This is a genomic window from Halarchaeum sp. P4 (genome assembly GCF_051195175.1).
Lineage (GTDB): Archaea > Halobacteriota > Halobacteria > Halobacteriales > Halobacteriaceae > Halarchaeum.
On the sequence record NZ_JBNTKC010000001.1, the window covers coordinates 1195179 to 1416094 of the forward strand.

The window sequence follows — 220916 nt, forward strand, 5'->3', positions numbered from 1 at the left end:
GCGCGGAGAGCAACGTCGCGGTGAACGCGGGCCGTCTCGGCGTCGAGGCGACGTGGCTGTCGAAGCTCCCGGACTCGCCGCTCGGCCGGAAGGTGACGGCGACCGTCGAGTCCCAGGGCGCGGAGGCGGACGTCGTCTGGAGCGAGGAGGGTCGACAGGGCACCTACTACCTCGAGCAGGCCTCGAAGCCGCGCCCGACGAACGTCATCTACGACCGGGACGACGCCGCGGTGACGACGGCGACGGCCGACGAACTCCCCACCGGGCGCGTCGCCGAGGCCGACTACTTCTACACCTCCGGCATCACGCCCGCGCTCTCGGACACGCTTGAGGAGACGACGGCGGACCTCCTCGAGGCCGCACAGGACGCGGGGACGACGACGGCGTTCGACGTGAACTACCGCTCGAAGCTCTGGACGCCCGCGGAAGCCCGCCCTGTCATCGAGTCACTCTTCCCCGATATCGACGTGCTCGTGACGGCGGTCCGCGACGCGCGCACCGTCCTCGGCCTGGAGGGGGACGCCGAGCGGGTCGCGCGCGACCTCGCCGAGGAGTGGGGCTTCGAGACGGTCGTCGTGACGCGCGGCGCGGAGGGCGCGCTCGCCCTCCACGCGGGCGATGTCGTCGAGCAGCCGGCGTTCGAGGCGGACACCCACGACGCCGTCGGAACGGGCGACGCCTTCGTCGGGGGCTTCCTCGCGCGGCGCCTGCAGGGCGACGGCGTGCCCGCGGCGCTGGAGTACGCGGCGGCCGTCGCGTCGCTCAAGCGCACCATCCCGGGCGACACGGCGCTCGTCACGCCCGAGGAAGTGGAGGCAGTGCTCGACCGGGCGGGCGGCGACATCGCGCGCTGAGGGCGGCGAAAGCCGTCAGCGCGGTGAACGGTGGCCACAACGGTTTTTCCGAACTCACCGTGAACGTTCGGACGCATGATTCGGCAGACTGCAGTAGTGACAGCGGTTGCACTCCTTCTCGTCTCCGTGGCGGCCCCCGCTCCCGCGGCAGCGGCGTCCGGCGACGCGAAGGCCTACACGGGCACGCACGTCTCCTTCGACGTCCAGGGCTCGACGGTGACGAACTACGCCGTCGAGGGCCAGACCGTCGTCCAGAGCATCGGCGTCCAGTCCACCTCCAAGGCGAAGAGTAGCGGCGGCGGCTTCCTCGGCGCGGACGGGAGCATCGACCTCTCGGCCGTCGCGAGCGTCGAGCTCGCAGGCCTCTCGCTCGGCGCGACGACGAAGGCGGCCGCGACGGTGCGCGCCGACAGCGGCGCGACGCTCACCGCGCACGACGACAACAACGGCGTCCTCGTCGTCAACGCCAGCGAGGGCTCGCAGGTCGTCGTCGCGAACCTCTCCGCCGACGCGTCCGCCGAGGCGGCGAGCGAGAACCAGGTGCAGGTGACGACGGCGAACGGCACGCAGGCGACGTTCATCGCCGTCGGGAACGCGAGCGTCACCGTCAACGACAACGGCAACGTCACCGGGCAGGTCGGCGCGAACGGTAAGGTCGTCCTGCGCTCCTACCCGGACGAGAAGGACGAGGCCGACGAGCAGGCCGAGGAGATGATCGCGTCAGGGCAGGCCGCCGGTGAGGCCTACGTCGGCGCCGCCGCGGACGCGAGCGCGGACGCCGAGACCAGCGTCGTGACGTACGCGAACGAGACGACGATGTCCGCGACGCAGACCGGCGAGTCCACCGTGAACGTCACCGTGGACCGCACGCAGGAGACCGGCAAAATCCTCATCACGACCGTCTCCGAGGCCGCCGTCGGTACCACCGAGAACCTCGACGTCTCGGTGAGCGGCGGCGCGGCCGTCGAAGTCTCCTCCTACAGCGAACTGAAGTCCGCGGTCGGGAGCGAGGAGTCCGCGTACATGGTGACACAGCAGTCATCCGGGAACGCGACCGTCTTCGTCGCGTTCAACCACTTCTCCGAGCGCACCGCCTCCATCAGCGGCGCGGACGGCAGCCAGCAGTCCGGCGAGACGACGACCACCACGAACGAGTCCACCACGTCCGGTGACTCCGGTGGCGACGACGGCGAAACCACGACCAGCGGCGGGTCGCCCGGCTTCGGCGTCGTGACGGTCGTCGGCGCGCTCGTCGCGCTCACCCTCCTCGCGCGCCGCGACTGACCGAGCGACACCTCTCCTCTCGTTTTCGCGCGCTCAGGCCCGCACCGTACAGCCGCCGGTGTACTCGACGTCCTCGACGGAGTCGATGGCGGGGTCGTCACCGCAGACCGGGCAGTCGGGGTTCGGCGCAATCGGCACCTCCTCGAAGCCGACGTCCGCGGCGTCGTAGTGGAGCATTCGGCCCGTGAGGAGGTCCCCGACGCCGAGAATCGACTTCACGGCCTCGGTGGCCTGCAGACACCCCACCGTGCCGGGCAGGACGCCGAGGACACCGGCGGTCGCGCAGTCCGGGACGACGCCCTCCTCGGGCGCCTCCGGGAAGACACAGCGGTAGCAGGGGCCGTCCGGCGTGACGGTGATGGCCTGGCCCTCGAACTTGTAGATGGCGCCGTGGCTGAACGGCACGCCCGCGAGCACGCAGGCGTCGTTCACGAGGTAACGCGTTCCGAAGTTGTCCGTGCAGTCGACGACGAAGTCACGGCCCTCGATGAGGTCGGTCGCGTTCTCCGTGGAGAGCCGAACCTGATGGGTCTCGACGTCGACGTCCGGATTGAGGTCCTCGACGTAGCGGCGCGCCGAGTCGACCTTCGGCGTGCCGACGTCCGCGTCGCGGTGGATGATCTGGCGCTGGAGGTTCGAGCGCTCCACCTCGTCGTCGTCCACGATAGCGAGGTGGCCGACGCCCGCCGCGGCGAGGTATTCGATGACCGGGGAGCCGAGGCCGCCCGCGCCAATCACGAGGACGTCCGCGTCGAGCAGGGCGGCCTGGCCGTCGGGCCCGACGTCGTCCATGATGATGTGCCGGGAGTACCGGTCCAACTGGGTGGGGTCGAGGTTGAGGTCGGCCATACCCCGACTTGCGCCGCGAGCGCCTAACGGATGTCGGTCGCCTCAGACGCGCCGGACGGCCACCCAGCAGAGCGGGAGCGCGACCATCGCGAGGAAAGGGAGGAAGATGAACGCGGCTGGGTTCCCGGAGAGCACGGCGAGCGCGCTCGGGACGCCAACGATGACGGCGGCGAGTGCGAGCACCGCGGCGGCGAGCGTCAGGTCGCGCTCTGGCGGCGTCGGTCGAGCGACCCGGAGGTCGAGCGCGCGGACGTCACGTTCGGGCTCGGAGAGCGGGCCGACGGTCGCGTTCGTCCGCTCGGCCTCGTAGTTGACCGACCCCCACGGCGACTCGTCCGGGTCGCGCCAGTCGAGGCCGACGGTGGCGACGCCGAGGTGGCGGCCGAGCGCGCCGTAGCGCACCGACGCGTCGACGTCGTCAAGCGGCGCACGCCACTGCGGCTCCCCGATGAGTCGGTCGTAGCCGACGAGGACGTCGCCGTACCGGCGATACTCGACGGTGCCGCGGAGGAGGTAGGAGACGGCGGCCCCGGTGAGGAATCCGACGAGGAGGAGACACACGGGCACGAGCACGAGGACGGGGTCAACGAGGAAGAGCAAGACTCCGACGAGCGCGACGATGAGCGCGGGGCGGTTCACGAGCGAGACGAGCGCGCGGAGCACGCAGCCGACGAGGACGCCGCGGCGGTCCGGGCGGACGACGGCGTCCGGGTCGCCGTCGGGAAGCGGGACGGCCGGGGCGGGCGCGGTCGTGTCGCCGGGGCCGAAACGCGCGAGGAGGCGCGCGATGGTACCATCGCCGTCGGCGAGGAAGCGTGCGTGCGTCTCGACGGCGATTTTCGCGGCGACGACGAGTGCGACAACGACGATGCCGGTACTGCGGAACCCCTCGCTCCCCGCCGTGACGAAGAGGAGGACGGCGAAGAAGACGCCCTGCCGGGCGGTCGGGGCGACGACCTGCCGGTCGGTCGTCTCGGCGTACTCGCGCTCGCCGACGTACGTGCGGACGAACTCGACGCCATGTGCGACGGTGATCCCGAGTGCGCCGACGGCGACGGTGCGTGTGACGCCGGGCGTGAGCGCGGCCGGCACGTCCAGCGCGAGCGCGAAGAACACGCCGAGGACGAGCCAGAAGAGCGCGAGGAAGACGACCTGCTGGAGCGCGACGGGGACGTTCCGGACGTACGCGGTGGGGCCGCCCGGCCAAAGCGGCGGCCCGCCGCGCTTCTTGCGGAGCTCTCGAAACGGCAAGTTGGAGCCGTGCAAGGCGGTGTCGCGTGGTACCGTGAGCAGGGCGCGTGGGAGCGCCCAGAGTGCGCCGACGCCCATTTCGACCCAATAGAGGACGAGGACGGCGACGACGCTCCAGTCGAAGGCGAGGACGCCGACGAGCGGGAAGCAGTTCGCGACGACCACCGCGAGATACGGGAGGCCGCTGGGCACGGAGGTACGCCCGTTCACGGCGACGCGAGAGCGGGACGCTGGGCGAGCGGGGCGGACGGGGTGGAGGGCATCGTGTGATGGTTTCCGGCGCGATACCAAAAGGAGCGGGGTCGTCTAGAGGTAGTCGTCCCAGAGCGGGATGTCGGCGTACCGGTCGCCCCTGTCGGGGAAGGGGATGACGACGACGTCGTCCGCTGCGATGTCGCCGCGCTCGGCGAGGCGTTTCACGGCGGCGATAGCGCCGCCCGAAGAGGGGCCGACGAGGAACTCGCCGTTCACGCGGAGGTGCTCGCGGACGACGTCGCGGTCGTACTGGCCGGTGTCGTAGACGACGGGGTCGACGTCGTCGTAGCGCTCGCGGAGGCGACGCGCCTCGTAGTAGGCGTCCGCCGTCGAGAGTTCGAGGACGTCGTCGAGGTAATCGCGGCCGTAGACCTCCGGGAAGTCGAAGCGCGGCCCGCGAACGTACTTCAGGCCGTCAATGCCGTGGCGCGGCTCCGCGGGCTCGTAGCCGACGACGGTCGCGTCCGTGCGCTCGCGGAGGGCGCGCGCGACGCCCGTCACCGTCCCGCCGGTGCCCGCGCCCGCGACGAAATGTGTGACGCGGCCGTCCGTCTGGTCGTAGAGCTCCGGACCGGTCGTGCGCGCGTGGACGGCGGGGTTCGCGGGGTTCGAGTACTGGTCGGGCATGAAGGCGTCGCGCTCTTCGACGCGGCGCTCTGCGACGTCCAGCATCGCCTCGTAGTCCGCGGCATAGGTGACGGTGCCGCCGGCGCGCCGAATCGCCTCGGCCTTCTGCTCGGGAGCCTCCTCCGGTAGCACGATTTCGACGTCGTAGCCGCGCTCGACGCCGAGGCGCGCGAGCGCCGTCCCCGTGTTCCCAGAGGAGGGTTCGACGACGAGCGTGTTGCCGTCGAGATCGCCCGCGTCCTCGGCGGCGTCGAGCATCGCCTGCCCGATGCGGGTCTTCACCGACCCGCCGCCGAAGGACTGGTCGTAGAGGTTGTACCACTCGGGTTTCGCGTACACCTCGGCGGGGACGGCGGGGACGTCGATTCGCAGGAGCGGCGTCTCCCCGATGAACGACTCGTCTAGCGGCGGCGCGTCTGCCATTGTGGAAGCCTTCGCCAGTGCGCGCCGTAAGCGATTGGGCCGTCCGGCTACGGGAGCGCGGCGGCGAGCAGCTCGACCGGCGTCGGCGGCCGCTCGGCGTCCGCGTCCCGGTCGCCGAGCTGGGTGCGACAGGACGCGCCGGGCGCGACGACGACCTCGGCGGGGCTGTCGTCGATCTGCCCGTAGAGCGTCTCCGCGATGGCCTCGCTCATCGAGTGGTGTTCGGCCTCGTAGCCGAAACTCCCCGCCATCCCACAGCAGCCGGAGTCGAGCGGGTCGACCGTGTAGCCGGCGCGACGCAGGACGCCGACCGCGTGGTGGTCCTTCTTCACGGCCTTCTGGTGGCAGTGGCCGTGGTAGGTGAGCGACGTCGCGGGCGCGTTGGCGTCGATGGCGTCGTCGAGCCGGAAGGCGTCGAGGTATTCGAGGACGCCGTAGGTGTTGTCCGCGACGGCCTCGACGCGCTCACCCGAGAGCAAGTCGAGATAGTCGTGCTGGAACATGACGGCGTCCGAGGGCTCGACGAGCACGACGTCCCAGCCCGCCTCGACGTAGGGGTGGAGCGCGGCGACGTTCTCCGCCGCGGTGTCCGCGGCCTTATCGAGGAAGCCCTTCGAGTGCGCGGGCCGCCCGGAGTCCGTCCGGTCGGCGACGCGCACGTGGACGCCCGCGGCCTCGAGAACGCGGACGGCGGCTTTGAGGGGTGCTGGCTCGCTGTAGTTCGAGTAGGTGTCCGGGAAGAGGACGACCTTCCGGTCGGCGCTCCGCTCGGGGACCTGCGGACCGCGCGCATCCCACCAGTCCTGGAAGGTCTCACGTTGGAACTTCGGGAGCGAGCGCTCGGCGGCGATACCCACCAAACGCTCCATCGCGTCGCGGGCGAACGGGAGTTTCGTCGCGGCGTTCGAGAGCGGCGCGAGCGCCGAGCCGAGTCGGGAGAGGTCGTCGATGCGCGCGAAGAGATGATCGCGCAGGCTCGCGCCGTGCTCGTCGTGGTACTGGTGCTCGACTTCCGCCTTCAGCTTCGCCATGTCGACCTCGCTCGGGCAGTCGCGCGCACAGCCCTTACAGCCGATACAGAGGTCCATGACCTCCTCGACGAACTCGGGGTCGGTGAGTTCGCCCTCGGGGAGGTCGCCGCTCATCGCCTGCCGGAGCATGTTCGCACGGCCCCGCGTGCTCTGAATCTCCTCGCCGCTTGCCCGGTAAGTCGGGCACATCACGCCGCCCGTGGTGTCTTGGTCGCCGCGACAGCCGCCACAGCCGTGACAGAGCTCGACCATCCCCTCGAAGCCGTTCTCGTTCTCCCACGCCAGCGACGGCTCGAAGCCCGCCTCGAACTCGTAGTCGGGGCCGTAGCGGTGGTGTTCGGTCATGTCGACGGCCTCGGCGCGCGCGGGCGTGCCCGTCGGCGACTCGCCCGGGTCGCCGTAGCCACAGACCTGCCCGGGGTTGAGCAGCCAGTCCGGGTCGTAGGCGCTCTTGAGGTCGCGGAACGTCTCCCACAGGTCCTCGCCGTAGAGTTTCTTGTTCCACTGGGTGCGCGCGCGGCCGTCGCCGTGCTCGCCCGAGACGGAGCCGCCGTACTCGACGACGAGGTCAGTCACGTCGTCCGCGATGGACTGCATCGCCTCCACACCGTCGAGGGTTTTGGTGTTCACGAGCGGGCGGACGTGCAGGACGCCGGGGCCCGCGTGTGCGTAGAAGGACGCGAACGTGTCGTGCTCCTCCAGGATCTCCTGAAAGCCCTGCACGTACTCCGCGAGGTGCTCCGGGGGAATCGCGCAGTCCTCGATGAAGGAGACGTGCTTCTCGTCCGTCGTCCGGGAGAGCAGGATGGGGAGGCCGGACTTGCGCATCTTCCAGAACTTCGCGCGGCGCTCGGCGTCGTGGGCCTCAAGGGCGGCGTTCGCGCGGACAGGCGCGTCGCTCCCCGGATGGTCGGCCCCGGGGTCGACGACCGTCTCCGTGCCGGGTCGGCGGTCCGCGAGGAGGTCCGCGACCTGCTGCCGGCCCGCCTCGTCGTCCTCGGCGTAGAACTCCACGAGCAGGACGGAGCCCGTCCCCTCGGGCAGGAGGCCGACGACGTCGCGGAACTCCTCAGTGTCGCGTGCGAGGTCGAGGAGGACGTCGTCGATGAGTTCGACCGCCGCCGCGTCGTGCTCGAGGACCGCCTCGACGTCCGAGACGGCCGACACGACGTCGTCGTAGGTCAGGAGCGCCACCGACTTCGTCTCCGGGATGGGTTCGAGGGAGACGGTGGCCTCCGTGACGACGGCGAGCGTGCCCTCGCTCCCCGCGAGCAGGCGCGCGAGGTTCACCGTCGCGTCGTCGGCCACCTCACCCGACTCGTCCGTCCCCTCCGCAACGAGCACGTCGAGGTTGTAGCCCGAGACGTTGCGCTTCAGGTCGGGGTAGCGCTCGCGGACCTCGTCGGCGTCCGCCTCCAGAATCCGGAGGACTTCCGCGTGGACGCGCGCCTCGATGTCGCCCTCGGGGTCCGCGGTTTCGCGAAGTTCACCGACGGTGGTCTCGCCGAACGTCGTGACGGTGCCGTCCGCGAGCACCGCCTCGACCTCCTCGACGTAGGCGTCCGTCTTCCCGTACTTCAGCGAGTGCGAGCCCGTCGAGTTGTTCCCGATGGCGCCCCCGAGCGCGGACTTGTCGCCCCACGCCGGGTCGGGCGCGAACTTCAGGCCGTACTCCTCGAGTTCGGTGTTCAGTCGCCCGAGCTTCACGCCCGGTTGGGCGCGGGCGAGGGCGTTGTCGGGGTCAACGCCGCGCACGGCGTCCATGTGCCGCGTGAAGTCGAGGACGACGGCCTCGTTCACCGTCTGGCCCGCGAGACTCGTCCCGCCACCACGCGGGAGGACCGCAATCTCCTCCTCGGCGCAGTACTCCACGACGGCGGCGACGTCAGCGGTGCCCGTCGGGAACACCACGCCCACGGGTTCGACCTCGTAGATGCTCGCGTCCGTCGCGTACAACTCTCGGGAGTAGGAGTCGAAGCGGACCTCGCCGTCCACGCGGCGCTCCAGCGCCGCCGCGAGGTCCGGTCGCTCGACGTCGTCGCTCGCGTAGTCGTAGTTCGCGGCGGCGTCCGCGGCCGGGTCCGCCGCCTCGCCCGGGTCGATAGCCATACTCGTGGGAGGGCGCGTCACGCCCATAATACCACGGGGGTCGGTGGCGTCGGGCGATTCGGGAGTCGAGTCGGCGAGCGGAGCGGTCGCTCGCCGTCGAGAACGGGAGGAATGGGCCCTGGCGGATTTGAACCACCGATCACCCGGTGTCCCATCCCGACGCGGCGTTGGGCTGGTCAGTTCCCGCGTCGCGATTATGAGCCGGGGGCTGTAAACCAGACTGAGCTAAGGGCCCTCTCGTACGCCGAGATATTGGACCCGCCACCTTTAGCGTGTCGGGATTATTCGACCGACGACGTGTGGACGCGCTCCGCGACACCGGACAGCCGCTGAGACGATGAGACGACGGCCAGCCCCGGCTGCGATGGACGAAAAGTGACCTACCGAACGTGAGTTCCGAAAGGAAGAGCGCCGCCACCAGGGCTCGAACCTGGGACAACCTGGGTAACAACCAGGTGCTCTACCAACTGAGCTATGGCGGCTCGTACGCATTCCCACGTAGTCGGCTGGTTTTGATAGGGCTTTCGTTTTCGGGTAGCGCCGACTCCGATTGTTTTTCCGAGGGGCGGGCGTAGCGCGCCCATGACCGAGACGGCGGACGTGCTGAACGCGGTGCGGGGACGGGTCGACCCGACGCCGGCGGAGCGCGAGCGGCTGGCGGAGACGGCCGAGCGCCTCGTCGCACGCGCCGAGGACGCCATCGCGGAGCTGCCGGTGGACGCGGACGTGATTCGCGTGGGGAGCACCGCGCGCGGGACGTGGGTGCGTGGCGACCGCGACATCGACGTTTTCGTGCGCTTCCCACCGGACCTGGAGCGCGCGGACCTCGAAGCGTACGGTCTCGAGGTCGGGAACGCCGTGCTCCCGGACGGCCATGAGGAGTACGCCGAGCATCCCTACGTGAAGGGCGAGTTCGAGGGCTACGACGTTGATTTGGTGCCGTGTTACGACGTCGAGTCCGCGAGCGACATCCAGTCGGCGGTCGACCGGACGCCCTTCCACACCGAGTACCTCGAGGCCCGACTGACGGACGACCTCGCCGCGGACGTCCGGCTCTTCAAGCAGTTCCTGAAGGGGATCGGGGCGTACGGCTCGGACCTGAAGACGGAGGGGTTCTCGGGCTACCTCTCCGAGCTGCTCGTCGTCGAATACGGCGGCTTCGAGGCCGTGCTCGCGGCGGCCGCCGAGGAGTGGCATCCGCCCGTCGAACTCGACCCGGAGGGCCACGCCGAGGCGAGTTTCGACGACCCGCTCGTCGTCATCGACCCGACGGACCCCGAGCGGAACGTCGCCGCCGTCGTCTCCGCGGCGAACGTCGCGCGCCTCCAGCACTACGCGCGGCGCTTCCGCGCGGACCCCCGTGAGGAGCACTTCTTCCCGGAGCCACGCGACCCGCTCGACGCCAAAGGGGTGCGCGAGACCCTCGCGGAGCGCGGGACGCGCGCGCTCGCGGTGCGGTTCGACGACGAGTCCCTCCTCGGGCTCGTCGAGGACCAACGCTATCCTCAGTTGCGCCGGTCGCTCGACGGCCTCGTGCGCGGCCTGGAGGACCACGGCTTCGAGGTGCTGCGCGCGGCGACGTGGGCGAACGAGACGGCGGTCCTCTTCTGCGAGCTCTCGGTCGCGGAGCTTCCCGCGGTCGAGCGCCACCGCGGCCCGCCGATCCACGTCGGCGAGCACGCCGCGGGCTTCTACGAGAAGTACGCCGAGGACCCGGAGGTCGCCGGGCCGTACATCGAGGAGGGACGCTACGCCGTCGAGCGCGAGCGCGACGTGACGACGGCCCGCGAGTTCGCCGAGACGAAGTTGGCGTCAGTGGCGCTCGGGAAGGCGGTCGAGCGCCTCGTCGAGAGTGGGGACTACGAGGTGTACGCGGGCGCGGACGTCGGCGTGCTCGCCGAGGAGTTCGGCGTCGAACTCGCGAGCTACTTCGACCCGAGGCCGTGAACGTCGCGTAATTCCGCGACGACCTCGCGGACGTCCTCGTCGAGTTCGGCGTCCGTGTCCGGGCCGGTCGGCTCGAGGCCGTCGAAGACTTCGTGGACCATGCCGACGCCCTCCGAGAGCGTGTCAAGGCTGTAGCCGCCCTCCAGGACGAAGCCGAGGCCGGCGTCACAGCGCTCGGCGAGGTCGCGGACGCGCGCCGTGAGCGTGCCGTACCCGTCCGTGGAGACGTGCATCCGCGAGATAGGGTCGTGGCGGTGGGCGTCGAAGCCCGCGCTCACGAGCAGGAGATCGGGGTCGAAGGCCTGGATGGCGGGCGCGATCGTCTCGTCGAAGACGTAGCAGTAGTCGACGTCGCCGGCGCCCGCCGGGAGCGGCGCGTTCAGCGTCGCGCCCTCGCCGTCGCCCTCGCCGACCTCGTCGATTTCGCCCGTGCCAGGGTAGAGGCCGTCCTCGTGGACGGAGGCGTAGAAGACGTCGCCGCGGTCGTAGAAGATGTCCTGCGTGCCGTTGCCGTGGTGGACGTCCCAGTCGAAGACGGCGACGCGCTCAGCCTCGAGCGCGTCGAGGGCGTACTGGCTCGCGACGGCGGCGTTGTTCACGAAGCAAAAGCCCATTGCGTCGTCCTCGACGGCGTGATGGCCGGGCGGCCGGCCGAGCGCGAACGGCGTCGCGCGCCCGTCCTGTCCGTCGAGGGCGGCGTCCGCTGCCCACATCGAGAGGCCAGCGGAGGCGAGCGCAGCGCGCCACGTCGCTTCGACGGCCACCGTGTCCGGGTCCCAACTGCCGCCGCCGTCTTCGCAGAACTCGCGTATCTCCGCGACATAGTCGTCGTCGTGGACGGCGCGGGCGTCGTCCTCGTCGGCGGGGTCGCCCTCGACGTACTCGACGCCGTGGCGTTTCTTGAGGCCGCGCTTGATGGCGCGGATACGGTCCGGGTTCTCGGGGTGGCGCTCGCCGGGGTCGTGCTCGAGGCAGACGTCGCTGACGCCGAACTTCATTCGACGAGCCTGAAGTACGTCTCGACGTCTTCGGCTTGTACGGTACGTCGCCCGGCGTGCTCGGCGAGGACGGCGGCCCCCTCGGCGGCGTCCGCGGCGAACGCCTCGAGGTGGGCGGCGAGCGCGACGCGCGCGTCCATCGACACCCGATATTCGTCCGGGATGTCGAGGCGGGCGATGCGGTCGACGGGGGCGACCGGCAGCGTCAGCGAGTCCGCGTCCGCCTCCGGGTCCTCGAAGGGGAAGTCCTCGACCATCAGGGTCTTGCGGCCCGACTCGGTGGCTCGCTCGGCGGCCTCGCGTGCGAGTTCCGCACCGCGTCGCTGGATGCGGCGCGCGAGTTCCTCCGCGGCGTCCGCGCTCACCCGGAGGTCGCCGGCCTCGCGCCGGATGACCGCGTCCACCGGCGCGAACGGCAGCTCGACACTCATACGGTGAAGGGTGTGTGTACTACCCTTAACGTTTTCCGTCCCACCTCCGCCGGTGCCGGCCGCCACCACGCCTTTGGGTGTGGCACACCTTCACTCGAAGGACGCCATGACCGACAACCCGCACCAAGCCCCGGCCGAGGAGATCGCGGACCAGGAGGTCGAGGCGAACGAGGAGGAGGCCGAGGACGCCGTCGAGGACCGGCGCGCGGCCGACGAGGAGTATCGAGAGGAGCGCATCAAGGAGGAGATCGAACACGAGGACGAGGCCCGCCACCAGGACGCGAAGGAGGAGGCGAACCCGGACAACTTCCGGGACGACGAACCCTGGGACTGAACTAGCGGACTTCCTCGGCGTCGAGGCGGCCGTCCTGGAGCGTGCCGCGGACGGTTACGGTCTGTCCGAGCGTGACGTCCGCGTCCGTCTCGACGCTCATCGTCTCCGTACCGTCGTCGAGGATGACGGGGTCGCGCGCCTGTACGACCGTCCCCGTGAACTCGACGGTCTCGCCGTCGTCGGCCGACTCGTGGGCGCTCTGCTCGTCGCTTTCCGTCTCCGTCTCGGGTGCGGTGCCGTCCGCGTACGCGCCGAGCCCCGTCGCCGCTTGCTCGTCGTCCGTGTCGCCCTCCGTGGTCGCGCCGTCCGCGAGCTCGACGATGCTCGTGCGCCAGCCCGCGGAGGCCTCGAGGTCGTCCTGCCAGCCGTCCTGAATCTCGACGTCCGTGAACAGCACCTCGTCACCCGGACCGAGGTCGCGGTCGGCCTTGTCGCCCCAGAGCGCGACCCGGATGTCGCCGGAGTCGTCCTGCAGGCGGACGTTCCGGACCTGCCCCTCCGAGCCGTCGTCGCGGTCGAAGGTGCGCTTCGGGTCCGCCGAGCGGATGACGCCCGCGATGTCCACAACGTCGTCCATCTCGACGTCCGCGATGGGCGTCGACTCCGGGACGTACTCGACGTCCTCGTCGACGGCCTCGACGGCCCCGCGATTCCCGACGTGGAGTTCGATGGAGCCGTCGCGCTCGCGGACGTAGCCGTCGACGACTTCCACGACGTCGCCCGCCGCGAACTCATCAACTGCCTCGGTGCGCTCGTCCCAGAGCGTCACCGTGACGCGGCCGGTCTCGTCGCCGAGCGAGAGGTTCGCGACGCGACCCTCGCTCCCGTCGTCGCGCTCGAACGTCCGGACCGAGTCCGTGTCGAGCACCTGCCCGACGAGCGTCACGTCCGAGAGGCCGACCGAGAGGTCGGTGACGCGGTAGGTGTCCTGAATCTGGACGTCGATGTCCGTGTCGGGGTCGGGTTCGACGCGGTCGGCGCTGACCTCGACGCCGTTGAAGCCGTCCTTCGGGCGGCCGGCGACCCGCAGGACGTCGCCGACCTGCAGTTCCTCGGCGGCGTTCGCGGCCTGTTCGTCCCAGAGCGAGACGCGAATCGACCCACTCTCGTCCGCGACTTCGACGTTCAGGACGCGGCCGTCCTCGTCCCCCTCGTCGCGCTCGAACGTCCGGATGTCGCCGATGGAGACGACTTTGGCGACGAACTTCGCCTCGTCCATCTCCGGGGCGACGTCCGCGACGCCGTTGACCTCCCCGTCCTCGAGTTCGTGCGCGAGGAGCATGGCGGCCGTCTCCTCGTCCGCCAGCCCACCCATCTGCTCGACCTTCTCCGCGACGGCCTCGCGGAACTCGTCGAGTGAGACCTCGTCGGTCTCGAGGTCGGCGTACGTATCCTCTATCGCACCCATGATAATCGTAGTTCAGTGCAAGGTAGGCCCGCGCATAAGCATTCTGCTTGCCCGGATTCGGCGTGTCGTCCGTCGTGCATCGGCCATCGGTTGCCCGGTCTTCGGCCTTGAACGTACGGGGCGTTCGCGCGCGTCTCATCAGCCAACTGTCGGGAACATCCATACGTCTGGGGCGCGTAGTCGTGGCCAATGGAGGCGAAACGCATCGTCCTCACGGTGGCCGTCGTCCTACTCGGCGGCGCCGTCGTCGGCGGCGCGGTCATCGCCGGCGTCGGCCCGTTCGGCGCGACGACGAGCCCCGTCTCGACGGGCGGTGACACGAACGAGCCGTCCGATAACGGCGCGCGCGCTGGGGGAACTGGCGGCAACGACACCGGCAACCAGACGAGCGAGCCGTCCGACGCCGGGCCGTTCGCGTTCACCGTCACGAACGTCTCCACCTGCGGGACGACCTGTCGCGACGTCCACGTCGTGCTGGCGAACACCGGCGAGCGCAACGCGAGCAACGTGAGCGTCTCCGTCGTCATCACCACCGGCGGCGACCAGATTTGGCAGAACACCCAGCAGGTCGGCCGCCTCGCCGCCGGCGCGAGCACCAACCGGACCGCGCACGTCGAACTCAGCTACTTCCAGGCCGCGAAGGTGAAGGGCAACGGCGGGAAGATCACCATCCACACCACCGTCAGCTCCAGTCTCGGAACGTACTCGTTCACCCAGAACCGCGACGTCGCGTGACCCGAGGCAGCACCTCCCACGAGGGCCCCCGAATCGTAACCGCTTTACGTACCTCGCGGCTACGGTAGAGTGAGTCCGGGTAGGGTAGTGGACTATCCTCTTGGCTTGCGGAGCCAGGGACCGGAGTTCAAATCTCCGTCCGGACGCTACATTTTCGCGACGCTAACTGGCGAGCGACGCTCGTGTCGCTCGTCCCAGTGTCGCGTTATGCGCCCCACGGATAGTTGAGCAGGGAGCAGCTCTGCTGTGACCGGGTTCAAATCTCCGTCCGGACGTTCCTTCGTTTCATTACGCGACGAGCGTTCCGCTCGTCGTTCTTTCACTCAGTCATGTCCGGCCTCCGCGAGACGTGTCCGCGTCTCGCTTGCCCGCGCTCGCATTCGCTCGCACGGACTCCGTCCGGACGACGGTTTCGAGGACGTCGGCTTCGAGCGGACGTGCTACGCATCGGTTCGGACTGCGAGCGAGAAGTGATACCCGTGTCGTCAGCCCGTGGCTCACTCGGGGCTGACGGCCTCAGCCGTTCTGTCTGCGTCGGTCGTCCGCGGTGTCGCACGCGCCGGGCGTCGGTGGCGCCTGGTCGTCGCGGGCGCGCGGGCCGGGTGTATCGTCCATCGAGGTGCCCGAGCGCTCGGCCGCGTCGGAGTCGGACGCGTCCTCGACGTCGAGGATGGTGATGGTGACGGTGGTGTCGGGCGCGTCGGCGTCGAGCGGCGGCGTCGTGTCGTCGCCGAAGAAGTTCGTGCAGTCGCGCAGCCACGACCCGGCGACGCCGCCGACGACGGCGCCGAGGGCGAAGACGGGGACGACGTAGGTGGCGGCGGTAAACGCCCACGGGAGGCCGACGAACGCGTGGGTGAGCGAGCGGTAGGCGAGCGCGAGTCCGAGGAGTGCGGCGACGCCGGTGACCGCGCTATAGGTCGCGGCGACGACGCCGCGATGCCAGACGTCGCCGAGTTTGTAGGCGGCGACGAATGGCCCGAGGAGCGCACCGATGGGCCAGAGGGTCCGGAGGGCGTCACCGGCGGGGAGGGCTGGTCGGAGGGCGAGCGCGAGGACGCACGAGAGCGTGAGCGCGACACAGACCGCGCTCCCGGCGAGGACCGACGGACCGGAGGCGCGGACGGCGTCGTGCGTCGCCGTCGGGGTCGTGAGGTCGTTCGACGAGTACTCCGTCATGCCACCTACACAATTATGACTTTCTGACTATAATACTTCTGGGAGACAGAGGAAGGGAGACAGATCTCTGCCTATAGGCGCCAATAGCTGAGTATTCTGCACATTGCGGAATGGGTAGAATCCCCGTAATATACATAACTTTTCTGGTAGTTCGTGGTGTTCGGCGGACGGCAGGCCTTTGGCTCGGCGTCGACAAACGGGCGTTATGGAGGACGCACTGCTGGCCGGTGTCGCCGCCTTCGACGCCGGGCAGTACGAGGCCGCGAGCGACGTCTGGTCGGCGAGCACGTCCGAGGCGGACGCCGCGGGAGATTCGGACGCGGGTCTCCGCGCCGCGCTCGCCGACTACGCGAGCGTCGTCGCCGACGGGCGCGCGGACAACTTCGACGGGCTCGCGGACCGGGCAAAGCACGCCCGCGAGTCGCTCGCGCGCCTCGATGGCCACCGGGACGTCGGCGTCGCGGCCGCGCGTGATTTCCTCGCGACCGTCGCCGCCGACCCCGAGGTGCTCGAACGCCGCCGACCGCCACACATCACCGTCGACGGCGAGCGCGTCGCGCGCTCGGACCTCGACATCAGCGCCGTGTTCGCGCTCGCGCCCGCACTCGCGGAGGCGCTCGGCTACGACGCCGAACCGGTCGCGCAGGGCGTCGCGTATGCCCGCGCGGACCTCGAGGCGGGCGAGGAGGGGAGTCAGTTCGTCACGCTCGTCTACGACGTCGTCACGGACGACGAGATGCGGCCGGTCGCCTACCAGCGGCTCACGGAGCGCGTCGAGCGGCGCGAGGCACGCGAAAAAGACGTCGAGGGGTTGTTCGGCTAGCGATTCAGGCGAGCGCGAGGTACGCGGCGACGGCGAGGCACGCCGCGCCGAGGATGCGGACGACCACGAGCGCGCGTGAGGAGGCGTCGTCGTCGCCGTACGGGCCGGTGCGGCCCGGCGTCGTCGTGCCGAGGACGCTCAAGCGGAGGACGACGTCCGGGCGGGCCAGACAGAGCAGGCCGAGCGCGGCACCGAGCGCGACGGCGAGCGTCGTGCGCGCGTCCATCTATTCGCGGAGGCGCTCGATGCGCTTCTCGACCGGCGGGTGGGTCGCGACGAGTTTCGTGACGAACGAGCGGTCGTCGTCGTCGAAGATGCAGAGTGCGCCCACCTGGTTGTTCACGCCGCCCTGATTCTGCGAGCGGCCACGGCCGCGCCCGCGGGTCGGGCCGCGCGAGCGGGACGCGGAGGCGCTCGGCTGCTGGTTGCCGCGCTGAATCTTCTCCAGCGCACGGGCGAGCGGTTCGCCGCTGCCGATGTACTCCTTCGCGTCGGCGTCGGCGACGTACTCCCGATAGCGGCTGATGGCGAGCACGAAAAGCATCACGAAGAACTGGACGACGTTCCCCACGACGATGGCGAGGAAGAAGTCCGCGAGGTCGTTGTCGCCGGTGAAGAGCACGACATACTGGGCGACGATGCCGACGATGGAGGCAATGCCCTGCCCGACGACCATCGTGACGACGTCACGGTTCTTGATGTGCGCGAGCTCGTGCGCGAGGACGCCCTCGAGTTCGTCGTCGTCGAGAATCTGGGCGAGTTCCTGCGAGACGACGACGATGCCGTTGCCCTTCCGGCCGACGGCGAAGGCGTTCGGGACGCCCATCTGCGCGACCTTCAGCGTGGGTTTCTCGATACCCATCTCCTCGGAGAGGGCCTCGACGCGGCGATGGACGTCGCCCCACCGACCCGTCTCGGGCATGTCTTCGGCGCCGACGGAGCGCAACGCCATCCACTTGCCGACCTTGTACTGGATGCCGACGAGGGCGACGCTCCCGACGAGAACGATGGGGAGGACGCCGGTGCCGAACATCGCCATCGCGACGACGGCGACGACGGCGTAGAACGCGAAGAGGATCGCGCCGACGACGGCCATCCGGGCTTTGAGTCCGGGGTGTCTCATGGACGCCGCTACGTGATTATACTGGATAAATAGCGTGGTGTATCGAATCAGGGACGGAACGCGGCGATGCGACCGTCACGGGTCGCGACGAACGCCGTGTCGCCCTCGACGACCGGGGGGGTGAGTTCGGTGCCCGGGTCGAGCGTCACGGAGCGCCGCTGCTCGCCGGTGGCGGCGTCGCGGACGACGAGCGTTGAGGGGACGGCGGCGTCCTCGGAGCGCGCGACGTACGCGACGAGCGACGACCCGGCGGTGAGGGTGCCATCGGCTTCGGCGTGGATGCCCCACTGGCGTTCGCCGGTGGCGGCGTCGAAGGCGTGCAGAAAGCCCTCCCGGCGCACGAAGAGGCGACCGCCGACCGGCGGCCCGGTGACGAGCCCACCCCACCCGGACTCGGCGGTCCACTGTTCCTCGCCGGTGGCGGCGTCGTAGGCCGCGGCGGGTTCGCCGCCCGCGTAGACGACGCCGTCAGCGGCCGCGTACGAGGGGACACGGCGGTTCGGACCCGCCCACCGAACCTCGCCGCTCTTCGGGTCGAGGCCGGCGAGAGACGGCATGTCCTCGGGCTCGAAGCCGGCGACGAACGTGTCCCCGGTGACGTGGACGCCGTCGGCGACGCCGCCCTGTTTCGACCAGCGCTCGCTCCCGTCGGCGAGCGAGACGGCGCGCAGTCCGGAGAACGTCGCGACGTACGCGCCGCCGGCGCCGAGCGCCCACTCCATCGGGTCGCCGACCGTCGCAGTCCACCGGACGTCGCCGTTCGCTGCGTCCAGCGCGTAGAGCGTCTCGCCCTCGTTCTGGATGTGGTCGTTGCTGGTGGCGGCGTAGACGCTGCCGTCGTGGACGCCGAGGAGCGTCAGGAACCGCGAGCCGTCCAGCGAGTACGTCCACGCTTCCTCCCCGGAGTCGGCGTGGAGCGCGACGACGCGGAAGCCCTCACCCAGCAGTCCACTCCGCGCGCCCGCGACGGCGTAGACGAGTCCGTCGCTGACGGTCGGTGTCGCGCCGGTGCCACCTGGCCCGCCGAAGAAGCCGGGGCCAGCGCTCGCACGCCAGCGTTCCTCGCCGGTCGCGGGGTCGAGCGAGACGAGTGTGCCGTCCCCGCGGCCCGCGTAGAGCGCGCCGCCAGCGAACGCCGGACCGAATCCGATCTCGCCATCGAGCGTGTACGTCCACGCGGCACCGGGAACGCTCGCGCCGGACGACGCGGTCGTGGACGTCCTCGGCGTCGTGGTGTCGCTCGTCGGCGCGCTACACCCCGCGAGGGCGGCGACGAGCGTCGCGCCGCCCGCACGGAGCGCGTCGCGTCGGGTGAGTCGGGACATACGCGACGCTACCAAGGGCGCGGGTAAGTGTCTCGTGGTGGGTGAAAGGGAGACTGCAGGCTACAGGTCGTCCTTCAGTTCACCGCCCATCGTGTAGTCGGCGGAGTTGTCCCGTGGCTCGTAGCCGAGAACGTCCTTCGCGCGCTCCAGCGAGTAGTACTTCCGGTCGTTGTCGGAGATGCCGTAGACGATTTCGTAGCCGTAGTCGGCCTCGATACAGCGCTCGAAGAGGTGCGCGCAGTCCCGGTAGGAGAGCCACATCGCCTGCCCGCGCTCGTAGTCGATGGGCGGGTGGCCCTTCGTGAGGTTGCCGATGCGCACGCAGACGACGGAGAGGCCGTGCTCGTCGTGGTAATACCGGCCTAAGGTCTCGCCGGCGGCCTTCGAGACGCCGTAGAGGTTCGACGGCCGGGGGAGCTCGTCCCCGTCGAGGAGGAAGTCGTCGTGCGTCCGGTAGATGTCTGGTTTCCGCTCGGTCTCGTAGTGGCCGACGGCGTGGTTCGAGGAGGCGAACGCCACCTTCTCGACGCCGGCGTCGACGGCGGCCTCGTAGACGGTCTGCGCGCCGTCGATGTTGTTCTGGAGGACGGAGTTCCACGGGGCGTCCGGTCGGGGGTCGCCGGCGAGGTGGATGACCGCGCCGACGCCCTCCATCGCGTCGCGGACGGCGTCGTCGTCGGTGACGTCCGCGACGACGAACTCGTGGTCGGTCTCCTCGGCGGGCGGCTCGCGGTCGAGGAACCGCCAGTCGTACTCCTCGGCGATACCTCCTCGGATGGCCTGCCCGACGCGACCCTCAGCGCCCGTGAGGAGAACCGGTTCGTCCATTCGCCTCACTCTGTGAGGGCGAGGATAAAGTAAGACGCGGTTTCAGCTACCGGCTGCGGTCGGCTGCGGCGTGACGCTCCCGGCGTCGTCCTCGTCCTCGCCTTCGAGTTGGTCGTAGGCGGCGACGGTGGCCGCGACGCCCAACACCACGAGGTAACTGGAGACGACCGCGGTCAGGAGGAAGCCGACGTACGGGACGAACCCGAAGACGGTGCCGGCGATGAGGTTGATGACGCCGGCGGCGATGGCGTAGATGGCGCCGAGGCCGAAGAGGCGGAGGCGGTTGCCGCTCGTGATCGACCACGAGCGTTTGAGCGCGGTGAGCGCGCCGTCGTCCTCGGCGGCGACGCGGAGCGGCGCGAACCAGAGCGCGGTGATGAGGAAGAAGAAGACGATCTGCCCGAGGACCGGGACGACGTTCACCAGCGCGACGACGAAGTAGGCGATGCCGAGCAGGACGTAGTGCCCGAACGCACCGAGCGCGCGGCGCGTGAAGAGGTCGCCTGTGAGCGCGTCGGCATCACCGACGAACGCCCGGAAGAGCGCGATGTAGACGAAGGCGAAGGCGACCGCGAGAAGGAGGTAGAGGACGGCGACCCCGCCCAGACCGATGGGGAGGACGGGCGCGCTGGTGAGGTCGGCGACCGACATCCCCTGTGGGAGGTCGCGTCCCTGCATCATTCGGGCGAGGTATGTCGATGCTGAGACACTCGCGAGGGCTTGGAGGACGGTCATGATGGCGACGAAGGAGAGCGCGACCCGTGTCGTGCTCTGTCCGACGCCGTCTTCGAGGGCCTGACCAATGTTCAGGGACATGTGTCAGGTCGTTCACCGTCTCGGCCCTTGGTCTTTACCCCGGTGTCAGCGGCCGGAACACCGCTCGACACGCCGTGAGCGCGTCCCGCACGTCGCGGGCCCGGACGATAATCGCTTTCAGGGCCGCACCCACAGAGCGAGTATGGTCAGCACCGCCGAGGAGGCGTGTTTCGAGGTCGGCATCAAGTTCGGGTCGCTCTACCACCAGTTCGCGGGGACGCCCGTGAGTCCGGAGAGCGCGCCAAGCCTCGAGCGCGCCATCGAGGAGTCCATCGAGAACCAGCCACACTGCGTCGAGGTGACTGTCGACGTCCGCACGGACGAACTGGAGGCCGAACTCGCCGAGTCGTCGGCGGAGTACACCGAGTTCACGGGTCGCTTCATGGAGGTCGAAGTCGTCGTCGACTACGAGGGGACGGAGGCGGTCGCCCGCATGGAGATGGAGGGCGACTACCCGCTGATGCGACTCGTCGAAGTCGAGTAGGGAGGCCGGGGCGCGGTTTTAAACGGGTGGGCGTCCGTAGCACGCGGTATGAGCCAATCGGATTTGAGCGACGAGGAACTGTTCGGCGAGGCGGCGAACGAAATCCGGGCGGACGTCGAGGAGCACCTCGCGGCGGCGCGCGAGGCCCTGCCGACGGCCTCGGCGGTCTGGGACGTCGAGGCGGACAACACGCTCGGCGTGCTGAACGGCCTGCGGACGGCGCTCGCCGTCGACGACGTCCAAGCGCACCTGCGGGACGCGAAGAAGTGGTACACCATCGGGGAGCGCGCGGACGCCTTCGAGGACGCCGAGGACTTGGAGGCGGAAATCGAGCGCATCGAGGACGTCCTCGACGACCTCGAGGAGGTGAGCGAGGCGGTCGGCGAGCTCGCCTCGACGATTCCCGAGCTCCGCGGCGAACTCGAAGAGCTCCACGCGGCGGGCGAGGAGGACACGGACGAAGAGAGCGAATAGCGCCACTCAGCGGTGCGGCAGGCGGTCAGTCTCGCGCGCGACGACGGCGTCGATGAGGTTGCAGAGTGCCTCGGTGGCGAGCAAGAGGAGTTCCTCGCCGCGCTCGGCATCGCCCTCAGCGGGATCGCCGACGACGCCGTTCTCGGAGAACTCCGCCGAGTCGTGCGCGAGGTTCGTGCCCGAAACCCACTCGCCCCAGCGCTCGCTCGCGCCGTCGCGAGCCGCCTCGACGCGGTCCTCGCGGACGAGGTCGGGGTCCGTGTGGCGGAGGAACGCGGTTTCGAGCGGGCCGGCGTGCCCCATCTCCGAGGAATGCTCGCCGACGGCGTCGAACCACGTGAACGGGACGGCATAGGCGTCGTCGTGGCGGCTAATCGTGGCACAGACTTCGCCGAGCGCGGGGACGTTCCCGCCGTGGCCGTTGACGACGACGACGTCCGTCCAGCCGTGGTGGGCGAGCGACTGCACCGTCTCGCGGACGTACGCGCGGAAGGTGTCGGGGCTGACCCAGAGCGTCCCGGTGAACTGACGGTGCTCCTCGGAGACGCCGACCGACACTGTGGGCGCGACGACGGCCTCGCCGTCGTAGGCGTCCGCGGCGGCCTCGGCGACGGTTTCGGCGGCGAGCGCGTCGGTTCCGAGGGGGGCGTGCGGGCCGTGCTGTTCGGTGCTCCCGACGGGGAGAAGGGCGACGTCGACTGCGGCGGCGTCGGCCTCCGTCCACGTGGCGTCTGCGAGGCGCATACGCGTCCCGGAGGGGCGGACGGGTCTTGTAGTCTCGGAGTCGAGAGAACGCGGCGCGTCGGGCGTCGAGTCCGTGCCAAACGACCTCATTCCGGACGGTTTCGCCGGTTTCTTGCGATACATGTTCGTAGTCAAATAGGTTAGGTGGCCAGAGAAACTAAGACGGATTACGTCCTACCGAAGGGTGAGCCATGCCGGAGTGTCAGAACTGTGGGTCCTTTGTGACCGACGCGTACTCGCGAGTGTTCACCCCGGACGGACTCAACGCGCCGCGCGTCTGTCCGAACTGCGAAGACAAGATCCGCGACGGGGCCGAAGTCCGCGAAGCCCGCTCGACCCGTCGCACGTAACGCCGCGCCGACCAGCCGCCACTCCTTCTCCACCCGTCAGAAGTCACGTCGCTTATACGCGAGTAGGCCCTGTAGTTGTGTAATGAGTGAGTCGGAGCCACAGGTCACGCGCCTGTTCGGCGGTCCCGGGAGCGGGAAGACGACGGCGCTCCTCGACCGCGTCGAGGAGATACTGGAAGACGACGACGTCGAGATTCGCGACGTACTCGTCGTCTCCTACACCCGGGCGGCCGCCGCCGAGGTGCGCGAGCGCCTCGCCGAGCGACTCGACGTCAACCCGCGCTCGCTGCGTGGGAACGTCAGTACGATGCACGCGAAGGCGTACGAACTGCTGAACCTCTCGCGGGGCGACGTCGTCGGCGAGGACGACAAGGAAGCCTTCTGCGAGGACTACGGCCTCCCCTACGAGGACGAGTACGCCTCCGGGTCGCGGCGCACCGCGCGCTCGACGACGCTCGGCAACAAGGTCATCGCGACCAGCCAGTGGCTCCAGCGAACGGGACGCGACGTCTCCGAATGGTACGACGTGCCGTTCCGCTGGGACGAGGAGGAGGTCCGCCTCCCGCCCGAAATCGACGAGAACGCCCAGGTCGGCAACAAGTACACGCCGACGTGGCCGTCGAGCGACGACCGCTACGACATCCCCGAGTCGATTCGCGCGTGGCGCACCTACAAGGGCGAGAACGACCTCGTCGGCTTCGCAGACATGCTCGAGCGCGTCCAGCAGCGCTCGCTCGTTCCGAACGTCGACTACCTCGTCATCGACGAGTTCCAGGACATCACCAACCTCCAGTATCAGGTCTACCAGGAGTGGCGACCCCACATGGAGTCCGTCCTCATCGCGGGTGACGACGACCAGGTCGTCTACGCGTGGCAGGGCGCCGACCCCGACCTCCTCCTCGAGACCCACGTCACGGAGAACGTCGTCCTCCCGAACTCCTACCGCCTCCCCTCGGAGGTGCTGAAGGTCGTCCAACAGGAGGTCAGTCACATCACGCACCGCCAGGAGAAGGACCTGAACCCGCGCAAGGAGGGCGGGACGGTCGAAGCCGTCGACTCGCCGTCGATGCTCGACCTCGTGCGGAACGTCCGCCGGACGATCGAGACCACCGACGAGACGGTGATGATCCTCTTCCGCGCGCGCTACCAGCTCTTCGACTTCGTCGACGAGTTCATCACCGAGGGCATCCCGTTCAAGGCGCTGACCGACCAGCGTCTCTGGACGGACCGCCTCCAGCAGTACGTCGAGGCCGTCGAGGCCATCGACGCCGGCGAACCCGTCAACGGCATTCAGGCCCGCCGGCTGATGGACATGCTGCAGGACTCGGCGTTCGGCACGAGCGACCGGAGCGACTTCCGCGACGAGATCGACGCCCGCCGCGCCGCCGAGGGCGAGGGCGACGAGGACGCCGACCTCGAGGAGCTCGAGTTCAGCGCGGAGTTCATCCGCGACTGGGTGCCCTTCGTCCCCGCGCCCGCAGCGGCCGCCGACATGCTCCGGAAGGTCACGCGCTACCAGCGCCGCTCCATCGACGCGTACTTCCGCGGCGACTATCAGGGGATGGACTCCGACCGCGTTCGCGTCGGGACCATCCACTCCGCGAAGGGTCGCGAGGCCGACCACGTCTTCCTCGCCACCGACCTCACGGAGAAGGTCGTCGAGCAGATGGCGGCCACCGTCGACCAGGACAACCTCCCCGAGGGCGTCGAGGAGTTCACGCGACAGACCGACCCGGTGCCGCTCCTCACGGACAACGAGCGCCGCGTCTTCTACGTCGGGATGTCCCGTGCGCGCGAGCGCCTCGTCCTCATGCAGAACCTCGTGACGGGTGCGCCGACACTCCCGCTCGACGTCCTGCTCTACGGCAAACCCACCGGCGAGACGCTGGAGGACGCGCTGGCTGACGCCGACGCGCCCATCTCCATCAATTAAATGTCGGCGCGGGGCACCACGGCAATCGAGCGTGCCCTCGCCGAGCGTGACGCGACGGCGTTCGTCCACGTCGGCGGCCGTCGCGACCCGGACTTCCGCTATCTCTCCGGTCTCTCACGACTCGACGAGCGGAGCGCGTACGTCCAGACCGCGGCCGGCGAGCGACTGCTCTGCCCGGCGGCCGGCGACGAGGACATCGCCGAAGCGGCGTTCGACGGCAGAGTCCGACCGGCGAGCGAGTTCGACGCGGGCGCGCCGGGCGAGCGCGCCGCCGAGCTCCTCGGCGAACGCGATGTGGCTGGAGACGGGGAAACGGTGCTCGTCACGCCGACGGTGCCGCACGCGACGGCCGTCTACCTCGAGCGCGCCGGCATCTCGGTGGCGTCGACGGACGCGCTGGAGCGGGCACGCGCGGTGAAGGACGAGGACGAAGTCGCACGCGTCCGAGCGGTACAGGAAGCAGCGACGGCCGGCGTCGCGCGCGCCGAACGGCTGCTCGCCGAGAGCGACGTAGGCGCGGACGGCCTCGTTCACGAGAACGATGCGGTGACGACCGGGTGGCTCGTCCGGCAAGTCGACGCCGCGCTCGCGGAAGCGGGTGTTTCTGGTGCGGAGAACACGCTCGTCGCGACGGGGACGGATGCCGCGACGCCACGGCTCGCGGACGACAAACGCGTGCAGACGGGCGAGACGGTGCTCGTCGACGTCGCGCCGCGCGGGCCCGAAGGGTATCACGGCCGTCTCGCGCGGACGTTCGTCGTCGAGAGCGAGGGCGGGTGGGATCGCCGCGCGCACCTCGCGGTGACGCGCGCCCGCGAGGCCGGCCTCGACGAGGTGGCGGCGGGTACCGCGGCGAACGTCGTCCACACGGAGACGGCGGCGGAAGTGATGGCGTACGGCTTCGACGTCGGCCCCGACGCGCCCAACGGGTTCTCGGGAACCGCGGGGTACGGTATCGGCCTCGACACGCGCGAAGCGCCGTCGCTCGCGACGAACGACGAGCTCGCGGCCGGACACGTCATCGCGCTCGCGCCCGAGGTACTTGACCCGAAGCGGGGCGGCATCCGCGTCGCGGACACCGTGCTCGTGACGGCGGACGGCTACGAGGTGCTCGCGGACTACCCGACGAGCATCACGCCGACGACCGACTAGTCGTCTTCGGGGTCTTTTGCGACGGTGCCGATGAGCCGTTCGGCGGCGCCCACGGCGACGTCGTCGGGCGTCGTGACGAAGCGTTCGACGCCGAGGACGAGCGCAGCTAACCCAAGAAAGAGGAGGGCGAGGGCGTCGCCGGCGAGCGCGAACTGTGCGCCGAGGAGGATGAGGGGCGCGCAAAACGCGAGCGTGACGACGAAGGAGAGTTGCGAGAGGATGCCCATCGACGTCCCCTAGCGCGTCGACGGGCGTAGATGTTGCGCCGAGAACGACAACACTTTCGTTACGCGTCCCGGATTCGGGATTATGTTCACGGGTATCGTCGAAGCCACCGGTCGCGTCACCGCGGTCGATGAGGGCGACGACGGCCGACGGCTCCGCATCGAGACCGACGACATCGCCGCGTTCTCGCACGGGCAGAGCGTCGCCGTCGACGGCGTCTGTCTCACCGTAGAAGAACACGGGACAGGATGGTTCTCGGTCTTCCTCGCCGAGGAGACCGTCGCGCGCACGAGCCTCGCCGGCCGCGAGGAGGACGACCGAGTGAACCTCGAACGCGCGCTCCCCGCGGACGGCCGCCTCGACGGCCACATCGTACAGGGCCACGTCGACACCATCACCGAGGTCGTCGCCGTCGAGCAGGTCGGCGAGGACTACCGCTACACGTTCACGCTCCCCGAGGGCCACGAGCGCTACGTCGCGGAGAAAGGCTCGGTCGCGCTCGACGGCGTGAGCCTGACCGTCGCGAGCGTGGACGACGACGCCGGGACGTTCGACGTCGCGCTCATCCCGACGACGCACGCGGAGACGACGCTCGGAGCGCGCGAACCCGGCGACGAGGTGAACGTCGAAGTCGACGTCGTCGCGAAGTACGTCGAACGACTCGACACCTATCAGGATTAGGGCCGGTCGTCGCCGACGTACTCGACGGCGGGCGTCAGGTCCTCGAAGGGGTCCTCGTAGGCCTTCTCCGCGCCGAGTTCCTCGTACTTCTGGCGGTAGCGCGAGAGCTTGCGGTAGAGGACGTAGAGGAAGAAGCCGTCGTAGACGAAGACGAACCCGATGAAGACGAGCGTCCCCCAGTTCGCCGCGATACCGGGGGCGACCATGCGGAGGACCGGGTCCATGTACGTCACTGCGGTGTTGTAGAACGCGTGGATGCCCGCCGCGATGACGAGGCCCTTCACGACGATAGGGCCGCGGTTGTCGGGGTTGAACTTCGCGAGCCCGAGGTAGTAGCCGGCGAACGCCGAGTAGATGACGTGCCCCGGGCCGGCGAACGTCCGGAGGGTCGCCGTCTGGAAGGCCTGGGCGAGTCCGGCCTGCATCGTCGCGCTGTTCGCGGCGCTCAGGAACTGGCCGGTGATGTAGATGGTGTTCTCGATGGTCGCGAAGCCGAGGCCGGCGGCCGCACCGTAGACTGCGCCATCGACGACGGCGTCGAACTTCTCCGAGCGGAAGGCGTAGAGGCGGACGGCGAGCCACTTCACCGTCTCCTCGACGGGGCCGACGACGACCCAGAAGAAGAGCACCATCCCGACGAGCGGGATCGCGGTGACGACGCCCTTGAGGACAGTGTTGAGCACGGCGGCGAAGCCGGCAAAGAGGAAGCCGAGCACGAACGTGATGACGAGCATCGGCAGTGGTTCGCGCATCGTCACGTCCATCCGCCAGACGTAGACGACGAGCGCCGCCGCCGGCACCACCGAGAACAGCACGTAGACGCCAAGAATCGGGTTCTGTATCGTCGCCGCGCCGACGATGAGGAACTGTGCGAGGAGGATGAGTATCGCGAGACCGACAACCGCCCAGCGACTCCCCCGAGTCAACCACGCGTGCAGCCGGACGGCGAAGTGGTCAAGCGACGTCCGGTCGTCCCACGACGTGACGTCGTAGAGGTCCTCGCCGTCTGCCACCCGCTGTATCGGGTCACGCTTCTGTGGCATAGGAGGCCGTACAGAGTCGGACTGCTAAGGTCTTCGGGCGGGTGCGGGGGCTAGGACCGGGGATAGCGACGTTTTTTCACCCGACGGGTCGTAGCTCGCGGTATGCTCTTCGACCAGCGGACGCGGAAGGCGCTCCGGGAAGCCGGTCTCTCCGCGGAGACGCTCCGCGAGGTGGAACGAGAGGTCACACAGGAGGCGCGCGCGACGGCCGACCAGGTGGTCGCGTTCTTCGACGAGCACGAGACGGTCTACTCCGACATGGACCAGACGCACTCCACCGCCGACTACCCCGAGCACGACGTCGACTACTGCGACCTCTTCACGCACAGTCAGGACGTCCGGGGCTTCCTCCGCTTCGACTCGTGGGGCGTCTACGTCGAGGGAGCGCGCGTCCTCGACGACGAGACGGTCGAACTCGAACTCGGGCAGGAAGTCCACGACCGGGTGCGGTTCGCGACGACGCGGGACGCTCTCGAATGACCGCGCCACGCGTCCGCGTTCGTGGCATCTACACGACCGCGCTCACCGCAGTCTGCCTCGACGCCGGCTTCGACGTCGTGCAGGCCTCCGGGCCCATCCGTGAGCGATTCGACGCCGACTTCGACGTCGCGTCAGCTGACGTCGCCGTCGAGACGACGGGCGACCGAGAGGGCGTCGGCGTCTCGGGCGACATGGAGAGCGTCGAGGCGGTCCGCGAGCGGTGTGTCGGCGTCGGCCGGGACGCCCTCAGCTGGACCGACCCCGTTCCCGCAGGTGCGATATTCGACGGGCACGTCACCGAGACGACCGGTGGCGGCGCGATACTCGACCTCGGCGAGGGTCGCGAAGCCTACCTGCCGTTCGACGCGGCGGACGGCTACGTCGACCCGGGTGACGACCTGCGCGTGCAGGTCCGGACGCCGGCGCCGCCGTGGCGGGACGGCCGCGCCACGGTTGCGACGACGCTCCGCACCCCCGGCGTCGGGAGCATCGCCGACCTCGAGGAGGGCGGCACGCTCGTCGCGGCGACGCCCGACGGCACGCCCGAGCACGAACTAGTCCAGACGACCGAACTCCTGAACGTCGACGTGCCGGACGACTGGGCGGTGCGCTGGGGGCACGCCGCCGAGGACGCGTCGCTTGAGGCCCTGCGCGAGGCGCTGGAAGCCGCCGTCGGGCGCGTCGACGCGCTGGAAGACGCACTCGCCGAGGCGGGCGACGTCGGCGAGCCGCGCGAACTCTACCGACCGCTGGAGACGGCGTGGGTCTGGTTCGGCCGGGAGTCGCGCTTCGCGCTCGACGACCATCGCGCGGGCGTCACGGCGACGATGCCGGGCCACCACCGGACGAAGGCCGCGACGCGCGCCGCGAGCACCGCCGTCGACTTCGCGGAGGCGGTCGGCGTCAGCGCCGAGTCGTTCCCGTTCGAGGCGGTGTCTTCGACGTTCGGCCCCAGAGAGGGCGACACCCTCACCATCGAGCACGGGAAGCCGAGCGGACGGCTCGTCACGCTCGGGTCGGGCAACGTCACCGCCTGCGACCCCGCGGAGGGGACGCTCACGCTCGAACGCGAGATGCACGCCGGCGGAACATACGACGCACTCGGGACGACGCGCGAGGCCGGCGACATCGCCGTCACGCGCCTCAAGGAGGGGCGCGAGTGGTACGCCACCGGCTACAAGTCCGAGGACGGCACGAGCAAGGGGACCTACGTGAACGTCTCGACGCCCGTGGAGCTCTTCCCGGACGCGATTCGCTACGTCGACCTCCACGTCGACGTCGTGAAATACCCCTCCGGGGAGGTCGAAATCGTCGACGAGGACGAACTCGAGGAGAGCGTCGAGGCCGGTGACGTCCCCCGTGACCTCGCGGACCGCGCGCTCGGCGTCGCCCAGCGTCTCGCGAAGGGGCTGCGCGACTGAGGGGGAATAGCGAACAGACGACGGGAGGTGTGTCTCGCGGGCGGCCCGCCGCCGGTTTCGTCTCGGCCGCGCCGCGACAGTGTTCTAGGAGATGGCCGAGGCTGGTCGCGTCCTCGGACGTGAAGGTACGGAGTGAGGAGAACAGACCACGGAGAGAACGTCCGGCGACCGAACGGGTCGAAGACACCGGAATCGCGCGAGAACGAGGTCCCCGCCGAGTCACGCTCGGCCGACCTCGCGTGACGGCCGCCGGTTCACCGAGCGCTTGGGCCGAGGAAGGGCTGAAGACTCTGACGACAAAAACCGTCGTCAGAAAGCGTCGCTTTCTGACTGAACAGTAGGAAGCTCGCTTCCTACAGTGGCGGAGCTTTTGCAAGGGCGGCGAAGCCGCCCGCTGCAAAAGGTCCGTTAGAAGTGCATCCCGTCGGAGTTCGGACTGCCTTCGCCGCGGCCGCCGCGCCCGCCCTCGTTCCGGTCAACGCCCATGTAGCTCTCGGCCTGGCCGGTGGTCCAGTCGCTCTCGGAGTCGTCGGAGAAACGGACAGTGACATCGGTGACGGCGTCGAAGTCGGCGGCGAGGTCGGTCTTGATGCGGTGAGCGGTCCGGGGGCTGATGCCGCAGCCCGCGCACGCGCCGCCGAGTTCGATGACGACTTCGCCCGCGTCGGGGTCGGCCTTCCGGACGGCGGAGTCGCCGCCGTGCATCTGGATGATGGGCATCTGGGCGGTGAGCCACCGCTCGACGCGCCCGTGGAAGTCCTCGCCCTCGCCGTCCGCCTCGCTGGCCTCGCTCATAGGTACGGGATGCATCCGCACGCGTGAAAGGGTTCTGGTGTCGGCGGCGATCGGAGGGGCCCACCCCCACACCGGATGTCGCGAGTTCCCGGACGGCGCGGGCGTCCGCCGGGGCTCACACACCGGATGTCGTGAGTTCCCCGCGGGAGGACGGAGTGCGGACGCGCACTCACACACCGGATGTCGTAAGTTCTGGTTCGACCACGGAGGCGAGTCGCCGGTCGCTCCGAGTGTGAGGAGCGTCGGCGACGGCACACCCACACCGAATGTCGTCTGTTCTGCCGCTCGTCGGACGCAGTGTCGCAGCGAGCGAGGCAGGCGCGTCAGAAGTAGGTGTTCGAGGGCAGTTCGATGTCGGCGTCGGACGCGAGGATGTCGACGACGGGGTCGGCGGCGACGGTGGCTCGATACTCGTTGTACCGGCCGCCCTGTCGGCCCTCGTTCGCCTGCGTCTTTGAGGCGAAGCCGAGCATCGCGAGTTCATCGAGTTGGTCGCGGAACCGGTCGAGTGAGAGCGGGTCGGAGCCATTGTAGGTGACGACGCGCTCGTACTGCTGGTAGACGTCCTTCGTCCGGGAGGCCGATTCGGTCCGCTCGGTCAAGTGGACGAGCGCGAGGAGGCTGTACTGGGCGTGAACCGTCTGGTCGCGAATCCGGTCCTCGATGCGGCCACGTTCGAGTTCGTCCTCGGCCTCATCGACGAGTGACTCGGTGAGCACGCCGTCGCGTTCCTCCGCGAGGTCGCCGGCGACCATCAGGAGTTCGAGCGCTTGGCGCGCGCTCCCGCGGTCCCGTGCGGCGATGGCCGCCGTCTTCCGGAGTGCGGCGGCGTCGTAGGTGTCGGGTCGGAGGGCCTTCGTCGCGCGCTGTTCGAGAATCGCGTAGAGTTGCTCGGCGTCGTACTGACTGAAATTTATCTCGCGCTCGCAGAGCGTGTCCTTCACCTTCGGCGAGAGGTTCTGGCGGAACTGGTAGTCGTTCGAGATGCCAATGATGCCGAGGCGGGCATTCTCGAGGTGGCCGTTCGCTCGGGCGCGCGGGAGTTGGTAGAGGAGGCCGTCGTCACTCCCGATGGAGTCGATTTCGTCGAGCGCGATGAGTATCGTCCCACCGATGTCATCGAGCTCGCGCCACAGCATGTTGTAGAGGTCCTGTGGCGCGTGCCCGGTCGCCGAAACCTGGTCGTGTGGGCCGCGAATCGCGTTCAAAAGCGCGATGAGCGCCTGATAGGACGTCGAAGAGTATTGGCAGTTAACGAGAAGCGTCGTAATCTCCGAGTCGACGGTTGGGTCCTCGTCAACCTCCGTTTCGAGGACTTCGAGGAGGTATTTCGTGACTGCCGTCTTCCCGACACCGGTCTTCCCGTAGATGAAGACGTTGTCGGGGTGGGCACCGTGGCGAGCGGGGTTGAGCGCGCTCGCGTAGGCCTGAATCTCGTCGTCGCGTTCGAGGATTTCGTCGGGTTCGTAGTCCTCCTTCAGGACGTCCCGATTCCGGAAGACGGACTCGAATTCCTCGAACGGACTCTCGGACATACCTAGTCGTCTCCCGCTTCCGTATATAACACCACCGATAGTCTGTATCGTTAGACACACCGGATGTCGCAAGTTCTCGTGGCGGGGATGAGACTGGCGACGCCGAAGGGGCCATCGAGTGCGGCGGCCACCGGCCGGCAGCGTCGTCAGTCTCTCCTCCTCGAAGCGAGGTCGGTCGCGTCGCGCGAGAACTTACGACATCCGGTGTGGGTGTGTGGGGGCGCCGTCGGAGACGTGAGAACAGACGACGCGAGGTGTGTCACCCATCGCGTCGCCGCGACACGCCGAGCGCCGGCCCGGATCGCACGAGAACTCGCGACATCTGGTGTGGGTGGGTCCCGGCTCAGAGGAGAGCATCGGGCGCCCGCGTCGCGTCCCGTAGAACAGACGACGCGAGGTGTGTCTCCTCAACGCCACGGACGAGAGCCGACGACAGACGCGAGAACAGACGACGTGAGGTGTGTCGGCGCCCCCGCCGCCGGGACCCGCGAGTCAGTGGATATTGGTCCGGTCGCCGGTCCCGCCCGTCAGCGCGGACGCGACGGCACCCTTCAGGACGACGTCGTCGCCGAGGTTCGTGAGGCGGATGTCCGGGACGTTGTTGAACACGGTTTCGTCGAGACGGTCGCGGACCGGGTCGAGGACGAGGTTGGGGTTGTTGAGCGCGACTGCGCCGCCGACGTAGATGACGAGCGGCGCGTACGACTGGGCGATGTTCGTGATGCCGAGGCTGTTCCAGTCGGCGAGCCGGTCGATAACGTAGTTCGCGAAGTCGTCCTCGCCCGCGTAGTCGAAGACGTCCTTCGCGGAGAATTCCTCGTCATCCACCGGCATCGCGGTGTCCGCGCCGTACTCCTCGGCGAGCTGGCGGGCGTAGCGCGGGATGTTGTTCCCCGAGCAGTACGCCTCCCAGTGTCCCTCGCGGCCACAGCCGCAGGTGCGCCCGCCGTCGGGGTCGACGACCATGTGGCCGACCTCGCCGGCGTTGCCGTCCCACCCGGAGAGGACGTTCCCGTCGACGGTGACGCCGGCGCCGATGCCCGACGAGATGGTGAGGTAGACCATGTCGTCGGGGTTGCGGTCGCTGTGGAAGCGCTCGCCGATGACGCCGGCGACGGTGTCATTGTGGAGGTAGACGCGCTCCGACTGAACGAGTTCGCGGACGGGGCCGACGAGCGGGATACGCCCGATTCCCTCCGGCAGGTTCGCCGGGTTGTCGATTGCCCCGTCTGCGAGGTCGAGCGGGCCGATACTCCCAATCCCGGCCGCCGTGACGTCCTCCGGGTCGACACCGACGTCCGCGCAAGCCGTCCGGATGGCCGCGAGGACCGCCTCCGTGACGGCGATACCGGATGGCCCCTTCGGTGTCGCGCGGCGGTCCGTGCTGAGTACGACGCCCTCTTCGTCCGCCACCGCGGCCCGAAGGTTCGTCGCCCCGAGGTCGACGCCCACGTAGTACGGCATCTACCCCGTACTGGCCACCCCGGCGACTTAACTGCACAGATTTCTGGCTCGGTTCGAGATGGTCGCGTACACGGCTCTCCCCGTCGGGACGGCGGAAAAAGTGCGAGGGTGAGTCGCGTACTCGTCGCGAGCGCGCGGCTCGTTCCCCGCGACGCCGCGTTACTCGCCGCGGACGAACGTCACGGGACAGGGCGCGGAGAGCATGACCTCCTGCGCCGTGGACCCGAAGACCGCCTTCCCGGTGGGCGAGCGCTTGCGGCCGCCGACGATGACGAGGTCGGCGTCCTCGTCCTCCGCGAGGCCGACAATCTGTTCGCCGTGGGGGCCGATGGCACCGCGGACGGTGAAATCGACGCCCACGTCGTCGAGTTCGCGCGAAATCGTGCGGATGGTCGCGTGGCGGCGCGCCACCTCGTCGGAGGTGACGTCGTCACCGCTGACGTTGAGGTTGTTGAGCGTGGAGTCGTACTCGTCGTCGGTGAAGACGTGTGCGAGCACGACGTCCGCGTCAAGCGGTGCCGCGAGGTCAACGAGCGTCGATGCGAGTTCCTCAGTCCGCTCGGCGTCGCCCGGACCGACGGCGAGCAGGATTTTCTCGATGGCCATGTCTCCATCATTCTGCGGCGTCCCCTTAAATATATAGCCGCGACGCGGGACTGTACGCGCGTGCTCCGAGCAGACCTATCAGGCAGAACGGCACTCGTCACCGGGAGCGCGAAGGGCGTCGGGCGTGGCATCGCACTCGCACTCGCCGCGGACGGCGCGAACGTCGCCGTCCACTACCACGGGAGCGAGGCCGCCGCGCACGCCACCGCGGAGGAGGCCGAGGAGCGTGGCGCTCCAGACACGATGACCGTGCAGGCCGACGTGACGGACGAGGCGAGCGTCGACACCGCCTTCGACGCCGTCGAGGACGAGCTCGGCGAGGTAGACGTTCTCGTGAATAACGTCGGGGACTTCGCGCCCTCCCACTGGGCCGAGCAGGACGTCGCGGACTGGCGGCGGGTCTACGAGACGAACCTCGTCGGGACGATGCTCTGCGCGCGCCGCGCGCTCCCCGGAATGCGCGAGCAGGAGTGGGGCCGCATCGTCAACGTCGGTTACTCGTCGTCGGAGAAGGGTCTCGTCGCCCCGAAGAATTTCCCGTACTTCGCCGCGAAGACCGGCGTCCTGATGTTCACGCGCATGCTCGCCGCCGACACGCAGTCTGATGGCATCACGGTCAACGCCGTCTCACCCTACGTCGTCGAGACCTCGGACGAGTTCCCCGAGGAAGCCCCGCGCGGCCGCTGGGCGGACATCGGCGACCTCGTCCAGGTCGTCCGGTTCTTCTGCGACGCCGACTCCGACTACGTCTCCGGGGAGAACGTCGAAGTCGACGGCGGGTGGCTCCCCGAGGACGTCTGAGACCCACCGAAAAAGCACTTGCCGCTCAACTCCGTGTCGTCCGTATGCGACCGCTCGCAATCGCTGTCGGCGTGATACTGATCGGTGTGGCGGCCTACACGGTCAGTGACCCGATGTCGCGCTCGCGGAACTGGGTCTCGGCCGCCGAGTGGGAGCGCGACCCCGAGCGCGCACGGGCGAAACAGGAGCAGTACGCCCTGCTCGCCGCGAGCGGCGTCGGCGGTCTCGGAGTGTTCCTCGTCCTGTTCGGCCTCGTGAGCGGGTAGCCCCGCCAGAGGAGGCCAACTCAGGTTCGCTCGCGTTCGAGGTCTAGCTCCCCTCGAGCGCGTCGAGCACGCATGCGGCGGCGACGACGGCTTCCTTCGGCACGTCGCTCGCGTCGTCGATGGTGACCGTGTACTTGTCCTTGAGGGAGAACTGCCCGGAGATTCGTCCGACGTGGTCGCCATCGGCGTCCTTAATTTCGTACTTGTGGGGGATGAGGCCGGCGGCGCCGACGAAGTGCCGGAGAACTTCGAGGAGTTTGTTCTGCGAGCGGATCGTGGCGAGCGCCGCGCCGGTGTCCGGGTCCCGGACCGTCCAGTTCTCCGCGAACAGCGAGTAGTCCTCGTCGAGGACGACGACGTCCTCGCCCGTCGCGGCGTCGACGATGGCGTAGTTGCCCGCGATGTCCATGATGCCGCCGGCCTTCACGGTGAAGGCGTCGTTGCCGTCGGCGTCGACGAACGGGAACTCCTCCTTCAGCTTGAGCATCTTCTGTTTCCCGCGGAGGACGACGTTCCCGGCGGCGTCGCGGACCGCGTACTTGTTGCGGACGAGCGACTGGACGACTTCGTAGCGGTCGCCGTCCAGCTCGACGGTGGAGATGTCGTAGTCGGCCATACCGACGAGTGCGCCGGCGACGCGGAAAAAGAACGGGGGCGGATCGACGCCGTTGGCGACCTCGGCACCCAGTATGTGACCCATACCCACAGACCGGAGTGTCGACCCGCGAAACGGGCGCGCGTGCGGGGGAGTGATTCGGTTAAGTGCGTCCGGCGCTAGGGTTTCCGCAACGAATGACACCGAGTCGACTCGCAGACCGCGCGGCGGAGACGATGGGGACGACGCGATGAGCGAGGACTACATCACCGTCCGGGGGGCGGAAGAACACAACCTGAAGGACCTCGACGTGGAGATTCCGCGCGAGGAGTTCACGGTCGTCACCGGCCTCTCCGGGTCGGGGAAGTCGTCGCTCGCGTTCGAGACCATCTACGCGGAAGGCCAGCGGCGCTACATCGAGTCGCTGTCGGCGTACGCCCGGAACTTCCTCGGGCAGATGGACAAGCCACAGGTCGAGTCCGTGGAGGGGCTCTCGCCCGCCATCAGCATTGACCAGAAGAACGCGGCGAACAACCCCCGCTCGACTGTCGGGACGGTCACGGAGCTCCACGACTACCTGCGCCTGCTCTACGCGCGCGTCGGCACGCCGCACTGCCCGGAGTGTGGGCGCGAGGTCGGCGAGCAGTCCGCCCAGCAGATGGTGCGGCGCATCATGGAACTCCCCGAAGGGACGAAGGCGAAACTCGCCGCGCCGGTCGTACGCGACCAGAAGGGCGCGTTCGACGACCTCTTCGAGGACCTCCTCTCCGAGGGTTACGCCCGCGTCGAGGTCGACGGCGAGCAGTACGACCTCGCGACCGACACCCCGGACCTCGACGAGAACTTCGACCACACGGTCGACGTGGTCGTCGACCGCGTGAAGGTCACAGAGGACGCGCGCTCGCGCATCACCGACTCCGTCGAGACGGCCCTCGAGGAGGCGGACGGTGTTCTGAAGGTCATCGTCCCGGACCCCGACGAGGGCGTCGAACTCGGCGGCGCGACCGCGCGCGCGACCGGCGACCTCGCCGGCGAGGAGGACGACCGCCTCGTCGTCGAGTTCAGCGAGGAGCTCGCGTGTACGCACTGCGGCATCGACATCAGCGAAATCGAGACGCGCTCGTTCTCCTTCAACAGCCCGCACGGCGCGTGTCCGGAGTGTGAGGGCATCGGCGAGACGAAGGAGGTCTCCGAGGACCTCGTCGTTCAGGACGAGTCCAAGCCCATCAAGCACGTCTTCGAGCCGTGGAGCTACAACCGCTCCTACTACCGGAACATGCTCGACAACGTCGCCGAGCACTTCGGCGTCAGCGTCGACACGCCGTTCGAGGAACTCGACGAGGCGACCCAGCAAGCCTTCATTTGGGGGACCGACGAGGAAGTCGTCTTCGAGAAGCAGACGAAGAACGGCGTCCGGCGCAAGACCGAGCAGTTCGAGGGCGTCGTCCCGAACCTCGAACGTCGCTACGTCGAGACGGACTCCGACCGCGTGCGCGAGCACATCGAGGACTTCATGAGCGTCACGACGTGCCCGGCCTGCGAGGGGACGCGCCTCAAGCCCGAGTCGCGCGCCGTGCTCGTTGATGGCACCTCCATCACCGAGGTGAACCGGATGAGCATCGCGGACGCTCTCGAGCACTTCGAGGACGTCGAGGGGAGTTTCTCCGAGCGCGAGCAGAAAATCGCCGAGGAGATCCTGAAGGAGATCCGCGCGCGCCTCGGCTTCATGACCGAGGTCGGCCTCGACTACCTGACGCTCGATCGCGAGGCCTCGACGCTCTCCGGCGGAGAGTCCCAGCGCATCCGCCTCGCCACCCAGATCGGGAGCGGGCTCGTCGGCGTCCTCTACGTCCTCGACGAGCCGAGTATCGGCCTCCACCAGCGGGACAACGACCGCCTGCTGAACACCTTGGAGGAACTGCGCGACCTCGGAAACACCCTGCTCGTCGTCGAGCACGACGAGGAGACGATGCGGCGCGCGGACGAAATCGTCGACATGGGACCCGGCCCGGGTCGCCACGGCGGCGAAGTCGTCGCCCAAGGGCCCTACGAGGAGATCCTCGAGTCCGACGAGTCCATCACCGCGGACTACCTCGCCGGCCGGAAGCAGATTCCCGTCCCCGAGGAGCGCCGCGACTGGGCGGACTCGCTGACGGTGCGGGGCGCGCGCCAGCACAACCTGAAGGACCTCGACGTCGACATCCCCGTCGGCGCGTTCACCGCGATTACGGGCGTCTCCGGGAGCGGGAAGTCCACGCTGATGCACGACGTCCTCTACGAGGGGCTCGCGCGCGCGATGAACGACAACACGAGCGTCGAGCCGGGCGAGCACGACGGCATCGAGGGCACCGAGCACATCGAGACGGTGCGCCTCATCGACCAGTCACCCATCGGTCGCACGCCGCGCTCGAACCCCGCGACGTACACCGGCGTCTTCGACTACGTCCGTGAGAAGTTCGCGCAGACGAAACTCGCCCAGCAGCGCGGCTACGACAAGGGCCGCTTCTCGTTCAACGTGAAGGGCGGGCGCTGTGAGGAGTGTGGCGGACAGGGCACCGTCAAGATCGAGATGAACTTCCTCAGCGACGTCCACGTCCCCTGCGAGGAGTGTGGCGGCGCGCGCTACAACGACGAGACGCTCGACGTCACCTACAAGGGAAAGACCATCGCGGACGTCCTCGAGATGAGCGTCGAGGAGGCCCTCGAGTTCTTCGAGGCGGACAGCCGCCTCGCCCGCCGCCTCCAGCTCCTGAGCGACGTCGGCCTCGACTACATGCGTCTCGGCCAGCCCTCGACGACGCTCTCGGGCGGTGAGGCCCAGCGCGTGAAGCTCGCGGAGGAACTCGGGAAGAAGGCGACCGGCGACACGCTCTACCTGCTCGACGAGCCGACCACCGGCCTCCACAGCGAGGACGAGCGCAAGCTCGTCGACGTCCTCCAGCGGCTCACCGACCGCGGGAACTCCGTCGTCGTCATCGAGCACGAGCTCGACCTCGTGAAGAACGCCGACCACGTCATCGACCTCGGTCCTGAGGGCGGCGAGGCCGGCGGCGAAATCGTCGCCACCGGCACTCCCGAGGAGCTTGCCGAAGTCGAGGAAAGCTACACGGGCCGGTATCTCCGGGACAAACTCCCGAAAGTCGACCTCGAGGGGCCGCGCAGCGACCGCGAGAAACCCGAGGCCCCCGCGCCCGCGCAGGACGACTGAGGAAGGACTGACCGCGCGAACGTGGCTCGACACCGTCGCCGTACCGGAGCATGAGCGACCGACGTCGGCGACTGACGCGGCCGACATCGGGTGACACTGGGGTTACTCGCACGGGCACGCCCCGCCGCGGCCCGTAGGCTCTTTTGACGGACGCACGACTATACTGTCGTGAGCCAGCAGAAGTCCGACTACATCGAGAACGTCGACGTGAACGAGGAGAAGTGGGACGCCCACCCGAGCGAGGCCGAACTCGAGGAGGCCGTCGAGAGCCTCGAAGCGAGCGGCTTCGAAGTCGAAGTCGTCGCGGACGCCGAGGAAGCCCTCGCGTTCGTCCAGGAGACGATTCCCGAGGGCGCCTCGGTCATGAACGGTCACTCGACGACCCTCGAGGAAATCGGCTTCATGGAGTACCTGAACGAGGGCGACCACGACTGGGAGAACCTCTACGGTGAGGTCTTCAGCATCGACGACGACGAGGCGCGCGCGAAGGCCCGCCGCGAGGCTCAGACCGCCGACTACTTCCTCGGCAGCGTCAACGCAATCGGCCGCGAGGACGGCACGCTCGTCGCCGCCGACCTCTCCGGGAGCCGCATCGGCGCCTACCCGTTCGCCGCGCAGCACGTCGTCACCGTCGCCGGCGTGAACAAGGTCGTCGCCGACGAGGACGCCGCCCGCGAGCGCCTCCAGGAGTACGCCTACGAGTTCGAGAACCAGCGCGCCCAGGACGCCTACGGCGTCGAGAGCTACCCCTCCAAGGAGCTCGTCTATCGGCAGGAAGGCACCGAGGGCCGCACGACGGTCGTCCTCGTCGAGGAGACGCTCGGCTACTAACGCACCAGTTCCTTTTTCGCGTCAGGCGACGCTCTCGCCACAGACCGGACAGCGTCGCGTCCCACCGTCGGCCTCGAGGTCGGTTCGTTCACCGGTCCACCCACAGACGGCACACTGCTCGTACTGTGTCGCCGACATCACGTCGGGATGTGACTTCGAGCCCCAAAAGTGACACGCCGCCAAGAGTACGACGCCGAACGGTCCGGGGTGGGCACGCGACGGCTGGGTCGCGATTGAGGAGTGACCGGGAAGCCTATACGGACCTGCGGGGTACTGCGGGGTATGTACGACTTCGCAGTCGTCGGCGTCGGCCCACCGGGTGCGCGCTTCGCCCGTCGGGCGGCCGAACGCGGCTACGACGTCGTCGCGTTCGAACGCGGCGAGGTCGGGAAACCCCTCGCGTGTTCGGGCCACGTCTCGCTCGACGTCTGGGAGTACGTCCCCGAGAGCGAACGCGAGCACCTCCACCAGAACGACATCTACGGTGCGCGCTTCCACACGGGCGGCCCCGACAGTCGCGCCCACGAGTTCTACTACACGGACCGCCCGGTGTCGAACGCCGTGGACCGCGTCGAGTTGGACAAGGCGCTCGCGCGCGCCGCCGAGGACGCCGGTGCGGAGGTCCACGACGGCCACACGGTGACCGCGGTCCGCGAACAGCCGGGCTACGTCGAGCTCGACGTCCGGAGCGCGGACGGCGACGAGACGGTCGAGGCGCGGATGGTCGCCGGCTGTGACGGCCCGCGCTCGCGCGTTCGCGCCGAGCTCGGCCTCCCCGACCCGGAGGAGTTCCTCCACGGCGTGCTCGCGTTCGACCCCGAACCGGACGATGATGACTTCGTCGACGTCCACCTCACCGTCCCGGGCTTCTTCGCGTGGCGCATCCCGCGCGGCGAGGCGGGCGTCGAGTACGGCCTCGCCGCCACGCCGGACGAGTCGGGTGACGTCGCCGCGCGCTTCGACGAGTTCGTCGCGGAGTACGGCGTCGCGGACGACATCGAGCACCGCTGCTCGGGCCTGATTCCGGTCGGCCCGCCCGACACGGTGACGGCCCAGCGGGGCTTCCTCCTCGGCGACGCCGCCGGGATGACGAAGCCGTTCACCGGCGGGGGCATCCTCTACGGGATGACCGCCGCCGACATCGCCGCCGAGACCGTCCACCCGCAGGACCCGACGACGCTCCCCGACTTCGAGGAGGCGTGGCGCGACGAACTCGGCCGGGACATCTCGCTCGGCAAACTCATCCGGAAGGGGTACGACGCGCCGTGGCCCCTGCAGAAAGCCGGGATGTGGCTCTTCGAGGGCGAAATCGGCGTCCACATGGACCGGCCGAGCACGCTCTTCTCGGCGGAGCAAGTGAAGGCGCTGTTCAGCCGCTGAACGCGGTTTTCTCCGTCTCGCCGCTCATTAGTCGTCGTACCGTGGGACGCGCGCGGAGCGGTCGCTCCCGACGACGAACGGTAGTTCGACGACGTCGGCCTCGCGCGCGCCGTCCTCGGTGGGAACGGTCACGGCGTCGGCCTCGAGGTCGAAGTTCACGAGCGCGAACGCGACGGGGGCCTCGACGCTCTCGCCCCACGCGGCCCGAGTGACCTCGCCGACGGTGCGCTCATCGACGCGGACGTCGAGGCCGTCGCCGACCGCCGGGACGGCCTCGCTGTCGCCCTCGAACTCGAGGCCGACGAGGCACTTGGAGGGCTGGCCGCGGTTCTCGACCTTCGAGACGACTTCCTGGCCGACGTAGCAGCCCTTCTCGAAGTCGAGCGCCGAGCGGAGGCCGAGGACGTTCGGTACCTGCCCCTGCATGTCGTGCGGGAAGACGGGCGTGCCGGCCTCGAGTGTGAGCGCCTCCCAGACCTGCGTGCCGAAGGGCGCGGCGTTCAGGCCGCGCGTGATGAGAGTGTCGAGGACGTCGCTCGCGCCGTCAGCGCCGACGACGATCTCGAACCCCTCCTCGCCGGCGGTGGAGTCGTTGCGGATGACGGTGACGCCGTGGTCGTAGATTTCCCCGCGGACGAAGGAGAGCGGGGCGTCCGGCGCGCCCGACTGGTGGAGGACGGACGCGACCTTCTCGGTGGCTTTCGGGCCGTGGACGCCGAAGACGGCGAAGTCGTCGGTGGCCTCCGCGATCTCGACGTCCTCGATGAAGACGTTCTCGCGCCACTCCTCGGCAACCTCCTGTACCGTTTCGGGCGGGAGGAAGCAGAGGAGTCTGTCGCCGGCCTCGTAGACGTACATGTCCGTGCGGATGCCGGCCTGTGGGTCGAGGAGGAGTGCGTAGGTCCCCCGTCCGTCCTCGTCGGGGACGGTATTCGTGACGGCGTTGTCGACGAACTCGCGGCGGTCCTCCCCGGTGATGACGAGCACGCCGTAGGCGTGTTCGGTGACGCCGACGGCGTTCCGGACGGCCCGATGCGTGCGTGCCGGCCGGCCGAAGTGTCGGGGGAGCGCGCGTTCGCCGCGCTCCTCGAAGACGGCGCCGTAGGCCTCGTGCGTGTCCCTGACGACGGTCATACTCGGGGAGTGGGGTGGAACGCGGTTAAACCGTCCGCTCCCGGCACGACGCCCTCAGAGGCCGACGCGCTCGCGGAGCCACGCGAAGAAGGATTGGGCATCCTCCGCTTCGGCCGTGGCCTCCTCCTCGGAGGGGACGACCCGGTCGGCGGGCCGGATGAGCGTCCGGTCGTCCTGCGCTTCGGCGGTGATGAGGCCGTCGCGCTTCAACTCGGCGAGGGCCTCCTCGAGGCCGTCGATGTCGGTGTCGACGCGGGAGCGGAGTTCGAAGACGGTCATCCCCTCCTCGCGGCGGTCGACCAGCGCGTCGAGCACCGCGACCTGGGTGTCTTCGCGGGACCGGAACTCGCTCTTCGCCTGCATACGCGGGCGTACGCCCCCCTGCCGTATAGCGGTGTCCCCGAGCGGTATCCTTTTCCCGGTGGACGGGGTACGACGTTTCCAATGGGTCTCAAGTGTTCCCTGCTCGGGCACGAGTACGGCGAGCCCGAAACGGAACGCGAACGTGAGGAGCGCGGCGACGAGGTGGTCGAGACCGTCCGGACCGTCGAGTACTGCGAGCGCTGCGGGGCGGAGCGGGTCGTGAGCGAGAACACCGAGGTCCGCTCCGTCCGGCACCCCCCCGAATCGCTCGCGGACGAGTCGGACGACACCGAGGCGGCCGACGAGTCCGGGACGGACGACTCCGGCCTCGCGAGCGCCGTCGAGCGCGTCGAGAACGAGTCCGAGAGTGCCATCGAGTCGGCGGCCGCCGCCGAGGCCGAGATTGACGAGGACGGCATCGACATCGACGAGAACGCGTCGCCGGCGGAGGACGACGCCGTCATCCTCACCGACGACGGCGAGGAAGTCACGCCGGAGCGCGAACGCGGCGAGTGGCCGTCCAGCGAGGACACGCGCGAGGGCGAGCGCCCCGACGAGGAGACGCCCGCCGTCAAGGACGTCGAGGAGGATGCCACTGTCATCGAGGGCGACACCGGCCCGACCGACGACGAGGAGACGAGCACGGGCGACGAGGAAGACGCCGAGGACGACGCCGTCTTCATCGACGAGACGGTGTCGGCCGAGGACGACGGCAGCGCCTCGACGGCGTGGCCCGAACAGGACGGCGAGGACGAGGGATTCGCCGCCGAACCCGCCACGTCGGGTGGAACGGACGTCTCCTTCGGCGGCGGCCTCGCGCCCGACGAGGAGTCCGAGCGCACCGTCGAGTCTAGCGGGGACGAGGAGGAGGTCGACCCGCGCGGCGGCATCGCGAGCGCCGGCCCCATCGAGACCGACCGGGGCTCTGAGTCCGCGAACACCGACGGCGACGAACTCGTCTGCCCCGAGTGCGGCGAGCGCACCGCCGTCAGTGGGTCGTCGCTGCGCGCGGGCGACATCTGTCCCGACTGCCACCGGGGGTATCTCGCGGAAGCCCCCGAGAGCGCGTGACACGAAGGGATTATACGGATACGTGCACTTCTGTGCGCCATGAAGGAGTACAAGATGCGCCGCGGGGAGTACCTCGAAGAGCGAGTCCCCGACATGGAGGCGACCATCGAGGAGTACTTCGGCGAAATCACCGGCACCGAGGAGTACAAGGGCAGCGACCTCTACGTCGTCGAAGACCCCGAAAACCCGGTTTTCGAACGTATCGTCGCGGGTGCCGTGTCCTACTCCGGCAAGAAGGACAAGCTCGCCGTCGAGTTCGAGGAACGTCCCGCCGCCGAAGTCATCGCCGACGGTGACGTCGAGGCCGCCGAGGACGCCGTCTCCGCGAAGAACGACTTCCTCCTTGAGGCCACGGGCCGCGACGCGAAGTCCCGACGGGACTCCCTCAAGCGTCAGGTCGAGGACGACGCCGAGACCCCCGACGGCGTCTCCGAGTAACGTACTCCGCTTCTCGCGTTTTCCGAGCACGTAGCGACGGCAGCCGCGAGCGTCACCCGTCGATGACGGTCGGCGTGTTGGCTACTCGTGTACGGGTCCGGACGCGTCGCTACCCGAGGAATCAGGGGAGCGACGAGAGGAGGCGGGGCGGGTTTAGCGGTTGAGCTTCTCGCGGCTGATGGCGACCCCGGAGGGAGCGACGATGAGTTGGTCGTCGCCCTTCTGGACGATGTCGCCACCGACTTCGCGCGCGACCTGCCGCAGTTCCTCGATGAGATGCTCCGTCATCGAGTCCTCGGTGCGCAGGCGGGTGATGTCCGCGACGACGATGTCGCCGTCGTAGACGGCGTCCTTGATGGCGATGACGTCCTCCTGGTCGTCGATTTCGGCGATGTGGATGCTCGTCTGCGCCTCGGCCGTCCCGGTGTCGAAGTCACCGAGGTCGAGTTCGACGTAGTCCTCGGTGCTGCGACCGGAACCACCGAGTATCTTCTGCATGAATCCCATGAGAGAATAGACCCGGCGGCATCTGCATAGGTCTTGCGTCCACGGCCGTGGGGCGGCTTCCGGATGTTTAGGGTGCTCGCGGCCGTCCGAGGAACCATGACGTTCAGCATCTGTGTCCACGAGACGTACGAGAACGAGGACGGCGCGACGCAGGACCGCTTCGGCGTGGCGGTGACGACGCGACTCCCTGGCGTGGGCACGCTCTGCCCGTTCGTCTCCGAGAACGGCGCGGTCGCGACGCAGTCGATGGTGAACGTCGAACTCGGACGGAAAGGCATCGAGTACGTGGACGACGGGCTCGCCGTCGAAGACGCGTTAGAGTCACTCCTGAACGCGGACGACGGGAAGCCCGAGCGCCAACTGCACGGCGTCGACCGGAACGGGACGTTCGCCTTCTCGGGGTCGGAGTGTCACGGCTGGTACGGCGAGGTCACGGGCGAGAACTACACCGTGGCGGGCAACCTCCTGACGGGTGCGAGCGTCGTCGAGGCCGTCGCGGAGACCTACGAGCAGAGCGATCGCACGAGGCCGCTCGCCGAGCGCCTCATCGACGCGCTCGCGGCCGGCCAAGCGGAGGGCGGCGACAAGCGTGAGACGCTCACGGTCCAGTCGGCGGCCCTGAAAGTCGCGACGACCGAGGACGAGGAGAACGCACCGGACTACGGCAACGACCTGCGCGTCGACGCCTCGGAGTCCCCCGTCCGGGAACTCCGCGAGACCTACCGGATGGCGACGACGGAGTTCGCGAAGGCCGCCGAGCGCTACGAGCGCGAGGAGTGATCAGAGCTGGCTGACGCGGGTCGAGGACTCCATGCCGCATTCCCGACACTCGGAAACGCGATGCGGCTCACGTGATCCGGGGTTGACACGTTGTGCCGCAGCGAGGCTGATGGTGACCCGGTGGTCGGTGTCACGCTCGCACACGGGGCAGAACTCGACGTGCGCGTCGAGTGCGGGTAGTTGAAGCGACATGTGCAATTGCTAAGACACGCGGCCGCCACAAATAGCTTTCCAGCGTTACAAGTTAGCGAGAGAGGATACCGAACCGAAAGCCGGTCGTTCAGCCCCGAACACGACGGGGCCGGCGGTTCTCAGACGTTGAACTCGAAGAGTTCGTCGCCGACGTGGTGGAGCGACTCGACGACCTTCCCCGAGTCGCCCGTCATCTCCTCGCCGTCGACGAGCGCGCGCCCGATGGCGAGCGCCTTCCCGTGGTTCTCCTCGACGACGACCACGAGGTCGCCCGCGTCGATGGAGTCGTCGGCCGTCGTGATGCCGGGGCGCATCACGTCCGCGCCGTCGCTCACGAACGACACCGCGCCCGCATCGACGGTGACGACGCCGCGCTCCGGCGGGTACTCGTTCGCGCCCCGAACCGTGAGGAACGGCTCGTCGTCGAAGTACGCCGCGAGCGGCTCGCCGTCCACGAGGACGACATCGCGGTCCTCGTCCTTGAACTCGACCAGTTCGTAGCTGTCCGCGTCCATCGTCACCCCGAGGATGTCATCGAGGTTGTCGTTCAGTTCGTCGACGTCGTCGCTTCGGAGATGGTGGCGGGACGAGACTTCCATAGTGGCATTGCCGTGCGTTCACCGCTTAAATCGCCCGCTCGGCGACGCCGGCGAGGACGACGGCGACACGCCTAACTGCCGGACCGTCCTACGAACGTCCATGTCGAACGACGCTACTTCGGCGGACGCCGACACCGAGCCCCAGGGGCCGGTCCGCATCCCCGCCGACCTCGCGCGCCAACTCGAGAACAAGCGCGAGGACCTCTTCGAGAAGTTCGAGATCCGCGACGAGTTCCCGCCCGAAGTCATGGCCGAGGCGGAGGAGCGCGTCGAGGACGTTCAGGCCGAAATCGAGGCCGAAATCGACGACCGCAAGGACCTCCGGGACCTCACCACGTGGACGACCGACCCCGCGGACGCTCAGGACTTCGACGACGCCATCAGCATCGAGGAGCGCGAGGACGAGTACGTCCTCTGGGTCCATATCGCCGACGTCAGCCACTACGTCCACCCCGAGTCCGAGATGTGGGAGGAAGCCATCAAGCGCGGGAACACCGTCTACCTCCCCGGCTACACCATCCACATGCTCCCGCCGATGCTCGCCGAGACGGTCTGCTCGCTCGTCCCGAACGAGGACCGCCTCGCACACACCGTCGAGATGCACCTCGACAAGGAGACCCTGGGCTACGAGACCATCGACATCTACAAGTCCGTCATCAACTCCGACGAGCGTCTCACCTACAAGCAGGCCGAGGAGCGCCTCGACGACGAGGACGCGCCCCTCCACGAAGAGTGCAATCTCGTCTTCGACGTCGCCGACCGGATGCACGAGCAGCGCAAGGAGGAGGGCTCGCTCGTCCTCAATCCGCGGCGTGACCGCGCACACACCATCATTGAGGAGTGCATGCTGAAGGCCAACAAGGCCGTCACGCACGAGCTCATGTGGGACCGCGGCGTCGAGGCCGTCTATCGCGTCCACCCCCAGCCGTCGCCGGACGAGTGGGACGACGCACTCCGCGAGATTCAGGAACTCGACGGCGTCTCCATCCCCGGCGACTCGTGGGACGACCCGCGGAAGGCCGTCAACGCCACGCTCGAGGAGGCACCGGGTCGCCAACTCGGGAAGATTCAGTGGGCAGTGATGAAGGTGATGCCGCGCGCGAAGTACATGAACGACCCCTTCGGCGGCCACCACGCGCTCAACTTCGAGATTTATGGGCACTTCACCAGCCCCATCCGCCGGATGAGCGACCTTGTCAACCACTGGATCGTCTACCAGAACGACGTCCCCGAGAACCTCATCGAACTCTGCGATCACGCCAGCGACCGGCAGAAGGCCGGCGAGAACGCCGAGCGCGAATACTCGGACTTCCTCGAAGAGGTCGGACTCGACGCCGACGCCGTGAAGAACCGTGGCATCGAAGCTGACGACGACCTCGACGAAATCGAGTATTAACGAGCCCTCGTCGGCACATGGGACCTGTCCCGTGTCTATCGAGGAGAGTCAGTACTGACACGATTCGTCGTCCACTTTTTCAGGTCGTCGCAATTCGCCGTCGGCGAGAACGTTATACCGCTGCGTGACAAACACTAACGTGACGGTGGCCGACGAGCCACCAACACGACACACATGAAGTGGACCGACGACCTTCCCGCAGACTGGGAGCAGGCACCCGAAGACCCCCCCGAAGAGGACGCCCCCGCCGTGAGTGAGAAGCTGACCAACGGCCTCCTCGTACGCGACCGAGAGGACGACGGGGTCTATCTCTACTGCTCCGAAACGGCCGAGGTCGTCGCCTGACCGAACCGACGGCTCCGCGACCCCTCTTTTCGAGAAACGTCCGCGCCGAGTGACGGCGCTACTGGTGTGTGAACAGCAGCACGTCGTCGTCGTGCGTCGTCACGCAGAGGTCGAGCACCTTCGAGAGTTCGAGACTGTTGAACTCGTCGCGACAGATCACGAGGTCGTCGAACGGCTGCTCGCACGCCGGACACGCCAGACTGACCGTGTTCGTGTACGTCTTCACGCCGCCGGCCTCCTCGTACGGCGTCAGCGAGGAGACGAGTTCGTTGTACGCGTCGTCGTCCATACGTTGACCCTTGGACTACACCGCCAAAACGTTGTAGGGTGGTCGGACGTCGGACGACGACGTGCAGACATTCCGAGAACTCAGGCGTCGACACCAAACGGTGTCAATCCTGAGAATCCGAGTAGAAACGGGATGGACTCGCTGGGATTTGAACCCAGGGCCTCTTCCTTGCGAAGGAAGCGATCTACCACTGATCTACGAGCCCTCGAACGCATCTATTCGTAATCGACGGTCGTTATTTGTACCTTGTGTTTCGGCAATGGTGTGCGACGGCGAAACGCGGCGCTACGTGGCGTGAAAAACGGGAGAATCGGTAGGCGCGTTCAACGCGCCGGCGTGGTCCACTCGGGGAGCGGACTCAGTCTTCGAGGACGATCTCGATGCTGACGTCGTTCGGGACCTGGATGCGCATGAGCTGGCGGAGCGCGCGTTCGTCGGCGTCGATGTCGATGAGACGCTTGTGGACGCGCATCTCCCAGTGCTCCCACGTCGCTGTCCCCTCACCGTCGGGGGACTTGCGCGCGGGGACCTCGAGGGTCTTGGTGGGCAGCGGGACCGGCCCACTCAGGCTGACACCCGTCTTGTCCGCAATCTCGCGGACGTCATCACAGATGTCATCAAGGTCCGACGGACTGACGCCCGCGAGCCGAACTCGTGCCTGCTGCATTCGTTAGGCCTCGTTGACTTCGAGGACCTTGCCGGCCGCGATGGTCTGACCCATGTCGCGGACCGCGAAGGAGCCGAGCTCCGGAATCTCGGAGGACGGCTCGATGCTGAGAGGCTTCTGCGGGCGGACGGTGACGACGGCAGCGTCGCCGGACTGGATGAAGTCCGGGTTCTCCTCGGCGACTTCGCCGGAGGACGGGTCCATCTTCTTGTCGATGGACTCGATCGTACACGCGACCTGCGCCGTGTGGGCGTGGAAGACCGGCGTGTAACCCGCCGTGATCACGGACGGGTGCTGCATCACGACGACCTGGGCCGTGAACGTCTCGGCGACGCTCGGCGGGTCGTCAGCGGGACCACAGACGTCACCGCGACGGATGTCGTCCTTGCCGATGCCACGGACGTTGAACCCAACGTTGTCACCGGGCTCGGCGCTCGGGACTTCCTCGTGGTGCATCTCGATGGTCTTGACCTCGCCACCGACGTCAGACGGCTGGAAGCTGACGTTGTCGCCCGTGTTCATCGTCCCGGTCTCGATACGTCCGACGGGGACGGTACCGATGCCGGAGATGGTGTAGACGTCCTGAATCGGGAGGCGCAGCGGCGCGTCCGTCGGCGGCTGCGGCTCCGGCAGAGAGTTGAGAGCCTCGAGGAGGGTCTCGCCGTCGTACCACGGCGTGTTCTCGGACGGCTCGGAGACGTTGTCGCCCTCGAAGGCGGACGTCGGGATGAAGGAGGCGTCCTCCGTGTTGAACTGGACCTGCTTGAGGAGGTCCTGCACGTCGGAGACGACCTGCTTGTACGTGGACTCCTTGTAGTCGACGACGTCCATCTTGTTGACGGCGACGATGAGCTCGTCGATGCCCAGCGTGCGGGCGAGGAAGACGTGCTCCTGAGTCTGGGGCGCGACACCGTCGTCGGCGGCGACGACGAGGACGGCGTTGTCAGCCTGGGACGCGCCCGTAATCATGTTCTTGACGAAGTCGCGGTGGCCCGGACAGTCGACGATAGTGAAGTAGTACTCGTCGGTGTCGAACTCCTGATGGGCGATGTCAATGGTGACACCACGCTCACGCTCTTCGGCGAGGTTGTCCATGACGTAGGCGAACTCGAAGCCGCCCTTGCCCTTCTCTTCGGCTTCCTCGCGGTGCTGCTCGATGACGTGCTCGGGCACACTCCCAGTCTCGAAGAGGAGCCGCCCGACCATCGTACTCTTCCCGTGGTCGACGTGGCCGATGACGGCCAGGTTCTGGTGCGGTTTGTCGCTCATGGTCAGGTTTCGCGCTGAACGCGCGCTCTGTGGAACGTATTCGCCAGTTACGTGTAAAACGGTTTCGATAGCTCCTCGCCCCTGTCGAGCCTTCACGCGGCCGAATACTGGCACTTCGTACCGTGGCAAAAAGTAGCTCGACCGATCAGAGCTCGGGGAGTCGACCCACGTCGGCGAGCACCGCGCTCGCCGTCTCCGGACCGCCCGCACCCCGGCCGCTGATGTTCAGCCGCCCCGCGTGCGTCGTCTCCAGTTGGACGATGTTCTGCGTCCCCGACACTGCGAGCGTGTCGTTCGACGTGACGAGGCGTGGGCCGACACGGACGTCGCCGTCCTCCGTGACTTCGCCGATGAGCCGGACCGTCCGCCCGTCCTCGGCAGCGAGATCGAGTGCACTCGTCGGAATGTCCGTGATTCCCTGCACCGTCACGTCCTCGAGCGAGTAGCCGCCGTCGTGGAGGACGTTCGCGAGGATGGCACACTTCAGCGCCGCGTCCGTCCCCTCGACGTCGAAGGACGGGTCGGCCTCCGCGACGCCGAGGTCCTGGGCCTCCGCGAGGACGTGTTCGTACCCGAGACCCTCGGCGGCCATCCGGGAGAGTACGAAATTCGCCGTTCCGTTCAGCACGCCGCGCGCCGCAGTGACGTGCGACGGGTCCATCCCCTCGATGGTCGCGATGACCGGGATGGCACCACCGACGGTCGCCTCGAATCGGACCTCGCCCTCGCTCGCTTCCGCGAGCGCCATCACGTCGTCGTAGCGCTCCGCGACTGGCCCCTTGTTCGCGAGGACGACGTGGCGGTCCGACTCGAGCGCGAGTTCGACGTGCTCGAAGCCCGGGTGAGCGTCGCCGAGCGTCGTCGGCGTCGCCTCCACGAGACAGTCGTACTCCGCACCGAGCGCCGCCGAGGGGTCGTCCTCGCCGACCGACCCGACGCGCTCCTTGTGTTCGAGCGCGGCCCCGACGTCGATGCCGTCTGCGTCCACAACTGCACCCGTTGAGTCCGCGAACGCCGTCACATCGTGGCCGTACTCGCCCGCGAGTTCGACGACGCTCCGTCCGACCGCGCCCGCGCCGACGACGGCGAGTTTCATGCTTCACCCCCCACGAGCGGCTCGACGACCTGTAACTCCTTGTCAGCGGCCACGTCGCGGACGCACGCGAGCGCGTCGCCGACCGACCCCTCGGTAGCCGCGAGGCGCATCCGCGCACTGGAGATGTTGTCCGTCCCCTCCTCGTCCGTCAGCGAGAAATCGACGACGGACGCCGACGCGCACTCCTCGATGCGCGAGAGCGTATCGGAGAGGTCGGTCTCGACGAGATGGCCGACGAGCAGGACCGTCACCTCCTCGCCGTAGGCTTCGGCGCCGGCCTGAATGACGTTCACACCGGCGTCACGGAGTGCGTCAACGATGACCTCGAACTGGTGGGGCGTACACTCGAGGTCGACTTCGACGGGGATGTGGCCGCGCGGCGTCAGCGACCCCCGCTCGTGGAAGACGCTGAGGAGGTTCCCGCCGTTCTCCGCGATGGGCTGGAGGGCGTTCAGCAGCTCGCCGGGTTCGTCGACGAGTTCGAGGCGTATCGTGTGCGCCTGCCGGCCCTCCTCGCCGCCGTCCGTCGCGGGCGCGTCGTTCTCAGTCTCGCTCACCGGTGATCCCCCCGGACGCTCCCGGCGGCAGTTGTGAGAGCGACACGAGTCGATGGTTGCGTGTCGCTCCTGTCGCCAGCGGGCGTGTCCGCGTACATATCGCATCAGAACGGCCTGATGGCGTTATAATCCTTCGGGATGGACTGAGACGGGTGAAAGCGGGCCGACGGACGCGTCGCTCGCGTCGCGTGAAAACGAAAGGGGAAGCGAGTGAGAGTTAGAAGTAGTCGATCGCTTCGGGCAGTTCGGTCTTCATGCCCTTGCGCTCGCGGATCTCCTGAATCTTCTCGCCCTGCATGTTGTCGGACATGACGCGGAAGCCGGCGTTCTCCGTGTTCCAGGAGGCCCGACCCTCGGTCGCGGAGCGGATGTCGCTCGAGAATCCGATCATCTCGTCGACGGGCGCGATGCCCTCGACGACCATGAGGTCACCCTCCTGGTACATGTCGTCGACGCGGCCACGGCGTCCCTGAATCTCGCCGGACGCGGCGCCCATGTGCTCGGTCGGGACGTCGATACGGACGTCCTGAATCGGCTCGAGGAGCTTGATGTGCGCGTCGATGAGCGCGTTGTGGACTGCCTGCCGAACCGCGGGGATGACCTGCGCGGGACCGCGGTGGATGGCGTCCTCGTGGAGGCGGGCGTCGTGCAGGCGGATGAGCGCGCCCTGCACGGGCTCGGCGGCGAGCGGACCGTCGTCGAGCGCCTCCTCAAGGCCCTCGATGACGAGTTCCATCGTCTCGTTGAGGTGCTGGATACCCTTCGTGTCGTCGATGAAGATGTTCGTGTTGTGGATCTCCTCGACTTCCTGAGAGGTCTCCTTGTCCATGCCGGCCTCCTGCAGGACCTCACGGCGCTCCTGCTCGGGCATATCCATCGAGACCTCGCCGAGCTTGATCTGCTCGACGATCTCCTCGCTGAGCGGCTCGACCGTGATGTAGAAGCGGTTATGCCGGTTGGGCGAGCGACCCTCGACCTCGCGGGACTCCTGCGTCGGTGCCTCGCGGTAGACGACGATCGGCTCACCGGTGATGACCGGAATACCCTGATTGCGCTCGATGCGCTGGGTGATGACCTCGAGGTGAAGTTCACCCTGCCCACTGATGAGGTGTTCGCCGGTGTCCTCGTTAATCTCGATGCGGATGGTCGGGTCTTCCTTCGCGACCTGCTGGAGCGTCTCGATGAGCTTCGGCAGGTCGTCCATGTTCTTCGCCTCGACGGACTTCGTGATGACCGGCTCACTGATGTGTTCGATGGACTCGAACGGCGTCATCTCCGTGCTGGAGACGGTGGAACCGGCGATGGCGTCCTTCAAACCGGTGACGGCGGCGATGTTGCCGGCGGGGACGCGCTCGACCTCCTCGCGCTCGCCACCCATGTAGATCCCGACGGACTGGATGCGGTTGGTTCCGGCAGTGCCGGAGATGTGTAGGTCCTGACCCTTCTCGATGGTGCCGGAGAAGACGCGGCCCGCGGCGATTTCGCCGGCGTGCGGGTCGACACCGATGTCGGTGACCATCAGGACAACCTCGCCGTCGGGGTCGACGTCCCGCATCTGCGCCGCGATGTCGGAGTCGGAGTCACCACGCCAGATGGTCGGGATACGGCGGGGCTGGGCCTCGATGGGGTTCGGGAAGTGCTCGGCGACCATGTCGAGCACGACGTCCGAGAGCGGGGTACGCTCGTGGAGCTCCTGGCGCTTGTCGTTGCGCTCGAGGTCGATGATGTCGCCGAAGTCGATGCCGGTGCGCTGCATCGACGGCATGGAGACGCCCCACTTGTAGAGCGCGGACCCGAAGGCGACGGTCCCGTCCTCGACGGAGACGGTCCAGTCGTCGATATCGTCGCGCTCCTCGGTCATCCCGCGGATGAGCTCGTTGACGTCGCCGATGACGTCGAGGAGGCGCTGCTGCATCTCCTCGGGCCCCTCCTGGAGCTCGGAGATGAGGCGGTCGACCTTGTTGATGAACAGCGTCGGCTTGACGCCCTCGCGGAGCGCCTGCCGGACGACGGTCTCCGTCTGGGGCATCGCGCCCTCGACGGCGTCGACGACGACGAGCGCGCCGTCGACGGCGCGCATCGCGCGCGTCACGTCGCCACCGAAGTCGACGTGGCCCGGCGTGTCGATGAGGTTGACGAGGTGGTCCTGACCCTCGTACTCGTGGGTCATGGAGACGTTCGCGGCGTCAATCGTGATGCCGCGCTCCTGCTCGTCTTCCTCCGTGTCCATCGCGAGCTGCTCGCCCGCGGTCTCGTCGGAGATCATCCCCGCACCGGCGAGGAGGTTGTCGGTGAGGGTCGTCTTGCCGTGGTCGACGTGGGCGGCGATGGCAATGTTCCGGATATGCTCCGGCTGGTCCATCAGCCGCTCACACTGTTCGACGATCTTCTTGCGTCGGCCCATTATGCACGTGTGTACCGCCAGCGGGTTGAAAAGGGTAGTGTTTCGGCTCGCGTGGGCGCGACACGGCGACACACGGTACGGACGACTCCGTCCGGCTCCCGAGACCACTAGAGACGACCCTCGCCGTGGGCGCAAGAGTCAACCGCGTCCATCCCGTGGTAACGACACACATGGATGTACAGGTCATGGGCTCCGTCCCGCCGGGGCCGTTCCTCGGCGCGCGGGACCTCTTCGAAATCGAGCACGACCTCGAGAAGCCGGTCGAAGTGCACGTCCGCGAGAACCCCGACGAGCGGACGTGGGCCGGCCACTACGAGGACCGGCACGTCCTCAACATCTCGCGGCGCGCCGCCACCTCCGTGATGGCGCGCGAACTCGCCCTCCACGAGTACGCCCACATGCGCCGCTACGAGGACGCGCACGTCTCACACACCATGGGGCTCTCCGAGGTGCTGTTCCTCGCGCTCCCCGGCCGGCGCGTCGAGCGCCGCGTCCTCCAGCAGTGCGAACAGGTCGCGAACCACGCGAAGGACATCTACGCCGACGACATCACGCTCGACGTCGCTCCGGCCGACAAACTCCTCACCTTCCTCGAGTCACAACTCGCCGCGGCCGTCGCGGAGCGCTCGGCCGCCGACGTCGGGCCGACCGGCGGCTATCGCCTCACCGCCGCCGCGGACCCCGAAATGACCGCGGTGAACGCCGCGTTCGCGCTCGCGCTCCTCGAACGCCACGACGCCGTCGAGGAGGACCACCGTATCTACGAGTTCGCGGACCTCGCGAACGCCGACGCGCCCGGCGTCGACGTGGAGTGGTTCAAGGAGCAGTTCCGGACGCTCGCGCGCGACCCCGACGAGTCCGCGTACCGGCACGCGCTCGTCGACCTCGTGCGCGCGTTCGTCGACGCCCACGAGACCACGACGGGGCCGGCGGCCGACTGACTGCCATCGTCGGCATCGAGCCGACCAGTATCTCGACACGGAGACGCGTCGCTACGCGTCTGGAGAGTGAGAGAGAGCGACAGAGAAAGTTGGAAAGCAGTTAGCGGGCGGCCGCAGCGACGCGCTCCTTCTCCTCCTTCTGGGAGATGGCGTAAACCTGCACGTCGTAGTCGGCGGCGCGGACGAGCTGGTTCGCGAGCGCTTCGGCGGCGGACGTCGACGTCTTGAACGAGTCGGCGTGCGCGCCGTCCGCGATGAACTTGAGTGCCTGGTCGACGCGGCGCTGCGGCGCGACGTCGACGGCCTTCGGGACGGAGATGCCACCGTACTTCAGGCGGACGGTCTCCTCACGCGGCGCGGCGTTCTCGACGGCCGTGACGAGGACCTGCACCGGGTTCTCCTCGGTGCGCTCGTGGACGAGCTCGAAGGCCTCGCGGACGATCTTGAGCGCCTGCTGCTTCTTTCCGGCGTTGCGGCCGGTCTTCATCAGGCGGTTGGTCAGGCGCTCGACGATGGAGACCTGGCTCTTCTTGAACTGCTTCGACGCGTGGCGACCCATCGTGTGCGCGATGGGCGTCACGGTGATGTAGCGCTTCGTGGACGGGTCGGCGTAACTGATCTCGGAGACGTCCCAGACGCCGAAGAGGTCGGCTTCCGAGGACTCCTCGCCACCCGCAGGCTGCTCGGGCTCAGGGGCTTCTTCTTCCGTGGACATGTTATCGGACAGGCTTCTCCGCGTTCCCGCGGACGAGTTCGATCATCGAGACACCGTTGACCTTCTCGACCTTGTAGTTCACGCCGGAAAGGTCACCCATGGCACGACCCTTCGCGCCACCGATACCGGCGATAGTGACCTCGTCGTGCTCGTCGATGAACGAGATGGCGCCGTCACCGGGGCAGAACGCGGTGACCTGCTTCCCGTTCTTGATGAGCTGAACGCGGACACACTTCCGGATGGCGGAGTTGGGCTGCTTGGCCTCGATCCCGACCTTCTCCAGAACGATACCTCGACCCTGCGGCGCGCCCTCGAGGGGGTCGGACTTCTCCGATAGACCCCGCTCCCGGCGCGCGTAGTCAGAGTCGGACCACCGATGCGTCTGGCGGTCCTTCTTGAGTTTGCGCGCGGCGTACTTACCGTTCGGCATACGCACGAATTCCCCGTGCAACTACTTAAGCCCGGTCTTTTGGCGACGGGCGTGTCTCTACGGCGCACGCTCGCGAGTGAGGGCGTCGACAATCGGGTGGGCGTCGCCGGTCCGGAGCGTCACGGTCCGTCCCTTCGGCGGGTTCAGCGTGATGTCGCTCTCGGCGAACCGCTCGGCCACCCGCCGGTGGAAACTGTCCTTCACTTCCCAGACTGCGCCGTGGTCGGGGTCACCAACCCAGAGCAGGACGGAGAGCGCGACCCGCGACTCGCCGAACCCGGACGCCGAGACGGACGGCGCTGGGTCGTCGAGGACGCGGTCGTCAGCGGCCGCCGTCTCGCGGAGAATCTCGCTCGCGCGCTCGACGTCGCGCGGCCGGACTTCGACCTCCTCGGTGAGCCGATACCGCCCGCGCGAGTAGGGGTTGCGTATCTCGGCGGTCGCGAGCGTCGAGTTCGGCACCGTGACGACCTCGTCTGCCGTCGTGCGTACGCGCGTCACGCGGAAGTCGACCGCCTCGACCGACCCTTCGCGGTTGTTCCACGCGATGTGGTCGCCGACGCCGAAGTCCGGGTCGGCGACGAGGAACGCGCCGGCGACGACGTTCCCGAGCGTCTCGCGGCCCGCGACGCCGATGACGACGGACGCGGCTGCCGCCACCACTGCGGATTTCGTCAACACCGCGCCGAACCCGGCCGCGACGAGGCCGGCGAGGAAAGCGACAGCCACGACCACCACACGCGCGTACGAGCGGACTGCACGCACGAGCGCGGGGTTGTCGGTGTTTCGCACGCGCACCGCGTGCGCCACCGCGGGCACGGCGAGATAGCGCCCGACGACACCGACGGCGGCGGCCGCGACGACGAACGCCCCGATACGGACGAGCGCGCCCTGCGAGGACGTGATGACGTCCGAAACACCCCACACTACTTGCTCACCTCGTGTCGGCTCTGCATACGCGTCGCTACCCGGGAGAGCTACGTAAGAAAGTGCGTCCACGGCGTGGGAATCAACCACGCGCTACGAGCGCCCGGACGGGCGCTACGTCAGCTGGATGTCGTCGACGTCGAAGTGGCGTTTCGCGAGCCGCTTCGCCATCTCGATGTTCTTGCCGTCCTCGCCGATGGCGACGCCGCGGTCCTCATGGGCCACCTCGGCGTACGCCACCGTGTCGTCGTTCTCGCTGATCGTGACGTTGTAGACGGCGGCGGGGCTGAGCGCGTGCGCGACGAACCCCTCCGCGGACGGCGCGTCCTCGACGAGCTCGACGTCTCGGCCGAGCTGCTCCTCGAGATGCTGGACGCGTTCGCCCCCACGGCCGATGGCCTGGGGCATCTCACCGGCCTTCACGACGAAGACGACCCGGTCGTGGTCGTCGTCGACGACACAGTCGACGGCGGTCGCGTCCGTCGCGTCCTCAAAGGCGGCGATGTACTGGCGCGCCTCGTCGGAGAGGGTGACGGTCACGAGTTAGTCGCTCGTGGTGCCCATGCGGAGGTCGACGTCGCCGGTGCCGAGGCGGACGGGCTTCCCGACGATGACGTTCTCGATGACGCCGTCGAGGTCGTCTGCCTCGCCGTAGATGGCGGCGTCGAGCAGGTGGTTCACCGTCACCTCGAATGCCGCACGTGCGAGCACCGAGTCCTTGTTGCCGGAGATCCCGTGGCGGCCGATGGACTGGATAGTGCCGTCGTTCGTCATGATGTCCGCGACGAGCATCAGGTGGCGGATGTTCACGTCGTCGAGACCCTGCTCTTCGAGCGTCGTCATCGTCTCGTCGATGATGGCCTCGCGGGCCGCCTCGATGCCGAGGGTCTTGTGGACCTCGTGGATGTTGTTACACGTCGTCCGGGAGGCGTCGACGCCCTCGATCTTGAGCGTCTTCTTGAACGCGGAGCCCTCCGTGTAGAGGACGAACTCCTCGCCGTTCTCCGTCTCCTCCTTGCGGATGACGACGCGGCTGATGTCCTCGATGCCCTTGAAGACGATTTCGCGGAGCTGCTCGACGAGCTGCAGGAGCTCGCGGTAGGACGGCTCCTCGGGGCCGAACTCGAGGACGGTCCCGCTCTGCGTGACCTTCACGCCGAGGTTGTCCTCGATGGTGTCCGCGATCTCGCCGGCGATCTCCGTCGTGCTGTCGACGGTCGGCCACCGCTCGGCGAGGGTATCCTCGTTCAGGTCGATGGAGACGACCATGTCGGCGACGTTCGTCGAGATGTCCCCGAGCGCGAGGATTTTCGTCGCCTCGATGTTCCAGACGACCTCGTGGGCGCGCTCGCGGTCGGTCGCATACTCGTCCTCGAGGTGAACGGTCATCATCGGCGTGTCCGGGTTCTTCCGGGCGTCGACGAGCTCGATGAGTCGCGGGAGACCCTGCGTGACGTCGATCTCCGCGACGCCCGCGTAGTGGAAGGTGTTCATCGTCATCTGCGTCCCGGGTTCGCCGATGGACTGCGCGCTCACCGTCCCGACGGGGTCGAGCGGGTCGACCCGCGAGGAGGTGTACTGGGCCTCGACGGCCTTCGCGATGTAGTTGGCGTTCTCGACGTCGACGCCCTCGCGGGCCTCGATGGTGTCGTACACTCGCTCCTTCAGCCGGCGCGGGAGGTCTGCGTCCTCCACGACGGCCTCGATGTCGTCCGTGATTTCGGTCATTTAGTCATCACCCTCTGCGCTCCACGTTTCGCCCTCCATCGTCCACGACTCGCCGTGCTCGGAGAGGTTCGTCGGCGGTTCGCGCTCGCCGATGAACTCCTCGAGCTCGGCCTCGCTCTCGAACTCGGACTCGAGGACGCGGTCGGCGATGCTGTCGACGTCGATGTCGTTCTCCTCGCCGGAGGCGACGCGGACGGGGCTGGTGCCGTCCTCGCCGAACTCGAACTGGACGATGGTGTCCGAGGTGTCCCGGACCGTACCGTCGTACTGCGTCTCGAGCTCGGAGAGCGCGTTGATGAGGCGGCGCTGGAGGTAGCCGGACTTCGACGTACGGACTGCCGTGTCGACGAGGCCCTCGCGGCCACCCATCGCGTGGAAGAAGAACTCCTTGGGGTCCAGACCGGACGTGTAGGAGCTCTCGACGAAGCCGTGGGCCTCCGCGGAGAGGTCGTTCGGCTTGTAGTGGCTGAGCGTGCGGTCCTCGTAGCCGCGGTTGATGCGCTCGCCGCGCACTGCCTGCTGGCCGACACAGCCGGCCATCTGCGTGAGGTTCAGCATCGACCCACGCGCGCCGGACTCGGCCATGACGACGGCCGGGTTCGTGTCGTCGAAGTGGTCGCCGGCGATGTCACCCGCGGAGTCGCGGGCCTTGCCGAGCGTCTGCATGATCTTCATCTCGAGGGTCTCGTCGACCGTCCGGCCGGGCAGGCTCTCGAGTTCGCCCGCCTGGTAGGAGTCGATGAGCTCCTCGACGCGCTCGTAGGCGTTGTCGATGGCGTCGTCGATGCGCTCCTGAGCTTCCGCGGAAATCGACTCGTCGTCGATGCCGATGGAGAACCCGAAGTGCATGATGGCGCGCATCGCGAGCGCCGCGACTTCGTTGATGAAGATGCGGGCGCGCGTCGCGCCGTACACCTTCATGATGGTGTCGACGATGTCGCTGCCGAACTCGCCGACGCCGTCCTCGTCGATAGTGCCCTCGATGAGCTGGCCGTCCTCGATGATGACGTCCTCGCCCGAACTCGACTTGAACTCGAGGTTGAGGTCGTCCGGCAGGAGTTCACTGAACAGCGTGTAGCCCGTCCAGTACTCGTTGCCGTCCTCGTCGACGCCGTCGGCCGGCGGGAGCTCGTCGATCCGAGTCTGACGGAGCAGGTCGAGTGCCTGCGTCTCGTTGAAGGACGGGTTGTCGTGCGTCAGGAGGTACATCCCGCTGATGTGGTCCTGAATCGCGCCGATAATGTTCCGTCCGAAACGCGGGCTGAGAATCTGCTCCTGCACGCGCATGAGGACGCGCGCTTCCGCACGAGCCTCCTCGTTCTGGAGGGCGTGCATGTTCATCTCGTCGCCGTCGAAGTCGGCGTTGTACGGCGGACAGACGACGGTGTTCAGCCGGAAGGTCTTGTACGGCATCACGACCACTTCGTGGGCCATGATGGACATCCGGTGGAGCGACGGCTGGCGGTTGAAGATGACGATGTCGCCGTCGATGAGGTGGCGCTGGACCTCCCAGCCCGTCTCGATGCGCTCGGCGAGTTCCTCACAGACCTTCTCGGTGACGCGGACGCGTCGGCCGTCGGGGCGCTTCACGTAGTTCGCGCCGGGGTGGCCCTCGGGACCGTTGCGGACGTACTGTTTCGCCCGCTCGATGTTCTGTTCGTTGACGACCATCGTCTGCGTCATCTCGCGCGCGACACGCTCGGGGACGCCGACCTCGTTCAGCGAGAGCGTCGGGTCCGGGCTGATGACGGTCCGGGCGGAGAAGTTCACGCGCTTCCCGGACAGACTCCCGCGGAAGCGACCCTCCTTGCCCTTCAGGCGCTGGCTGAGCGTCTTCAGCGGGCGGCCGGAGCGGTGGCGCGCCGGCGGCGTGCCGCTGATCTCGTTGTCCATGAACGTCGTGACGTGGTACTGGAGGAGCTCCCAGAGGTCTTCGATGATGAGCTGGGGCGCACCCGCCTCGCGGTTCTCCATGAACCGCTGGTTGATGCGGATGATGTCCACCAGCTTGTGCGTCAGGTCGTCCTCACTGCGCTGACCGTTGTCGAGCGTGATGGACGGCCGCGCCGTGACCGGCGGCACCGGGAGGACGGTGAGAATCATCCACTCGGGACGGGACTTCTCCGAGTCGACGCCGAGCACTTCGAGGTCCTCGCCCGGGATGTCCTCGAACCAGTCCCGGATGTCGCTCGGCATCAGCTTGTTCATGTCCTCCGTCGTGAGGTCGGCGCCGATGGCCTTCTCAATGGCCTTCCGGTCCTCCTCACGCGGGCGGAACTCGCCGCTCAGAATCTCGTTGATGCGCGAGATGCCGATGTCCGTCTCCTCGGCGAGCGCCTGCGGGCTGATGCCCGCGTCGTCCTCGTCGGGGTCCGGCTGCATCGCCGACGCGATACGCTCGGAGTAGTCCGAGGCGAGCACCTGCTGGACCTCGTAGTAGGTCGTCGGCTTCTCGTGTTTGACGTCGTACTGGGTCTCGCCACAGTACGGGCAGTTGGACTTCTTGCGCGCCTCCCGGATGGCGGCCTTCGTGACGTCGGAGACGTCCTGGCGGAGTCCGCGGGTCCGCTCGAGGTCCCCGAGGTACTCCTCCTTCTCGTCCTCCGTGAGGAGGAGTCGGCTGCAGTTCCGGCAGGTCCCCCGGAGGAGGCGTCGGATGAGCTTCGCGAACCCGACGTGAATGACGGGTGCGGCGAGCTCGATGTGGCCGAAGTGGCCATTACAGGAACCGCTGCGGTTCCCGCAGGTCTTACACTCGAGGCCGGGATCGATGACGCCGAGACGGGGGTCCATCAGCCCCATGTCGATGGGGAACCCGTCGTCGTCGTAGGTGTCGGCCGTGATGACCTTCGTTGCGCTCATCTCACGGTACTCCTCGGGGTCCATCAGCCCGAAGCTGATTTCGCCGATTTCCTTGGGTGACTGGCCTGTTGACATGGGTTAGACTGCGTCCTTCAGTTCGAGGCGCGGCGCGATGCCGAGCGCCTTCATCTCGTCGAGCAGGAGCTTGAACGCGTAGCTCATCTCGATGTTGTGCACGTCCGTCTCCTCTCCGCAGTTCGGACAGTAGACACGACGCTGTTCGCGGTTCTCGACGGCGGTCATCCCACAGTTCCCACAGATGTGGACGTACTCCTGGTCGGAGGACTCGAGGAGTCGCTCCTTGAGGACCATCGCCGCACCGTGGCCGATGACGGTGTCACGCTCCATCTCACCGAGACGGAGACCACCCTCGCGGGCGCGCCCCTCGGTCGGCTGGCGCGTAAGCACCTGCACCGGACCCTTGGAGCGGGCGTGAACCTTGTTCGAGACCATGTGGTAGAGCTTGTGGTAGAAAATGGTCCCGACGAAGATCTCGGCCTCGATCTTCTCGCCGGAGACGCCGGAGTAGAGCTGTTCCTTCCCGGAGGAGTCGAAGCCGTGGGTCTCGAGCGTCTCTCGGATCTCCTCCTCGTCCTCGCCGGTGAAGGCGGTGCCGTCGACGCTGCGGCCGTCGAGCGCACCCGCCTTCCCGCCGAGCATCTCCAGCACGTGACCGACCGTCATGCGCGACGGCAGAGCGTGCGGGTTCAGGACGAGGTCAGGCACGACGCCCTCCTGCGTGAACGGCATGTCCTCGTGCGGCGCGAGGTGGCCGATGACGCCCTTCTGACCGTGTCGGCTCGCGAACTTGTCGCCGAGTTCCGGGACGCGCTCGTCGCGCACCGAAACCTTCGCGAGTTTGCTGCCGTCCTCGCCCTCCATCAGCGTCACCGTGTCCACGACGCCGTCCTCACCGGAGCGCATCGTGACGGACGTCTCGCGGCGCTTCTGCGGGCTAAGACCCGCCATGTCGTCCGGCTCCTCGAGGAAGCGCGGCGGCGACGTCTTCCCGAGCAGGACGGAGTTCTCGTCGACGACCGTCTCGGGGTTCACGAGGCCGTCGTCGTCGAGGTGCGTGTAGGCGTCCTCCCCGCGCGAGCCACGGACGTCGTCGCCCGGGATCTCGAAGCGGTCCTCCTGCCCACCTGGGTAGCGGCGTTCCTCACCCTCGTAGGTGCGGAAGAAGTGCGAGCGACCGAGCGCGCGCTCGACCGACGCCTTGTTCATGACGAGGGCGTCCTCGATGTTGAAGCCCTCGTAGGACATGACGGCGACCGTAAAGTTCTGCCCGGCAGGCCGGTCGTCGTAACCGATCTGCTCGGTCGTCTGGGTGTTCACCATCGCCGACTGCGGGTAGTGCATGACGTGCTGGCGGGTGTCCGGCCGGATGCGGTAGTTCGCCGCCGGCAGGCCCAGACTCTGCTTCATCATCCCCGCACCCATCGTGATACGCGGAGAAGCGTTGTGTTCGGGGTACGGAACCATCCCGGCACCGATGCCGAAGATGAGCTGCGGGTCGATCTCGAGGTGCGTGTGGTCCTCGGTGAGCTCGTCGTCCTCGACGGCGACGAGGATGTCCTCCTCCTCCTCAGCGTCGATGTACTCGACCTTCCCCTTCTCGACGAGGTCCTCGAACTCCATCTCGCCGTTCTGGACGGCTTCGACCTCCTCGTCGGTGACGAGGGTCTCACCGTTCTCGACGACGAGGAGCGGGCGCCGGGCTCGGCCGGCGTCGGCGTTCACGATGACCTCGCGAGTACGGTCCTTCACCGAGACGTTGACCATCTCGGAGACGTCGCCCCGGCGGCGCGCTTCACGGATCTGCTCGGCGAGTTCGTACGGGTCCGGGTGGGTCCCGACGAGACTGCCGTTGACGTAGACTTTCGCCTCTCGTGCCTGACTCATGTGTTAGTCGTCCGCGGGCGTCTCCTGTCGCAGACCGGGCACTCCCTCCACGCCCATTGAGGAGAGTTCGGCTTTCAGTTCCTGTTCGTCGTCGACGTTCTGTGAGAGCTCCATCGCCTGCGCGAAGTTCTTCACGAGCCCACAGTTCGGTCCCTCCGGCGTCTCGGAGGGGCAGATGCGACCCCACTGGGTCGCGTGCAGGTCACGCGCTTCGAAGTGGGGCTGCGAGCGCGAGAGCGGGCTGCGAAGCCGGCGCAGGTGGCTGAGTACACCCATGTGGTCGGTCCGGTCGACGAGCTGGCTCACGCCGCTGCGGCCGCCGACCCAGTTGCCCGTCGCGATGGGGTGCTCAAGGCGCTCGGTCAGCACGTCGGAGCGCACGACCGTGTTCACGGTGAGCTGGCGGTTACGCATGTTCGCGCGCTCAAGCTGGTACTTCACGTCACGCGCGAGCTTGTTGAGCGCGGTACGGAAGAGGTCCTTCATGAGGTCGCCGCTGACCTTCAGGCGCTTGTTGGCGTAGTGGTCCTTGTCGTCGGACTCGCGCCGTCCGAGCGCGAGTTCGAAGCAGGCCTCGGCCATCCGGCAGAGGTAGTACGCCTTGTTGATGCGCGTCTCCTCGTCCTCGACGCCCTCCTCGTGGAGATGCGGGAGAAGGTAGCGGTCGATGACGTAGTTCGCGCGCTTGAGCTGGTAGTCCTTACCCTGCCCGGAGGCGACGCGCTTGCCGAGGGTCTCGATGGCCTCCTCCTCGGTCTGGACGTCGGCCTCCTCCAGGTTCTCCAGCATGAACTTCACGATCTCCGGGTCGTCGGAGACGCGGTGGACGATTTCCTCGTCGGACTCGAGGCCGAGCGCGCGCACGAGCGTCACAAAGTTGATCGAACCCGAGACGGACGGGAACGACACCTCGAGGATACCCGAGCGGTTGCGCTCACAGAGCACGAGCGCGCGGTAGCCGCGGCGCTGGCTGAAGGTCTTGGCGACCTGAATCTCGTCGCCGTACTTCGTGTCGTACTCCGCGAGAATCTTGTTCGGCGCGAGGTCCTCCGAGGTCATCAGCACTCGCTCGGAGCCGTTAACGATGAAGTAGCCGCCGGGGTCGGCGGGGTCCTCACCGATGTCGACGAGTTCCTCGTCGCTGAAGTCCGCGATGTTACACTTCGAGGAGCCGACCATGATCGGCATCCGGCCGACCTTGGTCTCGGTGGTGTCGAGGACCGTCTCCTCCTCCTCTTCACCGCCGCGCACGATGCTCATCTCCATGAATACGGGCGCGGAGTACGTGATGTTGCGGAGGCGGGCCTCCTGCGGATAGAGGAGTTCCTCGGACCCGTCAGCCTCGCGGACGCGCGGCGTCGTAACGCGCACGTCCCCGAGTTCGACGAACACGGGCTCCTGGTCCTCTTTGTCACCGATGTCCGTCTCGATGCGGCCCTTCTCGGTGACGACGTCCTGCATTCCCCGCTCGAGGAACGCGTTGAACGAGCGGTAGTGGTGTTCGGCGAGCCGTTCCTTCGAGAAATACGCTCTCGACAGTTGGCGTCGGTCTTCCTGTTGCATTATTCGATGACAAGTCGGTACACTATGGCTTCGTCCGTGGTTCGGGAGTCGCGGACAACCTTCACGACGTCGCCCGGCTCAGCGTCGTCCGGCAGAGCGGGGTCGCGACGCTTGAGCTTCGGGAGCGACGTTCGCTCGATGCCGTACTCTTCTAGGACGTCCTCTACCTCGTCCTCAGGGAGGACGGTGTGCTCGGGAACGAGTTCGTGTTGGCTTACGTCTACCATGGGTGCACCTGGGTGGGGGCAGAAGCGGCTCTCACGAGATACTACAGGCTCTTTCACAGGCATGAGGGTTAAGTCTTATCAAGGAGCCGTGCGCGTGCGAGTGGGTCCCGGCCGCGTCAACCCGTGACTATGAGGGGTGCGGAAAGAAAGTCTTAATTACTTCACCCGGCTACGAAGAAATGCGTCCGATGCCCGGATGGTGTAGTGGCCCATCATACGACCCTGTCACGGTCGTGACGCGGGTTCAAATCCCGCTCCGGGCGCTTCTCTGATACTCACGTTTGGTAGCGGTTAGATTCGCATCCGAGAATGCGGAGATGGTTCCGACGTTTACAGACAATCGTCTCACCGTTCTAGTCGTCTTTCGGCACCACTAGCCCTATGAGCATCAGCTAGGGTCGCGAGACGGGAGAGAACTGTCGGGTATCACGAAGAGCGAAGCACAGGCCCTCTCCCAAACCCCGGAACCGAGCGGCCCCAGCGTTACTCGCGCGAAGTTAGGTCGTACTCTTTCCCGGTTGCGACGTAGAGTAAGTCGCTGACGACCGTCCCAAGTTCCGGAAGTAGTCGGAGCAGGCCAACCGTAATTATCACGAGTGCAACGACAGAGAGCGACTGCGCGATGACGCGGTCAGCGATGTAGTAGGACGCCGCGTTCACCTGCGTCGGGCTGAAGACGAGCGCGACGAAGCGCTCCGCGAGCGGCCCGCCGAACCACTGGTTCCCGTGCGCGATGGCGATGAAGGTGACGCGAATGACGTTCAGCGCGTAGATGACGGGTACAGCAATGGACAACCCAAGCAGACGCCGGCGAACGGGAGCGTTCAGCGCGACGATGATACCTGCGACGAGCGAGATACTCCCGATTCCCGTGCACGCGAGCAAGACCTCAAGGAGATAGCGGTGGCCGTCGACCACGTAGAGGAACGCGTGCGGGAACCCCGTATGAGACGACTCGACAGTCGGGCCAGTGAGGACGTCCGGCTGATAGCCGAGGACGCGCTGGAGCCACGCGCTCTGCATCGTCGTCGCCGTGATGAGGCGGCGCGCGACCCAGTCAACGGTGAGGGCGGGGAGGTAGATGACACCCATGACTGCGACGGCGCGCGAGAGGACCATCAACGACGGACGCGACGCGTAGACGAGATAGCCGACGTATGCACATCCCGGAACTGCGGCCGCGATGAGGACGGTCTCGATGACGCTCTTCTGAACGAACCAGAAGTGCGGCACCAGAAGCGCCCAGAACACGGCGAACACCAGCCACGTTACGCCCGCGAGCACCCGAGCGTGCCGCTCGCGTTCGAACATACTGAGGAGAGCGCTCGCCGCGAACAACACGACGACGACCCACGCGAGCGTGTTCGTGGTTTCGAGCGCCATAGTGATAGCCGTTGATTGGGCGTTCGGAAGTATATGGATGACGGTCACGCGAGTCAGCCACGTTTTGAAACCGTCCAGCACGCCAGTCACGTAGACTACCCTCCTCTAAGAGCATAGCGGACGCCGCTATCACCGTAGACCGAGCGTTCGCTCAGTGCTGTCTCACGCCACTACCGTCAGCGATCGGTATCAGTGGTCGTGCAACACGAGCGAAACGCGCCGCTACGCGAGTAGCGTCGAAAGAAAGGAGAACGTCAAGTGACCGGTAACGCCGGTCAGTCGTTGTTGGCGTTAGTTGTCGCGGCGGAGCGCGAGGAGCGCAGCGCCAGCGAGCGCGACGAGGGCGAGGCCGGCACCGAAGCCGGGCGTACCGCCGCTCGTCGTGGACGTCGTAGTCGTGGAGGACGTCGTCGTGGACGTCGTCGTGGACGTCGTCGTGGACGTCGTCGTGGACGTCGTCGTGGACGTCGTCGTGGACGTCGTGGACGTCGTCGTGCCAGTGGACTCGACGATCACGCCGTCAACCTCATCGGAGGAGACGCCACCGGACTTCTTGGCGACTGCCGTGAAGTTGGTGCCGACCTCGTAGTCGCTCATGTCGAAGGTCGCCGTGAACGTCCCGTTAACCGTCACGTCAGAGGAGTTCGAGACGATGAAGGGCGACTGCTTCGAGTCGGAGCGGAGGGTGACCTTGATCTCGGTACCGGGCGCGTAGTTCGTCGTGCCCGAGACCTTCTGGTTCGCCTTGTTGGCGACCTCGATCGTGTCGTCGTTACCCGTGTTCAGCGAGATGTCGGGCGCCGCAGCAGACGTCATCGTGCTGACGAGCTGCGTCTTCTCGTTCTTCGGGACGAGGAGCGCGCCGGACTTGTCGCTCTTGCTGTAGACACGGAAGGACGCGTTGAACTTGTCACCGTCCTTCATCGCGAGACCCTGGTTCGTACCGGCGTTCCGGGTGAACTTCAGGTTCTGCGTGTTCGCGATGATGTAGAGGGTGTTGTTCTGAGCGTCAGCGACCGTGGAGATACCGGTGTAGCTCTGGAGAACCTTCGGATCGAGGTTCGGACCAGGGTTCGTCTGGTTGAGCGTGAACTCGTACTGGTTCGTCAGGTTCGCCAGGTTGCTGTCGTTCTCGTAGGCACCGAAGATGCCGGTGGCCTGAACCGCGAAGACCTGCGTGTCGCCGATGGCGACCTTGCCGGACTGCGTGAGCTCACCGTTCTCGACAGCGGAGAGGATGTCGCTCACGTCGGAGCCACTGTCGAGCGTGCTGCTCGGGGTGACCCACGACTGGATGCTGGTGGTCTGGCGGTTCTGGATGTAGAGCGTACCCAGGTTGTCCGGGTTGTTGAGCGTCTGGCTCGCGTTGACGTTACCGGCGCGGACCTGAAGGTCGTACGCACCGGAGCCGAGGAGCTGGCTCAGCGAGTTAGGCGTCTGGCTGTCGAGAGTCGCGTCGTCATCGTTGTCAGCCGTGTCAACGACGGAGCCGTTGACGTTACGGGCGGCGAGGAAGGTGTTGAACTCGACCGTAACCTTCCCGTCGTCGTCACCGTCCGAAACGGAGATGTTTGCGTAGTAGTTCGAGTCGTCGCCACCGAGGACCAGGTAACCCTGGTCAGCGTTGTTGAGCGTGACGACGATGTCCGCGATGTCACCGCGGGGGACCTGAACCGTGGACTTGCCCGTGGTGCTCTTCACGTTGGCCACGACGTCGCCGGCCTTCGTGATTTCGATGTTGTCAGATGCCTGTGCGGTGGTGTCCGAAGCCTGGAACGAGAAGTTCGCGGGGCCGACCTCGGAGTTGCTGGAGGTCGGCTTGAACGTCAGCGTACGCTCGCGGTTGAAGCTGGAGATCTGGAGGACGCTGTCGTTGTCCGGAGCGACCGTGGCCGTGCCACTGTAGCCGCTAAGGACCTTCTTGAGTTCCGAGCCGGAGAAGCTGTCGGAGGAGACGTTCAGCGTGTAGGTGTTCCGGTTGGACTTGACCTTCAGGTCGACGGATTCGCCCTGAGAGACGGAGTCCTTCTGGAAGTTAGCGCTGAGCGTCTGGACTGCGACCTGGAACTTGATGTTCTTGCTCGAACCGTTGAGCCAGTACTTGTTCGCGGAGAGGTCGGACGTGTCGACCCAGACCTGACCGCTGGCGTTCGCACCGTACTCGGAGATGAACTGGCCGTCAGACGCACGCGAGAGCGTCAGGTCCTCACCAGAGCCGTAGCCACCGAAGAGGACTTCTTGACCCTGGAAGAACGTCTTACCAGAGGTCGTGACAGCATCGGCACTACCGGTCGGCGACTTAGTGTCAACGCTGACCGTATCAACGACGACGTTCTGGAGCTCGAACGTACCATCAGCGTTCGTGTCCGAGGAGACCATCACGTCGTAGTTGCCCGTAGAGGACGGGGTCTTGACCTGCTTGACCTGGAAGGACACCTTGAGGGTGTCATTCTCAGCGCCGTTCGCGTCGTCCCACGTGATGTTGACGAAGTTCTGAGCGTAGTTAGTGCCAACGTTAGTTGTGTTGGTGTTGGCACCAGTAGACACGACCGTCTGGTCCGTGACGGTTGCGGAGCTCAGGTTGAGCTGACCGAATGAGAAGTTCGTGTACGCGTTCGTCGTGCCGTCAGACGTGTTGACGTTGTCAATTGTTGCAGTAACGTTGAAGCTATACGTCTCGGAAGTGTTGATGGACTGGTTCGGAACAACGCTACCACTCTGGAGCGTCGTCGGACCAGTCGCCGCAGCAGCCCCACCCGCGAACGTGGCGGCGCCTCCGAAGACGGAGAGCACCATGAGCGCGGAGAGGAAGACTGCGCGGACCTTGGAATTGGATCCTGTCATAGTTTGTTGTATGCTGGTTCGGCTTCGACATCGCTCCCGTCGACGGGTGCCGACGGTACTGAATGCGTCTGCCGGTCGGTAGGGGTACACCTCGTACAACTGTCGTCGCGGGTAAATACTTTGTGTTGTATTCGGTGCTCGACACCGTGAAATTGTGTGATTGTGTGCCACGATTCGCCCGTCAGACCGGTGAATGACGGCGTCTGGTGGATTGGTAGTATCTGTTCTTTATTCAGGGACAAATTCTCAGAGGCACATAAAGGCCGGAAGCTACAGCCATCGATTTCCCGGCCGGCTATCGGCGTCCTATGCACGCGAACGTTCAAGTACTGGGATGGGGCCACGAGGGGTCGTGCAAATTACTGGTTTCCTCCCAGCGGGCGAGGACCGCGGTATCGCGGGCCTCCCGATTCGCCTCGTCATCTCGTTCGTCGTCGGTACAGCCGTCCTCGGCGTGATGTTGAACATGGTGTCCGGCGTCGGCGCGTTGACGACGACGGAGCTGGACGCACGGCCGACGCCGGACGTCGTTCAGACTGGCGCGCAGACAATTACGGTCGAGACGGTGGAACCGAACGGGCAACCGGTCTCGGACGTCGCGGTCGTGCTGATGCCTGGGACGGCAGGTCTCGAAAGCGGTGGCCCGGTCGTGGCACGCACGGACGCGAGCGGCGTCGCGACGTTCGAGGTGACGCCGACGTTGACAGCGACACATGGGCAGGGGACACTCGAAATCGCCATCAAGCCGCCGAACGGGAACTACGCGGACCGTCGGGGGAACACGGACATCCTCGTGGTGCGCTAGTCCCAGTCGATCCAGTCTAGCTCCCAGCCGCGCCGTCGTTCGTGGTGTTTCTGTGCGTGTTCGCGGTCCTCGCGTTCGGTCCTGTTTCTGACGGGGACGCCGTGCTGTTCACCGTCGACGAGGAGCGGTGCGAACGCGACGGTGTCGCCTTCGGTGACGTCGCCGTCTTCGACGACAGCGAGTCGTTGCTCGCCGGTGCCGAGCGGCATGACGAGTCGGCCGTCATCGGCGAGTTGGTCACGGAGGGCGCGCGGGACGTCAACGGCGGCGGCTTCGACGAGAATGCGGTCGAAGGGTGCATACTCGGGGAGGCCGCGAGCGCCGTCGCGACAGTCGACGAGCGCGCCCGCGTAGCCGGCACGTCGGAGGTTGTCGCGGGCAGTCCAGACGACGCGGCGCGTGATGTCGACGGCGTGGACGTGCTCGGCGCCAACGATCTCGGCGAGGACGGCACTCGTGTAGCCGACACCGGCGCCGACGACGAGGACGTCGTGGCCGGGTTCGGGGGCGAGTGCTTGGAGGAGATGGCCGACGGTGCTAGGTGCGAGGACGCGCGTTCCGTACTCCTCGAAGTCGCGGTCGTTGTAGGCGCGGTGGTCGGCGTCGACGAACTCGTGGCGGGGGACGGCGCGCATCGCCTCGCCGACGGGTTCGGGGTCAACGACGCCCCGGAGTTCATGTTCGAGGCTGTCGACCATGCCGTCCCGGGCGGCGGCGTACTCCATACGTCTCAGTTAGCGTGGAGGGCCTTGAACTGTCCGACGACTCACTCGCCCTGCATCGGGACGAACTGGACGCCGCCGAGGTGGTCGCGCTCGACGCCGTCGTCGGTGACGTGGGCGAGGACGAGGTCCTGTGCGAGGTCGCCGACGGGGGCGAGCACGCGGCCACCGTTGCGGGTCTGCTCGATGACGGCGTCGGGTATCTCGTCGGCGGCGCAGGTGAGGTAGGCGGCGTCGTAGGGGGCGTACTCGGGCCAGCCGTCGTGGCCGTCGCCGTGACGGACGTGGATATCGCCGTAGCCGGCGTCGGCAAGGTTCTCGCGGGCGTCCTCGATGAGGTCGACGATGTATTCGACGCTGTAGACGTGTTCGGCGCCGACGAGTTCGGCGGTGACGGCGGCGTGGTAGCCACAGCCAGTGCCGATTTCGAGGACGTCTTCGCCCGCCTCGAGGTCCAGATGGTCAGTCATCACGGCGACCATGTGTGGGGCGCTGACGGTCTGGTTGTGGCCGATCGGGAGCGGGCGGTCGGCGTAGGCACTCTCCCGTCGGTCCTCGGGGACGAACTCGTGGCGGGGGACGGCGCGAATCGCCTCGGCGACGTCTTCGTCGATACCGTGGCGGCGTTCGAGGCGGTCGGCGAGGCGTGCTCGTTCCTCCTCGTACTCCATGTACGGGTGCGCGCGCGGCGCGAGTGAAAAAGTGGGGGCCGTGTGGTGGGGTGTCCCGCTATGCGGTTACCAGGCGGACCAGGCCTGTGAGGACTTGTCGATGCCGTAGATGCGCTTGACGTCCTTGGCGAGGACGGTGTCGCCTTCGTGGCCGAGTTTCTGGAAGTCGTAGTTGGCGACGGCGTCGTCACGGACGTGGACGGCTTCGACTTCGAACTCCTCGTCGCCGAACTCGTAGGTCTCGCCGATTGTGAACTCCTGGTCGCCGGGGAGCTGAAGGTCGAGACTGCGGGTGCCGTCGCCCTCGCCGTCGCGCGGGTGGACAGTGATAGGGACGGTGACGTTGTCCACGGCACGCGACCAGATGGTATCAATTTCGCCGGCGTCACTGCGTCCGACGCGCTCTTCGGGGCCGACTTCGATGGCGGTGACCCGAACCTGCATGATGACCTCGTCGGTCTCGAGGATGAACTCGTCGCCCTTCTCGACGCGTTCGTCGGCGGGCATCGCGACGGAGGCGGTGAAGGACTCGCCGTCCTGGGAGACGACGACGGTGGGTTCGACGGTGGTCTCGTCTTCGAGGGGTGCCTTGTGGGTGTGTCCGCATTCGGTGCAGCGGACGGTTGCGTTGCCGCCCCCGGTGGTGAGGATCTCGTGGACCGTCTCCTGGTCCGGGGAGCAGGACGGGCACGCGACCGGCGCCCGTTCGACGTGTTCGCTCATGAGTAGTGTAAGCGGCTCTAGCCGTAAAAACCCGTGGAGAGGGGGTGAGCGTTCGCGTGCGGGTGTCTATCTAGGGAGTCTCACTTCTTCGCCGTCCGCGTAGACCGTGGGGCTAGTAATGATGCCGTCGAGATGGATGGGGGCGTCGACGTCGCCACCGATGCCGGCGTCGTCGCCGATGGCGATGTGGACGGTGCCAGCGGCCTTCTCGTCGAGGAGGACGCTCCCGACGAGGTCGGTGACGGCGACGTTGGTGCCGATGCCGAGCTCGGCAAGGTTGTACGCGGCCTCTCCGACTTCCTCGGCGGCGGCCTCGACCTGCTCGCGGACGTCGTCGTCGCTGATCGCGGTGACGGAGCCGTCCTCGACTTCGAATCGGAGCCGCTGGTCGTCGGCGAGTTTCCCGTGGGGCATCATGGTGCCGTCGACGACGTAGGTTCCGGTCGCGGTTTCGGGGCTGACGAACACTTCGCCGGCGGGGAGGTTGGAGAAGTCGCCAGCCTCGTGGACCATCCCGGTGTCCTGTCGCCACGCCCTTTCGCCGGGTTCGAAAGTGATGTCGGTGCCGGCGTCGGTGGTGACGCGAATTTCGTCGGCGTCGCGGACCTGTGCGAGGACGTCCGCGCAGTGGCGCCGAATGGTGGCGTAGTCAGCATCAAGACCCGTCGTGAAGACGTCCTCGGTGATACCCGGAAGAGTGGCGCCGCGGGCGCCGGCGTCGTTCGCGCGGGAGCGCGCTCGCGTGTGTGAGAGACTCTTTGTTGTTGGCGCGAGGAAGGCGTCGGCCTCGCGGAGCGCGGCGGCGACGGGCGCGGGCGGTTCGGCGCCGTGCTGGTCGCCGGGCGGATAGCGCAGAATTGTGACGTCGTCGGTGACGTCGCGGGCGGCCTCGTAGAGCGCGTCGCCGATAGGGTGGCGTTTGTCGTCGGTGACGACGACGACGGTCTCGTCTTCGGTGATGCCGAGACACTGGACGATGGCGGTGTCCGCGGCCTCGCGAAGCGTGGGCATACGTGTGGTCTCGCCCGCCCCGCCGTTAGCCCTTGCCCTTGGTAATTCGTCGGAATTACTCGCCAAGTAGTTAATTTCTTTTTCGTTTTCTCGAAAGAATTAATCAGTAGTAACGCACAGCACCACGTGATGCTTCGAGTCGGCGTCAACGGATACGGGACGATAGGCAAGCGCGTCGCTGACGCGGTTGCAGCACAACCCGACATGGAAGTCGCCGGAGTCGCGAAGACGACTCCGAACTTCGAGGCCGAGGCGGCCCATCGTCGTGGCTACCCGGTCCACGCCGCGCGCGAGGACGGTCGCCCCGCGTTCGCCGACGCCGGCATTCCCGTCGCCGGAGACCTCGACGACCTCGTCGCCGCGAGCGACATCGTCGTCGACTGCACGCCCGCGGGTGTCGGCGCCGAGAACCGCGCCGTCTACGAGGCCCACGACACGCCCGCGCTCTACCAGGGCGGCGAGGACGCGGACGTCGCGGACGCGAGTTTCAACGCACGCGCGAACTACGACGAAGTTGCCTCGGGCGACGCCGACCACGTCCGCGTCGTCTCCTGCAACACCACCGGTCTCTCGCGCGTCCTCACGCCGCTGGAGGAAGCCTACGGCATCGAGAAGGCGCGCGCGACGCTCGTCCGCCGCGGCGGCGACCCGAGCCAACCCGACCGCGGCCCCATCAACGACATCCTCCCCGACCCCATCACCGTCCCGTCCCACCACGGCCCCGACGTCAACACGGTCCTGCCGGAGCTCGCCATCGACACGATGGGCGTCACCGTTCCGGCGACCCTGATGCACCTCCACACCGTCAACGTCACCCTCGAAACCGAGGCCGACGCGGCGGCCGTGAAGGAGACGCTCGGCGGCGAGTCCCGCGTCTTCATGGTTCCGGGCGACGCGCGCGTCGCGGGCCCCGCGCACCTGAAGGAGTACGCACAGGACGCGGGCCGTCCGCGCGGCGACCTCTGGGAGAACTGCGTCTGGTCGGAGTCCGTCTCCGTCGAAGGACGCGACCTCTACTTCTTCCAGGCCATCCACCAGGAGAGCGACGTCGTCCCGGAGAACATCGACGCGATTCGGGCGGTCTGCACCGAGACGGAGGCCGCCGAGAGCGTCGTCGAGACGAACCGCGCGCTCGGCGTCGGCTTCGGCGACGAGACGGACGAGCGCAGCGCCGTCACGGACGGCGAGGGCGTGACGGCGAGCGCGGACGACTAATCGAGGTCCGTGAACGTCACGTCGCCCGACTCGGTGTCGATGACGGCGACGTGATACCGGTCGTCGCCCGCGGAGAACGGCAGCCCACCGGGGTTGACGCGGTGTGTTCCGTTCCGCTCCTCGTGGCCGTGTTCGTGCGTGTGACCGTGGAGCACGTAGTCGTAGTCCCCACACGTGAGGAGCGCGTCCACGAGCGCCCCGCTCGTCCCGTGATAGACGGCGAACTCCGCCCCGTCGAGCGTGAGTTCCGCGGACTCGCCGTGATACTCGCCGAACTCCCCAATCGCGTTCTGGAGAGCCCACTCGCCGTCGTTGTTCCCGCGGACGGCGTGGAACTCGAAGTCGTCGCTCTCGAAGACCGTGGCGGTGAACGGCGCGACGACGTCGCCACAGTGAACCACCACCTCACAGCCCGCGTCCTCGAAGTGTGCGACGGCGCGCTCGGCGCGCTCGAGGTCGTCGTGGGTGTCGGAGACGACGCCGACGAGCATTATTCTGCCTCCGCTTCGAGCACCTCGACCGCGGGCAGGGGCTCGCCGGTGAGCGCGCGGATGTAGGCGCCGCCCGCGATGGAGACGTGCGAGAAGTCGTCCTCGCTCATCCCGTACATCTCGATGGCGCGCGAGGTGTCGCCGCCGCCGACGACGCTGAAGCAGTCCGTCTCGGCGATGGCCTCCAGGACGCCGACGGTGCCGACGGAGAAGCGTTCGTCCTCGAAGAGGCCGAGTGCGCCCTTGACGAAGACCGCCTCGGAGTCCCGGATGACGTCGTTGTAGAGTGCGACGGTGTCGGTGCCGACGTCGAGGAAGCCCTGCGTCTTCTCCTCGATGTCCTCGACGAGCACTTCGGCGCGCTCGCCGTCCTCGTCCTCGTAGGCGAGGTCGTTCGCGAGCGTGATTTCGTCGCCGCGCTCCTCGAGCAGCGCGCGGATGGTGTCGGCGTTCCGCTCCCACTGGTCGTCGAAGAGGTCCATGTCGCCGACGTCCTCGCCGACGGGATAGCCGGCGGCGCGGAGGAAGAGCTCGCCCGCGATCCCCCCCAAGAGGAACTGGTCGACCTTCTCGTCGAGGGCGTTCATGACGCTGATGACGTCGCTGGCCTTCGTGCCGCCGACGACCATCGTCACCTGCCCGTCGAACTCGCGTTCGGCGATGGCAGTGTTCGCCTCGTACTCGGCCTCCATGACGCGGCCCGCATATGCAGGTAAGACGAGCGGGAAGCCGACGAGCGAGGCGTGCTTGCGGTGGGCGGCCGAGTAGGCGTCGTTGACGTAGGCGTCGAACTCCGGGGCGAGCGACTGAACGAACTCCGTTTCGGCCTTCACCTCGGGGTCCTCCTCGGGGAGTTCCTCGTCACACATCCGGGTGTTCTCGAGAAGGAGGACCTCGCCGGCCTCGAGGGCCTCGATGGCCTCGACGGCTTCGGGGCCGTAGGTGTCGGGGACGAAGTGGACGTCGCGGCCGACGTGCTCGGCGAGGATGTCGGCGTGCTGGCGCAGCGAGACGAAGTCGTCGCCGCCGGGCCGACCCTGGTGGGCCATGCAGACGACGCGGTCGCCGCGCTCGGCGAGTTCGCGCACGGTCTCGGCGTGGCGTTCGAAGCGGCGGTTGTCCTGTACGGTGCCGTCCTCAACGGGGGAGTTGAGGTCGAGTCGGACCAGCACGCGCTGGCCGGGTTCGAGGTCGTCGAGTGTCTTGAAGCTCATAGTGACTGAATCGAGTGGTGGGTACTTAGCGGTGGGCGGAAAAACGCGAACGGCAGCGTGCGCCTCGGGTGCGGCGCGGCGTCAGTACTGCGTGATGTACGCGGAGACGTCGAGCAGGCGGTTCGAGAAGCCGTACTCGTTGTCGTACCACGTCAGAATCTTCACGAGGCCGTCCTCGCCACCGATGACGTTCGTGGAGTTCAGGTCGACCGTGGAGCTGAACGGGAGGCCGAGGATGTCGCTGGAGACGACTTCGTCGTCCGTGTAGCCGAGGACGCCGGCGAGCGGACCGGAGTCGGCGGCGTCGCGGAAGGCGTCGTTGATCTCCTCGGCAGTGACGTCCTCCGCCTCGAGGTCGACGACGAGTTCGGTGATGGAGCCGTCCGGGACGGGGACGCGGATCGCCATCCCGTCGAGCTTGCCTTCGAGGTTCGGGAGGATTTCCGTGGCGGCCTGCGCGGCGCCAGTGGAGGTCGGGATGATGTTCTCGGCGGCGGCGCGGCCACGTCGGGTCTTGGACTTCGGGCCGTCGATGAGGTTCTGCGAGCCGGTGTAGGCGTGGACGGTGGTCAGAGTGCCGGTCTCGATGCCGAACTCCTCGTCGAGGACCTTCGCGACGGGCGTGACGGAGTTCGTCGTACAGGAGGCGTTCGAGACGACGTCCTCGCCGTCGTACTCGTCGTGGTTGACGCCGTAGACGAGCTGCTTCACGGGCTCCTCGCCCTTCGGCGGCGCGGAGATGACGACCTTCTCGGCGCCCGCCTCGAGGTGCTGGGCGGCCTGCGAGCGCTCGCGGAAGATGCCCGTACACTCGAGGGCGACGTCGACGTCCTTCTCGCCCCACGGCAGGTCGGTGGGGTCCTGGACGTTCAGCATCTGGACGCTGGAGCCGTTGACGACGAGTTCGTCACCCTCGCGCTCGACGCCGTCGAGGCGACCCATGACGGTGTCGTACTTCGCGAGGTACGCCATGTCCTCGAAGTCCATGACGTCGTTGATGCCGACGAGGTCGATGCGGGGGTCGTTCAGCGCCGCGCGGAAGACGTTGCGTCCGATGCGGCCGAACCCGTTCAATCCCACGCGAACGACTTCGCCCGTTTCCTCGGCGTCGAGGGAGAGTTCACTCATACCTGAGTAATACCAATCATCGGGCTTAAAACCCGACGGAACGAGTCAATGTCCGACTATGAATACCGTGATACCACACCACAAGAAAGGACGGGTTGGCCCCCGATTCGCCGTTACCCCGAAGCCTTTTGCTCGCCAGCGGCCTATTTGGCGGTATGAGACGCGACGACCGGGACGACCCCTTTGACGACTTCTTCCGCGAGATCGAGCGCATGATGGACGACATGATGCGCGGTTCCCCCGGCGACTCCGGCTACGACGACGCCGGGTTCGGGAGCGACACCCACCTCGACGTGCAGGAGCACGGCGACGAAATCCGCGTCATCGGGGACTTCCCCGGCGTCGAGAAGGACGACCTCTCCCTGAAGTGCGACGGGCGCACCCTCACTATCAGCGCCACCACGGACGCCCGCGAGTACGACGAGCGCATCGAACTGCCCGCGCGCGTCGACGAGCGCTCCGGGAGCGCGAGCTACAACAACGGCGTCCTCGAAGTCACCTTCGAGCGCGCCGAGGAGTCGGCGGACATCGGCTTCGAGTAACTAGAGGGACTTCACGGCCGCCGCGAGCCGGTCGTAGAACCCCTCGTCGTATTTCTTCTCGTCGTCGATGGTCGGGCGCGCGTTCGTCTCGTTCACGAGCACGCGCTCCTCCGTTTCGAGGACGTCCACACCCAGGAACCGGATGTCGAGCGCCGCCGCCGTCCGCTCGGCGAGGTCGCGCACCTCAGGACTCGGGTCGGCGGCGACCGCGTCGGCCCCGCGGTGGACGTTGTGCTTCCAGCGGCCGGCTTCGATGGCGGACTCGGGGAGACGGCGCTCGACCGTCCCCACAACCTCGCCGTCGAGCACCATCACGCGGTAGTCGCGGGCGTCCGGGACGTACTCCTGCACGAGGAAGGAGCGGTCGTCGGTCGCCCGGTAGTCATGGACGAGGTCGAGGTAGTCGGTGATGCCGAGAAACGAGTCGAGGTCGGCGGCCTTCGCGACGCCGACGCCGCGCGTCGTCGAGTTCGGTTTCACGACGACCGGCGAGTCGATGGCCGCGTAGGCGTCCTCGAGGTCGGTGGTGTCGGCGGGGTTCGACACCAACACCGTCTCCGGGACGGGAATGCCTGCCCGTTCGAGCGTCGCGAGGACGCCGGCCTTGTTCCGGGAGGTGAGGACGGCGTCACGGCCGTTCAGCCACGGCACGTCGAGCCACGTGTCGAGCACGTCGCCCTCCATGAGCCGACCGGGAAAGACGTATCCCGCGTCGTACCGGGACGGATCGACCGGCGGGTCCGAGAGGGAGAACGCGCCGTGCGAGGCCGAGACTGCTTCGACGTGAATGCCACGTTCCGCGAGCGGGTCGCGGACGCGTTCGAAGGTCTCGGCCGCGTTGGCGAACGCGAGACGGAACATGTACGCTCCCTTTGTGGGAGCGTGGAAAAAGCCCTCGTTCGGACCTCAGTCGATCTTCGTGAGGAGGTCCTGCCCGCGCTCGACGTCGATCTTGCACGGCGGCGTGATCTTGTTGTAGGCACGACGGAACGCCTCCTTGACGGCGGGCGCCTGGTCGACCTCACACCACGCGGTGAAGAGACGCTCGTTCGGGTAGATGCGCGTCGCGGTGCCGACCGGGACGCCGAAGGCCTGGCGCATCCCGTCGGAGACACGGTCCGCACCCGCACCGGTCGCCTGCTTGTTCTCCCGGATGACCTGGTGGGGGAACTTGCGGAGGATCATCTTGTAGTTGCCCTCGCCGAGTTCCTTGATGAGGTGACGGTTCGCGGAGAGGCGGGAGGCCTCAAGCGAGCCGTGGCGGAGCTGGCATTCCTCCTCGGTCTTCAGGCTGATCTGGACGGGGTAGTCCTCGGGGTCGGACTGCCGGTCGCCCATCTTGAACTGCGCGATCTTGGAGCCGGGGATGCCGGTGATGTACTCCCGTCGGGTGTAGGACGGTTTGTCAATCGTCCGGTACATAGAGGCGGGATTGTCGGCCATGGTTACTACCCGTGGCTGACGGCTAGCGTGCGGTTAAAGGCTTCGAAGCGTCGCGCTCGAACGTCTGCGGGAGACCGACGAGCGAGCGCGGTGGACGGGCGAGATCCGGTAGCGGCGTCGGGGTCCGGGGCGCTTTACCCGCTCGCACTCCGACATCGGGGTATGGCTGACGGCTTCCTCGACTTCGACGGTCTGCGCGACGCGCTCGCCGCGGCGTCCTTCGAGCGCCCGCCGGCGTTCGTGAGCAACGCCCACATCACGGGCCTCGGGGTGGCGCGCGCGCTCGCCGCCCACGACGTCCCGGTAATCGCGCTGGACCGCGTCGGCGACGGCGCAGCCCCGCTCTCGGACGCGGTGGACTACGCGGGCGAAGTGACGTATCCGCTCGACGACCGCGAAGGGTGGAAAGAAGACATCGAAGAACTCGCCGCCGTCCTCAAGCACGACCCGGTGGCGTTCGGCTGCATGGACGAGTGGGTGAACGCCTACGCGGAGGTCGAACCGGAAGGAGTCCGTCTGCCGTTCGCGGCGTACGACGCGGTGGACGCCGTCCTCGATAAGTCCTCGCTCTACCGGCTCGCCGACGACCTCGGCGTGCCATACCCGGAGACGGTCTGGCTGGCCGAGACGGACGCCGCGGAGGCGGTCGAACGCCTCGGCCTCCCGCTGGTGGTGAAGCCCGCGCGCAAACGCGAGGGCGAGGAAGTCCTCGGAACGAACGTCGTCGAGGTGGAGACGCACGACGACCTGCGCGACGTCGTCGCGGAGGCCGAGCGCGCGGGCATCGAGATACTCGCGCAGGAGAAGGTGGAGGCGACGACGGGCGCGGACCGCTCGCTCGCCTCCTACGTGCCGCCGTCGGGCGAGGCGCTCGGCGTCGTCGGGAACGCGGTCGTCCGACACCCGCAGGGGTACGGGACGTCCTGTGTGGTGCGGACGCGCGACGAACCGGACATCGCGGCGCGGGCGCTGGACGTCATCGAGGCGGCGGGGTATTGGGGCATCAGCGAGGCGGAGTTCGTCCATGACGCCGAGCGCGACGAGTACGTCCTGCTCGACGTGAACACGCGGCCGTGGAAGTGGATCTCGCTCCCGGTGGCGGCGGGCTTCGACCTGCCGTACGCGGCGTACGCGGACGCGGTCGGCGAGTCGTGGTCGCACCCCGACGGAGTCGAGGAGACGACGTGGGTCTACCTCCCGGACTACCTGCAGTCGCTCGGCGCAGGCGGCCGGGACGTCCTCTCACGCTCGGAGTGGGTGGACCTGCTCGGCGGCGGCGGAGAGCGCGCCGTCACGGGCGTCTTCGACCCGGACGACCCCGAGCCGACCTACATGGTCGTCCGGCAGGAGACGGGCGCGGAGTCCTACTACTGCTCCTGTTAGGTGCTGGCGCGCGTCGCCGATTCCGCACCCCATTAGGGCGGGCCGACCCACCGTCGAGGTAGTGAGTGACGACTACCTCCACCTGAACCTGTTCACGATGGACGCGGTCGAGCACGTCTCCGTCGGGTCGTGGCGCTATCCCGGGGACGCCTCGGCGCGCTACGCGGACCGCGACTACTGGACGGAGGTCGCGCGCACGGCCGAACGCGGCGGCTTCGACGCAGTGTTCTTCGCGGACGTTCGGGGGGTCTACGACGTCTACGCGGAGAGCGCGGACCCCGCCATCGAGCGCGCGGTGCAGACGCCGTCGAACGACCCGGCGTACGTCGTGCCCGCGATGGCCGAGGTGACGGACGACCTCGGGTTCGCGGTCACAAAGTCCACGTCGTACAACCACCCCTACCAGTTGGCGCGGGAGTTCTCGACGCTCGACCACACGACGGACGGGCGTATCGCGTTCAACGTCGTGACCTCCTACCTGGAGTCGGCGGCGGCGAACCTCGGCCTCGAGGGCCGGATGGAGCACGACGAGCGCTACGACCGCGCGGACGAGTTCATGGACGTCGTCTACGCGCTCTGGGAGGACTCCTGGGAGGACGACGCCGTCGTCCGGGACCGCGAATCCGGGCGCTACACGGACCCGGAGAAGGTCCACGCCATCGAGCACGACGGCGACTACTTCTCGGTGCCGGGCCCGCACGGCTGCGAGCCGTCCCCGCAGCGCTCGCCCGTCATCTATCAGGCCGGCTCGTCCGACAGGGGACGGGAGTTCGCCGCGAAGCACGCGGAGGGCGTCTTCGTCAGCCAGCCGAACGAGCAGGCCGTCGTCGACTACATGGACGACCTGCGCGAGCGCGCCGCCGGCTACGGCCGCGACCCGGACGCGCTCAACTTCTTCCCGGGCATCGTTCCCATCGTCGCGCCCACCGAGGAACTCGCCGAGGCGAAGCGCGCGTCCTACGAGGAGCACATCGACGTCGAGGGCGTCCTCACGCTGCTCTCGGGGTTCACGGACATCGACCTCTCCGAGCTCGACCCCGACCAGAAGCTCGAGCACGTCGAGACGCAGGCGATGCAGGGCGTCGTCAACGCCTTCACGACGAACGACGAGCACGAGTGGACGGTGCGCGAGATGGCGGAGTTCGCGGGTCTCGGCACCACCTCGCCCGTCGTCGTCGGCACCGGCGAGCAGGTCGCGGACGAACTCGAGCGCTGGTACACCGACCTCGGCGTGGACGGCTTCAACGTGAAGGAAGTCGTCCGGCCGGACGACCTGACGGCGTTCGTGGACCTCGTCGTCCCGGAACTCCGTGAGCGCGGCCTCCTCCCCGACGCCGACGAGCGCGAGTCGGGACTGACGCTCCGCGAGCGCATGACTGGCGACGCGCGCCTCCCCGACGACCACCCGGCACGCCAGTAGCGGGAACGCCAGTCGAGTGGACGGTAACCTTCATCCCGACGGGCGGCGTCCATTCGCCAAACCCCATGTCCGCAGACGACGGCGTCGACGAACGCCACCTCCCCGTCGGCGAGACGGCAGACGGCGACCCGCTGGAACTCCCCACCGTCGAGATTCTGACCGGTCGCGGCTTCGTCACCGGGAAGAGCGGCGGGGGGAAGAGCAACACCACGTCCGTCGTCCTCGAAGAACTCCTCGAACGCCAGTACCCCGTGATGGTGGTGGACACCGACGGCGAGTACTACGGGCTGAAGGAGGAGTACGAACTCCTGCACGCGGGCGCGGACGAGGGCTGCGACATCCAGGTGAGCCCCGAGCACGCCGAGCGCCTCGCGACCATCGCCCTCGAGGAGAACGTCCCGGTGATTCTGGACGTCTCGGGCTTCCTTGACGAGAACGAGGCGGACGAACTCGTCTTCGAGACGGCGCGCCACCTCTTCGCGAAGGAGAAGAAACTGAAGAAGCCCTTCCTACTCGTCATCGAGGAGGTCCACGAGTACATCCCCGAGGGCGCGGGACTGGGCGAGACCGGCCGGATGCTCATCAAGGTCGGCAAGCGCGGGCGCAAGCACGGCCTCGGCGTCGTCGGTATCAGCCAGCGCCCCGCGGACGTCAAGAAGGACTTCATCACGCAGGCGAACTGGCTCGTCTGGCACCGCCTGACGTGGGAGAACGACACGAAGGTCGTCGGGCGCATCGTCGGCAGCGAGTACAAGGACGAAGTGCCCGACCTCGACGCCGGCGAGGCGTTCGTGCAGGCGGACTGGACGGACGAGGCCGTCCAGCGCGTCCAGTTCAAACGCAAGCGGACGTTCGATGCGGGCGCGACGCCGGGCCTCGACGACTTCGAGCGCCCCGAACTCAAGTCGGTGAGCGACACGCTCGTCGAGGACCTCTCGGACATCACGAGCGCGGAGGAACAACGCCAGGACCGCATCGCGGACCTCGAGCGGAAACTGGAGAACCGTGAGGCGCGCATCGCCGAGCTGGAGGAGGAACTCGACCGAGCGCGCGACGTCTCCGCCGCCGCGCGCAAGCTCGCGAACGCGGTCGCACACGGCGACGTCGAGACGACGCAGGCGACGCTCGCCGACGGGGACGCAGACGGAGAGAGCGGCGGCGCGGCGGCGGACGTCGCGGCGCTCCGCGAACGCATCGACGAACTGGAGGCACGCCTCGCTGAAGCAGAGGCGGCGCGCGCGGAGACGGCGACGGACGAGCGGTCGACGGAGTCGGGTACGGACGCCGGCGAGAGCGCTGAATCGGACGACCACGCGGCGGACGACGTCGACAGCATCGAAGCGCAACTCGCCGAACTCGGCACGGACGACGGCGACGGGAGCGACGCGACCGAGGTGGACGCGGCAGCGAGCGAGTACGGCGACCTCGAACCCGACGAATCCATCGAAGACGTCCTCGAACGCCTCCAGCAGTCCTCGGAGCGCGAGCGCGCGGAGCGTGAACTCGGGACAAACGAGGGCGCCGGGCGTACACGAACGGACCGGGCGCGGAACGGGCCGGCGTCCGAGTCCGCATCAACGCCGGCGTCACGGCGGCCGAGCGGCGACGCCGACTTCGACAGCCTGCTGGACGCGCCGGCCGTTCAGGTCCGTCTCGACGCCGCGCGTCGCGCCTCCCAGTGCAACGACCGAGTGGCGACGGCCGTCTACGATGCGCTCGCGGAAGCTCCGCGGACGGCGCACGCGCTCGCCGACGCGACAGACACCACCGTCGAGGCGGTGCACAGCCTCCTCGTCGAACTGCGCGGGCGCAACCTCGTCGTGAAGGACGGCGAGCGCCGCTACGCGTTCCACGGGCCGTCGATTCGGGACCTCGCGGCGGATTCGGACGAGCGCGCGGAGCTCGGCGAACTCGGCGAGCAGTGGCGCGTCAGCTGACCCCGCGGTAGGCGGCGTGGACGGCGATGACGAACGTCGAGGCGGCGACGACGTTCGCGACGTAGACGCCCGGCGAGACGCCGGCGAACGGGAGGAGGAGACCGACGGCGAACGCGGGCGGTACCTCGATGTTGAGCGCCCAGAGCGAGACGCCCGCAAAGACGACGGTGAAGACGACGACGAGCGGCGACACCGTGTAGGGATGGCTCGGGAGCGTGCGGAACGCCCCGACGAGGACGGCGGCGAGCCAGCCCGAACACGCGCCGACGGTGAGCGCCACGGGGACGTCCCACGCGACCGAGCGCGTCTCGCGCGTGAACAGCGAGTAGGAGACAGCGGCGAGCGGCGGAAAGAGGAGGAACGGGAGCGCGGCGAGGGTGTTCGCCGCCGCGGTGACGACGCCGAGGAGCGGCGCGACGAGAAAGATGGCCGCGAGGCGGACGCGGCCCGGACCGGCGACCGTTCGGACGAGCCAATCGGTGACACGCTGGGGGGACACGTCTCGACGTAGACCGTCTCGGCAGTTGAAGCGCCGGCCTCACGGGACGGCGTGCACGACGGCGGGAGACGGCGTCGTCACTCGTCGTCGTGGGGTCCGAAGAATGCGGAGGAGCGACCGGTGAGTCGCACCGCTCCGAAGTGTGGATAAGTGACCGGATTCGCTCACACCGCAACCGTCAGCGCTTCCGGGAGTCGGAAACCGTTACCGCGATGCCGCCGAGAGGCGGCGCTTCTTCAACGAGTTACAGGCGGGTGAGGTTCTTCGCGCGGGGGCCCTTCTCGGCCTCCTCGATGTCGAACTCGACCTCCTGACCCTCTTCGAGGTCGGGGCCGCCGACGTCTTCCATGTGGAAGAAAACGTCCTCGTCCGCGTCGTCAGTCTCGATGAATCCGTAGCCGCCAGTGTCGTTGAAGAAATCAACTACGCCTTTCGCCATTGCCTTTGTACAATGTGGCTCCCCACGGATAACCCTTGCGAGTGCGTCCGCACCACGGGCGCCGGCGAGTTGAGGTGCAGAGAGCGATTGAGAGACTCTATCCACACCGCTGCATGACTCTATAGAGGCGTCAAGGCGACCGAATGGCTGCCGTGTGATCGCGCCCGCGTCGCGGGCCACCGCGAGTTCCGACTGCATCCCCCGCAGGGTCGGCCGGTCGACCAGCGCGAAGGCGTCGCGGACCACTGCCTCCGGACCCCGCGGTGCAGCGTCGGCACCGAGCGAATGGCTCACAGACCTCGCGTCCGTTTCGGTGAGGACCCCGACGTCCGCGGCGATGCCCTCGGCCACGCTCGCTTCGCTCGGTGGTGTTCAGAATCAGCTCGGAGCGTCTCCACTACTCCGTTCAGTCGCAGGAAAATGCCGCCTCCCGGATTTGAACCGGGGACAGCTCGATCTTCAGTCGAGTGCTCTCCCAGTCTGAGCTAAGGCGGCGTGCACGCTATCCGAAGTGGAGCGCGGAAAAAAGGGTTACGAAACGACCGAGAGAAATAATCTCTCGGTGTACTAGGGAAATTAAGTCCGCGAGGGACGTGGATACCGACATGGAACCACGTCTCGAGTTCGCCGACCTCGACGCCGCGTTCGAGCGCAACGAGCGCCGAGAGCGTCGACAGCGAGAGTTCAGGTTCATGTTCATCGGGCTCTGCGCGGGCGTGCTCGCGAACATCCCCGCACAACTCCTCGTCCAGCCCTTCCACGTCTCCGACAGCGGCGTCGTCATGTACGGCGACCGAGTGATCACGCAGACCCTCCCGACGCCGCGCCTCCTCCTCCTCAACGGCGTCGTCCTCGTGGCGATGCTCGTCGCCTGCCTCTACGGCTATCGCTACTACACGGGTTACTACGACGAGCCGACCGTCCGTGTTCCCTTCGACAGCGACAGCGACACCGTCTACGACCACGTCGAGGAGTACCTCTCCACGGAGGCCGAGGACCTCGACGTCGACGTCGTCACCGGCCACCAGCGCATCCAGTGCGTCTCCCCCGCCGACGAGGACCTGCTCAGCGTCGAGTTCGACCCCGGACGCGACGTCGCCTACGTCACGTGGGACCCGCACGACCGGCAGTCGCGCGTCCTCGTCGAGAAGCTGCGCCAACGCTTCGGAAAATGACTCCGCTCGGCAGAAGTGGGTCCGGGCGGATTTGAACCACGGTCGTTCCGCCCGCGTCACTCCCCGGTTCAGAATCCGCGACTATGTCGCCTCGTCCCGTTCGGCAGAAGTGGGTCCGGGCGGATTTGAACCACCGACCTTCTCCTTGTAAGGGAGACGTCATAACCACTAGACCACGGACCCGCACGTAGAGAGTAGCGGACGCGCGGCAAAACGGTTTCCTTTCGACGGAAGGCTTACGCGGCGTCCGTGGCTTCGAGGAGGTATGGACGCGCGGACGCGACGGCTCACGACGGCGTTCGCGGTCGTGGCCGTCCTCCTCCTCCTCCTCGGCGTCGTCGCGTGGGCGTTCACGGACGTGAACGGACACGAACGCGCGACGGTCACGGTTGCGGACGCGAACGGCACCACGCTCGGCGTCGTGAACGCCTCGGTCGCGGACTCGGAGGCCGAACGCTACCGCGGACTCTCGGGGACGCAGTCGCTCGCGAACGGGACCGGGATGTTGTTCGTCTACGGCGCGGAGAGCGAGCGGACGTTCGTGATGCGCGAGATGAACTACCCCATCGACATGGTGTTCGTCGGCGCTGACGGTCGGATAACCCGCGTCTTTCACGCGGAGACGGAGGAGCGGCCCTACGAGCAGTACACGGCGCGCGCGAAGTGGGTGCTCGAAGTGCCCTACGGGTGGACGACGCGCCACGGCGTCGAGGCGGGCGACCGGGTCCGAGTCACCTACGGGGCGTGAAAGCGGAAAGCATCGGGTGGCGTAACAACCCTTTTGCGTGATAGGTTCGTCCCTCTCGGGGAATGAGTTTGGAGAACGACGAGGACCCGTTCGAGGACGTCCGCGAGGAGTCCGCGAACGCGATGTATCGGCTCTTCACGGAGTACGGGCGCGACTGCCTGCCGCAGTTCACCGTCGGCGTCGTCGCGTCAGTCTTCGCGCGACTCCTCGACCTCGTCCCACCGGTGATGCTCGGGTACGCCATCGACACCATTCTCCGGGACAACGGGACGTTCCTCGGGTTCCTCCCGGCGTCGTGGCGGGCGGGCTGGACGACGGCCGAGCAGGTGCTCGTCGCCGCCGGCCTCGTCGCAGGGTCGTTCGTCCTCGGCGCGGGCTTCCACTGGCTGCGCAACTGGGGGTGGAACTCCTTCAGCCAGCACGTCCAGCACGCGGTGCGGACGGACACCTATGAGAAGATGCAGCGGCTGAACATGGAGTTCTTCGCGGAGAAGCAGACGGGCGAGATGATGTCGGTCCTCTCGAACGACGTCAACAGGCTGGAGCGGTTCCTGAACGACGGGCTGAACTCGGCGTTTCGCCTGACCGTAATGGTCCTCGGCGTCGCGTTCGTCCTCTTCACCTACAACTGGCGGCTCGCCCTCCTGACGATGCTTCCGGTGCCGATTATCGCGGGCTTCACCTACTGGTTCGTCAAGACCATCCAGCCGAAGTACGCGGACGTCCGCTCGTCGGTCGGGCGGCTGAACTCCCGCCTGGAGAACAACCTCGGCGGGATTCAGGTCATCAAGACGTCGAACACCGAGGAGTTCGAGGACGAGCGCGTCGAGGACGTCTCGCAGGGCTACTTCGACGCGAACTGGGGGGCGATTACGGTCCGCATCAAGTTCTTCCCGGTGCTGCGCGTCATCGCCGGACTCGGTTTCGTGTCGACGTTCCTCGTCGGCGCGTACTGGGTGGCGGTCGGTGCGCCGTTCGGCGTCGGTGGCGCACTCACCATCGGCGGCTTCGTCGTCTTCATCCAGTTGAGCCAGCAGTTCATCTGGCCGATGGCCCAGTTCGGGCAAATCATCAACATGTACCAGCGCGCCCGCGCGGCGAGCGAGCGGGTCTTCGGGTTGATGGACCAGCCCTCGCGCATCGAGCAGGACCCGAACGCCACCGCGCTCACCGTGGCGGACGGCGATGTGGTCTACGACGACGTGACGTTCGGCTACGACGAAGAGGCCATCGTCGAGGACATCACCTTCGAGGTCGAGGGCGGCGACACGCTCGCGCTCGTCGGCCCGACGGGCGCCGGAAAGTCCACCGTCCTCAAACTCCTCCTTCGGATGTACGACCCGGACGAGGGAGCAATCCGCATCGACGGACAGGACATCAGCGAGGTGACGCTCCCGAGCCTCCGGCAGGCCATCGGCTACGTGAGTCAGGACACCTTCCTCTTCTACGGGACGGTCGAGGAGAACATCCGATACGGGACGTTCGACGCCGACCACGAGGCCGTCGTCGAGGCCGCGAAGGCCGCCGAGGCCCACGAGTTCATCCAGAACCTCCCGGACGGCTACGACACGATGGTCGGCGAGCGCGGCGTGAAACTCTCGGGCGGCCAGCGCCAGCGCATCGACATCGCGCGCGCCGTCCTGAAGGACCCGGACATCATGGTGCTGGACGAAGCCACCTCGGACGTCGACACGGAGACGGAGATGCTCATCCAGCGCTCGCTGGACGAACTCACCGAGGACCGGACGACGTTCTCCATCGCCCACCGCCTCTCGACCATCAAGGATGCGGACACTATCCTCGTCCTTGACGGCGGGCACATCGTCGAGCGCGGCACGCACGAGGAGTTGCTCGCCGAGGACGGCCTCTACGCGAACCTCTGGGGCGTGCAGGCGGGCGAAATAGACGAGCTACCGGACGAGTTCGTCGAGCGCGCGACGCGGCGCGCCGCGACGGTGGAGGACGCGGACGCGAACGACGACTGACGCCGTCGCTCGGCGGGCGAGTGTCCGGGCCGGCGCGCGAGGGGGCACGCCGGCCATGGAGAAACGAGCGACGCGCCTGAGGGGGTGGCGCGTCACGGGAGTCGGCGTCGCGAGGTGCGTAGGGGCGCGCTCGCGTGCCGTACATCGTGGGCACGTAGGGGGTGTGCCCGTGTCGTGTCCGTCGGGCGCCTGAGGGGGTGGCACCCGAATCGTGTCCGTGGACGCCCGAGGGGACGAGCGTCCGGGCGTGGTCGACGGAGGGACGTCGGCCACGGGTCGGCGGGTGCGTCGAGGGGGACGCAGCGCCGGATAGTGTCTGTCGGTTAGCGGGCGGTACGCGGACGGTGCGTGGACCTATGGTCCGACGCGAACGACTCCCCAGACCATTGTGTTGTAGTGTAATCGCGGAGGGACTCAGTCAGCGAGCGGTGCGGCGCGACAGTCGTCGGCTTAAGGACCGACGCGAACGACTCCCCAGACCATTGTGAGTGTGTGTTGTGGATGCGGAAGGGCGTGTTCTGTGAACGGTGCGGCACGACAGTCGTCGGACTACGGTCCGACGCGGACGACTCCCCAGACCATTGTGTTGTAGTGTAATCGCGGAGGGACTCGGTCAGCGAGCGGTGCGGCGCGACAGTCGTCGGCTTAAGGACCGACGCGAACGACTCCCCAGACCATTGTGTGTAGTGAGTGGTGGTAGTGCAGAGGGACTTGTTCGAGAGCTGTACGTGCCAGGATGCGGCCCGCTCACGGACGCGGCGGTCCGTGGGCGTCGGAACGAGGGGCGTCCGCGTGCCACGGGTTCGGAGGGCGAACACGGGGCGACGGGTGCTTCCTGGCATCACGCACTCTTTCATACAACCCACTATGTAATAAATTTAGCGATCTATAGTATGAAATTAAGCTACTGAGGGAGAGATATGGGGGAGGGAACTGGGCGAGGGAAGGGCTATCGGCGACGTGAGGACGACGGAACGCGGCCGCGCGGCTCGGCGCGCGCGGCAAGCGACGAACGGGGGAGGTGGCGGAGGAAGAGCGGACCTTCAGGGTGACCAGCCACAGACAGTGCATTCGAGGGCGTCCGTGTCGTGGAGGCCCCCGCAGTCGGGACACTGTTTCTTGTTATAGCTCCGGTCCCACGCCTCGACGTCGTGACCGTTGCTTTCGAGGAACGCGTCCAGGACGGAGTCGGTATCCCGTGATGCACTCGACATACGTGGTATGCCATATCGCACCACAGTAATAGTCTTTGTGGGGACTCCCACCGGATGGGAGGGAGTACAGCGGCCGACGAGCGCCAGCCTCAGAGGTCGTAGAGCTCCCCGAACTTCGATTTCGCGTAGTCGAGGAAGTAGTCGGCCGTGTAGGCCTCGCCCGTCGCCTCCTCGACGAGTTCCGGCGTCGTGTACCGGCAGCCGTGCCGGTGGACGCGCTCACTCAGCCACTCGTGGAGCGCGTCGAAGTCACCCTCGGCGACCTTCGCGTCGAGGTCGTCGATGTCCCGCTCCGCGTGCGCGTAGAGTTGTGCGGCGAGGACGCTCCCGAGCGAGTACGTCGGGAAGTAGCCGAAGTTGCCGTGGCTCCAGTGGATGTCCTGGAGACAGCCCTCCGTGTCCGTCTCGGGCCGGACACCGAGGTACTCCTCCATCTTGTCGTCCCACACCTCGGGGACCTCCGAAACGTCGAGGTCGCCGCTGATGAGGCCGCGCTCGATTTCGAAGCGGAGGACGATATGCATGTGGTAGGTGAGTTCGTCCGCCTCGACGCGAATGAGGTTGTCAGGGTAGACCTGGTTCGCGGCCTCGTAGACGTCCCTGGCGGTGGCGTCCGCGAGCGACGGGAACTGCTCGCGGAGCGTCGGCGCGAAGCGCTCCCAGAACGCCTGCGAGCGTCCGACGTGGTTCTCCCAGAGGCGCGACTGCGACTCGTGGACGGTGAGGTCGCGGTCCTCGCCGAGCGGCGTCCCGTACTCCTCGCGCGGGAGACCGAGGTTGTAGAGGGCGTGCCCGAACTCGTGGACGGTGCTCATCATCGAGTCGAGCGGCTCCTCCTCGCTGAAGCGCGTCGTGATACGGGTGTCGAACTGGTTGCCGGACGTGAAGGGGTGTGTCGAGGTGTCGAGGCGGCCGCGGTCCCAGTCGTACCCCACCGCGTCGAGGACGTCGCGGGAGAACGCCTCCTGCGCGTCGGGGTCGAAGGTCTCGCCCTCGAACGGCGTCGCGAGGTCCGCGTCGGACGCCTGAATCTCCTCGATGAGCGGGACGAGTTCCCCGCGCAGGCGCCCGAGCACGCGCTCGGCGGTCTCGAGGTCGATGTAGGGCTCGTAGTCCTCGAAGAGCACCGCGTAGGGGTCGCGTTCGTCGTCGATGTGTTCGGCGTACTCGCGCTTCAGTTCGACGAGCTTCTCGAGGTAGGGGGCGAACGTCTCGAAGTCGTCGTTCTCGCGGGCCTCCTCCCACGCCTGCAGGGCCTCGCTGGACGTCTGGGAGATCTCCTCGACGAGGTCGCGCGGGACGCGCTCGGCGCGGACGTACTGGCGCTCGATTTCGCGCACGACAGCGGCCTGTTCGTCGGTGAGGTCGGCGTCCTCCAGCTCGTCGAGCGAGTCGGCCACGACGTCGGCCGTCATGAGGTCGTGGTTGAGCCCGGAGAGCGTGGAGAGCTGTTTCGAGCGCGCGGGATTCCCGCCCTCGGGCATCATCACCTGCTGGTCCCAGGAGAGGACGCCCTGCGCGCCGCCGAGCGCGGTGAGGCGTTCGTACTGGTCGAGCAGTTCACGATAGGCCTCGGGGGCGTCGTCGCGATGGTCTGCCATACGCGATAGAGGTCGACGCGCGCACAAGAAGCCACCCGTCGCGGCACGACTGTCGCTCGCTCAGGGCCACGCCTCCGCGACGTCGCGGTAGGCCTCGTAGCAGCGCTCGAGAACGGCAAGGGAGACGCTCTCCTCGTCGGTGTGTGCTTCGCCGGGTTCAGCGGGCCCGGCGACGACGCAGGTGGTACCGGCGTCGACGAGCCATCCTGCGTCCGTCGCGTGCGGCTTCACGACCTGTTCGGGGGCCTCGTCCTGCATGCTCGCGAGGCAGCGCTCGACGGTGGTGGCGTAGGATTCGTCGTCGCACGCCATCGGCGGGAGGTCCTGCTCGACCACCCATTCGACGCCGGGGTGATCCTCGACGCGCGCGAGGGGCGCGCGCTCGCCCGGGACCGTACGCTCGTCGATGGTGACCTCGCAGTCCGCCGGGACGACGTTCCACGCGTCCCCGCCGTCGATCCCGGTGACGACGAGGCTCCCGGTGAGGCCGTGGCCGAGCACCTCCGTCTCGGGGACCGGCATCTCCCGGACGGCGTCGACGGCGTCGCACGCCCGATAGACGGCGTTCTCGCCCTGCTCGGGCTCGCTCGCGTGCGCGGCCGCGCCAGTGACGTCGAGTCGACTCCCGCGCCGACCCTTGTGCGCGACGGCGACGTCGGTGACGCCCGAGTCGGAGTAACCCGTCGAGCCCTCGCCGACGACGGCGTAGTCGGGCGCGAACCCGGCGTCGATGGCGTGGCGCGCGCCGACGCCGCCCTGTTCCTCGCCGGTGAAGGACGCGAAGACGAGGTCGCCCGCGGGGTCTGCATCACGGAAGGCGAGGAGCATCGCGGCGAGCGCGCCCGTCATGTCCGCCGTCCCGCGGCCGTGGAGGCGGCCGTTCTCCTCGCGGACCGCATAGGCGCCGTCGTCTGTGAGTTGGTTGTCGGCGGGCGCGACGACGTCGTGGTGGCCGACGAGTGCGAGCGATGCGGTATCGGCGTCCCGTCCGCGATAGGCAAACACGTTGCCGCCGCCGGGGGCGTCGTCGCGGACGACGCGGGCGTCAGTGTGCTCGCGGAGCCACGCCTCGACGCGGTCGCCGACGGCGGTCTCGTCGTCGTGGGACGGAATCGCCACGAGGTCGCGCGTCAGCGATTCGAGTTCGTCCATATCGAGGACAGACGCGCCGGGTAGAAAAGGCCGGGCGGCCGTCGGGCGCGAGGCGGGCGGAGGCGAGGCGGGTTAGCTGACGCCGGTGACGGTGGCGGCGGCGTGGTAGAGCGCGAAGGTGACGAGCGCGGCGGCGACCATGGAGACGCCCCACGCGGCGACGGTGTAGCCGGTCTTCCCCTCGGAGACGCCATCGAGGCCGTCGACGAGGCCGGCGCCGACGATGCCACAGATCATCACCTTGTTGAAGGAGATGGGGAAGCCGAGCGCGATGGCGGCCTGTGCGACGAGGAAGGCGGGGACGAGCGCAGCGATGGAGCGGTAGGGGCCGAGGTCGGAGTAGTCGTCGGCGACGGCGCGGATGAGGTCGGGGGCACCGACGAGGGCGCCGACGACGAGGCAGGCGGCACCGAAGCCCAGGAGGGCGAGCGTCGAGAGGCCGATGGAGCCCTCGATGACCGGCTGGAGCGGACCGATGGCGAGACCGATCTGGCTGCCGCCGCTGGAGAAGGTGACGAGGCCGCCGAGCGCGATGAGGAACCAGTGGACGCCGCGCGGGCCGTGGCGGTCGACGGCGTACCACGTCGTGACGGCGAGGACAACACCGAAGGAGAGCGCGACGGCAGTCGTGTCGGTCGGAATGGGGAGGGGTGCGGCATGTCGGGGGAGCGAGAGCGCGCGGGCGAGCGTCGCGGCGAGCGTGCCGTCCTCGGGGAGGAAGTCGAAGCGAACGGTGGCGATGACGGCACCGACGAGCGTGCCGAGGGCGGGGACGGTGACGGTGTCGGGGATGTCGGTGCGCAGGAGGACGTAGGCGACGCCGAACGCGACGACGACTTCGACGAGGGGGACGGAGAGCCAGAAGGCGACGACGTGGAGGAGGGTGTCGGTGGCGAGCGATCCGCCGAGCGCGATGCCGGCACCGATGGTCGCGCCGGTGACGGTAAACGAGGAGGGAATCGGGTAGCCCGAGCGGTTGCCGAGCGTGATGAACGATGCGGTGGTGAGGAGGGCGGCAGTGGTCGCGAGCGGGGTGACGGTAGCCCCGTCGACGAAGCCGTGGCCGATAGTCGCGGAGACCGCCTGTCCCTGTGCGAGCGCGCCGAGTGCGGCGGTCGCGCCGACGATGACGGCGGCGCGTTCGACGGAGAGTGCGTCCGCGCCGACGGCGGGCAAGATGGGCGCGGAGTTGCTGTTCACGCCGATGGTGTAGGCCATGAACGCGGCGGCGAGGACCGCCGCGGCGATGAAGACGAGGCCGCTCATGCGTCGTGCCGGTGCGGTGCGGGGTGGCGGTCGGCGGGGCGATGCGACGTCTCTGCGGGCGTACTGGACGAGTGCGAGGAGGGCATATATTGTTCCACTACGTATCTACTGAAAGAAGGTCGCGTTCACGTCCGTAGCACCCGAATCTTGAACACCCTTATCCGACATCGGCGAGTAGGTAATCGCATGAAGATAGTCCCGGACACGAGTGTGGTCATCGACGGCCGCATCTCCCGACGCGTGGAGAGCGGCGAGTACGCCGGGGCCACCGTCTACGTGCCCGAAGCCGTCGTCGGCGAGATCGAGGCCCAAGCGAACAAGGGCCGCGAAATCGGCTGGGACGGGCTCTCGGAGCTGCAGCGGTTGGCCGACTTGGCCGATGAAGGCGACATCGACATCCAGTATGTCGGCGCGCGCGCCACCGAATCGGAGATTCAGCGCGCCGCCGCCGGCGCCATCGACGCGAAAATCCGCGACATCGCCACCGAGTACGACGCGACGTTCGTCACGAGCGACATCGTCCAGGCCGAGGTCGCGAAGGCGAAAGGCATCGACGTCGAATACCTCGAACCCGAAGCGCGCGAAGTCGAGGCGCTCGCCATCGAGGACTACTTCGACGAGCAGACGATGTCCGTGCACCTGAAGGACGGCGTCGTCCCGATGGCGAAACGCGGCGACATCGGGAACATCACCTATCAGGAAATCGGCGAGACCGAACTCGACACGGAGACTCTCAAGGAGTACGCGAGCGAGATTCGCGACACCGCCAAGCGCAGCGACGACGCGTTCATCGAGCTCTCCGAGGAAGGCATGACCATCGCGCAGGTGCGCGACATGCGGATCGCCATCGCGACGCCGCCGTTCGCCGACGGCATGGAGATTACCGCCGTCCGCCCCATCGCGAAGACGACGATGGCGGACTACGAGCACGAGGAGGACCTCAAGGAGCGCCTCCTCGAGCGCGACCGCGGCGTCCTCATCGCCGGCGCGCCGGGCGCCGGGAAGTCCACGTTCGCGCAGGCCGTCGCCGAGTTCCTCGACGAGAACGGCTACGTCGTGAAGACAATGGAGAAGCCCCGCGACCTCCAGGTCGGCAAGGAGATCACCCAGTACACGGAACTCGGCGGGTCGATGGAGACCACCGCCGACTCCCTCCTGATGGTCCGGCCGGACTACACCATCTACGACGAGGTCCGGAAGACCGACGACTTCGAGGTGTTCAGCGACATGCGCCTCGCCGGCGTCGGCATGGTCGGCGTCGTCCACGCCACACGCCCCATCGACGCCCTCCAGCGCCTCGTCGGACGCGTCGAACTCGGCATGATTCCGCAGATCGTCGACACCGTCGTCTACATCGAGGACGGGGACGTCGACACCGTCTACGACGTCACGACCGAGGTCAAGGTCCCCGAGGGCCTCATGGAGGAGGACCTCGCGCGACCCGTCATTCAGGTTCGGGACTTCGAGACGAAGACGCCCGCCTACGAGATTTACACGTTCAACCGGCAGGTCGTCACGGTACCCCTCGAGGGCGAGGGCGGGCCGAGCGAGACCGGCGTCGACAAACTCGCGAAGAACGAGATCGAACGCGAGGTCCGGTCGGCCACCCGCGGGCCAGTCGAGGTCGAACTCCGCAGCGGCAACCAGGCCGTCGTCTACGTCACCGAGGACGACATCAGCCACGTCATCGGGAAGGGCGGTGGGCGCATCCAGGACATCGAGAACCGCCTCGGCATTACCATCGACGTCCGGACGTTCGAGGACCGCCCCGAGCACGCGAGCGCCCCACAGCAGGATGAGAGTGGCGGCCCGGGCGCCGCGGGCGCTGGCCCCGGCGGCGACGAAGGCGAGGTCGTGACGCCCGAAATCACCTCCCAGCACATCATCATCCCCGTCGAGAAGGCCAGCCCCGGCGAGACCGTCGAGGTCCGGGCCGACGGCGAATACCTCTGCACGGCGACGGTGAGCCGCGGCGGCGACATCCAGATTTCCCGAGGCTCGGCCATCGCCGAGGAACTGGAGCGCGCCATCGACCGCGAACTGCTCATCACCGTCGTGAGCGAGTAACGCGGTTCTGAACATCAGCGAAGAACCACGAGGAAGCGAGCGCTGACCGACGGGAAACGCGAGAAGGCCGCGTTACGCGCGACAGCACTGTCCGTGTTCTTCGAGACCGTCAGTGCGCGACGACCGCGAGAGTGGGTAGCGAACAGCCCTACGCGCGAGTAGGCGTCGCTGTCGGGCGCGTGAGAACCGAAGAGGGATTCGTCTAGGGCGTCGCTTCGTTCTGCGTTTCCGCTTCGCAGTCCGCACAGGTGAGTTTGTAGAGGCTCTGTCGCGCGTCGGCGAAGTAGATGTCCTCGCGGACGACGTTGCGGTCCTTCAGGCGGTCGAGTGCGTACCGCACGGTGCGCGCGGAGAGCATCGACTCCTCGACGATTCCCTTCTGCGTCTTCGGGCCGTCGTATTCCAATACCTTGTAGACGAGTTTCGCGCTCGGAGGGAGGTCTTCTAGCGTGTCGCTACCCATCGCTTCCACCCGAGACACTACGTCACTATAAATGTGCGGGGATAGCCCACACCCGGGACGCAGCTGTCATACCGGCGAAGCGCCGAAGACGGCGCGCGGATAGCCAAGCGAACTCCTTTTGCACCTCGCCCGAGGAGTACTGGGTATGACCGAGACAGCCGACCGACAGGCCGCCCACCGGCGCGGCGTCACCGTCACGACGGTGGCGTGTCTGACCGGCGTCGCGGCCGGCCTCGGCTCGAACTTCATCGCGTCCGGGGCGACCGACCAGCTCGGGGTCCTCCCGCTGCTCGCGGCGCTCACCCTCAACCTCGGGGTCGTCCGCCTCTTCGGGGTCGACGTCGATGAGTTCTCGACGAAGGACCACCTCTACACCGCCTTCATGACCTTCTCGCTCTGGTTCGTCACCTGGGCGATCCTCCTCACCGCCGCGTAATCATGGCCGAGGACAGCATCGCGGTCGTCGACCTTGATCGGTGTCAGCCCGACCGCTGTAACTACGAGTGTTCGAACTTCTGCCCGCCGAACCGGACGGGCAAGGAATGTATCACCGTCCGGGGCGAGGACGCCGACGTCGGCGGCCCCGACCAGATCCAGATTTCGGAGGAGATCTGTCTCGGCGAGACCTGCGGGATCTGCGTCGAGAAGTGCCCGTTCGACGCCATCGAAATCATCAACCTCCCGCAGGAGCTCTCCGACGAGCCGACTCACCGCTACGGCGAGAACTCCTTCGCGCTCTACGGCCTCCCCATCCCCGAGAAGGGGAAGGTCACGGGCATCCTCGGGCCGAACGGCATCGGGAAGTCGACCGCCATCAAGGCGCTCGGCGGCGAGATTACGCCGAACCTCGGGAACTTCGCGGAGCCGCCCGAGTGGGACGCCGTCATCGACGAGTTCCGCGGCACCGAACTCCAGCCGTTCCTGAAGGGCGTCCGCGACGGCGACATCGACGTCGCGCGCAAGCCCCAGTACGTCGACCAGATTCCGAAGAGCTTCGACGGGAACACCCGCGAACTTCTCGAGTCCGCGGACGAGCGCGGCGTACTCGACGAAATCGCCGAGCGCCTCTCCATCGAGCCCGTCCTCGACAGCGACATCGACACGCTCTCCGGTGGGGAACTCCAGCGCGTCGCGCTCGCCGCGACGCTCGTGCGGGACGCCGACTTCTACTTCCTCGACGAGCTCACGCCCTACCTCGACATCGACCAGCGCGTTACCGCGGCGCGCCTCGTGCGCGAACTCGCCGAGGACGACGACCGTGCGATGCTCGTCGTCGAGCACGACCTCGCTGTCCTCGACCTGCTCGCGGACAGCATCCACGTCGCCTACGGTGAACCCTCCGCGTACGGCGTCATCACGACGCCGAAGTCCACGCGCAACGGCATCAACGAATACCTGAACGGGTATCTCGACAACGAGAACATGCGGATTCGCCCGGAGAGCATCGAGTTCGAGGAGCACGCCCCGCGCGTCTCCTCGCGCTCCGAGACGCTCGTCGAGTATCCCGACATGACGAAGTCCTACGGCGAGGGCGAGTTCACGCTCGACGTCGAGGGCGGCGAAATCAACCGCAACGAAGTCCTCGGCATCGTCGGGCCGAACGGCATCGGGAAGTCGACGTTCGCGAAACTCCTCGCCGGCAAACTCGAGCCCGAGCAGGGCGAGTTGGACCTCGACCTCGACATCGCCTACAAGCCCCAGTACGTCGAGGTCGACCAGAACATCCGCGTCGACGCCTTCCTCTCCTCGATCACGGACGACTTCGGCTCCTCCTACTGGGAGACCGAAATCGCGAACCCGCTCCAGTTGGGTCGCATCATGGAGCAGAACCTCACCGACCTCTCCGGCGGGGAGCGCCAGCGCGTCGCCATCGCCGCGACGCTCTCGCGGGACGCCGACCTCTACCTGCTGGACGAGCCGAGCGCCCACCTCGACGTCGAGCAGCGCGTGCTCGCGGCGCGCGCCATCCGCCGCTACGCGGAGAACCACGAGACGAGCGTGATGGTCATCGACCACGACATCTACACCATCGACCTGCTCTCCGACCGCCTGCTCGTCTTCGACGGCGAACCCGCCGAACACGGCTACGCGAGCACACCGAAGGGGATGCGTGAGGGCATGAACGAGTTCCTCGCGAACCTCGACATCACCTTCCGCCGCGACGAGAACATCGGCCGCCCGCGCATCAACAAACCGGGCAGTCAGAAGGACAAACAGCAGAAGCGCGACGGCGAATACTACTACACCCAGTAGTCGACGTCTCGCCGCACACGACAGCACCCTTTTTCGGCCCGTCGGCTTTTCCGCGCGCTCCGCCAAGCGACCAGCCATGCAGGCGTCGCTGTCGCGCGGCGAGCGCATCGAGGCCGTCGAGAACGCGTCGGCGGACGGGGACCGGCTGGTGTCGGTCGCAGTGCCCCACGACGACTCGCTCGGGTCGTGGCTCGAACGCGTCGAGGAGGCACACGCGGAGGCCGAATACCTCGACGGCGAGGCGAGCGGCCCGCTGACGCAGGCCTTCGAGCGGGCAGTGCGCGCGCTCCACGACGTCGCGGAGACGCCCGAGGACGGCCTCGTGGTCTACGCGGGCGTCGTCGACGGCGACCTGGAAACGTACGTCTTCACGGACCCGCCGGGGCGGGTGGAGGAAGGTCTCTTCGAGCACGGGAACGCCTTCGACACGACGCCGCTGGAACGCCACGACTCGGGAGCGCAGACCGTCGGGCTGGTCGTGGTCGAGCGCGGCGGCGCGGCGCTCGGACGACTCGACGGCGACGGCGTGCACACGCTGGAGACGTTCGAGAGCGAGGTGCCGGGGAAGACGCGCGCGGGCGGGCAGTCAGCGGACCGCTTCCGGCGGCGCCGCGAGGAGCGCAAGCGCGAGTTCTTCGGGAGCGTCGGCGAGGCGGCGGGCCGGGAGTTCGACGACCCGGACGCGGTGGTGCTCGGCGGGACCCACGTCACCGTGGAGGCGTTCCGCGCCGGTGACTACCTCCCAGACCGGCTCGCGGCGCGCGTCGCAGGCACGTACGCCGTTGAGTACGCGGGGCCGCGCGGGCTCGAACAGCTCGCAGCGAAGGCCCGCGGCGACGTCACGGCGGCACACGAGGATGCACAGCGGGCGCTCTCCGAGTTCTTCGGTCGGCTGCCGGACGGCGAAGTGACCTACGGGCGCGAGCGCGTCGAGGAGGCGCTCACCTACGGCGCGGTCGACCGGCTCCTCGTCGCCGAGGCCGTGGATGCGGCGACGCGCGAACGCTACGCCGAGCAGGCGGCAGACGAGGGTGGCGAGCTCGTCGTCGTCCCGGCAGCCGTGGAGGGCGGCGAGCGCTTCGCGACGGCGTTCGACGGTGTCGGCGCACTCCTGCGGTTCCCCGTCGAGTAAGCGGGACGCACCACGTTCCGTCAGGACAAGGCAACGGCTCGCTGGCGAAACGACGCGAGCCGAAAATGACGGGACCGTTCAGAACACGGAGCGCTGACAGCTCCCGCAGAGCGTCTCCTCCTTCCGGTCGACTTCGGAGACTTGCGGGGAGAAACTCATCGCACAGCGGTTGTTGTCGCAGTGCTCGAGCCCGAGCGTATGGCCGATTTCGTGGACGACTTCCTTGCGGACGCGGTCGGCGAAGATGTCGCCGGCGGAGCGCTGGCTGAACCCACCGTCGGAGGACGTCTGGAGGCGGTGGGTGGAGACGACGCAGCCACGACCCTCGAGGTACGCGAGTCCGAAGACGTAGTTGCGCTGGCGGTAGAAGAGGTCGACGGGCGTGACCGCGACGTTCTTGTCCCCGTTGCCGGTCCGGCGGGCCACCTCGATGAACGGCTCCGCGCGGTACTGGCGGCGGGCCGTGTCGTAGGCGTCCGCGGGGACGCCCTGCTCGGCGGTGACGGAGACGTCACAGTCGTAGACCCGGCGGAGGCCGGCCGACGCCTCGCGTTTGACCGTGGCGGGGACGTCGCCGACGGGGACGATATCGACACGCATGGGAAACGCTATGCCGCCTCGACTCATAAATATCCCGCCGTGGACGCCACGCGCAGAGACGCACTCGTGGACGAACTCGCCGAGTACGACGTTCTCGTGGAGGTGGGCGTCGGCCACCGGCCGGCCGTCGCGGCGGCGCTCGCCGAGCGCGGGCACGCAGTCAGCGCGACGGACGTCCACGAGCGTGCGACGCCGGACGGCGTCGCGTTCGTTCGGGACGACGTGACCGACCCCGAGAGCGACGTCTACGCGGACGCGGACGCCGTCTACGCCCTGAACCTCCCGCCGGAACTCCACCGGCCGACCCGTGACGTCGCGGACGCCGCGGGCGCGGACTGCCTCTTCACGACGCTCGGGACGGACCAGCCGGCGGTTCCGGTCGAGCGCCGACGCGTCCGGGGCGACACGCTCTTCGTCGCGACGGACGGGCCGCGAAGGTAGAAACCCCTTTGCCGGGCGCACCCGGAAGCCAGAGTATGCAGGTCGATACCGTCGTGCTCGACGTCGACGGGGTGCTCGTCGACGTCGCCGACTCCTACCGGCGCGCCATCGTGGAGACGCTCTCGCGCGTCTACGAGGAGACGATTCCGAAGGCGGGCGTGCAGGCGTTCAAGGACGCGGGCGGCTTCAACAACGACTGGCTGCTGACGGACGCCGCCGCGTTGTTCGTGCTCGCGAAACGCGAGGGGTTGGCGATGGACCTCGAGGCGTTCACGGACGAAATCGCGAAGCACGGCGGCGGCCTCGACGGCGCGGAGGAGGTCGTGGCGGCGGCGCTCGACGACGCGGCGCGCGAGCGCGTCTACGACGACTGGGACACCGGCTACCTCCGGGAGGTCTTTCAGGCGCTCTACCTCGGGAGCGAGCGCTATCGGGACATCGAGGGCGGCGAACCGCCGGTGGAGGCCTCAGGGTTCATCGAGGACGAACCCGTCATCGTCACGCCAGAGACGATAGAGCGCCTCACGGACGAGTACGCAGTCTGCGTACTCACCGGCCGCCCGGAGGCGGAGGCCGAAATCGCCTTAGAACGTGTCGGCCTCGACGTCCCCGCGGAGCGGCGCTTCACGATGGACGACTGGGAGGAGGGCAAACCCCATCCGCGCGCGCTGGTCGCGCTCGCCGACCGCTGTGACGCGGCGAGCGTGGCGTTCGCGGGCGACACGCTCGACGACGTCAAGACGGCGGTGAACGCGCGCTCGGCCGACCCCGAGCGGACGTACTACGGCGTCGGCGTCCTCACCGGCGGCCTGACCGGCGAGGAGGGCCGGAAGAAGTACGAGGCGGCGGGCGCACACGTCGTCGTCGACTCCGTGAACGACCTGCCCGACCTCCTCGAAGGGTAGGCGGCCGTCGGGCCTTTAGGGGGGCCGCGTGAGGGGCTAGATATGGCAGACGTTCGAATGCGCCTGCTCAAGCAGGACCGCGGCCCCGTCGAAGTCGAAGTGGACGACGAATGGGAGCACGAACTCGAACTCGATGGCGTCGAGGAGAAACCGGACGGCCTCCACGGGGAGGCCCGGGACGCCGAGGCGAACGACGTCCTCTACCGGTTCGTCACGGACGACGACGAGGAGCTGCCGGTCTACCTCGAGCGCCGTCACGCGCGCGACGAGGAGTTCGAGCGCGTCGGCGAAGTGACCGACGTCGCCATCGAGACGAACATCGGGTGACGGCCGGGCGGGCCGTCGGTCGGTATCGCCTCAGAACTCGACGTACGGAATCGTCGCCTTGTTGCTCGCCGTGTAGTCGAGCGCGTCGGCGTTGGTGACGCCGTCGGGCGTCACGAGGTCCATGACGTTCGGCGCGTTCCCGTTCTCCGCACCGCCGATAGCGTAGGCGCCGTTCGAGGACTGCACCTGCCGGATGCGGCCGGGTTGGCTGCCGGCCTGCGGGCAGAGGAGTGCGGCGAAACGCTTGCCCTCGAGCGACCCGCCGAGCGCCTGCTTCGGCACGTCGACGAGGACGGCGTCGATGGCGCTGAAGGCGGAGACGGAGACGTCCGTCGTCACCGTCGCGCCGTCGGCGGTCTCGACGACCGGGGCCACCCAGCCCTCGGCGACGACGCGGCGCTGGTAGGGCGCTTCGAACGTCGCGTTCACGCCGGTGCGCGCAGCCGTGGTGCCCCCGTTGGTGTCGGGGTCGCTGACGTAGAACTGGAACGTCTGGAGGCTGAAGCCGCGGCCGCCCCACGGGTTCGTGAGTTCGCCGCCGAGCGTCGTGAGGAACTGGTAGCGGTCCGCCGTCTCGTAGACGGCGACGGAGTCGACGTCGAAGGCACCGTCGACGAAGACGTCGTTCGTCGGGTAGGTGTAACTGCCGGGGCCGTAGTCGTCGCCAGTGGCGTCGTCGACTTTCGTGACGAGGTCGCCGACGTCGAGGTAGGCGACGGTCTGCTGGGCGACGGTGGTGCCGGCCTCGGTGACGTCGTCGCCGGTCGCGGCGACGACGGTGATGGCGGACTCGCCGGCGGCGACGCGGACGTCGACGCTGAACGAGCCACCGGACACGTCGGCGGTGACCGTCTCCGCGGGCGTCTGCACGACGACGTCCGCGCCGTCCGTGGTGCCCGAAACGGTGACGTCGCGCGACCCGACGGCTTTCGGCGGGAACTCGACGTCGAGGCTCGGGCCGTCGGGCGTCTCGCCGTCGGTGTAGCGCGCGGCGACGGACGCGGGGCGCTCGACGGGTTCGCCGGCGTCGATGGAGTGTGCGAGGCGGACGAACTGCGCCATGCTCCACGAGAGCGGCGTCGCCGAGCCGGTGCCCTCGCCGAACGCCCAGCCGTACGCGGTGGGGTCCTCGCGGTCCCAGACCTGCTCGGGGAGCATCCGCCCGGAGTTGGCGAACCCGGCCATCGTGCGGAGGAGGGCGTGGGGGTCCTCGTCCCCGGCGAGCAGTTCGTACTCGGCGCGCTCGCCGGTGAAGATGGGCCAGAGGCGACCCTTCCCGGCGTTGTCGAGGCTCCACGGCGCGCCCGCGGGGTAGTCGCTCCCGTCCTGCTCGCCGTAGCCGTCGCCGTTGTAGCGGTAGAAGGCGGGGCCGTGCGGCGTCTCGACGCGGATGGTGTCGTCGACGACCTCGAGGGAGTTCTGGACGACGAGGTCGTCGGCGGGCTTCACGCCGAGGCGGACGAACTCGAGGAAGCCCGCGTCGATGACGTTGCGCTCGTCGAGCGTCGGCCCGCCGTTCGCGAGGCCGCGCGACGCGCCGTCGTCCGGGTCGTAGTCGTCGTTGACCCGGAAGTAGTAGGGCGTCTGCGCGTGCTCGTCGGTGCCTTCCTGAGTCGCCATCCACTCCTCAGTGTTCGCCTGCCAGTGGTCGGCGAGCGCGAGATAGACGAGCGCGTCGCCGCGTTCGCCTTCGTCCGCCGCGAGGTGGGCAGCGGCGACGAGGCCAGCGATTTCGGCGGCGACCGTGGAGGGCGAGAGGCCGCCCTCCTCCTCCCAGCGTTCCTGGCCGGTGACGGGACCGTTCGCCGCGAGGTAGTCCGCAGTCGCCTTCACGTCCGCGTAGTCGAACGCGACGTCGTCGAAGGTGAGGTCGTAGCGCTCCTGGAGCTGGTGGACGAGCAGGCCGGGGAGGGCGTGTTCGTCGAGTTGCTCGCCGCCCCAGCGGACGCGGCCGTCGATGAAGGTGTTCTGCGGAACGAAGCCGTCCTCGCGCTGCTGGTACTCGTAGACGTACTCCATCGCGGCCGTCGCGGCCTCGACGTCGCCCATCGCCTCGAACGCCGTCGCGGACTGGTAGAGGTCGCGCGCCCAGACGAAGTTGTAGCCGTAGTCGCTCGGGGCGTTCGCCTGCACGGCATCACCCCACGGCACGCAGAGCGCGGCGAGGCCCGCACCGGGGAACTGCTTCGACTCGGCGGCTTTCAGCGCCATCGCCGCGAAGTTGTACTGGGGTTCGAGGACGTCGTCGCCACGAACTGACGACGGTGTGTCGATGTCGTCGAGCCAGTCGCGCCACGCGTTCCGGTAGTGCGCGCGCGTCGCCGCGAAGTCGCGTTTCAGGCCGCGGCGGGCCTCGGCGAGCGCGCGCGACTCGTCGGCGTTCTCGGCGAACCCGAGCGCGACGGTGTCGGCGAGTCGTGAGACGCCGCTCCCGAGACGGCCGACGAGCACGGCGTTCCCCTCGGCCGTCGTGTGCCGGTCGTCGGGCGCGCCGGACGCGAGGAGCGGGCGGACGGCGTCGCCGCCGACGACGTCGACGCTCCCCCACTCGAAGCCGCGTCGGGACGCGAGACCGGCGGCGACGTGGTAGGGGTTGCCGTCGGCGTCACGGACGACCGCGGAGTCGTCGTACGTCCCAGTCGCGGACGCGGTGAGCGCGTACGTGCCCGAGTGGCCCGTCTTCTTGCCGGAGCCCGTCGATTTCTGCTTCCCGTGCCCCGTCGCCTTCCCGTTGCCCTTCGAGAGGGCGTGGAGGGACGCGGCGTCGCCCATGCCGGACTCGGAGAGCGCGAGGTCGCAGAGCGCGTAGACGTCGTAGTCGCGGCCCGCGCCGTCGAAGCGCACGTCCGCGAGCACGGCGTCGCCGTCGGGGTCGGCGGCGTACTCGACAGTGAGCTCCCAGCCGCGCTCCGGGTCGCGCGCCGTCTGCTCGAAGAGGAGCGCGTCGTCGGAGGACGGCGTGACGGTCCGCTCGACGGGGTCCGCGGTGGTGCGGTCGACTTCGTGAGTCCGCGCGACGTAGGACTCGTCGGGGGCGGCGACGACGAAGTCGAGCGTGCGGACGCTCGGGAAGTCGACGCGCGGGAAGCGGACCTGCGCGAGCGACCCCTCGGTGAGCGTGTACCAGACGCGGGAGTCGACGTCGTCGCCGTGGTCGGGGACGGTTCCGACGCCGTACTGCTCGCCAGTCGTCCAGTAGGCGTCCGCGCCGCCGGTGGGGGCGCTCGCGGCGCTCCCGACGCCAGTGCCGAGCGTGGCGGCGGCGACGCCCGCACCGACCGTTTTCAGCCAACTCCGTCGTGACAGGTCACTGTCTCGCATCGAGTACAACGAACAACAATGATAGTTAAAATCTTTTCTATGATTGGTGTACGATTACCTCCAACGTTGTTCCGGTGGGTCGATGTGTGGGCGGGCCGACGGACGAACTGATGGCACGACCACGCGGTACGCTCGTCGGCGGCCTTCTCACCTCGTTCGCACTCGCCGCCGCGCTCGGCCTCCCACCCGGCACGCTCGTCCTCTTCGGCCTCGGCGGCACCGTCCTCACCGTCCCCGCCGCACACCTCCTCCTCGAAGAGGCCCACGACCGCGGCGACGTCCGGCGGCGCTGCCTCGCCGCCCTCGCCGCCGCCGTCCTCACCACGTTCGCACTCGGCCGGCTCGTCGCGTTCCTCCTCCCCGTTCCCGGTGACCCCGCGCGCCTCCTCCTCCAGTGTCTCGCGCTCCTCGTCGGTCTCGTCGCCGGCGGCCTCGTCATCGCCGGGGGCTACGACCGCGTCATCGACTGAGGCAACCGTCGCACATCGCACAACCCTTATTCGCGCGGCCGCCCACCCACAGGTATGCGAATCGCGCTACTCGGCGGCACTGGAGACATCGGCGAAGGCCTCGCGCTCCGCTGGGCCTACGACACCGACCACGACGTCATCATCGGCTCGCGCGACCCTGAGAAAGCCCGCGCGAAAGCCGAGGAGTACGAGACCGAACTCGACAGCCGTGGCGTTGAGCGGACCGTCAACGGCTTCGACAACGAGATGGCGGCCGACCGCGCCGACGTCGTCGTCCTCGCCGTCCCCGCCTACCACATCGGGGACGTCGTCGAGAGCGTCAGCGACGTCATCGACGAGGACACCGTCCTCGTCAGCCCCGCCGTCGGCATGCAGCGCGACGACGAGGGCATGCACTACAACCCGCCGGGCGTCGGCAGCGTCACCGCGCTCGTCCAGCAGAAAGCCCCCGAGGACGTCCCCGTCGTCGGCGCGTTCCACAACCTCGCCGCCGACCGTCTCGCCAACCTCGACGTCGAGTTCGACCTCGACACCCTCGTCGTCGGCGACGACAGCGACGCCCGCGAACTCGTCGCCGACCTCGCCGGCGACATCGAGGGCCTGCGCGCGCTCGAAGCCGGCGGCGTCGCCAACGCCCCCGAAGTCGAGTCCATCACGCCCCTCGTCATCAACATCGCGATGAACAACGCCGACATGCACGACGTCGGCGTCCGATTCTTCTAAACGCCCTTTCGCCACACTTGAGCGCCCAAAAGGGCGCTCTCCGCTAACGAAAGCCCGACCCTCCTCGCTCCCGTTGGTCTCGCGTCGGACATCCACGTCGCTCGTTCGGAACAGCCGTCGCTATTCGGTCGGCGTCGAAAGAACGTGGATGGTCGGGTACGGACTCCTACGCCGGAAACCGAGTTACGCGCCGGCTTCCTGCAGGGCGTCCTCGAGCTTGTCGGCCTGCGTGACGCCGACGAAGCGCTCGACGACACCGTCGTCGTTCTCCACGACGATGGTGGGGATGGAGCGAACCTGGTACTCGTTGGCGACGTCCTGGTTCTCGTCGACGTCGATTTTCTCGAACTCGACGCGGTCGCCCCACTCCTCCTCGAGGTCCTCGAGGATCGGGTCCTGCGTCTTGCACGGGCCACACCAGTCGGCGTAGAAGTCCTTCAGGGTGACAGTCATCGTTCTACCCCGAACTAGGCCGGGCCACGCCGATAAGGATTACTCACGCGGCGAGCGACACCCACCAACCGGTTTTCGGGCGTTTCGGGGCTCCCAGCGGAGTGTTCGGCCTGTAGGACGAAATGAATGCGAGGACTTAGGTGCGTCCACGCGCATACAACACCCATGAGCAGCGGCCAGAACTCCGGCGGGCTGATGTCGAGTGCCGGACTCGTCCGGTACTTCGAATCCGAGGGACGCAACGCCATCCGCATCAACCCGAAGTCCGTAATGGCGTTCAGCGCCGTCTTCGGCGTCCTCATCATCCTGCTGAACCTCTTCACGGTCTGAGCGTCGCGCGGACCCGGGAGCCTTTTTCACGCGCCGCCCCAACGGGGGCAGTATGACACTCGAAGCTGGAGTCGTCGCCGTCCAAGGTGACGTCTCCGAGCACGCCGACGCGATTCGTCGCGCGGCCGCGAACCACGGCGAGGAGGTCGTCGTTCACGAGGTCCGCAAGTCCGGGGTCATCCCGGAGTGTGACCTCCTCCTCCTGCCGGGCGGGGAGTCGACGGCTATCTCGCGACTGCTGGCCCGCGAGGGCATCGACGAGGAAATCGTCGCGCACGTCGACGCCGAGAAGCCCGTGCTGGCGACTTGCGCGGGCCTCATCGTCGCCTCGCGGGACGCGCACGACGAGCGCGTTGACACGCTCGACATCGTGGACGCGACGGTGGACCGGAACGCGTTCGGCCGGCAGGTCGACAGTTTCGAAGCCCCGCTCGACGTCGAGGGACTGGAGGAGCCGTTCCCCGCGGTGTTCATCCGCGCGCCCCTCATCGCGGACGTCGGCGACGGCGTCGACGTGCTGGCGACGTGGGACGACAAGCCGGTGGCGGTCCGGGACGGCCCGGTGGTCGGGACGTCCTTCCACCCGGAGTTGACCGCGGACGCCCGCATCCACGATTTGGCGTTCTTCGAGAACGAGGAGGCCTCGCTGTGAGCGACACCACCGAGAGCGACGCCGGCAACGAGGACGGCGACGACGCGCTCGACGCCACCATCGATTCGGTGAAAGTCGCGGGCACCTCGGAAGGCCCGATGCCGGTGGTGCTCGTGGACGTCGGCGAGACGGACGTCCTTCCCATCTTCATCGCGTTCGAGGAGGCGATGAGCATCGCGCGCGGCCTCGACGCCGAGGGCATCGGCCGGCCGCTGACGCACGACCTGACGCTCGACGTCGTCGAGGAACTCGGCGGCCGCCTCGACCACGTCGTCATCCGGGACGTCGAGGAGGGGACGTACTTCGCGGACGTCCACCTCCAGACGCCGCGCGGGGAGGCGGTGGTGGACGCGCGCCCGAGCGACTCGCTCGCGCTCGCGTCGCGGACGAACGCCCCGATTTCGGTCGCGCCAGCCGTCTTCGAGGAGGGGCGTCGCGGCCGCGGGGAGTTCGCCGACCTGCAGGACATCCGGGAGGTGAGCGCCCAGTGAGCGACTCCGACGAGGACCTGCTCGAGGAACTGTTCGCGGTCATCGAGGACCGCAAGGAAACCCTCCCCGAGGGCTCCTACACGGCGTCGCTGTTCACCCACGAGAAGGGGGAGAACCGCGCCTTGGAGAAGGTCGGCGAGGAGGCGACGGAGTTCATCCTCGCGGCGAAGGACGACGACGCCGAGGAGATGGCCGAGGAGGGCGCGGACGTCGTCTACCACATGCTTGTCGCGCTCTCGATGCACGACGTGGACGTCGAGGAACTGCTCGACGTCCTGCGCGAGCGCCGGGGCTGAACGCCCGCGTCGCTCCGTCCCGAGTGCACGCGGTACCGCGTGCGCGCCGGCTTTTTTCCGCGAGAGTTGCCTACTTCTCGGCATGTCGGCTTGGAACTGGCGTCCCGTGGCGAACGTTCCGACGACTGACACGCTGTACGGTGTGTACGCCGGGCAAGCCGGCGCGTACGCGGTCGGGGAGAACGGCGTGGTGCTCCGCCGGGACGGGAAGACGTGGCGCTCGCTCGTCAGCGGCGGGCCGACCGGGAACGGCCACACCCTCCGCGGGGTCGACGCGTCGGACGACAGCACCGAACTCTGGGTCGTCGGCGGGAGCGGGACCGTCGGCGTCCACGACGTCGAGGCGGGTGTGACGACGGCGCTCACCGTCCCGAACGAGGAGGCGAACTTCACGGACGTCGCCGTCGAGGGTGCGGGCGGCGCGGCCGACGTCTGGATCGCGGACGACTCGGGACGCGTCCACTACAGCGCGCCCGCGTCGCTCGCCGACCGGACGTGGCGGACCGACGAACCCGGCGGCGGCGCGGGCCTGACGAGCGTCACCGTCGGTCCGGGCGGCGTCGTGGTCACGGACACGGACGGCCGCGCCTACCGGCCCGCGGAGACCGGGTGGGGGCGTCTCGGCGTCGCCGCCGAGGACCCCCTGCACTGCGCGGTGCGCGCGAACGGCGTCTGGTTCGGGAGCGACGACGCCGTCTACGCACCGGACGCGGACGGCGCGACGTGGGACGCCGAACCGGCCGCGGAGGACTCCGTGACCGGCCTCGCGGCGAGCGAGGGGACTCTCGTCGGCGTCACGGAGGACGGCGTCGCGGTCGCGCGCGAGCGCGGCGTCTGGCGGACGCTCGAACTCCCCGTGGACGAACCCCTCCACGCCGTCGCGCACGACGGACGGTTCGTCGCCGTCGGCGAGTCCGGGACGATTCTCGAAGCCGAGTAGGAAGAACGGGCGCGCAGGCCCGATAAACGCGCTTTTACGTCGGGGCCCCGTACGAGGGGACATGATTTTCGAGGACCTCCCGACGACGCCCACGTCGGAGGAACTACTCGACAAGGCGTTCTCGCGGGCGGCGCGAGCGGGCCGGGCGAAGTCGGGCGTGGAAGCGCAGGAGTCGATGCTTCAGACGGCGTCGAACGTGCTGAGCGACAACCTGGAGAACGTCGTGACGGCGTGGCCGGACTTCGACGAGGTCGACCCGTTCTACCGCGAGCTCGCGGACGCCGCCGTCGGCGTCGACGAGGCGCGCACCCACCTCTCGGAGGTGACGTGGGCGTCCCGGAAGACGAAGTCGCTCGGGCGAGAGTATATCGGCCGCCTGCCGCGCGGCGACGCGGACGCGGCGAAGAAACTCCGCAAGCAGGCGTTCGCGCGAATGGGCTCGGTGATGGACGAGATCGAGGACGACCTCCAGTTCCTCAACGAGGCCCGCGACGACCTGAAGACGTTCCCGGACATCCGGCCGGACGAACCCGCCATCGTCGTCGCCGGCTACCCGAACGTCGGGAAGTCCTCGTTCGTGAACGACGTGACGAACGCGCGCAACGAGATCGCGCAGTACCCGTTCACGACGAAGGCGGTCCGCGTCGGGCACGTGGAGCGCGACCACATCCGCTACCAGCTCGTCGACACGCCCGGCCTCCTCGACCGGCCCGCCGACGAGCGCAACGCCATCGAGGAGCAGGCGGTGTCGGCGCTGACGCACCTCGCGGACGCCGTCCTCTTCATGGTCGACGCCTCCGCGACCTGCGGCTACCCGCTGGACGACCAGCTCGCGCTGCGCGACGACGTCCGCGCGACGTTCGTGGACGCCGCGGACGGCGAGGACGACGTCGGCTTCCTCACGGTCTGCAACAAGAGCGACAAGTCCCGCGACGTCGAGGCGGACGCCTACATGAGCGTCGAGACGGGCGAGAACGTCGAGGAGGTCCTGCGGGCAGCCATCGACGCGACCGGCTACGAGCCCGAGTTGCCGACGCGGGACTGATTCTCAGGCGCTCTGCGTCTCGACGAACCGTATCTGGACGCGGACGGTCTCACCGGTCGCGTCCCTGATTCTCTCCTTCAGCGTCGCCGCGAGCTGTGGATAGGTGTCCGTGCTCGGCCGGCCGACCGTGAGGGTGACGCGGTTCGGCGGGTCGAACGGTGACGGCGTGCGGGCGTAGGTGACGTGTAAGTCGACGAGCGTCAGGTCGGCGTACTCGCCGGAGTCGAAGGTCTGCTGAACGGTGTCGCGCGTGGTCTCCTCGAACTGGCCGTGCTGGTAGGAGGTGTAGGTGACGCCGCCGAGGAAGAGCGAGAGCACGCAGATGGCGGCGAGGAGGACGCCGATGCGTTTGAGCGTCGCGCTGCGCGCTTCGCTGAGGCGGAACCAGCGCTCGGGCCGGTAGCCCTGGTACCAGAGGACGGCGAGCGCGGCGAGGTTGATGGACAGGAAGTTGACGAGCACGAGCACCGTCGACCCGACGACGGTGCCGGGGAGCCCCCACGCGAGGCCGATGCCGATGACGGCAGTGGGCGGGACGAGCGCGACGGCGATCATGACGCCGACGAGCGCGGAGGAGACGCCCGAGGAGAGGCTGAACGCGCCCGCGACGCCGGCACCGAGCGCGACGGCGAGCGAGAGGAAGTCGGGGTTGAGGCGCTCGCGTATCTGCCCGATGGCGAGGAGTTCGTCCGGCGAGAGCGGCGGGACGAGGTGGGCGACGCGCGCGAGGTAGGCGAAGCCGGCGGCGGCGGCGACGGCGGCGAGAAAGCCGATTGTCTGGAGTTTGACGCCGCGGAGGAACATCTCGCGGTCGTCGACGACGGTGCCGACGCTCGTCGCCATCGCGGGGCCGATGAGCGGCGCGATGACCATCGACCCGACGACGACGGCCGGCGAGTCGAGCAGGAGGCCCGCAGTGGCGACGACGGCGGAGACGACGGTCATCACGAGGAAGGGGACGAGGCGCGGCGCGAGGTCCTCGGCAGTCGCGACGATTTCCTCGCGGGCGATGCGGTCATCGGACTTCTCCTCCTCGTAGCGCTCTTGGAGTTCCTCGAAGCGCTTCGAGACGACCGTCTCGGCGTCCACGACGACCGTGTAGGCGTTCTGTTCGAGGCCGGCGTCCCGGAGTGCGGAGAGGACGTCCTCGACGGCCTGCGTCGGGATCGGGAAGTAGACGACGCCCGTATATCCCTGACTCCCTGTCTCGTCGGTGACGACGTAGTCGATGTCGCGTTCCTCCAACTCCCCGAGGATGGTCTCGCGCTTCCCCGCGGGGATGATGACCTGTACGAGTCGCACTGCCCGGACGTGCGACCGGCCTCCGGAAAAACGTAGCGGGGATTAGTTCGCGGTGTAGGTCGCCTGGACGGTGACGGTCACGGAGACGGGGCCGCGGTCGATGGTCGTCTTCGCGCCGCCCGCGTCGCCGCTCGCGCTCGCGTACAGCACGGGACCGCCGTAGCCACCGCCGACGGACGCGGACTTGAGGCCGGTGATAGTGAGATTCTCGGCGGCGGCGACGGCGCTCGCCTGACTGCGGGCGTCAGCCATCGCGGCCTCGATGGCCTGCTCGCGGAGGTCCGCGCGCGTCTCGTCGGAGAGCGTGAACTGCACGCCGTGCACGCGGTTCGCACCGCCCGCGACGGCGGCGTCGAGGACTGCACCGGCACGCGAGGAATCCTGCACGGTCACTTTGAAGCCGTGGACGGCCTGGAAGCGCGTCGCGGTGTCGGGTTTCTCGCCGGACTTCTGCGTCTGCTCGGAGACGCGGTAGGTCGTCGTCTCGATGTCCGCCTTCGCGATGCCGGCGTCCGCGAGGGCGTCACGGAGCGACGAGGCGTTCTCGGCGACGGCCGCGCGAGCGGCGTCCGCGGAGTCCGCCTGTGCGACGACGGCGACAGAGAGGACGGCGACGTCGGGTTCGGCGCTGACCGACCCGGACGCGGTGACGTCGATGGTCGTGGCGTTCTGTGCGTGTGGTGTCGCGGCGGGACTGCCGGTGGTCGCGGCGACGACGCCGGCGGTCACGACGCCGACGGCGACGATGGCTGTCAGGACGAGTGCTGCGTTGCGACGCATACCGTCCAGTACGCAGGACGGAACGTCAACGTCTCGGAGGGTGAAACGGCCGTTTGTCTCTCGCGGCGACGAAAGACACAACCCCGCGCGTCGGCTATCAGTGGTATGTTCGAGAGCCGACCGGACCGAGACACGGAAATCGTCCTCCTCGGGCGGTCGAACGTCGGGAAATCGACGCTGATGCGCGAGATTACCGGCCACGACTTCACCACGGGCGGCAAGCCCGGGGTCACGCGCTCGCCCAACCACTACGACTGGGCGTCCGAGTCCTTCGTCGTCACCGACCTCCCCGGCTTCGGCTTCATGTCCGGCGTCGAGGAGGACAGACGGGAGGCCATCAAGACGGACATCGTCCAGTACGTCGAGGAGTACGCGGACAACATCCTCGCGGGCGTCATCGTCCTCGACGGGAAGGCCGCCGTCGACATCATCGACCGGCACACGAGCGAGGAGGAAATCCCTCACACCGTCGAGCTCTACCACTTCCTGCGCGAGGTCGGGATTCCGCCGGTGCTCGCCGTCAACAAGATGGACAAGGTCGACGACAAAGACGAGCGGCTGAACGACATCGCCGACCGCTTCGGCCTCGTGCCGCCGTGGGTGCAGTGGCAGGACACCATCGCGCCCATCACCGCGAAGAAGGGCGACATCGACGCGCTGAACGAGGCGGTCCGCGTCCACCTCGAGGACGCGAAGCGCGACGACCTGAAGAAGTTCTTCTAACGGTCAGGCGACGCGGTTGACGAGTTCCTCGTCGGCGGCCGCGTGCAGGACGTTCTGCTGGACGAGGTCCGCGATGTCCTGGTAGTAGTCCCGCTTGAGCGCGCCGGTGTGCGGCGTGATGACGACGTCCTCGAGGTCCCAGAGCGGCGAGTCCTCGGGGAGGGGTTCGGTCTCGAAGACGTCGAGACCGGCGCCCGCGATTTCGCCCGTTTCGACCGCCTCGACGAGCGCGTCCTCGTCGGCGACAGCGCCGCGCGCGACGTTCACGAGGTAGGCGTCCTCGCGCATCGCCTCGAAGACCGACCGGTCGACCATTCCGTCCGTCTCCTCGGTGAGCGGCGTCGCGAGCGCGACGAAGCGCGCGTCCGCGACGGCGTCGTGGAGTCGGTCGGGCGTGTACACCTCGCGGGTGTGCGGCGTCGGCGTGGGCGTGCGCCGGACGCCGTCGACGCGCATCCCGATGCCGTCCGCGCGGCGCGCGACGCCCTGCCCGACCGCGCCGAGGCCGACGACGGTGAGCGGCTCGTCGTAGAGCGTGAACGCCTCGTCCCACTCGGGTTGGTCCCACTCGTGGGCGGCTTGCGCGTCGCGCGCGGTGTGGAGGCGGCGCGCGAGCGAGAGCATCAGGCCCAGCGCCGTCTCGCCGACGGCCGCGCCGTGGATGCCCGAGGAGTTCGTGAGGGCAGTGCCCGCCTCGCGGTAGTCCGCGACCGGGAACTCGTCGTAGCCCGCGCGGATGCAGTGCACCCACTCGAGGCCGAGGAACGCGTCCGAGTGGCCGAACGACGCGACGGCGTCCACGTCCGAGACATCATCGTCGACGATCGTGACCGCGGGGTCGAGCGAACGCAGTCGCTCCGCGAGCGTCTCCGGCGGGAAGACGGCGCTGACGGACTCGTGGATGCCGAGGCGGTCGATGTCCATACGCGCCGCTAAACGTGAACTCCGATTGAATCTTGTGGAAGGGCGACTCGGGAGAAAGGTCCTCGTCACAAGGGGCTCGGAGGGGGTAACTCCTCGTCACCGTCGCCCACTCCCCCTAGCGCGCCCAGCGTCTAAGGGCTTCCGTCACGCGCGTCCACCGGAGGTTCATCCGGGAGGACGCGGCCATCCCGCGGGGTGCGCTGGGCACGGCCCGGACGGGGCGCGCGAAATCCGACGGACACCCCGTTCGGCGAGTAGTGTCCGTCGTGTCCGCTAGGCCTGCCAGTCGGCGAGCCCGCGAAGTTCCGCGGCCGCCGCCTCGACGTCGTCCCCGCAGAAGACGCCGTCCTCGGTGACGAGACCGGTGACGAGGTCCGCCGGCGTCAGGTCGAAGAGGGGGTTCTCGACTGCGATGTCCGCGTCGCCGTCGTAGAGTTCCTCGCCGGGAGCGTCCGCCAGCTCGGGGTCGTCCGGGTCGGCGTCCGGCGCGATTTTGTCCTTCGCGCAGACGGCGTAGACCGGGACGTCGGCCTCGGCGGCGGCGAGCGCTGCGCTCCGCGTGCCGACCTTGTTCACGACACTCCCGTCGCGGAGCGCGGTGTCCACGCCGACGAGCACGGCGTCCACCGACTCGACGAGCGTCGCGACGGCGGCGTCCGTCGTGAGCGTCACGTCAAGTCCCGCCGCGGCGAGGCGCTCGGCGGTGTCGACCCCCTCGCGGGCGGTCCGAGACTCCGCGACGACGACGTGCCCTGGGTCCGCGCCAACGATGGCGTCGAACGCCGTCCCGGAGCGTGAGAGCGTGAGGACCGACGCGTTCCGCAGTTCGACCGCGGCGGCCGCGGCCGCGCCGTCGTCGGCAGCGAGCGCCGCGTCGATGGTCGCACTCGCGCTCGTCAGAATCGCCGCCGCACTCGCTTCCTCGGCGTCGTGGACGACGCGGTTCACGCGGTTGCGGACGGCGGCCATGCTCTCGCGGGCGTCGAGCAGCGCTCGGGCCGTCTCGAGGAGGGCGTCGTAGTCCGCGCCCGCGGCGGCGTCGTCCCGGAGCACCTCGCAGGCGCGCACCGAGACGTAGGCGGAGCCGTGCGTGTCGTCGGTACGCACCGTCTCGACGCTCGGGCGCACCCGGTCGTAGGACGTCCAGAGGTCGGGGACGGTGTCGCGCTCGCGGATAGCCGTCGGGGGCACCCACTCGTAGTCGGTCGTCTCGTAGTTCGGCGTGATGTCGCGGGTCTCGCAGTCGAAGAGGTAGGGGTGGACGACCCAGCGCGTCCCGCGGTCGGCGTCCTCGACGGCGAAGGACTCACCCGACCGGACGAGAGCGACGTCCGTCTCGGGGTCGAGGCCGGTCTCCTCGCGTATCTCGACGCGCACCTGTTCGTCCGGGCGACCTTCGGCGTGCCCGGCGACCGCGCCCCACTGGCCGGTGTAGGAGCCGACGTCCTCACTTCGGCGGAAGAGCAAGACGTCCGTCCCCTCGCGGAGGAACGCCGTGACGACGTGTGTCTCCTCCATACGTCGCCCGTCGCCCGCGGCGACGTTAGTTCCGGGGGCCGACGGGACGCGACGTCCGGTATCGTCGGCCCTTTTATCGCGCCCGCGGAAGGACACGGCATGGAAGCGTTCGCGGTTCCCGGCCTCCCGGAGTTCGAGGCGGGCGACGACATCGCGACGGAGATCGAGGCGGCGTGCGACCTGCAGGACGGCGACGTGGTCTGCGTCGCGAGTACCGTCGTCTCGAAGGTCGAGGGGCGGACGGCCGACCTCGCGGACTACCCGGCGGGCCCGCGGGCGCGTGAGATTGCGAACCGCCTCGAGGAACTGACGGGCGACGAGCGCGACCCGCGCTTCGCCCAGGCCGTCCTCGAGGAGTCGACAGACCTCGTGATGGACGAGCCGTTCCTCCTGTCGGAGACGCGCTTCGGGCACGTCGGCGTGAACGCCGGCATCGACCGCTCGAACACGGGCGGGGCCGAATTACTGCTCCTCCCGAAACGCCCGAGCGAGTCGGCCGAGCGCATCCGGGAGGGGCTCGACGCGGACGTCTCGGTCGTCGTCACGGACACCTCGGGGCGGTCGTTCCGCCACGGCCAGACCGGCGTCGCCATCGGGTGGGCGGGGATGCCAGCGTCGCGCGACTGGCGCGGCGAGACGGACCGCGACGGCCACGAGCTCGAGGTGACCGTCGAGTCCGTCGTGGACGAGCTCGCGGCGACGGCGAACCTCGTCTCGGGCGAGGGCGACGACGGCACGCCCGTGGTGGTCATGCGCGACTGGGCGTTCGGCGACCACGACGGGAGCGACAACCTCTATCGGGACGTCGAGGGCGACTTCGTCCGTCAGGCGCTCCGGGAGTGGTCGTATGACGGGGATTGAGCTCACGCCCGAGATACCCGTCAGCGAGGTCCGCGAGCTCGGCGTCCGCGCCGAGGGCGCGGGGTTCGAGACGATATACTCGTCCTGTCACTACAACAACCGCGACCCGTTCGCGGCGCTCGCGCTCCTCGCGGACGCCACCGAGGACGTGCGCCTCGGGCCGGGCGTCGCAAACCCCTACGAAGTCCACCCGGTCAGGCTGGCCTCGCAGGTGGCGACGCTCGACGAACACTCGGGCGGCCGCGCAGTCTGCGGGCTAGGCGCGGGCGACCGCTCCACCCTGCGGAACCTCGGCGTGGAGCGCGAGCGGCCGCTCCGGCGCGTGCTGGAGACGATGCAGGTCGCACGAGAACTCTGGGCGGGCGAGCGCGTGAGCCACGACGGAACGTTCGCGGCGACGGACGCGGGCCTGAACTACGCCGAGGAAGTGAGCGAGGTTCCCGTCCACGTCGGCGCGCAGGGCCCGCACATGCTCCGGATGGCGGCGAAGCACGCCGATGGCGTCCTCTTCAACGCCTCGCACCCGCGCGACGTGGCGTGGGCGAACGAGCGCGTCGCCGAGGGGCTCGCGGAACGCCCGGAGTCGCGCGGCGACTTCGAGTTCGCGGTGTTCGCGAGCGTGAGCGTCGCGGAAGAGCGGGAAGCGGCGCGAGAGGCCGCGCGGCCGCCCGTCGCGTTCATCGCGGGCGGGGCCGCCGACCCCGTGCTGGAGCGCCACGGCATCGACGTCGAGGCCGCAAGCGAGGTGGGCGCGGCCGTCGAGCGCGGCGACTTCCGCGAAGCGTTCGCGGGCGTGACCGACGCGATGATTGACGCGTTCTCGGTGGCGGGCACGCCCGCCGACGTCACGGAGCGGGCGGCGGCGCTCCGTGAGCACGCGGACACGGTCGTCTGCGGGTCGCCGCTCGGGCCCGACCGCGCGACGGCGATAGAACTGCTGGGGGAGACGCTCTGTTAGCGGGGCTGGCCGTCGACGTAGCCGGTGTCGCTGTTGCCGACGAGGTCGGCGAGCGCGCCGACGACGAGGTAGACGCTGAAGGCACCGATGCCGAGGAAGAGGAGCGCGCTGACAAGCACGAGAATCGCCTGCGCGATGCCGGCGCCGGCGACGCTCACGAAGAGGTTCACCATGTCTGCGAGTTGTTGGCCGATGGGTTGCATACGCGTCGCGTCGCGGCCTGCCCCCTTAGTTTTCCGTGATTCGTCGCGGCGGAGACAGACACACCTATCAAAATAAATAGTATCACAATAGACAGGTGACCGGCAGACATACGTGTCTCGTGTGACCTATTCACTCGAAACGGTCGCGTCCGGCCGACCGACGTCACCATGACAGACAGCCACACTGCTCGACCGGATATCGCACGCCCCGACGACTCACCCATCGACCCGCTCCCCGTCGACGACGCCCGCGAACTCGTCGCCGACGTCACCGAGAGTGTCGGTCGCGTCGTCGTCGGGAAGGACGCCGTCGTCGAGGACGCGCTCGTCGTCCTCCTCGCGCGCGGCCACCTGCTCCTCGAGGACGTCCCCGGCGTCGGGAAGACGATGCTCGCGCGCGCCCTCGCCGCGTCCGTCGACGGCGACTTCTCGCGCGTCCAGTTCACCCCCGACCTCCTCCCGGCGGACGTCACCGGCACGAGCATCCTCGACGAAGCCAGCGGCGGGTTCAGCTTCCAGCGCGGCCCCGTCTTCGGGAACGTCGTCCTCGGCGACGAAATCAACCGCGCGCCGCCGAAGACGCAAGCCGCGCTCCTCGAGGCGATGGAGGAAGGGCAGGTGACAGTCGACGGCGAGACCCACGACCTCCCCGACCCCTTCTTCGTCATCGCCACGCAGAACGCCGTCGAGCGCGACCGCGTCTACGACCTCCCCGTCGCTGAAGTCGACCGCTTCACGAAGAAACTCACCCTCGGCTACCCGAGCGTCGAGGAGGAAGTCGACGTCCTCGGGCGCGTCGTCGGCCACCACCCCGTCCACGACGTCGACCCCGTCGCGACTGTCGGGACGCTCCGGCGCGCCCGCGAAACCGTCGCGCGCGTCGAGACGAGCGAGCCCGTCCGCGAGTACGTCACGCGCCTCGCCGCCTACACCCGCGAGCACGCCGCGCTCGGCGTCAGCCCGCGCGGCTCCATCGCGCTCCTCCGCTGCGCGCAGGTTCGCGCCGTCCTCGACGGCCGCGACTACGTGATTCCCGACGACGTGAAACGCGAGGTGCCGAGCGTCTTCACGCACCGCGTCCGGGCGGACGGGAACGAGGAACTCGGCGGCGAGGCGGCGGAGCGGGTGGTCGAGCGCGCCCTCGACGCCGTCGCCCCCGAGTGACCGTGCGCGCGACGCTCACCCGCCGCGGGGCCGTCGTTCTCGGCGTCGCCATACTCGCCGTCGCCTCCGGGTGGCTCTTCGGCGCGCGTTCGCTGAACGCCGTCGCCGTCCCCGCGCTCGTCGCCCTCGCCGTCACCGGATTCCTCGTCCGGCGCACCGAAGGCCCGACACTCACGCGCGACCCGCCGAGCGACGGCCATGCCGGCGAGACGAGGACGGTGACGCTCACTGTCGAGGGTGCGCTCGGCGTCGCCGTCACCGTCCACGACGCGCTCGGGGCCGGCCTCGCCGGAGAGCCGACGGTCCGGACAGTCGCGGACGGCCGTGAGGCGAGCTACGACCTCACGTTCCGCGAGCGCGGCCGACACACGCTCGGCCCCGCGACGGTCACCGCCACCGACCCGTTCGGCCTCTGGACGCGGACGTTCGAGGCGGGTGCGGAGCACACCGTCACCGTCTACCCGGCGGTCGTCCCGCTCACTGCGCCGCCGCGGACGTTCACCGGCGCCATCGGCCGGACGGACGAGCGCGGCGAGTTCTCGGGCGTCCGCGAGTACCAACACGGCGACCCGCTTCGCGACATCAACTGGAAGGCGTCCGCGAAACGCCCCGACGAGTACGTCGTCACCACCTACGCTGGCGACGGCACCGACGCTACGCTCACCATCGCCGTCGACGTCCGCGCGGGCGGCGACCCGGATGCTGCCGCCGTCGCCGCCACCAGCCTCCTCGTCGTCTGCCTCGGTACCGGCGCGGCCGTCGGCCTCCACACCCCCACGGAGTCGCTCGCACCCGCGAACAGCGACGTCCACCGGCGGCAGGCGCTCGAGGCCCTCGCCGTCCTCGGCCATCGCCAGCTTCCGGCGGGTGCGCGCGAGTCGGCTCGCATCGTCGTCCGCGCGGACGAGGACGGCGTCACCGTCGTCATCGACGACGAACAGCGGCCGTTCGACGACATCGCTGACGGAACCGGCGCGAGCGCCGACGCGAACGGCGACACGACCACCGACCCCTTCGAGGAGGTGCTCGCGTGACCCGCACCGTCCCCGTCATCGGCCGACTCACACCGTATCGGGTCGCCGCGCTCGCCTGTGTCGCGGTGCTCTCGGCCTCATCGCTCGCTGTCCTCTACCACGTCGCCGACGTCGTCGGCGGCCTCGAATACTTCTGGCCGGTGCTCGTCGGGTCGCTCCTCCTCGCCGCCGTCGCGCAGGCCGTCCGCCCGCGCGTCGCCCTCGGCGTCGCCGCCACCCTCCTCACCGCCGGCTTCGTCGCCTACGTCCTCACCGCGCCCGAGAGCTACACCTCGACGCTCTCCGTCGGCGCCGTCGCCGAGGACGTCGTCGCGCTCCTCACCGGCTACTCCGTCTTCCGGATGGTGAACGTCACTGTCTGGGCACTCGCGATGGCGCCCGCACCCGCTTTCCTCACGTGGTACTTCGCGTTCCGCGAGCGCTACGTGGCCGCCACGTCCGTCGCCGGTCTCGCGCTCGGCTTCTTCGTCCTCACCGGCGACAGCGGCACCGTCGCGACACTCGTCGGCGTCCTCGCCGGCGCGGGCGCCGTCGGCCTCGGCACCCTCGACGCCTACGGCGCGACCCGCCGCCAACTCGAAGTGCTCGCCGTCGCCGCCGCGCTCATGACTGTCGCGCCCGCCGTCGTCACCGCCGTTCCCGGCGGGAGTGCCTCCCCAATCGTCCCAGGGAGCGACACCGCACCCACCGGCAGCATCGTGAGCGCGGGCGAGCACGTCGGCGTCGGTGGCGCCATCGAACTCTCGCCGAAAGTCCAGTTCGTCGTCCGGAGCGAGTCGGCCACCTACTGGCGCGTCGCCGCCTACGACCGCTACACCGGGAGCGGGTGGATTCGGACCGGCGACGGCGGCGAGCTCGCCGGCCCACCGGGACCGAGCGAGCGCATCGTCCAGAACGTCACCGCGAAACGCCCGCTCTCCGCGATGCCCGCGGCCGCCGAACCCGTCTCGGTGAGCGGCGTCGACTACACCGTCACGAGCGCCGGGAACCCCGTTCCGGAGAACGCCATCGAGGCCAACGAGAGCTACCGGATCGTCAGCGAACGCCTCCAGCCACGGACCGAGCTCCTCGAGAACGCGGGCACCGACTACCCCGACACGGTCACCGAACGCTACCTGCAGGTCCCCGACACCACCGGCGAGCAGGTGTCCGCGCTCGCCGACCGCGTCACCGCGAACGCGAGCACGCCCTACGAGAAGGCCCGCGCCGTCGAGTCCTGGCTCGAAGCGAACAAGAGCTACTCGCTGTCGGGCGCCGGTGCCGAGGGCAACATCGTCCGACACTTCCTCCTCGAGGCCGAGCAGGGCTACTGCGTCCACTTCGCGAGCGCGATGACCGTCCTGCTCCGCGAGGAAGGCGTCCCCGCGCGCTTCGTCACCGGCTACGCGCCCGGCCAGCGCGTCGACGGGGAGACGAGCGTCGTCCGCGGCCTCGACTCGCACGCCTGGGTCGAAGTCTACTTCCCGGACGTCGGGTGGGTCCGCTTCGACCCGACGCCCGCCGGCCCGCGCCAGCAGGCCGAGCAGACCCGCCTCGACGAGGCGCGCCAGCAGAACGAGAGCGGCGTCGACACTGCCGGGAGCGACCGGACGACGACCACAACCACGACCACTGACGCTGGTCAGAACGGCGATAGCGGTCCGACGTCCACCACGACGACGTCCACCACGAACGCGACGAACGGCTCCGGCGCAGGTGCCGGCGCCGCCTCCACGCTCCCGCCCGGCTACCGCAACCAGCCCGGCGTCGGCGCGGACGGCGCGGCCACCACGGGTTCGGACGGCGGCCTCCCGTCGCTTCCCGAGCCACGCGTACTCCTGCTCTGGGGCGTCCTCCTCGGCGGCGTCTACGCCGGCCTGCGCCGCCTCGGCGTCTTCGAGCGCGCCTACCGGGCCGTCTGGCTCCGCTGGCTCCCGCGCGACGACCCCGCGCGCGTCGTCGACGGCGCCTACGAGCGCGTCGAATACCTCCTCGGCCGGCGCTACCGGCCGCGGCGCAACGGCGAAACCGTCCGCGAGTATCTCAGCGCGCTCGACGCACCCGAGGAAGCGCGTCGCGTCGCCGAACTCCGCGAGCGCGCCCGCTATCGTGGCGAAGTCACAGCCGAGGACGCCGACGCCGCCGCGGAGGGACTACGGGCGTTAGTCGGCGAAAACGGCCGCCCGTAGCCCGTTCGGGCGGTCTGGCGACAGTATTTTGTATCCCGACTACCAATCTAGCACCGTAATGTCGGACGTATGCTCGACGTGCGGATTGCCCGATGAACTCTGCGTCTGCGAGGACGTCGCTAAAGAGTCCCAGCAGATCACAATCCGCATCGACGAGCGCCGCTACGGGAAGGAAGTGACCGTCGTCGAAGGGCTCGACCCCAAAGACGTCGACCTCGACAGTCTCTCCTCGGACCTCAAGTCCAAGTTCGCGTGCGGTGGGACGGTCGAGAACGGCGAAATCGAACTCCAAGGGAACCACTCCGGTCGCGTCGAGGACTTCCTCCGCGACAAGGGCTTCAACGTCGCCTAACGACTGATCGGGCGCCCATCACGCGCCCGCCCTTCGACCACCGGCGAGGACTCGCCGGTCCGCCGGGACGCGACTCGCGTTCCGGCGGCGACCTTCCACGCCACTCGCTCCCGCGAGTGGACAGCGCACTGCGCGGCTGAGAGTCGCGCGGTGCGCGACGACTTCTCCAGTTTTCGAGGCCGGTGAGCGACGCCGTCGCTCGCCGAACGTTAGAAGGGCGCGTCCGGCCGCGCGTCGGGACCGTCGTCCGCGTCGCCGCCGTCGGCGCGTTCGAGGTCCCACTCCCACGCGGTGAGGCCGCCGGCCATGCTCTCGACGGTGGCGTCGGCGGCGAGGCCCTCGTAGGAGGCGATGAGGTTCGCGGCCTGCACGCTCGACTGGCCGTGCGGGCAGACGGTGACGACGCGCTCCGCGCCGTCGAAGCGCTCGACGGACTGCGTGAGTCGGGGGAACGGGACGTTCTCGCTCCCGGGAATGTGGCCCTGCGCGTAGGCGCCGGGCGGGCGGATGTCGACGACGCGAACGTCGGTCTCGTCCTCGATAAGTTCCTTCACGTCCGCGGGCGTGATTTCGCCGTCCATGGTCGAGAAGTGGCCACGCGGCCGGATAAGCGGCGCGGTAACGGTGGCCGTGGGCAGAAGCGCTAAGGCGGACGGGCGCGTCTAGTGGTGGTGGTATGAAGGCGACCATCCACGCGCCGCTGTCGGGGAACCGCTCGTCCAACGAAGAACCCGACCGCCGCGACCCGGTACTCGCGGCGTTCGGCCGTCGCGACTAGCGGGAGGAGTCGCTGTTCGTTTTCTTCGCGGCGCCGCGGTCGGGCAACATCCGGTCGCGGCGCCGGTAGCCCGTCGTACACCGCTCAGATTAGGCCGTCCGCCGCCGCGAGCAGGACACCCTCGAGCGTCGCGTCGTTCGCGCGGCCCTCGCGGACCGTCTCGAGCGCGTCGGCGGCGGGGACGCGCGTCACCTCGATGAATTCGTTGTCGTCGAGGTCGCGCTCGCCCTCCGTGAGTCCCTCCGCGACGACGATGCCGCGGTCGTGTCGGAGGACGCCGGTCGTGCAGGCGACCTCCTGGAGGAGCGTGACGTCGTCAGCGACGTAGCCCGTCTCCTCGCGGAGTTCGCGTCGGGCTGCCGCCTCGTAGTCCTCGCCGTTCTCGACGATGCCGGCGACGAGCTCGAGGCAGTGTTCGCGAATCACCGGTCGGTACTGCTCGACGAAGACCACGTCCTCGCCGTCGAGCGCCAGCACCACGACGGCATCCGGCAGGTCCGCCCAGTAGTACTCCTTCTCCGTGCCGTTCGGCTGGACGACGCGGTCGTAGCCGCCCGTGTACCACCCGGTCTCGTACTCGGCCTCGCTCTCGACGACGCGCCACGACTCGGACTCGTCCATACAGCGCGTCGCGGGCGCACCCCGAAAAGCGTTTTCGAGGGCGAGAGACACGCTTATGGCCCGGGCGCGTCCATCCGCGAGTATGGACGCCGACGTCACCGAGACCACCGGCCGCTATCTCAGCGCGGTGCTCCTCGTCAGCGAACGCGAGGGCCGCCCCGCCAAGACCGGCGAAGTCGCCGAGCGCCTCGACGTGACGCCGGCGAGCGTCACCGAACGCCTCGAAACCCTCGACGAGCGCGGGCTCGTCGACCGCGAGAAGTACGTTGGCGCGACGCTCACCGACGACGGCGAGGCGGTGACGCGCGAACTCATGTGGAAACACTGTCTCGCCGAGAACTTCCTCGCCGCCGACCTCGATGTCGAGGGCGCGGACGCGTTCGGCGTCGGGAACGCCCTGAGCGACGAGGCGGCACTCGCGCTCCGGTCGCTCATCGACCATCCGTGTTCGTCCACCTGTCGCGCACCCAACGCCGAGTACGACGCCTGCCGCGGCAACGTCCGCGACCCCAGCGTCTAGACGGCGTCGCTGTAGAACTTCCCGTGGACGATACGCCGGAGCGTCCCCACCGCGGCCTCCGGTTCGTTCTGGAACGTCGCCGCGACGACGGCGTCCTCGAAGGGGACGACGTGCCAGACGGCGCGCTCGACTTCCGTGCTCCCGTTCTCGTAGACCTCGAGGTCGGGGTGCTCGTCGCAGAAGGCCTCGAACTCCTCGTACGTGCCGACCGAAACCTCGAGGAGCGACGCGAAGAGCGCGTCGCGTGCCGTCTCGACGACGTCGTTCGTGACGCGCTCGCGGTACTCCTCGCGGTCGAACTCCATCGCCTTCGCCGTCTCGCGCGTCACCGTCTGCGCGGCCGGCCCGAGTTCGCGGTACTGTTCGGCCGCCTCCTCCGCGGTCTCCGGCGCGAGGAATCCACGCTCGTCCATACGCGCGACGACGAGCGCGCGCCTTATTCCGTTTCGCCTTCGGCGTCGGCGTCGTCGTCAGCGTCGTCCACCATCTGTCGGGTCATCTCCGCGGCCTCCTCGAGGATGCGCTGTGCCTCCCCGTCGAGCGCGCCCGCGCCGCTCGTGTCGATGGCACGGCCGCCAGCGTCGCCGTGACCGTGCCCGCCGTGGCCGTGGCTGTGGCCGTCGACGGGTTCGGTCTCCACTTCGAACTCGACCTCCTCGGCGTAGTCGGTGACGCGTGGCGCGAGGTCCTCGGTTCCCCCGTCTTCCCAGCCGGGGGCGTGTTCATCAAGCCACTCCTCGTGGTCGTCCGCGCCGGTCACCGCCGCGAACGCGAGGTGGTCCGCGAGATGCTCGGCGTCGGGAACGTGCTCGTCACAGACCGGACACGCGTAGCCCATACCTGTGACGTGGACGCGAATCAGTAAACGCGTGGCGGTCCGCGCGGCGGCGCCTCAGAGGCGCGCGATCATCACGAAGGCGTCCTCGCCGTCCGAATAGTAGCGGGGGAGCGTCCGGAGGTACTCGAAGCCGAAGTCGCGGTAGAGCGAGACGGCGACGTCGTTCGAACGCCGGACTTCGAGTTTGACGCTCTGGACGCCCTGCGCGCTCAGCACGCCGAGGCCGCGCGAGAGGAGCGACCGCCCGATACCCTGCCCGCGGGCGTCCGGGTGGACGGCGATGTCCTTGATGTGGCCGAGCGGCCGGCCGTGGTTCGGAATGGTGTCCGCGACGACGTAGCCCGCGACGCCGGCAGCCTCCTCGGCGACGAGGAACCCGGGGTCGCCGAGGTGGCGTTCGAACGCGGAGAACGGCCACGGCTGCGCGAAGGACTCCTTCTCGATACGGAAGACGTCGAGCAAGTCGCCACGCCGCGCTTGGCGGATGCCGGCGTGCTCGACTCTGTCGGCAGCCGTCGTCACGGGTGACCCTAGCGGGTGGGAGAATATGTAGCCTGTGGCCCGCAGTCGGGACGGCGCGGTCGCTGACGGAGCGGCGGAAAGAAACGAAGGAGAGTCAGTTGGCGATTAGTCGTCCGCGGGCGCCGCGCCGGAGCCGTCCTCCTCGTACTGCTGCTTCGTGAGGGAGAGCTTGCCACCGGCGGCGAGGATACGGCGCTCGCGCTCGGACGCGTCGAGCTGTGCCGTCGCCTCCCAGTCGTCGTTCACGCGGACCGTGAACTCCTCCTGGCCGGACCGGACGCCTTCCTCGACGTCGTCGACGATCTCGATGTCGTCGCCCTGCTCGATCTTCTCGTAGGTGTCCTCGTCGATGGTGAGCGGGACGAGGCCGAAGTTGAACAGGTTCGCCTTGTGGATGCGGGCGAAGGACTGCGCGAGGACGCCCTCGATGCCGAGATACATCGGACAGAGGGCGGCGTGTTCGCGCGAGGAGCCCTGACCGTAGTTCTCGCCGGCGACGAGGAAGCCACCGTCGGACTGCTTTGCGCGCTCGGCGAAGGTGTCGTCGACGCGCGAGAGCGTGAACTCGGAGAGCTTCGGGACGTTGGAGCGGAACTTCAGGATGTCCGACGTCGCCGGGATGATGTGGTCGGTGGTGATGTTGTCCTCCATCTTGAGGAGGGCTTCGCCCTGAAGGTGGGCGTCGAGCGGGTCCTTCAGCGGGACGTCGCCGATGTTCGGGCCCTTGATGAGTTCGTCGTCGATAGCCTCCTCGGGGCTGATGATGTCGGGGTCGTCCTGGCCCATGCCGGGGCTGTACGTCGAGCCCATCTCGAAGCCGGGCGCCTCGAGGTCGCCGAGTTCCTCGGCGAGGTTGCGCGGGTCGACGATTTCGCCCTTGATTGCGGCGGCCGCCGCGACTTCCGGCGAGCAGAGGTAGACGGAGTCGTCCTCGATGCCGGAGCGGCCCTCGAAGTTGCGGTTGAACGTCCGGAGGCTGACGGAGTCACTGGCGGGGACGTGACCGATGCCGATACAGGCACCACACGTCGCCTCGGAGAAGTTGACGCCGGCGGCCATCATCTCGGCCGTCCAGCCCTCGCGGGCGAGCATCTCGGAGGCCTGCTTGGAGCCGGGCGCGACGATCATCTCGGTGTGCTTGGCGACCTCGCGGCCCTCGACCATCTTCGCGGCAGGGAGGATGTCCTCGTAGGCGCCGTTCGTACAGGAGCCGACCATGACCTGCTCGACGTCGACGCCCTCGACTTCGCTGACCGGCACGACGTTGTCCGGCATCGACGGCTGCGCGATGAGCGGTTCGAGGTCGGAGAGGTCGATGGTGATCTCGTCGGCGTACTCGGCGTCCTCGTCGGGCTGGAGCTCGACGTACTCGTCCTCGCGGCCGATACGGCTGAGCCAGTCCTTCGTCTTCTCGTCGGTCGGGAAGATGGAGGAGGTGGCGCCGAGCTCGGTGCCGAGGTTCGTGATGGTGGTGCGCTCGGGGATGGTGAGCGATTCGGCACCGGGGCCGGTGTACTCGAAGATCTTGCCGACGCCGCCCTTCACGGAGAGGCGACGGAGCATCTCGAGCGCGACGTCCTTCGCGGTCGCCCACTCGGGGAGCTCGCCTTCGAGCTGGACGTTGACGATTTCGGGCACTTCGACGTAGTACGCGCCGCCACCCATCGCGACGGCGATGTCGAGGCCACCCGCACCGATGGCGAGTTCGCCGAGGCCGCCGGGCGTCGGCGTGTGGCTGTCGGACCCGAGGAGGGTCTTGCCGGGCGCGGCGAAGTTCTCCTTGTGGACCTGGTGGCAGATGCCGTTCCCGGGCCGGGAGAAGTACGCCCCATAGGTGCCCGCCGCGGAGCGGAGGAAGCGGTGGTCGTCCGTGTTCTTGAAGTCGAACTGGTAGGTCTGGTGGTCACAGTACTGCGCGGCGAGCTCGGTCTGCACTTCGTCGAGCTCGAGCGCCTCGAACTGCAGCCAGACCATCGTCCCCGTCGTGTCCTGCGTGAGGACCTGGTCGATCTCGATCCCGATTTCCTCGCCGGTTTCGAGTTCACCCTCAACGAGGTGGTCGTCGAGGATTTTCTCCGTCAGCGTTTGTCCCATAGCGGACGAAAGTCGGTATGCGATGATTATAAATCCCGCGTGTTTGTGCATACCGCAGAATGCCCTAATATGGCTCCTATTCCCTTAATTAGCGTGTGTGGGCGTTCAGCGAGAAGCCGGCGCGTACGGCTTCGTGCGGCGTTCTTTCGTTGTATTTCGTGAAAGAGTGTGAGAGCGCGAATCGACAGACGGTTGAACGAGCCACCGACAGCAGTCGATATGTTCGAGAGTGGCGCGTTCGTCGCCGACGCCCTCGGCGACGTCGCGGACGAACAGGTACAGCCGAACGGAGTCGACCTCACCCTCGGCAGCGTCGAAGAACAGCGCGAGCCGGGTCGCATCACGGCAGACGGGAAGCGCGTCGGCGAGCGCGGCACCGTCGCGACCGTCGAACGCGACGGCCGCGAACTCTACGAGCTCGACCCCGGCTACTACGTCGCGCAGTACGCCGAGACCGTCCGCGTCCCCGAGGGCCACGTCGGCTTCGTCTACCCGCGCTCGAGTCTGATGCGCAATTCCTGTATGCTCCACACCGCCGTCTGGGACGCCGGCTACGAGGGGAAGGGTGAGGGACTCCTGGAAGTCGGCCACCCCATCGAGATCGAGCGCGGCGCGCGCTTCGCGCAGTTCGTCCTCGCAGAAGCCGAACACGAGGGCGAGTACGAGGGCAGCTATCAGGGCGAGCGGCTCCGATAGCGGACGTCGTCGAAGAGCGGTTCGAGCGTCCTGACGAATGCATCGTTCGCGCCGTCGCGCACCCGGAAGTAACCCGTCCCGCCGGCGTCTGCGACGCGGCGCGTCGCGAGATGCACGAAGCGGAACGCGCGCTCCTCAGTCGTCGCCGCGGCCAGGGCGTCCACCGAGTCGACGTAGACGGTCGGGTCGGGCGTCGTCGCGGCGAAGGTATCAAGCACGTTCCCCAGCGCCGCGACGTCCCCGAACGCCTCGCCGACGGCATCCTCGGGTTCGCCTGGCGAGTCCGCGAGCCTGACGACGCGGGCGTCACCGTCAGTCGGCGAGTCCTGCCACGATTCGAGCGTGGACTCCCTGCCCACGAGGGCGACGAACTGTGACGCCGACGCGTCGCTCGCCTCCACGTCGTCGAAGGGGCCGACAATCAGCACGTTCTCACCGCCCATACAGACACGTCGTCGAGTGCATAGCATAAATGTTCGTGCTAACGACACATCGGATTCGTTGAATGTGCGTTCAGGTGACTGGTTCGATACATCGGGGAGAGCACGCGCTCAGCGGATGTGCTGTAGACGTGGCGACGATCGCAGCCGCTCACGGAACTGCACCGCCCTCGACGCCGTCCCGTGACTATCCAATCGACGATACGATCTGACAACGTGTCCGCAAGGAGTAACGACGTTGAGCCGCACGCCGTCAGGCGACGCGCCGGCGCGGACGCACCGCTCTACACCGGGAACAACAGCGGGCGCGAAGGGATTTGAACCCTCGGCATCTTGGTCCGGAACCAAGTGCTCTGTCCACTGAGCTACGCGCCCCTCACAGTCGTGTAGTGACGGGGACGGTTTAACCGTTGTGAACCGGTCTCGCTCAGGGTTCTGTGGAGTTCGCCGACGGCTCCTCGTCGATGACCGCGTTCTTCCACGTCCCACGGAGGAACCACGCGCCGGCAGCGATGGCGCCGACGATGTTCCCGAGCGCCATCCCGTACCAGATGCCCTGCGCGCCGAGGCCGACGACGAACGCCAGCACGTAGACCGTCGGGACGCGCCCGATCCAGAGCGCGACCATCGAGAAGACCATGCTCGTCGTCGTGTTCCCCGACCCGCGGAACGCCCCGAGGAGTACCTGCAGGACGCCGATGAACGCGAACTCGACGGTGCGGATGCGGACGTACTCGGTGCTGTAGGCGGCGATCGCGGCGGTGTTCTCGACGTTCTCGCCGAGGAAGACGGAGACGATGGGGCCGGGGAAGAGGTAGGCGATGACGCCGACGCAGAGCATGACGCCCGCGGCCGCGCCGACGGCGAGTCGGACCGAACGCTCCGCGCGACCGGGTTCGCCCGCGCCGAGGTTCTGTCCGACCATCGTGTTCGTCGCGCGCCCAAGCCCCATCGCGGGCAGGAAGACGAGCGAGATGAGCCGGTTCCCGAGGCCGTACGCGCCGACGACGGCCGGCGGGAAGGACGCCACCATCGCGGTGAGCGTGATCATCGCGAGCGAGGACGTCGACTGCTCGGCGGCGCTCGGCAGGCCGAGGCGGACAATTTTCTTCACGAGGCCGAAGTCGGGGCGCAGGTCGGGGAGCGAGACGTCCGGCCCGGAATCCGTGTAGAACAGGATGTAGACACCGATGACCGCCGCGACGAAGCGGGAGAAGACGGTCGCGAGGACGGCGCCGCGAATCCCGAGTTCGGGAATCGGCCCGTAGCCGAAGATGAGCAAGGGATCGATGACGACGTTGATGGCGACGCTGACCAGCATGACACGCATCGGGACGCGGGTGTTCCCGTAGCCGCGCATCAGCGCGGTGAAGACGAAGAACCCGAAGAGCGCGGGCACCCCGAGGAAGAACCACCGCATGTACTCGACGGCGAGCGGGATGACGACTGCCTGCGTCTCCGGGTCCGCCGGGAGCAACGAGAGCATCGGGTCCGCGAGGAAGAAGCCGAGGAGGCCGAGGAGGACGGCGATGATCGCGACGACGGAGAGCGTCTGTCCCGCGACCTTCCCGGCCGACCCCTCGCTGTCCGCGCCCGTGTACTGCGCGACGAGGATGCTCCCCGCCGTCGTGAACCCGCCGCTCACCGAGATGAGGAAGAGGATGAGCGGGAAGGCGAGCGAGATGGTGGCGAGCGCATTCCCCGAGTAACGACCGAGCCAGAACGTGTCCGCGAGGTTGTACGCGACCTGCAGCAGCTGGATGACGACGATGGGCCACGCTAAGCGGACCATCGGCCGGACGAGGCCACCCTCGGTGATGCTACTCTCTTCTTGTCCCGATTCAGTCACTACTAGAACGGCGATGCCCCCCGGTTTCAAGCTCCCGGTTCCGAGTTAGCCGGCAACCCGCCGTGATTTGCCGGTTCTTGGCGCCGAGGGTTCAAGTGCGGCGACGGACCCACGCCGCTGTATGTCCTGACCAGCGCCGCGGGCGGGTCCGCGAAACCGGCGACACCCCGCACGCGAATCGACGCCGTCGCCTGCTCGCCACGCGGAGCACCGGTCGCGTTTAGAGAGTCACTCCTTCCGAGCGACGTCGTGCTCGCGGGTCGTGCCTCCCCGCTCGCTAGTTCATCCCGCTCGCGTTACTCGCTTCGCGCGACGTCGTGCCGCCCGAAGCCGTAGCGGAGTCGGTTGGCGAGTCGCCGCGAGAACTTCGAGTCCGTCCGGGAGTCGAAACGCTCGCCGAGCGCCTCGTAGATGAGCGGAATCGCGACCTCCTGTTTGAGGGACTCCTGGACCGTCCACGTGCCCGTCGAGCCGCCGGCGACGTAGTCCGCAACGTCGCCGAGGTCGGAGCCCTCCTCGCGGAACGCCTCCTCGCAGAGTTCGAGGAGCCATGAGCGGATGACCGCGCCGTTGTTCCACGTGCGCGCGACGGCCTCGAGGTCGAGGTCGTAGCGCCCCTCGTGGAGGAGTTCGAATCCCTCGCCGTAGGTCTGCATGAGCGCGTACTCGACGCCGTTGTGCACCATCTTCACGTAGTGGCCGCTCCCGGAGGGACCCATCCGGTCGTGGCCCTGCGGCCCCGTCGCGACGGCGTCGAAGACCGGGACGAGTTCCTCGTACGCCCACTCGGGGCCGCCGACCATCAGCGAGAAGCCGAGTTCCGCGCCGGCGGGGCCACCCGAGGTCCCGCAGTCGAGGTAGGCGGCCGTCGTCGCCTCGGCGCGGCGCGTCGAGTCCTCGAAGTGCGAGTTCCCGCCGTCGACGACGACGTCGTCCTCACCCAGGTGGGGTTCGAGTTCTTCGAGCGCGGCGTCCACGGGGTCGCCCGCGGGCACCATCAGCCAGATGCGCTTCTCCGCGCCGAGTTCGTCGGCGACGGCTTCGATGCTGTCCGCGGGCGTCGCGCCCGCATCCGCCGCATCCGCGACGGCTTCCTCGTCGATGTCGAAGGCGACCACGTCGTGACCCGCGTCCAAGACTCTGTCCACCACGATGCGTCCCATGCGGCCGAGGCCGATGACGCCGAGTTCCATACCCCGGGTGTGTCGGGCCGGGACGGTAGTGGTTCCGATTGGCGCCTACTCGAGGAGTTCGTCTTCGAGGGGATCCGTGTCGCCCGTCTGGGCGTCCCAGAGCGCAGCGTAGAGGCCGTCGCGCTCGACGAGTTCCTCGTGGGTGCCCCGCTCCTCGATGCGGCCGTCCTCGACGACGAGGATGAGGTCGGCGTCGGTGACGGTAGAAAGGCGGTGGGCGATGGAGAGCGTCGTGCGGTCCTCGCTGAGGTCGTCGAGGCTGTGCTGGATCGCGAGTTCGGTCTCGGTGTCGACGGCGGACGTCGCCTCGTCGAGGACAAGTACCGGCGGGTCCTGCAAGATGGTGCGCGCGATGCTGATGCGCTGGCGCTGCCCGCCCGAGAGTTTCACGCCGCGCTCGCCGGTCCGGGTCTCGTAGCCCTCGGCGAACTCCTCGATGAACTCGTGGGCCTCGGCGGCCTTTGCGGCCTCGCGGACGTCCTCGTCGCTCGCGTCGAAGTGGCCGTAGCGGATGTTGTCCGCGATAGTGCCGTCGAAGAGGAAGGTGTCTTGACCGACGTAGCCCACCGCGTCGCGGAGGCTGTCAACCGTGAGGTCGCGTAGGTCGTGGCCGTCGAGGCGGACGGCACCCTCGTCGGGGTCGTAGAGCCTGAGGAGGAGTTTCACGACGGTGGACTTCCCGGCGCCCGTCGGCCCGACGAGTGCGACGGTGTCGCCGGGGTCGGCGTCGAAGTCGAAGTCCTCGAGGATGGGTTCCTCGTCGTAGCCGAACGTGACGTGGTCGTAGGTGACCTGGCCGTCGACATCGTCAAGGTCGATTGCGTCCTCGGCGTCCTGAATGTGGACGGGGATGTCCATGAGGCCGAAGACGCGCTCGCTGGAGGCTTTCGCGTTCTCGTACTGGTCGACGATGTTCGACACCTCGGCGAGCGGGCTGACGATGCGCTGGGTGTAGAGGATGAACGTGACGAACGCGCCGGCGGAGAGCGTGCCCGTGAAGAACAGCGGCGGGCCGGAGAAGAGCCAGAGGCCGCCGATGGCGAACGTCGTGGCGAACGCGAGGCCGGCGATGAGTTCCATCCCGGGTCGATAGACGAAGTTCAGCCGGAGGACGGCCATCGTCGCGTCGTAGAGGTTGTAGGAGGCCTGCCGGACGCGCCCGACCTCGTACTCCTCGCTCCCGGTGGTCTTCACGAGTTCGACGCCGGAGAGGGAGTTCTCCAGGCGCGTGTTGAGGTGGCCGACGTTCGCGCGTTCGCGGGCGTAGCGGGGCGCGACGGCGCGCATGAACCAGAACGTGAGGCCGAAGAGGAGGGGGACGGCGACGAGCATCACGAGCGCGAGCTGCCAGTTGAGCCACGCCATCACGCCGAGGATGCCGATGGTCATGACGACGAGGCGCGCGGAGTTCTGGAGCGCGTTGTCGAGGAAGACTTCGAGGTTGTTCGCGTCGTTGTTGAGGATGCTCATCACTTCGCCTGTCTGCTTGTCGTCGAAGAACGCCATGTCGAGGTTCTGCATCTTGGCGAAGGAGTCGGTGCGGACCTCGTGCATCACGCGGTGGGCGAACGTGTTCGCGGCGACGCCGTACACCCACGTGAAGACGGCCGTCGAGACGAACGCGGCCGTGATGGCGATGGCGGCGAAGCGGAACTGGCCGGCGTCCGTCGCCGGCAGCATCGACTGGGGGACGAGCGGGAGCGCGAACGGCGCGTCGCCCGTGAAGATACTGTCGAGGGCGACGCCGAGCACGAGCGGCGGAACGAGGCTGGCGACACGGGCGAAGACGTTCGCGACCATTCCGAGCGCGAACCACTCCCAGACGTCCCGGCCGTACGCGGTAAACAATCGGTAGAGCGGGCGGTCGACGGACTCACGATAGTCGTCGAAGACGCTGTCCTGTTCGGCGGACACGATACCCGCCCGGACGCTCCGCGATAGTTAGTAAGCGAGGGAACCGGACGACTGTGGTGGGTAGTTAGTCGAGCGCGCGCTTCGGCGTGATGACGGGTTCGGTACCGTACTCGACGGCGGCGTCGACGCCGAACACCTCGGCGAGCAGTTCCTCACAGACGACGTCGTTCGGCCGGCCCCAGTCGTAGACTTCGCCGTCCCGGAGCGCGACGAGGTAGTCCGCGAAGCGCGCGGCCTGCGTGAGGTCGTGGAGGACGATGCAGACGGTGACGTCGCGCTCCTCGTTGAGCGTGCGGATGACGTCCATCACGCGCATCTGGTGGCGGAGGTCGAGGTAGGTGGTCGGCTCGTCGAGGAGGAGCGTGTCGGTCTCCTGGGCGAGCGACATCGCGATGCGGACGAGTTGGCGCTGCCCGCCGCTGAGGCTGCCGACGTCGTCCTCGCGCAGGTCCTCGATGCCCGCGAGGTCGATGGCCCGGTCGACGGCGTCCTCGTCCTCCTCGGTCTTGCCCTCGAGGAAGCCCTTGTGGGGGTAGCGGCCGTGGTGGACGAGTTCCTCGACGGTGACGCCGTCGGGGGCGGAGCCGTGCTGGGAGAGCATCCCGAGTTCGCGCGCGAACTCCTTGGAGCCGAACTCGTCGAGGTCCTTCCCGTCGAGGAGGACGTCACCGACGTCGGCGTCGAGGTGGCGCGCGAGCGTCTTGAGGAGCGTGCTCTTCCCACTGCCGTTCGGGCCGACGAGCGCCGTCACTTCGCCCTCGGGGATGACGAGGGTGTCGCAGTCGACGACCGGTTCTTCGAGGCCGGGGTAGCCGACCTGGAGGTCGGTGGCGTGGAGTTTCGCGTCCGGTTCGGTCTCGGTCGCGGCGTCGTAGTCGGTGTCGGTCTCGGTGCGGTCGTCCGGTCGGGTGGTGGGTTCGGTCTGTGACATGGGTTAGAACTCGCTGAAGTCGCCGTGGCGACGCATGAGGTAGAGGAAGTACGGACCGCCGATGAGGCCGGTGACGACCCCGACGGGGACCTGTATCGGCATCAGCGCGAGTCGGGCGATGACGTCCGCGGCGAGGACGAGCGCGGGCCCGAGGAAGACGGAGCCGATGACGAGCCGGCGGTAGTCGCTCCCGACGAACGTACGGACGGCGTGCGGGACGACGAGGCCGACGAAGCCGACGAGGCCGGCGACGGCGACGGCGGTCGCGGCGGCGAGGATGGCGAGGCCGGAGAGACCGAAGCGGACGTACTCGACCGGCATCCCGAGCGAGCGCGCCGTTTCCTCGCCGAGCAGGAGGACGTTGAGGTGTCGGGAGGCGACGAGGAGCAACGGGATGACGATGAGTGTCGGAATGATGGCGAGGCGGAACTGCGCCCACCCGACGCCCGTAAGCGACCCCGTCGTCCACGCGATTGCCGTCTTCACCGCGGCGGTACTGTCGAGGAAGTAGAAGAGGCCGGTCTGGAGGGACTGGAAGACGGTGGCGACGACGACGCCCGCGAGGACGAGCCGAACGGGCGAGGTGCCGCCCTGCCACGCGATGAGGTAGACGAGCGCGAACGCGAGCGCGCCGCCAAACGCGGCGGCGAACGGGAGTATGAACGTCGCGCTCGCGAAGAAGACGAGCGTGATGAGGACGGCGAGGCCGGCCCCGCCGCTGACGCCGAGGATGTAGGGGCTGGCGAGTTCGTTGCGGGTGACGGCCTGGAAGACGGCGCCGGAGACGGCGAGGTTGACGCCGACGAGCGCCGCGACGAAGACGCGCGGCATCCGCAGGCTCCAGATGATGACGGCGTCCCGATTCAGGGCGTCCGGCAGGTCGCTCCCGGTGAGGATGGACAGCCAGACGTCGGGATTGAACAGAATCGTCGTATCCGTGAGGACGTCAAACGTGACGCCGTACGGCGTGGGATACGACCCGTGAGACACTTGGACGAACGCGGATGCGACGGCGACGAGGATGCTCCCGGCGACGAGCGTTGCCAACCGTCGGTCGCGGGAGTCGAATCGTGAGTGGTTCTCCGCCGACCGCAGCGATACGTCCATCACCCCTAATTCGTTTAGGGGAACCTAAATCCGTTGCGGTTGCGTTATAGGTTCCCGTTCACGATGTCCGCGACGCGCTGGCGGTCGAAGAGCTGTTCGTCGTGGCCGTAGAGTTGCTGCGCGCCGCGCTCGGTGAGCACGAGGTTGCTGATGGGGCCCTGGTAGAGCGGGCCGCCCCGGTAGACGTTGCCGTTCTTGACGGCGGTGAGTTCGCTCGCCGTGTCGTGGTTCTCCATGAAGGAGACGACGGTGTTCCGGAACTCCTCCGCGGTCTTGCCCTCGTGGCCGCGCAGGAGGAGGTACTCGGGGTCGATCTTGAGGAGCGTCTCGTAGTCGATGCTCCCGCGCGAGGAGTGGAAGTCCTTCACGCTCGTCTCCGCGAGCGCGTCCCGGACGTTCAGGTCGCGCCACTGCTTGAAGCTCGTCCCCTCGTTGACGAGGTAGGGGAGGAAGGACGTCGGCTGGTCGCCGGTCGCCCAGAGGACGGCGACCTGCGGGCGCTCGGCGTCGCTCGTTGGGACGAACCCGTCGAGTTTCGACTGGAACTCGTCGTGGAGGGTGGCGAAGGCCTCGTAGCGGTCAGTGCGCTGGAAGAGCTGGGCGATCTTCTCGAAGGCCTCGTAGAGCGTGTAGTACTGGTAGTCGGAGTGCCACGCGTAGCCACGCGAGAAGATGGAGTTCCCGAAGAACGGCCCGATGTCGTTCTTGACGTCCTCGACGTCGGACTCGCTCCACCCCTTGAAGCGGTTCATGAGGAAGTTCGGGTCCTGCACGTGGACGTGGTTCTCCTCGCCCTCGGCGAGCGCGTAGTAGCGCTCCTTGGAGACGCCGTCCTGGTAGAGCGAGACCATCTCGCTCTTGTCGGCAGAGACGCCGTCGATTTCGTCGTAGTAGTTGGTGTGCCAGCGGCCCGTGAGCCAGAGCGCCTTCGGCTCCTGGACGCCGAGCGCGAGGCCCATGTCGGCGTAGCTCCCGTTGTTTGCGACCCACGACGTGGGGACGGCGTCGAAGGAAACCTCCCCCATCGGTTCCATCGACACCGTGTACGTGGAGCCCTGCTCCGTGGTCGTCTGCGTCGTCGTCTGTTCGGTCGTGCTACTCGTCGTGCTGGTCGTGGTGTCGCCGCTGCCACCACAGCCGGCGAGGAGTCCTGCGGCGCCCGTGCCGACGGCACCGAGGAAAGTTCGGCGGTCCATATCGGTTTAGGCCTGCCTAAAGAACAAAAAGGCTCCGATTTTTTGGTCGTCCTAAATGCCGTCGAGTGCGGGACGGGAACCTTTTTAGGGAGCGCAGTCGTCCGTCGGGGTATGCGCGTCGCTGTCGCCGTAGTACGTCGGTGAGTACCGACCCGTTTCTGACGCGCGTCGAAACGCTACCCCGACAGCGACGACTCCAGAGACATGACCCAGGTGCCCGACGACTACGACCCCGAGGAGCTCGAACCGCGACTCCAGCAGCGCTGGCTGGACGACGAAACCTACCGCTTCGACGGCGACGCCAACGACCCCGACACCGCCTACGTCGTCGACACCCCGCCGCCGTACCCGACGGGCGAACTCCACATCGGCCACGCGCTCAACTGGTCGTACATGGACTTCGCCGCGCGCTTCCACCGCCTACAGAGCGACGACGTCCTCTTCCCGCAGGGCTGGGACTGCCACGGCCTCCCGACCGAGGTGAAGGTCGAGGAGAACGAGGGCATCCAGCGCACGGACGTCCCGCGCGACGAGTTCCGCGAGATGTGCGTCGAGCACACCCGCCACCAGATCGACTCGATGAAGGAGACGATGCGCGAACTCGGCTTCAGCCAGGACTGGAACGCCGAGTTCCGCACGATGGACCCCGAGTACTGGGGGAAGACCCAGCAGTCCTTCGTCGAGATGGCGAACGACGACCTCGTCTACCGCGACGAGCACCCGGTCAACTGGTGTCCGCGCTGTGGCACCGCCATCGCGGACGCCGAGGTCGAGCCCATCGAGCGCGAGGGCACCCTCCACTACGTCACCTTCCCCGGCGTCGACAACGACGACATCGAGATCGCGACGACGCGCCCCGAGCTGATGGCGGCCTGCGTCGCGATGGCCGTCCACCCGGACGACGAGCGCTACGACGGCCGCGAGGACGACACCTTCGAGGTGCCGCTCTTCGGCCAGGAGGTCGAACTCATCGAGGACGAGGACGTCGACCAGGAGTTCGGCTCCGGCGCCGTCATGGTCTGTACGTTCGGCGACAAGCAGGACGTGACCTGGTGGGCCGAGCACGACCTCGACCTCCGCGCGGTCTTCACCGAGGACGGCCACCTGAACGAGGAGGCCGGCGACTACGCGGGCCTCAGCATCGAGGAGGCGAAGGAAGCCGTCGCCGAGGATCTCGAGGCCGAAGGCTACCTGAACGACACCGAACCCACCGAGCAGTCCGTCGGCGCCTGCTGGCGCTGTGACACCCCCATCGAGATTCTCTCGAAGGAACAGTGGTTCGTCGAGGTCGACCAGGACGCCATCCTCGAGCGCGCCGAGGAGGTCGACTGGATTCCCGAGCACATGCACCAGCGCCTCGTCGAGTGGACCGAGGGGATGGAATGGGACTGGGTCATCAGTCGCCAGCGCGTCTTCGCGACGCCCATCCCGGCGTGGGAGTGCGACGACTGTGGCCACTGGCACATCGCCACCGAGGACGAGACGCCCGTCGATCCCACCGAGGAGCCGCCCGGCGTCGGCGACTGCCCCGAGTGTGGGAGCGAGTCGTGGACCGGCGAGACGGACGTCATGGACACCTGGATGGACTCCTCCATCACGCCGCTGCACGTCTCCGGGTGGCCGCTCGACATCGACTTAGAGGAGTTCGAGCCGGTCAGCCTGCGCCCGCAGGGCCACGACATCATCCGGACGTGGGCGTTCTACACGCTCCTCCGCACCGGCGAGCTCACCGGCGAGAAGCCGTGGGAGAACATCCTCATCAACGGGATGGTGTTCGGCCCGGACGGCAACAAGATGAGCAAGTCCCGGGGCAACACCGTCAGCCCCGAGGAGGCCGTCGAGGAGTACAGCGCGGACGCCGCCCGACAGGCGCTCGCGCTCGGCGGCCAGCCCGGCAGCGACGTCCAGTTCCAGTGGAAGGAGGTGAAGTCCGCCTCTCGGTTCCTCACGAAGCTCTGGAACATCTTCAAGTTCGCCGCCGGCCACTTCGACGAGGACACCCCGAACATCGAGGACGCGGCCTACCGGGACGCCGACAACTGGATTCGCTCGAAGGCGACGCGCGTCGCCGACGACGTCGAGGCCGAGATGGAGGCCTACCGCTTCGACGCAGCGCTCCGCGAGCTCCGGGAGTTCGCGTGGAACGACCTCGCGGACGACTACGTCGAGCTCGCGAAGGGGCGGCTCTACAACGGCCGGCCGGGCGAGCGCGACGCCGCGCGCAAGACGCTCTACGACGTGGTCTCCGCGGTCGCGCGGATGCTCGCGCCGTTCAGCCCGCACCTCGCCGACGAAATCTGGCAGTACCTCCCCGGCACCGAAGGGAGCGTCCACACCGCCGAGTGGCCGGCGCTCGAGGCCTACGACGAGGAAGCCGAGAAGCGCGGCGACGTCATCGCGGAGGCCGCGCGCGAGATTCGCGCGTGGAAGTCCGCGAACGGCTACCCGCTGAACGCCGAGCTCGACGACGTCGAACTCTACTTCGACCCCGGCGCGTCCGTCGAGAACGTCGACACCTACGACCTCTCGGAGACCGTGAACGCACCCGTTCGCGTCCGCGAGGGTCGCCCGAACGTCGAACTGGTCCCGGTGGACGTCGATGGCGACGACTCCGAAATCGGCCCCGAGTTCCGGAGCGAGGCCGGCGTCGTCCTGCAGGCGCTCGCCGAGGCCGACCCCGAGGTCATTCAGGCGCAGAAGAACTCCGGCGACACCGTCACCGTCGAGGCGGACGGCGAGGAGTACGAACTCGACGCCGAGTGGGTGACCGTCGAGGAGGAATACAGAGCAGAAGGCGGCGCGGAGGTCGCCGTCGTCGAGACCGAGTTCGGCACGGTCCTCGTCTACCCGTAACGCCCGGCGCCGGGACTGCCGGAGCGCACACCACTATGGTCGTGCGCGCGAGACGCGTGGTATGGCCGAGGACACCGCATACTGTTCGACCTGCGAGGGGACACAACAGGTCACGACGACGAAGCCGTGCCGCCCGCCGCTCTGTCTCGGGTGCGGCGAGCACATTTCCGGGTGAGGGGCGACCCCGAACGTCGCCGCGTCGCCCGGATGCTTGGCTTTAAACCGCCGTCGCGGCTATGGTCGCGTAATGAAGGTCATCGGCATCGTCGGTCTTCCCGGGAGCGGGAAGAGCGAAGCGGCGTCGGTAGCGGAGGAACTCGGCGTGCCCGTCGTGACGATGGGCGACGTCATCCGCCGGGAGTGTGAGGCGCGTGGGCTCGACCCCGCGACGCACCACGGCGAGGTGGCGCAGGCGCTCCGCGAGGAGGGCGGCCCCGCGGCCATCGCGGACGCGTCGCTCCCCGTCATCGAGGACGCCCTCGGGGAGAGCGAGGTCGTACTCGTGGACGGCATCCGCTCGGACGCGGAGGTCGAGCGCTTCGAGGAGGCCTTTGGCGACGACTTCCTCCTCGTGAACGTCCACGCGCCCTTCGAGGTGCGCCGCGAGCGCGTCGGCGAGCGCGGCCGCGACGCCTCGAAGGAGGAGGGCGGCGAGGGTCTCCGCGAGCGCGACGAACGCGAACTCGGCTTCGGGATGGGCGCGGCCATCGAGGCGGCCGACCTCACCATCGAGAACACGGACACGCTGGAGTCGTTCCACGAGAAGGTGCGGGACCTCCTGACGGGTGAGACGGCGTGACGGTCTACAGCGTCGACGTCGAGATTCGCGCGCCCGTCCGGGCGACGGAGGTGCCGGACCGCGTCGCACGCGCGGTGGAGGCGCTCTTCCCGACGGCAGACGTGGAGGTCGGCCCGGACGAGGTGGTCGCCTCGACGCACGAGCTGGAGGAGTTCCGCGAGCAGCTGTTCGAGCAGCGCATCCTCGACACGGCGCGCTCGGCGTTCCTCGACGGCCGGACCGAGGACGGCTTCGCGTTCGACCTGAAGAAGCAGGCGGCGTTCCGCGGCGTCGTGAACTTCTCAGTCGGCAAACCCGCCGAGCTCGGCGACATCCACGTCGAGGTGACGGTCCGCGAGCCCGCCGTCGAGGAGTTCATCACCTACCTCGCCCCCGAGACGGAGGAGGGCGAGCCGCTCGAGTGACGCACTCGCGACTTAGTTTCTGGTAGTTCTGCCACGTAATTTATTTGCGTGGAGGGCGTACACGAACGTATGTCCTCCGACGTCTCGCATCCCTACCGGGACGCGGCCGCGTACACGCTCGCCGCGAGCCCGTTCGCGCTCCTCACCCTCCTTGCGACCGCCGCCGTCGCAGTCGAACTCCTCGGCGGCGTTACCGTCGGCCTCACCGTCGTCGCCGGCCTCGTCGTGGCCACGACGGGTGTCACGCTCCTCGTGCGTGCCGCCCGCCCGCGTACTGAGTCACTCCTGCCGCGCCTCCGGGAGAATCAGACGTAGAGGAGGAGGCAGAGGGCCAGCGCGACGAAGACGACTTTCGTCGCGACGTTCACCGCGATGACCTTCGAGCCGAAACTCGGGCCCCAGATGCCGTACTGGAAGGGAATCGAGCGCTTGAACGTCGAAACCGCGAACGACGCGATACCGCCGAGCAGCATCGCCGCCACCGCCTGTTCGACGGTGAGCACGTCCGGGACGAGCGGCGCCGCCGTCATCGCGCCGATGGTGGTGTTCGCGGTGAACGCGACGACGACCGGCACGCTCGCCGCCGGGAGGCCCGTGGCGGAGACGAGCGCGTCCAGCGGCCCGGCGTGCTTCGTGACGTCCACGGTCATCAGTATCGCCTCGACGACGGCGTAGACGACGAGCAGCCGCGGGAGAATCGAGCGCAGACGGCTCGCAGTCGTCTCCGCCGCCGAGCGGAGTTTCTCGCGCAGTGTGGTGTCCTCCGCGCCGGGCGTCGAGGTGTCCACGTCGCCGAGTTTCGAGCGGTCGACGTTCTCCTCGGAGAGCAACACCATCCCGCCGAGGACGCCGAGCACAGTGATGGCGAGGCTGATGCCCGCGCGGAAGCCGACGTAGGTGACGCCGAGGCGAAACCCCAGAACCGGGATGAGCACCGGCGCGTAGAACGTGAAGACGTGCTGGAGGAAGCCGAAGAACGTGTTGATGGTGACGGCGACGAGCGTCGCGCGGTCGTCGAGCGCGCCGGACTCGCGGAACTCCGCGAGCATCCCGTAGCCCGCCGTCGTGGACGCCGTCGTCGTGAGGATGGCGCTCCCCACCTCGCGCGGGAGGTTCGCCGGCCCCGTCAAGGGCTTGGCGAGGCCGGCGATATAGCGCACGGCGCCGAAGTCCACGAGGAGGTTCGCGGCGAAGACGCCGAGCGCGATGAACGCGACGACGGTGGCGACCCGCGGGAGGACGACTTCGAGGACCTCGACGACGGGAACGCCGAACATACTCCCGCTACGGGCGCGGCCGGTCAAAGGCGCGTCGCTCTCCGCACCCGATGCCGTCTGTGTCCGTCAGTTCACGAGGAGTTGCACGACGACGAAGAGGACGACGACGCCGAGCACGTCGCAGACGTTCGTGACGACGGGAATCACGACGTCGTCGGGGTCGAGGCGGAGCCGGTAGGCGCAGTAGGTGGCGATGACGGTAACGACGACGGCGAGGACGGCGAGTGCCGCGCCGGAGGCGAAGGAGACGGCGACGACGGTGAGGACGCCGAGGTCGGTGCTCGCGCCGGTGAGTCGCGTCGCCGCCCACGCGCCCGCGCCGACGACGGGGAAGACGGTGAGCGCGAGCGTCACGGTGGCGAGCGCGTTCCCCGCGAGGTGGTCGTCGGTCGGCGAGAACGAGAGCGTGCCGAGGTGGAAGGACGTCGAAAGTCGCGAGGCGAGGATGCTCCCGAGGTTCCCCGCCGTCCCGATGGTCACCGGAACGAGGACGAGCAGGCTCGGGTACTTGTAGAGCGTCGCCTCGAAACTTCCGAGCACGAGGCCGCTGCCGACGACCTCGACGGCGGTGAGCGCCAGCAGGACGGGCAACATCGCACGCGTGATGGCCGAGACAGTCCACTCCTCCGGCACTCACACCACCCCCAGAACGAGTCGGACGGCGACGACGAGGAAGGCGAGGCCGAAGACGTCACCGATGGTCGTGACGAGCGGGCCGACGAGCGCGTCCGGGTTGTAGCCCCGCCGGAAGCCGACGAAGACGACGACGACGACGGCGACCGTGAGGACGAGCCCGGAGAGGAGGCCGGCGACGAACGCGATGGCGGCGAGGGTGCCGAGACTCGCAACGGTACGGCCGAGCGCGACGAGCGCGACGAACGTGAAGAACGCGGCGGCGACGGACGCGATGAGGCCGTTCGCCATCGCGGCCGCGGCGGCGTTGAGGAGGCGGTCGTCCGCCTCGAACGCCGGCTGAATCAACCCCTGATGGAGGCCGGTGGCGAGGCGCGCGCCGAGCGCGCCGTAGACGTTCCCGCGCGTCGCGAGAATCGCGGGCACGCAGACGAGGAGGCCCGGAACCGCCTTCAGCTCGGCCTGCATCCCGCTGAGGACGGTGCCGGCGAAGATGCCGCCAATCATGCTCGCGACGAGCGCCGGCGCGGCCTCCCGGTAGGCGTCGGCGGCGACGTCGCGGATGCTCATGGTGGCATCTGGCGCGGCGGCGGGTAAAATACCCCGGCCGATTCGCCCGACGCCTCACTCGCCGGCGACGAGTAACACCGCGGCACCGCCGGCGGCACCGAGAGCGGAGACGCAGAGCACGCCGAACGCGACGGTGAAGTCGGCGTACGTGGAGAGGACACCGACGACGGCGGGCGCGAGCGCGCCCGCCCCCATCAGGACGGTGCGGACGACGCCGAGACCGCCGCCCGCGAGGTCGTCGGGGACGAGTGCCATCAGGTAGGCCCCACGGACGGGCCGGAAGCCGTGGCCACCGAGTCCGAAGACGACGACGGCCGCGACGAGCCCCGCGGCCCCGAACCCGCCGAAGGTGAGCGCGAGGAGGCCGAGCGCGGCGAGCGCGAGCGTCCCGACGACGACGCGGAGCGGCCCGACGCGGTCCGCGAGGTCGCCCGTGACGGTCTGGACGAGGCTGACGACGAAGAGGCCGCTGTAGACGGCGCTCGCCGTCGCGGGCGCGAGGCCGGCGTATTCGAGGAAGCGGGGGAGGAACGCGACGACGCCGTTGTAGGTGAAGGAGAAGCAGACGGTGACGGCGACGAACCCCGCGAACGCCGGGTCCCGGAAGAGCGCGGCGTACCGCGAGAGGGGCACGCGCGCGTCCTCGCTCTCGACGGCCGGCGCGGGTTCGCGGGCCCGCATCCGCGGGTAGGAGAGCGCGGCGAGCGCGAGACCGACGACGCCGGCCGCGAAGAAGAGCGCGTGCCAGCCGAAGCGGCCACTCGCGAGGAGGACGGCGACGGCGGCGGGCGCGGCGACGCCGCCGAACGCGCCCACGGTATCGAGGACGCCGAGCGCCCGGCCCGTCCGGTCGGGGTAGACGGCCGAGAGCAAGCCCACAGAAACGGTCTTGTGGACGCCGGTGCCCGCGCCGACGAGCACCATCCCGGCGGCGAGCACGAGGAAAGGGACGTCGACGCTGAGCGCGAGTGCGGCGAGCGCGGCGACGACGGCACCCGCGGTGATGACGCGCGCCGCACCCACGCGGTCCGCGAGCGCGCCGGAGGGGAACTGGAGGGCGGCGTAGACGAGCATCATCGCCGTGAACGCCGTCCCGAGCGCCGCGTCGGTGACGCCGTAGCGCGCGCCGAGCGCGGGGAAGAGCGGCGGGAACGCGTAGCGGAGGAACTTCGCGAGGAACCAGACGAGCGCCGTCGCCGCGAGGACGTCCAGCGAGCGGAGGCGACGGAACACGACGGCGACGACGGCGAGCACCCACAAAAACGCCGCGACTGCGTCCGGGTTCGGCGTGCGGCCCCTGGGGTTTTGGGCGGCGCGTCCCTACCCGACTCACATGCGTCCCCGACCACTCGCGAGTGTCGCCGCTGCCGTGTTGCTCGTGGTCGCCGTCGGCCCCGCCGCCGTCGCGGGCCTCGCCGCACCCGGCATGTCCGCCAGCGAGGCGGGCGCGGCCGATGCGACGGCCGCGACGAGCGTCGCCGCCGTCACCGCGACGCCGGCCGCCAGTCTCGTCGACGTCATCGAGCGCATCGACCGCATCCTCGAGTCCGTCCTCGACCTCGTGCGGACGCTCAACAACCTGTTCGGCGAGGGCGCTGAAGGCGGCGAAGGCGGAATGGGGGGCGAATGAGGAGAGATAGCCGGTGAGGGCAGATAGCGGCCGTTAGAACGGGCCGAAGCCGCCGAGGCCGCCACCGCCGCCACCGCCGCCGCCCTGCTGTTGCATCTTCTTCATCATCCGCTGCATGTCGCCGTCACCCATCCCCTGGAACTGCTTCATCGTCTGGGACATCATCTTGTGCTGTTCCAGGAGTTCACGGACCGTGTCCTCGTCCTGCCCGGAGCCCTTCGCGATGCGGCGAATCTGGGAGGCGCCGATGGAGCGCGGGTTCTCCAGTTCCTCCTCGGTCATCGAGTCCATGACGACCTCGAAGTTCCGCATCCGGTCCTGAGTGACGTCCATCGCGTCGTCCGGGAGCTGGTCCATGAGGCCGCCGCCCATCCCCGGAATCATGTCCATCACCTGGTCGAGCGGCCCCATCTTGTTCATCGCGTCCATCTGACGCTTCATGTCTTTCAGGGTGAACTCACCCTTCAGCATGTCCTCTGGGTCCCAGTCCTCCTCCTCCTCGGTGGTCTCCTCCATCGCGCGCTCGACGCGCTCGGTGAGCTGCTTGAGGTCGCCCATGCCGAGGAGACGGCTGATGAAGCCGTTGGGCTCGAAGCGCTCGATGTCCTGCACGGTCTCGCCGGAGCCGAGGAAGGCGATGGTCGAGCCCGTCTCGTTGACGGCGGTCAGCGCGCCACCACCCTTCGCGGTGCCGTCGAGTTTCGTGATGACGACGCCGTCGATGCCGACGGAGGTCTCGAACTGCTGGGCCTGGTCCTTCGCGCCCTGGCCGATGGCGGCGTCGAGGACGAGGAGCGAGCGGTCCGGCTGGACCTCGGCCTCGATGTCCTCGATTTCGTCGATGAGGTCGTCCTCGAGCGCGTGGCGACCGGCGGTGTCGACGATGCGGACGTCGGCGTCCTCGGTCTCCTCGAGGCCGTCCCGGGCGATTTTGACGGGGTCGTCCTCGTCGGGGTCGCCGTAGAAGTCGACCTCCGCGCGCTCACACATCTGCTTCGCCTGCTCGTAGGCACCGGGGCGGAAGGTGTCGGTCTGGATGACCGCGGGCCGCAGGCCCTTCTTCGAGAACCACCACGCCATCTTCGCCGCGGTGGTCGTCTTCCCCGACCCCTGGAGGCCGGCGAGCATGATGGTCTGTTCCTCCAAGGGAAGGTCGGTGGACTCGCCGACGAGGTCGACGAGCTCCTCGTAGACGATGCTGAGGACGTGGTCGCGCGCCGTCGTGCCGCCCGGCGGCTCCTCCTCCAGCGAGCGCTCCTTGATGGAGTCGGAGAGCTCCATCACGAGCGAGACGTCGACGTCGGCCTGTAGCAAGGAGCGCTGAATCTCCTTGACGACCTCCTCAACGTCTTCTTCGGAGATGCGGGACTTCCCGCGGAGCGAGTCGAGGGTGCCCCTGAGGGAACTCCCGAGGTCGTCGAGTACCATTTGCTAGTCTAGACGCCGAGGACGCCTAAAAGGCTTTATCGTACCCCCGTTCCCGGCGACGGCCGTCGCTCGGGAGGTCTCAGCGCTCGACGTCGACGCCGCGCTCCTCGAGCAGGTCGAAGAACTCGTCTGGGTCGAGTTCGGCGACGTCGTGCTCCTCGGCGGCCTCGCGCTTGCTCGTCCCGGGGTTCGCGCCGACGACGAGGTAGTCCGTGTTCGAGGAGACCGAGGAGGTGGCCGACCCGCCGTGGGTCTCGACGAGGTCCCGCAACTCGTCGCGCGTCCACCCCTCGACGCTCCCAGTGAAGACGACGGTGAGGTCGGCGAGTTCGTCGCCGGCCGTCGCGGCCTCGGATGTCTGGGGTTCGCCGAGACGGGACTCGTCGCGCAGGCGCTCGATGACGCGGCGGTTGCGCTCGTTGTCGAGGAACTCCGCGACGTGGTTCGCGACGACGGGCCCGACGCCCGCGACGGCCTCGTAGTCCTCCTCGTCGGCCTCAAGGAAGGCGTCGAGCGTCTCGAACTGCGCCGCGAGGTCGGCGGCGACGGTGGGGCCGACTTCGGGGATGCCGATGGCGGCGAGGAAGTCGCCGAGCGGCGGATGGCGCGCGGCCTCGAGTTCCTCGACGAGGTTCTGCGCGCTCGTCTCGCCCCAGCCCTCCAGGGCGGCGAGCTCCTCGACGGTGAGGTCGTAGAGGTCCGCGACGTCCTCCGAGACGAGGCCCTCCTCGACGAGTTGCTCGGCGGCCTCCTCGCCGACGCCCTCGATGTCGAGGACGTCCGTGAAATACCCCACTGCGCGGACGAGCTGGGCGTCACAGGCCAACCCGCCGGTACAGAACGCGACGGGGCCGTCGTACTCGACGTCGCTCCCGCAGACCGGGCATTCCTCGGGGAAGTCGAAGGGGCCGTCGCTGTGTTTCTCGACGACTTCGTCGACGTAGGGGATGACGTCGCCGGCGCGCTCGACGGTCACCTCGTCGCCGACGTTCACGTTCAGTTCCTCGATTTCCTCGGGGTTGTGGAGGCTCGCGCGCGAGACGGTGACGCCGCTGACCTGCACCGGCTCCAAGAGCGCGACGGGGGTGAGTCGGCCCGTCCGGCCGACCTGCACGACGATGTCGGTGACGGTGGTCCGCTCGGTTCGCGGCGGGAACTTGTAGGCGTACGCCCAGCGGTAGTAGCGCGAGGTGGTTCCGAGGCGCTCGCACTGCCGGCGGTCGTTCACCTTCAACACGGTGCCGTCGATGTCGTAATTCAGCTCCTCGCGGACGTCCTGCATCTCGTCGCGGTAGTCGATGGCGGCCTCGACGTCCGCGACGTGTTCGTCCCGGTCGTTCGTCTTCAGCCCCCAGTCGGGGAAGCGCCCGAGTTCGCCCCACTGCGTCTCCAAACCCTCGACGTCGGTGTCGTGACCACCGCTGGACGCCGTGACGGTCTCGGAGAGCGCGTCGAGCAGGGCGGAAATGTCCGTCTCCTCGTCTCGCCACTCCTCCCACTCCTCGCGGACGGCGGCCTCGGCGTCGTCGCTCTCGTCACTCTCCGCGTCGCCGTCCGTCGCGTTCCACGCGGCGAGCACGTCGTAGAAGTAGCAGTCCAGCGGGCGTTCGGCGGTGACGGAGGGGTCGAGTTGGCGGAGGGTGCCGGCGGCGGCGTTCCGCGGGTTCGCGAACGGCTCCTCGCCCTGCTCGACGCGCTCGCGGTTGTACGCCTGAAACGCGTCCTTCGGGATGTAGACCTCGCCGCGGACAACGAGGACGTCCGGGTAGTCCCCACGCAGGCGCTGAGGGACGGACTCGATGGTGCGGACGTTCTGCGTGACGTCCTCGCCAGTCTCGCCGTCACCACGAGTCGCCGCGCGCTCGTAGCGCCCGTCGACGTAGACGACTTCGACGGAGAGGCCGTCGAACTTCGGCTCGCAGACGTAGGTGACGTCCTCGCCGTCGAGTTCGCGACGCACGCGCGAGTCGAAGTCCCGGACGTCCTCGGCGTCGCCGCTGGAGTCGATGGAGAGCATCGGGACGACGTGCTCGACGGTCCCGAGCTCCTCGAGGGGGTCGCCGCCCACCCGGCGGGTGGGCGAGTCCTCGGTCTGGAGGTCGAACGCCTCCTCGAGGGTGCGCAGGCGCTCGAAGAGTTGGTCGTAGGCGCGGTCGGCGATGACCGGGTCGTTCAGGACGTAGTAGCGGTAGTCGTGGAAGCGCACCGCCTCGCGGAGATACGCCGCCTGCTGTTCGGCCTCGTCCTCGTCGAGTGCCTCGACGTCCCGGAAGTCGAGGGCCGGGTCCGTGATGTAGGGGTTGTCGTCGCTGACCTCCTCGGCCCCATCGAGGTCCGACACCGATTCGGGCATACCGGGGGCTATCCGCGCCACCCCCGTAACCTCTCGGGCGCCTCGGGGTGAGGTGTCCGTTTTTCCCTCGCGTCCGTCGTATCCACGTCCGTGTCTGGTGACAACGACGGGGCGTCACCGAGCGGGCGAGCGGCACCCGACGGGGGCCGCGAGCACGGTGACCACGCACGCACGTTCGAGGAGGCGCGCCGCGAGGCCCAGCGCACCCTCGACGCCCAGTCGCAGATGGTCGCGCGAATGGACCGGAAGGCCGTCCTGCTCCTGCAGTTCACGGCGTCACTCCTGATGGTCGTCGCGACCGTCACGCCCGCCGTCGTCGGGAGCGGGCTCGCGCCGGGCGCGCTGTTCAACGCGTACGTCGTCGCCTGCCTCGCCGTCCTGCTCGTCGCCGCCGCCTGCGCGGGCGTCTGCTACACGCTCACCAACCAGTACGACGGCATCGGCGCGTCCGGCATCGACGAAACCGTCGACGAGAACTACGACGTCGAGGTCTTCCGCGAGCGCCTCCTGCTCGGCTACGCCAACTGGATTCGCCGGAATCGCGTGACGAACGCCCGGAAGACCCCGCTCGTCACGACGTCGCTCCTCTGCATCGTCGTCGCCGTCGCGATGCTCCTCCTCGGGATGCTCCGCGCGTTCGTCGGACCCGTCCCGACGCCCGTCCTCGGCGTCGTCGGTGTCGCACTCCTCGGCGTCGTCGCGGCATCGCGGCTGCACAAGCAGATACGGCAGTGGTACGCGCTGACGCGGTCGGACGAGACGCCGACCGGCGAGGTGGACGGCGTCACCGTGGAGGCGTTCCGCGGCGAACCCGTCACGACGGGCGACGTGCGCGAGGACCCCGAGTGGTTCGACGGCGAGGACGACTGAGTCAGTCGGCCCAGCGCCACGACCCGACGGCGCGCGCCACGAGTATCGCCACGCCGACGAGGACCGCCTGCGTCCACCACGGGGCGTGGACGACGCGCGTCCCGGCGGCGAAGACGGCGACCACCCCCGCGGCGAGCAGCGACTCCTTGCCCGCGCTGGAGACCATGCGTAGGTGTTGGGAGACCGACGGGAAAGAAGCTGGGTCGCCGTCGAGGGCCGCGCCCTAGTCGCGCCGCCGGACGCGCATGGGCACCTCGCCGTCCGGCCGCAGGGTGATGGACGGGTCGAAGCTGAGCGCCTCCTGCGGGTAGAGTTCCCAGTCACGGACGATGGTCGCGAGCGCGAGTCGCGCCTCCTGCATCGCGAACCGGTCGCCGATACAGCGCCGTGGGCCGCCGCCGAACGGGAAGTAGGCGAACTTCGGGAGGTCGGCCTCGAAGTCGCTCGTCCAGCGCTCCGGGTGGAAGCCCGTCGGGTCGTCGTAGTGTTGCGGGTCGCGGTGGAGCACCCACTGGTGCATCAGGACGGTCTGCCCGCGCTCGATGTCGTACCCACCGAGCTCGTCAGGTTCGCTCGCCTCGCGCGACTGCTGCCAGACGGGCGGGTAGAGCCGCAGCCCTTCCTTGACCGTCCGCTCGGTGACGGTGAGGTCATCGAGGTCGTCGTGGCCGGGCGTCCGGTCGCCGAGGACGTCGTCGACCTCACGCTGGAGGCGCTCGCGGGCGTCGTCGTAGCGGCCGAGCGCGTGGAGCGTGTAGGTGAGCGCGAGCGCCGTCGTCTCGTGGCCGGCGAGCAGAATGGTGACGACTTCGTCGCGAATCTGCTCATCGGTGAGCGGCATGCCGGTGTGGTCGCTGGCGTTCAGGAGGAGCGAGAGGAGGTCGTCGCCCTCGCGGGAGGGCTCCCTGGTCGTGCTCGCGGGTCGTCCCTCCCCGCTCGCTCGTTCGGCGGCCTCGCCTCGCTCGGCCGCCCGGTGCTCGGCGATGACCGTGTCCACCACGTCGTTCAGCGTCTCCTGGGCCTCCGCGAAGCGCCTGTTGCCCGGCGTCGGGAGCCAGCGCGGCACCTGCACGGCCCGGCGCATCCGCGCGGACGCGTCGTCCATCAACACTTCGAGGGCGTCCGCGATGGCGCCCTCCTCCTCGCGGATGTCGACGCCGAAGAGTGCTTGGGCGGCGATTTCGACGGTGAGCTGCATCATGTCCTCGTGGACGTTCCGGAGTTCGCCGTCGCGCCACTCCGAGAGGGTTCGCTCGGTGTAGTCGGCCATCACGTCCGCGTAGCGTTCGAGCATCCGCGGGTAGAAGGCCGGCTGTATCGTGTGGTGTTGCGCGCGCCAGAACTCGCCCTCGCTCGTGAGGAGGCCGCTCCCGAGCGTCGGCCGCAGCGACGTCTGGAAGCGCTCGCCCTTCTCGTAGGCCTCGTTGTGCTGGACGAGGACGTGCTCGACGAGTTCGGGCGTCGAAATCTGGACGACGTCCTCCGTCCCGAGGTCGTAGTGGGCGACGGGGCCGTACTCGCGCGCGACGTCAGTGACGAACTGGAGGGGATCGTCGGCGAACGCCCGCGTGCTCCCGAGAACGGGGGTGCCGTCGGGACCGGGAATCGTCTGCCGCTGCTGGGACATACCCGTGAGGAGTGGGCGTCGGGAGGTATCCCTACTGCCGGTATTCGCCGGCCACTTAAGTGCCGTCGACGAGGCGCGGGAGGACGCGCGCCTCGATTTTTCGGAGGTGCTCGGAGGCGGTGGAGACGGCGACGCCGAGTTCCGCGGCGACGTCCGCGACGGTGGCGTCCCGCGGGTTCTGGTAGTAGCCGACGTCGATTGCCGTCGCGAGGACCTCGCGCTGGCGCTGGGTGAGAGCGTCCTGCAGGGGGTGGTCGCCGGTGTACTCGGCGAGCCGCTCGACGCGCATGTCCGCACGGACGTCGTCAGGGAGGGCGTCCGCGGCCTCGGTGATGCGTTCGGCGCGGCCGACGAGCGTCACGGTGACGCGGTCGGCGTCGAAGCGGACGGGCGTGTCGAGGATGAGCCGGTGGCTCTCGAGGAGGTCGAGGAGGGCGAGGACGCGCGCGCCGGGGCGTAGGTGGACGTAGAGAGTGTGCTCGTCGACGACGGCGTAATCGAGGACGGCCGAGTCGTCGGCGAGCGTGTCGGCGACGGCACCCGCGGCGGGGTCGGCGAACTGGCAGAGTTCGAGGACGGTGCCGTCCCGACAGAGCCTGACGGTCTGGAGGGCGCCCCGTCGGCCCTCGGCGGGCGCGAAGCGCGCGGCGTCGTCGCCCGTCCGGTCGAACGTGACGCTGAGCCGTTTCACCTCCCGGGATACGGGCCGCACGGGGAAGTATCCCGTTCCTGTCTCAATCGGCGAACGTTGCCGTAACTGCCGTGCATATCCCTCTGGGAGAATATGCATACAGTACATGAGCGACGAGGACGACCGGCGGTTCGACACCCGGACCGTCCACGCCGGGCAGGCCCACCCCGACGCCGCGACCGGCGCGCGCGCACCCCCCATCTACCAGACCACCTCCTACGTCTTCGAGGGCGCCGAGCACGCCGCCGCCCTCTACGCCCTCGAGGAGGAGGGTGACCTCTACTCACGCATCAGCAACCCGACCGTCGCGATGCTCGAGGAGCGCCTCGCGAGCCTCGCGGGCGGCGCGGGCGCCGTCGCGACCGCCTCCGGCATGGCCGCCTTCGACGCCGCGACGTTCGTGCTCGCCGAGGCCGGCGACAACGTCGTCTCCTCGTCGGACATCTACGGCGGGACGCGCACCTACCTCACCGGCACCGCGAGTCGACGGGGAATCGAGGCGCGTTTCGTCGACACACTCGACGTCGAGGCCTACCGGGAGGCCATCGACGAGGACACCGCGTTCGTCCACCTCGAAACCATCGGCAACCCCTCGCTCGTCGTCCCCGACTTCGAGGCCGTCGCCGAGGTCGCGCACGACCACGGCGTCCCGGTCTTCGTCGACAACACGTTCGCGACGCCCGCGCTCTGTCGCCCTCTCGAGCACGGCGCGGACATCGTCTGGCACTCCACGACGAAGTGGCTCCACGGGTCGGGCACGACGCTCGGCGGCGTCGTCATAGATGGGGGGAACTTCGACTGGGACGCCGAGGACTACCCCGAAATCGGCGGCGACAACCCCGCCTACCACGGCCTCAACCTCTCCGAGCGCTTCCCGGACGCGCCGATGGCCGCGGCGACCCGCCTCCGGGGCACCCGGACGCTCGGGAACGCCCAGAAGCCCTTCGACGCCTGGCAGACGATGCAGGGCCTCGAGACGCTCGGCCTCCGGATGGAGCGTCACTGCGAGAACGCCGCCATCGTCGCCGAATACCTCAACGACCACGACGACGTCGCGTGGGTCACCTACCCCGGCCTCGAGGACCACGAGACGCACGCCAACGCACGCAAATACCTCGACGGCGGATATGGAGGTATGGTGACGTTCGGACTCGAGGGTGGCTACGAAGCCGGCAAGCGCTTCTGTGAGTCCACCGAACTGGCGTCCTTCCTCGCGAACATCGGGGACGCGAAGACGCTCGTCATCCACCCGGCGAGCACGACACACGCACAGCTCAGCGAGGAGGAGCAGCGCTCCTCGGGCGTCACGCCCGACCTCGTGCGCCTCTCCGTCGGCATCGAGGACCCCGCGGACATCCTCGCCGACGTCGAGGCCGGAATCGAGGAGGCGACACGATGACTCGAGGCCGCCGCGAGGACGTGGTGAACGTGGGGTCGTTCGCGTTCGAGCGCGGCGGCGAACTCGACCTCGACGTGGCGTACGCCGAGTACGGCGACCCCGAGAACCCGACCGTCCTCGTCTGTCACGCCCTCACCGGCAGCCAGTACGTCGCCGGCCCCGCGCCGGAGGGCGTCAGCGGGCAGGCCGCCGGCTGGTGGGACGCGCTCGTCGGCCCCGGGAAACCCATCGACACCCGCGCCTACCACGTCGTCTGCGCGAACGTCCCCGGGTCCTGTTACGGCACCACCGGCCCCGCGAGCGAGGGGCCCGACGGGGAGCCCTACGGCCCCGACTTCCCCTCCGTCACGGTCGGCGACTGGACGCGCTCGCAGGCCCTCCTCCTCGACGAACTCGGCGTGAGCACGCTCTACGCCGTCGTCGGCGGGAGCGTCGGCGGCATGAACGCCATCGACTGGGTGAAACGCTACCCCGAGCGCGTCGAACGCGTCGCGGCCATCGCGACGAGCCCCCGCCTCGACGCGCAGTGTCTCGCGCTCAACACCGCCGCGCGCCGCGCCATCACGAACGACCCCAACTACGACGGCGGCGACTACTACGGCGGCCCCGAGCCCGACGGGGGCCTCGCCGTCGCGCGCCGCATCGGCCACGCGATGTACCTCTCGAAGGCCTCGATGCGCGACCGCTTCGGCCGTCGCGTCGCCGAACGCCAACCCGAGGCCCGCGAGGACCCGAGCGCCGAAGGGTTCCCCTACCGGGACGTCGCCTCCTACCTCGACTACAACGCCGAGCGCTTCACCGAGCGCTTCGACGCGAACAGCTATCTCTACTTGCTTCGCGCGCTCGACGAGTACGACCTTGCCGAGGACTACAACTCGGACGCGGAGGCGCTCGCGAACTACGCGGGCGACGCGCTCGTCGTCTCCTTCACGGGCGACTGGCACTTCCCCGTCGACGGCGGCGAGACCATCGCGGAGGCCTTCGAGGCCGGCCCCGCCGCCGTCTCCCATCGCGTCGTCGAGAGCGAGTACGGCCACGACGCCTTCCTCGTCGAACCGGACCGCGTCGGCCCGCCCGTCCGAACCCTCTTGGAGCAGGGTGCGAACGCCGTCACCACGACGGCGACCCGCGACACCACACCGGACTATCCGCGGGTCTGCACGGGCCTCCTCCCCGACGCCTGAGCGACGCTCACCAGCCCGGTTTTCGTTCTTCTGCACCCTCGGCGCGCCCGAACAGCAGGACGCCGACGAGGACGACGAGCAGGCACGCCGCGAGCAGCGCCGGCCGTGTCGCTCCCGCGCGAAGGGCGACGAGGCCCGCGCCAAGCGCGCCGAGGGCGAGACAGCACGCGGCGGCGAGTCGGACGCGTGTCGCAGTCTGCATACGCGGCGTGTCGGGAGCGAGCGAGAAAAACGCCCGGCAAACGCGGCAGTCTCCGTCCCCTATTTGGTCGTCCGGGTGTGACGCACACGTATGGCAGACCTGACTCTCGGCGGCGAAGTACCCGAGGCGGAGACGGACGGCGTCTGGCTCGCGTGTATCCAGTGCGGCGAGACCATCGCGCCCTACAACGACGTCGTCTACCGCTGTCCGGACTGCGACGGCCTGCTCGAGGTGCGCTACGCGGAGTACCCGACGTTCGACGACTTCGAGGGCGTCGGCGTCTGGCGCTACGCGGACGCGCTCCCCCTGAACGAAGGCGTCACGATTCAGGAGGGCGACACGCCGCTCTACACCGTGCCGAAGATCGAGGACGACGTCGGCGTCGCCGACCTCCGCGTGAAACACGAGGGGATGAACCCGACGGGCGCGTTCAAGGACCGCGGGATGACGGTCGGCGTGAAGGTCGCCGACCGCCTCGGCGTCGACCGACTCGCCTGCGCCTCGACGGGCAACACGTCCGCGTCGCTCGCGTGCTACGGTGCGCGCAACGACACCGAAGTGCTCGTCCTCCTGCCCGCCGGGAAGGTGGCGGCCGGGAAGGTCGCACAGGCCTCCCTGCACGGCGCGCGCATCCTGGAAGTCGATGGCAACTTCGACGCCTGCCTCGACATCGTCGCCGACCTCGCGGACCGCGGCGAGGCCTACCTGCTCAACTCCATCAACCCGTTCCGCCTCGAGGGACAGAAGACCATCGGCCTCGAGATTCTCGAGCAGTCGAAGGCGGAGACGGGCGAGTGGCCGGACCGCATCGTCCTGCCCGTCGGGAACGCCGGCAACACCGCGGCGCTCTACAAGTGCTTCCGCGAGCTCGTCGAGGCCGGCGAGATGGCCGAGGACGAGATGCCGGCGCTCACCGGCGTGCAGGCCGAGGGCGCGGCGCCGATGGTCGAGGCCGTCCGCGAGGGCAACGAGGAAATCGAGCGCTGGGAGGACGTCGAGACCATCGCCACCGCCATCCGCATCGGCAACCCCGTGAACGCGCCGAAGGCCCTGCCGGGCATCCGCGCGACGGGCGGGACCGCCGTCTCGGTGAGCGACGAGGAGGTCACTGAGGCGCAGCGCGAACTCGCGCAAGACGGCGTCGGCGTCGAACCCGCGTCGGCGGCCTCGGTCGCCGGGCTGAAGAAGCTCCGCGAAGCGGGCGAAATCGAGGCCGACGAGCAGGTCGTCTGTCTCACCACCGGCCACCTGCTGAAGGACCCGGACGCCGCGGCCGCCGCCGGCGGCGACATGACGTCGGTGCCCGCCGACACGGACGGCGTGCTCGACGTGCTGTAGACGCGTCGGGCGCTCCGAATATTGAGAGGTAAGTAATCAACATACAAACAATAAGGAGGGTGAGCGGCGTCGCTAGCGACGTATGGCTGTCGAGGAACTCGCCGCAGTCACCCGGTCGTCACTCCGCCTCCGCCTCCTCCGCGCGATGGCGGAGGGGACGGCGACCGACCAGACCCTCCACCGGGAACTCGATGCACCGAGAACCACCGTCCGAGACAACCGTCGCACCCTCCAGCGACTCGGCTACGTCCACGATCGCGGGGGCCAACCGCACACGCTCACACCCCGTGGTGTCGCGCTCGCCGCCGGTATTGAACGCTTAGAGTCGGAGCTCGACGTCGCGTGTCGCCTCGAGGAGTTTCTCGATGACGTCCCGTTCGCAGACCTCGACCTCCCGCTCGCCGCGCTCGAGGACGCCGAGTACGTCCGACCGCGGCCGGACGCGCCGGCCGCACCCTCGAACCGAGCGAGCGCGCTCCTCGAAGCCGCCGAATCGATCGAGGGCGTCTTCCCCGTCCTCCCGAAGCGCGTGTTCGCCGACGGGAGCAGCGGCGACATCGTGCTCTCCGAGACGACGGCGAACGCGCTCGACGAGGCACGTCTCGCTGACCCGTCCGGTCCTGACGTCTGGCGGGTCGACGACACGCCGCCGCTCGGTGCAGCGCTGGTCGACGACGACACACTCCTCTTCTCGACGGGGCCGTGCGGGACACTCCAGTCGCTCGTCGTCAGTCACGACATCGACGGTTGGACGCAGACGTTCGTCGACAGGTGGCGCGAGCGCGCGGAGCGCGTCGAGCGCGAGAAAACGGCCTAGAGCGAGAGGAGGCGCCACGCGACGGCGACGGCGATGGGGACAGAGACGACAGCGAGCGCCCGAGCGAGCGGCAGGTCTCGCGTGTGCTTCACCGCGAAGACCCAGTTGGAGGCGTTCCAGACGAGCAGGACGATGCCGACGAGCGACACCACCTCGAAGAGCGGGCCGGACGTGAGCGAGCGGACGAACGGCCCGAGGGCACCGGCGCTATCGGGGAAATCGACGCCCCAGCCGCGCGAGAGTATCGCGCCGGCGCTCAGAAGGCCACCTGCAATGGACGGATAGAACCCCCAGCCGACCGCGGTGAACAGTCGGCGGAACGACCCGCTGCCTCCGAGGAGCGCGGAGAGCGCGTAGAAGGCGGCTGAGAAGCCGAGCCAGACGGCGAACTGCCCGACAATCGTTCCGGCGATTGTGAGGACGTACGTCATCGTGACTATCGGCGCGGCGCGTGACACCGCACCCCACGTCCAGTAGAGGAGGACGACGGCACCGAGCGTGTTGGCGACGCCCGTGGCACCGACGACGGTACTCGCGCCGGCGAGCCGGTCGGCTGCGCCGTCGCGGAAGAACGCGTCCGGATCGAGGACGAGTCGGAACACGGTTCGCGTCTTCGCTGTGTGTCCGGTATAGGTGACGACTCACCGGCCGGCGACACAGTCGTCGGACGGCGACACAGTCGTCACCCGACGTGTTTCTCACCGCCGGGCGGGGCGGGACTGGTATGGTGTCTGCCACGAACAGGCCGACTGCCGTGTCCTACCAAGGCAACTTCGCGTTCACCGAACGGGATGTAGTGTTCGCACTCGCCGCGCTCGCCGCGGCTGGAGTCGTGTTCGCCGGTGCTGGAGCGGTGGGGTCAGGCGGCGGCGCTGGAGACGCGCAGGTCGTGAGCGACCACGCGACCACCGACCTCGGCGGCGCGTACCTCGCGTACAAGGCGTACAACAACGACCTCGACGCCGATAGTGCTCTCGCCGGTGGCTCGGCCGTCGTCAGCGGCACGGGGACGGCCGCGAGCGGCGCTGCCACGTACGTGAGCGCGTCCGGAACGGCCGCCGCGCTCGGTGCCGGTGCCGCCGCGACGGGAGGCGCGCTCGTACTCTAACCGCCCACCATCCTCTTTTATCAGACAATGGAGTACGTACTCGCCGCGTTGACGGGACTCGTAACGTTCGCGTGCTGGACCGTCGTCTTCCGACGGATGCTCGCTGACGTCGTCGAGACCGACACCATACTGGCCGCAGGCATCGCCGCTCCGATCGGAGTGGCAGTCTTCCTCGCATGGCGACTCGGGGCACCGTGGTACCGCTACGCCGTCCTCGCCGTCGTCGGTGCTGGGCTCGTCTTCTGTGCCGGCGTGCTCGTCAACGAGCGAACGAGTGCGAGCGGTCTCAGCGCCTGAATGCGGGCCGTGCTCGCCATCCGCCGCGCAGTCGTGACCGCTCGCTGGCACGTCGGCGCGGCCGCCGCACTCACCCTCGGTGGTGTGTTCCTCGGTTACGCGCTCGGGGGTACCGTGCCGACAACTGAGAGCACACAGTCGGCACCGACCGTGACAGTGTCGGCACCGGACGTCTTCGTGAACAACGCCCTCGCCGCCGGCTTCCTCGTCACCGGTGGTGTCCTCCTCGGCGTGCCGACCGCGATCGCGCTGATCCAGAACGGGGTGCTCGTCGGGTCGCTCGCGGCCACCGCCACGGCCGGAGGACACCCCGCCGTCTTCGTCGCACTACTGGCACCACACGCGGTGTTCGAACTGCCCGCGCTATGGCTCGCCGCGGCCGCCGGTTTCCGGGCCCCAGCGGGGCTCCTCGCCTACCTCCGGCGTCGCCGCGAGCGCCCAGTCTCGGCGCAGGACGTCCGCGACATCGTCGTACTCGTCGCGAGCGCCACGGTGCTCCTTTTGGTCGCGGCACTCGTCGAAGCCTACGTCTCGGTTCCGCTGGCGCGCGCGTTCAGCGCGTGAAGAGAGGATGGAGAGACCGTGTGAAGAGCCGAGTCCATGAGACGAGGTGACGCGCCGAGCGCGTCAGTCGCCGTTCAGTTCGATTTCCTTGATTTCGGTGATGCGCGAGTCCGCCTCGAGTTCCTCGCGGGCGGCGTCCGGGAGGTCGTCGTCGAGGTTGTAGACGGTGAGCGCTTCGCCGCCGTCGGTCTCGCGGGCGTTGAACATCCCGGCGATGTTGACGTCGTACTCGCCGAGCACCGTCCCGATGAAGCCGATGACGCCGGGTTCGTCGCGGTTGCGCGCGATGAGCATGTGGCCGTGCGGGATGGCGTCGACGCGGTAGCCGTCGATGGAGACGAGGCGCGGGTCGTCGCCCGCGAAGAGCGTCCCCGAGACCGAGAGTTCCTCGTCGCCGTCACCGACAGTGACGGTGACGAGGCTCTGGAAGTCAGCCGACGAGCGGCTCTTCGTCTCGGTGACGTCGATGCCGCGTTCCTCGGCGACCCGCGGGGCGTTCACGGCGTTGACGTTCCACTCGAGCGGCTCGAAGACGCCCTTCTGCGCGCTCGCAGTGACGAGGTCGACGTCCTCGGCGGCGATATCGCCGGCGTAGGAGACCTCGATGGAGTCGATGCGCTCGTCGAAGAGCTGGGCGGCGACTTTACCCGCGGTCTCGGCGAGGCCGATGTACGGCTGGATGCGCGGGAACGCGGACTCGTCGACCGAGGGCGCGTTCAGCGCGTTCAGGACGGGCTCGTCGTTGAACGCGGCGATGACCTGTTCGGCCGTCGAGACGGCGACGTGCTCCTGAGCGGCCTCCGTCGAGGCGCCGAGGTGCGGGGTGACGACGATGTCATCAACGTCAAGGATGTCGGCGTCCTCGGGGAGCGGCTCCTCCGCGAAGACGTCGACGGCGGCGCCCTTCATGACGCCCTCGTCGACGGCCTCGGCGAGCGCGTCCTCGTCGACGACGCCGCCGCGGGCGCAGTTCACGAGGTAGCCGCCTTCGAGGTTGGCGAGCGCCTCCTCGTCGATGAGGTTCTCCGTCTCGGGGGTGAGCGGGACGTGGACGGTGAGGAAGTCCGCGCGCTCGAGACACTCGTCGAGGTCGACGAGTTCGGCACCGAGCTGTTCGGCGCGCTCCTCGCCGATGTAGGGATCGTAGGCGACGAGGTCCATGCCGAGCGAGCCGAGTTTCTTCGCGACTTCCTGCCCGACGCGCCCGAGGCCGACGACGCCGAGGGTCTTGCCGTTGACTTCGGTGCCGAGGTAGTCGGACTTCGCCCACTCGCCGTCCTTCAGGCGGACGTGGGCCTGCGGGATGGAGCGCGCGGCGGCGAACGCCATCGCGACGGTGTGTTCGGCAGCGGCGCGAACGTTTCCTTCGGGGGCGTTCGCGACGATGACGCCGTGTTCGGTGGCGGCTTCGATGTCGATGTTGTCGACGCCGATGCCGGCGCGGCCGACGATGACGAGATCGGGAGCGGCCTCGAAGACGTCCTCGGTGACCTCCGTCCCGGAGCGGACGATGAGGGCGTTGGCGTCGGAAACGGCGTCGAGGAGCGCGTCGCCCTCGACGTCGTAGGCGGTCTCGACCTCGTGACCCGCTTCGCGGAGCACGTCCATGCCGGCGTCCGCGATGGGGTCGGTTACGAGTACCTTCATGCACGCGAAAAGCCCGTCCGACGCTTTAACCCTTTTCGCATAGGCGCGATTTGACGACGTTCGCGGCCGGAAAAATATACACAGGTGTGGGTAAATAGTCTCGTCTCAGTATGTGAAGTATACACATCCATCGGGTCGTGAGACGCGACCCCTTCGTTTCGGGTGGAACGTGGTGTGCGAACAGAAACCACTTGGGCGTTGGGGGGCGAACGCTCACCCGATGACACTGGTCGCGTTCGACTTCGACGGGACGCTCTCGGACTCCGAGATGATGGTACTCCTCGGCGAACAGTACGGCGTCGCCGAGGAAATCGGCGACATCACCGCGCGGGCGATGCGCGGTGAACTCTCCTACGCGGAGTCCCTCTACGAGCGCGCCGCGCTCCTCGAAGGTCTCCCCGAGCCCGAAGCGCAGGCCGCCTACGAACAGGTCTTCCTCCGCCCGGGCGCGGCGGAGCTCATCGAGGCGCTGAACGACGCCGGCCACACGACCGCCATCCTCACCGGCGGCTTCACCCCCGGCGTCGAGGCGGCGCTCGCGAAGGAGCACACCGAAGTCGACCACGTCGTTGCGAACGAACTCCCCGTCGAGGACGGCCACCTCACCGGCGACGCCGACGGCCCGCTCATCGAGGGGACGAAGGACGAGGCCCTCGAAAGCCTCTGCGTCGAAACCGGCACCGACCTCACGGACACCGTCGCAGTCGGCGACGGCGCGAACGACCTCCCGATGCTGAAAGTCGCGGGGACGTCCATCGGCTTCATCCCGAAGCCGGCGGTGCGCCCGCACTGCGACGTCATCGTCGCGACGATGCCGCGCCTCCAGCGCGTCTTCGAGGAAGACGGCCTGCTGTAGGTCGGCGCCATCGACACGACGCGGGCCCGCGAGAGGGACTGCCGTCGGACAGCCCTTCTCGGTCGCCAGAGTACGACAGGAGCGCCGGCGACGGGCACGCCGCCGGCCCCCTCGACAGAGCGAGTTTCAGGCCGTCTCGGCCGTCGTGACGTCCGTGTCGGCGTTCGACACGTCGTTCGACGCCTCGCTAGTCACGTCCGTCGCCGTGGCCTCGACGACCGGGGTGTCGGCGCGTGCGATCCGAATCGCGACGTAGGGGACGAGGAAGCCGAGCGCATAGCCGACGAAGTGCGAGTAGAGGTTGACGACGGCGCCGTCACCGACGACGGGGTCGGCGGGGTAGGCGACGAGCGGCGCGACGGCGAAGACGCCGAGGGCGGCGACGGGCGGGACGTCGACGGCGTGCGCGAGGAAGTCCCGCGGAAGCGCGCGAGCGAGCGAGAGCGCGTACGGGGCGGCGAGGAGCGCGGCGACGCCGGCAACGGGGAGCGCCGTCGGGTCGTTACGGCCGACGGCGGCGGCGGCGAGCGCGAGACCGCCGAGGAAGTAGACGGGGGCGTGGTCGAGGCGGACGCGGTCACAGCGGACGGTGATGGCGAGCGTCGCCGCGAGCGGGAGGAAGCCGACGTACGCGGTGACGACGGGGGAGAAGCCGTAGGTGAGTGCGTTCCACGCGAGTGGGAGTTCGGCGAGCGCCGCGGCAGGCGGGACGAGGAGGCACACACCGACGTGGACGGCCCGGAAGACGCCGGGCCGGCGCGCGCGGTGGACGCAGAGGTACCAGCAGAGCGGCGCGAGGACGGCGTAGCCGACGAGTGACGCGACGAGGTGTGTCGGCGTGAAGTGGACGACGGCGTTGGCGAGGAGGCCGAGGACGGTCGGCTCCGCCGGGTGGTAGGCGAGCGTCCGTTTGACGGCCGCCGGGAGGGCGTACGCCGCGAGGAGGACGACGACCGGCGTGCTGAGGAGGACGCTATCGGTCAGTCGTGGTCGCGGGAGACGGGCCATACCGACATAGTTGGCCAGAAGGTATATATACTTCAGTGTCGGCACGATTGTTAAACTACAGTATCACGACACGGTTTGCAGCCGCAATCGTACGCCGGCATCGACGCGTACCACGCGGAGAGACGGCTCTCACGGTCCAGACTCAGGTCCGTCGGCAATCAGTACCCAGTCCGTCGGCGTCGCGGACGGCGACGCCCGAAACGGGGGCGAGCGCCCTACTCCACGTAGACGCCGAGGAGTTTCCGCTCGGCGGCGCGGAGGTGTTGGTGGAACGTCGGCGCGGAGACGCCCATGGTCTCCGCGAGGTCCTCGGCCGTGCTGTCGCGCGGCCACTCGAAGTAGCCGCCGTAGTAGGCCGCCTCGAACGCCGCGCGCTGGCGCTCCGTCAGGCGGCTCAGCGCGTCCGTTCGGGTCTCCTCGGCGTCGTCCTCGCGCGTCCGCGAGCGCTGTGCGACCAACTCGATGTCGTCGACGACGTCGCGGATCGAGTCCGTCACCGTCCGCAGGTCGACGCCCTGCGGGAACTCCGCGAGCACGCGGACGTGGCCGTCGCGCACCGTCATCGACTTCAGACGGCCGCCGTGGCCCGCGACCGCCGTCGTGACGTGCGCGTCCGCCGTCGCCGCCTCGACGAGGACGTCGTCCTCTCGCTCTCCGACGATTCGGGCGTTTCGGTAGCGCTCCGAGTCCTCGAAGACGGCGAGCGCGTTCGCCGGGGACAGCCCCGACACCCGGACGTAGTGGATGTACTCGCCGTCACCGGCCGCCACCGTCCGCTCGAAGCGGAACGTCTCCTCGCCGTCGACCGGCACGCCGAGTTCCTCGGCGACCGACCGCGAGCGGTACTCCACCTGCACGACGTGCTCGCTCAACAGCGCCGCCTTCCGGTCGAGCGCCGCGATGGCGTGCCCGAGCGTCGTTCCGAGGCGGTCAAGCACCGTCCGCTCGGCCTCCCCGAAGACGTCGCGGCGGCCCGCAGAGACCACGAGCACGCCGTACGTCCCGCCCTCGTAGGCGATGGGGACGGCCGCCGTCGCCCACTCGCCGCCGTCGCTCACCGCCGTCACTGTCGCGTCCGTCTCAATGTCGCGGTCGGAGACGACCACGACGTCGTCCTCGCGCACCGCTCGCGTCGCGAGGTCAGCCACCTCAACGGGCATGTCGTCGCCACCGCTCGCGACGCGCGCCACGTCCGTGCCGGTCGTCCGCCCGACCCACGCGGCCGTGTACGGGCCGTCCGTGAGGCGGTCAGTGACGAGTTCCTCGACGGCCGAGCGGTTCGTCTGCTCGATGACCGCGTTCGAGACGTCGCTCGCCACGTCGTAGAGCGAGACGAGGTCGCTCAGGCGCTCGCGCTGCCGGCGGAGTTGGCGCTGGCGCGCTCGCCGTCGCGTCACGTCGCGCAACACGCCGACCCGACCGCCGTCGCCGAATGGCCCGAACCGGGCCTCCAGCGGCCGTTTGTCGCCGTGATCGGTCTCGATGGTGAAGGAGAGCGTCGCGGCGTCGCGCTCGCCCTCCCGCATCTCGTTCGTGAAGCGCCGCGCGCCCGAGACGACGCCCTCGCCGAGGACGTCCGCGGCGCGCCGCCCGAGCAGCTCGTCGCGCGTGAGGTCGAGCAGCTCGCAGTACGCCTCGTTGACGACCGTGAAACGCTCCTCCTCGTCGAGCGCGTAGACCCCGTCCCACACCGTCTCGACGATGGCCTCGTAGCGCTCGAGTTGGCGCTCGCGCTCGATGCGCTCGGTGACGTCCCGGAAGTAGACGGAGAGCCCCGTCTCGGAGGGGTAGGCGTTCACCTCGAAGTAGGCGTCCAGCGGCTCGAAGTACTCCGTGAACGTCACCGACTCCTGGGACTCCATCGCGCGCTCGTACTCCCGTTCGAAGTCCGTGTCGAGCGCCGCCGGGAAGACGTCCCAGACGTTCTCGCCGAGCATCGCCTCGGCGTCGCGCTCGAGGTACTCGGCGGCCCGGTCGTTCACGTAGGAGAACGTCCAGTCACGGTCGAGCGCGAAGAAGGCGTCCGACACCCGCTCGAACGTCTCGTCGAGTTCGTCCGCCAGAAACACCTCCCGCTCCTTCATCCGAGTGACGTCCTCGACGTAGCCCGAGAGCGTGCCGTCGGCGAGGCTCTCGCCGCGGTCACGCACCCAGCGGACGTCGTCGTCGGCCGTGACGATACGGTACGTGACGTCGTACTCGGTCCCGACGTCGACGGCGCGTTCGACATCGGTCCACGCCTGTTCTCGGTCGTCCGGGTGGACGACGTCGCGGACCCACGCGACGTCGCCGTCCTCGAACGACGTTCGACTGTACCCGGAGACGCGCGGTGCGGCGGAGCTGACGGCAGTCAGCGGCCGGTCGCGATCGAGCGGTCCCCGGTAGAGCATCTCCGGCAGGCGCTCGACGGCCGGCGCGAGCGCGTCCCGGACAGTTCCCCCTTCAGTCGGCATCTCTCCGCGGATACGCCGTGGAGCGGTATAAACTGACGCCCGTTTCCTACAGCAGCTCGACGAGCAGGCCCTTCTGGCCGTGCAGGCGGTTCTCAGCCTGCGCCCAGATGAGTTCGCGCTCGGACTCCATCACGTCGTCCGTAATCTCCTCGCCACGATGCGCGGGCAGGCAGTGGAGGACGCTCGGGTCGTCGGCGTGCGAGAGCAGTTCCTCGTTCAGCTGGAAGCCCTCGAAGTCCGCGACCTTCCGCTCGCGCTCCTCCTCCTCGCCCATGCTCACCCAGACGTCCGTGTAGACGACGTCCGCACCCTCGACGGCGGCGACGGGGTCGCGCGTCGTCGTCACGTCGCCCTCGAACTCGCTCGCGCGCTCGAGGGTGTCCTCGCTGAACCCGTATCCTTCGGGCGTGGCGGCGTTGACGTCGAGGCCGACCATCGCCGCGCCGACGAGGAAGGACGCGCCGACGTTGTTGCCGTCGCCGACCCACGCCACCGTCGTGTCCTCGAAGCCGTGGTGTTCGCGGATGGTGAGGAGGTCCGCAACGGTCTGTGCGGGGTGGGCGTCGCTCGAGAGGCCGTTGATGACCGGCACCTCGGCGTACTCCGCGAGTTCGAGCATGTCGTCGTGGGACTTCACGCGCGCCATCACGGCGTCCACGTAGCCCGAGAGCGCGCGGGCCGTGTCCTTCACGGGTTCGCCGCGACCCAGTTGGATGTCGTCCTTCCCGAGGAACACCGCGTGGCCGCCGAGCTCGGTCATCCCCACCTCGAAGGACACCCGGGTCCGAGTGCTCGGGCGCTCGAAGAGCATCCCGAGGCTCGCCCCTTCGAGTCGCGCCGGGGGCTCTTTCTCGCCCGTCTTCATCGCGAGGGCGTTGTCGAGCACGCGGTGCAGCTGCGGGACGTCGAAGTCGTCGATGTCGATGAGGTTCATGGCTGTAGTCTCTCTGCGGCCGCCGTCAGGACGGCGACGCCGCGGTCGTACTCCTCCAGGTCGATGCGCTCGTCGGGCGCGTGGTCGAGCGAGGAGTCGCCGGGGCCGTAGGTCGCCATCGGGCAGTCCCACGCCCCCCGGTAGATGTTCATGTCGCTGGTACCGGTCTTGCGGAGGTGTGTCGCCTCCCCGTCGGCGCCGCGGATACCCGCGCGCAGCGCCGCCGCCACGCGGTTGCGCGGCGACTCCATCACGGGCGGGATGGCGTCCGTCCACTCCACGTCGACGGTCGCCTCCTCGCCGACGTACGTCGGGAGCGCGTCCTCGACGGTCGCGCGGACGTCCGCGACGGTCAGCGCTGGCGGGACGCGGAGTTGGGCCTCCACCGTCGACTCGAACGCGAGGCCGTCCTCGGTGACGCCCCCGTCCATCGCGACGGGTTTCGTCGTCACCTGCTCGAAGACGGCGGAGTCGCCCTCCTCGTCGAAGGCCGTCTCGACGTCGTGCCACCAGTCCATCGCGTACTCGAGGGCGTTCGGCCCCGGCCGGGAGGTGTGTGCCGACGGCGTCTCCGCGACGAACTGGCCCTTCACGAACCCGCGATAGCCGAGCGTCACGGCGTCCCAGCCGGACGGCTCGCCGTTGATGACGGCGTCCGGTTGGTCGCGCGTCTCCACGAGGTGGCGCGCACCCCGCGAACTCGTCTCCTCGCCGACGACGCCGACGAAGGAGACGCCGGTGCGCGCGGCCGCGACGGCCATCGCCGCGAGCGGGCCCTTCGCGTCACAGGCGCCGCGCCCCCAGAGCTCGCCGCTCGCCTCGCGGACGGGGATGTCGCCGGGGACGGTGTCCATGTGGCTCGTCAGGAGGACGCTGTCGTCCGCGGGCGCACGGACGTTCCCGACGTCGTCGAGGTAGGCCTCGCGGTCGTGCGCCTCGAAGTAGGCGACGAGGCGTTCCGCGACGGCACGCTCCTCGCCCGAGACGGAGGGCGTCTCCACGAGGTCGCGCAGGAGCTCGCGAGGCTCGGTCATAGCGTCGCGTGGAGCGCGTCCACCACCCGCTGGCAGTGCTCCTCCGTGACGGTGAGCGGCGGGAGGAAGCGCACGACGGTGCGGCCCGCGGGGAGCGCGAGGACGCCGTGTTCGATGGCGAGGTCGCGCAGCACTGCGTTCGCGCCCGTCTTCACCTCGACGCCGACCATCAGGCCGCGACCCCGAACGTCGCGGATGGTGTCCGTCTCCGCCGCGAGGCCTTCGAGGCTCTCGCGGAACGCCGCGCCGACGTCACGAGCGTGCGCGGGCACGTCGTCGGCGACGAGCGTTTCGAGCGTCGCGTTCGCCGCCGCACACGGGACGGGGCCACCGGAGAACGTCGACCCGTGGTTGCCGGGGTCTTCCGCAATCCACGGTTTGACCATCGTCGCGCCCATCGGCAGGCCGTTCGCGATGCCCTTCGCGGCAGTGACGATGTCGGGGTCGACGCCCTCACCCTCGACCGCCCAGAGGTCGCCGGTGCGGCCGATTCCGGTCTGAATCTCGTCGGCGATGAACGCCGCGCCAGCCTCGTCGGTGACGTCGCGGACGTGCTGGAGGTACCCCGCAGGTGCGGGGTTGACACCGCCCTCGCCCTGAATGGGTTCGAGGATGACCGCCGCCGTCTCCTCGTCGACGGCCTCGCTTATCGCCTCCTCGTCGCCGTACGGGACAAACTCGACGTCGCCCGCGAGCGGGCCGAATCCCTCCTTGTACTCGTCCTTCCACGTCGCGGCGAGCGCGCCCATCGTCCGGCCGTGGAACGCCTGCATCGTCGCGACAATCTTCGAGCGTCCCGTCGCGTGCCGGGCGAACTTCAGCGCCGCCTCGTTCGCCTCCGTGCCGGAGTTGCAGAGCCAGACCTTCTCGCAGTCCCCGGGCGCGAGCGCCGCGAGTCGGTCGTAGAGCTCGGTGCGCGCCTCCACCGGGTAGGAGCCCTGCACGTAGGTGAGCTCGGCGGCCTGCTCCTGGACGGCCTCCGTGACCGTCGGGTGCGAGTGGCCGAGCGGCGTACAGGCGTAGGACGCGCCGAAGTCGAGGTAGTCGGTGCCGCGCGACCCGGTGAGCGTGACGCCCTGCCCGGACTCGATCTGGATGGGTTTCTCGCCGAAGACGAAGGATGCCTCAGACATCTACGGACTCCCCACGGGGTGGAGCCCCGTGAACTCTAGGCCGGCAGTCTCCTCGAAGCCGAGCGCGACGTTCGCCGCGTGGACCGCCTGCCCGGCCGATCCCTTCATCATGTTGTCGATGGCGCTGAAGACGACGATGCGGTCGTTGCGCTCGTCGAGTTCGAAGCCGACCTCCGCGTAGTTCGACCCCGCCACCGCCTTCGGTTCGGGGTAGCGGTAGACGCCGCCGCCGCCCGCGACGAGGCGGACGAACGGTTCGTCGCCGTACTGCTCGCGGAACGCGCTCCACATGTCCTTCGTCGCCGGGAGTTCGTCCGGATAGACGTGGCAGGTGGCGGCGGAGCCGCGAATCATGTCGACGGCGTGCACCGTGAAGGAGACCTGCAGGTCGAGGTAGGCCTCGATTTCGGCCTCGTGACGGTGGCGGGTCGGCGCGTACGGGCGGACGACGCCGGAGCGCTCGGGATGACTCGAGGCCGCGCCGCCGCCCGCGCCGCCCTCCGAGGAACCGACCTTGACGTCGGCGACCACCTGGTCCTCGGGTGTGAGGATGCCCGCCTCGACGAGCGGCAGGAGGCCGAGCATCGTCGACGTGGCGTTACAGCCACCCGAGGCGATGAGGTCCGCGCCCGCGAGGTTCTCGCGGTTGAGTTCGGGGAGCGCGTACTCCGCATCGGCGAGGTGTTCGGGCGCGACGTGGCCGTCGTACCAGACGTCGTAGAGCTCCGCGTCGGGGAGCCGGAAGTCCGCCGAGAGGTCGACGACAGTGTCCGCAAGGTCGCGGTACTCCTCGATGTGTTCCATCGTGACGCCGTGGGGTGTGCAGACGAAGAGGACGTCCACCGGCGCCAGCGAATCGGGCGCGACGAAGCGCAAATCGAGCCCGCGCAGGTTCGGGTGGACGGAGCCCACCGTCTTGTTCGCGTACTCGCGGCTCGTCGTCTGTGCGATCTCGAACTCGGGATGACCCGAGAGCAGCCGGAGGAGTTCGCCACCGGTGAAGCCGCTGCCGCCGACGACGCTCGCCGACGTCATAGGCCGACCTCCGCGTCGCCGTTCGCGTTCGCGGCCTCGGCCTTCGCCTCTAGCCAGTCGACCACGGTACCGGGCACGTCCGCCTCGACGGCGTCGTTCAGCGCCTTGAACTCGACGGTGTGGTTCACTTCGGGCACCGTATAGCCGTCGCCCGTCTCCATGATGTCCACGCCGAGCAGGCCGCCCCCGACGGCCTCGCTGGCCTCGCGAGCGAGCGCGCGGACCTCCTCGTCGAGTTCGAACTCGGTGGTCTCCGCGCCCTTCGCGGCGTTCGTCAGCCAGTGCTCGGAGGAGCGCGCCATCGCCGCGACCGGCTCGCCGTCAACCGTCAGGACGCGCAGGTCACGGCCCGGCTTCTCGACGAACTCCTGGACGTAGAAGACGGAGTGCTCGTAGTGGCCGAGCGTCTTCTTGTGTTCGAGGATGGCCTCGGCGGCGCTCTCCGACTCGATTTTCGCGAGGAGCCGCCCCCACGAGCCCACGACGGGCTTGATGACGCAGGGATAGCCGAACTCCTCGATGGCCTCCATCGCGGAGTCGACGTCGAAGGCGACGGTCGTCGCGGGCGTCGGGACGCCGGCGGCCTCGAGCTTCACGCTCGTCTTCGCCTTGTCCGCGCAGACGTCCGCCGTCCGTGCGCTGTTGACGACCGGAATCCCGTAGGACTCGCAGAACGTCGTCGCGTACTTGCTCCGCGAGGTCGCCATACACCGGTCGAGGACGACGTCACACGACACGAGCGCCTCCGGCGGGTCGCCGACGCCGAAGCGCTGCTTGCGGACGTCCACCTTCTCGACGTCGTGGCCGCGCTCGCGGAGCTCCGTGAGGAGGAGTTTCTCGTCCTTCCGGATGCGCGAGTAGAGGAGGCCGATCTTCACGCGGACCACCCCGTGTGCGTCGTCCTCATTACCTTATTCCCCCCAGTCTTCGGCGAGCTCGGGCGCTTCCTCGAGCGTCACGGGGTCGTCGTCGACGACTTCGAGTTCGGCACCGCAGGTGCCACAGTCGACGATTTCGCCGACTTCGAGGTCGTCGTGCAGGTCGAGTTCCGCTCCGCACTGGATGCATTCGGTCATTACACCCAATGCTTCACCCTCCACTAACTTATAGCTGGCGGACCTAACAGTGAATTTACAAGAACGCGTACCCGACTCTACCGGCGTTAGGAACGCCAAATGAGGCGAAACCCGAATTCCGTTTCCAATGATGGAATAGTTATATTTTGCCCCAAACGGGGCGGCGGCGCGAGTCGTCGCGCCGCTGGTCGTCGCACTCGTCGTCGACGTCGTCGCAGCGGGCCGGTCTCAGACATAGCTCGCCACCTCCTCGACGAGTACCTCCTCGGCCGCCGCGAGCGAGTCCGCACGGGCGGTCGCCGCGTCCGCGTGTGCCTCACAGCCCTCGAGCGCCGCCGCCAGCGTCTCCGCCACCGCCTCCGGTGCCGGGCCGCCCGCCGAGTCGCGCGACGCCACGCTCGCAGTCGGGTCCAGCGCCGCCTCCACGGCCTCGCGCTCAGCCAGCGAGTCGATGCCCTCGCCGAGCACGTCCTCGCAGGCCGAATCGAGCGCGTCGTAGTCCGCGCCGCGTTCGGCTGCCGTCGCGACGACCTCGTGGGCCGTCCGGAACGGGATGCCGTGCATCGCGAGCAGGTCCGCGACGCCCGTCGCCGTCGAGAATCCCTCGCCGGCCGCGGCTTCGAGGTCCTCGGCGGGCCACTCCGCCGTCGCCACCGCGCCCGCCGCGACGTCCGTCGCCTCCACGACGGCGTCCGCAACGCGCCACGCGTGCGGCGAGGCGTTCTGCAGGTCGCGGTTGTACGCGCGCGGCAGTCCCTTCAGCGTCGTCAGCAGGCCCTGCAAACCACCGTAGGCGTCGCCCGCCGTCGAGCGCACGAGTTCGAGCGTGTCCGGGTTCTTCTTCTGGGGCATGATGGAGGACGTTGAGGCGTAGTCGTCGTCGAGTTCGACGAACCCCTTGTTCGCGAAGACGACGAGGTCCTCCGCAAGTCCAGAGAGCGTCGTCGCGAGGCCCGCGAACGCCGCCGAGCCCTCCACGAGGAAATCCCGTGCGGAGACGGCGTCCATCGAGTTCGCCAGCACCGACTCGAAGCCCAGCAGCTCCGCGGTGCGCTCGCGGTCCACGTCGAAGGGTGTCCCGGCGAACGCCGCCGAGCCGAGCGGCGAGCGGTTCGTCCGGTCGAACGCGTCCAGGAGGCGTTCGGTGTCGCGCGCGAGCGCCGCCTCGTAGGAGAGCGCCCAGTGCGCGACGGTCGTCGGCTGTGCGGGCTGCAGGTGCGTGTAGCCCGGCATCACCGTCTCCGTGTGTTCCTCCGCGACCTCGCAGAGCGCCTCGCGGGCCGCGACCACGGTGTCGACGGCTTCCAGCAGGGCCGCGCGATACTGGTAGCGCAGACACGCCGCCACCTCGTCGTTGCGCGAGCGGGCGGTGTGCATCCGGCCGCCCTCGGGGCCGACGCGCTCGATGACCGCTGTCTCGATGGCCTCGTGGATGTCCTCACCATCGGGCAGGGCCTCGAAACCCTCGTGCTCCACGTCGTCGAGGGCGTCGAGAATCGCGCCGGCGTCCGCCGTGTCGATGATGTCCTGCTCGGCGAGCATCACGACGTGCGCGCGGTCGACGGCGAGGTCCGCCTCGAAGAGCCGGTCGTCGAACTCCATCGAGGAGAGGAACGACCGGGCGGGCCCGCCCGCGAAGCGCTCGCGGCGCACCACCGTCTCGGAGTCCTCGCCGTCGCTCATCGGTCTAGTCCTCCGTCTCCGTGTCGCCCGCGCCGTCCGTCGCGAGTTCGGGCTTCGCCTTCTTCTCCGCGTCGCGTGCGAGACGCGCCTGGAAGCCGTGGTACTTCGCGACGCCCGTCGCGTCAGCCTGCTCGATACCCATCACCGTCTCCGTGTTGAAGGAGGCCGCCTCCTCGGAGTAGACCGCGTACTCGCTCTCGCGGGCGACCGGGCGGGCCTGCCCGCCCTCGAACTTGATGGTGACAGTCCCGGTGACCTTCTCGTTGGCCTGCATCAGGTAGGCGTCGAGCGCGTCCATGTGCGGCGAGTCGAGGAGCCCCTTGTAGGCCTGCTGGGACCACTCCTCGTCGACGGTCTGCTTGAAGTCGCGCTCGTCCTTCGTCAGGACGAGGCCCTCGAGTGCCTCGTGGGCCTTCAGGAGTGTCGTCGCGGCCGGGTGCTCGTAGTTCTCGCGCACCTTCAGGCCAAGGATGCGGTCCTCCATCAGGTCCGTGCGGCCGACCCCGTAGGAGCCCGCGAGCTCGTTCAGGTGCTCGATGAGCTCGACGGGGTCCATCGCCTCGCCGTCGACCTTCTTCGGGACGCCGGCGTCGAACTCGATTTCGACGAGCTCGGTCTCGTCACTCGGCTGGCTCGTCCACTCGTAGATGTCCTCCGGCGGGACGTAGCCGGGGTCCTCGAGCTGGCCGCCCTCGATGGAGCGGCTCCAGAGGTTCGTGTCGATGCTCCACGTACCGCCGTCGCCGGCCTCGACGGGCAGGTCCTTCTCCGCGGCGTACTCGATCTCCCATTCGCGGGTCAGGCCCATCTCGCGGACCGGCGCGATGACCTCCATGTCGGTCGCGCGCCAGACGGCCTCGAAGCGGAGCTGGTCGTTGCCCTTCCCCGTGCAGCCGTGCGCGAGGCCCGTACAGCCGTGCTCCTCGGCGACGTCGAGGATGGCGTTCGCGATGACGGGGCGCGCGAGCGCCGTCCCGAGCGGGTAGCCCTCGTAGTCGGCGTTCGCGCCGACGGCGTCCATGCAGACCTCGGCGAACTCCTCGGTGGCGTCGACGACGTAGTGCTCGAGGCCGAGCGCCTCGGCGGTCTCGTAGGCCTCCTCGAACTCCTCCTCGGGCTGGCCGACGTCGACGGTGACGCCGATGACGTCGTCGTAGCCGTACTCTTCTTTCAGCAGCGGGACGCAGACGGTCGTGTCGAGCCCGCCCGAGAAGGCGAGCGCGACGGTTTCGTTCTCGGACATTGTGTGCGTGTGGTGTGGTAGTGGTGGTCAGTGAGACGACGATACAGTGGGGTTCGCGGGGACGTCCGTAGAACCTCGGTGCCGGGGTAGTAGGTAGAATGGGGTCTAAGGGGACCCCGGTCGTCGTCGTCGGACGGCCGCGCCGCTCGTGGAGAAAGCGGACGTGGTGGCGGCGGACCGTGCCATGGTTGTTCATCCATTGCGCAGTCGCCGTATTAAGGACTTTCGACCCTGCAAGACTTGTCTGGCACGGGAGACCACACCATAGCGGTGTGGCCGCCGTTTTTTCCGCTCGTCCCGCGTATCGAGGCGTATGGACATCGACACCGCGGACGTCGTGAAAGCCGCCCTCGCGCTCCTCCTCGCGTGGCTCGTCCTCCGTGCGCTCTCCGTTCTCCTCCACGCGCTCGCCGTCGCCGCCGGCGTCACGCTCGTCGTCCTCGCCGTCGGGGCCGCCGCCTACTGGTACCTGAAGAAAAGGTAGTTAGGCGCTCGCGGCCCTAGGGCGTCCGTGTACAGCGTCAGCGTTCCCGTACCGCCCGAGGTGCGCGAGCTCATCCGCGAGTTCCGCCCCCTCCTCACCGGCTTCGACCGCGTTCGCGGCCAGCGCACCGCGACGCTCGTCGTGAAGCGCCTCGACGCCGCCGACCGCCGCGAGTACCTCCGCGCCGCCCGCCAGGCCAAACAGGCCCTCCGCGGCGCGCCGACGTTCGACGTCCGCATCAGCGACGTCGGCGTCTTCGAGGAGCCGACCGGCGGCACCGCGCCCGTCGTCTACCTCGCCGTGGAGAGCCCCGGCCTCTGGACGGTCCACCGACAGCTCGTCGCCGAACTCGGCCGCATCCCCGAACTCGAAGGCGACGATTACACCCCTCATGTCACGCTCGCCCGCGACGGCCCGCGCGAGGCCGTCGAGCGCGTGCGCGACTACGACTTCGAGCCCGTGACGTGGACCGTCGAGGAACTCGAGTTCTACGACGCCGAGAACAAGGAGCGCATCGAGTCCGTCTCCCTCCCCGCCTGAGCGACTCCAACACTTTTGGTGGTCGCCTGACGAGAGCCAGCTATGTCACGAACGATCGGTTTCGTCGGTCTCGGCATCATGGGCCTCCCGATGGCGAAGAACCTCGTCGACGCCGGCTACTCCGTCGTCGGCTACAACCGCTCGCAGGGCCCCGTAGACGCGCTCGTCGCCCACGGCGGCGAGGGCGCGGACACCGCGAAGGAAGTCGCCGAGCGCAGCGAAGTCGTCCTCTCCTGTCTCCCCGACACCGCCGTCGTCGAGGACGTCGTCCGCGGCGAGGACGGCCTCATGGAGGGGTTCAACGAGGGCGACATCTACGTCGACCACTCCACCATCAACCCCGTCGCGACCGAGGACCTCGCCGCCGACCTCGATGAGATGGGTGTCGACATGCTTGATGCGCCCATCAGCGGCGGCGAGGAAGGTGCCATCGAGGGGACGCTCTCCATTATGGTCGGTGGCGACGACGCCGTCTTCGAGGCCTGTCTCGACCTCTTCGAGGTGATGGGCGAGACCGTCACCCACTGCGGGCCGAGCGGCGCCGGTCAGACGACGAAGGCCTGCAACCAAATCGTCGTCGCCGCCCAGATGGTGAGCGTCAGCGAAGCCCTCGTCTTCGCCGAGAAGGCCGGTGCGGACCTCGAAGCCGTCGTCGAGGCCATCTCCGGCGGTGCCGCGGGCTGCTGGGCGCTCGACAACCGCGCGCCGGACATGATTCGCGGCGACTTCGACCCCGGCTTCTTCGCCTCCTACCAGTACAAGGACCTCCGCATCGCCACCGACGCCGGCGAGTCCTATGGGTCACCGATGCCCGTCACCGAACTCGCACACGAACTCTACAAGAGCATGGAAGAGAACGGCATGGGCCGCGACGACAACTCCGGCGTCATGCAGGTCATCGAGATGCTCGCCGGCACGGAAGCGCGCGTCGAGGAATAGTCCGCGCCGTGCGCGGACGGACACGCGAGCGGGGAGGAACGACCCGCGAGTAGGCGGAACCGAGCGAACGAGGGCCGGCCGAACGGCTGAGCGGCGACGCCTCGTTCAGGGCGCTGGCGGCCCCTCCGGCCCCCACGCGTCCATGTCGCCGTAGAAATTCAGCGTCGCGAACTTCAACTTGTCAGGGTCGATGTCGACCATCTCCTGTCGTTCCTCCGCGGGGAAGCTCCCGTTAACGCTGTACTTGCGCATGTTCGAACGCGACTTCGTCGTGTAGCGGCGGTCGACGAGCATCCGGACGCCGTAGTCGTCCGGCGAACGAATCACCCGCCCGAGCGCCTGCCGGGTCTTCCGGACGGTCGGGATTTCGACGGCGTACTTCCAGCCCGCCCCCGACGAGCCGAACGCCTCGTCGTAGGCGTCCTGCACGGCCTCCGCGCGGGCGTCGAGGCGGGGGTAGGGGACGCCGACGACGGCGACCGTTCGGGCGTCCTCGCCCTCGAAGCTCACGCCCTCCGCGAGCGTCCCCCAGAGCGACGTGAACAGGACGGCATCGTCGTCGGCGACGAAGCGCTCGCGCAACTCCTCGACCGGCGTCCCGGGTTCGTCGAGGTAGCGCGTCCCCTCGATACGGCTCGCGAGCAGGTCGTGGTAGCGTTCGGCCTCGCCGTAGCTCGGGAAGAAGAACAGCGAGTTCCCGGCGGTGAAGCGCGCGGCGTCCGCGAGCACGCCCGCGACCTCCTCCTGCGTCTCGGGGTCGTCGCGGTTCGAGGCGAACAGCGGTTCGGTGTCGACGGCGAACGTCCGGCGGCGCTCCTCCGGGAACTCCAGCCCGTAGGCCATCGTTACCGGGTCCTCGAGGCCGAGGATCTCGCCGGTCACGTCGAACGGCCGGAGCGTCGCGGACATCAGGACGCTCGCGTGCACAGCGTCGAAGAGCTCCGTCGTCACGTCCCGCGGGATGCACGTGTAGAGCTCCGCGCGGCCGTACACCTCGCCCGTGCCCGCGTCGCGCCGGACGGCCGCCGTCGGATACTGCCCGAGCGCGTCCCCATCGGTGAGGTAGGTGTCGATGAACTCCGCCGCCTGCAGGGTCTGGCACTCCTCGCGCGTCGTCGCTTCCCCGTCACGGTAGGCGTCCTCGTAGGCCTCGTCGAGGTCCTCGCCGAGCGAGATTGCGGCGTCGAGGTCCTTCCCGATGCCCCGTCCCTCGTAGGCCTGGAGGAACGCGAGGGTCAGGTCGTCGCGCTTCTCGTCGTTCGCGACGGGAACGTCCGCCCAATTCTCGCCGACGGCCTCCATCGAGCGCGGGCCGTCGCGGCCGGGCCCGATGCCGGCCTCGTAGGTCTCCACGAGCGCGTCCCGGAACGCACCGAGGACGTTTTCGGCGTAGTCGGCGCGGGCGTCAGTCTCTGTCTCACCCGCGAGTTCGTCGAGCGCCTCGTCGAGCGTGTTCTCCGTGAGCGCCTTCGAGGCGTGGTCGCGGGCGGCGTCCTCGACGTTGTGCGCCTCGTCGAAGACGACGACGACGTCCTCGGGGTCCCGGTCCAGCCAGCGGAAGAACTGCGCGCGGATGCCCGGGTCGAGCAGGTGGTGATAGTTGCAGACCGCCAAATCGACGCCCTCCATCGACTGCTTGAGGAGTTCGTAGCCACAGAGGCCGTTCTCCTCGGCGTAGTCGTAGACGTCGTCGGGCGTCCGCACGTCGTCGTAGAGCCACGAGATGAACTCGTCGGTGTCCTCGGTGAGGTTGTTGTAGTAGCGCTCGCAGACGTTCTGCTCGCGCAAGTCCTCGAGTTCCTCGTCCAGCGACTGGAGTTCGTCCAGCACCACGCTCCGGGCTTCGGCGGCGTCGTCGTCACCCTCGCGTGCCGCGTCGAGCAGGACCTCCTGCTGGCGCTCTAGCTGGCGTTTTTCCTGTTCCGTGTCCGCCACCTCGAAGGTGTTGTCCCGGAGTACCTGACACTCCTGGTAGTCGACGTCAATGTGACACATCGACCCCTTTCCGCGGAAGACGACGGCACGAATCGGCTCCGAGTCGTGTATCTCGCGGGCGTCCCGGACGAACTGGCGCATCTGCTGGTGGACGTTCGTCGTGATGACGACCGTCTTGTCCTCCTCGCGCGCGTATTCGAGCGCGGGCGCGAGCGACGCGAGCGTCTTCCCCGTGCCACACGCGCCCTCGAAGAGGACGTCGCGCTCGTCGGCGATGGCGTCCCGGATGCGGTCCATCGCCTCGCGCTGGTTCTCGTAGGGCGACGGCTTCGGGAAGAAGCGCAGGTAGTCCGCGTCGGCGTCCCGGTCGCTGGCAGCCACGGGAAACGACTAGTCGCGTCACGCTATAAAGTCCCGCGGTCGGGCGAGCGTGACGCCGCTACCGCATCAGCTAGAGCACGCGGAGGCCGATCCACATCCCGACGGCCGCGACGGTCGGCATCGTGATGTTGTCGTCGATGACGTAGCCCCGGACGACGGGTTTGAGGCCGTCGGCGAGCGTCGCGCCGAGCGCGCCGATCGCCGCCGGGAGGACGGGAACGCCGGCGGTGACGGCGAGCACGAGGCAGAGCGCGAACGTCGCCGCCATCACGGGCACCGGCTTCCGCGAGAGGCCGCCCGAGTGGAGCAGCCCGCTGAACGGGTCGCCGAGCGTCAACATCAGCATCGCGGGCGCGGCGACGAGCGGCTCGAAGACGAGGCCGGTGACGGCGAGGCCGACGGCGTAGAGGAAGTAGCCGGCGGGGTTGTCCTGCTCGTACTCGCGGGTGAGTTCATCGAACACCCACCACTCGACGCGGCCGGTGAGCCGCAGCGCCTCGAGGCCGACGGCGACTACGAGGCCGACGGCGAGGACGGCCTCGACCCAGAGCCAGGGGACGACTCCGAAGAGCCACGCGAGCGGTAACAGCGAGCCCGAGACGTGGACCGCGCGCCGCCGGAGTTCGGCCACCGTTAGAGGTCGTCGAAGGTCGTCTCGCCCGCCCGGAGGTCCGCCAGCACCGACGTGAGGTTCTCGGTGGGGACGCGGACCTGCTCGGTGCTGTCGCGCTCGCGGAGCGTGACGGTCTCGGGCTCCTCCTCGACGCTCTCGTAGTCGACAGTGACACAGAACGGCGTGCCGACCTCGTCCTGTCGGCGGTAGCGCCGCCCGATGTTCCCGGAGTCGTCGTAGGTGACGTCGTAGCCCGCCGAGCGGAGGTCCTGCGCGAGGTCGCGCGCCAGCTCGCCCATCCCGTCCTTGTCCATCAGCGGGAAGACGGCGACGCCGGTCGGCGCGACGCTCGGGTCGAGGCGGAGGACGGTGCGTTCGCCCTCGTCGATTTCGTCCTCGTCGTAGGCGTGCGCGAGCACCGTGTAGACGGTGCGGTCGATGCCGATGGACGGCTCGACGACGTGCGGCGTCACGTGCCGGCCCGCCTCCGTCTCCTCGGAGACTTCGAAGCCGGTCTTCTCGACGGGTACCGTGACTTCCTCGCCGTCGACTTCGACGGTGACCGCCTCGCCCTCGAAGGCGGCGCGGTCGCGCTTCGCGAGCGACTCAAGTTCGTCCGCGATGGCGCCCGCCTTGCCTCCGTACTCGGGACCGAGGTAAGACATGTCGGGGTCGACGCTCGCGCGCTCGACGGTCTTCGGCTCGTCGTACTGCTTGAACACCGTGAACGACTCGCCGCTGTGCTCGTCGTGCTTCGTGAGGTCGTAGTCCCCACGGTAAGCGTAGCCCGCGATCTCGATCCACTCGGCGTCCTCGCCCGGCGCGGAGACGTCGGCCTCGGCGTCCCAGCAGTCGGAGGCGTAGTGCGCGAGTTCGCCCGACTGGTGCTGACGGAAGCGGAAGCGCTCGAAGTCGACGCCGATGGTCTCGTACCACTCCGCGGCGACGCCGAGGTAGTAGGCGACCCACGGCTCGACGACGCCGTCGTCGACGGCGTCCTGCACGGTGGTCTCGACGTAGTCGCCGTCGGGCTGCTCGCTCGCCGGGTAGAGCGTGAGCTCGACGTCCGCGACCGAGGCGATGTCTGGGCCGTCGCCCTCGGGGTCGACGAACAGTTCGAGTTCCGCCTGCGTGAACTCGCGCGTCCGCACGAGCGCGTTCCGGGGCGAAATCTCGTTTCTGTACGATTTCCCGATCTGCGTGACGCCGAACGGGAGCTGGCCGCGCGCGTACTCCTTGAGGCGCGGGAACTCCACGAAGATGCCCTGCGCGGTCTCCGGGCGGAGGTAGCCGGTCTGGCTCGTCCCAGGGCCGATGTTCGTCTCGAACATCAGGTTGAACTCTTCGACTGGCTGGTCGGCGAGCGGCGCGCCACAACTCGGACACTCGATGTCGTGGGCGTCGATGAGCGCCGCGACCTCGTCGGTCGGGAGGCTCTCGGCCTCCTCGATGTCCGTGTTGTCCTCGATGAGGTGGTCGGCGCGGTGGCTCGCGCCACAGCCCGCACACTCCACGAGCATGTCGTCGAAGCCCTCCAAGTGGCCGGAGGCCTCGAAGACGGGCTCGGGCATGACGGTCGGCGCGTCGACCTCCATGTGGCCCTCCGCGACGGAGAAGCGCTCGCGCCACGTGTCCTCGACGTGCTCCTTCAGCGTCGCGCCCTGCGGGCCGTAGGTGTAGAAGCCGGAGACGCCGCCGTAGGCGCCGCTGGACTGGAAGAAGAACCCGCGGCGCTTCGCGAGTTCGGTGAGCGCCTTCATAGTGCGGCGATGAGGTCGACGTCCCGGACGATGCCGGCGAGCGCGTCACCCGCGACGAGCGGGAGCTGTTCGACGTCCGTCTCCAGCATCTTCTGGGCGGCCTCCTGGGCGGTGCGGCGCTTGGTCAGCGTCACCGGGTCTGCCGTCATGAACTCGGAGACGGCCTCGCTCGGAATCTCGACGTTCCGGGTCGGGAAGTAGCGGTTTCCGGTGGCCTTGATGCCCTCCCACATCCACTCGTCGTCCTGCCCGGCGACGCTCGCGCCGACGTCGTCCTCGCCCTCGACGACGCGCGCGACGTCGATAATGTCGACCTCGGTGAGGATGCCGGTCATGTCCGCCTCGTCGTCGAGCACGATGGCGTAGGGGACGTCCGCGTAGGCGATTTCGCGCTCCGCGACCGGGAGCGGCGTGCCGACGTAGGTCGTGTTCACGTCGCGGCGCGCGAGATCGCCGACCGTCTCGTCGCCGGCCACGTCGCCGTCCGCGATGGCGCGCACGACGTCGGTGACGGTGACGATGCCGGCGAGCGCGTCACCGTCGACGACGGGGACGCGGCGCGCGTTCTCCTCGACCATTAGGTGGGCGACGTCGACGACGTCGGTGTCGCCGGTGGTCGTCGGTACGTCGCGCATCAGGAGCGCGAGCTGGTCCTCGTCGGGACTCTCGATGAGGTCCTCGCGGGAGACGAGGCCACGGTAGACCTCCTCTCCGTCCGCGCCTTTCACGACGGGGACGGCGGAGAAACGCCGCTCCTGGAGGTACTCCAGCACGTCGTCGCGGGTGCCCGGTAGCGAGACGGTCACGACGTCTTCGCGGGGCGTCATCACGTCGGCGACTTTCATGGCGCGGCCTACGATGGCGCCCCATTTGTAGGCTACGACCCGCTTCCGGGCCGCACGGTGGCGACGACGCGCAGTCACCGCGTTACGGATGGGGGAGAAGACGGTCGCGAAGCCGACAGCAGAAAGGGGTTACTCGCCGGCGTCGGCGACGGTCGCGATTTCGGGGAAGAACTTCGTGTGGTCCTCGTGGCGGAAGCTCCCGAGGTGGGTGCGGTCGAGTTTCTCGACGTGCGTGTACATCTCCTCGGTCTCCGCGACGGTCTGGACGAGTTGGCTCGCGTCGCGCTTCAGGTAGGTCGCGGCGAGGAGGATGCACGTCTCGGAGTCCGGGTCGAGGTAGGAGACGACGAGGAAGACCCGCCCCTCGCGCTCGGCGCGGTAGACCTCGTAGGCGGGGAACGCGCCCTCCTCGAAGACCTCCGTGAAGGCCTCGGCGTCGTTCTTCGGGACGACGAAGGCGAAGCCGTAGCGCGCGTCCTCGTCGGCCTCCGGACCGGTGGCGCGCGCCTCGATGCGGACGTCGCCCGCGGTCAGCGTCACGACGTCCCAGCCGCCCTCGCGGCGCTCCTCCGCGAGCGCCTCCATGTCGGCGAGCGTCTCCTCCCACGCCGCGTCGTGGACCTCCGAGCCCACGACTTCCTCGATGCGCTCGGCGGGGTCCTGCCCCTGCTCGGGCGCCTCTCGCTTGTCCATGGCCGAAGATGGGCGACCCAGACGAAAGTGTCTTTCGCGGCCCGTCAGCCCCCGACGCCGCCGACGGCCTCGAGCAGGTAGGACGTCGCGAGCATCGCGACTCCGGAGACGAAGACGAGCACGCCCGAGGGGACGCGCTCGGTGCCCTCGAGCGTGACGCGGTTCGCGGGCGGGAGCGAGAAGACGGCGCGCTGGAAGCGCGTCCGCGCGCGCTTCGCGATGGACTGCTCGTTCGCCTCCTCCGCGCTCTTCCAGCGTGCGCGCGGCCGGAGAATCCACGAGCCGTACCCCACTGCCAGCCACCCGCAGACGAACAGGCCGTACTTCGCGGCGACGAGCGGGCCACCAAAGGCGACGCCGACGAGGAGCGAGACGCACCAGACGAGCGAGACGGCGACGACGACGTACGTCGCGGTGTGGACGGTTCGGCCGACCCAGACGCGCCCCTCCATCGCCTAGCGGTAGTGCTCGGCGACGTAGTCGCTCGGCGACTGGACGCCGTCCTCGTGGCGGTGACAGTGGCTGAAGCGTCCCGCCTCGCTCACGACGTGGTCGGCGGGCGGTTCACGCTCGCACTCGCTCGCGAACTCCTCCGCGAGAATTTGGGAGGCGCCCTCGACGTCGCCCTCCTCGCCGGCACGCGCGGCCTCGTTGACCGCTCGCTCGACGTCCGCCGGGAGGTCGAGGCCGGCGAAGAGGTCCTCGCGGACCTCCTCGATGTCCGCGTAGGGGTCCGAGAGGCCCGCGAACTGCTTCAGGCGCTCTGTCGGCCCGAACTCGACGCCGGCGCGCTGCCGGAGGACGTCGCGGAAGACGTCCACGGCGTCCCAGACGTCGTCGTCGAGGTCGGCGTATTTGTCCGGGCGAATCTTCATCGGACAGCGCGTGCTGAACGGACACCCCGAGGGCGGGTCGCGCGGACTCGGCGGCGTCCCGCGCAGCGTGATGCGGTCCTTCTCGGCGGTCGGGTCGGGTTCCGGAATCGCCGACAGGAGCGCGTGCGTGTAGGGGTTCGCCGGGTCGTCGAACAGTTCCTCCGCCGGCCCGAGTTCCATCACGTTCCCGAGGTACATCACCGCGACCCGGTCACAGATGTGCTCGACGACCGAGAGGTCGTGGGCGATGAAGAGGTAGGTGAGGCCGAACTCCTCCTGGAGGTCATCGAGGAGGTTCAGAATCTTCGCCTGCACGGAGGCGTCGAGCGCCGACACCGGTTCGTCCAGCACGATGAACTCGGGTTCGAGCGCGAGCGCGCGGGCGATGCCGATGCGCTGCCGTTGGCCGCCGGAGAACTGGAAGGGGTAGCGGTAGTAGTGCTCCTCGTTCAGCCCGACGGTTTCGAGGAGGTCGCGGACGCGCTGGCGGCGCTCTCGCGGCGTCTTCCAGTCGTGGACGTCCAGCGGCTCCTTGATGAGTTCGCCGACCGTCATCCGGTCGTTCAGGCTGGAGTCCGGGTCCTGGAAGACCATCTGGACGTTCCGCCGCCACGCCTTCAGGTCCTCGCCGCTGAGCGTCGTCACGTCCGTCCCCGCGTAGTCGATGCGGCCGTCCGTCGCCTCCTCGAGGCGGACGAGCGTCCGGCCGAGCGTCGTCTTCCCACAGCCGGACTCGCCGACGAGACCCAGCGTCTCGCCCTTCTTGATGTCGAAGGAGACGCCGTCGACGGCCTTCACGGGCTTCCCGCCGAGCAGGCCCTCCTCGCCGTAGTAGGTCTTCAGGTCGTCGACGTGGACGAGCGTCTCGCCCATCTCGACGTCGCTACGGTGCGTCGCGTCCTCCTCTCTCGTCATACTCATTGGCTATCGACCTCTCGTTCGCTCTCGCGGTCGCGGTGCAGTTCGACCGCCTCCTCCTGCGGGACGTCCTCCGGGTAGAGGAGGCAGGCGGCGGTGTGGTCCTCCGCGTCGTCGCTCACGGGGACGCTGGCGGGGTGGACGCTCCGGCAGTCGTCGAACGCCTTCGGACAGCGCGGCGCGAACCGACAGTCCGTCGCCTGACTCGTCGGCGTCGGCACCTCGCCCTCGATGGTCGCAAGGCGCTCGCCGGCCTCCGTCCGCCCCGGAATCGCGCCGAGCAACCCCTCCGTGTAGGGGTGTTTCGGATGCTCGAAGAGTTCGACGACGTCAGCGTGCTCGATGATTTCGCCCGCGTACATCACGTTCACGCGGTCGCAGACCTCCGCGACCACGCCCATGTCGTGCGTGATGAACATGATGGCGAGGTCGTGCTCGGTCTGCAGTTCCTCGAGCAACTCGAGAATCTGGGCCTGAATCGTCACGTCGAGCGCCGTCGTCGGCTCGTCACAGATGAGCAGGTCGGGGTCGCAGGCGAGCGCCACCGCGATGACGGCACGCTGACGCATCCCTCCGGAGAACTCGTGGGGGTACTCCTTCACGCGCCGGGGCGCGTCCGGGATACCGACCTGCTCGAGGAGATCGATGGCCTTCTCGGTCGCCGCGGACCCGCGGAGGCCGCGATGAATCCGGAGGGCCTCCTTGATCTGGTTTCCGACCGTGTAGACCGGATTCAGGCTGGAGAGCGGGTCCTGGAAGACCATCGCGATGCGGCTGCCCCGAACGTCCTGCCACTCCTCCTCGGTGTTGTCGGTGAGCTCCTCGCCGTCGAGGCGGACCGAGCCACCGACGACGCGGCCGGGGTCCTCGACGAGGCCCATGATGGAGCGGGCGGTGACCGACTTCCCGCTCCCGGACTCGCCGACGATGCCGACCGTCTCGCCGCGCTCGATATCGAAGGAGACGCCGTCGACCGCCCGAATCGTCTCCTTCTCCGTGAAGAACGCGGTCTGGAGGTTCTCGACGCTGAGCAACGGTTCGTCGTACGACTCGGTCGTCGTCGCTGTCGTGGATTCACTCATGTGTTAGGCACCTCCGACCGCCGCAGCCTCCTCGGAGGACCCGCCCTCGCTACGCGGGTCGATGGCGTCGCGAATGCCGTCGCCGAGCGCGTTGAACCCGACGACGACGATGGTGATCGCCAGTCCGGGCAGCACCGAGATGTGCCACGACGGCGAGATGATGTAGCTCTGGCCGATGGAGATGGCGCGCCCCCACTCCGGCGTCGGCGCGTTGATGCCGAGCCCGAGGTAGGAGAGGCCGGCCGTCCCGATCATGATGCCGCCGATACCCATCGAGGCGTAGATGAGCAGGTAGCCGATGACGAACGGCGCGACGTGCTTGCGGACGAGCGTCGGGACGCTCTCGCCGAACGACTTCGCGGCGTCCACCCACTCGTTCTCGACGGTCTGGAACGCGGGCCCACGGACGGCGCGCCAGAGCCCCGGCCACCCCCAGAAGCCGAAGATGAGCGCGAGTAACAGCCCCCCGCTATAGATTTGCGCGATCCACGTGTCCTGGAGGATGACCCCGAGCATGATGAGGACGAGCAGGCGCGGCATCGCCTGTACGGAGTCGCTCACCAACACGGTCACGAGGTCAAAGACGCCCTTGTAGTAGGCGCTGAGGAGTGCGAGGGCGAGCGCGATGATGCCGCTGATGAGCGTCGCGAGCATCCCGATGAACAGCGAGATTCGCGCGCCGGCCGCCATGAACGTGAACAGGTCCTTCCCGGACGGGAGCGTGCCGAACGGGTGGAAGCGCCCGAAGTTGTCGTAGGCGCCGATACCGACGTTCTGCCCGGCGCCGCGCGAGGCCGACTGGAGGTTCGCCGCCCCGACGCTGATGGTCTGGACGCCGCCGTCGTAGTACTGTATCTGGTTGCTGTACGGGTTCGCGATGTTCTGGTCGACGGTGGTCGGGCCGAGCGTCGGCGCGAACACCGCCATCACGATGAACGCGACGACGACGATGAACCCGAACTGCCCCCAACGGTGGCCGCGGAGGCGGTCAACGGCGTCGTCGGTCGGGGTCCACCCGGCGTAGCGGTAGTGCTCACGGAAGACAAGGTAGCCCTTCCACATCCAGCCGAGGAAGAAGAACGCGTAGGCGTAGACGAGGGCGACGCGGAGCGCCCAGACGACGGCGGGTGCGAGGCCCATGAACGTCTCGTGCCACTGGCCGTTGGGCGTCTGGTAGCCCTGGTTGTCGAGCCACGTTCGCGAGAGGAGCGTCGGAACGTCCGCGAGCGCGTTCCCGACGGACGCGACGGCGTGGCCGACGCCACCGAGCCACCCGAACAGGGTCGCCCACGGCCAGCTCATCACGAAGTTCGCGAGCGCGCCGAACTCCACCGCGACGAGGAGGGCGAAGACGAGCGCCCAGCGCGCGGCCGGAGTCGGGTTGTCACGGATGCGGTCCAGGAGGGGTTCGTCGTCGAGGTCGTTTCGAGCACTCATGATTCAGTGGCTGTCGTAGCCGACGCGCGGGTCGATGATGGTGTAGAGGATGTCCTGAACGATGTTCATCCCGACGATGATGACGATGAAGATGAACATCAGCGCGCCAGCGAGCGGGATGTCCCCCTGCGTCATCGCGCGGAAGAACAGGTAGCCGATGCCGTTGATGCCGAAGACGTACTCGATGAGGACGCTCCCGCCGATGAGGAGGAACGCCTCGGCGCTGATGACCGGAATGAGCGGGATGAGGGCGTTCCGGAAGATGTGCTTCCAGACGATGGCGCGCCCGGAAACGCCTTTCGCTCGCGCCATCTCCACGTAGTTCGAGTTCTTCGCCTCCAGCATCGCGGTGCGCCCGATGCGCATCTCGTTGCCCATCGACGCCGACCCGAGGACGATGGACGCGGGGAGGATCATCTTCAGCGCGACGAGGAACTGGTCGACGTCGAGGGAGGGCAGGAGGCCGTCCCACGTCACCATCCCGTCGAGCGGCGGCGCGCCGACGACGTTCGTGGAGACGATCCACGTCTTCCACGCGAACGCGCCGTTCGTGATGTCGCCGGAGCGCGAGAGGACGGTCATCAGGACGACGGCGAGCCAGAAGTTCGGCATCGCGCGCCAGACGATACCGCCGAGGCTCGCGACGTAGTCGGCGAACGTGTTGGGGTTCAGGCCGGCGTAGAAGCCGAGAGGGATGCCGATGAACAGCGGGATGAGGACGGCCCAGAAGCCCATCCAGACGGTGCGGGGCGCGTAGTTCAGAATGATGTCGTAGACGTCCGTGCTCGGGCTGATGACGTAGGACTGGCCGAGCTGGAACGTCAGCATGTCCGTCATGAACTGGATGTACTGGGCCCAGAGCGGCTTGTTCAGACCGAGCTGTGTCTCGAGTTGCTGGACCTGTGCGGGTGTCGCGCTCTTCCCGAGAATCGACGCGGCCGGGTTAATCGGCCCCGCGTAGAGGAGCAGAAACGTCAGCGACGTTCCGAACAGCACGACCGGCAGCGCGAGGACGAGGCGCTTCGCGAGATACACCCACCGGCTCACGGGTAGTCACCTCGGCCTCTGGAGAGCGCGTTCATCGTTACGCGTGTCATTAACCGGCTTGCCGTAATTATTACTTCCGTTTCTGAGAGGCGTTATTCCCGACGTAGAAGCGTCTATTCGTCTGAAAAGCGGCGAATAGTTCGACGAAGAGTCTGATTAGTTACTGGTTCTTGTACTGGCTCCGGTCGCCGACGGAGAGCTCGTTGAACCGCATGTTCGCGGTGCCCATCGCTCCCGAGCGCTCCTTGTCGAGCCACGGGTAGTCCATGTGGTGCTCGACGAGGAAGAACAGCGGGACGATGACCGCGTCCTCCATCCACGCCTTCTCCATCTTGAGGTAGGCGTCGGAACGGACCTGCGCGGCCTCTTCGGTCGGCGCCATGTTGTTCTGGATAGTCTCCCACGCGTTCTTCGCCTTCTGGGAGGCGTCCGTCCCGGACCAGTCGTAATAGGACGTCGCGGACGGGTTGCTCGTGTCCGTCTGCGGTGGGTAGACCATCTGCAGGAAGTTCGTCGCCGCGGGGTAGTCCGCACCCCAGCCGGCGGACACCATGTCGAAGTTGCCGTTGTGCTCCTTCGTCAGCATCGTGGAGAATTGCGGCTGCTCGATGGTGACGTTGATGTGCGCGGAGGCGAGCATGTCACGGACCAGCTGGCCGAGCTGACGCCACGTGTCGCTCTGGTAGAGCGTGAGCGTCAGGTCATAGGTCTTGGACTCGCTGTAGCCGGCGTCCTCCATGACCTGCTTGGCCTTCGGGAGCATGTTCTCGCCGCCGGTGCCGTAGGGATAGTTCTCCTGGGCGAACTTCTCCTGCTCCTGCACGCCACCGGGGAAGAGCCCGGGCGGGGTGAGGGTGTGTGCAGGGTTGTAGCGGTCCTTGAAGATGTTCTTCACGACGGACTGCTGGTTGACCGCGTAGGAGACGGCCTGCCGGACCGGCTTGGGCACGTTCTCGCAGTTGAACGCGAACCAGTAGGTGACGAGCGAGTCGACCTTGTAGTAGTCAGCGGTGAGGCCGTTCTCGAGCGGCCCGTAGGTCCCGTACTCGCGCCCGCGGTCGTCGGTCCCCTCGATGGAGATTTTGGACTTGTCCCACTTCGCAGAGGGGACCGTGGGGTTGTCCGCGTTCATGTTGAGCACGGAGTAGGTGTAGATGGCGTTCGTCTTCTCGAGGATCTGCATGTGGACGCCGTTCACCTTCGGGCCGCTCCCCCAGTAGTCGTCGCGCGCGGCGAGGTCGAGCGAGACGGAGCTCTGCCACTCTTCGAGCGTGAACGGCCCGGAGCCGACAGGGTTCTCGTTGGCGAACTTCTTGTGGGTCATCCGTCCGTCGTAGCCCTCGATGTCGCCGAGGATGCCCTCGGGAATCGCGGCGAAGCCACGGTAGGCGAGGATGCGCAGCGCCGCGAAGTTCGGCGACGAGAGCGTCACTTCGAGCGTGTGGTCGTCGACGGCCGTGACGGACATCGACTTCGGCTTGTACTGCTCGACTTCGTTGCCCTTCTCGTTGGTCGTAGTCGTCGTCTCGTGCTCGACGCCGAGGAAGTCGAGCAGGAACGTCGCCCGACGGGAGTTGTCGGACGCGGCGAGGCGCTCCCACGAGTAGACGAAGTCCTGCGCGGTGACGGAGTCGCCGTTGTTGTAGGTGGCGCTCTCCTCGAGGTGGAAGGTGTAGGTCTTCCCGCCGTTGGAGACCTCGTAGTCCGTCGCGAGGAGGTTCTCGACGTCGACCTCACCGTTCGGGTAGTTGGTCAGCGTCTCGAAGATCTGCTGGATGGCGTACGCGGACGCCTCGTCGGTGAACTCGACTGGGTCCAGCGTCGAGACGGAACTGTTCACCATCGAGAACGTGTTCGCGCCGATGTCGGGCGACGTCGTCGTCCCCGACGTCTGATTCCCCGACGTGGTCGTGGAGGTGGTTTCGCCACCATCGCCGCCACACCCGGCGAGCGCGGCCGCAGTCGCCGCACCGCCCGTCGCTTGGAGGAAGCGACGGCGTGAAAGGTTGCCAGAGTTTGTCATCCAACACCTTTTTACTATCGGTCAGGCTTAAACTTGCCGCTCTTGAGTGCTTTTCAACTTCCGGGTCACTTCACCGACCGTTCGGATACCTCGATGGACGATGGGTTGCCAGACCTTCGGGGAGACGCCGGTCAGCGGACCAACGAGTTTTTATACCCCCTGTCACATGATACTATGTAACATGGCATCCGATACGACCGTCGTGCCGAGCGCGGACCGCCGCGCCGGCGACGTCATGGCCGCCGTCGACGAGGACGGCGGAGAGGAGCGCTTCGTCATCGCCGACGTCTCCGTCGAGGAGGCGTGGCTCGCCGCACCCACCGGCGCGTCGAAGTCGCTCGCCGCGATGCGCTAATCCCGTTCCTTTTTCTCTCCCGCCGCCGACGCCTGCGGTATATGGACGCACGGGAAGTCACGGGCGAGCGCGAGTTCGCCGTCCGCTTCGACTACGGCGAGGAGTGGGTCGCGGAGATCGAGTCGTTCGTCGCCGCCGCAGACGTCGAGTCCGGGTGGTTCCACGCCACGGGCGCCGTCGAGGACGCCGAACTCGCCTACTACGACCAGGACGCCTTCGAGTACGAGACCGTCACCTACGACGAGCCGCTCGAAGTCGCCGCCTGCACCGGCACCATCGCGCTCGACGAGGACGGCGAGCCGTCCGTCGACGCACACGTCGTCCTCTCGCGGCCGTCCGGGCAGACCGTCTCCGGCGCGCTCGTCCGCGCGACGGTCTTCGACGGCGAACTCTACTGTCGGACCTTCGAGGACGCACTCACCCGCGGGCGCGACACCGCAAGCGGCCGCGAGCTCTGGGAGTGACGCGGGGCCGGAGGCACCGCGGGAAACCGAACGGTGAGCGAAGCGAGGTGCGACCCCGAACGGTACCGAGCCGAACACAATCCTCAATAGCCTCACGGCTGTACCCTTCGTGGACTACTGAATGCGCCCGGAAGACGACGCCTACTTCGAGGGACTCGAGTCGCAATTAGACGAGGCCTTCGCCGTCGCGGAGGAGGCGAAGACGCGCGGCGAGGACCCCGTCCCCGAAGTCGAGATTCCGGTCGCGAAGGACATGGCCGACCGCGTCGAGAACATCCTCGGCATCGAGGGCGTCGCCGAGCGCGTCCGCGAACTCGAGGGCGAGATGGGCCGCGAGGAGGCCGCGCTCGCGCTCGTCGAGGACTTCGTCGAGGGAACCGTCGGCGACTACGACACGCGTGCCGGGAAGGTCGAGGGCGCAGTCCGCACCGCCGTCGCCCTCCTCACCGAGGGGGTCGTCGCCGCCCCCATCGAGGGCATCGACCGCGTCGAACTCCTCCAGAACGACGACGGGACGGAGTTCGTGAACGTCTACTACGCCGGCCCGATTCGCTCGGCGGGCGGGACTGCGCAGGCGCTCTCCGTGCTCGTCGCCGACTACGCGCGCTCCCTGCTCGGCATTGATGAGTACAACGCCCGTTCCGACGAGGTCGAGCGCTACGCCGAGGAAATCGGGCTCTACGACGACGAGACCGGCCTCCAGTACTCGCCGAAGGACAAGGAGACGAAGTTCATCGCGAAGCATATGCCGATCATGCTGGACGGGGAGGCCACTGGGGACGAGGAAGTCTCCGGCTTTCGCGACCTCGAGCGCGTCGACACGAACTCCGCGCGCGGCGGGATGTGCCTCGTCCTCGCGGAGGGTATCGCGCTGAAAGCCCCGAAGATTCAGCGCTACACCCGCCAACTCGAGGAGGTCGAGTGGCCGTGGCTCCAAGACCTCATCGACGGCACGTACTACGACGACGGCGAGGAGGACGCGGGCGAGGAAACTGCTGAGGACGACGGCGAGGACGAGGCCGACGACGGTGACGAGGCGGACGACGCGGGCGACGACGCGACCCGGGACGGTCCGCCGCGCGTCGACCCCGCCGACAAGTACCTCCGCGACCTCATCGCCGGTCGGCCGGTCTTCGGCCATCCCTCCGAGGCGGGCGGCTTCCGCCTGCGCTACGGCCGCGCGCGCAACCACGGCTTCGCGACGGCGGGCGTCCATCCGGCGACGATGCACGTTGTCGACGACTTCCTCGCCACCGGCACGCAGATCAAGACCGAGCGCCCCGGGAAGGCGGGCGGCGTCGTCCCCGTCGACTCCATCGAGGGCCCGACGGTCAAACTCGCGAACGGCGACGTGCGGCGCATCGACGACCCCGAGGAGGCCCTCGAACTCCGCAACGGAATCGTCGAAATCCTCGACCTCGGCGAGTACCTCGTGAACTACGGCGAGTTCATCGAGAACAACCACCCGCTCGCGCCCGCCAGCTGGACCGTCGAGTGGTGGGAGCAGGCATTCGAGGCGGCCGGCGCGGACGTCCAGGCGCTCCGGGACTCGCCGTACGTCGACCTCGAGGACCCGGATGCCGAGCAGGCGCTCTCGTGGGCGAGCGACTACGAGACGCCGCTCCACCCGAAGTACACCTACTGCTGGCACGACATCGACCTCGAGGCGTTCTGCGAACTCGCCGAGGCCATCGACGGCGCGGCCGTGCAGGACGGCGCGCTCCAGATTCCGAACACCGAGGGCGCCCGCGAGGCACTCGAGACCCTCCTCGTCGAGCACTCGCAGAGCGACGCGACACTCACCGTGCCGGACTGGCGGCCGCTCGTCCGCACGATGGGCTTCGACGACGACCTGGAGCGCGACTGGAGGGCCGAGGACTTCGACGACGAGGTCCGCGAGTGGCCGAGCGCGATGAAAGCCGTCGAGGCCGTCGCGCCGTTCGCCGTCCAGGAGCGCGCCCCGACGCGCATCGGCAACCGGATGGGCCGCCCGGAGAAGTCCGAGTCCCGCGACCTCTCGCCGGCCGTCCACACGCTCTTCCCCATCGGCGAGGCCGGCGGCAGCCAGCGCTCCTTCCGCGACGCCGCCGACTACGCCCCCGACATGCGCGCCGAACAGGGCCTCGTCGACGTCCAACTCGGCGAGCGCGCCTGTCCCGACTGCGGCGAGCACACCTACAAGCCCCGCTGTGAGGAGTGTGGGACGTGGACCGACCCCCACTACGAGTGTCCGGACTGCGGCATCAGCGCCGAACCCGACGAGTCCGGGCGGGTCGAGTGCCCGCGCTGTGAGCGCGAACTCGACAACGTCGAGCAGCAGACCGTCGACATTCGCTCCGAGTATCGCGCGGCCCTACAGAACGTCGGCGAGCGCGAGAGCGCCTACGACATCCTCAAAGGCGTGAAGGGGCTCACCTCGACGGAGAAAGTCCCCGAACCGATCGAGAAGGGCGTCCTCCGCGCGAAACACGGCGTATCGACGTTCAAGGACGGTACTGTCCGCTACGACATGACGGACCTCCCCGTCACCGCAGTGCGGCCCGCCGAACTCGACGTCGGTGTGGAAGACTTCCGCGAGCTCGGCTACACCGAGGACATCGAGGGTGACCCCCTCCAGCACGACGACCAACTCGTCGAACTCCGCGTGCAGGACATCGTCCTCCCGGACGGGGCCGCCGAGCACATGCTCAAGACCGCCGACTTCGTCGACGACCTCCTCAGCGAGTATTACGGCCTCGACCCGTTCTACGACGTCGAGGAGCGCCAGGATTTGGTGGGCGAACTCGTCTTCGGGATGGCGCCCCACACCTCCGCCGCCGTCGTCGGCCGCGTCGTCGGCTTCACCTCGGCGGCGGTCGGCTACGCGCATCCGTACTTCCACGCCGCCAAACGCCGGAACTGCTTCCACCCGGACACGAAAGTCTGGTTCGAGGACGAGGCGGGCGAGACGCACTACGAGTCCATCCAGACGCTCGTCGAAGAACGGCTTGATGACCCGCGAACAGACGACTTCGGGACGCTAGTGCAGGAACTCGACGGCGATGTCCACGTTCCGTCGGTCGATAGCGAGGGGAACATCGTGCGCAAACCCGTTAGCGCCGTCTCGAAACACCACGCCCCCGACCACATGGTACGCGTCGAGACGCGAAGCGGGCGGGAGATCACGGTCACGCCCGACCACGAACTGCTCTGCTGGCGCGACGGCGAAATAGAGCGCGTCGAGGCACACAATCTCGACGGTGGCGAACGAATCCCCGCGAAGCCCGACACGCCAGAGACGACGCCCACGGCGGCCGTCGCGGATGGTGGCGCGCTCGAACTCGACACCGTTGAGGGCGTCAAATATACGGATTCTGATACCGAATATACGTACTGTCTCACCGTCGAGGACACGCACTCGTTATTCGCCGAAAACATGGCTGTCGCGCAATGCGACGGTGACGAGGACTGCGTGATGCTCCTGATGGACGGCCTGCTGAACTTCTCGAAGTCCTACCTGCCGGACAAGCGCGGCGGGCAGATGGACGCGCCGCTCGTGATGTCCTCGCGCATCGACCCGAGCGAAATCGACGACGAGGCACACAACATGGATGTCGTCGAGCAGTACCCGCTGGAGTTCTACGAGGCGACCCGGGAGATGGCGGACCCGGAGGACATCGACATCACCATCGCAGAGGACTCGCTCGGCACTGACGAGGAGTACACGGGCTTCCGGCACACGCACGACACGACGGACATCGCGCTCGGTCCCGACTTGTCTGCGTACAAGACGCTCGGGTCGATGATGGAGAAGATGGACGCGCAGCTCGAACTCGCGCGAAAACTCCGCGCCGTCGACGAGACCGACGTCGCCGAGCGCGTCATCGAGGGCCACTTCCTTCCGGACCTCATCGGGAACCTGCGCGCGTTCTCCCGCCAGGAGACGCGCTGTCTCGACTGCGGGGAGAAGTACCGCCGGATGCCGCTCTCCGGGGACTGCCGGGAGTGTGGCGGCCGGGTGAACCTCACCGTCCACCAAGGCTCGGTGAACAAGTACATGGACACGGCGATTCAGGTCGCCGAGGAGTACGACTGTCGCGAGTACACGAAACAGCGCCTCGAAGTCCTCGAGGCCTCGCTGGAGTCCGTCTTCGAGAACGACCACAACAAGCAGTCCGGCATCGCGGACTTCATGTAGGACCGTTTTACTGTAGAGGGTCGTTCCGCGTGCCCCCGCTCACAAACCCACCACGAGAGTCGCCCGCGAGCGCCGCCGGCGCTCGCGGTGGACCGGCGTGAGTCACCCGCTCCCGACAGGCATCGGTTCGGCGCCGTCGGGCGGTATCTATATGTGGTTCGGTCACACAGGGCAAAGAGTATCGCAAATGCAACCGTGTCAGAGCTGTCAGACGGTCATCGACGAGTACGTCTTGGACAAACACCTCGAACCTCTGCGCGACCTCACGGTAGACGACTTCAACGTCTGTGCGGACTGTGCGACCGTGGTTGCTGACGCGTGCGTCGAGTGCGGCGGTGGGGTCTACGTCCCCCAGAACGCGTCCACGGCGCCCGACTACTGCCCGGCATGTCGGGCTGCCCTCATCGAACGGACCGGCCGCGACCCCGGGTGGCACCGCGACACGGCCTCCACCTGAGACGGCGTCCGCCCCGCCCGTGCCGGCGTACGGCGCGGGCGCACCCCGTTCCGGCGATTGCCTTTAAGTGTCGACCCGGTGAAACGCCACCGTATGAGTGACGACACCCCGGTCAAACTCGGCACCGCAGTCTACAACGAGGACGGCGACCAGATAGGCGTCGTTCGCGGCTTCAACGAGGACGGCTTCTTCGTGACGAACCGCGAGGGCGCGGCGTCGTTCACCGTCGAGCACGAGCACACGCCCCACGACCTCGGCGAGGCCGAACTCCTCTGGCGCTGTTCGGACTGTGGGGAGGTCGGCGACGTCGAGGAAATCCCCGAGTCCTGCCCGTCCTGTGACGCGCCGAAGGAACACCTCTACTACTGGACGGAAGACTGAGGCGTCACGCGCGACGCGCCGATCCCCTATTTCCGGGACGGCGCCGTCGCTCGCCGGGAGAAAATCGAGAGAAGTCGACCGTTTGTTGTTACGGGACGTCTAGAAGGGGGCCTGCGGACCCTCGTCCTCCTCGGCGTCGTCGTCGGACGTCTCGCCGGGGAAGGAGGGGCTCATGCCGCCGCCGTGACCGCCGCCGTCCATGCCGGTGTCGGCGTTGACCTTCTCGACTTCCGGAATCTCCTGGGTCATCCGGGCCTTGATGGCCTGAATCGTCATCGGGGAGATACCGCACCCCGAGCACGCCCCGCTCAGCTGGATGTCGACCTCACCGGACTCGCGGTCGATGTTGGTGATGGAGGCGCTGCCGCCGTGCATCTGAATCTGCGGGAAGTTCCGTCGGAGGAAGCTCGTAACGCGGTCCTCGAGGTCGTCCCCGGACTGGCCCTCGGTGCTCATGTGCGCGGATAGGGTATTGGCGGCCTTATGCTTTTGGTTGGTCGCTGTTCCCGCCCGCGTCCGCGACGGCGAGCGGGATCGACGACAGGTGGCGTCTACTCCTCCTCGAAGTCGAAGACGACGCGGAGGTGGTGCTCGATACCCTCGACGTAGAGGTCGAGGAGTTTCGCGGCCTTCTCGTCGTCCGCGACGACGTCCTCGAGGCGCTCGATGGGGTTCTCGGGAAGTTCGACGGAGAACTCGCCGTCGCCCTCGTAGTGAGGCTGGCTCTCGTTGAGCACCTGCTGGTCGAGCGCGTGCACGAGCGTGCTGTCGTACTCGGCGTTCAGGTCGTTGAACGCGCGCTTGTAGGCGGTCTGGAGTTGGGGGAAGTAGTCGGTGTATTTCTTCTCCTCGAACTCTTCGGGCGTGAACTCGGCCATACGGGTTGCTTCGACGCTGGCGCGATAAAAGCCGGGCGGTACGCCAGTGATAAATCGGGTGTCGCTATATCAAATCTGCTTCGTCATGGTGAGTTCGAAGCGGCCGCGCTCCGCGACGTCGAAGCCGAAACGCCGGTAGAGCGCGCGCGCACACCGGTTCGACGGCTCGACGGAGAGCCAGACCCGGCCGCCGCCGGTGGCGCGGTGCGCACCAAGGAGGCCGCGGAGGAGGCCGGTGCCGACACCGACGCCGCGGGCGTCCGGAGCGACGAAGACGGCGAGTTCGTGGCCGTCGCCGCTCTCGAGGAGCGCGGCGTGGCCGACGATGTGGCCGTCGCGGCGGGCGACGACGCTCCGGCCCGCCAGGAGAGTGTCGACCCAGTCACGGCGGGCGTCGGCGCGCGTCGGGGGGAGGCCCTGCGTCCGGTCGGTGGCGTCGAAGGAGTCGTACATGGCGCAGAGCGCGTCGCGGTCGCTCGCGGAGGCGAATTCGACGGTGACGCGCGCGCCGGCGGCGTCGATGAAACCGAAGGGCGGCTGGCGGAGCTGTTCGTCGGGCGTCGACGTCCGTGTCGTGCTCTCGGTCATGTCGGGGGCGTGCTGGGGTCCGGGGGTCGCTGGTCGAGTCGGCGGCGCTGGCTACGGGCGTGGGACGCGACGTGGGATACTGCTGCTGCCATGTGCGGACACACGACCCGCCGGCACAAAACTATAACGGTCTTTAATTATGTTTAGAGCTGGTCGCCGACGGCCGCGTCGGCGGCGGCGACGAAGTCCTCCTCGCGGCCCTTCGGGACCGTCGCGCCCGCCGCCACCTCGTGGCCGCCGCCGTCGCCGCCGACCGCGCGAGACGCCTCGCGCGCCACCGCCGAGAGGTCGAGTCCCCGCTCGACGAGCCGGGGCGTCCCGCGCATCGACACCTTCACCGCCTCGCCGTCGATGTCCTCGCTGTCCGCCTCCTCCTTGTCCGCGAACGCGATGATGGGGACGCCCGCGTCCACGTCGTCCTCGCCCATCGCCATCCCCGCGACGATGCCGACGACGGTCTCCGGGAGCCTGTCGCCGACGTGGAACCACTGGACGTTGTCCGCCCGCGTGACGCCGACCTCCCGGACGACGTTCACGCCCGTCGCGAGCGTCTTCCGGTGCTCGCGCAGGAGCTCGCGCGCCTCCCGGAGCGCCTCACCGCGGTCACCCTTACAGACGGCGAGCCCGACGTCCGCGCGCTCGTAGCGCGCCGTCGCGTTCAACAGCGTGGAGAACTCGCTCGCGTCCCGGAGTTCGGTGCCGGGTTCCTCCCGGGTGAGCGTGTACGTCGTCCCGACGAGCGCCTCGATGTCGTCGGCGTCGACGCCCGTCCGGATTGCCCGCTGGACGAGCGCGCTCACGACCGTCCGGCGCTCCTCGGTCGTGAGCTCCGCCCACGTCTTCCACTCGCCGTCCGCCCGGAGGTCGGCCTCGAGGCCGTCGAGGAAGCGCAGCGTGCCGTTCCGGTCGCCCGTGATGCCGGGTATCGGGACGTCGTTCGCGTACGCGAGCAGTTTCGGGAGCGGGCGCGTCTGCGTCCCGAACACCGCGAGGTCCTTCGCCGCGTCCAGCACGCCCGCCGAGATCCCCTCCTCGACGATGCCGGTGTTCGCGCCGACGAGTTCGCCCTCCGTCGTCTGCATGTCGCCGACAGCGCCGACGACGGCGAGCGCCGCCAGATCGCGGTTGTCGACGTCCTCGTCGGCGTCGCCGAGCGCGCGCGCGACGCAGTAGGCCGCGCCCGCGCCGGAGAGTTCGCTCCCGCCGTCGAGGCCCTCCAAAAGGGGATTCGTGTGGTACTCGGCCTCGACGTCAGCGGGCTGATGGTGGTCGGCGACGACGGGCGTGAAGGCGTCGTACTCGGTGATGACGTCGAGTTGGCCGCTCCCGTAGTCCGTGAAGAAGACCGTATCGTACCCTTCCTCAGCGTAGCGCTCGATGGCGCTCCGGTCGAGTTGCTTCTCGAAGGTGACGTCGTGCTCGATGCCGGCGCGCTCCAACGCGGTGGTGGCGATGCCGGCGCTCGTCAGGCCGTCGGCGTCGATGTGCGACGTGAGAAGCAGTCTGTCGGCCTCGCGGAGTCGCTCGGCGCACCGCGCGGCCCGCGCGGCGAGTTCGGGGACGGGCGCGTTCATTACTCCGGCCTAGGCCGTTCGCGTGGATAAACTCCCGCTAGTCGTGATAGCTCGGCGCGGCGTCCTCGACGACGGCCGTCGCGAGCGCCTCGAAGGACGCCTCGTCGGGCACGACGTCGACGTCGATGCCGTGGCGTTCGGCGGTCCGCTTCGTCGGCGCGCCGATACAGCCGACGACGGCGCCGTTCAGGCCCTCGATTGCGTCCTCGCGGACGCCGCGCGCCGTCGCCGCCTCGAGGAAGTGCTCGACGGTGAGCGAGGAGGTGAACAACGCGGCCTCGAGGTTGCCACGCGCGGCCTGCTCGGCCGAGTCGCCCGCACCGTCCGGGCGGACGAGCCGGTAGAGGACGGTCTCGTGGACGTACGCGCCGGCGTCCTCGAGGCCGTCCGTGAGGACGTCGGAGCCGTGGTCGGAGCGCGCGACCTCGACGCGCGCGCCCGCGACGTCGGCTTCGAGCGCGTCGACGAGGCCCGCGCTGGAGAACTCCTCGGGGACGAGGTCGACGGTGTAGTCGGCGTCCCGAAGCGCGTCCGCGGTGCTCTCCCCGATTGCGCACACGACCGTTCCGGCCGCGTCCCAGTCCGCGTCCGCGGCGAGTTCGACGCCGGTCTTGCTCGTCAGGATCGTGTAGTCGGCGTCCTCGCGCGGCGCGGCGTCCGTCGGTTGGACGGCGAGCATCGCGTCGGGCACGGGGTCAGCGCCGAGCGAATCGAGAAGCTCGGCGGCGTCGCTGAGACGACCGTCGTCCGGCCGGAAGACGGCCGCCCGGACCTGCTGGCTCATCCGAGGAACGCCTCCAGGTCGTCCCGGACCGCCGCGACGTCACCGATGACGGTGATGGCGGGCGGTTCGATGCCGGCCTCGTCACGCGCCGCGACGATGGTGTCGAGGGTGCCCGTCGCCACCTTCTGGTTCGGGCGCGTCCCCCGCGAGATGAGCGCGACCGGCGTCTCGGGGTCCATGCCCGCCTCGCGGAGCTCCCGCGTGTACTCGGGGAGTTTGCCGACGCCCATCAGGACGACGATGGTGCCGCCGGTCTCGGCGAGCGCCGCCCAGTCCACGCTCGACTCCTCCTTCGTCGGGTCCTCGTGCCCGGTGACGAACGTCACGGAGGAGGCGTGGTCGCGATGCGTGACCGGGATGCCGGCGACACCGGGCGCGGCGACAGGCGAGGTGACGCCCGGCACCACCTCGAAGGTGACGCCGTGCTCGGCGAGGTATTCGGCTTCCTCGCCGCCGCGTCCGAAGACGAACGGGTCGCCGCCCTTCAGGCGCACGACGCTCTTGCCGGCCTGCGCGTACTCGACGAGGCGCTCGTTGATTTCGGCCTGGGAGGTGCGCTCGCCGCCCGCGCGCTTCCCGACGTCCTCGCCGCGGCCCTCGGGAATCAGGTCGATGATGTCGGGGCCGGGGAGTTTGTCGTGGAGGACGACGTCCGCGCTCGTCAGGAGGTCGCGGGCCTTCACCGTGAGGAGGTCGGGGTCGCCGGGACCGCTCCCGACGAGGTAAACCGTCCCGGGTTCGGCGTCGGTCATCGCTTCGCCTCCGCGATGAGGTCGGCGGCACCCGCCTCGGCGAGGTCGGCGGCGAACTCGCGGGCCTCGCGGGCGTAGTTGTCGAGGCCGAGTTCGCGCGTCTGCACGACCGACTCGGCGCCGTCCGCGGAATAGACCTGGACGTCCGTGCGGACGACCTCACCCTTCAGGAAGGCGTGGACGCCGATGGGCGCGATACAGCCGCCGCCGAGTTCCTCGAGGACGACGCGCTCGGTGGTCGTCTCGACGCGTGAGCGCGGGTGGTCGAGCGCCTTCTGAATCTGCTCGGCGACCTCGGTGCCCTCGCGGGCGGTCACCGCGAGCGCGCCCTGGCCGGGTGCGGGGACGTGCTCGTCGGTCTCGAGGTCGACGAGGTCGACGCTGTGCGCGAGGCCGGAGCGTTCGAGGCCGGCGCGCGCGAGCACGACGGCGTCGTACGCGGTCTCGACCTCGCGGCCCATCGCCTGCTTCTCCAGCTCGGAGAGGTCCTCGAACCACTCCTCGACGGTGCGCTCGTACTCGCGGGTGGCCTCGTCGGGGTCCGTGTCCGGCTGCTTCTCGTAGCGCTTGCGCTGCTCCTGATAGGCCTCCTCGGCCTCGGTGCGTGCCTCGTGTTCGGCCTGCAGGTGGGCGGCGAGCAGTTTCTCGATGCGGGTGTCGACGTTCCCGCGGAGGTCCGCGACTTCGAGGTCGGGGCGGCGCGACTTCACCTGCGCGCGCCGGCGCAGACTCGACGTACCGACGACGGCCCCCGCTTCGAGTTCCTCAAGGGGCGTGCCGTCAGGCGTCACGAGGACGTCGCCGGCGCTCGCGCGCCGCGGGACCGCGGCGACGACGAGGCCGTCGGGCATCTCCGTCGGGACGTCCTTCATGGAGTGGACGGCGGCGTCGACGTCGCCCTCCAGCACGCGCTCGTCGAGCGCGCGGACGAACGCGCCGGTCTTCCCGAGGTCGGCGATGCGTTCGTCGGTGATGCGGTCACCCTCGGTTTCGACCTCCACGAGTTCGACGTCGTGGCGGCGTTCCTCGAGCGCGGCCTGAATCTCGCCGGCCTGCCGGAGCGCCAGCGACGACCCCCGCGTCGCCAGCTGGATAGACTCGTCTCGCATACCTCACACTCGGTATCGCGACTTGAAACCCCCTTCGGACCTGTCCTTATAGCGCCTCGCGGTAGGCCTCGATGGTCTGCTCGACGTCCGCCTCGGTGTGCGAGTCGGAGACGAACTGCGCCTCGAACTGGTTCTGCGATAGCATGATTCCCGAGTCGAGCATCTTCGGGCGGAAGACGCGGTTCCAGCGCTGGACGTTCGCGCGCCCGACGTCGCTGCCGTCCCGCGGCGGCGTGCCGTCGCGCGTGAAGACGACCTTGAACAGCGAGTCGGTGCCGACCACGCTGTACTCGGGGGCGCGCTCGTCGACGACGTCACGCAGGCCGTCGCGCAACTGCTCGCCGAGGTCGTTGACGTGCTCGTGGACGTCGTTCTCAGCGGCGTACGTGAGCGTCTCGAGGCCGGCAGCCATCGTAACGGGGTGTCCGGAGAAGGTGCCGGCCTGGAAGACGTCTCCGGCGGGCGTGAACTGCTCCATGATTTCGGTCTTGCCGCCGATGGCGCCGACGGGGAAGCCACCGCCGATGACCTTCCCGAACGTCGTCAGGTCAGGGGTGACGCCGAACTTCCCCTGCGCACAAGAGAGGCCGCCGACGCGGAAGCCCGTGATGACCTCGTCGAAGACGAGGAGGGCGCCGTGGTCCTCGGTGAGGTCCCGGAGCGTCTCGTGGTAGCCCTCTCGGGGTTCGACGATGCCCTTGTTCGCGAGGATGGGCTCGACGAGCACCGCGGCGATGTCCTCGCCGTGCTCCTCGAAGACTTCTGTCACCGCCTCCTGATCGTTGAACGGCACGGGAATCGTGTGCTCGGCGAACGACTCGGGGATGCCCGGGGAGGACGGCGACGCCCCCTCGGGGCCGCCCTCGACGAGCGTGGACTCCTGCGCGCCGTGGTAGCCGCCCTGCATGACGACGACCTTGTCGCGGCCGGTGTAGCCGCGCGCGAGGCGGACGGCGGAGACGGTGGCCTCAGTCCCGGAGTTGACGAAGCGCACCATCTCGACGCTCGGGACGTGGCGCGCGATGAACTCCGCGTGCTCGACCTCGACTTCGGTCGGCATCCCGTACATCGGTCCCTCGCTCGCGCGGCGCTGGACGGCCGACTGGACGGACTCGGGGAGGTCGTGGCCGAGGAGGAGCGGACCGAGACCCATCACCCAGTCGACGTACTTGTTCCCGTCTGCGTCGACGACCGTGCCGGCGTCGCCCTTCTGCACGAACGTCGGATAGGGCTGCGGTGCCGCCCGAACGGAGGAGTTCACGCCGCCGGGCAGGACGCTGAGCGCCCGGTCGTAGAGGTCACGCGAAGTGTCGCGATTCATACTCTGAGTTCCCGCGGCCAGCGGGAAAGTAGTTACTGAGCGGACGAGAGGAAGGGGGTGACGTGGCGCGACGGTGATCGGACGGGCGGCCGCCGTAGACGCCAGTGTGGGCCGAAACGGCTGCGTCGATTTAGACGGCTTCCGTGCCGGTCTTGCCGGTGCGAATCTGGGTCGCCTCCGAGACGGGGAGGACGAACACCTTCCCGTCGCCCTTCTGGCCAGTCTTCGCGCCGCGGCAGATGGCGTCCACGACGTCGTCGGTGGGCGTGTCCGCGACGACACACTCGACCTTGATTTTCTGGTGGAGGTCGACGACGTACTCCTCGCCGCGCCACTGGCCGGTCGTCGAGGGTTGGCTCCCCCGGCCGGAGACGTCCGTGACGGTGAGCGAGGGCGCGCCGGCCTCCGCGAGTTCCTGCTTCACCTCGCCGAGGCAGTCCGGACGGATGTACGCCATCACGAGTTCGATGTCGCTCTCCGGGCGGCCGCCGTCCGGGACGACACCGCCGTCGGGGACGCCGATGCGCTCCTGGTCGCCGAACTCGGGGTAGGTCTCGACGCCGTGCGCGGCGACGTCGAGCCCGGTGTGTTCGGTGTCGGCGTCGACGCGCGCCCAGTTCACGGCCTTCGCGGCGGTGAAGAAGACGGCGGTGACGGCGGCGCTCAGCGCGACGATGACCGCAACGCCGAACACCTGCACGCCGAGCGTGCGGAGCGAGAACGCGTTCACGGTGACGAACGGCAGGCCGAACGCGACGGTGCCGAGCATCCCGGCGGTGCCGTGGACGGGGAAGACCGCACAGACGTCGTCGACCTTGAGGCGGTGTTCGACGAACGAGAAGACGACGGGGAGTTGCGCGCCGGCGACGAGGCCGACGAGGACGGCGCCCGGCCACGTCGCGGCGTCGGCGATGGGCGTGACCCCGACGAGGCCGGCGAGCAGGCCGTTCGCGAGGTAGAGCGTGTCGAGTTTCTGCGTCCGGTGCCACGCGACGAGGCCGGCGCCGACGCCGCCGAGCGCCATACCGAGCGTGGTGTTCAGCGCGACGCGACCCACCGTCGCGAAGTTCGCGAGGACGAGCTGGCCGTCCTGCACGGCGAACACCTTGACGGCGGTGCCGACGTTGAAGCCGTACCAGCCGAAGCAGAGGATGAGCGTGCCGAGGACGGCGAGCGTGATGGAGTGTCCGGGCATCACGTTCGGGGTGCCGTCCGGCCCGTAGCGGTCACGACGCGGGCCGATGAGGTAGGCGCCGACGAGCGCGGAGACGCCGCCGAGCGTGTGGACGACGGCGCCGCCGGCGAAGTCGTGGAAGCCCATGCCGGCGAGCCAGCCGCCCGACCAGACGAGGCCGTCGGCGACGGGGTAGACGACGCCCGCGATGACGGCGGTGTAGAGGACGTACATCCGCGGGCGGGTGCGGCCGGCGACGGCGCCCGAGACGACGTTCGCGGCGGCGATGGCGAAGACGCCGCCGAAGAGCCAGTTCGCCCACGCGTTCGGGTCCGTGGGCGCGTAGACGCTGGTGAACGCGCCGGCGACGTCGAGCGACGCCGCGCCGGTGAGTTCGCCGACGATAGTGGCGACGGAGGCACCGACGGCGAAGTAGACGAGGATGCCGACGACGAGCGTGATGATGGTCTGGGTGAGCTGGTTCGCGACGTTCTTCGCACGAACCTGACCGGCCTCCAGCATCGCGAACCCGGCCTTCATGAAGAAGATGAGGAACGTGACGATGAGCAACCAGACGAGGTTGACCCCGGTGGCAATGGTGGCCAGCTCGCTCATGCGTGCAGCACCTCCGACGGGACGATGCAACCGTTCGTGTCGTACTCAGCCATGGGCGGTGCCAAGGAAGCCACCAATAAAAGCTCTAGCTTAAAATTCGACCCACATACGCGATTCTTCTCCCCAATCGTCCAAAACAACAGGACATATAGTATGTATAAGGACGTATTTTGTCGAGAAGAGCGTGCAAGCGTTGCCCGCCGAGTGGACGAATGTCGACCCGGAGCGGGCGGCCAGCGAACCGACACGCGGCGCGCGCGCCGTGGCGCGCCACGCGTCACCACTGAGTGGCCGGCGGGTAGTGACTGAGTACGACAGGCGGCGGTTCCCGGCCGAGAACCACGCGGCGCCTCAGGGCGCGACGACCACCTCCCGGGCCGACGTCCGCCCGCACCGCCACGTCGAGGTCAACGGGCGTGTCGTCTGGCCGTGGCCCGTACCGACACCGCGGCGGCCGACGGCGCTCGCGACCTGACCGACTGCGGGGACCGGCGGCCGTGACTGCGAGGCGGTCGCCGTCGCCGCGATGCCGGGGGTCACGCTCAGACCCCGCCGGACGGTCGCCGTCCGGCGCGTCCGTGAGAGCACACTCTCAGACCGCCTCCGGGCCGGTCTTGCCGGTGCGAATCTGGAGCGCCTCCTCGACGTCGATGATGAACACCTTCCCGTCGCCGGGTTCGCCGGTGCTCGCGGCCTCCCGGATGGCGTCGGCCACGTCGCTCGCCGGCACGTCGGCGACGACGCACTCGATTTTCACCTTCTGATGGAGATCGACGACGTACTCCTCGCCGCGCCACTGCTCGGTCGTGGAGGGCTGGCTCCCCCGGCCGGAGACGTTCGTGACGGTGAGCGAGGGCGCGCCGACCTCCGCGAGCGCCTGCTTCACCTCGCCGAGCCGGTCCGGGCGGATGACCGCCATGACCATCTTGATCTCGCCGTCCTCCGATACCTCCATGTCCTCGCCGCCGTCGGTGCGAATCTCGTGCATGTCGTCTGCCTTGATGTCTTGGCCGCCGTCAGTACGAATTTCGCGTTCGTCTTCGACGTCGACGCCGCCGTCGGTACGGACCTCGCGGTCCTCGCCGCCGTCCGTGCGGACGCCGTAGGTCTGGTCGACGCCGCCGTCCGCGACGACGCCCTCGTCGACGAATTCGGGGTACGCTTCGATGCCGTGCTCACCGCGGTCGAGGCCGAGTTCCTCCTCGTCCTCGTCGACGCGGAGCCCCCAGATGCCGTCCGCGATTTTGAGGGCGATCGCGGTCGTGACGACCGTCCAGACAGTGATGACGAGCACGCCGACGATCTGCATCACGAGCTGCGGGGCGCTGAAGCCGCTCGCCGCGAACACTGGGATGAAGACCGTGCCGAGGGCGCCCGCGCTCCCGTGGACCGCGAAGACGCCGCAGACGTCGTCGATCTTCAGGTTCTCGACGATCCAGTGGTAGACGAGCGGGGTCTGGACACCGGCGAGCAGGCCGATGACGAGCGCGCCCCACCAGGTGACGTGGACGCAGGCGCCCGTGATGCCGACGAGGCCGGCGAGCAGGCCGTTCGCGCCGAAGAGCGGGTCGGGCTTGCCCTCGCGGAGCGTCGTGACGATGGTCGAGCCGACCGCACCGATACCCATCGCGAGCGTCGTGTTCAGTGCGACGCGGCCGAGCGCGGCGTTGTTGAACGTGATGCCCTCGAGCGACGTCGCGCCCTCCGCGATGGTGAGGATACCCTGAGTGCCGACGTTGAAGCCGTACCAGCCGAACGCGAGGATGAACGTCCCGACGACCGCGAACACCACGGAGTGACCGGGAATCGGACGCGGGTTACCCTCGCTGTCGAAGCGCCCGCGGCGCGGGCCGACCATGTAGGCCGCGACGAGGCCGGCGACGCCACCGAGCATGTGGACGACGGTTGCGCCGGCGAAGTCCTGGTAGCCGGCACCGATGAGCTGTCCGAGGTAGCCGCCGGAGGCGAGCAGGCCGCCGCTCCACGCGAACCCGCCGATGACGGGGTAGATGACCGCCGTCAGGCAGATCGCGAGGAAGACGTACGCGGAGAACTTGATGCGTTCGGCGACGGCCCCGGAGACGATGGTCGCCGCCGTCATGGCGAACACCGCGCCGAAGAGCCAGCCGACCGCACTCCCCGGGTCGCCGATGTACGCGACGGCCGCGCCGAGGTCCAGCGGCGTGCTCGGGTTCGTGAGCTGGCCGGCGACGGTGTAGACGCCCTGACCGACGATGAAGAACACGAGGACGCCGAGCGACCAGTCCATCATGTTCTTCATCACGACGTTGCCGGCGTTCTTCGCGCGGACCTGTCCGGCTTCGACGAGCGCGAAGCCCGGCTGCATGAAGAAAATCAGGAAGCACACCACCAGCGTCCAGACCGTGTTGATGCTGCTCGCGAGGTCGACGATGTTGGCCATTTACGACACCACCCCGTTCCCGACTACAGTTAGACGTTCGTCCACCGATAGTGCTGAGTTGCGTGAAACCATCGTGCTGATCTACGAGAGAAGTGAATGTAACGCCCATACATAACCGTTTGGTTTACGAAGACCACTATTTTCAGATTTGAGTGGACGAACGAACAGAATCTATGCGTATACCTTCTGTATAAGGTCGTAATATGCCCAAAGAGTTGGGGAATATTTCCTCAGAATCCACCATGCGTAGTGTGATATTGTTGTCAGTAATGGGTGGGATTGGGGTGCACGTCACGCCGCGCGCCGTCGCGAGTCGCCGCATAGCGGACCACCCGACCATCGCGAGGCGGACACCGGCGGGTCTAGAGGCGGTCGGCTAGGTCCTCCGCGAAGTACGTGAGAATCAGGTCCGCGCCCGCGCGCTTGATAGAGAGCAGCGACTCGTAGGCCGCCTCCTCGACGTTCAGCCAGCCCTTCTCGTCCGCCGCGTGGAGCATCGCGTACTCCCCGGAGACGTTGTACGCCGCGACCGGCACGTCGAACTCCCGGCGGACGTCCGCCACCACGTCGAGGTAGGGGAGCGCCGGCTTCACCATCAACACGTCCGCGCCCTCCTCGACATCGAGGCCGGCCTCCGTCATCGCCTCGCGCCTGTTCGCCGGGTCCATCTGGTAGTGGCGCCGGTCGCCGAACGACGGGGCGCCGTCCGCCGCGTCCCGGAACGGCCCGTAGAACGCCGACTCGTACTTCACCGCGTACGCCATCACCGGGAGGTTCGCGTAGCCCGCGTCGTCCAGCGCCTCCCGAATTGCGCCGACCTGTCCGTCCGTCATCGCCGACGGCGCGACCATGTCGGCACCCGCCTCCGCGTGCGAGACGGCCGTGCGCGCGAGCAGCTCGAGCGTCTCGTCGTTCTTCACCGTCAGGCCCTCACCCGAGCGCGCGCCCTCTTCGAGGACCCCACAATGCCCGTGCTCGGTGTACTCGCAGAGACAGACGTCCGTGATGACGTAGGCGTCCGTCTCCGCGCTGATTTGCCGGACGGCCTCCTGCACGACGCCGTCACTCGCCCATGCGCGCGACCCGCGGGCGTCCTTCGACTCGGGGATGCCGAACACCATCACGGCCTCGACGCCCGTCGCGAGCACTTCCTCGACGCGCGCCACCGCCTCGGAGAGCGGTACACGCTCGTGGCCGGGCATCGACTCGATGGGGACGCGCTCGTCCGTCGTCGCGTCGACGAAGACGGGCGCGATGAGGTCCGAGGCCGCCAGCGACGTTTCGCTCACCAGTCCCCGCACACCGTCCCGGCGAAGTCGCCGGGGTCGTCGCGTCTGCTCCATACGCACGCTTCGGCGGCCGCTCGCTTAGGGTTCCCGGACCCGGCATGCGCGATTTGATATCGCTACATACGATTTATGTCGCCTCGTCGGGCGGAGAACCTTATGTGTGAGAGATGCACACGTTCTAGTGTGATGACGGCTATCGCGCTCGACGTGACGGACGACTGGGGCGAGGAGCTCCTCCACGCGTACTACGCGACCCAGCAGGGGAAGAAACGCCGTCTGCGTCCGGAGGAGGAGTGGCGCGACCCCGAGGCTACGCCGGGATTCCTGCTCGGCCTCGAATACCTCGGCGAGCGGCCATACGTCGAGGCGACCGTCCCCGAGTGCGTCGACACCTGCCTCGAACCCTACGACGACACCGTCACCGGCGACGACCTCGAGGAGCTCGCCGCCGAGCTACGCGAGGCCACGCCCGACGAACACACCTTCGACGTCGAGACGGGTCCCGTCGCCGTCTGCGAGTTCGCCCGCGAGGAGGGTCACGCCGTCGAACTCCGCGAGTAGCCCGCCATTGTGCGAAAACCGGTAGCCCGTGGGGGGAGACGAAACCTGTTTCTCCTCACTCCGGCGAAAGGTAGGCGTGGCCGACCCCCCGTCTGAGCGACGCGACCAGTTCCTCGCGCTCTATCTCGTCCGGTTCGCGGGGAGTTTCGGCCTCGCGACGCTCGCCGTCCCGTTCACGCCCGCCGTCGGGGCGGCGCTCGGGTTGCCCGAGACGATTCCGTACGTCGGCTACGTCTCCGCCGCCTTCGTCCCCGCTCGTGCTCCTGAACGGCTTGCTCGACGTCGCGGACGCCTTCCGGGAGCCCGCGAGCATGGCGTTGTTCGCCGACGAGGGCAGCAGCGACGACTCCGGTGGTGTGGCCTCCAGTTTCGGCATCCGCGACCTCGTCTGGCGACCCGGGAGTGTGCTTGCGCCCGTCGCCGGCGGCTGGCTCATGGGGACGTACGGGATGGACGCCGTCTTCTACCTCGGCGGTGCCGCCGCCGTTTCCGGCGTCCTCACCTTCCTCGTCATCCTCTCGCGGGCACACGGCCGCGACGCACTCGTCGAGTGGTGAATCGGCCTCACCAGACGAGCCCCGCCGCAACGAGGACGGCCGCGACACCGAGCGCAGTGTAATCGTCGCGGCCGAACGCCAGTTCTGGCGCGGTCGCGTTCCACGACAGGCAGCGCGCGCGCATCGCGAGCGAGAGCGCGTCCGCCCGTCGGAACGCCCGTTCGAGGCTCCCGACGGCGATGTGCGTGACGCGCGCGTCCACGCGGCGCTCGTCCCCGAGGCGCGTCCACGCCGCCTCGCGGAGCCGTCGGACGTCCGCCTGCAGGAGCGGCAGGTAGCGGAAGACGAGCCCCACACCCAACCCAAGGTAGCGCCCGGGCTTCCCGGGTATCACGGAGGCGACGGCCGCCCGCGAGTCGCGCGGCGACGTCGTCTTCACGTACGCCGCGGCGAGCGCCAGCAGGAGGAGCGTCCGGTAGAGTGCGAGCGCCGGGTCGAGCGCGTCACCGAGGACGACCCACGGCGGGCCGAGCCGGACCGCCTCGAGCAGCGGCGCGACGGCGAGGAAGGGTAGGACGCCGCGGTACTCGCCGAGCGCGTCGCGCGCGGAGAGCCGACAGGCGTGGAGCGCGACGACGCAGACGGCAGTGAGCGCGAGGAGCCACCGCGGAGTCGTGTGCGCAAGCGCGACGCCCGCGAACACGCCCTGGAACGCGAGCTTCGTCCGCGGGTCGAGGCGGTGGGCCGGCGAGTCGCCAGGCGTGTAGCTCAGCACGGCCGGCGGACCGGGAGGCCATCGAGTCGCTCGACGGCGCGCTCGGGCGGTTCGTCCACGACGACGTCGCCGTCGGCGAGGACGCAGAGGCGGTCGGCGCGCGAGACGAGGTCGCGCAGGTCGTGAGTCACAACGACGACGCTCGTCCCCGCCTCGTGGAGGGCGTCGAGTCTGTCGAGCACGCTCTCGCGGGCGGGCGCGTCGAGGCCCGTGAACGGTTCGTCGAGGACGAGGTGGTCCGGACGCATCGCGAGCGCGCCGGCGATGGCGACGCGCTCACGCTCCCCGCCGGAGAGTTGGTCGATGCGCTCGGCCTCCCGGCCCGCCAGGTTCACCGCGTCGAGGGCGTCGCGGACTCGGGCGTCGATGTCCTCGCGCGGGAGGCCGAGGTTCTCGGGCCCAAAGGCGACGTCCTCGCCGACGGTCGCGGCGACGAAGCCGTCCCGTGGCTCCTGGAACACCATCCCGACGCTCGTGCGCGCCGCCACGAGGTCGTCGTGGACCGGCGTGCCGTTGACGCGCACGTCGCCGGCGTCGGGGTCGAGGAGGCCGTTCCAGTGGCGGGCGAGCGTCGTCTTCCCGGAGCCGTTCGCGCCCGCGAGCACGACGAACTCGCCGTCCGCGACGTCGAGGTCCACGCCGTCGAGGGCGGTCACGTCGCCGTAGCGGTGGACGAGGCCGCGCGTCTCAATCATGTCAGGCCGCTCGGAGGCGGTCGTTGCGCGCGACGAGCACCGCGACGACGCCCTTCAGAATCTCGCCCGGGACGAAGGGGACGACGGTGACGAGCAGCGCGGCGTAGAGGCCGACGTCCGCGAAGACGGCGTACCCCAGCATCCCGAAGACGTAGATGACGAGCGTCCCGGCGGCGAGGCCGGCGGCGAGACGCGAGAGCGGAATGTCGCCGGTCGGCGTGAGGCCGTCACGACCGTGCGCGACGTAGCCGATGAGCGCGGCGGCGAACGGATAGGACCAGAGGTAGCCACCCCACGGACTGACGAGCGACCCGACGCCGCTCGCGCCGTACGCGTAGACCGGGGCGCCGACGGCGCCCGCGACGACGTAGAGCGCCATCGCCGCGAACCCCCAGGTCGGCCCGAGGAAGACTCCGGCGAGGAAGACGCCGAGCACCTGCAGGGTGTAGGGGACCGGCGTCACCGGCAGTTGGAAGCTGAAATAGGCGAGTGCGCCCGTCAGCGCCGCGAACAGCGCGGAGCGGGCGACGTTCGTGACGACTTCGTCGCCGACGAGGGCGACGGATTCGGTGTCCGTGCTCATGCTGTCGCGCTCTCTCGTCAACCGACTTCAAGGCTAGTGGTTTACGAGTGTGTCAGACTATCCAACAAGCCTATATGCGTCGGGGGGTGATGGCGGGACAATATGGACGAGAAGACCCAGGAACTCCGCGATATCTTCATCGACGTCACGGACGGGGAGACCGTGACCGAGACACAGGAGGAAGGCCACGGGTCGCTCGCCACCGACGCCGAAATCGACGAGCGCCTCCACGGGGTCGTCGAGCGGATGCGTGAGAAGCTCGACTTCGAGACCGACCTCGACACCGAGACGCTCGTGGAGGTCGTCCGCGGGTTCTACGCCGGCGACGACGACGCGACGCTCGCCGACGAACTCGACCTCCCCGAGGCGACCGTCGCCGAGGCCCGCCGCGACCTTCACCTCGTGCAGGCCGACGTCGAGGACGCGCCCCTCGACCTCGACGCCCTCCGCCGCGAACTCGAGACCAGCGACCCGAGCGACGCCGACCTCGCCGCCGAACTCGACGCCGACCCCGAGACCGTCGCCGAATACCGCCGCGTCGCGCGCATTCAAGAGGAGATCAGGACCGTCAACGACCAGTACCGTAGCGAGTTCGAGGCCGTCCTGCAGGACCGCGAGCTCGCCGAGCGCCTCACCACCGCCGCCCAGGAGGACGGCCTCGAGGAGGCGACCGAAGGTCAGGAGACGAACACCAACCTCTAAGCTCTCGCGACCACCGGTCGCTCCGCACCCGACGCTTGCCGACCCACGACTTCTTCCGCTATCGCGGCACCACCCCTCCGCGTGTCCGACTCCGTCACGTTCTCCGACCTCGCGACGGCCGCCTACTGCCCGCGCCAACTCTACTACCGGCGCAGAGACGACGACCGCGGCCTCCCCGAGTCCGTCGAGCGAACCCAAGCCCTCGCCCACGAGTATCCGACGCTCGTGGAGGCCAGCGACACCGCGCTCGCCGGCCTGGTCGTCCCCAAACCGGCCGAGTACCGCGCGCGTCTCGGCGCCGTGATGACGCGCTGGCCCGCACTCGTCGCGCCCGCGGAAACAGACGTCCTCCTCACCGGGAAGGACTGCCGGGGAATGGTCGCAAAGGTCCTCTCGGACCCGCTCGCGCCGACGCTCGTCTCGCCCGGCAACCCACCCGAGCAGGGCGTCTGGGAACCACAGAAAGTCCGTGCCGTCGCGGCCGCGAAGGCGCTCGCGTGGCGCGAAGAGGAGTCAGTTTCGCGGGCGTACGTCGAGTACCCGCGCCACGGCGTTGTCCGGGAAGTCACGGTCTCGACGCGCGCGAAAGCCGCGTACCGGCGCGTGCTCCGGACGGTGCGAAGAATGGACGGCCCGCCGTCGCGGCTCGGCGACGACGCGAAATGCGGCGCGTGCGAGTACCGAACCGAGTGCGGGGTCCGCACGCGGACGCTTGCCTCGCTCCTCTAAGCTACTCCGAGGCGAGCCAGTTCTCGATGGCGTCCGCGTTCGCGCCGCGGCGCAGAATCTCGTCGTGCTCGACGTCGACGACGGTGCTCTCGACGCCGCCGGTTTCGCCGCCGTCGAGGACGACCGAGACGTCCTCGAGGAATTCATCGGAGAGGTCGTCGGCGTGCTGCACGCTCCCCGTCCCGCTCCGGTTCGCGGACGTCGCCGTCACCGGGCCGGCGCGCTCCAGCAGCGCGAGCGCCACGTCGTGGTCGGGGACGCGGACGCCGACGCGCTCGCGGCCGCCTGTGAGGACGTCCGGGACGGCGTCGCGCTTCTCGCAGACGACCGTGACGGGTCCGGGGAGGAACGCGCGCATGAAGCGGCGCTCGCGCTCGCCCGCGTGGACGTACTCGGTCGCGGCTTCCACACTTGGAACGCCGAGGCTCATCGGATTCGAGCGCGCGCGGCCCTTCGCCTCGTAGGCGCGCTCGACCGCGTCGGGGTCGAGGGCGTCCGCGCCGAGGCCGTACACCGTCTCCGTCGGGTAGACGACGAGTTCCCCGCGACGTATGGCGTCCGCGGCCGCCGCGAGGTCGGTTTCGGCGACGCTCACAGTTCCGCGACCGCCCGTTCGAGCTCGTCGTAGTCCGGGAAGTCCGGCCACTCCTCGGCGACCCACGCGTAGGCGACCGTGCGGTCCTCCTCGAGGAGGAAGAGCGCGGGCCGGGGCTCGCTGACACCCGCCATTCCGTCGAGGTCGTGGCTGATGCCGTACTCCTCGGCGACGCCGTTCTGCGGGTCGCTGAAGAGGCGATAGCCGGCCTCGTCGAGGCCGCGCTCTTCGATGGTCGTCTTGTGCTCGTACGGCGTCGAAATCGAGACGCCGACGGCCTCGACGTCGAGGTCGCGCTCGAGGAGCTCGTTCCAGATGTAGGTTGTCGGGAACGCGCCGTCCATCGGGTGGAAGACAAGGAGGAGCGGCCCCTCCGCGGTGAGGTCCGAGAGGGCGGTGTCCTCCCAGAACTCCGCGTTCACGAGTGGGCGTGTGAAGTCCGGCGCCGTCTCGTCGGCCTCGGGATGGTCGGCCTCAGGGAGCTCAGTGACGTCGAACTCCATTCAGGCGTCACCTCCCTCGCCGTAGGTGTTCTCGAGGTACTCGACGATGTTCGCGGACTCGGCCATCGCGACGCCCGTCTCCTCGTCGACGATGGCGGGGACGGTGCGCGCGCCGACGAGGCGCTTCACGACGTCGCGCTCGGAGTGCAGCGGTTCGACGAACCGCGAGTGGTAGTCGAGTCCGAGGTCGTCGAGCACGCGGACGACGCGCTCACAGAACGGGCAGGCCTGCAGGCGATACAGCGTGATGGCCGCGTCCTGACTCTCCGGGTTCGGCGGGGCGCTCGTCGCGCTCATGGGTGAACCATCGGCCGAATGGAGGGTAAACGCTTCGCCCCCGGCGGAAAGGCGGGAGAAACGCTTAATCCCCGTCGGCCGGAACCCCACGTACCGAATGGGCTTATCCGACTTCCTGCTCGCGGTGTCGCCAGCAGCGCTGGGGCTCGACAAGCCGACCATAACCGCTCTCGGCGTGGTCGCACTCGTCTTCCTGATGGGGCTTTCGGCGTTCTTCTCCTCCTCCGAGCTCGCGATGTTCTCGCTCGCGCGTCACCGCGTCGACGCGCTCGTCGACGAGGGCGTTCCGGGCGCGAAGGCGGTCGCGGAGCTGAAGGAGAACCCGCACCGACTCCTCGTGACGATTCTCGTCGGGAACAACCTCGTGAACATCGCGATGTCCTCCATCGCCACCGCGCTCGTCGGGATGTACTTCACGAACGCGGGCGTCGCCGTCCTCATCTCGACGCTCGGCGTCACCACGCTCGTCCTCCTCTTCGGCGAGTCCGGCCCGAAGTCCTACGCCGTCGAGAACACCGAGTCGTGGTCGCTGCGCATCGCGCGCCCCCTCAAGTGGTCCGAGCGGTTCCTGCTCCCGCTCGTCGTCCTCTTCGACTACCTCACGCGCGTCGTGAACCGAATCACGGGCGGGCGCGCGTCCATCGAGTCCTCCTACGTCTCGCGCGACGAGATTCAGGAAATGATTCGGACGGGCGAGCGCGAGGGCGTCATCGAGGAGGACGAGCGCGAGATGCTCCAGCGCATCTTCCGGTTCAACAACACCATCGCGAAGGAGGTGATGACGCCGCGTCTCGACGTCGACGCCGTCTCCACGGACGCGACGGTAGACGAGGCCATCGAGGCCTGCGTACAGTCCGGCCACGAACTCCTCCCCGTCTACGAGGGCAGTCTCGACAACGTCGTCGGCATCGTCAGCCTCCGGGACCTCGTCCGCCAGCACCACTACGGGGAGCGTGACGAGGTCGACCTCAAGGACCTGATGGAGCCGACGCTCCACGTGCCCGAGTCGAAGAACGTCGATGAGCTCCTTCAGGAAATGCAGGAGGAGCGCGTCGGCCTCGTCGTCGTCCTCGACGAGTTCGGCACCACGGAGGGGCTCATCACGACCGAGGACCTCATCGAGGAAATCGTCGGCGAAATCCTCGAAGGTGAGGAGGAGCGCCCGTTGACGTTCGTCGACGACGACACCCTCATCGTGCGCGGCGAGGTGAACGTCGATGAAGTGAACGAGGCACTCGACATCGAACTCCCGGAGGGCGAGGAGTTCGAGACCATCGCGGGCTTCATCTTCAACCGCGCGGGCCGACTCGTCGAGGTCGGCGAGACGTTCCGCTACGAGAACGTCGAACTCCGCGCGGAGAAAGTGGAGAACACGCGCATCATGAAGGCACGGGTGACCAAGCTCGACGAGGAAATCGAGGCCGAGGACGTCGACGGGACGCTCGAGTCTACGTGAGGCCGAGTGCGACGTCGACCGCGTGGAAGACGGCGTAACTCGCCCCGAGCGCGACGGCGAGCGACCCGACCCAGGCGGCGACGGTTTTCACCATCTTCTCGCGACTGACGCCGCCCGCGCCCATCCCGCCCGCGTAGCCGCCGCCGACGATGGCGGAGACGATGATTTCGTTGAAGGAGACGGGAATGCCGAAGAAGACGGCGGCCTGCGCGATGGCGAAACTCGGGATGAGCGCGGCGATGGACCGGCGCGGCCCGAGGCTGGAGTAGTCCTGTGCGAGCGCCTTGATCATCCGCGGCGCGCCCGTCCACGACCCGACGAGCAGGCCGAGGCCGCCGCCGACGAGGACGTACGTCGTGGGGACGCTGTCGCCGACGAGTGGCAACAGCGGGCCGACGGCGAGGCCGACCTGACTACCGCCCGCGGAGAAGGCGACGAGCGCGCCGAGCGCGAGCAGGAAGTGGCGGTTCCCCGCGTCGGGGTCGCGGGCAACATCCCAGCGGACGACGCCGGCGACGGCGAGCGCGACGACCAGCGTCGCCCCGGCCTCCGCGGCGGTGCCCGGGAGGCTCGGCACGGCCTTCGCGGCCGTGGTGGCGAGTGACTGGCCGACACCGGGCGGGCCGAGGAGGACGAAGTTGACGTTCGCGACGAGCGCGCCGACGAGCGCTGCCAACAGCGGGACGAGGAGGGCGTCCCGGTCGATTGACCGGAGGGCGTACGCGGTGCCGAAGGAGGTGAATCCACCGATGAACGGCACGAGCACCCAGAGCGTCGCGATTTGGGTGTATTTCCCCCACGCGGGCGCGCCGCCCATGGCGAGGCCGGTGCCGACGACGGCACCCGTGACCGTGAACGCCGTGGCGATGGGGTAGCCGGTGAAGACGCCGACGGCGACGAGCGTCGCCGCCGTCAACAGGGCGACGATGACCGCAATCGAGGAGAGCGTCGTGCCGGCGACGAGCCCCTGCCCGACGGTCTGGGAGACGTTCGCACCTTGGAGGACGGCACCGGCGAACCCGAGGATGCCGACGTAGAAGCCCGCGCGCATCACGGGGATGGCGTTCGCACCGACGGCGGGCGCGAACGGTGTCGATCCGCTCGAACCCGCCCCGATCGTCCACGCCATGAACATGCTGGCGAGCGCCGCGACGAGCAGTGTCGCGGCCGCGGCGACGGTGACCATTACTGTAAGGTCGACAGGTGGCGAGAAGAAAGGGCTGTCGGTCAGTTCGTACTGTGTTTCGCTTCCTCGGCTTCCTCGGGCACTTCGACGCCCTCGGCGGCGGTGGCGGCGTCGGTCTCCTTCTCGGTGTCGACGTGCCAGCGCTCGAGGTCGTCCTCGTACTCGTGAAGGACCTCTCGAACGTCGTCGCGGAGGTCGTCGTCGTTCACCTGCACCTCGAAGACGAACTCGTCGTCCTCGCCACGGCTGCGCTGGATGTTCGCGGAGACGAGTTCGTTGTCGAAGTAGTAAGGTGCAACTTGCGTCATGACGTTCTTGTAGACGGTGTTCTCGACCTTCCGCAGGGCCTTGCGGCCGGCCGTGTCCGCGGCGCGGGCGACGTGGCCGATGGACTCGTTCCACTTCTCGACGGCACCCTGCGTGTCGTCGTCCTCGAGTTTCTCGTAGGACTCGGTGAGGCGCTCGCCGGCGGTCTGGAGGTCGTCGTCGGCGTCCTTGCCCTCCTTCTCGCCTTCGCCCTCGCCGACGCTGGCCTGCTCGGCGGTCTTCTCGTTGACGTCCTCGGAGAGGCGTTCGTGGGTCTTGGGACGCCAGTCGTCCCACTCCTCGTAGGCCTCCCGGTAGGGGTCGTCGGCGTCAGCTTCCCGGAGCGCGGCCGTGATGCGTTCGCCGTGTTCGACGATGTCGCCCCACGACCCGCGCTCACGGAACCCCGAGATGTTCTCCTCCATCGCTTTCGCTCTAGACTACTACGTGGACACCCTTACGTGTTGTCGGCTATCCGATGCCACGTGTCAGACGACCGACCGACTAGCGCCCGTAGGTGAGCCATCGGCCGAGGTCGTCTAGCCACGATTTCACCGCGCCGACGGCGACGACGTGCGCAGAGACGGCGCGCGCCTCCGCCTCGTCCACCTCGATACAGTCACCCGCGTAGGGGTCGGCGTCCACGTCGGCGGCGTCGACGACGGTGCTGGCCGCACACCGCCCGCATCGCTCAACCGGTTTGCCGTCGCTCATAAGACGTGCTACGCAACTCACACACGTAGCCGTTTCGGCGCGTGCCAACAGGGGACAACGGGTATTTAGGCGACGACGACTTCACCACAGCCGTGAGCTACCACGTCATCGACCCCGAGGACCTCGACCCGACCCCCGAGCGACCCTGCGACCGGCGGCCCGTCGGCGAGGCGGCCGGCCTCGAGAACTTCGCGCTGAACGTCTACACCGCCGAGCCGGGCGAGGAGATACCGCTCGCCTACCACTACCACGACGAGCAGGAGGAGGCCTTCGTCGTGCTCGACGGGACGCTGTCCGTCGAGACGCCCGAGCGCGACTACGCCGTCGAGTCCGGCGAGACGTTCGTCGCGGAGCCCGAGAGCCCGCACCGCGCCTACGTCCCGGAGGACGCCGCGGAGAGCGCGCGCGTCGTCGCCGTCGGCGCGCCCGCGGTCGACGACGCCCACCCCTACGAGGATGCCTGAGCGACGCGACGGGGACGCCACGAGCCCCGGGGACGGAGACACCCCCGAGGTCGACCCGGACGCGCCCGAAGATGTCGACGTCCCGCCGCGACCCGAGTGGGAGGACGACTACCTCGACGCGGTGGCCGAGCGCCTCCAGTACTCCTTCGACCTCGAGCGCGACTTCGCACACAATGGTGAGGTCTGGGACCTCTACGGGGAGTTGAACCTCGAGCGGCAGAAGTACTTCCTCCACCCCGCCATCTCCTACGGCAAGCACAACTCCGACGAACACCTCTTCGCGCGCCGCGCCGACGACGTCTCGGTCGCGGAGTTGGAGGCGCTCGTCGAGCGCGGCCACGACCTCGCCGACGAGTGGATCGAGGCGAACGAACGCCACTACAGCACCGAGTTCACGTTCGTCCTCGTCGTCCCCGAGATACCCGCGGACGTCCGCGAGTTCGTCGCGGGGTTCCGCGAGCGGACGCTCATCAAGTACGGCTACTTCGGACACTACGAGGTGAACCTCGTCGTCGTCGCGCCCGAGCGGGAGTCGCTCGTCGCGAGCGAGGAAGCCGACGTCGCGGACGCCTTCCAGACGTGGAGCGCGCCCGAGGAACGCGAGCGCGGGTTGTTCGGCCGCGTGGCCGACGCGATATTCGGCTGAAAAAGGGGAGTTACGTCACTGGTCGGTGCCGCCGTCCGTCACGGGTTGTCCGCCCTGTTCGCGCGCCCGGCGGACGTTCCGAATACCCTTGCGGAGCAGGGAGAGCGCGAGGACGATGAGCACCGTCCCGATGATGACCTGCAGGGCGAGCGACCACGCCGCGCTCTGCGTGTTCCCGAGGATGAGCCCCTGGTAGAGGTTCTGGTAGTACTCGAGGTAGACGAGCGCGCAGACAGTGATGGCGGACATCAGCACCATCGGCACGCCCGTGCTGATGAGCTGCTTGCTCTCGTCCCAGTTCGCCAGCCAGACGGTGGCGGTGAGGAGCGCGAGCGCGGCGAGCAGCTGATTCGCGCTGCCGAACAGCTGCCAGAGCGGCGTCCACGTCCCGGAGGCAATGAGGACGAAGGCGACGACACACTGGAAGAGGCTGTTCGCGTAGCGGTTCGAGGCGACTTCCTGGGCCTGCGTCTCGGGCGTGCCGACGATTTCCTCGAAGAGGTAGCGCCCGAGGCGGAGCGCGGTGTCCGTGGAGGTGAGGAGGAAGCTCACCATGACGAGCGCCATGAACGGCGCGCCGAACTCGACGGGGATGCCGAGGCTACTGAGGAAGATGCCCCCGCCCTTCGCGAACTTCGGGAGTGCGAGGCCGATGCCGCCGGTGGCGTCGGCCGCGGTGACGCCGACGACGGCAACGGCGCAGAGCGAAATCGTGGCGAGCAGGCCCTCGCCGAGCATCCCGCCGTAGCCGATGAGGCGGGCGTCGGTCTCCTTGTTGAGCTGCTTCGCGGTGGTGCCCGAGGAGACGAGCGAGTGGAAGCCGCTGATCGTCCCGCAGGCGATGGTGACGAACAGCATCGGGAACAGCGGGCTGAACGCGCCGAGCGTCGAGTTGCCGCTGAAGGAGGTGAACGCCGGGATGTTCGTCACGAGCGGGGCGTTCGACGTCGCGAACAGCGTACCGACGACGACGGCGACGAGCGCGCCCCCGACCCCCGCGTAGAGGAGGAAGGAGGAGAGGTAGTCACGCGGCTGGAGGAGCGTCCAGACGGGGAGGACGCTCGCGATGAGCGAGTAGAGCAGGATGATGGGGATCCACTGCTGCTGGGTGAGGTGAATCGGGTACTCCATCCCGACGAAGACGCTCGCGAAGACGAGCGTGACGAACACGACCGTGCCCGGGATGAACGGGAGGTCGAGTTGGTAGAGGTAGACGCCGAAGAGGAGCGCGAGCATGATGTAGAGGATGCTCGCCGTCGCGGCGCTCGGGTACTGCTCGAAGACGAGGCCGACGACGAACGCGAAGACGGCGACGACGAGGATGATGGTGAGGAAGGCGAACCAGAGCAGGAGGTTCTTCCCGTCCTCGCCGATGTACTCGCCGATGATGTAGCCGATGGAGCGCCCCTCGTGACGGAGGCTGGCGCTCAGCGAGACGAAGTCGTGGACCGCGCCCATCAGCGGGTTGCCGATGGCGATCCAGAGGACGGCGGGGAGCCAGCCCCAGAGGAGGCCGGCCGTGATGGGGCCGACGATCGGCGCGCCGCCGGCGATGCTTGAGTAGTGATGCCCGAGGAGCACCGGCTTCTTCGCCGGAACGTACTCCTGTCCGTCTTCGTATTTGTGCGCTGGCGTTTCGGCGTCCTCGTCGAGGCCCACGAACTGTGCGAGATACCGGGAGTAACCGAGGTATCCGACACTGAACAGGGCGAGGACTCCGGCGACCAGCCAGAGAATTGCGACCATAGATTACTGTCCATCCACCGGATGCTCACGAATGAACATAACTGTTACCTCATGGCACGACGAAATCGGCGTCGCTCGCCGGTATTCTGCCCGTGTACCGGCGCGGCGGGTGGCGCGCTACGTCGAGTCGCCGTCCGCGGTGACGTCGATACCGAGTTCGGCGGCGACGTCGCGCAGGAGGTCGCCCTTCACCTCGCCCGACCGGGTCTCGATGGTCGCGACCACCGGCACCGGGAACGTCTCCTCGACCTCGGCGATGCGCTCGCGCTCGCGCGCGCACTGCTCGCGGAGGTA

The 220916-nt window shown here is 68.4% G+C and carries 221 protein-coding genes, 8 tRNA genes and 1 pseudogene (2 of these 230 cut by a window edge); 89 read left to right on the forward strand and 141 right to left on the reverse strand.

Going from position 1 to position 220916, the window contains the following annotated elements; all coding sequences use genetic code 11:
• Positions 1-854, forward strand: partial view of a bifunctional 2-dehydro-3-deoxygluconokinase/2-dehydro-3-deoxygalactonokinase gene (gene kdgK1 / locus ACQUS8_RS06425; RefSeq protein ID WP_435098611.1) — the 3' portion only. Its footprint begins 100 nt before the window's first position; the window shows 854 of its 954 coding nt (coding positions 101-954); the start codon falls outside the window, past its left edge; the stop codon is at positions 852-854.
• 75 nt (positions 855-929) lie between these two features.
• Positions 930-2138, forward strand: a complete 1209-nt coding sequence (locus ACQUS8_RS06430) for a hypothetical protein (RefSeq protein ID WP_435098612.1) — start codon at positions 930-932, stop codon at positions 2136-2138.
• Positions 2139-2171: 33 nt separating this feature from the next.
• Here the strand turns inward: ACQUS8_RS06430 and ubaA are convergent, their stop codons facing one another.
• The 6 genes from ubaA to ACQUS8_RS06460 all read right to left on the reverse strand — a co-directional run bounded on the left by ubaA (position 2172) and on the right by ACQUS8_RS06460 (position 9165).
• Positions 2172-2987, reverse strand: a complete 816-nt coding sequence (ubaA, locus tag ACQUS8_RS06435; RefSeq protein ID WP_435098613.1) for an SAMP-activating enzyme E1 — start codon at positions 2985-2987, stop codon at positions 2172-2174.
• 42 nt (positions 2988-3029) lie between these two features.
• The gene (locus ACQUS8_RS06440) at positions 3030-4430 is read right to left on the reverse strand and encodes a DUF6498-containing protein (protein ID WP_435098614.1); all 1401 of its coding nucleotides are present in this window, start codon (positions 4428-4430) and stop codon (positions 3030-3032) included.
• 114 nt (positions 4431-4544) lie between these two features.
• Complete coding sequence (locus tag ACQUS8_RS06445; RefSeq protein WP_435098615.1) at positions 4545-5543, reverse strand: PLP-dependent cysteine synthase family protein; 999 nt, start codon at positions 5541-5543, stop codon at positions 4545-4547.
• A 47-nt stretch (positions 5544-5590) separates the two neighbouring features.
• Positions 5591-8683: an FAD-binding and (Fe-S)-binding domain-containing protein gene (locus tag ACQUS8_RS06450; RefSeq protein ID WP_435098616.1), complete on the reverse strand. Its 3093-nt coding sequence runs from the start codon at positions 8681-8683 to the stop codon at positions 5591-5593.
• 112 nt (positions 8684-8795) lie between these two features.
• Positions 8796-8918, reverse strand: a tRNA-Ile gene (locus ACQUS8_RS06455).
• 174 nt (positions 8919-9092) lie between these two features.
• Positions 9093-9165: transfer RNA gene (locus ACQUS8_RS06460), tRNA-Asn, on the reverse strand.
• A 100-nt stretch (positions 9166-9265) separates the two neighbouring features.
• Here ACQUS8_RS06460 and cca point away from each other — a divergent pair.
• Positions 9266-10630 (forward strand): CCA tRNA nucleotidyltransferase, encoded by a 1365-nt coding sequence (cca, locus tag ACQUS8_RS06465; RefSeq protein ID WP_435098617.1) that lies wholly within the window; start codon positions 9266-9268, stop codon positions 10628-10630.
• Here cca and ACQUS8_RS06470 read toward each other — a convergent pair.
• Together ACQUS8_RS06470 and ACQUS8_RS06475 are read right to left on the reverse strand one after the other, a co-directional pair.
• Entirely contained in the window at positions 10609-11628 is a 1020-nt protein-coding gene (locus tag ACQUS8_RS06470; protein ID WP_435098619.1) for a histone deacetylase family protein, read from the reverse strand. The genes cca and ACQUS8_RS06470 overlap by 22 nt on opposite strands.
• A complete protein-coding gene (locus ACQUS8_RS06475; protein WP_435098621.1) occupies positions 11625-12059 on the reverse strand; it encodes a histone in 435 nt (144 codons plus the stop codon). Before ACQUS8_RS06475 ends, ACQUS8_RS06470 begins: the two co-directional genes overlap by 4 nt.
• A 106-nt stretch (positions 12060-12165) precedes the next feature.
• On the opposite strand from ACQUS8_RS06475, the gene ACQUS8_RS06480 reads away from it, so the two are divergent.
• The gene (locus ACQUS8_RS06480) at positions 12166-12393 is read left to right on the forward strand and encodes a hypothetical protein (RefSeq protein WP_435098623.1); all 228 of its coding nucleotides are present in this window, start codon (positions 12166-12168) and stop codon (positions 12391-12393) included.
• Between the two features lies 1 nt (position 12394).
• Here ACQUS8_RS06480 and ACQUS8_RS06485 read toward each other — a convergent pair whose 3' ends face one another.
• A complete protein-coding gene (locus tag ACQUS8_RS06485; protein WP_435098625.1) occupies positions 12395-13801 on the reverse strand; it encodes a single-stranded DNA binding protein in 1407 nt (468 codons plus the stop codon).
• Positions 13802-13990: 189 nt separating this feature from the next.
• On the opposite strand from ACQUS8_RS06485, the gene ACQUS8_RS06490 reads away from it, so the two are divergent.
• A complete protein-coding gene (locus tag ACQUS8_RS06490; RefSeq protein ID WP_435098628.1) occupies positions 13991-14536 on the forward strand; it encodes a hypothetical protein in 546 nt (181 codons plus the stop codon).
• A gap of 73 nt (positions 14537-14609) precedes the next feature.
• A tRNA-Arg gene (locus tag ACQUS8_RS06495) sits at positions 14610-14682 on the forward strand.
• Positions 14683-15052: 370 nt separating this feature from the next.
• Here the strand turns inward: ACQUS8_RS06495 and ACQUS8_RS06500 are convergent.
• Positions 15053-15715 (reverse strand): hypothetical protein, encoded by a 663-nt coding sequence (locus ACQUS8_RS06500; RefSeq protein WP_435098631.1) that lies wholly within the window; start codon positions 15713-15715, stop codon positions 15053-15055.
• 205 nt (positions 15716-15920) lie between these two features.
• Here ACQUS8_RS06500 and ACQUS8_RS06505 point away from each other — a divergent pair, with 205 nt between their 5' ends.
• Positions 15921-16538, forward strand: coding sequence for a DUF309 domain-containing protein (locus tag ACQUS8_RS06505; protein ID WP_435098634.1), 618 nt, complete (start codon positions 15921-15923; stop codon positions 16536-16538).
• A gap of 4 nt (positions 16539-16542) precedes the next feature.
• On the opposite strand, the gene ACQUS8_RS06510 is transcribed toward ACQUS8_RS06505, so the two are convergent.
• The 5 genes from ACQUS8_RS06510 to ACQUS8_RS06530 all read right to left on the reverse strand — a co-directional run bounded on the left by ACQUS8_RS06510 (position 16543) and on the right by ACQUS8_RS06530 (position 20630).
• Positions 16543-16764: a hypothetical protein gene (locus ACQUS8_RS06510; RefSeq protein ID WP_435098637.1), complete on the reverse strand. Its 222-nt coding sequence runs from the start codon at positions 16762-16764 to the stop codon at positions 16543-16545.
• A complete protein-coding gene (locus ACQUS8_RS06515; RefSeq protein ID WP_435099250.1) occupies positions 16765-17634 on the reverse strand; it encodes a M48 family metallopeptidase in 870 nt (289 codons plus the stop codon).
• Positions 17635-17708: 74 nt separating this feature from the next.
• Positions 17709-18986, reverse strand: a complete 1278-nt coding sequence (locus ACQUS8_RS06520) for a PQQ-binding-like beta-propeller repeat protein (protein WP_435098640.1) — start codon at positions 18984-18986, stop codon at positions 17709-17711.
• 60 nt (positions 18987-19046) lie between these two features.
• The gene (azf, locus tag ACQUS8_RS06525; RefSeq protein WP_435098643.1) at positions 19047-19814 is read right to left on the reverse strand and encodes an NAD-dependent glucose-6-phosphate dehydrogenase Azf; all 768 of its coding nucleotides are present in this window, start codon (positions 19812-19814) and stop codon (positions 19047-19049) included.
• Positions 19815-19856: 42 nt separating this feature from the next.
• Positions 19857-20630 carry a hypothetical protein gene (locus tag ACQUS8_RS06530; RefSeq protein ID WP_435098646.1) on the reverse strand — a complete coding sequence of 258 codons (774 nt, stop codon included), beginning with the start codon at positions 20628-20630 and terminating at the stop codon, positions 19857-19859.
• 142 nt (positions 20631-20772) lie between these two features.
• On the opposite strand from ACQUS8_RS06530, the gene ACQUS8_RS06535 reads away from it, so the two are divergent.
• Both ACQUS8_RS06535 and ACQUS8_RS06540 read left to right on the forward strand, forming a co-directional pair.
• Complete coding sequence (locus ACQUS8_RS06535; RefSeq protein WP_435098648.1) at positions 20773-21114, forward strand: dihydroneopterin aldolase family protein; 342 nt, start codon at positions 20773-20775, stop codon at positions 21112-21114.
• A gap of 48 nt (positions 21115-21162) precedes the next feature.
• Positions 21163-21588 (forward strand): DUF5790 family protein, encoded by a 426-nt coding sequence (locus tag ACQUS8_RS06540; RefSeq protein ID WP_435098651.1) that lies wholly within the window; start codon positions 21163-21165, stop codon positions 21586-21588.
• 6 nt (positions 21589-21594) lie between these two features.
• Here ACQUS8_RS06540 and ACQUS8_RS06545 read toward each other — a convergent pair whose 3' ends face one another.
• Complete coding sequence (locus ACQUS8_RS06545; protein WP_435098654.1) at positions 21595-22332, reverse strand: creatininase family protein; 738 nt, start codon at positions 22330-22332, stop codon at positions 21595-21597.
• A gap of 191 nt (positions 22333-22523) precedes the next feature.
• Here ACQUS8_RS06545 and ACQUS8_RS06550 point away from each other — a divergent pair, with 191 nt between their 5' ends.
• The 3 genes from ACQUS8_RS06550 to ACQUS8_RS06560 all read left to right on the forward strand — a co-directional run bounded on the left by ACQUS8_RS06550 (position 22524) and on the right by ACQUS8_RS06560 (position 25767).
• The gene (locus ACQUS8_RS06550; RefSeq protein WP_435098657.1) at positions 22524-22682 is read left to right on the forward strand and encodes a DUF7563 family protein; all 159 of its coding nucleotides are present in this window, start codon (positions 22524-22526) and stop codon (positions 22680-22682) included.
• A gap of 82 nt (positions 22683-22764) precedes the next feature.
• Positions 22765-24615, forward strand: a complete 1851-nt coding sequence (locus ACQUS8_RS06555) for a UvrD-helicase domain-containing protein (RefSeq protein WP_435098660.1) — start codon at positions 22765-22767, stop codon at positions 24613-24615.
• Positions 24616-25767, forward strand: coding sequence for a M24 family metallopeptidase (locus tag ACQUS8_RS06560; protein ID WP_435098663.1), 1152 nt, complete (start codon positions 24616-24618; stop codon positions 25765-25767).
• On the opposite strand, the gene ACQUS8_RS06565 is transcribed toward ACQUS8_RS06560, so the two are convergent.
• Positions 25764-25994: a DUF7533 family protein gene (locus ACQUS8_RS06565; RefSeq protein WP_435098665.1), complete on the reverse strand. Its 231-nt coding sequence runs from the start codon at positions 25992-25994 to the stop codon at positions 25764-25766. The two genes, ACQUS8_RS06560 and ACQUS8_RS06565, sit on opposite strands and share 4 nt — an antisense overlap.
• 82 nt (positions 25995-26076) lie before the next feature.
• On the opposite strand from ACQUS8_RS06565, the gene ACQUS8_RS06570 reads away from it, so the two are divergent.
• Positions 26077-26673, forward strand: a complete 597-nt coding sequence (locus tag ACQUS8_RS06570) for a riboflavin synthase (protein WP_435098667.1) — start codon at positions 26077-26079, stop codon at positions 26671-26673.
• Here ACQUS8_RS06570 and ACQUS8_RS06575 read toward each other — a convergent pair.
• Complete coding sequence (locus tag ACQUS8_RS06575; RefSeq protein WP_435098669.1) at positions 26670-27716, reverse strand: PrsW family intramembrane metalloprotease; 1047 nt, start codon at positions 27714-27716, stop codon at positions 26670-26672. The genes ACQUS8_RS06570 and ACQUS8_RS06575 overlap by 4 nt on opposite strands.
• Positions 27717-27818: 102 nt before the next feature.
• On the opposite strand from ACQUS8_RS06575, the gene ACQUS8_RS06580 reads away from it, so the two are divergent.
• Positions 27819-28196, forward strand: coding sequence for a DUF7532 family protein (locus tag ACQUS8_RS06580; protein WP_435098671.1), 378 nt, complete (start codon positions 27819-27821; stop codon positions 28194-28196).
• Positions 28193-29617: a DUF402 domain-containing protein gene (locus ACQUS8_RS06585; protein ID WP_435098673.1), complete on the forward strand. Its 1425-nt coding sequence runs from the start codon at positions 28193-28195 to the stop codon at positions 29615-29617. The genes ACQUS8_RS06580 and ACQUS8_RS06585 overlap by 4 nt, the downstream gene beginning before the upstream one ends.
• 408 nt (positions 29618-30025) lie before the next feature.
• Here the strand turns inward: ACQUS8_RS06585 and ACQUS8_RS06590 are convergent, their stop codons facing one another.
• From ACQUS8_RS06590 to ACQUS8_RS06605, 4 genes are all read right to left on the reverse strand, one after another.
• On the reverse strand, positions 30026-30412 hold the full coding sequence (locus ACQUS8_RS06590; RefSeq protein ID WP_435098675.1) for a NifU family protein: 387 nt from the start codon (positions 30410-30412) through the stop codon (positions 30026-30028).
• Positions 30413-30735: 323 nt separating this feature from the next.
• Positions 30736-31947: an orc1/cdc6 family replication initiation protein gene (locus ACQUS8_RS06595; protein ID WP_435098677.1), complete on the reverse strand. Its 1212-nt coding sequence runs from the start codon at positions 31945-31947 to the stop codon at positions 30736-30738.
• 492 nt (positions 31948-32439) lie between these two features.
• Positions 32440-33411 (reverse strand): ROK family protein, encoded by a 972-nt coding sequence (locus ACQUS8_RS06600; protein WP_435098679.1) that lies wholly within the window; start codon positions 33409-33411, stop codon positions 32440-32442.
• 159 nt (positions 33412-33570) lie between these two features.
• Positions 33571-34017 (reverse strand): universal stress protein, encoded by a 447-nt coding sequence (locus ACQUS8_RS06605; protein WP_435098681.1) that lies wholly within the window; start codon positions 34015-34017, stop codon positions 33571-33573.
• 60 nt (positions 34018-34077) lie between these two features.
• Here ACQUS8_RS06605 and ACQUS8_RS06610 point away from each other — a divergent pair, with 60 nt between their 5' ends.
• Both ACQUS8_RS06610 and ACQUS8_RS06615 read left to right on the forward strand, forming a co-directional pair.
• Positions 34078-34818, forward strand: a complete 741-nt coding sequence (locus ACQUS8_RS06610; protein WP_435098684.1) for an SDR family NAD(P)-dependent oxidoreductase — start codon at positions 34078-34080, stop codon at positions 34816-34818.
• A 44-nt stretch (positions 34819-34862) separates the two neighbouring features.
• On the forward strand, positions 34863-35084 hold the full coding sequence (locus ACQUS8_RS06615; protein WP_435098687.1) for a hypothetical protein: 222 nt from the start codon (positions 34863-34865) through the stop codon (positions 35082-35084).
• A 43-nt stretch (positions 35085-35127) separates the two neighbouring features.
• On the opposite strand, the gene ACQUS8_RS06620 is transcribed toward ACQUS8_RS06615, so the two are convergent.
• Entirely contained in the window at positions 35128-35700 is a 573-nt protein-coding gene (locus tag ACQUS8_RS06620) for an LURP-one-related/scramblase family protein (protein ID WP_435098690.1), read from the reverse strand.
• Positions 35701-35929: 229 nt separating this feature from the next.
• Between ACQUS8_RS06620 and uvrA the strand changes: the two genes are divergently transcribed.
• From uvrA to ACQUS8_RS06635, 3 genes are all read left to right on the forward strand, one after another.
• Positions 35930-38887 (forward strand): excinuclease ABC subunit UvrA, encoded by a 2958-nt coding sequence (gene uvrA, locus ACQUS8_RS06625; RefSeq protein ID WP_435098693.1) that lies wholly within the window; start codon positions 35930-35932, stop codon positions 38885-38887.
• Between the two features lie 168 nt (positions 38888-39055).
• Entirely contained in the window at positions 39056-39718 is a 663-nt protein-coding gene (locus ACQUS8_RS06630) for a lactate utilization protein (protein ID WP_435098696.1), read from the forward strand.
• 282 nt (positions 39719-40000) lie between these two features.
• Positions 40001-41098 (forward strand): geranylgeranyl reductase family protein, encoded by a 1098-nt coding sequence (locus ACQUS8_RS06635; RefSeq protein WP_435098699.1) that lies wholly within the window; start codon positions 40001-40003, stop codon positions 41096-41098.
• Between the two features lie 27 nt (positions 41099-41125).
• Here the strand turns inward: ACQUS8_RS06635 and ACQUS8_RS06640 are convergent, their stop codons facing one another.
• The gene (locus ACQUS8_RS06640; RefSeq protein WP_435098702.1) at positions 41126-42232 is read right to left on the reverse strand and encodes an aminomethyltransferase family protein; all 1107 of its coding nucleotides are present in this window, start codon (positions 42230-42232) and stop codon (positions 41126-41128) included.
• Between the two features lie 54 nt (positions 42233-42286).
• A complete protein-coding gene (locus ACQUS8_RS06645) occupies positions 42287-42595 on the reverse strand; it encodes a DUF6432 family protein (RefSeq protein ID WP_435098705.1) in 309 nt (102 codons plus the stop codon).
• An 81-nt stretch (positions 42596-42676) separates the two neighbouring features.
• Here ACQUS8_RS06645 and ACQUS8_RS06650 point away from each other — a divergent pair, with 81 nt between their 5' ends.
• Together ACQUS8_RS06650 and ACQUS8_RS06655 are read left to right on the forward strand one after the other, a co-directional pair.
• Positions 42677-43666: a DUF7093 family protein gene (locus ACQUS8_RS06650; protein WP_435098707.1), complete on the forward strand. Its 990-nt coding sequence runs from the start codon at positions 42677-42679 to the stop codon at positions 43664-43666.
• A gap of 39 nt (positions 43667-43705) precedes the next feature.
• Positions 43706-44104 (forward strand): DUF5611 family protein, encoded by a 399-nt coding sequence (locus tag ACQUS8_RS06655; protein ID WP_435098710.1) that lies wholly within the window; start codon positions 43706-43708, stop codon positions 44102-44104.
• Between the two features lie 153 nt (positions 44105-44257).
• Here ACQUS8_RS06655 and ACQUS8_RS06660 read toward each other — a convergent pair whose 3' ends face one another.
• Positions 44258-44611 carry a cell division protein SepF gene (locus ACQUS8_RS06660; protein WP_435098713.1) on the reverse strand — a complete coding sequence of 118 codons (354 nt, stop codon included), beginning with the start codon at positions 44609-44611 and terminating at the stop codon, positions 44258-44260.
• A 96-nt stretch (positions 44612-44707) separates the two neighbouring features.
• On the opposite strand from ACQUS8_RS06660, the gene ACQUS8_RS06665 reads away from it, so the two are divergent.
• The gene (locus ACQUS8_RS06665) at positions 44708-45391 is read left to right on the forward strand and encodes a DUF1028 domain-containing protein (RefSeq protein ID WP_435098716.1); all 684 of its coding nucleotides are present in this window, start codon (positions 44708-44710) and stop codon (positions 45389-45391) included.
• Here the strand turns inward: ACQUS8_RS06665 and ACQUS8_RS06670 are convergent, their stop codons facing one another.
• A complete protein-coding gene (locus ACQUS8_RS06670) occupies positions 45392-45583 on the reverse strand; it encodes a hypothetical protein (RefSeq protein WP_435098719.1) in 192 nt (63 codons plus the stop codon).
• Positions 45584-45702: 119 nt separating this feature from the next.
• Entirely contained in the window at positions 45703-46182 is a 480-nt protein-coding gene (locus ACQUS8_RS06675; RefSeq protein WP_435098722.1) for an RNA-binding protein, read from the reverse strand.
• Positions 46183-46282: 100 nt separating this feature from the next.
• Between ACQUS8_RS06675 and ACQUS8_RS06680 the strand changes: the two genes are divergently transcribed.
• Together ACQUS8_RS06680 and ACQUS8_RS06685 are read left to right on the forward strand one after the other, a co-directional pair.
• Complete coding sequence (locus tag ACQUS8_RS06680) at positions 46283-47578, forward strand: RNB domain-containing ribonuclease (protein ID WP_435098725.1); 1296 nt, start codon at positions 46283-46285, stop codon at positions 47576-47578.
• Between the two features lie 174 nt (positions 47579-47752).
• The gene (locus ACQUS8_RS06685) at positions 47753-47923 is read left to right on the forward strand and encodes a hypothetical protein (protein WP_435098728.1); all 171 of its coding nucleotides are present in this window, start codon (positions 47753-47755) and stop codon (positions 47921-47923) included.
• Positions 47924-47981: 58 nt separating this feature from the next.
• Here the strand turns inward: ACQUS8_RS06685 and ACQUS8_RS06690 are convergent, their stop codons facing one another.
• From ACQUS8_RS06690 to ACQUS8_RS06720, 7 genes are all read right to left on the reverse strand, one after another.
• Positions 47982-48212 carry a DUF7385 family protein gene (locus ACQUS8_RS06690; RefSeq protein ID WP_435098731.1) on the reverse strand — a complete coding sequence of 77 codons (231 nt, stop codon included), beginning with the start codon at positions 48210-48212 and terminating at the stop codon, positions 47982-47984.
• Between the two features lie 133 nt (positions 48213-48345).
• A tRNA-Ala gene (locus tag ACQUS8_RS06695) sits at positions 48346-48417 on the reverse strand.
• Positions 48418-48570: 153 nt separating this feature from the next.
• A complete protein-coding gene (rpsJ, locus tag ACQUS8_RS06700; RefSeq protein ID WP_123074339.1) occupies positions 48571-48879 on the reverse strand; it encodes a 30S ribosomal protein S10 in 309 nt (102 codons plus the stop codon).
• A gap of 3 nt (positions 48880-48882) precedes the next feature.
• On the reverse strand, positions 48883-50148 hold the full coding sequence (tuf, locus tag ACQUS8_RS06705; RefSeq protein ID WP_435098734.1) for a translation elongation factor EF-1 subunit alpha: 1266 nt from the start codon (positions 50146-50148) through the stop codon (positions 48883-48885).
• Between the two features lie 145 nt (positions 50149-50293).
• Positions 50294-51244 carry a homoserine dehydrogenase gene (locus tag ACQUS8_RS06710; RefSeq protein WP_435098737.1) on the reverse strand — a complete coding sequence of 317 codons (951 nt, stop codon included), beginning with the start codon at positions 51242-51244 and terminating at the stop codon, positions 50294-50296.
• Positions 51241-51801 carry an amino acid-binding protein gene (locus tag ACQUS8_RS06715; protein WP_435098740.1) on the reverse strand — a complete coding sequence of 187 codons (561 nt, stop codon included), beginning with the start codon at positions 51799-51801 and terminating at the stop codon, positions 51241-51243. The genes ACQUS8_RS06710 and ACQUS8_RS06715 overlap by 4 nt, the downstream gene beginning before the upstream one ends.
• A 217-nt stretch (positions 51802-52018) precedes the next feature.
• Positions 52019-54205 carry an elongation factor EF-2 gene (locus tag ACQUS8_RS06720; protein WP_435098743.1) on the reverse strand — a complete coding sequence of 729 codons (2187 nt, stop codon included), beginning with the start codon at positions 54203-54205 and terminating at the stop codon, positions 52019-52021.
• Between the two features lie 170 nt (positions 54206-54375).
• Here ACQUS8_RS06720 and ACQUS8_RS06725 point away from each other — a divergent pair, with 170 nt between their 5' ends.
• A complete protein-coding gene (locus tag ACQUS8_RS06725) occupies positions 54376-55146 on the forward strand; it encodes a DUF5781 family protein (protein WP_435098746.1) in 771 nt (256 codons plus the stop codon).
• A gap of 100 nt (positions 55147-55246) precedes the next feature.
• On the opposite strand, the gene ACQUS8_RS06730 is transcribed toward ACQUS8_RS06725, so the two are convergent.
• From ACQUS8_RS06730 to ACQUS8_RS06770, 9 genes are all read right to left on the reverse strand, one after another.
• The gene (locus ACQUS8_RS06730) at positions 55247-55861 is read right to left on the reverse strand and encodes a 30S ribosomal protein S7 (protein ID WP_435098749.1); all 615 of its coding nucleotides are present in this window, start codon (positions 55859-55861) and stop codon (positions 55247-55249) included.
• A gap of 1 nt (position 55862) precedes the next feature.
• A complete protein-coding gene (locus tag ACQUS8_RS06735; RefSeq protein ID WP_435098751.1) occupies positions 55863-56291 on the reverse strand; it encodes a 30S ribosomal protein S12 in 429 nt (142 codons plus the stop codon).
• A 57-nt stretch (positions 56292-56348) separates the two neighbouring features.
• Entirely contained in the window at positions 56349-57218 is an 870-nt protein-coding gene (locus ACQUS8_RS06740) for a mechanosensitive ion channel family protein (protein ID WP_435098754.1), read from the reverse strand.
• A gap of 114 nt (positions 57219-57332) precedes the next feature.
• Positions 57333-57758: a NusA-like transcription termination signal-binding factor gene (locus ACQUS8_RS06745; protein ID WP_435098757.1), complete on the reverse strand. Its 426-nt coding sequence runs from the start codon at positions 57756-57758 to the stop codon at positions 57333-57335.
• 3 nt (positions 57759-57761) lie between these two features.
• Positions 57762-58946, reverse strand: coding sequence for a DNA-directed RNA polymerase subunit A'' (gene rpoA2, locus ACQUS8_RS06750; protein ID WP_435098760.1), 1185 nt, complete (start codon positions 58944-58946; stop codon positions 57762-57764).
• Positions 58947-61883 (reverse strand): DNA-directed RNA polymerase subunit A', encoded by a 2937-nt coding sequence (locus tag ACQUS8_RS06755; RefSeq protein WP_435098763.1) that lies wholly within the window; start codon positions 61881-61883, stop codon positions 58947-58949.
• 3 nt (positions 61884-61886) lie between these two features.
• Positions 61887-63713, reverse strand: coding sequence for a DNA-directed RNA polymerase subunit B (rpoB, locus tag ACQUS8_RS06760; protein ID WP_435098766.1), 1827 nt, complete (start codon positions 63711-63713; stop codon positions 61887-61889).
• Between the two features lie 3 nt (positions 63714-63716).
• On the reverse strand, positions 63717-65276 hold the full coding sequence (locus tag ACQUS8_RS06765) for a DNA-directed RNA polymerase subunit B'' (RefSeq protein WP_435098769.1): 1560 nt from the start codon (positions 65274-65276) through the stop codon (positions 63717-63719).
• Entirely contained in the window at positions 65276-65503 is a 228-nt protein-coding gene (locus ACQUS8_RS06770) for a DNA-directed RNA polymerase subunit H (RefSeq protein WP_123074353.1), read from the reverse strand. Before ACQUS8_RS06770 ends, ACQUS8_RS06765 begins: the two co-directional genes overlap by 1 nt.
• A 190-nt stretch (positions 65504-65693) precedes the next feature.
• Between ACQUS8_RS06770 and ACQUS8_RS06775 the strand changes: the two genes are divergently transcribed.
• Positions 65694-65766 (forward strand) — tRNA-Asp (locus ACQUS8_RS06775).
• A gap of 220 nt (positions 65767-65986) precedes the next feature.
• Here the strand turns inward: ACQUS8_RS06775 and artA are convergent.
• Together artA and ACQUS8_RS06785 are read right to left on the reverse strand one after the other, a co-directional pair.
• The gene (artA, locus tag ACQUS8_RS06780) at positions 65987-66886 is read right to left on the reverse strand and encodes an archaeosortase A (protein WP_435098773.1); all 900 of its coding nucleotides are present in this window, start codon (positions 66884-66886) and stop codon (positions 65987-65989) included.
• A gap of 291 nt (positions 66887-67177) precedes the next feature.
• Positions 67178-69730 (reverse strand): BGTF surface domain-containing protein, encoded by a 2553-nt coding sequence (locus ACQUS8_RS06785; RefSeq protein ID WP_435098776.1) that lies wholly within the window; start codon positions 69728-69730, stop codon positions 67178-67180.
• Between the two features lie 352 nt (positions 69731-70082).
• Between ACQUS8_RS06785 and ACQUS8_RS06790 the strand changes: the two genes are divergently transcribed.
• Complete coding sequence (locus ACQUS8_RS06790) at positions 70083-70535, forward strand: DUF7382 domain-containing protein (RefSeq protein WP_435098779.1); 453 nt, start codon at positions 70083-70085, stop codon at positions 70533-70535.
• Here ACQUS8_RS06790 and ACQUS8_RS06795 read toward each other — a convergent pair.
• The 4 genes from ACQUS8_RS06795 to ACQUS8_RS06810 all read right to left on the reverse strand — a co-directional run bounded on the left by ACQUS8_RS06795 (position 70532) and on the right by ACQUS8_RS06810 (position 73662).
• The gene (locus ACQUS8_RS06795; protein WP_435098782.1) at positions 70532-71260 is read right to left on the reverse strand and encodes a protein-L-isoaspartate O-methyltransferase family protein; all 729 of its coding nucleotides are present in this window, start codon (positions 71258-71260) and stop codon (positions 70532-70534) included. The two genes, ACQUS8_RS06790 and ACQUS8_RS06795, sit on opposite strands and share 4 nt — an antisense overlap.
• A gap of 41 nt (positions 71261-71301) precedes the next feature.
• Positions 71302-71928 carry a protein-L-isoaspartate(D-aspartate) O-methyltransferase gene (locus ACQUS8_RS06800; RefSeq protein ID WP_435098785.1) on the reverse strand — a complete coding sequence of 209 codons (627 nt, stop codon included), beginning with the start codon at positions 71926-71928 and terminating at the stop codon, positions 71302-71304.
• Between the two features lie 66 nt (positions 71929-71994).
• Positions 71995-72651 (reverse strand): HVO_0476 family zinc finger protein, encoded by a 657-nt coding sequence (locus ACQUS8_RS06805; RefSeq protein ID WP_435098788.1) that lies wholly within the window; start codon positions 72649-72651, stop codon positions 71995-71997.
• 66 nt (positions 72652-72717) lie between these two features.
• Positions 72718-73662 (reverse strand): aminopeptidase, encoded by a 945-nt coding sequence (locus ACQUS8_RS06810; protein ID WP_435098791.1) that lies wholly within the window; start codon positions 73660-73662, stop codon positions 72718-72720.
• Positions 73663-73791: 129 nt separating this feature from the next.
• On the opposite strand from ACQUS8_RS06810, the gene ACQUS8_RS06815 reads away from it, so the two are divergent.
• Complete coding sequence (locus ACQUS8_RS06815; RefSeq protein WP_435098794.1) at positions 73792-74877, forward strand: type II glyceraldehyde-3-phosphate dehydrogenase; 1086 nt, start codon at positions 73792-73794, stop codon at positions 74875-74877.
• Here the strand turns inward: ACQUS8_RS06815 and ACQUS8_RS06820 are convergent.
• From ACQUS8_RS06820 to gap, 3 genes are all read right to left on the reverse strand, one after another.
• The gene (locus tag ACQUS8_RS06820) at positions 74874-75368 is read right to left on the reverse strand and encodes a YfcE family phosphodiesterase (RefSeq protein ID WP_435098797.1); all 495 of its coding nucleotides are present in this window, start codon (positions 75366-75368) and stop codon (positions 74874-74876) included. The two genes, ACQUS8_RS06815 and ACQUS8_RS06820, sit on opposite strands and share 4 nt — an antisense overlap.
• Positions 75368-76582, reverse strand: coding sequence for a phosphoglycerate kinase (locus ACQUS8_RS06825; RefSeq protein WP_435098800.1), 1215 nt, complete (start codon positions 76580-76582; stop codon positions 75368-75370). The genes ACQUS8_RS06820 and ACQUS8_RS06825 overlap by 1 nt, the downstream gene beginning before the upstream one ends.
• 81 nt (positions 76583-76663) lie before the next feature.
• Entirely contained in the window at positions 76664-77710 is a 1047-nt protein-coding gene (gene gap / locus ACQUS8_RS06830; RefSeq protein ID WP_435098803.1) for a type I glyceraldehyde-3-phosphate dehydrogenase, read from the reverse strand.
• Positions 77711-77865: 155 nt separating this feature from the next.
• On the opposite strand from gap, the gene ACQUS8_RS06835 reads away from it, so the two are divergent.
• The gene (locus ACQUS8_RS06835) at positions 77866-78252 is read left to right on the forward strand and encodes an Hsp20/alpha crystallin family protein (protein WP_435098806.1); all 387 of its coding nucleotides are present in this window, start codon (positions 77866-77868) and stop codon (positions 78250-78252) included.
• Here ACQUS8_RS06835 and ACQUS8_RS06840 read toward each other — a convergent pair whose 3' ends face one another.
• On the reverse strand, positions 78253-79113 hold the full coding sequence (locus tag ACQUS8_RS06840; RefSeq protein WP_435098809.1) for an ATP-grasp domain-containing protein: 861 nt from the start codon (positions 79111-79113) through the stop codon (positions 78253-78255).
• A gap of 45 nt (positions 79114-79158) precedes the next feature.
• The gene (locus ACQUS8_RS06845; RefSeq protein WP_435098812.1) at positions 79159-79695 is read right to left on the reverse strand and encodes a 50S ribosomal protein L16; all 537 of its coding nucleotides are present in this window, start codon (positions 79693-79695) and stop codon (positions 79159-79161) included.
• 162 nt (positions 79696-79857) lie between these two features.
• On the opposite strand from ACQUS8_RS06845, the gene ACQUS8_RS06850 reads away from it, so the two are divergent.
• The 3 genes from ACQUS8_RS06850 to ACQUS8_RS06860 all read left to right on the forward strand — a co-directional run bounded on the left by ACQUS8_RS06850 (position 79858) and on the right by ACQUS8_RS06860 (position 84435).
• Positions 79858-81078: a carboxylate--amine ligase gene (locus tag ACQUS8_RS06850; protein WP_435098815.1), complete on the forward strand. Its 1221-nt coding sequence runs from the start codon at positions 79858-79860 to the stop codon at positions 81076-81078.
• A 61-nt stretch (positions 81079-81139) separates the two neighbouring features.
• Positions 81140-82498 carry an LLM class flavin-dependent oxidoreductase gene (locus ACQUS8_RS06855; protein WP_435098818.1) on the forward strand — a complete coding sequence of 453 codons (1359 nt, stop codon included), beginning with the start codon at positions 81140-81142 and terminating at the stop codon, positions 82496-82498.
• Positions 82499-82563: 65 nt separating this feature from the next.
• Entirely contained in the window at positions 82564-84435 is a 1872-nt protein-coding gene (locus tag ACQUS8_RS06860) for a helicase HerA domain-containing protein (protein WP_435098821.1), read from the forward strand.
• On the opposite strand, the gene ACQUS8_RS06865 is transcribed toward ACQUS8_RS06860, so the two are convergent.
• The 3 genes from ACQUS8_RS06865 to ACQUS8_RS06875 form a co-directional block, all read right to left on the reverse strand.
• Complete coding sequence (locus ACQUS8_RS06865; RefSeq protein ID WP_435098824.1) at positions 84428-84934, reverse strand: hypothetical protein; 507 nt, start codon at positions 84932-84934, stop codon at positions 84428-84430. The two genes, ACQUS8_RS06860 and ACQUS8_RS06865, sit on opposite strands and share 8 nt — an antisense overlap.
• 244 nt (positions 84935-85178) lie before the next feature.
• Positions 85179-85373 carry a cold-shock protein gene (locus ACQUS8_RS06870; RefSeq protein ID WP_435099252.1) on the reverse strand — a complete coding sequence of 65 codons (195 nt, stop codon included), beginning with the start codon at positions 85371-85373 and terminating at the stop codon, positions 85179-85181.
• 421 nt (positions 85374-85794) lie between these two features.
• Positions 85795-85868 (reverse strand) — tRNA-Phe (locus tag ACQUS8_RS06875).
• Positions 85869-85978: 110 nt separating this feature from the next.
• Here ACQUS8_RS06875 and ACQUS8_RS06880 point away from each other — a divergent pair.
• On the forward strand, positions 85979-86548 hold the full coding sequence (locus ACQUS8_RS06880) for a hypothetical protein (RefSeq protein ID WP_435098827.1): 570 nt from the start codon (positions 85979-85981) through the stop codon (positions 86546-86548).
• A 110-nt stretch (positions 86549-86658) separates the two neighbouring features.
• Here ACQUS8_RS06880 and ACQUS8_RS06885 read toward each other — a convergent pair.
• Positions 86659-86731, reverse strand: a tRNA-Val gene (locus ACQUS8_RS06885).
• An 82-nt stretch (positions 86732-86813) separates the two neighbouring features.
• Between ACQUS8_RS06885 and ACQUS8_RS06890 the strand changes: the two genes are divergently transcribed.
• Both ACQUS8_RS06890 and ACQUS8_RS06895 read left to right on the forward strand, forming a co-directional pair.
• Complete coding sequence (locus tag ACQUS8_RS06890) at positions 86814-87296, forward strand: DUF192 domain-containing protein (protein ID WP_435098830.1); 483 nt, start codon at positions 86814-86816, stop codon at positions 87294-87296.
• A 62-nt stretch (positions 87297-87358) separates the two neighbouring features.
• Positions 87359-89281, forward strand: coding sequence for an ABC transporter ATP-binding protein (locus ACQUS8_RS06895; protein ID WP_435098833.1), 1923 nt, complete (start codon positions 87359-87361; stop codon positions 89279-89281).
• A gap of 1043 nt (positions 89282-90324) precedes the next feature.
• Here the strand turns inward: ACQUS8_RS06895 and ACQUS8_RS06900 are convergent.
• The 4 genes from ACQUS8_RS06900 to ACQUS8_RS06915 all read right to left on the reverse strand — a co-directional run bounded on the left by ACQUS8_RS06900 (position 90325) and on the right by ACQUS8_RS06915 (position 94514).
• On the reverse strand, positions 90325-90495 hold the full coding sequence (locus ACQUS8_RS06900) for an HVO_0416 family zinc finger protein (protein WP_435098836.1): 171 nt from the start codon (positions 90493-90495) through the stop codon (positions 90325-90327).
• A gap of 89 nt (positions 90496-90584) precedes the next feature.
• Positions 90585-92096: a carboxypeptidase M32 gene (locus ACQUS8_RS06905; RefSeq protein ID WP_435098839.1), complete on the reverse strand. Its 1512-nt coding sequence runs from the start codon at positions 92094-92096 to the stop codon at positions 90585-90587.
• 60 nt (positions 92097-92156) lie between these two features.
• Positions 92157-93248: a M20 family metallopeptidase gene (locus tag ACQUS8_RS06910; RefSeq protein WP_435098842.1), complete on the reverse strand. Its 1092-nt coding sequence runs from the start codon at positions 93246-93248 to the stop codon at positions 92157-92159.
• 72 nt (positions 93249-93320) lie between these two features.
• A complete protein-coding gene (locus ACQUS8_RS06915) occupies positions 93321-94514 on the reverse strand; it encodes an anion permease (RefSeq protein ID WP_435098845.1) in 1194 nt (397 codons plus the stop codon).
• Between the two features lie 186 nt (positions 94515-94700).
• Between ACQUS8_RS06915 and ACQUS8_RS06920 the strand changes: the two genes are divergently transcribed.
• The gene (locus ACQUS8_RS06920) at positions 94701-96581 is read left to right on the forward strand and encodes a PINc/VapC family ATPase (protein ID WP_435098848.1); all 1881 of its coding nucleotides are present in this window, start codon (positions 94701-94703) and stop codon (positions 96579-96581) included.
• A 202-nt stretch (positions 96582-96783) separates the two neighbouring features.
• On the opposite strand, the gene ACQUS8_RS06925 is transcribed toward ACQUS8_RS06920, so the two are convergent.
• Positions 96784-97044, reverse strand: a complete 261-nt coding sequence (locus tag ACQUS8_RS06925; protein ID WP_435098851.1) for an ArsR family transcriptional regulator — start codon at positions 97042-97044, stop codon at positions 96784-96786.
• Positions 97045-97189: 145 nt separating this feature from the next.
• Between ACQUS8_RS06925 and ACQUS8_RS06930 the strand changes: the two genes are divergently transcribed.
• The 3 genes from ACQUS8_RS06930 to ACQUS8_RS06940 all read left to right on the forward strand — a co-directional run bounded on the left by ACQUS8_RS06930 (position 97190) and on the right by ACQUS8_RS06940 (position 100429).
• Entirely contained in the window at positions 97190-97480 is a 291-nt protein-coding gene (locus tag ACQUS8_RS06930) for a hypothetical protein (RefSeq protein ID WP_435098854.1), read from the forward strand.
• 2 nt (positions 97481-97482) lie between these two features.
• Entirely contained in the window at positions 97483-99297 is a 1815-nt protein-coding gene (locus tag ACQUS8_RS06935) for a ribosome biogenesis/translation initiation ATPase RLI (protein WP_435098857.1), read from the forward strand.
• Between the two features lie 76 nt (positions 99298-99373).
• On the forward strand, positions 99374-100429 hold the full coding sequence (locus tag ACQUS8_RS06940) for a Vms1/Ankzf1 family peptidyl-tRNA hydrolase (protein ID WP_435098860.1): 1056 nt from the start codon (positions 99374-99376) through the stop codon (positions 100427-100429).
• A gap of 78 nt (positions 100430-100507) precedes the next feature.
• On the opposite strand, the gene ACQUS8_RS06945 is transcribed toward ACQUS8_RS06940, so the two are convergent.
• Positions 100508-101029 (reverse strand): archaemetzincin family Zn-dependent metalloprotease, encoded by a 522-nt coding sequence (locus ACQUS8_RS06945; protein ID WP_435098863.1) that lies wholly within the window; start codon positions 101027-101029, stop codon positions 100508-100510.
• 39 nt (positions 101030-101068) lie between these two features.
• On the opposite strand from ACQUS8_RS06945, the gene ACQUS8_RS06950 reads away from it, so the two are divergent.
• Genes ACQUS8_RS06950 through ACQUS8_RS06960 form a run of 3 tightly spaced genes read left to right on the forward strand, consistent with a single transcriptional unit; the run spans position 101069 to position 102702 of the window.
• A complete protein-coding gene (locus ACQUS8_RS06950; protein WP_435098866.1) occupies positions 101069-101470 on the forward strand; it encodes a UPF0146 family protein in 402 nt (133 codons plus the stop codon).
• Between the two features lie 35 nt (positions 101471-101505).
• Positions 101506-102375 (forward strand): TIGR01548 family HAD-type hydrolase, encoded by an 870-nt coding sequence (locus ACQUS8_RS06955; protein WP_435098868.1) that lies wholly within the window; start codon positions 101506-101508, stop codon positions 102373-102375.
• Positions 102376-102417: 42 nt separating this feature from the next.
• Complete coding sequence (locus ACQUS8_RS06960; protein ID WP_435098870.1) at positions 102418-102702, forward strand: hypothetical protein; 285 nt, start codon at positions 102418-102420, stop codon at positions 102700-102702.
• Positions 102703-102732: 30 nt separating this feature from the next.
• On the opposite strand, the gene ACQUS8_RS06965 is transcribed toward ACQUS8_RS06960, so the two are convergent.
• Complete coding sequence (locus ACQUS8_RS06965) at positions 102733-106023, reverse strand: glucodextranase DOMON-like domain-containing protein (RefSeq protein WP_435098872.1); 3291 nt, start codon at positions 106021-106023, stop codon at positions 102733-102735.
• Positions 106024-106133: 110 nt separating this feature from the next.
• Here ACQUS8_RS06965 and ACQUS8_RS06970 point away from each other — a divergent pair, with 110 nt between their 5' ends.
• Both ACQUS8_RS06970 and npdG read left to right on the forward strand, forming a co-directional pair.
• Positions 106134-106493, forward strand: a complete 360-nt coding sequence (locus tag ACQUS8_RS06970; protein WP_435098874.1) for a hypothetical protein — start codon at positions 106134-106136, stop codon at positions 106491-106493.
• A gap of 54 nt (positions 106494-106547) precedes the next feature.
• The gene (gene npdG, locus ACQUS8_RS06975) at positions 106548-107216 is read left to right on the forward strand and encodes an NADPH-dependent F420 reductase (protein WP_435098876.1); all 669 of its coding nucleotides are present in this window, start codon (positions 106548-106550) and stop codon (positions 107214-107216) included.
• A 183-nt stretch (positions 107217-107399) separates the two neighbouring features.
• On the opposite strand, the gene trxA is transcribed toward npdG, so the two are convergent.
• Positions 107400-107669, reverse strand: a complete 270-nt coding sequence (trxA, locus tag ACQUS8_RS06980) for a thioredoxin (protein ID WP_435098878.1) — start codon at positions 107667-107669, stop codon at positions 107400-107402.
• Between the two features lie 165 nt (positions 107670-107834).
• Here trxA and ACQUS8_RS06985 point away from each other — a divergent pair, with 165 nt between their 5' ends.
• From ACQUS8_RS06985 to ACQUS8_RS07010, 6 genes are all read left to right on the forward strand, one after another.
• Entirely contained in the window at positions 107835-107999 is a 165-nt protein-coding gene (locus ACQUS8_RS06985) for a preprotein translocase subunit Sec61beta (RefSeq protein WP_435098880.1), read from the forward strand.
• Between the two features lie 52 nt (positions 108000-108051).
• Entirely contained in the window at positions 108052-108651 is a 600-nt protein-coding gene (gene pdxT / locus ACQUS8_RS06990) for a pyridoxal 5'-phosphate synthase glutaminase subunit PdxT (RefSeq protein WP_435098882.1), read from the forward strand.
• 98 nt (positions 108652-108749) lie between these two features.
• Positions 108750-109142, forward strand: coding sequence for a bifunctional nuclease family protein (locus ACQUS8_RS06995; RefSeq protein ID WP_435099254.1), 393 nt, complete (start codon positions 108750-108752; stop codon positions 109140-109142).
• Positions 109139-109438, forward strand: coding sequence for a phosphoribosyl-ATP diphosphatase (gene hisE / locus ACQUS8_RS07000; protein WP_435098884.1), 300 nt, complete (start codon positions 109139-109141; stop codon positions 109436-109438). Before ACQUS8_RS06995 ends, hisE begins: the two co-directional genes overlap by 4 nt.
• 82 nt (positions 109439-109520) lie before the next feature.
• Entirely contained in the window at positions 109521-110378 is an 858-nt protein-coding gene (locus tag ACQUS8_RS07005; RefSeq protein ID WP_435098886.1) for a hypothetical protein, read from the forward strand.
• A 61-nt stretch (positions 110379-110439) separates the two neighbouring features.
• Positions 110440-111423 carry an NOG1 family protein gene (locus ACQUS8_RS07010; protein WP_435098888.1) on the forward strand — a complete coding sequence of 328 codons (984 nt, stop codon included), beginning with the start codon at positions 110440-110442 and terminating at the stop codon, positions 111421-111423.
• A gap of 3 nt (positions 111424-111426) precedes the next feature.
• Here the strand turns inward: ACQUS8_RS07010 and ACQUS8_RS07015 are convergent, their stop codons facing one another.
• Entirely contained in the window at positions 111427-112725 is a 1299-nt protein-coding gene (locus ACQUS8_RS07015; RefSeq protein ID WP_435098890.1) for a TIGR00341 family protein, read from the reverse strand.
• 42 nt (positions 112726-112767) lie between these two features.
• Entirely contained in the window at positions 112768-113505 is a 738-nt protein-coding gene (locus tag ACQUS8_RS07020; RefSeq protein ID WP_435098892.1) for an SIMPL domain-containing protein, read from the reverse strand.
• A 105-nt stretch (positions 113506-113610) separates the two neighbouring features.
• Here ACQUS8_RS07020 and engB point away from each other — a divergent pair, with 105 nt between their 5' ends.
• Positions 113611-114228 (forward strand): GTP-binding protein EngB, encoded by a 618-nt coding sequence (engB, locus tag ACQUS8_RS07025; protein WP_435098894.1) that lies wholly within the window; start codon positions 113611-113613, stop codon positions 114226-114228.
• A gap of 3 nt (positions 114229-114231) precedes the next feature.
• On the opposite strand, the gene ddh is transcribed toward engB, so the two are convergent.
• Both ddh and ACQUS8_RS07035 read right to left on the reverse strand, forming a co-directional pair.
• On the reverse strand, positions 114232-115152 hold the full coding sequence (ddh, locus tag ACQUS8_RS07030) for a D-2-hydroxyacid dehydrogenase (RefSeq protein ID WP_435098896.1): 921 nt from the start codon (positions 115150-115152) through the stop codon (positions 114232-114234).
• Positions 115153-115425: 273 nt separating this feature from the next.
• Complete coding sequence (locus ACQUS8_RS07035; RefSeq protein ID WP_435098898.1) at positions 115426-116670, reverse strand: NUDIX domain-containing protein; 1245 nt, start codon at positions 116668-116670, stop codon at positions 115426-115428.
• Positions 116671-116769: 99 nt separating this feature from the next.
• Here ACQUS8_RS07035 and ACQUS8_RS07040 point away from each other — a divergent pair, with 99 nt between their 5' ends.
• Both ACQUS8_RS07040 and ACQUS8_RS07045 read left to right on the forward strand, forming a co-directional pair.
• Positions 116770-117531, forward strand: coding sequence for a coenzyme F420-0:L-glutamate ligase (locus tag ACQUS8_RS07040; RefSeq protein WP_435098900.1), 762 nt, complete (start codon positions 116770-116772; stop codon positions 117529-117531).
• Entirely contained in the window at positions 117518-118489 is a 972-nt protein-coding gene (locus ACQUS8_RS07045; protein WP_435098902.1) for a 5,10-methylenetetrahydromethanopterin reductase, read from the forward strand. The genes ACQUS8_RS07040 and ACQUS8_RS07045 overlap by 14 nt, the downstream gene beginning before the upstream one ends.
• Here the strand turns inward: ACQUS8_RS07045 and ACQUS8_RS07050 are convergent.
• Positions 118486-118692, reverse strand: a complete 207-nt coding sequence (locus ACQUS8_RS07050) for a hypothetical protein (protein WP_435098904.1) — start codon at positions 118690-118692, stop codon at positions 118486-118488. The two genes, ACQUS8_RS07045 and ACQUS8_RS07050, sit on opposite strands and share 4 nt — an antisense overlap.
• A gap of 168 nt (positions 118693-118860) precedes the next feature.
• Between ACQUS8_RS07050 and ACQUS8_RS07055 the strand changes: the two genes are divergently transcribed.
• From ACQUS8_RS07055 to yciH, 4 genes are read left to right on the forward strand one after another with little or no spacing between them, the layout of a single operon-like run.
• Positions 118861-119856 carry an AAA family ATPase gene (locus ACQUS8_RS07055; protein ID WP_435098906.1) on the forward strand — a complete coding sequence of 332 codons (996 nt, stop codon included), beginning with the start codon at positions 118861-118863 and terminating at the stop codon, positions 119854-119856.
• Positions 119853-120890: a DUF58 domain-containing protein gene (locus ACQUS8_RS07060; RefSeq protein WP_435098908.1), complete on the forward strand. Its 1038-nt coding sequence runs from the start codon at positions 119853-119855 to the stop codon at positions 120888-120890. Before ACQUS8_RS07055 ends, ACQUS8_RS07060 begins: the two co-directional genes overlap by 4 nt.
• Entirely contained in the window at positions 120887-123058 is a 2172-nt protein-coding gene (locus ACQUS8_RS07065) for a DUF3488 and transglutaminase-like domain-containing protein (RefSeq protein WP_435098910.1), read from the forward strand. The genes ACQUS8_RS07060 and ACQUS8_RS07065 overlap by 4 nt, the downstream gene beginning before the upstream one ends.
• Before the next feature lie 58 nt (positions 123059-123116).
• Positions 123117-123410 (forward strand): stress response translation initiation inhibitor YciH, encoded by a 294-nt coding sequence (gene yciH / locus ACQUS8_RS07070; RefSeq protein WP_123074399.1) that lies wholly within the window; start codon positions 123117-123119, stop codon positions 123408-123410.
• Between the two features lie 209 nt (positions 123411-123619).
• On the opposite strand, the gene ACQUS8_RS07075 is transcribed toward yciH, so the two are convergent.
• Together ACQUS8_RS07075 and ACQUS8_RS07080 are read right to left on the reverse strand one after the other, a co-directional pair.
• Positions 123620-123991 carry a rhodanese-like domain-containing protein gene (locus ACQUS8_RS07075; protein WP_435098912.1) on the reverse strand — a complete coding sequence of 124 codons (372 nt, stop codon included), beginning with the start codon at positions 123989-123991 and terminating at the stop codon, positions 123620-123622.
• Positions 123992-124272: 281 nt separating this feature from the next.
• On the reverse strand, positions 124273-124809 hold the full coding sequence (locus ACQUS8_RS07080) for an NUDIX hydrolase (protein ID WP_435098914.1): 537 nt from the start codon (positions 124807-124809) through the stop codon (positions 124273-124275).
• An 82-nt stretch (positions 124810-124891) separates the two neighbouring features.
• Between ACQUS8_RS07080 and ACQUS8_RS07085 the strand changes: the two genes are divergently transcribed.
• Positions 124892-125329, forward strand: a complete 438-nt coding sequence (locus tag ACQUS8_RS07085) for a metal-dependent transcriptional regulator (protein ID WP_435098916.1) — start codon at positions 124892-124894, stop codon at positions 125327-125329.
• On the opposite strand, the gene ACQUS8_RS07090 is transcribed toward ACQUS8_RS07085, so the two are convergent.
• The 4 genes from ACQUS8_RS07090 to ACQUS8_RS07105 all read right to left on the reverse strand — a co-directional run bounded on the left by ACQUS8_RS07090 (position 125326) and on the right by ACQUS8_RS07105 (position 128783).
• Complete coding sequence (locus ACQUS8_RS07090; RefSeq protein ID WP_435098918.1) at positions 125326-125742, reverse strand: DUF5809 family protein; 417 nt, start codon at positions 125740-125742, stop codon at positions 125326-125328. The genes ACQUS8_RS07085 and ACQUS8_RS07090 overlap by 4 nt on opposite strands.
• 23 nt (positions 125743-125765) lie before the next feature.
• The gene (locus ACQUS8_RS07095; protein ID WP_435098920.1) at positions 125766-126167 is read right to left on the reverse strand and encodes a DUF5810 domain-containing protein; all 402 of its coding nucleotides are present in this window, start codon (positions 126165-126167) and stop codon (positions 125766-125768) included.
• A gap of 54 nt (positions 126168-126221) precedes the next feature.
• Positions 126222-126689 carry a ribosomal protein S18-alanine N-acetyltransferase gene (gene rimI, locus ACQUS8_RS07100; protein ID WP_435098922.1) on the reverse strand — a complete coding sequence of 156 codons (468 nt, stop codon included), beginning with the start codon at positions 126687-126689 and terminating at the stop codon, positions 126222-126224.
• Between the two features lie 105 nt (positions 126690-126794).
• The gene (locus ACQUS8_RS07105) at positions 126795-128783 is read right to left on the reverse strand and encodes an aconitate hydratase (protein ID WP_435098924.1); all 1989 of its coding nucleotides are present in this window, start codon (positions 128781-128783) and stop codon (positions 126795-126797) included.
• Between the two features lie 219 nt (positions 128784-129002).
• On the opposite strand from ACQUS8_RS07105, the gene ACQUS8_RS07110 reads away from it, so the two are divergent.
• On the forward strand, positions 129003-129479 hold the full coding sequence (locus ACQUS8_RS07110; RefSeq protein WP_435098926.1) for a deoxyuridine 5'-triphosphate nucleotidohydrolase: 477 nt from the start codon (positions 129003-129005) through the stop codon (positions 129477-129479).
• Here ACQUS8_RS07110 and ACQUS8_RS07115 read toward each other — a convergent pair.
• The 8 genes from ACQUS8_RS07115 to ACQUS8_RS07150 all read right to left on the reverse strand — a co-directional run bounded on the left by ACQUS8_RS07115 (position 129458) and on the right by ACQUS8_RS07150 (position 138109).
• Positions 129458-129922 carry a DUF7504 family protein gene (locus ACQUS8_RS07115; RefSeq protein ID WP_435098927.1) on the reverse strand — a complete coding sequence of 155 codons (465 nt, stop codon included), beginning with the start codon at positions 129920-129922 and terminating at the stop codon, positions 129458-129460. The genes ACQUS8_RS07110 and ACQUS8_RS07115 overlap by 22 nt on opposite strands.
• A 299-nt stretch (positions 129923-130221) precedes the next feature.
• Positions 130222-130294: transfer RNA gene (locus ACQUS8_RS07120), tRNA-Arg, on the reverse strand.
• Between the two features lie 52 nt (positions 130295-130346).
• Positions 130347-131711 (reverse strand): MATE family efflux transporter, encoded by a 1365-nt coding sequence (locus tag ACQUS8_RS07125; RefSeq protein ID WP_435099256.1) that lies wholly within the window; start codon positions 131709-131711, stop codon positions 130347-130349.
• A gap of 353 nt (positions 131712-132064) precedes the next feature.
• On the reverse strand, positions 132065-132961 hold the full coding sequence (gnd, locus tag ACQUS8_RS07130) for a phosphogluconate dehydrogenase (NAD(+)-dependent, decarboxylating) (protein WP_435098929.1): 897 nt from the start codon (positions 132959-132961) through the stop codon (positions 132065-132067).
• A 45-nt stretch (positions 132962-133006) separates the two neighbouring features.
• Positions 133007-134875, reverse strand: a complete 1869-nt coding sequence (locus tag ACQUS8_RS07135; RefSeq protein WP_435098931.1) for an ABC transporter ATP-binding protein — start codon at positions 134873-134875, stop codon at positions 133007-133009.
• Positions 134876-134939: 64 nt separating this feature from the next.
• Entirely contained in the window at positions 134940-135806 is an 867-nt protein-coding gene (locus ACQUS8_RS07140; protein ID WP_435098933.1) for an ABC transporter ATP-binding protein, read from the reverse strand.
• Between the two features lie 3 nt (positions 135807-135809).
• On the reverse strand, positions 135810-136913 hold the full coding sequence (locus tag ACQUS8_RS07145) for a FecCD family ABC transporter permease (protein ID WP_435098935.1): 1104 nt from the start codon (positions 136911-136913) through the stop codon (positions 135810-135812).
• 44 nt (positions 136914-136957) lie between these two features.
• Entirely contained in the window at positions 136958-138109 is a 1152-nt protein-coding gene (locus tag ACQUS8_RS07150) for an ABC transporter substrate-binding protein (RefSeq protein WP_435098937.1), read from the reverse strand.
• Positions 138110-138313: 204 nt separating this feature from the next.
• Here ACQUS8_RS07150 and ACQUS8_RS07155 point away from each other — a divergent pair, with 204 nt between their 5' ends.
• The 4 genes from ACQUS8_RS07155 to ACQUS8_RS07170 all read left to right on the forward strand — a co-directional run bounded on the left by ACQUS8_RS07155 (position 138314) and on the right by ACQUS8_RS07170 (position 142480).
• A complete protein-coding gene (locus tag ACQUS8_RS07155; RefSeq protein ID WP_435098939.1) occupies positions 138314-140962 on the forward strand; it encodes a valine--tRNA ligase in 2649 nt (882 codons plus the stop codon).
• A 247-nt stretch (positions 140963-141209) separates the two neighbouring features.
• On the forward strand, positions 141210-141761 hold the full coding sequence (locus tag ACQUS8_RS07160; protein WP_435098941.1) for an AAA family ATPase: 552 nt from the start codon (positions 141210-141212) through the stop codon (positions 141759-141761).
• Positions 141758-142165, forward strand: a complete 408-nt coding sequence (locus ACQUS8_RS07165) for an RNA-binding domain-containing protein (RefSeq protein ID WP_435098943.1) — start codon at positions 141758-141760, stop codon at positions 142163-142165. The genes ACQUS8_RS07160 and ACQUS8_RS07165 overlap by 4 nt, the downstream gene beginning before the upstream one ends.
• A gap of 69 nt (positions 142166-142234) precedes the next feature.
• On the forward strand, positions 142235-142480 hold the full coding sequence (locus ACQUS8_RS07170; protein ID WP_435098945.1) for a hypothetical protein: 246 nt from the start codon (positions 142235-142237) through the stop codon (positions 142478-142480).
• Here ACQUS8_RS07170 and ACQUS8_RS07175 read toward each other — a convergent pair.
• From ACQUS8_RS07175 to ACQUS8_RS07190, 4 genes are all read right to left on the reverse strand, one after another.
• Entirely contained in the window at positions 142471-143442 is a 972-nt protein-coding gene (locus tag ACQUS8_RS07175; protein WP_435098947.1) for a nucleoside recognition protein, read from the reverse strand. The genes ACQUS8_RS07170 and ACQUS8_RS07175 overlap by 10 nt on opposite strands.
• Positions 143443-143508: 66 nt before the next feature.
• Entirely contained in the window at positions 143509-144075 is a 567-nt protein-coding gene (locus tag ACQUS8_RS07180; protein ID WP_435098949.1) for a magnesium transporter, read from the reverse strand.
• Positions 144076-144645 carry a magnesium transporter gene (locus tag ACQUS8_RS07185; RefSeq protein WP_435098951.1) on the reverse strand — a complete coding sequence of 190 codons (570 nt, stop codon included), beginning with the start codon at positions 144643-144645 and terminating at the stop codon, positions 144076-144078.
• 54 nt (positions 144646-144699) lie between these two features.
• Complete coding sequence (locus tag ACQUS8_RS07190) at positions 144700-145878, reverse strand: MFS transporter (protein ID WP_435098953.1); 1179 nt, start codon at positions 145876-145878, stop codon at positions 144700-144702.
• Between the two features lie 100 nt (positions 145879-145978).
• On the opposite strand from ACQUS8_RS07190, the gene ACQUS8_RS07195 reads away from it, so the two are divergent.
• The gene (locus ACQUS8_RS07195) at positions 145979-146275 is read left to right on the forward strand and encodes a hypothetical protein (RefSeq protein ID WP_435098955.1); all 297 of its coding nucleotides are present in this window, start codon (positions 145979-145981) and stop codon (positions 146273-146275) included.
• Between the two features lie 33 nt (positions 146276-146308).
• Here the strand turns inward: ACQUS8_RS07195 and ACQUS8_RS07200 are convergent, their stop codons facing one another.
• A complete protein-coding gene (locus tag ACQUS8_RS07200; protein WP_435098957.1) occupies positions 146309-147703 on the reverse strand; it encodes a signal recognition particle protein Srp54 in 1395 nt (464 codons plus the stop codon).
• A 79-nt stretch (positions 147704-147782) separates the two neighbouring features.
• A complete protein-coding gene (gene ligA / locus ACQUS8_RS07205) occupies positions 147783-150056 on the reverse strand; it encodes an NAD-dependent DNA ligase LigA (protein WP_435098959.1) in 2274 nt (757 codons plus the stop codon).
• Positions 150057-150146: 90 nt separating this feature from the next.
• Here ligA and ACQUS8_RS07210 point away from each other — a divergent pair, with 90 nt between their 5' ends.
• Complete coding sequence (locus tag ACQUS8_RS07210) at positions 150147-150926, forward strand: hypothetical protein (RefSeq protein WP_435098961.1); 780 nt, start codon at positions 150147-150149, stop codon at positions 150924-150926.
• Between the two features lies 1 nt (position 150927).
• Here the strand turns inward: ACQUS8_RS07210 and ACQUS8_RS07215 are convergent, their stop codons facing one another.
• From ACQUS8_RS07215 to ACQUS8_RS07225, 3 genes are read right to left on the reverse strand one after another with little or no spacing between them, the layout of a single operon-like run.
• Complete coding sequence (locus ACQUS8_RS07215; protein WP_435098963.1) at positions 150928-151092, reverse strand: hypothetical protein; 165 nt, start codon at positions 151090-151092, stop codon at positions 150928-150930.
• A 57-nt stretch (positions 151093-151149) separates the two neighbouring features.
• On the reverse strand, positions 151150-152553 hold the full coding sequence (locus ACQUS8_RS07220; protein ID WP_435098965.1) for a cytochrome P450: 1404 nt from the start codon (positions 152551-152553) through the stop codon (positions 151150-151152).
• Between the two features lie 55 nt (positions 152554-152608).
• On the reverse strand, positions 152609-153244 hold the full coding sequence (locus ACQUS8_RS07225) for a helix-turn-helix domain-containing protein (protein WP_435098967.1): 636 nt from the start codon (positions 153242-153244) through the stop codon (positions 152609-152611).
• A gap of 106 nt (positions 153245-153350) precedes the next feature.
• On the opposite strand from ACQUS8_RS07225, the gene ACQUS8_RS07230 reads away from it, so the two are divergent.
• A complete protein-coding gene (locus ACQUS8_RS07230; RefSeq protein WP_435098969.1) occupies positions 153351-154643 on the forward strand; it encodes an O-acetylhomoserine aminocarboxypropyltransferase/cysteine synthase family protein in 1293 nt (430 codons plus the stop codon).
• Complete coding sequence (metX, locus tag ACQUS8_RS07235; RefSeq protein WP_435098971.1) at positions 154640-155827, forward strand: homoserine O-acetyltransferase MetX; 1188 nt, start codon at positions 154640-154642, stop codon at positions 155825-155827. The genes ACQUS8_RS07230 and metX overlap by 4 nt, the downstream gene beginning before the upstream one ends.
• A 7-nt stretch (positions 155828-155834) precedes the next feature.
• Here the strand turns inward: metX and ACQUS8_RS07240 are convergent, their stop codons facing one another.
• Positions 155835-156029: a hypothetical protein gene (locus ACQUS8_RS07240; protein WP_435098973.1), complete on the reverse strand. Its 195-nt coding sequence runs from the start codon at positions 156027-156029 to the stop codon at positions 155835-155837.
• A 90-nt stretch (positions 156030-156119) separates the two neighbouring features.
• On the opposite strand from ACQUS8_RS07240, the gene thrC reads away from it, so the two are divergent.
• Both thrC and ACQUS8_RS07250 read left to right on the forward strand, forming a co-directional pair.
• On the forward strand, positions 156120-157367 hold the full coding sequence (gene thrC, locus ACQUS8_RS07245; protein WP_435098975.1) for a threonine synthase: 1248 nt from the start codon (positions 156120-156122) through the stop codon (positions 157365-157367).
• Between the two features lie 82 nt (positions 157368-157449).
• On the forward strand, positions 157450-158184 hold the full coding sequence (locus tag ACQUS8_RS07250; RefSeq protein ID WP_435098977.1) for a hypothetical protein: 735 nt from the start codon (positions 157450-157452) through the stop codon (positions 158182-158184).
• Here the strand turns inward: ACQUS8_RS07250 and ACQUS8_RS07255 are convergent.
• Positions 158181-158786, reverse strand: a complete 606-nt coding sequence (locus ACQUS8_RS07255) for a YIP1 family protein (RefSeq protein ID WP_435098979.1) — start codon at positions 158784-158786, stop codon at positions 158181-158183. The genes ACQUS8_RS07250 and ACQUS8_RS07255 overlap by 4 nt on opposite strands.
• Before the next feature lie 122 nt (positions 158787-158908).
• Between ACQUS8_RS07255 and ACQUS8_RS07260 the strand changes: the two genes are divergently transcribed.
• Genes ACQUS8_RS07260 through ACQUS8_RS07270 form a run of 3 tightly spaced genes read left to right on the forward strand, consistent with a single transcriptional unit; the run spans position 158909 to position 160153 of the window.
• Positions 158909-159292, forward strand: a complete 384-nt coding sequence (locus ACQUS8_RS07260) for a hypothetical protein (protein WP_435098981.1) — start codon at positions 158909-158911, stop codon at positions 159290-159292.
• 27 nt (positions 159293-159319) lie between these two features.
• Positions 159320-159589: a hypothetical protein gene (locus tag ACQUS8_RS07265; RefSeq protein WP_435098983.1), complete on the forward strand. Its 270-nt coding sequence runs from the start codon at positions 159320-159322 to the stop codon at positions 159587-159589.
• On the forward strand, positions 159590-160153 hold the full coding sequence (locus tag ACQUS8_RS07270; protein WP_435098985.1) for a stage II sporulation protein M: 564 nt from the start codon (positions 159590-159592) through the stop codon (positions 160151-160153).
• A 63-nt stretch (positions 160154-160216) separates the two neighbouring features.
• Here the strand turns inward: ACQUS8_RS07270 and serA are convergent, their stop codons facing one another.
• Positions 160217-161800 (reverse strand): phosphoglycerate dehydrogenase, encoded by a 1584-nt coding sequence (serA, locus tag ACQUS8_RS07275; protein ID WP_435098987.1) that lies wholly within the window; start codon positions 161798-161800, stop codon positions 160217-160219.
• A gap of 220 nt (positions 161801-162020) precedes the next feature.
• On the opposite strand from serA, the gene serB reads away from it, so the two are divergent.
• Positions 162021-162656, forward strand: coding sequence for a phosphoserine phosphatase SerB (gene serB / locus ACQUS8_RS07280; protein WP_435098989.1), 636 nt, complete (start codon positions 162021-162023; stop codon positions 162654-162656).
• 126 nt (positions 162657-162782) lie between these two features.
• On the opposite strand, the gene ACQUS8_RS07285 is transcribed toward serB, so the two are convergent.
• The 10 genes from ACQUS8_RS07285 to ACQUS8_RS07330 all read right to left on the reverse strand — a co-directional run bounded on the left by ACQUS8_RS07285 (position 162783) and on the right by ACQUS8_RS07330 (position 174255).
• On the reverse strand, positions 162783-163664 hold the full coding sequence (locus ACQUS8_RS07285) for a hypothetical protein (RefSeq protein WP_435098991.1): 882 nt from the start codon (positions 163662-163664) through the stop codon (positions 162783-162785).
• A 215-nt stretch (positions 163665-163879) separates the two neighbouring features.
• Entirely contained in the window at positions 163880-166117 is a 2238-nt protein-coding gene (locus tag ACQUS8_RS07290) for a bacterio-opsin activator domain-containing protein (protein WP_435098993.1), read from the reverse strand.
• 46 nt (positions 166118-166163) lie between these two features.
• Positions 166164-167051, reverse strand: coding sequence for an ornithine carbamoyltransferase (gene argF, locus ACQUS8_RS07295; RefSeq protein ID WP_435098995.1), 888 nt, complete (start codon positions 167049-167051; stop codon positions 166164-166166).
• Entirely contained in the window at positions 167048-168085 is a 1038-nt protein-coding gene (locus ACQUS8_RS07300; protein WP_435098997.1) for a [LysW]-lysine hydrolase, read from the reverse strand. Before ACQUS8_RS07300 ends, argF begins: the two co-directional genes overlap by 4 nt.
• Positions 168082-169218, reverse strand: coding sequence for an aspartate aminotransferase family protein (locus ACQUS8_RS07305; RefSeq protein WP_435098999.1), 1137 nt, complete (start codon positions 169216-169218; stop codon positions 168082-168084). Before ACQUS8_RS07305 ends, ACQUS8_RS07300 begins: the two co-directional genes overlap by 4 nt.
• A complete protein-coding gene (argC, locus tag ACQUS8_RS07310; RefSeq protein WP_435099001.1) occupies positions 169219-170253 on the reverse strand; it encodes an N-acetyl-gamma-glutamyl-phosphate reductase in 1035 nt (344 codons plus the stop codon).
• Positions 170250-171131, reverse strand: a complete 882-nt coding sequence (gene lysX / locus ACQUS8_RS07315; RefSeq protein ID WP_435099258.1) for a lysine biosynthesis protein LysX — start codon at positions 171129-171131, stop codon at positions 170250-170252. Before lysX ends, argC begins: the two co-directional genes overlap by 4 nt.
• Before the next feature lie 33 nt (positions 171132-171164).
• Positions 171165-171329 carry a lysine biosynthesis protein LysW gene (lysW, locus tag ACQUS8_RS07320; protein ID WP_435099003.1) on the reverse strand — a complete coding sequence of 55 codons (165 nt, stop codon included), beginning with the start codon at positions 171327-171329 and terminating at the stop codon, positions 171165-171167.
• A gap of 228 nt (positions 171330-171557) precedes the next feature.
• Positions 171558-173012, reverse strand: a complete 1455-nt coding sequence (gene argH / locus ACQUS8_RS07325; RefSeq protein ID WP_435099005.1) for an argininosuccinate lyase — start codon at positions 173010-173012, stop codon at positions 171558-171560.
• Between the two features lie 4 nt (positions 173013-173016).
• Positions 173017-174255 (reverse strand): argininosuccinate synthase, encoded by a 1239-nt coding sequence (locus ACQUS8_RS07330; RefSeq protein ID WP_435099007.1) that lies wholly within the window; start codon positions 174253-174255, stop codon positions 173017-173019.
• Positions 174256-174568: 313 nt separating this feature from the next.
• On the opposite strand from ACQUS8_RS07330, the gene ACQUS8_RS07335 reads away from it, so the two are divergent.
• The 3 genes from ACQUS8_RS07335 to ACQUS8_RS07345 are packed head-to-tail and all read left to right on the forward strand — an operon-like array spanning position 174569 to position 176218.
• The gene (locus tag ACQUS8_RS07335) at positions 174569-174739 is read left to right on the forward strand and encodes a hypothetical protein (RefSeq protein ID WP_435099009.1); all 171 of its coding nucleotides are present in this window, start codon (positions 174569-174571) and stop codon (positions 174737-174739) included.
• A 27-nt stretch (positions 174740-174766) separates the two neighbouring features.
• Positions 174767-175279 carry a 2'-5' RNA ligase family protein gene (locus tag ACQUS8_RS07340; RefSeq protein WP_435099011.1) on the forward strand — a complete coding sequence of 171 codons (513 nt, stop codon included), beginning with the start codon at positions 174767-174769 and terminating at the stop codon, positions 175277-175279.
• Positions 175280-175321: 42 nt separating this feature from the next.
• A complete protein-coding gene (locus ACQUS8_RS07345) occupies positions 175322-176218 on the forward strand; it encodes an NAD(P)-dependent oxidoreductase (RefSeq protein WP_435099013.1) in 897 nt (298 codons plus the stop codon).
• Positions 176219-176323: 105 nt separating this feature from the next.
• On the opposite strand, the gene ACQUS8_RS07350 is transcribed toward ACQUS8_RS07345, so the two are convergent.
• The 11 genes from ACQUS8_RS07350 to ACQUS8_RS07400 all read right to left on the reverse strand — a co-directional run bounded on the left by ACQUS8_RS07350 (position 176324) and on the right by ACQUS8_RS07400 (position 189827).
• Positions 176324-178498: an ATP-dependent DNA helicase gene (locus tag ACQUS8_RS07350; RefSeq protein WP_435099260.1), complete on the reverse strand. Its 2175-nt coding sequence runs from the start codon at positions 178496-178498 to the stop codon at positions 176324-176326.
• A 106-nt stretch (positions 178499-178604) separates the two neighbouring features.
• Positions 178605-179165, reverse strand: a complete 561-nt coding sequence (locus ACQUS8_RS07355) for a dolichol kinase (RefSeq protein ID WP_435099015.1) — start codon at positions 179163-179165, stop codon at positions 178605-178607.
• A gap of 2 nt (positions 179166-179167) precedes the next feature.
• A complete protein-coding gene (gene glyS / locus ACQUS8_RS07360; protein ID WP_435099017.1) occupies positions 179168-180907 on the reverse strand; it encodes a glycine--tRNA ligase in 1740 nt (579 codons plus the stop codon).
• Positions 180904-181752, reverse strand: coding sequence for a CBS domain-containing protein (locus ACQUS8_RS07365; protein ID WP_435099019.1), 849 nt, complete (start codon positions 181750-181752; stop codon positions 180904-180906). The genes glyS and ACQUS8_RS07365 overlap by 4 nt, the downstream gene beginning before the upstream one ends.
• Before the next feature lie 129 nt (positions 181753-181881).
• Positions 181882-182445, reverse strand: a complete 564-nt coding sequence (locus ACQUS8_RS07370) for a DUF7529 family protein (RefSeq protein ID WP_435099021.1) — start codon at positions 182443-182445, stop codon at positions 181882-181884.
• 44 nt (positions 182446-182489) lie between these two features.
• Entirely contained in the window at positions 182490-182897 is a 408-nt protein-coding gene (locus ACQUS8_RS07375) for a DUF7555 family protein (protein WP_435099023.1), read from the reverse strand.
• Positions 182898-182900: 3 nt separating this feature from the next.
• Positions 182901-184241: an ABC transporter ATP-binding protein gene (locus ACQUS8_RS07380; RefSeq protein ID WP_435099025.1), complete on the reverse strand. Its 1341-nt coding sequence runs from the start codon at positions 184239-184241 to the stop codon at positions 182901-182903.
• A complete protein-coding gene (locus ACQUS8_RS07385; RefSeq protein WP_435099027.1) occupies positions 184238-185320 on the reverse strand; it encodes an ABC transporter ATP-binding protein in 1083 nt (360 codons plus the stop codon). The genes ACQUS8_RS07380 and ACQUS8_RS07385 overlap by 4 nt, the downstream gene beginning before the upstream one ends.
• A 3-nt stretch (positions 185321-185323) precedes the next feature.
• Positions 185324-186757, reverse strand: a complete 1434-nt coding sequence (locus ACQUS8_RS07390; protein ID WP_435099029.1) for an ABC transporter permease — start codon at positions 186755-186757, stop codon at positions 185324-185326.
• A 3-nt stretch (positions 186758-186760) separates the two neighbouring features.
• A complete protein-coding gene (locus ACQUS8_RS07395) occupies positions 186761-187804 on the reverse strand; it encodes an ABC transporter permease (protein WP_435099031.1) in 1044 nt (347 codons plus the stop codon).
• Positions 187805-187964: 160 nt separating this feature from the next.
• Positions 187965-189827: a peptide ABC transporter substrate-binding protein gene (locus ACQUS8_RS07400; protein WP_435099033.1), complete on the reverse strand. Its 1863-nt coding sequence runs from the start codon at positions 189825-189827 to the stop codon at positions 187965-187967.
• Between the two features lie 181 nt (positions 189828-190008).
• On the opposite strand from ACQUS8_RS07400, the gene ACQUS8_RS07405 reads away from it, so the two are divergent.
• From ACQUS8_RS07405 to ACQUS8_RS07425, 5 genes are all read left to right on the forward strand, one after another.
• Positions 190009-190182: a DUF7556 family protein gene (locus ACQUS8_RS07405; RefSeq protein WP_435099035.1), complete on the forward strand. Its 174-nt coding sequence runs from the start codon at positions 190009-190011 to the stop codon at positions 190180-190182.
• A 41-nt stretch (positions 190183-190223) separates the two neighbouring features.
• Positions 190224-190646 (forward strand): PPC domain-containing DNA-binding protein, encoded by a 423-nt coding sequence (locus tag ACQUS8_RS07410; protein ID WP_435099037.1) that lies wholly within the window; start codon positions 190224-190226, stop codon positions 190644-190646.
• 121 nt (positions 190647-190767) lie between these two features.
• Positions 190768-194823: a DNA-directed DNA polymerase II large subunit gene (locus ACQUS8_RS07415; protein WP_435099039.1), complete on the forward strand. Its 4056-nt coding sequence runs from the start codon at positions 190768-190770 to the stop codon at positions 194821-194823.
• A 187-nt stretch (positions 194824-195010) separates the two neighbouring features.
• Positions 195011-195280: a DUF7571 family protein gene (locus ACQUS8_RS07420; protein WP_435099041.1), complete on the forward strand. Its 270-nt coding sequence runs from the start codon at positions 195011-195013 to the stop codon at positions 195278-195280.
• Between the two features lie 93 nt (positions 195281-195373).
• Positions 195374-195661, forward strand: coding sequence for a DUF7130 family rubredoxin-like protein (locus ACQUS8_RS07425; protein ID WP_435099043.1), 288 nt, complete (start codon positions 195374-195376; stop codon positions 195659-195661).
• Between the two features lie 99 nt (positions 195662-195760).
• Here ACQUS8_RS07425 and ACQUS8_RS07430 read toward each other — a convergent pair whose 3' ends face one another.
• From ACQUS8_RS07430 to hemB, 11 genes are all read right to left on the reverse strand, one after another.
• The gene (locus ACQUS8_RS07430; RefSeq protein WP_435099045.1) at positions 195761-196117 is read right to left on the reverse strand and encodes a NifU family protein; all 357 of its coding nucleotides are present in this window, start codon (positions 196115-196117) and stop codon (positions 195761-195763) included.
• A gap of 95 nt (positions 196118-196212) precedes the next feature.
• Positions 196213-196539 (reverse strand): DUF5783 family protein, encoded by a 327-nt coding sequence (locus ACQUS8_RS07435; RefSeq protein WP_435099047.1) that lies wholly within the window; start codon positions 196537-196539, stop codon positions 196213-196215.
• Between the two features lie 69 nt (positions 196540-196608).
• On the reverse strand, positions 196609-197127 hold the full coding sequence (locus tag ACQUS8_RS07440; protein WP_435099049.1) for a GNAT family N-acetyltransferase: 519 nt from the start codon (positions 197125-197127) through the stop codon (positions 196609-196611).
• A 143-nt stretch (positions 197128-197270) separates the two neighbouring features.
• Entirely contained in the window at positions 197271-198701 is a 1431-nt protein-coding gene (locus ACQUS8_RS07445) for a DHHA1 domain-containing protein (RefSeq protein WP_435099051.1), read from the reverse strand.
• A 37-nt stretch (positions 198702-198738) separates the two neighbouring features.
• Positions 198739-199485 (reverse strand): uroporphyrinogen-III synthase, encoded by a 747-nt coding sequence (locus tag ACQUS8_RS07450; RefSeq protein ID WP_435099053.1) that lies wholly within the window; start codon positions 199483-199485, stop codon positions 198739-198741.
• Entirely contained in the window at positions 199482-200237 is a 756-nt protein-coding gene (gene cobA / locus ACQUS8_RS07455) for a uroporphyrinogen-III C-methyltransferase (RefSeq protein ID WP_435099055.1), read from the reverse strand. The genes ACQUS8_RS07450 and cobA overlap by 4 nt, the downstream gene beginning before the upstream one ends.
• Entirely contained in the window at positions 200234-201346 is a 1113-nt protein-coding gene (gene hemC, locus ACQUS8_RS07460; protein WP_435099057.1) for a hydroxymethylbilane synthase, read from the reverse strand. The genes cobA and hemC overlap by 4 nt, the downstream gene beginning before the upstream one ends.
• Before the next feature lie 46 nt (positions 201347-201392).
• Complete coding sequence (hemL, locus tag ACQUS8_RS07465) at positions 201393-202667, reverse strand: glutamate-1-semialdehyde 2,1-aminomutase (RefSeq protein ID WP_435099059.1); 1275 nt, start codon at positions 202665-202667, stop codon at positions 201393-201395.
• Between the two features lie 130 nt (positions 202668-202797).
• Complete coding sequence (locus ACQUS8_RS07470) at positions 202798-204456, reverse strand: ammonium transporter (protein ID WP_435099061.1); 1659 nt, start codon at positions 204454-204456, stop codon at positions 202798-202800.
• Between the two features lie 592 nt (positions 204457-205048).
• Positions 205049-206878, reverse strand: coding sequence for an ammonium transporter (gene amt / locus ACQUS8_RS07475; protein WP_435099063.1), 1830 nt, complete (start codon positions 206876-206878; stop codon positions 205049-205051).
• Between the two features lie 362 nt (positions 206879-207240).
• Positions 207241-208221 (reverse strand): porphobilinogen synthase, encoded by a 981-nt coding sequence (gene hemB / locus ACQUS8_RS07480; protein ID WP_435099065.1) that lies wholly within the window; start codon positions 208219-208221, stop codon positions 207241-207243.
• Between the two features lie 129 nt (positions 208222-208350).
• On the opposite strand from hemB, the gene ACQUS8_RS07485 reads away from it, so the two are divergent.
• Together ACQUS8_RS07485 and ACQUS8_RS07490 are read left to right on the forward strand one after the other, a co-directional pair.
• A complete protein-coding gene (locus ACQUS8_RS07485) occupies positions 208351-208728 on the forward strand; it encodes a hypothetical protein (protein WP_435099067.1) in 378 nt (125 codons plus the stop codon).
• 115 nt (positions 208729-208843) lie between these two features.
• Positions 208844-209285: pseudogene (locus ACQUS8_RS07490) on the forward strand (MFS transporter); the annotation flags it as partial.
• Positions 209286-209292: 7 nt separating this feature from the next.
• On the opposite strand, the gene ACQUS8_RS07495 reads toward ACQUS8_RS07490, so the two are convergent.
• From ACQUS8_RS07495 to ACQUS8_RS07505, 3 genes are read right to left on the reverse strand one after another with little or no spacing between them, the layout of a single operon-like run.
• A complete protein-coding gene (locus ACQUS8_RS07495) occupies positions 209293-210000 on the reverse strand; it encodes an energy-coupling factor transporter transmembrane component T family protein (protein ID WP_435099069.1) in 708 nt (235 codons plus the stop codon).
• Complete coding sequence (locus tag ACQUS8_RS07500; RefSeq protein ID WP_435099071.1) at positions 209994-210695, reverse strand: energy-coupling factor ABC transporter ATP-binding protein; 702 nt, start codon at positions 210693-210695, stop codon at positions 209994-209996. The genes ACQUS8_RS07495 and ACQUS8_RS07500 overlap by 7 nt, the downstream gene beginning before the upstream one ends.
• A gap of 1 nt (position 210696) precedes the next feature.
• Positions 210697-211278, reverse strand: a complete 582-nt coding sequence (locus ACQUS8_RS07505; RefSeq protein WP_435099073.1) for a biotin transporter BioY — start codon at positions 211276-211278, stop codon at positions 210697-210699.
• Between the two features lie 102 nt (positions 211279-211380).
• Between ACQUS8_RS07505 and ACQUS8_RS07510 the strand changes: the two genes are divergently transcribed.
• Entirely contained in the window at positions 211381-211980 is a 600-nt protein-coding gene (locus tag ACQUS8_RS07510) for a conditioned medium-induced protein 4 (protein ID WP_435099075.1), read from the forward strand.
• Between the two features lie 81 nt (positions 211981-212061).
• On the forward strand, positions 212062-212709 hold the full coding sequence (locus ACQUS8_RS07515) for a CRISPR-associated protein Cas4 (RefSeq protein ID WP_435099077.1): 648 nt from the start codon (positions 212062-212064) through the stop codon (positions 212707-212709).
• Between the two features lies 1 nt (position 212710).
• Here the strand turns inward: ACQUS8_RS07515 and ACQUS8_RS07520 are convergent, their stop codons facing one another.
• The 3 genes from ACQUS8_RS07520 to ACQUS8_RS07530 are packed head-to-tail and all read right to left on the reverse strand — an operon-like array spanning position 212711 to position 214104.
• Complete coding sequence (locus ACQUS8_RS07520) at positions 212711-213304, reverse strand: L-threonylcarbamoyladenylate synthase (RefSeq protein WP_435099079.1); 594 nt, start codon at positions 213302-213304, stop codon at positions 212711-212713.
• On the reverse strand, positions 213301-213807 hold the full coding sequence (locus ACQUS8_RS07525; protein WP_435099081.1) for a redoxin domain-containing protein: 507 nt from the start codon (positions 213805-213807) through the stop codon (positions 213301-213303). Before ACQUS8_RS07525 ends, ACQUS8_RS07520 begins: the two co-directional genes overlap by 4 nt.
• Positions 213808-214104, reverse strand: a complete 297-nt coding sequence (locus ACQUS8_RS07530; protein ID WP_435099083.1) for a glutaredoxin family protein — start codon at positions 214102-214104, stop codon at positions 213808-213810.
• Positions 214105-214201: 97 nt separating this feature from the next.
• Between ACQUS8_RS07530 and ACQUS8_RS07535 the strand changes: the two genes are divergently transcribed.
• Entirely contained in the window at positions 214202-215560 is a 1359-nt protein-coding gene (locus ACQUS8_RS07535; protein ID WP_435099085.1) for a hemolysin family protein, read from the forward strand.
• On the opposite strand, the gene ACQUS8_RS07540 is transcribed toward ACQUS8_RS07535, so the two are convergent.
• From ACQUS8_RS07540 to ACQUS8_RS07550, 3 genes are all read right to left on the reverse strand, one after another.
• Positions 215553-216746, reverse strand: coding sequence for an anion permease (locus ACQUS8_RS07540; protein WP_435099087.1), 1194 nt, complete (start codon positions 216744-216746; stop codon positions 215553-215555). The genes ACQUS8_RS07535 and ACQUS8_RS07540 overlap by 8 nt on opposite strands.
• A gap of 41 nt (positions 216747-216787) precedes the next feature.
• Entirely contained in the window at positions 216788-217477 is a 690-nt protein-coding gene (locus tag ACQUS8_RS07545; protein WP_435099090.1) for a DUF5828 family protein, read from the reverse strand.
• 79 nt (positions 217478-217556) lie between these two features.
• The gene (locus ACQUS8_RS07550) at positions 217557-217766 is read right to left on the reverse strand and encodes a hypothetical protein (RefSeq protein WP_435099093.1); all 210 of its coding nucleotides are present in this window, start codon (positions 217764-217766) and stop codon (positions 217557-217559) included.
• Positions 217767-217858: 92 nt separating this feature from the next.
• Between ACQUS8_RS07550 and ACQUS8_RS07555 the strand changes: the two genes are divergently transcribed.
• The gene (locus tag ACQUS8_RS07555) at positions 217859-218230 is read left to right on the forward strand and encodes a cupin domain-containing protein (protein WP_435099094.1); all 372 of its coding nucleotides are present in this window, start codon (positions 217859-217861) and stop codon (positions 218228-218230) included.
• Positions 218223-218876 (forward strand): hypothetical protein, encoded by a 654-nt coding sequence (locus tag ACQUS8_RS07560; RefSeq protein ID WP_435099095.1) that lies wholly within the window; start codon positions 218223-218225, stop codon positions 218874-218876. Before ACQUS8_RS07555 ends, ACQUS8_RS07560 begins: the two co-directional genes overlap by 8 nt.
• A 15-nt stretch (positions 218877-218891) precedes the next feature.
• On the opposite strand, the gene ACQUS8_RS07565 is transcribed toward ACQUS8_RS07560, so the two are convergent.
• Together ACQUS8_RS07565 and ACQUS8_RS07570 are read right to left on the reverse strand one after the other, a co-directional pair.
• Positions 218892-220622: a carbon starvation CstA family protein gene (locus tag ACQUS8_RS07565; RefSeq protein ID WP_435099096.1), complete on the reverse strand. Its 1731-nt coding sequence runs from the start codon at positions 220620-220622 to the stop codon at positions 218892-218894.
• Positions 220623-220739: 117 nt separating this feature from the next.
• Positions 220740-220916 carry the 3' end of an ArsA family ATPase gene (locus tag ACQUS8_RS07570; RefSeq protein ID WP_435099097.1) on the reverse strand. It continues 798 nt past the right edge of the window, so only the last 177 of its 975 coding nucleotides appear in the window; the start codon falls outside the window, past its right edge — the gene reads right to left on this strand; its stop codon occupies positions 220740-220742.

What these genes read in the sequence shown, in the direction of transcription:
- ACQUS8_RS06430 (WP_435098612.1), top strand. Translation starts at nt 930, where the DNA reads ATGATTCGGCAGACTGCAGTAGTGACAGCGGTTGCACTCCTTCTCGTC.
- ubaA (WP_435098613.1), bottom strand. Translation starts at nt 2,987, where the DNA reads ATGGCCGACCTCAACCTCGACCCCACCCAGTTGGACCGGTACTCCCGG.
- ACQUS8_RS06445 (WP_435098615.1), bottom strand. Translation starts at nt 5,543, where the DNA reads ATGGCAGACGCGCCGCCGCTAGACGAGTCGTTCATCGGGGAGACGCCG.
- ACQUS8_RS06450 (WP_435098616.1), bottom strand. Translation starts at nt 8,683, where the DNA reads ATGGCTATCGACCCGGGCGAGGCGGCGGACCCGGCCGCGGACGCCGCC.
- cca (WP_435098617.1), top strand. Translation starts at nt 9,266, where the DNA reads ATGACCGAGACGGCGGACGTGCTGAACGCGGTGCGGGGACGGGTCGAC.
- ACQUS8_RS06470 (WP_435098619.1), bottom strand. Translation starts at nt 11,628, where the DNA reads ATGAAGTTCGGCGTCAGCGACGTCTGCCTCGAGCACGACCCCGGCGAG.
- ACQUS8_RS06475 (WP_435098621.1), bottom strand. Translation starts at nt 12,059, where the DNA reads ATGAGTGTCGAGCTGCCGTTCGCGCCGGTGGACGCGGTCATCCGGCGC.
- ACQUS8_RS06480 (WP_435098623.1), top strand. Translation starts at nt 12,166, where the DNA reads ATGACCGACAACCCGCACCAAGCCCCGGCCGAGGAGATCGCGGACCAG.
- ACQUS8_RS06485 (WP_435098625.1), bottom strand. Translation starts at nt 13,801, where the DNA reads ATGGGTGCGATAGAGGATACGTACGCCGACCTCGAGACCGACGAGGTC.
- ACQUS8_RS06490 (WP_435098628.1), top strand. Translation starts at nt 13,991, where the DNA reads ATGGAGGCGAAACGCATCGTCCTCACGGTGGCCGTCGTCCTACTCGGC.
- ACQUS8_RS06500 (WP_435098631.1), bottom strand. Translation starts at nt 15,715, where the DNA reads ATGACGGAGTACTCGTCGAACGACCTCACGACCCCGACGGCGACGCAC.
- ACQUS8_RS06505 (WP_435098634.1), top strand. Translation starts at nt 15,921, where the DNA reads ATGGAGGACGCACTGCTGGCCGGTGTCGCCGCCTTCGACGCCGGGCAG.
- ACQUS8_RS06510 (WP_435098637.1), bottom strand. Translation starts at nt 16,764, where the DNA reads ATGGACGCGCGCACGACGCTCGCCGTCGCGCTCGGTGCCGCGCTCGGC.
- ACQUS8_RS06515 (WP_435099250.1), bottom strand. Translation starts at nt 17,634, where the DNA reads ATGGCCGTCGTCGGCGCGATCCTCTTCGCGTTCTACGCCGTCGTCGCC.
- ACQUS8_RS06520 (WP_435098640.1), bottom strand. Translation starts at nt 18,986, where the DNA reads ATGTCCCGACTCACCCGACGCGACGCGCTCCGTGCGGGCGGCGCGACG.
- azf (WP_435098643.1), bottom strand. Translation starts at nt 19,814, where the DNA reads ATGGACGAACCGGTTCTCCTCACGGGCGCTGAGGGTCGCGTCGGGCAG.
- ACQUS8_RS06530 (WP_435098646.1), bottom strand. Translation starts at nt 20,630, where the DNA reads ATGTCCCTGAACATTGGTCAGGCCCTCGAAGACGGCGTCGGACAGAGC.
- ACQUS8_RS06535 (WP_435098648.1), top strand. Translation starts at nt 20,773, where the DNA reads ATGGTCAGCACCGCCGAGGAGGCGTGTTTCGAGGTCGGCATCAAGTTC.
- ACQUS8_RS06540 (WP_435098651.1), top strand. Translation starts at nt 21,163, where the DNA reads ATGAGCCAATCGGATTTGAGCGACGAGGAACTGTTCGGCGAGGCGGCG.
- ACQUS8_RS06545 (WP_435098654.1), bottom strand. Translation starts at nt 22,332, where the DNA reads ATGCGCCTCGCAGACGCCACGTGGACGGAGGCCGACGCCGCCGCAGTC.
- ACQUS8_RS06550 (WP_435098657.1), top strand. Translation starts at nt 22,524, where the DNA reads ATGCCGGAGTGTCAGAACTGTGGGTCCTTTGTGACCGACGCGTACTCG.
- ACQUS8_RS06555 (WP_435098660.1), top strand. Translation starts at nt 22,765, where the DNA reads ATGAGTGAGTCGGAGCCACAGGTCACGCGCCTGTTCGGCGGTCCCGGG.
- ACQUS8_RS06560 (WP_435098663.1), top strand. Translation starts at nt 24,616, where the DNA reads ATGTCGGCGCGGGGCACCACGGCAATCGAGCGTGCCCTCGCCGAGCGT.
- ACQUS8_RS06565 (WP_435098665.1), bottom strand. Translation starts at nt 25,994, where the DNA reads ATGGGCATCCTCTCGCAACTCTCCTTCGTCGTCACGCTCGCGTTTTGC.
- ACQUS8_RS06570 (WP_435098667.1), top strand. Translation starts at nt 26,077, where the DNA reads ATGTTCACGGGTATCGTCGAAGCCACCGGTCGCGTCACCGCGGTCGAT.
- ACQUS8_RS06575 (WP_435098669.1), bottom strand. Translation starts at nt 27,716, where the DNA reads ATGCCACAGAAGCGTGACCCGATACAGCGGGTGGCAGACGGCGAGGAC.
- ACQUS8_RS06580 (WP_435098671.1), top strand. Translation starts at nt 27,819, where the DNA reads ATGCTCTTCGACCAGCGGACGCGGAAGGCGCTCCGGGAAGCCGGTCTC.
- ACQUS8_RS06585 (WP_435098673.1), top strand. Translation starts at nt 28,193, where the DNA reads ATGACCGCGCCACGCGTCCGCGTTCGTGGCATCTACACGACCGCGCTC.
- ACQUS8_RS06590 (WP_435098675.1), bottom strand. Translation starts at nt 30,412, where the DNA reads ATGAGCGAGGCCAGCGAGGCGGACGGCGAGGGCGAGGACTTCCACGGG.
- ACQUS8_RS06595 (WP_435098677.1), bottom strand. Translation starts at nt 31,947, where the DNA reads ATGTCCGAGAGTCCGTTCGAGGAATTCGAGTCCGTCTTCCGGAATCGG.
- ACQUS8_RS06600 (WP_435098679.1), bottom strand. Translation starts at nt 33,411, where the DNA reads ATGCCGTACTACGTGGGCGTCGACCTCGGGGCGACGAACCTTCGGGCC.
- ACQUS8_RS06605 (WP_435098681.1), bottom strand. Translation starts at nt 34,017, where the DNA reads ATGGCCATCGAGAAAATCCTGCTCGCCGTCGGTCCGGGCGACGCCGAG.
- ACQUS8_RS06615 (WP_435098687.1), top strand. Translation starts at nt 34,863, where the DNA reads ATGCGACCGCTCGCAATCGCTGTCGGCGTGATACTGATCGGTGTGGCG.
- ACQUS8_RS06620 (WP_435098690.1), bottom strand. Translation starts at nt 35,700, where the DNA reads ATGGCCGACTACGACATCTCCACCGTCGAGCTGGACGGCGACCGCTAC.
- uvrA (WP_435098693.1), top strand. Translation starts at nt 35,930, where the DNA reads ATGAGCGAGGACTACATCACCGTCCGGGGGGCGGAAGAACACAACCTG.
- ACQUS8_RS06635 (WP_435098699.1), top strand. Translation starts at nt 40,001, where the DNA reads ATGTACGACTTCGCAGTCGTCGGCGTCGGCCCACCGGGTGCGCGCTTC.
- ACQUS8_RS06640 (WP_435098702.1), bottom strand. Translation starts at nt 42,232, where the DNA reads ATGACCGTCGTCAGGGACACGCACGAGGCCTACGGCGCCGTCTTCGAG.
- ACQUS8_RS06645 (WP_435098705.1), bottom strand. Translation starts at nt 42,595, where the DNA reads ATGCAGGCGAAGAGCGAGTTCCGGTCCCGCGAAGACACCCAGGTCGCG.
- ACQUS8_RS06650 (WP_435098707.1), top strand. Translation starts at nt 42,677, where the DNA reads ATGGGTCTCAAGTGTTCCCTGCTCGGGCACGAGTACGGCGAGCCCGAA.
- ACQUS8_RS06655 (WP_435098710.1), top strand. Translation starts at nt 43,706, where the DNA reads ATGAAGGAGTACAAGATGCGCCGCGGGGAGTACCTCGAAGAGCGAGTC.
- ACQUS8_RS06660 (WP_435098713.1), bottom strand. Translation starts at nt 44,611, where the DNA reads ATGGGATTCATGCAGAAGATACTCGGTGGTTCCGGTCGCAGCACCGAG.
- ACQUS8_RS06665 (WP_435098716.1), top strand. Translation starts at nt 44,708, where the DNA reads ATGACGTTCAGCATCTGTGTCCACGAGACGTACGAGAACGAGGACGGC.
- ACQUS8_RS06670 (WP_435098719.1), bottom strand. Translation starts at nt 45,583, where the DNA reads ATGTCGCTTCAACTACCCGCACTCGACGCGCACGTCGAGTTCTGCCCC.
- ACQUS8_RS06675 (WP_435098722.1), bottom strand. Translation starts at nt 46,182, where the DNA reads ATGGAAGTCTCGTCCCGCCACCATCTCCGAAGCGACGACGTCGACGAA.
- ACQUS8_RS06680 (WP_435098725.1), top strand. Translation starts at nt 46,283, where the DNA reads ATGTCGAACGACGCTACTTCGGCGGACGCCGACACCGAGCCCCAGGGG.
- ACQUS8_RS06685 (WP_435098728.1), top strand. Translation starts at nt 47,753, where the DNA reads ATGAAGTGGACCGACGACCTTCCCGCAGACTGGGAGCAGGCACCCGAA.
- ACQUS8_RS06690 (WP_435098731.1), bottom strand. Translation starts at nt 48,212, where the DNA reads ATGGACGACGACGCGTACAACGAACTCGTCTCCTCGCTGACGCCGTAC.
- rpsJ (WP_123074339.1), bottom strand. Translation starts at nt 48,879, where the DNA reads ATGCAGCAGGCACGAGTTCGGCTCGCGGGCGTCAGTCCGTCGGACCTT.
- tuf (WP_435098734.1), bottom strand. Translation starts at nt 50,148, where the DNA reads ATGAGCGACAAACCGCACCAGAACCTGGCCGTCATCGGCCACGTCGAC.
- ACQUS8_RS06710 (WP_435098737.1), bottom strand. Translation starts at nt 51,244, where the DNA reads ATGAAACTCGCCGTCGTCGGCGCGGGCGCGGTCGGACGGAGCGTCGTC.
- ACQUS8_RS06720 (WP_435098743.1), bottom strand. Translation starts at nt 54,205, where the DNA reads ATGGGCCGACGCAAGAAGATCGTCGAACAGTGTGAGCGGCTGATGGAC.
- ACQUS8_RS06725 (WP_435098746.1), top strand. Translation starts at nt 54,376, where the DNA reads ATGGATGTACAGGTCATGGGCTCCGTCCCGCCGGGGCCGTTCCTCGGC.
- ACQUS8_RS06730 (WP_435098749.1), bottom strand. Translation starts at nt 55,861, where the DNA reads ATGTCCACGGAAGAAGAAGCCCCTGAGCCCGAGCAGCCTGCGGGTGGC.
- ACQUS8_RS06735 (WP_435098751.1), bottom strand. Translation starts at nt 56,291, where the DNA reads ATGCCGAACGGTAAGTACGCCGCGCGCAAACTCAAGAAGGACCGCCAG.
- rpoA2 (WP_435098760.1), bottom strand. Translation starts at nt 58,946, where the DNA reads ATGACCGAAATCACGGACGACATCGAGGCCGTCGTGGAGGACGCAGAC.
- ACQUS8_RS06755 (WP_435098763.1), bottom strand. Translation starts at nt 61,883, where the DNA reads ATGTCAACAGGCCAGTCACCCAAGGAAATCGGCGAAATCAGCTTCGGG.
- rpoB (WP_435098766.1), bottom strand. Translation starts at nt 63,713, where the DNA reads ATGAGTCAGGCACGAGAGGCGAAAGTCTACGTCAACGGCAGTCTCGTC.
- ACQUS8_RS06765 (WP_435098769.1), bottom strand. Translation starts at nt 65,276, where the DNA reads ATGCAACAGGAAGACCGACGCCAACTGTCGAGAGCGTATTTCTCGAAG.
- ACQUS8_RS06770 (WP_123074353.1), bottom strand. Translation starts at nt 65,503, where the DNA reads ATGGTAGACGTAAGCCAACACGAACTCGTTCCCGAGCACACCGTCCTC.
- artA (WP_435098773.1), bottom strand. Translation starts at nt 66,886, where the DNA reads ATGGCGCTCGAAACCACGAACACGCTCGCGTGGGTCGTCGTCGTGTTG.
- ACQUS8_RS06785 (WP_435098776.1), bottom strand. Translation starts at nt 69,730, where the DNA reads ATGACAGGATCCAATTCCAAGGTCCGCGCAGTCTTCCTCTCCGCGCTC.
- ACQUS8_RS06795 (WP_435098782.1), bottom strand. Translation starts at nt 71,260, where the DNA reads ATGGAGTACGCCGCCGCCCGGGACGGCATGGTCGACAGCCTCGAACAT.
- ACQUS8_RS06800 (WP_435098785.1), bottom strand. Translation starts at nt 71,928, where the DNA reads ATGGAGTACGAGGAGGAACGAGCACGCCTCGCCGACCGCCTCGAACGC.
- ACQUS8_RS06805 (WP_435098788.1), bottom strand. Translation starts at nt 72,651, where the DNA reads ATGAGCGAACACGTCGAACGGGCGCCGGTCGCGTGCCCGTCCTGCTCC.
- ACQUS8_RS06810 (WP_435098791.1), bottom strand. Translation starts at nt 73,662, where the DNA reads ATGCCCACGCTTCGCGAGGCCGCGGACACCGCCATCGTCCAGTGTCTC.
- ACQUS8_RS06815 (WP_435098794.1), top strand. Translation starts at nt 73,792, where the DNA reads ATGCTTCGAGTCGGCGTCAACGGATACGGGACGATAGGCAAGCGCGTC.
- ACQUS8_RS06820 (WP_435098797.1), bottom strand. Translation starts at nt 75,368, where the DNA reads ATGCTCGTCGGCGTCGTCTCCGACACCCACGACGACCTCGAGCGCGCC.
- ACQUS8_RS06825 (WP_435098800.1), bottom strand. Translation starts at nt 76,582, where the DNA reads ATGAGCTTCAAGACACTCGACGACCTCGAACCCGGCCAGCGCGTGCTG.
- gap (WP_435098803.1), bottom strand. Translation starts at nt 77,710, where the DNA reads ATGAGTGAACTCTCCCTCGACGCCGAGGAAACGGGCGAAGTCGTTCGC.
- ACQUS8_RS06835 (WP_435098806.1), top strand. Translation starts at nt 77,866, where the DNA reads ATGAGACGCGACGACCGGGACGACCCCTTTGACGACTTCTTCCGCGAG.
- ACQUS8_RS06840 (WP_435098809.1), bottom strand. Translation starts at nt 79,113, where the DNA reads ATGTTCCGTCTCGCGTTCGCCAACGCGGCCGAGACCTTCGAACGCGTC.
- ACQUS8_RS06845 (WP_435098812.1), bottom strand. Translation starts at nt 79,695, where the DNA reads ATGGCCGACAATCCCGCCTCTATGTACCGGACGATTGACAAACCGTCC.
- ACQUS8_RS06850 (WP_435098815.1), top strand. Translation starts at nt 79,858, where the DNA reads ATGGCTGACGGCTTCCTCGACTTCGACGGTCTGCGCGACGCGCTCGCC.
- ACQUS8_RS06860 (WP_435098821.1), top strand. Translation starts at nt 82,564, where the DNA reads ATGTCCGCAGACGACGGCGTCGACGAACGCCACCTCCCCGTCGGCGAG.
- ACQUS8_RS06870 (WP_435099252.1), bottom strand. Translation starts at nt 85,373, where the DNA reads ATGGCGAAAGGCGTAGTTGATTTCTTCAACGACACTGGCGGCTACGGA.
- ACQUS8_RS06880 (WP_435098827.1), top strand. Translation starts at nt 85,979, where the DNA reads ATGGAACCACGTCTCGAGTTCGCCGACCTCGACGCCGCGTTCGAGCGC.
- ACQUS8_RS06890 (WP_435098830.1), top strand. Translation starts at nt 86,814, where the DNA reads ATGGACGCGCGGACGCGACGGCTCACGACGGCGTTCGCGGTCGTGGCC.
- ACQUS8_RS06895 (WP_435098833.1), top strand. Translation starts at nt 87,359, where the DNA reads ATGAGTTTGGAGAACGACGAGGACCCGTTCGAGGACGTCCGCGAGGAG.
- ACQUS8_RS06900 (WP_435098836.1), bottom strand. Translation starts at nt 90,495, where the DNA reads ATGTCGAGTGCATCACGGGATACCGACTCCGTCCTGGACGCGTTCCTC.
- ACQUS8_RS06905 (WP_435098839.1), bottom strand. Translation starts at nt 92,096, where the DNA reads ATGGCAGACCATCGCGACGACGCCCCCGAGGCCTATCGTGAACTGCTC.
- ACQUS8_RS06910 (WP_435098842.1), bottom strand. Translation starts at nt 93,248, where the DNA reads ATGGACGAACTCGAATCGCTGACGCGCGACCTCGTGGCGATTCCGTCC.
- ACQUS8_RS06915 (WP_435098845.1), bottom strand. Translation starts at nt 94,514, where the DNA reads ATGAGCGGCCTCGTCTTCATCGCCGCGGCGGTCCTCGCCGCCGCGTTC.
- ACQUS8_RS06920 (WP_435098848.1), top strand. Translation starts at nt 94,701, where the DNA reads ATGAAGATAGTCCCGGACACGAGTGTGGTCATCGACGGCCGCATCTCC.
- ACQUS8_RS06925 (WP_435098851.1), bottom strand. Translation starts at nt 97,044, where the DNA reads ATGGGTAGCGACACGCTAGAAGACCTCCCTCCGAGCGCGAAACTCGTC.
- ACQUS8_RS06930 (WP_435098854.1), top strand. Translation starts at nt 97,190, where the DNA reads ATGACCGAGACAGCCGACCGACAGGCCGCCCACCGGCGCGGCGTCACC.
- ACQUS8_RS06935 (WP_435098857.1), top strand. Translation starts at nt 97,483, where the DNA reads ATGGCCGAGGACAGCATCGCGGTCGTCGACCTTGATCGGTGTCAGCCC.
- ACQUS8_RS06940 (WP_435098860.1), top strand. Translation starts at nt 99,374, where the DNA reads ATGCAGGCGTCGCTGTCGCGCGGCGAGCGCATCGAGGCCGTCGAGAAC.
- ACQUS8_RS06945 (WP_435098863.1), bottom strand. Translation starts at nt 101,029, where the DNA reads ATGCGTGTCGATATCGTCCCCGTCGGCGACGTCCCCGCCACGGTCAAA.
- ACQUS8_RS06955 (WP_435098868.1), top strand. Translation starts at nt 101,506, where the DNA reads ATGCAGGTCGATACCGTCGTGCTCGACGTCGACGGGGTGCTCGTCGAC.
- ACQUS8_RS06960 (WP_435098870.1), top strand. Translation starts at nt 102,418, where the DNA reads ATGGCAGACGTTCGAATGCGCCTGCTCAAGCAGGACCGCGGCCCCGTC.
- ACQUS8_RS06965 (WP_435098872.1), bottom strand. Translation starts at nt 106,023, where the DNA reads ATGCGAGACAGTGACCTGTCACGACGGAGTTGGCTGAAAACGGTCGGT.
- ACQUS8_RS06970 (WP_435098874.1), top strand. Translation starts at nt 106,134, where the DNA reads ATGGCACGACCACGCGGTACGCTCGTCGGCGGCCTTCTCACCTCGTTC.
- npdG (WP_435098876.1), top strand. Translation starts at nt 106,548, where the DNA reads ATGCGAATCGCGCTACTCGGCGGCACTGGAGACATCGGCGAAGGCCTC.
- trxA (WP_435098878.1), bottom strand. Translation starts at nt 107,669, where the DNA reads ATGACTGTCACCCTGAAGGACTTCTACGCCGACTGGTGTGGCCCGTGC.
- ACQUS8_RS06985 (WP_435098880.1), top strand. Translation starts at nt 107,835, where the DNA reads ATGAGCAGCGGCCAGAACTCCGGCGGGCTGATGTCGAGTGCCGGACTC.
- pdxT (WP_435098882.1), top strand. Translation starts at nt 108,052, where the DNA reads ATGACACTCGAAGCTGGAGTCGTCGCCGTCCAAGGTGACGTCTCCGAG.
- ACQUS8_RS06995 (WP_435099254.1), top strand. Translation starts at nt 108,750, where the DNA reads ATGCCGGTGGTGCTCGTGGACGTCGGCGAGACGGACGTCCTTCCCATC.
- ACQUS8_RS07005 (WP_435098886.1), top strand. Translation starts at nt 109,521, where the DNA reads ATGTCGGCTTGGAACTGGCGTCCCGTGGCGAACGTTCCGACGACTGAC.
- ACQUS8_RS07010 (WP_435098888.1), top strand. Translation starts at nt 110,440, where the DNA reads ATGATTTTCGAGGACCTCCCGACGACGCCCACGTCGGAGGAACTACTC.
- ACQUS8_RS07020 (WP_435098892.1), bottom strand. Translation starts at nt 113,505, where the DNA reads ATGCGTCGCAACGCAGCACTCGTCCTGACAGCCATCGTCGCCGTCGGC.
- engB (WP_435098894.1), top strand. Translation starts at nt 113,611, where the DNA reads ATGTTCGAGAGCCGACCGGACCGAGACACGGAAATCGTCCTCCTCGGG.
- ddh (WP_435098896.1), bottom strand. Translation starts at nt 115,152, where the DNA reads ATGGACATCGACCGCCTCGGCATCCACGAGTCCGTCAGCGCCGTCTTC.
- ACQUS8_RS07035 (WP_435098898.1), bottom strand. Translation starts at nt 116,670, where the DNA reads ATGGAGGAGACACACGTCGTCACGGCGTTCCTCCGCGAGGGGACGGAC.
- ACQUS8_RS07040 (WP_435098900.1), top strand. Translation starts at nt 116,770, where the DNA reads ATGGAAGCGTTCGCGGTTCCCGGCCTCCCGGAGTTCGAGGCGGGCGAC.
- ACQUS8_RS07045 (WP_435098902.1), top strand. Translation starts at nt 117,518, where the DNA reads ATGACGGGGATTGAGCTCACGCCCGAGATACCCGTCAGCGAGGTCCGC.
- ACQUS8_RS07050 (WP_435098904.1), bottom strand. Translation starts at nt 118,692, where the DNA reads ATGCAACCCATCGGCCAACAACTCGCAGACATGGTGAACCTCTTCGTG.
- ACQUS8_RS07055 (WP_435098906.1), top strand. Translation starts at nt 118,861, where the DNA reads ATGACAGACAGCCACACTGCTCGACCGGATATCGCACGCCCCGACGAC.
- yciH (WP_123074399.1), top strand. Translation starts at nt 123,117, where the DNA reads ATGTCGGACGTATGCTCGACGTGCGGATTGCCCGATGAACTCTGCGTC.
- ACQUS8_RS07075 (WP_435098912.1), bottom strand. Translation starts at nt 123,991, where the DNA reads ATGGACGGCGAAATCACGCCCGCGGACGTGAAGGAACTTATCGAGGAC.
- ACQUS8_RS07080 (WP_435098914.1), bottom strand. Translation starts at nt 124,809, where the DNA reads ATGGACGAGTCCGAGTCGTGGCGCGTCGTCGAGAGCGAGGCCGAGTAC.
- ACQUS8_RS07085 (WP_435098916.1), top strand. Translation starts at nt 124,892, where the DNA reads ATGGACGCCGACGTCACCGAGACCACCGGCCGCTATCTCAGCGCGGTG.
- ACQUS8_RS07090 (WP_435098918.1), bottom strand. Translation starts at nt 125,742, where the DNA reads ATGGACGAGCGTGGATTCCTCGCGCCGGAGACCGCGGAGGAGGCGGCC.
- ACQUS8_RS07095 (WP_435098920.1), bottom strand. Translation starts at nt 126,167, where the DNA reads ATGGGCTACGCGTGTCCGGTCTGTGACGAGCACGTTCCCGACGCCGAG.
- ACQUS8_RS07105 (WP_435098924.1), bottom strand. Translation starts at nt 128,783, where the DNA reads ATGGGACAAACGCTGACGGAGAAAATCCTCGACGACCACCTCGTTGAG.
- ACQUS8_RS07110 (WP_435098926.1), top strand. Translation starts at nt 129,003, where the DNA reads ATGTTCGAGAGTGGCGCGTTCGTCGCCGACGCCCTCGGCGACGTCGCG.
- ACQUS8_RS07115 (WP_435098927.1), bottom strand. Translation starts at nt 129,922, where the DNA reads ATGGGCGGTGAGAACGTGCTGATTGTCGGCCCCTTCGACGACGTGGAG.
- ACQUS8_RS07125 (WP_435099256.1), bottom strand. Translation starts at nt 131,711, where the DNA reads ATGGTCCGCTTAGCGTGGCCCATCGTCGTCATCCAGCTGCTGCAGGTC.
- gnd (WP_435098929.1), bottom strand. Translation starts at nt 132,961, where the DNA reads ATGGAACTCGGCGTCATCGGCCTCGGCCGCATGGGACGCATCGTGGTG.
- ACQUS8_RS07140 (WP_435098933.1), bottom strand. Translation starts at nt 135,806, where the DNA reads ATGTCACAGACCGAACCCACCACCCGACCGGACGACCGCACCGAGACC.
- ACQUS8_RS07145 (WP_435098935.1), bottom strand. Translation starts at nt 136,913, where the DNA reads ATGGACGTATCGCTGCGGTCGGCGGAGAACCACTCACGATTCGACTCC.
- ACQUS8_RS07150 (WP_435098937.1), bottom strand. Translation starts at nt 138,109, where the DNA reads ATGGACCGCCGAACTTTCCTCGGTGCCGTCGGCACGGGCGCCGCAGGA.
- ACQUS8_RS07155 (WP_435098939.1), top strand. Translation starts at nt 138,314, where the DNA reads ATGACCCAGGTGCCCGACGACTACGACCCCGAGGAGCTCGAACCGCGA.
- ACQUS8_RS07160 (WP_435098941.1), top strand. Translation starts at nt 141,210, where the DNA reads ATGAAGGTCATCGGCATCGTCGGTCTTCCCGGGAGCGGGAAGAGCGAA.
- ACQUS8_RS07170 (WP_435098945.1), top strand. Translation starts at nt 142,235, where the DNA reads ATGTCCTCCGACGTCTCGCATCCCTACCGGGACGCGGCCGCGTACACG.
- ACQUS8_RS07175 (WP_435098947.1), bottom strand. Translation starts at nt 143,442, where the DNA reads ATGTTCGGCGTTCCCGTCGTCGAGGTCCTCGAAGTCGTCCTCCCGCGG.
- ACQUS8_RS07185 (WP_435098951.1), bottom strand. Translation starts at nt 144,645, where the DNA reads ATGAGCATCCGCGACGTCGCCGCCGACGCCTACCGGGAGGCCGCGCCG.
- ACQUS8_RS07195 (WP_435098955.1), top strand. Translation starts at nt 145,979, where the DNA reads ATGCGTCCCCGACCACTCGCGAGTGTCGCCGCTGCCGTGTTGCTCGTG.
- ACQUS8_RS07200 (WP_435098957.1), bottom strand. Translation starts at nt 147,703, where the DNA reads ATGGTACTCGACGACCTCGGGAGTTCCCTCAGGGGCACCCTCGACTCG.
- ligA (WP_435098959.1), bottom strand. Translation starts at nt 150,056, where the DNA reads ATGCCCGAATCGGTGTCGGACCTCGATGGGGCCGAGGAGGTCAGCGAC.
- ACQUS8_RS07215 (WP_435098963.1), bottom strand. Translation starts at nt 151,092, where the DNA reads ATGGTCTCCAGCGCGGGCAAGGAGTCGCTGCTCGCCGCGGGGGTGGTC.
- ACQUS8_RS07220 (WP_435098965.1), bottom strand. Translation starts at nt 152,553, where the DNA reads ATGTCCCAGCAGCGGCAGACGATTCCCGGTCCCGACGGCACCCCCGTT.
- ACQUS8_RS07230 (WP_435098969.1), top strand. Translation starts at nt 153,351, where the DNA reads ATGAGCGACGAGGACGACCGGCGGTTCGACACCCGGACCGTCCACGCC.
- metX (WP_435098971.1), top strand. Translation starts at nt 154,640, where the DNA reads ATGACTCGAGGCCGCCGCGAGGACGTGGTGAACGTGGGGTCGTTCGCG.
- ACQUS8_RS07240 (WP_435098973.1), bottom strand. Translation starts at nt 156,029, where the DNA reads ATGCAGACTGCGACACGCGTCCGACTCGCCGCCGCGTGCTGTCTCGCC.
- thrC (WP_435098975.1), top strand. Translation starts at nt 156,120, where the DNA reads ATGGCAGACCTGACTCTCGGCGGCGAAGTACCCGAGGCGGAGACGGAC.
- ACQUS8_RS07250 (WP_435098977.1), top strand. Translation starts at nt 157,450, where the DNA reads ATGGCTGTCGAGGAACTCGCCGCAGTCACCCGGTCGTCACTCCGCCTC.
- ACQUS8_RS07260 (WP_435098981.1), top strand. Translation starts at nt 158,909, where the DNA reads ATGGTGTCTGCCACGAACAGGCCGACTGCCGTGTCCTACCAAGGCAAC.
- ACQUS8_RS07265 (WP_435098983.1), top strand. Translation starts at nt 159,320, where the DNA reads ATGGAGTACGTACTCGCCGCGTTGACGGGACTCGTAACGTTCGCGTGC.
- ACQUS8_RS07270 (WP_435098985.1), top strand. Translation starts at nt 159,590, where the DNA reads ATGCGGGCCGTGCTCGCCATCCGCCGCGCAGTCGTGACCGCTCGCTGG.
- serA (WP_435098987.1), bottom strand. Translation starts at nt 161,800, where the DNA reads ATGAAGGTACTCGTAACCGACCCCATCGCGGACGCCGGCATGGACGTG.
- serB (WP_435098989.1), top strand. Translation starts at nt 162,021, where the DNA reads ATGACACTGGTCGCGTTCGACTTCGACGGGACGCTCTCGGACTCCGAG.
- ACQUS8_RS07285 (WP_435098991.1), bottom strand. Translation starts at nt 163,664, where the DNA reads ATGGCCCGTCTCCCGCGACCACGACTGACCGATAGCGTCCTCCTCAGC.
- ACQUS8_RS07290 (WP_435098993.1), bottom strand. Translation starts at nt 166,117, where the DNA reads ATGCCGACTGAAGGGGGAACTGTCCGGGACGCGCTCGCGCCGGCCGTC.
- argF (WP_435098995.1), bottom strand. Translation starts at nt 167,051, where the DNA reads ATGAACCTCATCGACATCGACGACTTCGACGTCCCGCAGCTGCACCGC.
- ACQUS8_RS07300 (WP_435098997.1), bottom strand. Translation starts at nt 168,085, where the DNA reads ATGACCGAGCCTCGCGAGCTCCTGCGCGACCTCGTGGAGACGCCCTCC.
- ACQUS8_RS07305 (WP_435098999.1), bottom strand. Translation starts at nt 169,218, where the DNA reads ATGTCTGAGGCATCCTTCGTCTTCGGCGAGAAACCCATCCAGATCGAG.
- argC (WP_435099001.1), bottom strand. Translation starts at nt 170,253, where the DNA reads ATGACGTCGGCGAGCGTCGTCGGCGGCAGCGGCTTCACCGGTGGCGAA.
- lysW (WP_435099003.1), bottom strand. Translation starts at nt 171,329, where the DNA reads ATGACCGAATGCATCCAGTGCGGAGCGGAACTCGACCTGCACGACGAC.
- argH (WP_435099005.1), bottom strand. Translation starts at nt 173,012, where the DNA reads ATGAGCGACGGCGAGGACTCCGAGACGGTGGTGCGCCGCGAGCGCTTC.
- ACQUS8_RS07330 (WP_435099007.1), bottom strand. Translation starts at nt 174,255, where the DNA reads ATGTCCGAGAACGAAACCGTCGCGCTCGCCTTCTCGGGCGGGCTCGAC.
- ACQUS8_RS07335 (WP_435099009.1), top strand. Translation starts at nt 174,569, where the DNA reads ATGGACATCGACACCGCGGACGTCGTGAAAGCCGCCCTCGCGCTCCTC.
- ACQUS8_RS07345 (WP_435099013.1), top strand. Translation starts at nt 175,322, where the DNA reads ATGTCACGAACGATCGGTTTCGTCGGTCTCGGCATCATGGGCCTCCCG.
- glyS (WP_435099017.1), bottom strand. Translation starts at nt 180,907, where the DNA reads ATGAAGGCGCTCACCGAACTCGCGAAGCGCCGCGGGTTCTTCTTCCAG.
- ACQUS8_RS07365 (WP_435099019.1), bottom strand. Translation starts at nt 181,752, where the DNA reads ATGAAAGTCGCCGACGTGATGACGCCCCGCGAAGACGTCGTGACCGTC.
- ACQUS8_RS07370 (WP_435099021.1), bottom strand. Translation starts at nt 182,445, where the DNA reads ATGGACAAGCGAGAGGCGCCCGAGCAGGGGCAGGACCCCGCCGAGCGC.
- ACQUS8_RS07375 (WP_435099023.1), bottom strand. Translation starts at nt 182,897, where the DNA reads ATGGAGGGGCGCGTCTGGGTCGGCCGAACCGTCCACACCGCGACGTAC.
- ACQUS8_RS07380 (WP_435099025.1), bottom strand. Translation starts at nt 184,241, where the DNA reads ATGAGTATGACGAGAGAGGAGGACGCGACGCACCGTAGCGACGTCGAG.
- ACQUS8_RS07385 (WP_435099027.1), bottom strand. Translation starts at nt 185,320, where the DNA reads ATGAGTGAATCCACGACAGCGACGACGACCGAGTCGTACGACGAACCG.
- ACQUS8_RS07390 (WP_435099029.1), bottom strand. Translation starts at nt 186,757, where the DNA reads ATGAGTGCTCGAAACGACCTCGACGACGAACCCCTCCTGGACCGCATC.
- ACQUS8_RS07400 (WP_435099033.1), bottom strand. Translation starts at nt 189,827, where the DNA reads ATGACAAACTCTGGCAACCTTTCACGCCGTCGCTTCCTCCAAGCGACG.
- ACQUS8_RS07405 (WP_435099035.1), top strand. Translation starts at nt 190,009, where the DNA reads ATGGCATCCGATACGACCGTCGTGCCGAGCGCGGACCGCCGCGCCGGC.
- ACQUS8_RS07410 (WP_435099037.1), top strand. Translation starts at nt 190,224, where the DNA reads ATGGACGCACGGGAAGTCACGGGCGAGCGCGAGTTCGCCGTCCGCTTC.
- ACQUS8_RS07415 (WP_435099039.1), top strand. Translation starts at nt 190,768, where the DNA reads ATGCGCCCGGAAGACGACGCCTACTTCGAGGGACTCGAGTCGCAATTA.
- ACQUS8_RS07420 (WP_435099041.1), top strand. Translation starts at nt 195,011, where the DNA reads ATGCAACCGTGTCAGAGCTGTCAGACGGTCATCGACGAGTACGTCTTG.
- ACQUS8_RS07425 (WP_435099043.1), top strand. Translation starts at nt 195,374, where the DNA reads ATGAGTGACGACACCCCGGTCAAACTCGGCACCGCAGTCTACAACGAG.
- ACQUS8_RS07430 (WP_435099045.1), bottom strand. Translation starts at nt 196,117, where the DNA reads ATGAGCACCGAGGGCCAGTCCGGGGACGACCTCGAGGACCGCGTTACG.
- ACQUS8_RS07435 (WP_435099047.1), bottom strand. Translation starts at nt 196,539, where the DNA reads ATGGCCGAGTTCACGCCCGAAGAGTTCGAGGAGAAGAAATACACCGAC.
- ACQUS8_RS07440 (WP_435099049.1), bottom strand. Translation starts at nt 197,127, where the DNA reads ATGACCGAGAGCACGACACGGACGTCGACGCCCGACGAACAGCTCCGC.
- ACQUS8_RS07445 (WP_435099051.1), bottom strand. Translation starts at nt 198,701, where the DNA reads ATGAACGCGCCCGTCCCCGAACTCGCCGCGCGGGCCGCGCGGTGCGCC.
- ACQUS8_RS07450 (WP_435099053.1), bottom strand. Translation starts at nt 199,485, where the DNA reads ATGAGCCAGCAGGTCCGGGCGGCCGTCTTCCGGCCGGACGACGGTCGT.
- cobA (WP_435099055.1), bottom strand. Translation starts at nt 200,237, where the DNA reads ATGACCGACGCCGAACCCGGGACGGTTTACCTCGTCGGGAGCGGTCCC.
- hemC (WP_435099057.1), bottom strand. Translation starts at nt 201,346, where the DNA reads ATGCGAGACGAGTCTATCCAGCTGGCGACGCGGGGGTCGTCGCTGGCG.
- hemL (WP_435099059.1), bottom strand. Translation starts at nt 202,667, where the DNA reads ATGAATCGCGACACTTCGCGTGACCTCTACGACCGGGCGCTCAGCGTC.
- ACQUS8_RS07470 (WP_435099061.1), bottom strand. Translation starts at nt 204,456, where the DNA reads ATGAGCGAGCTGGCCACCATTGCCACCGGGGTCAACCTCGTCTGGTTG.
- amt (WP_435099063.1), bottom strand. Translation starts at nt 206,878, where the DNA reads ATGGCCAACATCGTCGACCTCGCGAGCAGCATCAACACGGTCTGGACG.
- hemB (WP_435099065.1), bottom strand. Translation starts at nt 208,221, where the DNA reads ATGGAGCAGACGCGACGACCCCGGCGACTTCGCCGGGACGGTGTGCGG.
- ACQUS8_RS07500 (WP_435099071.1), bottom strand. Translation starts at nt 210,695, where the DNA reads ATGATTGAGACGCGCGGCCTCGTCCACCGCTACGGCGACGTGACCGCC.
- ACQUS8_RS07505 (WP_435099073.1), bottom strand. Translation starts at nt 211,278, where the DNA reads ATGAGCACGGACACCGAATCCGTCGCCCTCGTCGGCGACGAAGTCGTC.
- ACQUS8_RS07510 (WP_435099075.1), top strand. Translation starts at nt 211,381, where the DNA reads ATGGACGAGAAGACCCAGGAACTCCGCGATATCTTCATCGACGTCACG.
- ACQUS8_RS07525 (WP_435099081.1), bottom strand. Translation starts at nt 213,807, where the DNA reads ATGGAGTTCGACGTCACTGAGCTCCCTGAGGCCGACCATCCCGAGGCC.
- ACQUS8_RS07530 (WP_435099083.1), bottom strand. Translation starts at nt 214,104, where the DNA reads ATGAGCGCGACGAGCGCCCCGCCGAACCCGGAGAGTCAGGACGCGGCC.
- ACQUS8_RS07535 (WP_435099085.1), top strand. Translation starts at nt 214,202, where the DNA reads ATGGGCTTATCCGACTTCCTGCTCGCGGTGTCGCCAGCAGCGCTGGGG.
- ACQUS8_RS07540 (WP_435099087.1), bottom strand. Translation starts at nt 216,746, where the DNA reads ATGGTCACCGTCGCCGCGGCCGCGACACTGCTCGTCGCGGCGCTCGCC.
- ACQUS8_RS07545 (WP_435099090.1), bottom strand. Translation starts at nt 217,477, where the DNA reads ATGGAGGAGAACATCTCGGGGTTCCGTGAGCGCGGGTCGTGGGGCGAC.
- ACQUS8_RS07550 (WP_435099093.1), bottom strand. Translation starts at nt 217,766, where the DNA reads ATGAGCGACGGCAAACCGGTTGAGCGATGCGGGCGGTGTGCGGCCAGC.
- ACQUS8_RS07560 (WP_435099095.1), top strand. Translation starts at nt 218,223, where the DNA reads ATGCCTGAGCGACGCGACGGGGACGCCACGAGCCCCGGGGACGGAGAC.
- ACQUS8_RS07565 (WP_435099096.1), bottom strand. Translation starts at nt 220,622, where the DNA reads ATGGTCGCAATTCTCTGGCTGGTCGCCGGAGTCCTCGCCCTGTTCAGT.